This is a genomic window from Paenibacillus sp. LHD-117, assembly GCF_030929555.1.
GTDB lineage: Bacteria > Bacillota > Bacilli > Paenibacillales > Paenibacillaceae > Pristimantibacillus.
In genome coordinates this window covers 57,672-235,218 of record NZ_JAVFVT010000005.1, presented here as the reverse complement: position 1 = coordinate 235,218, position 177,547 = coordinate 57,672, and the positions used below count along the sequence as shown (strand labels likewise).

At 55.1% G+C, this 177,547-nt stretch carries 162 protein-coding genes and 2 pseudogenes (1 of these 164 running past the window's edge); 116 read left to right on the top strand and 48 right to left on the bottom strand.

Annotated features, from left to right (window positions below; all coding sequences use genetic code 11):
• Positions 1–246 precede the first annotated feature (246 nt).
• The 3 genes from RB620_RS05735 to RB620_RS05725 form a co-directional block, all read right to left on the bottom strand.
• Positions 247–2,979: a hypothetical protein gene (locus RB620_RS05735; RefSeq protein ID WP_308092637.1), complete on the bottom strand. Its 2,733-nt coding sequence runs from the start codon at positions 2,977–2,979 to the stop codon at positions 247–249.
• 205 nt (positions 2,980–3,184) lie between these two features.
• Positions 3,185–3,889, bottom strand: a complete 705-nt coding sequence (gene deoD / locus RB620_RS05730; protein WP_308092635.1) for a purine-nucleoside phosphorylase — start codon at positions 3,887–3,889, stop codon at positions 3,185–3,187.
• Between the two features lie 190 nt (positions 3,890–4,079).
• Entirely contained in the window at positions 4,080–4,796 is a 717-nt protein-coding gene (locus RB620_RS05725) for a Crp/Fnr family transcriptional regulator (protein ID WP_308092634.1), read from the bottom strand.
• Between the two features lie 136 nt (positions 4,797–4,932).
• Here RB620_RS05725 and deoB point away from each other — a divergent pair, with 136 nt between their 5' ends.
• From deoB to RB620_RS05690, 7 genes are all read left to right on the top strand, one after another.
• On the top strand, positions 4,933–6,171 hold the full coding sequence (gene deoB / locus RB620_RS05720) for a phosphopentomutase (RefSeq protein WP_308092632.1): 1,239 nt from the start codon (positions 4,933–4,935) through the stop codon (positions 6,169–6,171).
• Between the two features lie 13 nt (positions 6,172–6,184).
• On the top strand, positions 6,185–7,243 hold the full coding sequence (locus tag RB620_RS05715) for a BMP family lipoprotein (RefSeq protein WP_308092630.1): 1,059 nt from the start codon (positions 6,185–6,187) through the stop codon (positions 7,241–7,243).
• 60 nt (positions 7,244–7,303) lie between these two features.
• Positions 7,304–8,845 (top strand): ABC transporter ATP-binding protein, encoded by a 1,542-nt coding sequence (locus RB620_RS05710; protein ID WP_308092628.1) that lies wholly within the window; start codon positions 7,304–7,306, stop codon positions 8,843–8,845.
• Positions 8,832–9,899: an ABC transporter permease gene (locus RB620_RS05705; RefSeq protein ID WP_308092626.1), complete on the top strand. Its 1,068-nt coding sequence runs from the start codon at positions 8,832–8,834 to the stop codon at positions 9,897–9,899. The genes RB620_RS05710 and RB620_RS05705 overlap by 14 nt, the downstream gene beginning before the upstream one ends.
• 6 nt (positions 9,900–9,905) lie before the next feature.
• Positions 9,906–10,859 carry an ABC transporter permease gene (locus RB620_RS05700; RefSeq protein ID WP_308092625.1) on the top strand — a complete coding sequence of 318 codons (954 nt, stop codon included), beginning with the start codon at positions 9,906–9,908 and terminating at the stop codon, positions 10,857–10,859.
• Between the two features lie 28 nt (positions 10,860–10,887).
• Positions 10,888–12,180 (top strand): NCS2 family permease, encoded by a 1,293-nt coding sequence (locus RB620_RS05695; RefSeq protein ID WP_374121365.1) that lies wholly within the window; start codon positions 10,888–10,890, stop codon positions 12,178–12,180.
• A 129-nt stretch (positions 12,181–12,309) separates the two neighbouring features.
• On the top strand, positions 12,310–13,329 hold the full coding sequence (locus RB620_RS05690) for a hypothetical protein (RefSeq protein ID WP_308092623.1): 1,020 nt from the start codon (positions 12,310–12,312) through the stop codon (positions 13,327–13,329).
• Here the strand turns inward: RB620_RS05690 and RB620_RS05685 are convergent.
• A complete protein-coding gene (locus RB620_RS05685) occupies positions 13,322–14,662 on the bottom strand; it encodes a TolB family protein (protein ID WP_308092621.1) in 1,341 nt (446 codons plus the stop codon). The two genes, RB620_RS05690 and RB620_RS05685, sit on opposite strands and share 8 nt — an antisense overlap.
• A 72-nt stretch (positions 14,663–14,734) precedes the next feature.
• A complete protein-coding gene (locus tag RB620_RS05680; protein ID WP_308092619.1) occupies positions 14,735–15,286 on the bottom strand; it encodes a helix-turn-helix domain-containing protein in 552 nt (183 codons plus the stop codon).
• A gap of 153 nt (positions 15,287–15,439) precedes the next feature.
• Between RB620_RS05680 and RB620_RS05675 the strand changes: the two genes are divergently transcribed.
• The 3 genes from RB620_RS05675 to RB620_RS05665 are packed head-to-tail and all read left to right on the top strand — an operon-like array spanning position 15,440 to position 18,294.
• A complete protein-coding gene (locus tag RB620_RS05675; protein ID WP_308092647.1) occupies positions 15,440–16,099 on the top strand; it encodes an alpha/beta hydrolase in 660 nt (219 codons plus the stop codon).
• Between the two features lie 8 nt (positions 16,100–16,107).
• Entirely contained in the window at positions 16,108–16,878 is a 771-nt protein-coding gene (locus RB620_RS05670; protein WP_308092618.1) for a DODA-type extradiol aromatic ring-opening family dioxygenase, read from the top strand.
• 24 nt (positions 16,879–16,902) lie between these two features.
• A complete protein-coding gene (locus RB620_RS05665) occupies positions 16,903–18,294 on the top strand; it encodes a TRAP transporter large permease (RefSeq protein ID WP_308092617.1) in 1,392 nt (463 codons plus the stop codon).
• Between the two features lie 362 nt (positions 18,295–18,656).
• Here the strand turns inward: RB620_RS05665 and RB620_RS05660 are convergent, their stop codons facing one another.
• The 7 genes and pseudogenes from RB620_RS05660 to RB620_RS30280 form a co-directional block, all read right to left on the bottom strand.
• Positions 18,657–19,160 (bottom strand): hypothetical protein, encoded by a 504-nt coding sequence (locus tag RB620_RS05660; protein ID WP_308092616.1) that lies wholly within the window; start codon positions 19,158–19,160, stop codon positions 18,657–18,659.
• A 15-nt stretch (positions 19,161–19,175) separates the two neighbouring features.
• Positions 19,176–19,637 (bottom strand): hypothetical protein, encoded by a 462-nt coding sequence (locus RB620_RS05655; protein ID WP_308092615.1) that lies wholly within the window; start codon positions 19,635–19,637, stop codon positions 19,176–19,178.
• A gap of 152 nt (positions 19,638–19,789) precedes the next feature.
• Positions 19,790–21,484, bottom strand: coding sequence for a M3 family oligoendopeptidase (locus RB620_RS05650; RefSeq protein WP_308092614.1), 1,695 nt, complete (start codon positions 21,482–21,484; stop codon positions 19,790–19,792).
• A 98-nt stretch (positions 21,485–21,582) separates the two neighbouring features.
• The gene (locus RB620_RS05645) at positions 21,583–21,933 is read right to left on the bottom strand and encodes a type II toxin-antitoxin system RelE/ParE family toxin (protein ID WP_308092613.1); all 351 of its coding nucleotides are present in this window, start codon (positions 21,931–21,933) and stop codon (positions 21,583–21,585) included.
• A complete protein-coding gene (locus RB620_RS05640) occupies positions 21,917–22,189 on the bottom strand; it encodes a type II toxin-antitoxin system prevent-host-death family antitoxin (protein WP_308092611.1) in 273 nt (90 codons plus the stop codon). The genes RB620_RS05645 and RB620_RS05640 overlap by 17 nt, the downstream gene beginning before the upstream one ends.
• Positions 22,190–22,304: 115 nt before the next feature.
• A pseudogene (locus RB620_RS05635) lies at positions 22,305–22,673 on the bottom strand (GntT/GntP/DsdX family permease); the annotation flags it as partial.
• Between the two features lie 12 nt (positions 22,674–22,685).
• Positions 22,686–22,832 (bottom strand): annotated as a pseudogene (locus tag RB620_RS30280) (2-keto-3-deoxygluconate permease); the annotation flags it as partial.
• A 137-nt stretch (positions 22,833–22,969) separates the two neighbouring features.
• Between RB620_RS30280 and RB620_RS05630 the strand changes: the two are divergent.
• The gene (locus tag RB620_RS05630) at positions 22,970–24,088 is read left to right on the top strand and encodes an RNA-guided endonuclease InsQ/TnpB family protein (protein WP_308092610.1); all 1,119 of its coding nucleotides are present in this window, start codon (positions 22,970–22,972) and stop codon (positions 24,086–24,088) included.
• Positions 24,089–24,333: 245 nt separating this feature from the next.
• Here RB620_RS05630 and RB620_RS05625 read toward each other — a convergent pair whose 3' ends face one another.
• From RB620_RS05625 to RB620_RS05605, 5 genes are all read right to left on the bottom strand, one after another.
• On the bottom strand, positions 24,334–25,059 hold the full coding sequence (locus tag RB620_RS05625; RefSeq protein WP_308092609.1) for a GntR family transcriptional regulator: 726 nt from the start codon (positions 25,057–25,059) through the stop codon (positions 24,334–24,336).
• Positions 25,059–26,075: a sugar kinase gene (locus RB620_RS05620; protein ID WP_308092608.1), complete on the bottom strand. Its 1,017-nt coding sequence runs from the start codon at positions 26,073–26,075 to the stop codon at positions 25,059–25,061. The genes RB620_RS05625 and RB620_RS05620 overlap by 1 nt, the downstream gene beginning before the upstream one ends.
• Positions 26,068–26,823, bottom strand: coding sequence for a 2-dehydro-3-deoxy-phosphogluconate aldolase (dagF, locus tag RB620_RS05615; protein ID WP_308092606.1), 756 nt, complete (start codon positions 26,821–26,823; stop codon positions 26,068–26,070). The genes RB620_RS05620 and dagF overlap by 8 nt, the downstream gene beginning before the upstream one ends.
• 476 nt (positions 26,824–27,299) lie before the next feature.
• The gene (locus RB620_RS05610; RefSeq protein WP_308092605.1) at positions 27,300–28,409 is read right to left on the bottom strand and encodes a DgaE family pyridoxal phosphate-dependent ammonia lyase; all 1,110 of its coding nucleotides are present in this window, start codon (positions 28,407–28,409) and stop codon (positions 27,300–27,302) included.
• Positions 28,375–29,493: an amidohydrolase/deacetylase family metallohydrolase gene (locus RB620_RS05605; protein WP_308092604.1), complete on the bottom strand. Its 1,119-nt coding sequence runs from the start codon at positions 29,491–29,493 to the stop codon at positions 28,375–28,377. The genes RB620_RS05610 and RB620_RS05605 overlap by 35 nt, the downstream gene beginning before the upstream one ends.
• Before the next feature lie 238 nt (positions 29,494–29,731).
• Between RB620_RS05605 and RB620_RS05600 the strand changes: the two genes are divergently transcribed.
• The 5 genes from RB620_RS05600 (at position 29,732) to RB620_RS05580 (ending at position 34,814) form a co-directional block, all read left to right on the top strand.
• Positions 29,732–30,412: a FadR/GntR family transcriptional regulator gene (locus RB620_RS05600; protein WP_308092603.1), complete on the top strand. Its 681-nt coding sequence runs from the start codon at positions 29,732–29,734 to the stop codon at positions 30,410–30,412.
• A 97-nt stretch (positions 30,413–30,509) separates the two neighbouring features.
• Positions 30,510–31,829, top strand: coding sequence for an ABC transporter substrate-binding protein (locus RB620_RS05595; protein WP_308092602.1), 1,320 nt, complete (start codon positions 30,510–30,512; stop codon positions 31,827–31,829).
• 24 nt (positions 31,830–31,853) lie between these two features.
• Entirely contained in the window at positions 31,854–32,732 is an 879-nt protein-coding gene (locus RB620_RS05590) for a carbohydrate ABC transporter permease (RefSeq protein ID WP_308092646.1), read from the top strand.
• A 1-nt stretch (position 32,733) separates the two neighbouring features.
• The gene (locus RB620_RS05585) at positions 32,734–33,561 is read left to right on the top strand and encodes a carbohydrate ABC transporter permease (protein WP_308092601.1); all 828 of its coding nucleotides are present in this window, start codon (positions 32,734–32,736) and stop codon (positions 33,559–33,561) included.
• Between the two features lie 29 nt (positions 33,562–33,590).
• On the top strand, positions 33,591–34,814 hold the full coding sequence (locus tag RB620_RS05580) for a trans-sulfuration enzyme family protein (RefSeq protein ID WP_308092600.1): 1,224 nt from the start codon (positions 33,591–33,593) through the stop codon (positions 34,812–34,814).
• A 94-nt stretch (positions 34,815–34,908) separates the two neighbouring features.
• Here RB620_RS05580 and RB620_RS05575 read toward each other — a convergent pair whose 3' ends face one another.
• The 6 genes from RB620_RS05575 to RB620_RS05550 all read right to left on the bottom strand — a co-directional run bounded on the left by RB620_RS05575 (position 34,909) and on the right by RB620_RS05550 (position 43,505).
• A complete protein-coding gene (locus RB620_RS05575) occupies positions 34,909–36,942 on the bottom strand; it encodes a DUF5107 domain-containing protein (protein ID WP_308092598.1) in 2,034 nt (677 codons plus the stop codon).
• A 23-nt stretch (positions 36,943–36,965) separates the two neighbouring features.
• Positions 36,966–38,612 (bottom strand): response regulator transcription factor, encoded by a 1,647-nt coding sequence (locus RB620_RS05570; RefSeq protein WP_308092596.1) that lies wholly within the window; start codon positions 38,610–38,612, stop codon positions 36,966–36,968.
• A gap of 47 nt (positions 38,613–38,659) precedes the next feature.
• Positions 38,660–39,475 (bottom strand): carbohydrate ABC transporter permease, encoded by an 816-nt coding sequence (locus RB620_RS05565; RefSeq protein ID WP_308092594.1) that lies wholly within the window; start codon positions 39,473–39,475, stop codon positions 38,660–38,662.
• Between the two features lie 15 nt (positions 39,476–39,490).
• Positions 39,491–40,402, bottom strand: a complete 912-nt coding sequence (locus RB620_RS05560; RefSeq protein ID WP_308092592.1) for a carbohydrate ABC transporter permease — start codon at positions 40,400–40,402, stop codon at positions 39,491–39,493.
• A 91-nt stretch (positions 40,403–40,493) separates the two neighbouring features.
• The gene (locus RB620_RS05555; RefSeq protein ID WP_308092590.1) at positions 40,494–41,882 is read right to left on the bottom strand and encodes an ABC transporter substrate-binding protein; all 1,389 of its coding nucleotides are present in this window, start codon (positions 41,880–41,882) and stop codon (positions 40,494–40,496) included.
• A gap of 246 nt (positions 41,883–42,128) precedes the next feature.
• Positions 42,129–43,505 carry a carbohydrate ABC transporter substrate-binding protein gene (locus RB620_RS05550; RefSeq protein WP_308092588.1) on the bottom strand — a complete coding sequence of 459 codons (1,377 nt, stop codon included), beginning with the start codon at positions 43,503–43,505 and terminating at the stop codon, positions 42,129–42,131.
• 169 nt (positions 43,506–43,674) lie between these two features.
• On the opposite strand from RB620_RS05550, the gene RB620_RS05545 reads away from it, so the two are divergent.
• A complete protein-coding gene (locus RB620_RS05545) occupies positions 43,675–45,495 on the top strand; it encodes a cache domain-containing sensor histidine kinase (RefSeq protein ID WP_308092586.1) in 1,821 nt (606 codons plus the stop codon).
• Positions 45,496–46,098: 603 nt separating this feature from the next.
• Here RB620_RS05545 and RB620_RS05540 read toward each other — a convergent pair.
• Positions 46,099–46,626: a hypothetical protein gene (locus tag RB620_RS05540; RefSeq protein ID WP_308092584.1), complete on the bottom strand. Its 528-nt coding sequence runs from the start codon at positions 46,624–46,626 to the stop codon at positions 46,099–46,101.
• Positions 46,627–46,651: 25 nt separating this feature from the next.
• On the bottom strand, positions 46,652–47,377 hold the full coding sequence (locus RB620_RS05535) for a hypothetical protein (RefSeq protein ID WP_308092582.1): 726 nt from the start codon (positions 47,375–47,377) through the stop codon (positions 46,652–46,654).
• Positions 47,378–47,734: 357 nt separating this feature from the next.
• Between RB620_RS05535 and RB620_RS05530 the strand changes: the two genes are divergently transcribed.
• Positions 47,735–48,199, top strand: a complete 465-nt coding sequence (locus tag RB620_RS05530) for an SRPBCC family protein (RefSeq protein WP_308092580.1) — start codon at positions 47,735–47,737, stop codon at positions 48,197–48,199.
• Positions 48,200–48,294: 95 nt separating this feature from the next.
• Here the strand turns inward: RB620_RS05530 and RB620_RS05525 are convergent, their stop codons facing one another.
• Together RB620_RS05525 and RB620_RS05520 are read right to left on the bottom strand one after the other, a co-directional pair.
• Complete coding sequence (locus RB620_RS05525; RefSeq protein WP_308092578.1) at positions 48,295–49,302, bottom strand: aldo/keto reductase; 1,008 nt, start codon at positions 49,300–49,302, stop codon at positions 48,295–48,297.
• Positions 49,303–49,352: 50 nt separating this feature from the next.
• Positions 49,353–49,937, bottom strand: a complete 585-nt coding sequence (locus tag RB620_RS05520) for a TetR/AcrR family transcriptional regulator (protein WP_308092576.1) — start codon at positions 49,935–49,937, stop codon at positions 49,353–49,355.
• Between the two features lie 320 nt (positions 49,938–50,257).
• Here RB620_RS05520 and RB620_RS05515 point away from each other — a divergent pair, with 320 nt between their 5' ends.
• The 5 genes from RB620_RS05515 to RB620_RS05505 all read left to right on the top strand — a co-directional run bounded on the left by RB620_RS05515 (position 50,258) and on the right by RB620_RS05505 (position 54,769).
• Positions 50,258–51,454 (top strand): ParM/StbA family protein, encoded by a 1,197-nt coding sequence (locus tag RB620_RS05515; protein WP_308092575.1) that lies wholly within the window; start codon positions 50,258–50,260, stop codon positions 51,452–51,454.
• A gap of 86 nt (positions 51,455–51,540) precedes the next feature.
• On the top strand, positions 51,541–52,002 hold the full coding sequence (locus RB620_RS05510) for a hypothetical protein (protein ID WP_308092573.1): 462 nt from the start codon (positions 51,541–51,543) through the stop codon (positions 52,000–52,002).
• Positions 52,003–52,947: 945 nt separating this feature from the next.
• On the top strand, positions 52,948–53,067 hold the full coding sequence (locus RB620_RS30275; RefSeq protein ID WP_374121364.1) for a transposase: 120 nt from the start codon (positions 52,948–52,950) through the stop codon (positions 53,065–53,067).
• A gap of 83 nt (positions 53,068–53,150) precedes the next feature.
• A complete protein-coding gene (locus RB620_RS30270) occupies positions 53,151–53,300 on the top strand; it encodes a transposase (protein WP_374121367.1) in 150 nt (49 codons plus the stop codon).
• Positions 53,301–53,470: 170 nt separating this feature from the next.
• Positions 53,471–54,769, top strand: a complete 1,299-nt coding sequence (locus RB620_RS05505; RefSeq protein WP_308092572.1) for a hypothetical protein — start codon at positions 53,471–53,473, stop codon at positions 54,767–54,769.
• Positions 54,770–54,816: 47 nt separating this feature from the next.
• Here RB620_RS05505 and RB620_RS05500 read toward each other — a convergent pair whose 3' ends face one another.
• Positions 54,817–55,200, bottom strand: a complete 384-nt coding sequence (locus tag RB620_RS05500) for a hypothetical protein (protein WP_308092571.1) — start codon at positions 55,198–55,200, stop codon at positions 54,817–54,819.
• A 791-nt stretch (positions 55,201–55,991) separates the two neighbouring features.
• On the opposite strand from RB620_RS05500, the gene greA reads away from it, so the two are divergent.
• The 7 genes from greA to RB620_RS05465 all read left to right on the top strand — a co-directional run bounded on the left by greA (position 55,992) and on the right by RB620_RS05465 (position 62,576).
• Positions 55,992–56,471 (top strand): transcription elongation factor GreA, encoded by a 480-nt coding sequence (greA, locus tag RB620_RS05495; protein WP_308092569.1) that lies wholly within the window; start codon positions 55,992–55,994, stop codon positions 56,469–56,471.
• 160 nt (positions 56,472–56,631) lie between these two features.
• Positions 56,632–57,468 (top strand): YitT family protein, encoded by an 837-nt coding sequence (locus tag RB620_RS05490; RefSeq protein ID WP_308092567.1) that lies wholly within the window; start codon positions 56,632–56,634, stop codon positions 57,466–57,468.
• Between the two features lie 62 nt (positions 57,469–57,530).
• Positions 57,531–57,815: an alpha/beta-type small acid-soluble spore protein gene (locus RB620_RS05485; RefSeq protein ID WP_374121363.1), complete on the top strand. Its 285-nt coding sequence runs from the start codon at positions 57,531–57,533 to the stop codon at positions 57,813–57,815.
• Positions 57,816–57,962: 147 nt separating this feature from the next.
• Positions 57,963–59,018: an NAD(P)/FAD-dependent oxidoreductase gene (locus RB620_RS05480; RefSeq protein WP_308092564.1), complete on the top strand. Its 1,056-nt coding sequence runs from the start codon at positions 57,963–57,965 to the stop codon at positions 59,016–59,018.
• Positions 59,019–59,224: 206 nt separating this feature from the next.
• Positions 59,225–60,190, top strand: coding sequence for a winged helix-turn-helix domain-containing protein (locus RB620_RS05475; RefSeq protein ID WP_308092562.1), 966 nt, complete (start codon positions 59,225–59,227; stop codon positions 60,188–60,190).
• A 228-nt stretch (positions 60,191–60,418) separates the two neighbouring features.
• Positions 60,419–61,717, top strand: a complete 1,299-nt coding sequence (locus RB620_RS05470; protein WP_308092560.1) for an MFS transporter — start codon at positions 60,419–60,421, stop codon at positions 61,715–61,717.
• Between the two features lie 16 nt (positions 61,718–61,733).
• Complete coding sequence (locus RB620_RS05465; protein ID WP_308092558.1) at positions 61,734–62,576, top strand: TolB family protein; 843 nt, start codon at positions 61,734–61,736, stop codon at positions 62,574–62,576.
• Positions 62,577–62,743: 167 nt separating this feature from the next.
• On the opposite strand, the gene RB620_RS05460 is transcribed toward RB620_RS05465, so the two are convergent.
• Complete coding sequence (locus RB620_RS05460; RefSeq protein WP_308092556.1) at positions 62,744–63,805, bottom strand: LLM class flavin-dependent oxidoreductase; 1,062 nt, start codon at positions 63,803–63,805, stop codon at positions 62,744–62,746.
• Between the two features lie 174 nt (positions 63,806–63,979).
• Here RB620_RS05460 and RB620_RS05455 point away from each other — a divergent pair, with 174 nt between their 5' ends.
• From RB620_RS05455 to RB620_RS05415, 9 genes are all read left to right on the top strand, one after another.
• On the top strand, positions 63,980–64,324 hold the full coding sequence (locus RB620_RS05455; RefSeq protein ID WP_308092554.1) for a hypothetical protein: 345 nt from the start codon (positions 63,980–63,982) through the stop codon (positions 64,322–64,324).
• A gap of 87 nt (positions 64,325–64,411) precedes the next feature.
• On the top strand, positions 64,412–65,032 hold the full coding sequence (locus tag RB620_RS05450; RefSeq protein ID WP_308092553.1) for a TetR/AcrR family transcriptional regulator: 621 nt from the start codon (positions 64,412–64,414) through the stop codon (positions 65,030–65,032).
• A 23-nt stretch (positions 65,033–65,055) separates the two neighbouring features.
• The gene (locus tag RB620_RS05445) at positions 65,056–65,505 is read left to right on the top strand and encodes a DUF1284 domain-containing protein (protein WP_308092551.1); all 450 of its coding nucleotides are present in this window, start codon (positions 65,056–65,058) and stop codon (positions 65,503–65,505) included.
• Positions 65,502–65,870, top strand: a complete 369-nt coding sequence (locus tag RB620_RS05440; RefSeq protein WP_308092550.1) for a DUF4180 domain-containing protein — start codon at positions 65,502–65,504, stop codon at positions 65,868–65,870. The genes RB620_RS05445 and RB620_RS05440 overlap by 4 nt, the downstream gene beginning before the upstream one ends.
• A gap of 95 nt (positions 65,871–65,965) precedes the next feature.
• Positions 65,966–66,775 (top strand): GNAT family N-acetyltransferase, encoded by an 810-nt coding sequence (locus RB620_RS05435; protein ID WP_308092549.1) that lies wholly within the window; start codon positions 65,966–65,968, stop codon positions 66,773–66,775.
• 101 nt (positions 66,776–66,876) lie between these two features.
• Positions 66,877–67,026, top strand: coding sequence for a hypothetical protein (locus RB620_RS05430; protein ID WP_308092548.1), 150 nt, complete (start codon positions 66,877–66,879; stop codon positions 67,024–67,026).
• Positions 67,027–67,163: 137 nt separating this feature from the next.
• Complete coding sequence (locus RB620_RS05425; RefSeq protein WP_308092547.1) at positions 67,164–68,141, top strand: aldolase; 978 nt, start codon at positions 67,164–67,166, stop codon at positions 68,139–68,141.
• A gap of 55 nt (positions 68,142–68,196) precedes the next feature.
• Positions 68,197–70,011 carry an ABC transporter ATP-binding protein gene (locus tag RB620_RS05420; protein ID WP_308092546.1) on the top strand — a complete coding sequence of 605 codons (1,815 nt, stop codon included), beginning with the start codon at positions 68,197–68,199 and terminating at the stop codon, positions 70,009–70,011.
• A gap of 108 nt (positions 70,012–70,119) precedes the next feature.
• Complete coding sequence (locus RB620_RS05415; protein ID WP_308092544.1) at positions 70,120–70,737, top strand: sterol desaturase family protein; 618 nt, start codon at positions 70,120–70,122, stop codon at positions 70,735–70,737.
• Positions 70,738–70,901: 164 nt separating this feature from the next.
• Here RB620_RS05415 and RB620_RS05410 read toward each other — a convergent pair whose 3' ends face one another.
• The 5 genes from RB620_RS05410 to RB620_RS05390 form a co-directional block, all read right to left on the bottom strand.
• Complete coding sequence (locus RB620_RS05410; protein ID WP_308092542.1) at positions 70,902–71,144, bottom strand: HPr family phosphocarrier protein; 243 nt, start codon at positions 71,142–71,144, stop codon at positions 70,902–70,904.
• A 39-nt stretch (positions 71,145–71,183) separates the two neighbouring features.
• The gene (locus tag RB620_RS05405) at positions 71,184–72,605 is read right to left on the bottom strand and encodes an NAD-dependent malic enzyme (protein ID WP_308092540.1); all 1,422 of its coding nucleotides are present in this window, start codon (positions 72,603–72,605) and stop codon (positions 71,184–71,186) included.
• 72 nt (positions 72,606–72,677) lie between these two features.
• Complete coding sequence (locus tag RB620_RS05400; RefSeq protein ID WP_308092538.1) at positions 72,678–74,204, bottom strand: tripartite tricarboxylate transporter permease; 1,527 nt, start codon at positions 74,202–74,204, stop codon at positions 72,678–72,680.
• A 19-nt stretch (positions 74,205–74,223) separates the two neighbouring features.
• Positions 74,224–74,679 (bottom strand): tripartite tricarboxylate transporter TctB family protein, encoded by a 456-nt coding sequence (locus tag RB620_RS05395; protein ID WP_308092537.1) that lies wholly within the window; start codon positions 74,677–74,679, stop codon positions 74,224–74,226.
• A gap of 161 nt (positions 74,680–74,840) precedes the next feature.
• On the bottom strand, positions 74,841–75,854 hold the full coding sequence (locus tag RB620_RS05390) for a tripartite tricarboxylate transporter substrate binding protein (RefSeq protein ID WP_308092535.1): 1,014 nt from the start codon (positions 75,852–75,854) through the stop codon (positions 74,841–74,843).
• 253 nt (positions 75,855–76,107) lie between these two features.
• Between RB620_RS05390 and RB620_RS05385 the strand changes: the two genes are divergently transcribed.
• The 3 genes from RB620_RS05385 to RB620_RS05375 all read left to right on the top strand — a co-directional run bounded on the left by RB620_RS05385 (position 76,108) and on the right by RB620_RS05375 (position 79,519).
• Complete coding sequence (locus tag RB620_RS05385) at positions 76,108–77,700, top strand: sensor histidine kinase (RefSeq protein ID WP_308092533.1); 1,593 nt, start codon at positions 76,108–76,110, stop codon at positions 77,698–77,700.
• Complete coding sequence (locus RB620_RS05380; protein ID WP_308092532.1) at positions 77,697–78,398, top strand: response regulator; 702 nt, start codon at positions 77,697–77,699, stop codon at positions 78,396–78,398. Before RB620_RS05385 ends, RB620_RS05380 begins: the two co-directional genes overlap by 4 nt.
• A 356-nt stretch (positions 78,399–78,754) precedes the next feature.
• Positions 78,755–79,519 carry a lysoplasmalogenase gene (locus RB620_RS05375; RefSeq protein ID WP_308092531.1) on the top strand — a complete coding sequence of 255 codons (765 nt, stop codon included), beginning with the start codon at positions 78,755–78,757 and terminating at the stop codon, positions 79,517–79,519.
• Positions 79,520–79,804: 285 nt separating this feature from the next.
• Here RB620_RS05375 and pepT read toward each other — a convergent pair whose 3' ends face one another.
• A complete protein-coding gene (gene pepT, locus RB620_RS05370) occupies positions 79,805–81,037 on the bottom strand; it encodes a peptidase T (RefSeq protein WP_308092645.1) in 1,233 nt (410 codons plus the stop codon).
• Positions 81,038–81,169: 132 nt separating this feature from the next.
• Between pepT and RB620_RS05365 the strand changes: the two genes are divergently transcribed.
• The 3 genes from RB620_RS05365 to aguB all read left to right on the top strand — a co-directional run bounded on the left by RB620_RS05365 (position 81,170) and on the right by aguB (position 84,170).
• Positions 81,170–82,102: a phosphotransferase family protein gene (locus RB620_RS05365; RefSeq protein ID WP_308092530.1), complete on the top strand. Its 933-nt coding sequence runs from the start codon at positions 81,170–81,172 to the stop codon at positions 82,100–82,102.
• A 120-nt stretch (positions 82,103–82,222) separates the two neighbouring features.
• On the top strand, positions 82,223–83,257 hold the full coding sequence (locus tag RB620_RS05360) for an agmatine deiminase family protein (RefSeq protein WP_308092529.1): 1,035 nt from the start codon (positions 82,223–82,225) through the stop codon (positions 83,255–83,257).
• A gap of 34 nt (positions 83,258–83,291) precedes the next feature.
• Complete coding sequence (gene aguB, locus RB620_RS05355; protein ID WP_308092528.1) at positions 83,292–84,170, top strand: N-carbamoylputrescine amidase; 879 nt, start codon at positions 83,292–83,294, stop codon at positions 84,168–84,170.
• A 154-nt stretch (positions 84,171–84,324) separates the two neighbouring features.
• On the opposite strand, the gene RB620_RS05350 is transcribed toward aguB, so the two are convergent.
• Positions 84,325–85,185 (bottom strand): AraC family transcriptional regulator, encoded by an 861-nt coding sequence (locus tag RB620_RS05350; RefSeq protein WP_308092527.1) that lies wholly within the window; start codon positions 85,183–85,185, stop codon positions 84,325–84,327.
• A 203-nt stretch (positions 85,186–85,388) separates the two neighbouring features.
• Here RB620_RS05350 and RB620_RS05345 point away from each other — a divergent pair, with 203 nt between their 5' ends.
• The 6 genes from RB620_RS05345 (at position 85,389) to RB620_RS05320 (ending at position 93,934) form a co-directional block, all read left to right on the top strand.
• Positions 85,389–86,405, top strand: a complete 1,017-nt coding sequence (locus RB620_RS05345) for an HNH endonuclease (RefSeq protein ID WP_308092526.1) — start codon at positions 85,389–85,391, stop codon at positions 86,403–86,405.
• 357 nt (positions 86,406–86,762) lie between these two features.
• Positions 86,763–88,637 carry a sensor histidine kinase gene (locus RB620_RS05340; protein ID WP_308092525.1) on the top strand — a complete coding sequence of 625 codons (1,875 nt, stop codon included), beginning with the start codon at positions 86,763–86,765 and terminating at the stop codon, positions 88,635–88,637.
• Positions 88,634–90,178, top strand: coding sequence for a response regulator transcription factor (locus tag RB620_RS05335; RefSeq protein ID WP_308092524.1), 1,545 nt, complete (start codon positions 88,634–88,636; stop codon positions 90,176–90,178). The genes RB620_RS05340 and RB620_RS05335 overlap by 4 nt, the downstream gene beginning before the upstream one ends.
• A gap of 570 nt (positions 90,179–90,748) precedes the next feature.
• On the top strand, positions 90,749–92,077 hold the full coding sequence (locus RB620_RS05330; protein ID WP_308092523.1) for an extracellular solute-binding protein: 1,329 nt from the start codon (positions 90,749–90,751) through the stop codon (positions 92,075–92,077).
• Positions 92,078–92,156: 79 nt separating this feature from the next.
• Positions 92,157–93,026: a carbohydrate ABC transporter permease gene (locus RB620_RS05325; RefSeq protein ID WP_308092522.1), complete on the top strand. Its 870-nt coding sequence runs from the start codon at positions 92,157–92,159 to the stop codon at positions 93,024–93,026.
• Between the two features lie 38 nt (positions 93,027–93,064).
• Positions 93,065–93,934 (top strand): carbohydrate ABC transporter permease, encoded by an 870-nt coding sequence (locus tag RB620_RS05320; RefSeq protein ID WP_308092521.1) that lies wholly within the window; start codon positions 93,065–93,067, stop codon positions 93,932–93,934.
• A 67-nt stretch (positions 93,935–94,001) separates the two neighbouring features.
• On the opposite strand, the gene RB620_RS05315 is transcribed toward RB620_RS05320, so the two are convergent.
• Positions 94,002–95,855, bottom strand: coding sequence for a glycosyl hydrolase family 18 protein (locus tag RB620_RS05315; protein ID WP_308092520.1), 1,854 nt, complete (start codon positions 95,853–95,855; stop codon positions 94,002–94,004).
• A gap of 244 nt (positions 95,856–96,099) precedes the next feature.
• On the opposite strand from RB620_RS05315, the gene RB620_RS05310 reads away from it, so the two are divergent.
• The 20 genes from RB620_RS05310 (at position 96,100) to RB620_RS05215 (ending at position 117,734) form a co-directional block, all read left to right on the top strand.
• A complete protein-coding gene (locus tag RB620_RS05310; RefSeq protein WP_308092519.1) occupies positions 96,100–97,554 on the top strand; it encodes a sulfatase family protein in 1,455 nt (484 codons plus the stop codon).
• A gap of 72 nt (positions 97,555–97,626) precedes the next feature.
• Entirely contained in the window at positions 97,627–99,435 is a 1,809-nt protein-coding gene (locus RB620_RS05305) for a sensor histidine kinase (protein ID WP_308092518.1), read from the top strand.
• A gap of 6 nt (positions 99,436–99,441) precedes the next feature.
• Positions 99,442–101,019, top strand: a complete 1,578-nt coding sequence (locus tag RB620_RS05300) for a response regulator (RefSeq protein ID WP_308092517.1) — start codon at positions 99,442–99,444, stop codon at positions 101,017–101,019.
• Positions 101,020–101,241: 222 nt separating this feature from the next.
• Positions 101,242–102,171: an ABC transporter permease gene (locus RB620_RS05295; protein ID WP_308092516.1), complete on the top strand. Its 930-nt coding sequence runs from the start codon at positions 101,242–101,244 to the stop codon at positions 102,169–102,171.
• A gap of 18 nt (positions 102,172–102,189) precedes the next feature.
• Positions 102,190–103,104, top strand: coding sequence for a carbohydrate ABC transporter permease (locus RB620_RS05290; RefSeq protein ID WP_308092515.1), 915 nt, complete (start codon positions 102,190–102,192; stop codon positions 103,102–103,104).
• Between the two features lie 72 nt (positions 103,105–103,176).
• A complete protein-coding gene (locus RB620_RS05285; RefSeq protein ID WP_308092514.1) occupies positions 103,177–104,703 on the top strand; it encodes an ABC transporter substrate-binding protein in 1,527 nt (508 codons plus the stop codon).
• A 64-nt stretch (positions 104,704–104,767) separates the two neighbouring features.
• Positions 104,768–106,201, top strand: coding sequence for an alpha-L-fucosidase (locus tag RB620_RS05280; protein ID WP_308092513.1), 1,434 nt, complete (start codon positions 104,768–104,770; stop codon positions 106,199–106,201).
• A gap of 113 nt (positions 106,202–106,314) precedes the next feature.
• Positions 106,315–106,926: a xanthine phosphoribosyltransferase gene (locus RB620_RS05275; protein ID WP_308092512.1), complete on the top strand. Its 612-nt coding sequence runs from the start codon at positions 106,315–106,317 to the stop codon at positions 106,924–106,926.
• Between the two features lie 212 nt (positions 106,927–107,138).
• Positions 107,139–107,882 (top strand): Bax inhibitor-1/YccA family protein, encoded by a 744-nt coding sequence (locus tag RB620_RS05270; RefSeq protein ID WP_308092511.1) that lies wholly within the window; start codon positions 107,139–107,141, stop codon positions 107,880–107,882.
• Positions 107,883–108,014: 132 nt separating this feature from the next.
• Positions 108,015–108,602: a TetR/AcrR family transcriptional regulator gene (locus RB620_RS05265; RefSeq protein WP_308092510.1), complete on the top strand. Its 588-nt coding sequence runs from the start codon at positions 108,015–108,017 to the stop codon at positions 108,600–108,602.
• A 170-nt stretch (positions 108,603–108,772) separates the two neighbouring features.
• Positions 108,773–109,717: a DMT family transporter gene (locus RB620_RS05260; protein WP_308092509.1), complete on the top strand. Its 945-nt coding sequence runs from the start codon at positions 108,773–108,775 to the stop codon at positions 109,715–109,717.
• Positions 109,718–109,898: 181 nt separating this feature from the next.
• Complete coding sequence (locus RB620_RS05255; protein WP_308092507.1) at positions 109,899–110,918, top strand: ABC transporter substrate-binding protein; 1,020 nt, start codon at positions 109,899–109,901, stop codon at positions 110,916–110,918.
• Positions 110,918–111,934, top strand: a complete 1,017-nt coding sequence (locus tag RB620_RS05250; RefSeq protein ID WP_308092506.1) for a FecCD family ABC transporter permease — start codon at positions 110,918–110,920, stop codon at positions 111,932–111,934. The genes RB620_RS05255 and RB620_RS05250 overlap by 1 nt, the downstream gene beginning before the upstream one ends.
• A gap of 3 nt (positions 111,935–111,937) precedes the next feature.
• Entirely contained in the window at positions 111,938–112,753 is an 816-nt protein-coding gene (locus RB620_RS05245) for an ABC transporter ATP-binding protein (RefSeq protein WP_308092505.1), read from the top strand.
• On the top strand, positions 112,734–113,240 hold the full coding sequence (locus RB620_RS05240; RefSeq protein ID WP_308092504.1) for a HugZ family pyridoxamine 5'-phosphate oxidase: 507 nt from the start codon (positions 112,734–112,736) through the stop codon (positions 113,238–113,240). The genes RB620_RS05245 and RB620_RS05240 overlap by 20 nt, the downstream gene beginning before the upstream one ends.
• Before the next feature lie 13 nt (positions 113,241–113,253).
• Positions 113,254–113,718 carry a DinB family protein gene (locus tag RB620_RS05235; RefSeq protein ID WP_308092503.1) on the top strand — a complete coding sequence of 155 codons (465 nt, stop codon included), beginning with the start codon at positions 113,254–113,256 and terminating at the stop codon, positions 113,716–113,718.
• A 113-nt stretch (positions 113,719–113,831) separates the two neighbouring features.
• Positions 113,832–114,188 (top strand): MmcQ/YjbR family DNA-binding protein, encoded by a 357-nt coding sequence (locus RB620_RS05230; protein ID WP_374121362.1) that lies wholly within the window; start codon positions 113,832–113,834, stop codon positions 114,186–114,188.
• 178 nt (positions 114,189–114,366) lie between these two features.
• Entirely contained in the window at positions 114,367–115,548 is a 1,182-nt protein-coding gene (locus RB620_RS05225) for an S-layer homology domain-containing protein (RefSeq protein ID WP_308092502.1), read from the top strand.
• 27 nt (positions 115,549–115,575) lie between these two features.
• Positions 115,576–116,673, top strand: coding sequence for a TlpA family protein disulfide reductase (locus RB620_RS05220; protein ID WP_308092501.1), 1,098 nt, complete (start codon positions 115,576–115,578; stop codon positions 116,671–116,673).
• 38 nt (positions 116,674–116,711) lie between these two features.
• Positions 116,712–117,734, top strand: a complete 1,023-nt coding sequence (locus RB620_RS05215) for a dienelactone hydrolase family protein (RefSeq protein WP_308092500.1) — start codon at positions 116,712–116,714, stop codon at positions 117,732–117,734.
• A gap of 62 nt (positions 117,735–117,796) precedes the next feature.
• Here the strand turns inward: RB620_RS05215 and RB620_RS05210 are convergent, their stop codons facing one another.
• From RB620_RS05210 to RB620_RS05200, 3 genes are all read right to left on the bottom strand, one after another.
• On the bottom strand, positions 117,797–118,393 hold the full coding sequence (locus RB620_RS05210; RefSeq protein WP_308092499.1) for a hypothetical protein: 597 nt from the start codon (positions 118,391–118,393) through the stop codon (positions 117,797–117,799).
• 23 nt (positions 118,394–118,416) lie between these two features.
• Positions 118,417–119,031, bottom strand: coding sequence for a M57 family metalloprotease (locus RB620_RS05205; RefSeq protein ID WP_308092498.1), 615 nt, complete (start codon positions 119,029–119,031; stop codon positions 118,417–118,419).
• Positions 119,032–119,348: 317 nt separating this feature from the next.
• Positions 119,349–120,215: a pentapeptide repeat-containing protein gene (locus RB620_RS05200; RefSeq protein WP_308092497.1), complete on the bottom strand. Its 867-nt coding sequence runs from the start codon at positions 120,213–120,215 to the stop codon at positions 119,349–119,351.
• 209 nt (positions 120,216–120,424) lie between these two features.
• Between RB620_RS05200 and RB620_RS05195 the strand changes: the two genes are divergently transcribed.
• The 12 genes from RB620_RS05195 (at position 120,425) to RB620_RS05140 (ending at position 132,053) form a co-directional block, all read left to right on the top strand.
• Positions 120,425–121,267 (top strand): hypothetical protein, encoded by an 843-nt coding sequence (locus RB620_RS05195; RefSeq protein WP_308092495.1) that lies wholly within the window; start codon positions 120,425–120,427, stop codon positions 121,265–121,267.
• Positions 121,268–121,376: 109 nt separating this feature from the next.
• Positions 121,377–122,438, top strand: coding sequence for a dual-specificity RNA methyltransferase RlmN (rlmN, locus tag RB620_RS05190; protein WP_308092494.1), 1,062 nt, complete (start codon positions 121,377–121,379; stop codon positions 122,436–122,438).
• 633 nt (positions 122,439–123,071) lie between these two features.
• A complete protein-coding gene (locus RB620_RS05185) occupies positions 123,072–123,824 on the top strand; it encodes an ABC transporter ATP-binding protein (protein ID WP_308092493.1) in 753 nt (250 codons plus the stop codon).
• Complete coding sequence (locus RB620_RS05180; RefSeq protein WP_308092492.1) at positions 123,821–125,170, top strand: ABC transporter permease; 1,350 nt, start codon at positions 123,821–123,823, stop codon at positions 125,168–125,170. The genes RB620_RS05185 and RB620_RS05180 overlap by 4 nt, the downstream gene beginning before the upstream one ends.
• 1,042 nt (positions 125,171–126,212) lie before the next feature.
• Complete coding sequence (locus RB620_RS05175; RefSeq protein WP_308092491.1) at positions 126,213–126,839, top strand: TetR/AcrR family transcriptional regulator; 627 nt, start codon at positions 126,213–126,215, stop codon at positions 126,837–126,839.
• A gap of 34 nt (positions 126,840–126,873) precedes the next feature.
• The gene (locus RB620_RS05170; protein WP_308092490.1) at positions 126,874–127,758 is read left to right on the top strand and encodes an ABC transporter ATP-binding protein; all 885 of its coding nucleotides are present in this window, start codon (positions 126,874–126,876) and stop codon (positions 127,756–127,758) included.
• A 5-nt stretch (positions 127,759–127,763) separates the two neighbouring features.
• The gene (locus tag RB620_RS05165; RefSeq protein ID WP_308092489.1) at positions 127,764–128,561 is read left to right on the top strand and encodes an ABC transporter permease subunit; all 798 of its coding nucleotides are present in this window, start codon (positions 127,764–127,766) and stop codon (positions 128,559–128,561) included.
• A gap of 15 nt (positions 128,562–128,576) precedes the next feature.
• Entirely contained in the window at positions 128,577–129,374 is a 798-nt protein-coding gene (locus tag RB620_RS05160) for an ABC transporter permease subunit (RefSeq protein WP_308092487.1), read from the top strand.
• A 217-nt stretch (positions 129,375–129,591) separates the two neighbouring features.
• Positions 129,592–130,026, top strand: coding sequence for a DUF1801 domain-containing protein (locus tag RB620_RS05155; protein WP_308092486.1), 435 nt, complete (start codon positions 129,592–129,594; stop codon positions 130,024–130,026).
• A 123-nt stretch (positions 130,027–130,149) separates the two neighbouring features.
• Positions 130,150–130,278: a hypothetical protein gene (locus RB620_RS05150; RefSeq protein ID WP_308092650.1), complete on the top strand. Its 129-nt coding sequence runs from the start codon at positions 130,150–130,152 to the stop codon at positions 130,276–130,278.
• A complete protein-coding gene (locus RB620_RS05145) occupies positions 130,220–130,693 on the top strand; it encodes an RNA polymerase sigma factor (RefSeq protein WP_308092485.1) in 474 nt (157 codons plus the stop codon). The genes RB620_RS05150 and RB620_RS05145 overlap by 59 nt, the downstream gene beginning before the upstream one ends.
• Complete coding sequence (locus RB620_RS05140) at positions 130,680–132,053, top strand: SH3 domain-containing protein (protein ID WP_308092484.1); 1,374 nt, start codon at positions 130,680–130,682, stop codon at positions 132,051–132,053. Before RB620_RS05145 ends, RB620_RS05140 begins: the two co-directional genes overlap by 14 nt.
• 98 nt (positions 132,054–132,151) lie before the next feature.
• On the opposite strand, the gene RB620_RS30265 is transcribed toward RB620_RS05140, so the two are convergent.
• From RB620_RS30265 to ggt, 4 genes are all read right to left on the bottom strand, one after another.
• Entirely contained in the window at positions 132,152–132,370 is a 219-nt protein-coding gene (locus RB620_RS30265; protein WP_374121361.1) for a type II toxin-antitoxin system VapC family toxin, read from the bottom strand.
• A 221-nt stretch (positions 132,371–132,591) separates the two neighbouring features.
• The gene (locus tag RB620_RS05135; RefSeq protein WP_308092482.1) at positions 132,592–132,843 is read right to left on the bottom strand and encodes an AbrB/MazE/SpoVT family DNA-binding domain-containing protein; all 252 of its coding nucleotides are present in this window, start codon (positions 132,841–132,843) and stop codon (positions 132,592–132,594) included.
• Between the two features lie 104 nt (positions 132,844–132,947).
• A complete protein-coding gene (locus RB620_RS05130) occupies positions 132,948–134,204 on the bottom strand; it encodes an amidase family protein (protein WP_308092481.1) in 1,257 nt (418 codons plus the stop codon).
• 160 nt (positions 134,205–134,364) lie between these two features.
• Positions 134,365–135,945, bottom strand: coding sequence for a gamma-glutamyltransferase (gene ggt / locus RB620_RS05125; RefSeq protein WP_308092480.1), 1,581 nt, complete (start codon positions 135,943–135,945; stop codon positions 134,365–134,367).
• Positions 135,946–136,166: 221 nt separating this feature from the next.
• Between ggt and chrS the strand changes: the two genes are divergently transcribed.
• Genes chrS through chrA form a run of 3 tightly spaced genes read left to right on the top strand, consistent with a single transcriptional unit; the run spans position 136,167 to position 137,878 of the window.
• On the top strand, positions 136,167–136,652 hold the full coding sequence (chrS, locus tag RB620_RS05120; RefSeq protein ID WP_308092479.1) for a chromate efflux transcriptional regulator ChrS: 486 nt from the start codon (positions 136,167–136,169) through the stop codon (positions 136,650–136,652).
• Position 136,653: 1 nt separating this feature from the next.
• On the top strand, positions 136,654–137,340 hold the full coding sequence (gene chrB, locus RB620_RS05115) for a chromate efflux transporter ChrB (protein ID WP_308092478.1): 687 nt from the start codon (positions 136,654–136,656) through the stop codon (positions 137,338–137,340).
• A complete protein-coding gene (gene chrA, locus RB620_RS05110; protein WP_308092477.1) occupies positions 137,327–137,878 on the top strand; it encodes a chromate efflux transporter ChrA in 552 nt (183 codons plus the stop codon). The genes chrB and chrA overlap by 14 nt, the downstream gene beginning before the upstream one ends.
• A 23-nt stretch (positions 137,879–137,901) precedes the next feature.
• Here chrA and RB620_RS05105 read toward each other — a convergent pair whose 3' ends face one another.
• Entirely contained in the window at positions 137,902–138,990 is a 1,089-nt protein-coding gene (locus tag RB620_RS05105; protein WP_308092476.1) for a Gfo/Idh/MocA family protein, read from the bottom strand.
• A 231-nt stretch (positions 138,991–139,221) separates the two neighbouring features.
• Between RB620_RS05105 and RB620_RS05100 the strand changes: the two genes are divergently transcribed.
• The 7 genes from RB620_RS05100 to RB620_RS05070 all read left to right on the top strand — a co-directional run bounded on the left by RB620_RS05100 (position 139,222) and on the right by RB620_RS05070 (position 149,565).
• The gene (locus RB620_RS05100; protein ID WP_308092643.1) at positions 139,222–140,655 is read left to right on the top strand and encodes an allantoinase; all 1,434 of its coding nucleotides are present in this window, start codon (positions 139,222–139,224) and stop codon (positions 140,653–140,655) included.
• A 19-nt stretch (positions 140,656–140,674) separates the two neighbouring features.
• On the top strand, positions 140,675–141,970 hold the full coding sequence (locus tag RB620_RS05095; protein ID WP_308092475.1) for a M20 family metallo-hydrolase: 1,296 nt from the start codon (positions 140,675–140,677) through the stop codon (positions 141,968–141,970).
• The gene (locus tag RB620_RS05090) at positions 141,957–143,201 is read left to right on the top strand and encodes a pyridoxal-phosphate-dependent aminotransferase family protein (protein WP_308092473.1); all 1,245 of its coding nucleotides are present in this window, start codon (positions 141,957–141,959) and stop codon (positions 143,199–143,201) included. Before RB620_RS05095 ends, RB620_RS05090 begins: the two co-directional genes overlap by 14 nt.
• Positions 143,202–143,814: 613 nt before the next feature.
• Entirely contained in the window at positions 143,815–145,725 is a 1,911-nt protein-coding gene (locus tag RB620_RS05085; protein WP_308092472.1) for a beta-N-acetylhexosaminidase, read from the top strand.
• A 280-nt stretch (positions 145,726–146,005) separates the two neighbouring features.
• A complete protein-coding gene (locus tag RB620_RS05080; protein WP_308092471.1) occupies positions 146,006–147,868 on the top strand; it encodes a CotS family spore coat protein in 1,863 nt (620 codons plus the stop codon).
• Positions 147,819–149,090, top strand: coding sequence for a glycosyltransferase family 4 protein (locus tag RB620_RS05075; RefSeq protein WP_308092470.1), 1,272 nt, complete (start codon positions 147,819–147,821; stop codon positions 149,088–149,090). Before RB620_RS05080 ends, RB620_RS05075 begins: the two co-directional genes overlap by 50 nt.
• Positions 149,091–149,235: 145 nt before the next feature.
• Positions 149,236–149,565 (top strand): hypothetical protein, encoded by a 330-nt coding sequence (locus RB620_RS05070; protein WP_308092469.1) that lies wholly within the window; start codon positions 149,236–149,238, stop codon positions 149,563–149,565.
• 2 nt (positions 149,566–149,567) lie between these two features.
• On the opposite strand, the gene RB620_RS05065 is transcribed toward RB620_RS05070, so the two are convergent.
• Complete coding sequence (locus RB620_RS05065; protein ID WP_308092468.1) at positions 149,568–149,699, bottom strand: hypothetical protein; 132 nt, start codon at positions 149,697–149,699, stop codon at positions 149,568–149,570.
• A 404-nt stretch (positions 149,700–150,103) separates the two neighbouring features.
• Here RB620_RS05065 and RB620_RS05060 point away from each other — a divergent pair, with 404 nt between their 5' ends.
• Together RB620_RS05060 and RB620_RS05055 are read left to right on the top strand one after the other, a co-directional pair.
• Positions 150,104–150,847 carry a MerR family transcriptional regulator gene (locus tag RB620_RS05060; protein ID WP_308092466.1) on the top strand — a complete coding sequence of 248 codons (744 nt, stop codon included), beginning with the start codon at positions 150,104–150,106 and terminating at the stop codon, positions 150,845–150,847.
• Between the two features lie 114 nt (positions 150,848–150,961).
• Positions 150,962–152,074, top strand: a complete 1,113-nt coding sequence (locus RB620_RS05055; RefSeq protein ID WP_308092464.1) for an MBL fold metallo-hydrolase — start codon at positions 150,962–150,964, stop codon at positions 152,072–152,074.
• Between the two features lie 103 nt (positions 152,075–152,177).
• Here RB620_RS05055 and trpS read toward each other — a convergent pair whose 3' ends face one another.
• Positions 152,178–153,167 carry a tryptophan--tRNA ligase gene (gene trpS / locus RB620_RS05050; protein WP_308092463.1) on the bottom strand — a complete coding sequence of 330 codons (990 nt, stop codon included), beginning with the start codon at positions 153,165–153,167 and terminating at the stop codon, positions 152,178–152,180.
• A gap of 657 nt (positions 153,168–153,824) precedes the next feature.
• Between trpS and RB620_RS05045 the strand changes: the two genes are divergently transcribed.
• The 11 genes from RB620_RS05045 to RB620_RS04995 all read left to right on the top strand — a co-directional run bounded on the left by RB620_RS05045 (position 153,825) and on the right by RB620_RS04995 (position 166,376).
• The gene (locus tag RB620_RS05045) at positions 153,825–156,032 is read left to right on the top strand and encodes a choice-of-anchor I family protein (protein ID WP_308092462.1); all 2,208 of its coding nucleotides are present in this window, start codon (positions 153,825–153,827) and stop codon (positions 156,030–156,032) included.
• 201 nt (positions 156,033–156,233) lie between these two features.
• Entirely contained in the window at positions 156,234–157,790 is a 1,557-nt protein-coding gene (locus RB620_RS05040; RefSeq protein ID WP_308092461.1) for a spore germination protein, read from the top strand.
• Between the two features lie 20 nt (positions 157,791–157,810).
• Positions 157,811–159,007 (top strand): Ger(x)C family spore germination protein, encoded by a 1,197-nt coding sequence (locus RB620_RS05035; RefSeq protein ID WP_308092460.1) that lies wholly within the window; start codon positions 157,811–157,813, stop codon positions 159,005–159,007.
• A 5-nt stretch (positions 159,008–159,012) separates the two neighbouring features.
• Entirely contained in the window at positions 159,013–159,246 is a 234-nt protein-coding gene (locus tag RB620_RS05030) for a hypothetical protein (RefSeq protein WP_308092459.1), read from the top strand.
• Between the two features lie 15 nt (positions 159,247–159,261).
• Positions 159,262–160,053, top strand: coding sequence for a GerAB/ArcD/ProY family transporter (locus RB620_RS05025; RefSeq protein ID WP_308092457.1), 792 nt, complete (start codon positions 159,262–159,264; stop codon positions 160,051–160,053).
• On the top strand, positions 160,046–161,140 hold the full coding sequence (locus RB620_RS05020) for a GerAB/ArcD/ProY family transporter (RefSeq protein WP_308092456.1): 1,095 nt from the start codon (positions 160,046–160,048) through the stop codon (positions 161,138–161,140). Before RB620_RS05025 ends, RB620_RS05020 begins: the two co-directional genes overlap by 8 nt.
• A 137-nt stretch (positions 161,141–161,277) precedes the next feature.
• A complete protein-coding gene (locus RB620_RS05015) occupies positions 161,278–162,696 on the top strand; it encodes an MATE family efflux transporter (protein ID WP_374121360.1) in 1,419 nt (472 codons plus the stop codon).
• Between the two features lie 868 nt (positions 162,697–163,564).
• A complete protein-coding gene (locus RB620_RS05010; RefSeq protein WP_308092455.1) occupies positions 163,565–164,041 on the top strand; it encodes a MarR family winged helix-turn-helix transcriptional regulator in 477 nt (158 codons plus the stop codon).
• A gap of 87 nt (positions 164,042–164,128) precedes the next feature.
• A complete protein-coding gene (locus RB620_RS05005; RefSeq protein WP_308092454.1) occupies positions 164,129–165,112 on the top strand; it encodes a VOC family protein in 984 nt (327 codons plus the stop codon).
• A 9-nt stretch (positions 165,113–165,121) separates the two neighbouring features.
• Positions 165,122–165,745: an alpha/beta hydrolase gene (locus RB620_RS05000; RefSeq protein ID WP_308092641.1), complete on the top strand. Its 624-nt coding sequence runs from the start codon at positions 165,122–165,124 to the stop codon at positions 165,743–165,745.
• Between the two features lie 13 nt (positions 165,746–165,758).
• Positions 165,759–166,376 carry a flavin reductase family protein gene (locus RB620_RS04995; RefSeq protein ID WP_308092453.1) on the top strand — a complete coding sequence of 206 codons (618 nt, stop codon included), beginning with the start codon at positions 165,759–165,761 and terminating at the stop codon, positions 166,374–166,376.
• 185 nt (positions 166,377–166,561) lie between these two features.
• Here the strand turns inward: RB620_RS04995 and RB620_RS04990 are convergent, their stop codons facing one another.
• Complete coding sequence (locus RB620_RS04990; RefSeq protein WP_308092452.1) at positions 166,562–167,320, bottom strand: helix-turn-helix domain-containing protein; 759 nt, start codon at positions 167,318–167,320, stop codon at positions 166,562–166,564.
• A 183-nt stretch (positions 167,321–167,503) separates the two neighbouring features.
• Between RB620_RS04990 and RB620_RS04985 the strand changes: the two genes are divergently transcribed.
• The 10 genes from RB620_RS04985 to RB620_RS04940 form a co-directional block, all read left to right on the top strand.
• Positions 167,504–168,640 carry a BMP family ABC transporter substrate-binding protein gene (locus RB620_RS04985; protein WP_308092451.1) on the top strand — a complete coding sequence of 379 codons (1,137 nt, stop codon included), beginning with the start codon at positions 167,504–167,506 and terminating at the stop codon, positions 168,638–168,640.
• A gap of 112 nt (positions 168,641–168,752) precedes the next feature.
• Positions 168,753–170,324, top strand: coding sequence for an ABC transporter ATP-binding protein (locus RB620_RS04980; RefSeq protein WP_308092449.1), 1,572 nt, complete (start codon positions 168,753–168,755; stop codon positions 170,322–170,324).
• Entirely contained in the window at positions 170,308–171,351 is a 1,044-nt protein-coding gene (locus RB620_RS04975; RefSeq protein WP_308092448.1) for an ABC transporter permease, read from the top strand. Before RB620_RS04980 ends, RB620_RS04975 begins: the two co-directional genes overlap by 17 nt.
• Complete coding sequence (locus tag RB620_RS04970; RefSeq protein ID WP_308092447.1) at positions 171,344–172,270, top strand: ABC transporter permease; 927 nt, start codon at positions 171,344–171,346, stop codon at positions 172,268–172,270. The genes RB620_RS04975 and RB620_RS04970 overlap by 8 nt, the downstream gene beginning before the upstream one ends.
• A gap of 22 nt (positions 172,271–172,292) precedes the next feature.
• Positions 172,293–173,213, top strand: a complete 921-nt coding sequence (locus tag RB620_RS04965; RefSeq protein WP_308092446.1) for a nucleoside hydrolase — start codon at positions 172,293–172,295, stop codon at positions 173,211–173,213.
• Complete coding sequence (gene rbsK / locus RB620_RS04960; protein ID WP_308092445.1) at positions 173,210–174,127, top strand: ribokinase; 918 nt, start codon at positions 173,210–173,212, stop codon at positions 174,125–174,127. The genes RB620_RS04965 and rbsK overlap by 4 nt, the downstream gene beginning before the upstream one ends.
• 16 nt (positions 174,128–174,143) lie before the next feature.
• Entirely contained in the window at positions 174,144–174,884 is a 741-nt protein-coding gene (locus tag RB620_RS04955; protein ID WP_308092444.1) for a nucleoside hydrolase, read from the top strand.
• 108 nt (positions 174,885–174,992) lie between these two features.
• A complete protein-coding gene (locus RB620_RS04950; RefSeq protein WP_374121366.1) occupies positions 174,993–176,456 on the top strand; it encodes an RNA-guided endonuclease InsQ/TnpB family protein in 1,464 nt (487 codons plus the stop codon).
• 43 nt (positions 176,457–176,499) lie between these two features.
• Positions 176,500–176,787, top strand: coding sequence for a nucleoside hydrolase (locus tag RB620_RS04945; RefSeq protein WP_308092441.1), 288 nt, complete (start codon positions 176,500–176,502; stop codon positions 176,785–176,787).
• A gap of 151 nt (positions 176,788–176,938) precedes the next feature.
• Positions 176,939–177,547, top strand: partial view of an NAD(P)/FAD-dependent oxidoreductase gene (locus RB620_RS04940; RefSeq protein WP_308092439.1) — the 5' portion only. 300 nt of this gene lie beyond the right edge of the window; 609 of the gene's 909 nt are visible here — the first part of the coding sequence; it begins with the start codon at positions 176,939–176,941; the stop codon falls past the right edge of the window.

The following is a 177,547-nucleotide window of genomic DNA, read 5'->3' as shown; positions in this document are numbered from 1 at the left end:
ACTGCATAGTAACAGCTCCTTTTGCTATGTAGCTCTGAAAATGGTTGTGTTCTTACTTCCCATTTTTAACCTACGACGTGAAGCACATACGGGGCTGTTTTTACGTTCATCATAGCTAGATCATCGAATGGAATGGTTACGGAATTTCAGATCGATATACAGGTTAATCGAAGAATAGGGGACGCCCCGCAGATGCGCGTCCCCTCTTTCGTTTGGCTGGCAGGGCCTTCATGGATCGCGATGGCGTCAAAGCTCCAATTCGTCCCGAATAACGAGCCCGTCGTAGCCCGGAAGCAATTCATCCGATTCCCAGCGCTCCGTCTCCAGCGTGCCAAAGTCATGGAACGACCATTCATGGCCTACGAGCTTGAGAGTGGCTTCCAGATGTGCGGCTTTGCCGATGGCGTAGATCAAATTGAACATAAACGTAACGCGCACGGTATCGGGCCCGATGAACTCGGCGCCGATCGCCGGCCATGGGAAGGCGCGGCTTGGATTCCCCTCCGCCGCGTAGCCCGCGAAATCTTGCTTCATGCGCTGGAATCCGGGATTGCTCCACGCCTGATCGGTGAATAGCTCACGCAGCTTATCTTCGTTCATCGGGCCATCCGGCGGCCACTCGCTTTCGGTCAGACCGAGCGCCCGCGACAGAAGCAAGGCGCTTCGCTGCGTGATGGCCCGCAAAGCCGCATCTTCCCTCTCTCTGCTCGTTGCCGCGGCAAGGGTAAGCGTTCGGCTTGCCAGATCGGGCTTCCATGCCAGCTCGTAATGTCCGTCCCCGAGCATGGCGTGCGTCGTTATCGCGTCTCCGTCGCCAATGATCGGAGTATGCTGAAGGATAACGCTGTCTGGGGTCGTTGCCAGACCCGAAGGCATCTCGTATGAGAACGTCAAAGGGAAAGCTTCGCCTTGTTTCGTCACCGCATAGGCATATAGGGGACTCGTGGTTCGGTCATGCCCTTGCGAGAAAGAGTACTGCCGTGTCTGAAAAAACAAGAGATCGTAATCCGGGAAGGACATCCGGTGCATGCGGCCGACTTCGCCATCCTGCAGCAGCTCCAAGTTCCGCAGGGGAGGCAAAGCTTTGACAGCTCCATCGGCATCCACAAATTCCACCTCGTAAGTGCCGTAATAGTTATAGCTGCCGCCGTCCCTCCGGCCAAACTCTCCAGGCAAAGCGCGCAGCCGCAGCTTGCCAAAGCGGCTCTCGCCTTCAGCACGTAGCGCGGTTTTTTCCAATTGTGCAATAGAGCTGATCGACTCCGTCCACCATTCGTTTGCACCAGCTTGCGCGAACGGCGAAGAAAGCAAAGCCAGGCCGTCATCCGTTTGCTTGTCTGCCTCCGCCGATAAAGGGGCATAACGCAGCGCCTGTTCTTGATTGTCCAATTCCTTGTCCCAAACGACCAGCCAGTCATCGGTCACATGAAGAAGATCGTTGCTTTCGTTAAACCCTTCGAGGGCCAGACGCCTTCCATTTTCATCCCAGCCGTAAAGCAAAGCTCCGGCATACGTGTAGCTAGCCAGACGGAGCTTCTCGCCTTCTTGCCATAATCGGCCTTTCACGCTTGGCTCCCAGACCCGTCCGTTCGCTCGATCCAGCAAAAGGAAGGAAGCCGAATCATAGCCGTAATTGCCGCCGGCCCACGGGATGATCACGGGATCCGCCAACGCGGCTGTTTCCCTGACGGTTGTCAGGCTCCGCAGCTTGCCGTTCCGTACGTCGAACAACTTATAGGTCAGCTTTCCCTTCGCCCATTCCTCACCGTTCTGCTCAGGCCGGTACTCCTCGATTAAAGCATGATGTTCATCCGCCCATCCGAATACGCTCAATCGCCCGAACTCAGGCGCTTTCAGCTCTTGCTCCAACTTGCCGTCGCGATCGTAAAACCGAACCCCTTCGGCGAACAAATAATGGGCATTATCGTAATAGATGCCTAACGTGCGATCGCTCCGCGCATATTCCAGGAAAAATCGGCTGCTTTCGCCGTTCCACCGGATGCCCATATCCATGGGCATCAACGATTCGTTCATGTTGAACGAAGCGATCGTATCGAACCCGTCCGTATCGACAAGACGAAAGTCATTGCCGGTTATGATCTGATTCTCGTCTACCGACTGGTAGACGAATCGTTCCAGATCGGGAGACGGATAGAGGAGCTCGTGCGGCGGCTTGCTGCCCACATCGCCGTAGGCGGGATAGGGATCGGAGTTGACAAGGATTCTGCCTTCGCCTTCATTGCCACGACCCAACGAAAAGACCCACAGCTTCCCTTTGAAGCTGGTCACCATCAGCTTCGCGATAGATCCATCTGGACCGCGCAAGACATGATGACCCAAAATAAAGTCTTCTTTCGCCGCTTCATCCCGCAGGTTAACGCTCCAGAAGCGCGGAACTACCATCTCCAGCTCGCCCGTATGAATATTCAGACTGACCAGGCTATGGACAAGCAGCTCTTCTTCCGCCATCGCTTGCAGGAACAAGATCCGATCGCTGTCCAAAACAACTGCTTTCGAAAGGCCGGACCTGCCTTCGGCCGCCCCGGAATCGAATAGATGGAAGGAGGTCGCATCAGCCAGCTTCGGCCGAACGACAATGGCGTCGTAACGACTCGCCTCGCCTTCTCCCCGAGAGCGGCTAACGAAATGTACGATGGCATCGCCTGTCGTAACCGAATCATGCAGCTGGACATAGTGATCCTTGGCGAATGAGAGCCGGACCCCTTCCTCATCCATCGCGGCGACCCAAAAACGGTCCGTCATGGCAGCATCAGCCGCGGCTTCATTCTGGACAGTCTCCGGCACAAGCGCGGAGGCAGACTCAGCCGGCGCTTCAGCAGCCTCTTCAAGGGACCGGTTTGCCGCATCCGATTGCAAAAAAGTGCGATCTTCTCCTAACGATTTGTTCCATCCGGGCAATGCCAATAGGACAACAACCGCTAGCACGGTCGCGCTTATGGCCAGGGCAGACTTGCGCATGGGCACGCACCTCGTGATTCCCCAATCGGCGGGCAGCCAATCGGAAATTGTTCCATCATTTAACAAATAGACGCATGCGGCGGCGAATAGTTGCAAGGTTACAAGTGACAAGGCGAAGTCGCGGAAGCAGGATGCACGCGAAAAAAACGGATGAGGCCGATACGAGCCCCATCCGTTCATTCTATACCGCAATTATTGCGGTGGTTTACTTCGTTACGGTCTCAAGCGCAACCGTGATCATATCGTTAAACGTCGTTTGCCGCTCTTGCGCTGTCGTTTGCTCGCCCGTCAGAATATGGTCGCTGACGGTCAGCAGGGACAGCCCTCTTACCCCGAACTTGGCGGTCAAATAATAGAGCACCGCCGATTCCATCTCGACCGCGAGCACGCCATGCCGGCCGAGCTTCTCGAACGCGTCGTTGCTATCGGTGTAGAAGATGTCGGAGGATAAGACGTTGCCCACGCGAAGGGACAGACCTTTGCTAATGCCGATATCATGGGCCGATTTGATCAAATCGAAGTTTCCGATTTGCGGGAAGTCGTAGCCGGGAAACTCGTTCCGGATCATGGCCGAATTGGTGGCCGCCGCTTGCGCGATAATGATGTCGCGGATGCGGACGTCGTGCTGGATGGCGCCGCAAGTGCCGATGCGAACCAAATTTTGCGCTCCGTAATCGTTGATCAGCTCGTGAATGTAGATGGCAGCCGACGGCATGCCCATGCCAGTTCCTTGAACCGATACGCGCTTGCCGTTATACAGGCCCGTGAATCCGAGCATGCCCCGTACGTTGTTGTAGCAGACCGCGTTATCCAGGAAAGTCTCCGCAATGTACTTGGCGCGCAGCGGATCGCCGGGCAGCAGAACGGATTCCGCAATGTCGCCTTTAGCCGCTTCGATATGAAAACTCATCTGATCTCCCCCAATGGATTGGTATAGTCGTCCTTTGAAAACGCTTGAACGGAAACCATCATAGCATGCGCAGATTGGCGCGGTCTGTTAAAGAGCTTACCTCGTTTTTGTGATCAGGTTCACAAAACAAGCGTTAAATTGATAACGGTTTCATTTCCATTTGTTCGGTATAGTTGGTGCAAGACGCCCGCTAACGCTTGTACCATTTGCGGAGCTCGGGAAATTCCTCGGTGCCGTTGCAGATGACCTCCAACCGGTCCTTGGCGAGGAGATGAAAGTATTTGTCCCGAATGTCGATCAGCCCTTCATTCTGAAAGTCGCCCAGCGTCTTGGAGATCGATTCCCGGGTCACTCCGAGCATGCTTGCGATCAAGGATTGATTGATTTTTAAGTCAATTTTGAAACCGCTGTCAGACTGCGTCCCGAAATTATAGTAGAAATCCATAATCAAGTTGGCCACCTTGGCGCGCACGTCGTAGAAGGTCAAGTAGCGGATCTGGCGATTCAGCATCCGAATTCGCTCGACGAGAATGATGTACGCTTTGCGCAATACGGAAGGGTAACGATCCACGATATCCAGGAAGTCCTGACGGGACATTTGCCATACGGCGACGTTCTCGAGCGCTTCGATGGACGAAATGCGATGATGGTCGGGCGACAACGCCTCGACTTCGCCGACGATATCGCCGGGCATCGTGATGCTAAGGACGACTTCTCTTCCTTCATGCATGCGGTAGATCTTGATCATGCCGGAACGGATGATGTACACCTCGTCGCTCACGTCGTTCTCGAACATGAGAATATGGTTTTTTTTGAAATGGCGCTCTCTCAGCAACGGGGTGATTTGGGACAATTCCTCCTCGGGAATACCGGAGAATATCTGGATTTCTGAGAGGCTTGTAATCATGGCGTCCAATCCTTTCCTGTCCGTGTGACTGTGCCGTTCCATCCGCGGGCTGCGGCCGTTAAGTATTTATTTTGGCACAAGACGAAGCAAATATACCTTACTAAGATAGCAGCAATATTGAAAAGAGGGAAGCCATATGAGATTTGAACGCATCACCGTCATCGTTCTCGACAGCGTCGGCATCGGCGAGCTGCCGGATGCGGCGGCATTCGGAGACGAAGGCTCGCATACGCTGGGCCACATCTGCGAACGGGTGCCGGAGATCCGGCTGCCGAATTTGCAGAAGCTGGGCCTTGGCAACATTGCGAACCTTCAAGCGGTTCCCGCCGCGGAGCAGCCGCTGGCCGCCTACGGCAAGATGGCGGAGGTCTCGGTCGGCAAGGACACGATGACCGGGCATTGGGAGCTGATGGGGCTTAAGGTGGAATCCCCTTTCCAGGTATACCCGAACGGTTTCCCGGCAGAGCTGATCGAGATCTTCGAAGCGAAGACCGGCCGCAAGGTCGTAGGCAACAAACCCGCCTCCGGCACGGACATTCTGGACGAATACGGGGAAGAACAGCTCCAGACCGGCGCATGGATCGTCTATACGTCGGCCGACAGCGTCATGCAGATCGCGGCGCACGAAGACGCGATCCCGCTTGAGGAATTGTTCCGCGCCTGCGAGATCGCCCGGGAGCTGACGCTTCATGATCCTTACATGGTCGGGCGAATCATCGCCAGGCCGTATGTCGGCAGACCGGGAGCCTTCGAACGCACGCCGAACCGGCATGATTACGCACTGCAGCCCTTCGGGGCGACGGTGCTCGACCATCTGAAGCAAGGCGGGTACGAGGTTCGCTCCGTCGGGAAGATCAACGATATTTTCACGGGGATCGGCATTACGAAGTCATACCCGACCAAGAGCAACCTGGACGGCATTCGGACGACGATCGACCTGATGAAGGAAAGCTCCGGCGGGCTGATTTTCGCGAATCTTGTTGATTTTGACTCTTTATACGGCCATCGCCGCGATCCGCTCGGGTATGCGGCATGTCTGGAAGAGTTTGATCATTATATCCCTGAGCTTATGCGGCATACGGGCAACGGCGATCTGCTGGTCATTACGGCCGATCACGGGAACGATCCCACGTATCTGGGCACCGACCATACCCGGGAATACGTGCCGATTCTGATCTACAACCCTCGGTTCTCGGAGGCGGCAGGAAGCATCGGCATAAGAAACACGTTCGCGGATTTGGCCGCGACGATCGCGGACAACTTCGGGGTGGCGGAACTGGCTATCGGGACAAGCTTCCTCGACCGTTTAACGGCAATCGGCGACGACCGTACCGCAGCAGAAGCTCGGGGAAACAGCAAGGCCACTAGATCATAAGGGGGAAATCGCAATGAAAAAATGGATGAAAACGGCACTGCCTTTATTTCTCGTATGTGTACTGGTACTGACGGCTTGCGGCGGACAGAAGGGCAATAACGGAGCAGCGGGAGAAGGCGGGAACCAAGCCGCGCAAGGCGATTCAGGCGGCGAAGGGCTTAAGAAGCTGAAGGTCGGCATGGTCACGGATCTCGGAAGCGTCAACGACAAATCGTTTAACCAGAGCGCTTGGGAAGCGCTGCAGCAGCTGCAGAAGGATCATGGCTTCGATGTCAAATACCTGGAGCCGAAGACCGACGGCGACGTGGTGCCCAGCCTGAACCAATTCGTGAAGGCGGGCTACGACCTGACTTGGGCGACAGCGTTCACGCTGGCCGACGCGGTCAAGCAGCTGTCCGAAGAAAATCCGGACGCGAAGTTCGGCATCGTCGACTCCGACCTTGTCCTGCCGAACGTGGCAGCGGTGTCCTTCAAGGAGCAAGAGGGCGCGTTCCTCGTCGGCGTCATTGCGGGACTGACGACCAAGACGCAGAAGATCGGTTTTGTCGGCGGCATGGATATTCCGGTGATCAAGCGATTCGAAGCCGGCTTCCGGGAGGGCATCAAAGCCGTTAATCCGGATGCGAAGCTCATCGTCAACTACATCGGTTTGTTCAACCGCGTGGACATGGGCAAATCGGCGGCTTCCACCATGTACAACGACGGCGCAGATATTATATTCCACGCGGCGGGCTTGTCCGGCAACGGCGTATTCAACGAAGCGACCGAACGCAACAGCAGCGGCGGCAAAGTATGGGTCATCGGCGTCGACAAGGACCAATCCCTCACGTTCGGCGACGAGGTTACGCTGACGTCCATGATCAAGAAAGTAGACGAAGCGGTGTACCAAGTGTCGAAGAGCCTGGCGGAGGGCAGCTTCCCAGGCGGCAAAGTCACGCTGATGGGTCTGAAGGAGAAAGGCGTGGACATCGCGCCGACGTCGAGCAAAAACGTGCCTGCGGACGTACTCGCCAGAGTCGAGGAATACCGTGAAAAAATCATAAGCGGCGAAATCGTCGTGCCTGAGAAATAAGAGGATGCCGTCCCCTGCCGTGAGCCTTGCGGCAGGGGGCGGGAATAAGGAGGGTTCCGTGTGGTTCATGCAGATCATGTTTTGGAGCTGAAGGGGATCACGAAACGATTTCCCGGGGTTGTGGCGAACGATTCGATCGGCTTCGGACTGCGGCGCGGAGAAATTCATGCGCTGCTAGGAGAGAACGGCGCGGGCAAATCGACGTTGATGAGCATCGTGTTCGGATTGTATCAGCCGGATGAGGGCGAGATTCTCGTGGGCGGCAAGCCGGAGCGGATCGATAGTCCGAACAAGGCGATCGAACTTGGCATTGGCATGGTGCATCAGCACTTCAAGCTGGTCGAGACCTTCACCGTGACGGAGAACATCATTCTCGGGATGGAGCCGAAGCGCGGCGCGAGGGTCGACGGCAAAGGGGCGGCCAAGAAGGTCCGGGAGCTGTCCGAGCGCTACAAGCTGGACGTGGATCCCGAGGCGACGATCGACTCGATCAGCGTCGGCATGCAGCAGCGCGTGGAAATTTTGAAGACGCTTTATCGCGGAGCGGATATTCTGATCTTCGATGAACCAACGGCGGTGCTGACGCCCCAGGAAATCGTCGAGCTGCTGGACATTATGAAACGTCTGGTCGCGGAAGGCAAGTCGATCATTCTCATTACCCACAAGCTGAAAGAGATTATGGAAATCGCCGATACGTGCACGATTATTCGCCGAGGCAAGGTCATCGAGACCGTAGAGGTCGCTTCGACGAACCCGCAGCAATTGGCGGAGAAGATGGTCGGGAAAGTCGTCAACTTGGCAACGGAAAAACAAGCGGCAACACCGAAAGACGTGTACCTGGAAGTGGAAAATATCGTCGTTCACGGCGATAACGGCAAACAGGCGGTGAACGGCCTCTCCTTCTCGGTGCGGGCAGGCGAGATCGTAGGCATCGCCGGCGTGGACGGCAACGGCCAGACGGAGCTTATCGAAGCCATTACCGGGATGAGGCCGGTCCGATCCGGCGATATCCGGCTGCTAGGCGCCAGCATCGCGAATCATTCGCCGCGCGCCATCTCCGAACGCGGAATCTCGCATATTCCGCAGGATCGGCATAAACATGGACTTGTCCTTGACTTTACGGTCAGTGAAAATACAATCCTGCAAACCTATTATCGTCCGGGCATGAATCGGTTCGGACTTATCGACGCCGAGGCAAGGGATGGCATGGCGGCGCGTTTGGTCGGCGAATTCGACGTTCGTACGCCCGGCATCGGCACGAAGGTGCGATCCATGTCGGGAGGCAATCAGCAAAAGATCATTATCGCCAGGGAGATCGACAAGGATCCGGTCGTGATGCTTGCGGCTCAGCCGACAAGGGGCCTCGACGTCGGGGCGATCGAATTCGTGCATAAGCAGCTTGTCGCGCTGCGCGATCAGGGGAAAGCCGTGCTGCTCGTTTCATTCGAGCTGGAAGAAATCCTGAACGTGTCCGACCGCATTCTGGTCGTATCCGGCGGACATATCGTCGGCGAGACGACGCCGGAAACAACGAACGACCAAGAGCTCGGCTTGATGATGGCGGGCAAGCGGGAAGGGGGCATTCTTCATGATGAAACCTAGATATACGCTCGATCTTCGAACCTTCGTCATACCCGTCGTCGCGATTGGCCTCGGGCTCTTCATCGGCGCGATCATCATGCTGATCGGCGGGTACGATCCGCTATTGGCTTACGGTTCGCTGCTTACGAAGATTTTCGGTGGCAGCTACGATATCGGGGAAGCGCTCAGAAGCATCGTTCCGCTCGTTATGTGCGGCTTAGCCGTCGCGATCGCGTTCCGGAGCGGACTGTTTAATATCGGGGTGGACGGGCAGATCGTCATGGGCTCGCTCGGCGCGTTGATCGTGGGCACGCAGCTTCAGCTGCCGCCTTTCCTTCATGCACTCGCTGCGATCGTGTTCGGCGCGTTGCTCGGAGGACTATGGGGCGCCCTGGTCGGCTATATCAAAGCGAAGCGGGGCGTCAACGAAGTCATTACGTGCATCATGTTTAACTTTATCGCGCTGTACATTAGCCAGTACGCGATCCGTACGTTCATGCCCCAAGAGGGCACGCAGCGTTCTGCGCTTATCCACGACTCTGCGAGCATCCAGATCGGCTGGCTATCGGAGCTGATGGACGGCGCGCGCATTCACTGGGGTTTCCTGATTGCGATTCTTGCGGTTATTTTCTACTACTTCTACGTGGACAGAACCAGATGGGGGTATGAGCTGAGGACGGTCGGATTTAATCCGGATGCGGCCAAATACGCGGGCATGAAGGTTCAGGGCGTTATCGTGCGCACGATGTTCATCTCCGGCCTGTTCGGCGGCCTGGTCGGCACCTTCGAGGTGCTCGGCGTGTTCAAATACGTCGCGATCAGCTCCGTGACATCCGGACTCGGCTTCGATGGCATCGCGGTCGCCTTGCTCGGCGGGAACGGCGCGATCGGCGTTCTCTTCTCGTCCGTCCTGTTCGGGGCGCTTACCTACGGCTCGCAAGGGATGAGCTTCGGCGCCGAGGTGCCCGGGGAAATTATCCGGATGGTCATCGCCATTATTATCTTTTTCGTGGCGGCCCCGGGAATCGTTAAGCTGTTGTTCCGTCCGTTCGGACCGAAAGCGAAGAAGGAGTGATAAAGGATGGACATTATCGGAAATCTAATCAATGGGACGCTCGTATTCGCTACGGCCTTCATCTTTGCGGCGTTAGGCGGCTTGATCTCCGAACGCGCGGGCGTTATCAATATCGGACTGGAAGGGTTCATGGTGTCGGGCGCGTTCTTCGCCGCCGTCGTCGCCCATTACGGGGAGTCGGCGGGACTTGGCGCTTTCTCTCCTTGGCTTGGCGTGATCGGAGCGTTCGTATGCACAGCGGTCTTCTCTGCGATTCACGCCGTCGCCACGATCCGGTTCAAGGCGAATCAGGTCGTCAGCGGGGTCGTCATCAATATTTTGGCGGCCAGCTCAACGTTTTATTTGGTGAAAATGATCTTCGACGGCTCGGCGGAAACGCCTCTCCTGACGCATGTCTTCCATAAGCTCGCCATTCCATCCTTCAGCGATCTTCCGTTCATCGGCAACGCGCTTCTGAGCGGTTATCCCACGACGTATATCGCGATTGGGCTTGTGGGGCTTCTGTCCTTCCTGTTGTTCCAAACATCGAGCGGGCTCAGGCTCCGTGCGGTTGGGGAAAATCCGAGCGCTGCGGCAACGGTGGGCGTCAAAGTAAACCGCACGCGTTACCTCGCGGTCATCTTGAGCGGCTCGATTGCCGCCTTGGGCGGAGCGACGATCGTCTTGACTTCGAACGGCAATTTCTCGTTCAACACGATTTCGGGGCAAGGCTACATCGCGCTTGCGGCCGTCATCTTCGGCAAGTGGAATCCGATCGGCGCCATGCTGGCCGCGTTATTTTTCGGCTTGGCCCAAGCGGTGAAGGATCAGCTTCAAATTTTCGACTTCGCGGCGAACATGCCCGACGAATTTTTTTATATGCTGCCGTACGTGCTGACGCTCCTCGTCTTGATCGGAGCGGTCGGCAAGTCCCGCGCTCCGAAAGCGTTAGGCGAGCCTTACGAAGTAGGCAAACGGTAAGACGGAGCTGGATGGAAGGACGAATACAATGATATTGCTTAACCGATTGCAGAAGATATTTCGTATCCGGGAGTCCCATACGTCGGTAAGGACGGAATTGGTGGCCGGGTTGACCTCATTCATGACCGTCGCTTATATCATAGCGGTCAATGGAGCGATCCTGCGGAACGCGGGCATGCCTTACGAAGCGCTAATCATAGCCACGGTACTATGCTGCTTGATCGGCTGCTTGTTTATGGCGTTCTGGGCGAATTCGCCTTTAATCGTCATACCCGGCATGGGGGATAACGCGTTTTTCGTCTTTACCCTGGTCATTTCGTTCGGGCTTTCGTGGCAGCAGGCGCTTGCCGCCGTGTTCGTGGCAGGCACCGTGTTCCTGCTGACGGCGGTGACCCGATGGGCCGATCATCTGTCGCGCTCGATTCCTCATTCGATGATGAAAGCGATGACCGCGGGCATCGGGTTATTCATCGCGTTTCTTGGACTGAAGAACGGGGGCGTGATCGTGGCGAGCGAAGGGACGCTCGTCACGCTCGCGAATCTCGGCGACCCGTACGCGCTCACGACGATCGCGACGCTGGCGCTTGCGCTGCCTCTGTTTTTGCGCAACGTCAAAGGAAGCTTGCTGATTACGATTATCGCGGGGACAGGCATTGGGTGGCTGCTCGGCATCGTGGATTTCTCGGATCTGCGCGATTTCGGCTTCTCCTTCGGGGGTTACGAGCAGCTGTTCCTGGCGCTGGATTTCAGCGGGATGGGCTCCTTCCCGTTCTGGACGGCCGTCTTCTCCCTCTCAATGATTATCATATTCCAGAACATGGGCACACAGCTCGGCATGCTCCCGGATCAGTCGAAGTTTCGCAGATCGTTCCAGGCGAACGCCCTCTCGGTCATGAGCGCGGGTCTCCTCGGATGCAGTCCCATGACCACCGCCGCCGAAGGAGGAACCGGCATCGCTTCGGGAGGGAGGACGGGGTTAACCTCGCTCACGACGGGCCTCTTGTTTGTGCCGGCGCTGTTTCTCATCCCGCTCTTCAAAGTGATTCCGAATAGCGCGATCGCACCCGTGCTCGTTATTGTCGGCTGCCTGATGGTGATGAGTGCCAAGGATATCCGATTCGATGATTTCACCGAAGCTTTCCCGGCATATCTGATGATGGCGGTCATGCCGTTATCCTTCAGTATCGCGAACGGCATGGCGCTGGGATTCATCGCTTATCCGTTGCTGAAGCTGGCTACCGGCCGCAGGCAGGACGTGTCCGTGACGATGTACGTCATTGCGGGATTTTTTCTGCTGTATTTCTTGCTTGGAGCTCTATAGGAGCCCAGACGAGTTTCTGATGCGCTTATCAATAAGCTGCCTTAACCGGCAGCTTCTTTTCATTTGCCGAACCGGCGATTTATGTTATGGTCGATGATATACGAAGGTTACGGCGAAGGGGGCAAAGCGATGGGCGCGAACGGTAACGAAGAAGGGGAAAAGCGGATTTTGCGGGACGGCTTGTCCATCATCGCGGGCTGCAAAAGCAGAACGGGCGATATTTGGGAGGCGCATTTCGGGGCGGCGGCGATCGCGAGTTATTTTTTTGCGAGAGATAACCGGCTGGACGAAGCGACGGCACGCCGGGTGAGGTCCGAAGCCGCGGCCATGGTAGCGCGGTATGGCGGCAATTCGGGAGGCGAGGGGGCCGAGCCGCGTGTGGGCGATGCCTGCCTTCCGTCCCGAGAAGCCGAGCGTATGGTGATGGAAGCGCTGGACCGCTCGATCGACGGCCTGCACTGGGTCGGTCATAACGTCATCTACGCGGCGATGAGCCTGCTGGCGATTCGGGAGCTCGGCGGATGGGGGACAAGAGCGGACATCGAAGGGATCGCCGAACTGATCCGCGCGTTCGAGCGAACAATACCGGGAAGATCTTGGATCGGGCACACGGCCTCGGATGGGAAAAAAATGAACGTAGACGAGGACGTATCGCTGCCCGTAATCGAGGATGCGAGCCAATTATCGGCATTCGTATTAAGCGAGCTGGCGTCCGTCCGCACGATTTATAAGGCAGAAGCCCATCATGATCTGCTCGGCCACATGCTCACCTTCTCGCACGCGTTGAACGTGCTGCACGATCTCGGCTATCGCGACGAATTCCGCAGGGGGATCGGGCCGATTCTGAAGCTCGCGAAGGCGCTTCGCGCCAGCCGGAATCTGGGAGAGAAGGAAGCGATCGCGCTGTATTCGCCCGTCGATCGGTTGCCGCTTGCGAAAGCCGAGCGTTCGGAGCGGTTGCCGACGGAGCCGGAGTATTGGGTGGAGGATTTCGGGCGGCATGATTGGGATTTCGGGCATGTATTCAAGTTCCCGTTCAGCTTCTATGATCATCTGAACCGGCTTCCGGCCGGAAGCATACCGGAGGCCGTCGACCGGTTCCGCTATTTGATTATCGACAATCTTTCCGGAACGGGCTCCATCAAATAAACGTCAGCCGCCTTGCCAATTGGCGGATGTGATCGTGGTCCGCCCAAAGAATAAAATAATTGTAGGATGTCTCACCGATTTGGATCGGATAGGGATATTTCACAATGAGGGCCGATTGCTTCCTCATTTCTGCCGGTTGGTCGGCTGAAGGGAATATGAAACAAGCTGTCTGACCTTGTATCGTTGTCATGACGATTCGAGGCGCAGAACCATAAGGGCGTAAGGGGTGAAAGGCTTCCGCACGGCAAACCTCTTCCAAGCGGTTTTCGGATGAAATCGCGGAGATTTGGAAGAAACCATCCGCCCCTTCGTATCGTTCCTCGCTTACTTGCTGCCAATGTGCTGGATAGAGAAAGCGGATGCGGTAGAGCGCATTCGAATACATCTTGAGAGGATGCTCCATTCTGACGGGCGACGACCATTGCAGCGCGGTGATGCGGCCGCCTTCAATGATTTTGACCGGGTAGGGATGCCTCAAATGCTGAATCCAGATCTGGCTCGAAGGTTGTTCGTTCTCGCAACCGGACAAGTATGCGATCCGATGTCCATCGGGCGACCAGCTGACCGGCGTGGCAAAACAGTCGGAAATCGCACGCGTTAGTTGTTTTCCGCCGGTCTTGCCGTCTGTCTGAATAAGCGAATAATAACCCCGGTCGTCATCAAAAGCGGTTGCGCTGTAGGCGATTCCGGCAGCGTTCGGCGCCCATTCCGGGAAATAATTTTTGGCGAGCGGTCCGCCCTCTAGCGGATAGGTTTGGCCCGTGGATAAATCTACGGTCGTGATGATGGAAATGCTAACGCCGGGCGATGTATAGAGCGCAAATGCTCCGTCAGGAGAAAGTCTAGCGTTGTTAAGAGGCCCTTCCGTATTTCGCGTGAGCGGCCTCTTTGCCGTTCCATCGCTATTCATCCGATAAAGCTGGCTGATGCCGGCCGCATCCGGCGCCGCGAAGAGCAGCTCGAGGCCGGACGGGAACCACTGGACGTCGCTTGCGCCAGGCTGGATGATCGTTCGGCTGGAATGGGCAACGGTATGGTAGACGACGATCCGGCCATCTTTGACATAGGCCAGCCATTGACTATCCGGGGACCAGTCCAGCAGCGTAAAAGGCTCGATTTGGTCGATCCGAGCCATTGTTCCCATGCTAAGGTCAAGAACATAAACGATGTTTTGCTTACCGATAAATGCGATTTTCCTTACATCCGGAGACCAATAAGGAACGGAGAACGATTCTCCTATTCCTTGCGTAACCGGAAAATGGGCGGCATCAACAGGACGGTATAGCCAAATATCGAAATGACCACCGCGATCCGACGTGTATGCGATCCACACCAACAAATCCCCCTTCGATTGCTTTAAACCAATGTATTCAAAAGGAGGGGGATGGGCGACTGTATGGGTACGCTACAAATAATCACCCGCATGTTCCGTCTCCGTGTAGACGGATATGAGCACGATGGCCATCTCTTCGCCGATATTTCGCACCAGATGAGGGATACACGCATTCCAAGAGAAGGAATCCCCTTCGGCAAATTCGGCCGAATCTTCCCCCTGCTCGGCGTAGATCTTCCCTTTCACCACCATGTGCACTTCTTCGCCCTCATGGGCATGGGGCGCTTCGCCAGTCGAGGCTCCGGGAGGTATCTCGACGAGCATCATCCTTACGTTTTTTGTGGAGCTCAGATGCTCGACCTTTAATTGCTCGATCCCGCTTGTTGTCCGTTTCCGTTCTTCTTTCCGCACGATGGACATGCGTTCCTCTTTCTTCAACAGCAAATAAGCGAGCGGCACCTTCAAAGCCTCCGCAATGTTTTCCAGCGTGGGAATGGACGGCGACGTTTTATTCGTTTCGACTTGGCTTAAGAAACCCTGGGATAAGCCGGTGTCTTCGCAGATTTGAGCAATCGTTATATTTTTGCGTTTCCGGATCGCGCGTATGTTGGAGCCGATATCCATCGAATCACTCGCCCTCAAAATATTTGTAATAAGAATTATATATTCATATTAACCATATTCCAATTGACATGCTAGTCTTGGTTGATGTAAATTACTTATATAAAATATATTTTATTATTACTAATATTTTTGGAGAGGGAGAGGATAGATGTGATGGAACCCGCTTACCAGTATGACATTCAATTGCCGAGCAACATGGATCCGGACAAAACCTATCCCACGATTTTTACGCTTCACGGGAAAGGGTCTCATGAGAAAAACATGGTTTCGTTGGTCGATCCATTGGCCGCCGATTTTATAAGGATTCATATTCGGGGAAACCTTACGCTTGGCGCCGGATATCAATATTATGATTTGAAAAGTCTGGGCAATCCGATCCGGGAGCTGTTCGATCAAGCTGTCCAGCAGCTTGAAGCCTTTATCCGCTATGCGACGGAGCGATACCCGGTCGATGCGAATAGACGTTACGTGCTCGGCTTCAGTCAAGGGGCGATTCTCTCCATGACGCTTGCGCTTACGATGGGGAATCAGTTGAAAGGGATCGTGGCGTTAAACGGATATGTACCGGCATTCGTAAAAACGGAATATCCGCTGCGCGCCGTCGAAGACGTGTCGGTGTTTGTCTCGCATGGGGAATACGATTCGGTATTCCCGGTTCGGATCGGCCATGAGACAGCGGCCTACTTTGAAACCCTGACAGACCGTCTCACGTTCAACATCTATCCGACCGACCACGGCGTTTCCGAGGAGAATCGGCGGGATTTCGTGAGCTGGCTTGAACGGGATGCCGGAATTGATAACAATAAGGAGTGAAGACGGATATGATGCCATCTTATTTTTTCGCGCACGGAGCGCCTTCCATCGTTCTCGAGCATAATGACTACACCGATTTAATGAAAAATTTCGCCGCCCATACGCCTAATCCGAAAGCGATCGTGCTGTTCTCCGCCCATTGGGAGCAATCGGTACAAACAGTGAGCGCGGTGGGCGAGTACAGCACGATCTATGATTTCGGCGGCTTCCAGGATGAGCTTTATCAGATGACCTATCCAGCCAAAGGGGATCGGAACTTAAGCGACAGCATTCAGTCATTGTTCGCCAAGCATGGGATCGAGAGCGTCCTCGACGAAGAGAGAGGGCTCGATCATGGCGCATGGGCCGTGCTCAAGCTGCTGTATCCCGACGCGGATATTCCCGTCGTCGCGCTGTCCGTTAACCGGTACCTGACGAACGAACAGCAGTATCAGATCGGCAAAGCGTTGTCGGCGCTCAGGGAGCAGGATGTTCTGATTATCGGAAGCGGGGGAACCGTTCATAACTTGAGGGGCTTGAACTGGCGTTCGGAGGGGATTGACGATTGGGCCGAAGCGTTCGATAATTGGTTGCAGAGCAAGCTGGAGTCGTGGGATACGGAAGCGCTGTTCAACTATAGGGAGCTTGCGCCATATGCCCAAGAAGCGGTGCCGACGAGCGAACACTTTATTCCGCTGCTGCTTGCGATGGGAACCGGCGACGCGAGCCGGCAAGCGAAGTTGATTCATCGCAGCTATCAATACGGCAATCTTAGCTTAAGCTGCTGGCAGTTTAATTAACGAATAACGAAGAAGGTTATTGGAATGAAACCATTCTATAGGGCGGCGATCGAGAGAGGCGTCATATTCTCTCTCGCCGCCGCATTTATCGCGCAGCAGCTCACGGACTCGGGGCTGCTGCTGCACGTGCTTGGGGGTCTCTCGTTTGCCGCGGTGCTCCTGCTGCTGCCCAGGCTGAAGGGCAGCATGAGATGGCTGGCCGCTTCCTTCCTGATCGGCGGGGCGGCGCTCCTGATCATGCAAGGGGCCGACGCGAGGCAATGGTTCGAGGCGGCTAGCATGAACGCGACGCTCGTGACGTTGTTCGTTTTCGCTCCGCTGTTCGGCATACCCGTTCGCTTGCCCGCCTACGTGGAGGCGCTGCGGCGTTTCTATGAGGGGAGCGTGCGAAGCGGGACGGCGTTATTTGCCGGCACTCAGCTCCTTACGCTGATCATGGGCGCCTTTATTAATGTAGGCTCCATCCCCGTCGTTTACCATATGGCATTCGCGAAGCCGCATTCCGGCCGGATGTCGAAGCTGCTGGCGAACGCGATGAACCGCGGCTTCGGGGGCGCGATTCTATGGTCGCCCTATTTTGCCGCCATGGCGCTCGTGACTTCGGCGCTGGCGCTCAGCTGGTCGTCTCTGCTTCCTTATGTCATCGGCTTATCCTTGCTTGGCGTGTTCGTCAGCCTAGCCGTCGATTGGAAGGAGCTTCGGGCGAGAGAGGACGGTCAAGAGGAGGATGCCGGAGCGGCCCTGGAGCAAGAGGAAGAGACCGTCCATCGCGGCGATCGCCGCGCGTCGTTCCCGGCCGGGCTTGGCGTCTATTTGGTTTTGGCCATAGTCGTCATCTTACTGCTGGAGCAGGCGATCGACCTGCCCATGGTTCTCATTATTTGCATGGCCGCGGTGCTCTTCCCGCTGCTGTGGTGCGTCTCCAAGGGGGCGATGGCGACTTACAAGCAAGGGCTTGCGAATCACGTTAGCGTCACGTTGCCCGCCTTGCAGAAAGAAATTACGCTTTTTCTAGCCGCCGGCTTCTTCAGCGGTTCCATCGGCGCGACAGGGTTCGGGGCAAGCGTTCCCGCTATGCTCGAGCATCTGCCTGTTCCTCTCTGGTTCGCTTTTTCGCTCTTCACGGTAGCGATCATTGTGTTGACTTCGCTGATCGGCCTTCATCCCATTGTGCCCGTCACCATTCTGGCCACGGGCATCGCTCCTGCATCGGTCGGCGTGAGCCCGGTCTACTTCGGCGTGCTCCTGCTCGGGAGCTGGAGCTTGTCCAATCCCATCTCGCCGGCCTCGGCAGTGAACAATCTACTTGCGGGTTTGCTCCGGAAGCCGGTCTTCGAGCTGGCCAAGCCGAACTATGCATTCGCCGCAGTTATGGCGGTCGTGCTTCTTCTTTATTTAACGGTTGGTCTGCGATGAATGAAAGGGCAGTCTCAGAAGTAACACTCTTAGGGGCAGCTTTTTTTCGTCTACTTGGGGCGCAACGGGCCGAATGTGTATGGAAAACCGTATACATGACGCCCAATCGGGGCGCAAAAGGGCCGAATGTGTATGGAAAACCATACACACGACGCCCAACAGGGGCGCAAAGGGCCGAATGTGTATGGAAAACCATACACATGGATCCCAACCGGGGCGCAACGGGCTGAATGTGTATGGAAAACCATACACATGACGCCCAATCGGGGCGCAAAGGGCCGAATGTGTATGGAATTTCAAACGCGCAGGGCCGTCTCGTCAGAGACAGCCCCTTTCATGAATAGGCATGATGAGTCGATGCTTTAATCGTCATCATGTTTTTTCTCGCATACGACAAAATCTTCATAGCGGAAAAACAGCGTGGCATCGGGGTTATTTAGCCCTGGCGGCGTTCCGGGTTCGGCGTGACCGCCAAGCACGCTGATTTCTAGCTTATCGCAAATCGGAAGGCAATCATCGACGGCATAGTCGCCCGACGTTTCGACGCGAAGCGTTTCGCGTTGATTCGCGGCTATCGGAAATTCGAATCGGGTGCAGCTCATTGCCGGCACAGTCGTTGGAGGAACAGTGAACAATGGCGATTCAGCCGTGTTAAAAATGATAGGGAAACCGGTAAAAATAAAGGGAGATGGAATGGGACAACGTGTGATCGCCAGTGAAGCGCTTAACGGTTTATTCGTTGGATTTTTGAGCGTGATGACAAGCAAATCATTGGTTGATGCTGCTGGACCTACGCATAATGACTGAGTAAACTGGGGGACGAGGAACGGCCCCGTTGTAAGGGTCGCATCGTGTTTGCTGGACATGATTCCACCTCCTTTTTAGTCGTGCTTCTTATCGCATACGACAAAATTATCATATCGGAAAAATAAACTTGGATCCGCATTGATGAGACCTGGCGCATTTACAATTCCGCTTCCGCCCGTTACGCTGATTTCCAGCTTTCCACATACGGGTATATCGTCGCAAACTTTATAATCGCCGGTGGTCGTTACATGCAACGTACTGCGTATAAAAGGCGCGATAACCACTTCGATTCGGGTACAGCTCATTGCCGGCACAACGGTTTCGGGAAATTCAAAGAAAGTCTCTTCCGCCGTATTGAACGGAAAGCTGACGGGATCGACCGGCGGCAGCGGGCATACATCGATCTTTGCCGAAGCCTCTAAAGGTTTGTTTGTCGGATTCTTGAGTATAATAACCAGTCTGTCTTGGTTGAACGGATTAAACGCAGGCACATGAAAAGGTCCGGTGCTCAAAGTTTCTTTGTGTTTATCGGACATATTTTCACCCCCTTTTGTTTGTCCAAATGCTCAATCTATTTAATGCAGCGCTGCCATGCAACGAAACGGACAACCATCCAGATTGGTTGAGCTGACATAATGAAAAGGGCACCCTCTCGCGAGAGTGCCCTTGTTCGATTAATCTTTGTTTCTCATAACGCCCGATCATCCACGCCATCGAGCCAAGCTTCGATCGTGCCGATGACGGAGGTAACGCAGCCGTCGTCGAACGGGGAGATGAGGCCGGCCGCGCCAGCAAGCTCGGTGAAGGAGAGGCTGCCGCCGAGACGGCACAGATCGAGATAATCGCTCCAAGCGGCGGAACGGTCCTCGCGCGACTTCTTCCAGAACTGGAACGCGCAGATCTGTGCCAGCGTGTAGTCGATGTAGTAGAATGGCGTGCGATAAATATGGCCCTGCTTATGCCAGAACCCGCCCGCTGCCAGATACGCGTTGTCCGCGTAGTCGCGATGCGGCAGGTATTTCTTCTCGATCTCGCGCCAAGCTTGCTTCCGCTCGGCCGGCGTCGCATCAGGATTCTCGTAGACGAAATGCTGGAATTCGTCGACGGTCACGCCGTAAGGGATGAAGATCAGCGCGCTCGCGAGATGGTCGAACCGATATTTGTCGGCGTCCTCCTTGAAGAACAGCTCCATCCACGGCCATGTGAAGAACTCCATGCTCATGGAATGGATTTCGCAGGCCTCGTATGTCGGCCAGTTGTACTCCGGCACCGCGTAGCTTCTGCTCTCGTACACCTGGAACGCATGCCCCGCCTCGTGCGTCAATACGTCGATGTCGCCGGACGTCCCGTTGAAGTTGGAGAAGATGTACGGCGCTTGGTACTCGCTAATATACGTGCAATACCCGCCGCCCTGTTTGCCCTTCTTGGCTACGAGATCCATCAGCTCGTTCTCCTGCATGAAGGTAAAGAACGAATCCGTCTCCGGAGACAGCTCGGCGTACATCTTCGCACCTCCGGCCACGATCCAGTCGGGATCGCCCTTCGGCGTCGCGTTGCCGGACAGGAACGCAAGATTCTCGTCGTAGTAGAGAAGATCGTCGACGGCAATGCGGCCGCGCTGGCGCTCCTTCAGCTTCGTCGCGGCCGGCACGATGTGGTCAAGCACCTGCTTGCGGAAGCCGGCGACCATTCCGGCGTCGTAATCGGTCCGGCTCATGCGTGCGTAGCCGAGCTCCACGAAGTTGTCGAAGCCGAGCTTCTTCGCGATGCGGGTCCGCACCTGGACCAGATCGTCGTAAATGCGGTCGAGCGTCGCTTCGTTCTCGGCCATGAAGCCGGAGGATGCCTCGGCGGCGCGCCTGCGCATGTCGCGGTCGGTCGATTGCTGGAACGGACCGAGCTGCGCGAGCGTGCGCTCCTCGCCTTCGAACGGGATTTTTGCGGAGGCGATCAGATTCGAATATTCCGTTGTCAGCTTGTTCTCCTGCTGGAGATCCTCGATGATCTCGGGACTGAACGTTTTCAGCGACAACTCGGCAAGCCGGAACAGCTGCCGTCCCCACTTGGACTCCAGCTCCGCCCGGAACTTGGATTCTGCTAGAGCCCGATAATAATCCGTCACGAACTCCTGTACGATCGGCCCGTTCTCGTCGAAGAAATCCTGCTCCGCTTTATAAAACTCGTCGTTCGTGTCGATGGAATGCCTGACGCTCGCGATCGTCTGCATCGTATCGAATTCGCTGCGCAGCTTGTTCAGGGCCGCCATCGCCTTGTCTTGCTCCTCGTAGCTTCCCGCAGACGCGAACGTCTCCAGCAGCGCCTTGAATTGCTCCTCGAATGTTTTCACGTCGGGACGCTCGTATGTATATTCGCTAAATTTCATCGATGTACACCGCCTTTTCAAAAATTTGTGCCACTTCCATTATACGCCATTCGCGAAGCCATTACAGGGGATAATATGGCTATAGCCGTCCGTGACCTTTAAGAGGTTGTAACACGCACTTTCACTGCCAATTGGCCAAACAATTCGCGAAGATAGTCCCGCCGCCCATGCAAGATTCGATGAATGACAACCGTATCGCCAAGAATACGATAAAAGACTAAATAAGGATGTACGACAATAAATCTGTAGCCGCGTTCAATAAGCGTATATTCGTCTTCGGCTAGAACCGAACCCAATTGTGGGAATTCGCCTAGCTGTGAGATTTGACCAGCGAGCTTGTTGAGCAGATTTTCCGCCGCATCGACGTTGTCTTGGGATAAATAAGAGAAGATCTCATCCATATCGTCGACGGCCGCGGGGGTATACTTTATTTTATTCTTTGGCGGCATTTAACTTCCTCCGCAAGTTCCCGATTACTTGATCGTGATCAAGCAGTTCGGCTCCTTCCGCCACTTGCTTCTCTGCGACCAGAAGCTTCGATTGCAGCTTGTTGCGAGCCTCCATGCGCCGGAAGGCTTCAATGCTCATCACGACCAAATCCGCTTCGCCGTTACGGGTGAGAATGACCGGTTCATCGATTTCGTGGCAATATTTCGAAAAACCGTTGTAATCTTGCCTAATGGTAGTGGACGGCTTAATATTCATATGTTCAGCCCCTTCAATGGATGACATTATTCTGACGATATTATAACATATGGTCGCAAAAAAAGATCGCCCAACGCTCCTGTGCAACCAGGAAGCAAACGATCTTCTTTTACGGTTAAATCACCATATCCACGAGCAACACCGTGCCGAACACGATGAAGGAGAGCAGCGTCTCAAGCACCGTCCACGTTTTGAACGTTTCCTTGACGGATAAGCCGAGATACTCCTTCACCAGCCAGAAGCCGGCGTCGTTGACATGCGAGAACATGAGCGAGCCCGCGCCGGTGGCGATGACGAGCAGCTCCAAATTGACGCCCGACATCTGCTCGACGATAGGGGCAACGATGCCAGCAGCGGTCGTCAGCGCGACCGTCGCCGAACCCGTCGCGATCCGGATCAGGCCGGCGACCATAAACGAGAGGACGATCGGCGACAACGCGGCGCTTTCGGACATGCCGGCGATCGCCGTGCCCACGCCCGTCTCGTACGCTTTTACGATGGAATCCAGAGACAGCCCGGACATGACCGCGAGGAACAAACCCGCCACGGTCAAGCTGATAAAGACATGCCACTTCCACCAAGCGACGCCCAGAATAACGATCACGATGGACAACAAGGTGATCAACAGCAAATATAGATCCATATTCATTAAAATGGCACAGGATACTCCCGCTTCTTCAAGCGGGGAGGAATGGGTGTCAGGCGCTAGCTTGAACGATTTTTTGAATGTTCTTGCCCTCCACGATATGCTATACTAAGCATAGAAAGGAAGGCGAACATATGATCTTAACCGTCACTGCAAAAATCAAAATCAAACCGACGGAAAGTCAAGTAGAGGCGCTGCACCAAACTATGATTGCTTATCGGCAGGGCTGCAATCTCGTCTCTGCACTTGTGTTCGATACGGGCGAATTGAAGCAGCCTTCCGTGCACCGAGTGACGTATCAAACCCTCCGCAATACGATGGGCTTGCGCTCCCAAATGGCGCAGTCGGTGATGAAAACTGTCATTGCCAGATACAAGACGATTCGGAGCAACGGGCATGCTTGGTCGCTCGTGCGCTTCAAGAAGCCGGAATATGATCTCGTATGGAACAGGGACTATTCGCTGAAAGCGCAGCTGTTCTCCGTCAATACGTTACAAGGCCGAATCAAAGTCCCTTTCGAGGCGAAAGGCATGGAAATCTATCTTGACGGTTCTTGGACATTCGGCACTGCCAAGCTGGTGTGCAAAAAGCAAAAGTGGTTTCTGCATATTCCGGTGATGAAGAACACGGAGGTTCCTGGGCTCAAGGACATCAAACAGGTGGCAGGGATTGATCTTGGCATCAACTTTATCGTAACAGCGTATGGGAACGACGGCAAAACGGTTTTCTATCGGGGAAGGGCACTGAAACGTAAACGAGCAAACTACAAACGGTTGCGTTCGGAACTGCAGCGCAAACAAACACCGTCATCCCGTCGCAGACTGAAGCAAATCGGAGAACGAGAAAACCGTTGGATGACCGACGTGAACCATCAAGTCAGCAAGGCACTCGTTACCCGGTATGGAGCAAATACGTTGTTCGTGCTGGAGGATTTGACAGGTGTCCGCCGCGCAACAGAAAAGACGAAGCTCAAGGATCGTTATGTGACAGTATCGTGGGCCTTCTATCAACTTCGTAAAATGATAGAGTACAAGGCGCTGCTCGCTGGCTCAATAGTAATTGCAGTCGATCCGAAGCATACCTCGCAGACGTGTCCGTTATGTGGTCATATCTCAAAAGAAAATAGGGATAAACGAAAACATCGCTTCCGTTGCCGGACATGCGGTTATGAAAGCAATGATGACCGCGTAGGCGCGATGAATCTATGTTTGAAGGGAAAAGAGTACCTTCTACAAGGTACAGGTTTAGCATGACTAGGCTTGCAGGGCAGTTGTCAATCTGCCCATCGGTAAGCGTATGCTTATCGTGGATGTAACACCACGTACTTCTGAATGACAAAAGATCGGAGTCGCTAAAGACGATAGCACGATCGGGTAGTTACAAGCTCCCGCTTCAAAGGATAGTTAAGTGGGAGTCATTGACCTTCCAGTTCCCCCTTAGATGCGACCGCTTCCAAATCAAATGAAGAAGGCGAGAATCGGACGATCTCGCCGTATAGCTAAATGTCGTAATTGACGACGTAGTTATGCATGGCCGTATTGTAAAGCCCTTCGCTAAACTCGATGAGGTTGCCCGCCCCGTCATAGGAATACCGCGACCGTTTGAGCAGCGGCGTGCCGGGAGCGACGCGCAGCCTCTGTTCGATGTGAGCCGGAGCGAGCGTGACCGCAAATTCGTCGCGGAACTTCTCGAGCGCGACTTCATGCTCCTCGAGCATGTCGTACAGCGATTGCGAAGTGAGATCGGAGAGCTCGATGCCCCCCGCCTTCATCGTCAAATAGTGCATGTAATGAATATAGGGCTCGTCGTTCAAATGGTAGAGCCGCTCGATGCGGTAGCATTGCGAGCCGAACAAACGATGCGGCAAGGAGCCGGCTTCGTTCACGACGACTTCGGCGATGAGCAGCTCCTTCCGGATCCGGTGACCGCTTTCGACGAGCACCTCCGTGAACCGTTTCTGCTTCGACAGCTTCGACGTCGAGGTGTTGCGGACGACTTTGGTGCCTTTGCCGCTGCCTTTCTCCAAATACCCTTCCTGGACGAGCTCGCCGATGGCGTTCCGGACGGTGATTTTGCTGACGCCGAATTCGCTTTCGAGCTGCGGCTCGGAAGGGATATTTGATTCAATCGGGTATACCCCGTGCAGAATCCGGTCCTTGATAATGCTTTTGATTTGCATATACAGTGGTTTATTCTTCCGAGATAGGTTCACGTTTATGCGCACTACCTTTCTACGTCGCCTATGGTATCCGAAAGCGCCTTTCGGATGTCGCCGACGGACGACATCGGGGTATCCCCGACGATCGTGTGGGCGAGCATGCCCGCCCCCGCCGCGAACGTCACAATCTCCTCGGGCGACCAGCCTTCCGTCAAACCGTGAATGATGCCGCTCGTGAAGGCGTCGCCCGCGCCGATCCGGTCATGAACGGCGAATGTCAGCGGGCGAGCGTACGTGAATGCTCCGTCCGTATAGATAAAACCTTGCAGCGCATGCGTATTGTCTCCGTTGATGGAACGATGCGTACCCGCAATTGCGGAAATCCGATACTTCGCCGCGACGGCGGGAATGAGATCCTCGAGCTGCTCCCGGCGCGTTTCCTTCTCCGTGGTCATGCCGAGCGTGAACATGGCGTCTTTCTCGTTCATCATGACGATATCCGCGAGCGCCAGCATGTCTTCGTAGAAAGGCTTCGCCTTCGCATACGCGTTCTCGCCCCACAGGCTCGGCCTGTAATTGCAGTCGAACGCGACGGTGCCACCGCTTGCCTTGACCGCCTTGGCGAACGCTTTCATGTGGCCTCTGACGGCATCGTTCATGGCCAGCGTAATGCCGCAGAAATGCGCAACGTCGACGGCCTGAGCGATCGCGTTAAAATCGTAGGCGCCTTCCGGCGCCGTATTGAAGCTGCTCTCCAGCCGGTTCGTATACGTCACGCGGCTAGGCCGCGCGCCGAAGCCGTTCTCCAGGAAATACATGCCGACGTACTTGCCGTCCCTCCGTATGAAGGATGGCGTAATGCCAAGCCTGCGAAGATACGCCAGCGCGGCGTCGCCGACGGCATGATCCGGCAGCGTGGAGACGAGGCAGCCCTCGTGGCCGAAACGCGCCAGCGCCGCGGCGACGTTCACGCCCGTCCCGGAGAACGAATACTGCAGCGTATTCGATTGGGACAGGAGCTCGTAGCCGGGTACCTGCAGGCGCATCATGACTTCTCCGAATGCCGCGATCCGCTTAGGCATGCTCGTCGACCAGCCGCTTCGTCGTCGCGAGCAGCTCGCGCACGTCTTCCACGATCGTCTTGCCCGTGGCTTTGTCGATGATCGAGGAGTAGACGTGAGGGATTACCTGCTGCACGCCGGCTTCCAGGCAGATGCGCAGGATGGCTTCGAAGTTCTCTTTGTCGATGCCGCCTGTCGGCTCCAGGGCGAAGCCCGTCTCGGCGCAAGCCTGAGCGACCGCGCGAAGCTCGTCCTCGCGCGCAAGGCCGTTCATCGGGAAATACTTCAGCGCGTTGCCGCCCATGTCGCGCACGAGCGCGATCGCCGTTTTCACCGGCACGATGGCAAGTTCGTCCTGCGCAGCGCTGACGGGACCCGTCGAAATGTTCACGTAGCCGACTTGACCGGTCGGCGAAACGAGGCTGTTGATCCAGCTGTCGCGCTCGCCAAGGTTCGCGCGGGTCGCTCCAACGGCAGGGAACACTTGATTAATATGCGTGCCGCCGTACTGCTTGGCGATTTCGGCGACGACGGCCGCTTGGCGGTTATCGCCGGCGCCGAGGCCGATGGATACGGCATCGTCGATGGCTTCGCCGTACGCTTTCATGGCGGCGACGCCTTCGGCAACCGTCGGGTAATCCTTCGACAGCACGCCGACGAGGACGTACCCTTCCGCCGCTTCGAACACTTCCTTGGCGTTCTCGATGCTGTTCGCCAGCACGTTCAGGGCGACGCGGTTTTTATAGAAACGTTTTGCGATGGATGTCATGTTAGTGTCCTCCTGTTAATCAGGTAATAGTTGTGTTCGAGTTCTAGATCGTGCAATGTGTATGAAATTTCGCACATATGCGCGGCATTTGATCGCCGTGCGAGCAACGTATACGAAATTTCGTATACAAATGCCGCGTGCGAGCCCTGGATTGAGCAGCGTATACGAAATTTCGCATACAATCGCGGCGTTTGAGCTCCTGATCGAGCAATGTGCATGGAATTTCGCATACAATTGCTGCATTTGATCCCCGTGCGAGCAATGTATACGAAATTTCGCATACAATCGCGGTGTTCGAGCCCTGAATCGAGCAATGTGTACGAAATTTCGAATACAATTGCCGCATTTGATCCCCGTGCGAGCAATGTGTACGAAATTTCGCATACAAACGCGACGTGCGAGCTCCGGAACAAGCATGGTATCCGTCTGTTTGTTCTAATAGGAACTTTCTGTCGGCGCGCTACTGGGCCGGCGTCTTACGAACGAGAGCCCGTCACCAGTTCGCTCACTCGTGCTGCGATGACCGCCATATCGTCGCCCATCAGGGGACGCGGGTCGATGTCGAAATACCCTTGCCTTACGCCGTAATCCCGCGTGTAGATGGCAATGTCGCCATTCTGCAAGCCGTCCACGACCGCCTTGGCTGTCGTTCCGGACTGGCCAGGGTCTATCGCGATCCGCGCGCGGAAGATCGCGCGTCCGGCCTCGTCTTGCACGATCGTCACTTTGACGCCGGCCAGCTCGTTCAAGGCCATGAGCTGCTGCAAAGCTTCTTTCTCTTGTTCGCTTTTGTCTTCCTTCGCGCTATACTCGTCCAGCGCTTGCAGCAGGCCGAACGTCGTTTCCTTGCCGACCTTCATGCTGCGGCCGATGCCGTGCAGCTGCGTCTTGACCGATTCGATATATTCGCGCTTGCCGCCGACGATGCCGGAGGTCGGGCCTTCGATCGCCTTGGAGCCGCTATAGATTGCCAAATCCGAGAACTTAACATACTTCTGCAGATCCTCTTCCGCGGCTGCGTCCACGATGAGCGGCACGCCTCTGCGCTGCGCGACCTCCCAAGCTTCCTCGACCGAAATCATGTTCTTCTGCACGGCATGATGCGACTTCACGTACAGGATCGCCGCCGTAAGCGGCCCGATCGCGTCTTCGATGTGTTCGGCTTTGCCTTCGTTCGCGTAACCGACTTCGACGACCTGGCCGCCTCCCAGGTACACCATCGTATCGACGGGAGCGCCATACTGGACGTTATGTCCCTTCAGCATGATGATTTCGTTCTTCGCGATCGGCTCTTGATGCAGGCGAAGGCTGACTCGCTTGTTGCCGCCGGTCACGATCGCCGCGACGGACAAAGCGATGCCGCTCGAGGCCGAGTTCACGACGACCGCCGCTTCCGATCCGAGAATGCCCGCGATGTAATCGCCGGCTTTGTCGACCAGATCCGCGATTTCCACGTAATTTTGCCCGCCGTGCTTCATCGCGTCCATGACGGTATCCGTCGGCGCGGATACACCGAGAATGCTCATGCGCCCGCTAGCGTTGATGACCCGTTTAAGGCCATACTTTGCATTTAATGAAGTTGCCACCTGCAACCACTCCTTTGGCTTCTATTCGTTGATCGGTGATTCGTCTGTCCCCTTCGGAATCGACGAGCTCCGTCTTCCGCTGCTCAACCGTGAACAGCGTCAAGTTCGCCCGGTCTCCCGCTTGAATGCGCCCAAGCTCGGGTTTGCCGAGCCAGTCCGCCGCGTTCGAGGTGACCGCCGCGATGACTTCGTCTAGGGCGTATCCCAAATGCAAAAATTTCGTCAGCACGTTCGCGAGGCTGTACACCGGTCCGTTCAAGCGGTTGCCTCGGTAAATGTCGGAGCTGATCGTGTCGAAGGCGATGCCATGCCGTTTCGCGGCTTCCGCCACCTTGAACGAGAAGCTGGCCGTGCCGTGGCCGACGTCGAGGCGCACGCCGCGCCCGATGGCGTCAAGCAGCACCCCCAGCGGGTTACCATCCTCGTCGAACAGGTTGTTCGCTTTCCCGTTGAGATAATGCGTGATGATATCCCTATTCGCGAGAAGCGGAACAACCTCCTCGATCGCGGGCGGGCCCGAACCGATATGAACCATGAGCGGCATTCCCGTCTCTTCGGAGAACGACCGCGCGATGCGGAGCGGCTCGATGCCGCTGCCCTTCACGACGCTTTTGCTGATGCGCGCCTTCAGTCCGACGATGGCGTCCCGATGCGATCCAAGCGCCCCAAGCAATTTCTCCCGATTGATCCAGGCCAGATCGGATAATTCGTCGATCCGCAGCAGCCCGATGTGCGAGATGTTCAGGAAGGCGAGCAGGTTCGTCTTCGCTTGCTCGCCGCTCGCGAGCAATTCGCCGATCCGGTCGGCTCCGCAGCTTCCCGCGTCGACGATGGTGGCGACGCCTTGCTCCACGCCGATCGCGTCGATCTCGTCGCCGTACGGATCGAGCTCGGGAAAGGCATGGACATGCATGTCGATCCAGCCGCTCGACGCGTATTGCCCCGAGCAGTCGATGCCGTTCGCCTCATCCGCGAGCCTGCCGCCTGCTTCGCTCACCTCGGCGATGAGGCCGCCTTCGATCGCGATATCCACCGGTTCTTCATTCACGAGTTTAAGATTGCGTAATACGTATCGTTGATGCATACCGTTCACCTTTTTTCCAAGTCTGCGTGATTGATGTCTCGCATAGCTTTTCCACAACTCTAGAATATCATAGAAAATCGAAAATACAATATAACGTTATAATGTTTGGCATGCCAAATAAAAGCAAGCTCAGATCAAGCTGAGTCCATGCGCAGTCCAAGCTCAAACCTTGTTGACAAACCATAGTCTTTCGCATAAGATTCACCTATCTGAAAGGTGGAAAGGGAGAACAAACGGAATGTCTCGTAAAATCAAAAAGCAGCACGTGCACGAGCTTGTCGCGGAGGAAATCCAAAAGTATATCGAAGACAAAGAGCTGCAGGAAGGGGACAAGCTTCCTTCGGCCGAGGAGCTGACCAAGCTGTTCGGGGTCGGGCGTTCGTCCTTGCGCGAAGCGTTAAGGTATTTGGAGGCCATCGACATCATTAAAGTGGTGAATGGAAAGGGGATCTACGTCAATGATGCGGGCTCGTTCCGTTATAGCGGCAAGGTGAAGGTGGAGAACGAGAAAAAGTTCCTGCTCCATATTCTGGATGTCCGGAGGGCGCTCGAAGGAAAAGCCGTGGAGCTCGCCGCGATGCGCATCAACCCGGAGATGATCGAGAAGCTGCGGCTATGCCTGAAGGAATACGACGAACGGAAGCAGAGGGGCCTCGATACGTCGGCAATCGACTTCGAATTCCATCAGCAGATCTATCACGCGGCGGCCAATCCGCTGCTGCACAGCGTATACGAATCGATCGCCGGCTTGATCGAGAAGTTTTTCGCGGGTCCGTTCGGCGTGAAGGAATTATTCGATAATACGTATCCTTACCACCGCACGATGTTCGACGGAATCGCCCAACATGACGTGGCGCACGCGCTTACGGAATTCCATAAAATGATGGATATTATCGAAGAAACGATCCGGAAATATTGAGCGTTTTTTTGTTGACAAAATGAAAAGGCTTACAGTATAGTTGACCTATCATACAGGCAGAAAGTATGAAACTATATCGAGGGGGATTCAAATGCGAATGATAGCAAAGCAAAAGTGGATGTTATCGGCCATGTCGATCGTACTGCTGCTCGGTTTAACGACGGCGTGCAGCTCCGGCGGTTCCGGTGGTTCCGGCGGCAACGGCAGTGACGAGATTGTTACGCTGCGTATGATCGAAAGCTTGACTAGCCCTGGCAGAACCGAATTGATTCAAGCTAGCATTGATAAATTCATGAAGCAAAACCCCGCCATTAAAGTTGAATTAGTTTCTCCTCCGTTCGATCAGGCGGACAACAAAATCAGAACGATGCTCGGCGCGAAGCAAGAGCTGGACATCGTGGAAGTGCGCGATCTGAACGTGGCGGAGTTCGTAAACAACGGCTACGTTGAACCGATTGACGAATATACCAAGTCATGGAGCGACTTCGGCACGGTCACCGCGGTCGCGCAATCCGTTGCCCAGGTCGACGGCAAGCTTTATTTTATCCCAAACGGCCTGTACCAGCGCCAATTGTTTTATCGGGCGGATTGGCTGAAGGAGAAGGGCATCGAAGTTCCCGCGTCGTACGAAGAGCTGGTGAACGCATCGGTTCAATTGACGGACGCCGCCAATAACCGCTACGGATTCTCCTTCCGGGGAGGACCGGGCGCCAATGCCGTCCCGGATACGATGATCCAGGCTTACAGCTCGGAGACGATCAATATCGAAGACGCGATGTTCCTAAAGGATGGTGGCACGATCTATTCGTCGCCGGAAGCCAAGACCGCCTTGGAGCAATACGTGAAGCTGTATAAGGAAGGTTCCCCTCCCGACTCGATTAACTGGGGCTTCCAAGAGCAGGTGCAGGCGTTCACCTCAGGCGTAACCGCATTCCTGCTGCAAGATCCCGACGTCATTCAGGTATTGACGGACGGCATGGAGGAAGGCACCTGGGCTACCGCTCCGATGCCGACGGGACCGGCCGGCAAGGCGCTGATCTCCGCCGGAGGCGCGGGCTGGGGCATCACGTCCTATTCCAAGCACAAGGAAGCGGCATGGAAGCTAATCGCGTTCCTGTCCTCGCCGGAGGAGAATACGAACCTGTCCAAAAATCACGGCACCGTGCCGATCCACTCCTCGGCGACGGAAGACGAGTTTTTCCAGAACGGTCCTTATAAAACGCTGCTGGACATGACGAATAAACCGGATACGTTCGTCAACTTCAAGCCGCCGTTCCAATACCCGGCCAACGGACAGTGGGGAACGGTCGCGATGGAATCGGGCCAAGCGCTGCTGCTCGGCCGGGCTACCGCGGAAGAAACGTTGAAGAAATGGGACGAATATTGGACGGCGGCGAAAGCGGAAATGAACAAATAAGAATCAAAGGCGGTGATTGAATTGATGAGGCAGCGCACGTTTATCCTTCTCAGCTTGCTTCCGGCATTATTGCTGCTGCTGATATTCACGTTCTACCCGTTCTTCCAAGGGGTCATCATGGCCTTCCAGAACTACGTCCTGTTCGATCTGTCCAACGTAAGCTTCATCGGGCTTCGGAACTTCGCGGACGCTTTCCGCGATCCGAAGTTTCTCCAGGCGCTCACGAATAGCGGCTATTGGGTGTTCTTCTCGCTGGTCTTCCAGTTTCTGCTCGGCTTGTCGCTTGCGCTTATCCTGCGCAAGCGCTTCTGGGGCAGAGGGGTGTATCAAGGATTCATTTTCTATTCGTGGGCGTTGTCCGGCTTCTTGATCGGGCTCATCTGGAAGTGGATGTTCAATTCCCAGATCGGTGTCATTAACGACATGCTCATGCGCACGGGCTTGATCGAGAGCCGTATCGGCTTCCTCTCCGATCCGGACTGGGCGATGATTTCGGTAATCGTCGCCAACGTATGGTACGGCATCGCGTTTTTTGCCATCATGCTGCTGGCCGCGCTGCAGTCGGTGCCGGCGGACTTGTATGAAGCCGCGGACATGGACGGGGCGGGCGTCGTCCGGAAGTTCTTTAACGTGACGTTCCCGTTTATTCTGCCTACCATTATCGCGACGACCTTGCTGAGGGCGATCTGGATTTTCAACGACCCGTCGATCATCTACGGTTTGACGAACGGCGGACCCGCAGGGATGACGCATATTCTGTCCTCCCTCATGCTGGACAAAATTTTGTACGGCGGAGACTACGGCATGGCATCGGCGATCGGCGTCATCATGATCGGGATCCTCATGCTTTATACCATCTTCTATTTATTCGCGACCAAGTCGGAGAAGGCGGGTGATTTCTAAAATGAAACCTCGCTTGCTGATGGGCTTGAAGGTGTTGTATATGGCGCTGCACTTCGTGGTGATGGTGTTCCCGCTGTATTGGATCGTGATCACGTCGCTGAAGCCGCAGAAGGATATTTTCTCCTTCCCGATCCGTTATTGGCCTGAACGGTTTACGTTCGAGAATTACACCCAAATCTTCAAAATCTCGAAGTTTCATATTTATATCGGAAATAGCTTGCTCATCTCCGTCATTTCCGCGCTGATCGTGCTTGCGATCGCTATTCTTAGCGGATACGTGATGGCCAGATTCCAGTTCCGGGGCCACAAACAAATCATGATGGCGTTTTTCTCCACGCAGATGCTGCCGGGTTTCATCGCGCTCGCGCCGCTCTATCTGCTGATGGCGGATCTGGAGTTGATCAATAACCGCATGTCCTTGGTCATCGCCTACACGGTCATGCTCATTCCGTTCTCCACGATCATGCTGCGCAGTTTCTTCCAGCGCATCCCGAGCAGCCTGGAGGAGGCGGCCATGATCGACGGCTGCTCGCGGCTTACCGCTCTGATCCGGGTCATTATCCCGATCATGCTTCCGGGCATCGCCTCGACCTTTATTTTCGCGTTCGTCCAGAACTGGAACGAGCTGTTCATGGCCGTCATGTTCATCGACGACGACGCGCTGAAGACGATACCGGTCGCCATGAATTCCTTCGTCATGAAGTTCGACGTGGATTGGGGCGCGATGTCGGCGGGAACGGTATTGTCGATCCTGCCCACGATCGTTTTGTTCGCTTTCGCCCAGCGATTCATCGTGGAAGGGTTGACGCAAGGCGCGGAGAAAGGATAACCCATTACAGCATGGATCGAGGGACTAACATGGCAGAGAGCAAGGGACCGGATGAAAGCATCTATTCGAAAGTGGCGCATGATCAAGTGGATCCCAGACATTACGGAGCCGTCGCGATGCCGATCTATCAGAACAGCCTGTTCGCGTTCGAGAATCACGAAAGCTTCGATCTCGCGATGCGGGATGTCTTAAGCGCGACGGTATATTCCAGGGGCAATAATCCGACGGTGAGCTACTTGGAAAGCCGGATCGCCGAGCTGGAGCAGGGCGAGCAAGCCCGATGTTTCGCCTCCGGCATGGCCGCCATCGCAAGCACCTTGCACGCGCTATTGAAGTCGGGCGATCATGTCGTCTGCGTGAAGCAAGCCTACGGGCCGACCCGCGAATTCCTGAACGAAATGTCGGAACGTTATCTCGTCGAAGTGACCTACGTCGACGGAAGCCGGCTGTCCGACTTCGAGCAGGCCTTGCGGCCGAATACGAGAATCATTTATTTGGAAAGTCCGACGTCCGGCCTGTTCCAGCTGCAAGATCTGGAGGGCGTCGCCAAGCTGGCGAAGAAAGCGGGCGTCTTGACGCTGATCGACAGCAGCTGGGCTACGCCGTGCTTCCAGCGGCCGCTTACGCTCGGCATCGACGTCGTGCTGCATTCCATGACCAAATATTTGTCCGGCCATAGCGATTGCCTGGGAGGGGTCGCGGTCGGGCAAGCTTCAATCATGAACCGGATCGGGAACAAAGGGTATATGCTGTTCGGGGGCATCATGACGGCGCATACGGCATCGCTCATGATCCGCGGCCTTCGCACGCTTCCGCTGCGCATGGAGCGCCATCAGAAGAGCGGCCTCGCGATCGCGGCTTATCTGGAAGACCATCCGTTGGTCAACCGGGTCAATCATCCCGGACTGCAATCGCATCCCCAGCATGCGCTCTCCCGGAAGCAGCTAGACGGCTACGGCAGCCTCTTCTCCTTCGAATCGAAGCTGCCGGTGCCCGTCATGAAGCGTTGGGCCGATTCGCTTCGTTACTTCCGCATCGGCGTAAGCTGGGGCGGCTACGAGAGCCTCGTCACGGTGGGGGCGACACCCGATGAGAGAAACCCGGACGGCGGCAACCCGTCGGTCGTCAGGCTGTACATCGGGCTCGAGGACACGGCGGAGCTAATCGGGGATCTCGAGCAGGCGTGGCTTGCGGCTGCGAACGAACCGCTTGAACCGCATAAACCGGATGAAACGCAAGAGCTCGCCCGCTAAAGGAGGTTAGCCGTGCGCCATCCGCAAACAAGGGCTGTCCCGAAAGGTCGTTCGACCTTCCGGGACAGCCCTTCGTTCCGCTTGCGCGACGGTTTTATTCTCCGATGATCCGGAAGTCGATGTTGTTCGGCGGCGGGAACCGGAGCTTGGCTTCCTCGATGTGGGACTCCGCGAACGGCTCTCCTCGGTCTCTCGCCATCTTGCGCGCATGATACTTGTACCAGAGCTCGATGATGAGCAGCTCCCCTTCCCGAATGACGGCGAACTCCTGCAGGAAGAGGCGGTTGATGAACGCTTCGTTGTCCAGCTCCAGCGCAGCCGCCCCGACAATGATCCGAATGCGGTCGGCCGCCTTCTGTTTATCCGGCAGACGGTTATAGAAGGACCAGGCTTCTTCGTATCGCCCGTCCTCGATCAGCAGCCGGATATATTCCTCGGAGAGCGCTTGGTCGGGAAGTACGGGCGCGAGCGTTAGCGCTTCCCGCCAATAAAATAACGCGTCGCGACGTCTTCCGCTGCGGCGCATCGCTTCGGCGAGGTTGCGATAGGCCCAGACGGACGGCTTCAGCCGGAGGGAGGTTTCCCATACCGCAAGCGCCTCGTCTTCCCGCCCTCGTTCGTAGAGCATGACGCCAAGATGCAGATAGGCGTTCCAGCTTTCGTTCTCCTGCGTCTTCAGGCTGCCTTGGAGCAGCGCCAGCCATTCGTCCTGCACCATCCAGGCTTTCGGCTGTTCGCCGGCGCCGCGCTCCGGCATGCGCCCTTCCTCGAGCAGCGTCAGCCAGTCGGCTCCTTCACCCTCGGCATTCAGCGCGGAGAGCGGGAAGTCGAAGCCTTGCGGAAGGCTCCGCCCATTCAGCTTCTCCCTGCGCCTGCGCTCCAAAGCTCCCCAGACGGAGCCGTGGAACAGAGGCTGCCCGGTCGTCTTCGTTCCTTCCGCTCTCAGCGTCTCGTGCAGCCGCAGCAGCTCGTCTTCCGGCATCCGGCGCTCCACCTCGGATCGCGCGTAGGCGTTCGAGTCCCGCCAATCCGGACCAATGGCACGATCGGCGTCGACATCCGCCATCCCGATGATCTGAGTGAAATCCCATTCCGACCCCGCAGGCATATCCAGTCCATGCAGCTGCGTCGGCGCGAATCCGCCTTGGATCTCGATATAATTGCCTTCGCCGGGCCTGGACAAGAAGTCGCACCAGCGTCTGCCGCCGGCATGATGGCCCCAGCAGAACATTTTGCGATAACGAAGCAAGGCGGTCGAACGTTCGTAGAACAATCGCCCGTCCTCGTAGGCGACGGCTTCCCACGGGGCAGCGCAAGCCTCCGGCGTCTGGAAGAAGTATTCGTTCGAGAACGGGAAGTTCATCGGATAAGAAACATCCGTATCCGGTACGGTGGGCAGGTTCGGCAGCCGGCCGAGCCCGAAGCCCTTAATGGCATGGTCGATATAGACGACCTCGTCCGTCTCGGAGAATACTCTGGCTTGTGGCGTCTCCTGCACCGCGATATTCGTCCACCAATACATAGGGACTTCCTCGTCGTTATCGTTCACGATGCGTACGTAGATTTGGAGATGGTCCGATCCCGGGGGCAGATGGAAGTCCAACTGCCAGAATACGTTTTTGCACCGCTCGTATTCGTACAGGCGAAGAAATTCGTTGCCGTCCCGATCCGTCAGCTTCGCGGCATGCATGGGCGAGCAGGTGGTGAACGTATGGCCGACCTGGCCGATGTTCCACTCGATTCCGCCGGAGAACCAGGCGTTCAGAATGGCCAGGTTTCCGGGCCGGAACACCGGGTTCGTATACAAAATGTCTCGGTTCGACCGTTTGTCGATCAGCGAATACAGCCTGCCGCCGTATTGGGGGAGGAAGGTCGCCCGCAAACGATCGTTCTCCAGCACGATGGTCTCCACGGTCATGGGAACCAGATCTCTGGAATAACGGTCCTGCATGCGGTAAGGCAAATAACGTTCCCCGGTTTCATAGCCGAGCTTCTCCCGATGCCCCGCGGAGAACGTGCCGTTATCGGACACTTCCCGATGCGGGTTGCGGCTTCGGAACATGGGCAGCGGACTTGCGCCTTCCAGGGGAGCGCCGTCCAGTTGCAGGGTGGATGGAAATACAGCCATTGCCGTCAGCCTCCTTGTTGCGGCTAGGAATGATGCCCAGCCAATATTTTTTTGCGGTATTCGGACGGACTGACGCCGACTACCTTCTTGAATAGCCGGTTGAAGTAGAAGGGGTCCTCGATCCCGACGGAAACCGCGACTTCCTTCACGCGCGCGTCCCGCCCTTTCAACAGCTCGACCGCGTGATTAATCTTGAGCTCGTTCATGTATTGGAAGATGCTCTTGCCGGTATCCTGCTTGAAGATGCGGCAGAGATAGCTTTCGTTCAAATTGACGCTCGTGGCCAGCATGTCGAGCGATATTTTCTCTTCCATGCGATCGTGCAGAATGCCGATCACATGGAGCACTTCCTTCCTGAAGCTTTGCCGCTTCGTTTCCCGCAATTGCGAGGCGACGTGCAGGAGCGCGGATTCGGCGTCCGCTTGGAGATGGCGAACCGACTCCGCGTGCATGATCCGCTGCTTGATCGCGATGATCGATTGACCGCTCTCCGTGTCGCCGCCCGGCCTGTCGTTCTGTCTCTTCCACTTCGCGACGATATGCTCCAAGTCGGTGAGCAGAATCAGGAAGACGTTCTTCACGAGCTCCGGATCGCATCGCACCGCGACCATCTCGTCCATCATGATCCCCAACTGCGCGGATAGCGCCTCGTCGTTCTCTTCTTCGAAGGCGGCTTTCACGGCGGCGGACCAATCCGGAAACCGCGAGCTCGTCAGCTTCTCGTCGAATGCCGTAGCCGAGGCCAGCAGGACGGATCCCGCGCCGTGGTAGAACTTTGCCGCGGCCGCCCGCCGGCAATACCGGTATTGCTCGCGAAGCTGGCCCAGCCCGCCGAATCGGCCGCTGATCGTGACGCTCACGTCCAGGTTCAAGTACGTGCGGATCAGCTTGACGATATTCGATGCAAGCTGCGTGCTTGCCGCGTCGCCTTCAGTCCATGGGGTATCGTACAGAACGGCGGCATATTGGCCGTCGCCAAGATCGATAAGGTCGATGTCGTCGTTGCCGGATATGATTTCTTTGATAATGTTCATGACGGAGAAGTGAAGCAGCTTCTTGTTCTTGATCTTGCCGCCAGCAAGCGCTTGTTTGTATTGGTCGATGCAGACGAAGAACAGATGGCCTTCCAGACGTTCGAGCGCAATGGCGTTTTTCTCCGCGTCCCGCTGCGCGTCCGGCAGCTGCTCGTCCTCCTCCTCCAGAAGCTCCTTCCAGGCGGCGTTGCGTTTCTCAAGCTGGGTTTCGATTAATTCGTGCTGGATGCGCAGGCGATGTTCCTTGTCCTTGCGTTCCCTCGCCAGCTGCTCCGCCGTCTTCTCCAAGACTTGGAGAAGATCGTCCGGCTTCAACGTCACCTTCAGTAAATAATCGACGGCGCCGATTTTCATCGCTTCCCGGACCAGCTCATAATCGCCGTGGTTGCTCAGCACGATGACTTTGCCGGAATAGTCCCGTTCCTTAAGGGCGTGCAGCAGTTCCAAGCCGTTCATGTTCGGCATCTTCAGATCGGTAATGACGATATCGGCAGGGCAATCGTCAATGAGTTGAAGCGCCTGCAGGCCATCCGATGCCGTTCCGGCCAGTTCGAAGCCGTTTTGTTCCCACCCGATCATCGTTCTAAGGGCTAGTCTTATGGTTCTTTCGTCATCGACGATTATGACGCGAAGCATCGTCATCCCTCCTTCGTCCGTCATGAACATTTCAACAGGCAGGGCGGTTATCCCTTTACGGCGCCGATCGTAATGCCGGACACGATTTTGTTGGAAATGAAGATGTACAAAACAAACGTCGGGATGAACACGACCATCGCGGCGGCGAAAATGCCAGAATAGTTGCCGGAATTGGTGAAGCCTTGCACGATGGACTGCAGCGCGAGAGCGAGCGTATGCGTCTTCGGATCGTTCGCGAAGATGAGCGCGAAGATATAGTCGTTCCAGATCGAGATGAAATTGAAGATGGAAACCGTAATCAGTCCCGGCTGCGCGACCGGCAGCACGACTTTGACGAACGCTTTGATCGGACCGCAGCCGTCGATCGCGGCGGATTCCTCCAGCTCCTTCGGGATGGAGGCGAAGAAGCCCGATAACAGAAACACGCTGAACGGCACGTTCGTGCAAATGTAGATCAGCACCAAAGTCAGGATGGAGCCGGTCAGCTTCAGCTGGACGAACATCGTAAACAGCGGAATCGTAATCAGCAGCGCCGGTATGGACAAGGCGGACAGGAACATCGTCTCGACGAGCTTTTTGCCGAAGAACCGGACTCTGCCCAAAATATAAGCGGCCGGAGCGGCGACCACGAGCACGCCTAGGCAAGCGGAAACCGTATAGACGACGCTATTCAGGAAATAGCGGCCCATCTCCATATCCGTGAACAGGACGGTGTAGTTGGAGAAGTGGATGCCGCTCTCGAACAGCGTATTGGTGAAGATCCCCCGCGTCGTGCTAAGCGACGCCAAGACGGCGAAGCCGAACAAGACGATGGTGAACAGCAGCCATAGATAGAGCGGGACGTAGCGAATCTTATTGGCCATGGCGAATCCCTCCGGTTAATATTCGAGACGCTCTTTGCGCCGGAAAAACAAATTGATGACGGCCGAGAGGACAAGAATCGAAACCGTAATGATCACGCCCACGGTCGCGCCGGCGCCCACGTTGAACGAGTCCTCCTGATAGACGGTAGTCGACGAGCCGAACACTTTGATGTACATGTAATAGCCGGGCGTCATCGTCTCGGGGCTCTCCTGGCCGAAGGTCGCGGACCAGACGAAGAAGTTGATCGCCGTAATCGTCCAGAGCACGAGCGCCATGCGGAACACGTCTTGGAGCAGCGGCAGCGTAATGCTGAAAAACTTGGTCAGCGGTCCCGCGCCCTCCAGCAGGGCGGCTTCGTAATAATCGTGCGGGATCCGCTCCATGCCTGCGTTCAGCAGCAGCATGAAGTAGCCGATGGAACCGAAGCAATACGCAATCAGCATGGACAGGAACAAATGATCGTCGCTCGTCCACTGAAGGTCGGCGAGTCCGTTCAAGCCGAGAAACCGGAACGTTTTGGTCAGGAAACCATAGGTGGAGTTGAAGATGTAATGGAGCCAAACCACGGTCAAGACGACCGGCGAGACGATATTCGGCAAATAAACGAGCGAACGCCAGAAGCTTTTGCCGCGAACGCCGGAAGCGAGAATGGCGGCGAACAGGAACGCGAAGAACAGGACGACGATGCCGCCGAACAGCCATATTTTGAACACGTTCCATGACGATCCAATAAAGTAGGTGTTGTGGAGCAGCTGCCAGTAGTTTTCAAAGCCGATAAACTTCCACTCCGACATGCGGCTCGCAATGTTCGGAATTTCGAAGAAGCTCATCAGCAGCGCGCGAACGGTCGGATACAGGAAGATACATAAGTACAGCGCTACGGCGGGCAGCAGAAACAGGGATATCGTTGATTTTGAAATGCGCAATGAATTTCCCTCCCGGGTGCGTGAATGGCGCTATAACGGTGATGTGCAGCAATCCCGAAGGATTACTGCACATTCGTCTGGCGCGAGCCGATTAGCCGGCGCTATGGAATTTTTTCGCTTCCGCGCTCATCTTGGTCACGTATTCCTCGGCGCTCATCTTGCCCGCGACAAGCTCCATGAAGACCGGAACGATCGTGCTCTTGGAGAAATCGGCGTTATTGTTGATGCCGAAGCCCCACGGCGCGTTCACTTCCGCGCGGTCGATCGCCGCGCTTGCTTCCGCGAGCGCCGCCGGCCATTCCGTGTCGACGGTTGCCGGAATCGCTTGCGCCTGCTGAACCATGCCTTCTTGGGCCGTTTTGCCGATCAAATATTTGACCAGCTCGATAGCTGCATCCTTGTTGCCGCTATTCTTGTTAAGCATGAGCGCTTGCGCGCCGAAGGTCAGCTCCTTCTGGCCGCCATTGCCGTTGCCGCCCGGCACGGCCGGGAATTGGAACGAACCCCATGCGAAGTCCGGCCCCGCGGTAGCGGATACTTCGTTCGGCAGCCATGTGCCGTTCAGATAAGCTGCGGACTGGCCCAGGACCAAATCCTGCTGAGCGGCCGGATACTTGCTTCCCGCAATTTTTTTCGAGAAATAACCTTTCTCTCTCATCGCCACGATATCGTTCGCGAATTGAAGGATGATAGGATCCTTCCACATATCGCCGGTTTTGTCGTTCACGAGCTGATCGACCCATTCGTGGCCCATCGCGCTGCTCAGGTAGCCGCCGATGAACAAGTCGCGGTAAGCATCGTCGAACGTAATCGGATCGACGCCCGACTGTTTGATCAGCTCGTTCGCGTTCATGAACTCTTCCCAGGTTGCGGGAGGCGCCGTTACGCCGGCTTTCTCGAACACGGCCTTGTTGTAGAAGAACAGCACCGCGTACGGCTGCTGCGGCAGGGCGTAGTACCCTTCCTCAAGGCCGGCCGCCACGGACAGCGACTTGGTCCAATTCATCAGGCTGGGCAGAATGGAGTCCTGAACGGCTTTGCCTTCCATGCCGATTGCCGGCGAGCTTAAGTAATCGTCGAGCTTCAGCACATGGTCCTTCAAGCTGCCGATGGCATTGGACGGATCCCCCTCGAAGATGTCGATCTTCTCTCCGCCGTCAAGCGCGGGTTTGATCAGCTTGTTAATGTCGCGGCCGGTAAATTTCACGTTCACCTTCACTTTCGGATAAGTGGACTGGAATTCCTTGACCGCCGACTCGATAACTTTGGCCTGCGGCTCCGAATCGCTCCACATGGACCAGAACACGACATCTCCGGACAGCTCGGGGCCGGCATTTCCGGTTTCTTCCGACGGGGCCGGGCTCGGATCTTGGGAAGCGGGAGAGGAACTAGGGCTGGCAGGTTCGTTATTGTTGCCGGAGCATCCGAACAGGGCGAGTGATGCGGCCAGCGTTAGGGTTGCGATTTTTGCTTGTTTCATGGGCGACTCCTCCTTTTTTTTGTAAGTATACCGCCCAGGCTCCGGCTCGGTACATGTACGATCTTGAACAGTACCTGAACGATCTTGAACAGTTTTGCATTCGCGCGCCAAGGTGAAACGGCTGGCGCCGTCCTTTGGCGGCGTGGCGCGTTTCATTCCGAGAAATATAAGCTCAGTATAGAGAAAACTTATACTTTCTTATATTTAAAAAAAAGAACGCCAATCCAATCGATTGGCGTTTCGCGGTTATTCGACTTTGTCGAGCAGATCTCTGAGCTTGGCGAACGTTTTGTCCACGTGATCGATCCATTGGTCGACGGACATATCACCTTTCATGATGTTGTTGGTCGGATTGAATACCTCGTCGGTAATATTAAACGCCGTCGGCGGCGTCACCTTCCATTCGAACATGAACGGCTTCACGCCTCGCTCGAAAACAGTCGCCGCATCGTAGACCGATGCGGGCAGGACGTCCTTCGCCAGCTCGGCGCCGTTCTTGACGGCGATGACGCCCGTGGACTTCTCGGCGTTTAACCGAATGATGTCGTCCCGGTACTGATATTTGATGAATTCCATCGCCAATTCCTTGTTTTTGGCTTTCTTCGGAATAAACATCGCCTCGAAGCTGATCCGCGCGTATTGCTGATCGTCCGGTCCGAATGTCGGCGACGGAAGAAACCCGAATTCGAAGCCAGGCGCGCGCGGAATATCTTTCATCTCGCCTTCGAACCAGCTGCCGTTCGGTATGAAAAGCGCTTTGTTCTTTAGAAACTCCGTCTGCGCTTGCGTATGGTTCAGCGCGACCGTTCCGGGCATTAGCGCTTCCCGATCGGCCATTTTCTTCAATTGGTCGAGCACCTTCTTGACGGATTCCGACCCGAAGGAGCCCTTCTCGTAGTTCGTGATCGCGGTCAGATCATCCAGGCCGCCCGCCGAAGCGATGGCAGACCAAAGCATGGAGCCGACATAGCCGGGATAGATGCCGGGGTACGTAAACAGCGAGATGCCCTCGTGCGCCGCCGAATCGCCGAGCGCCCAGAATTCGTCCCAGGTCCGGGGAGGCTTCCATCCCTTTTGCTCGAAGAGCGTCTTATTGTACCAAAGCCCCTCCGTTGTCACGTAATTGGGGGCCATGTAGATTTTGCCGTCGCCGTAAGGTTTGGTATATTCCAGAATGCCGTCCATCATGATGTCTTTCAAAGGAACGTCCTTGCCGAGCGCTTTGGTGTCGAATAACCCCGTCAAATCCATAAAAGAGTTGCTGGCGATCATCGTGCGGACCGTGTTGGTGCTTTCCGTGAACGGCGCATAAAGGAAGTCGGGAGGATTGCCGGACACGTTCATCGGTTTGATGACGTCCATGATTTTGGGATTGGCGATCAAGGTCACGTTGACTCCCGGATAATCGGCCTCGAAGCGCTGGACGACGGCCTCCCAATACGACTTTCCGTAAGCGCCTTCAAAGACCGCGATATGTAATTCTTTGTTCGCGAAGCCGGTTGCGGCGTTCTTCATCGTCTCCGGCGAGGATTCGGGTGTCGTTCCCGCCAGTTCGCAGCCGGTCAGCCAAACGAGGGAAACCATCAGAAGGATTCCGAGCGCGGCGTTCTTCTTCAGCATCATGACGCATGACCTCCAGAGTCGGATTTCCCTTTTACTATAAGGGCAATCTTGCGAGAAACGCAATGATAGATTGCAAGAGGAGATGAGGCGGGCAACTTATGGCTTGCAAACTCGCAAGCATCTGTGCGACAGTTTTGATAGAGGAAGTTGACGAGGGAGAGGTTCGGACATGCGATGGTTTCCCGGATTGTACAGGCTGCTTCGGAATACGAAAATCAAGTCGAGATTAATCGTCGCCTTGCTGTTATTGACGACGGTGCCGATCGTGTTGTCCGGCATCTACTCTTACATGAAGGCGAGCGAAGCCATCGGGTCCAAGATCACCACGTATTCGGCGGAAATCATGAAGCAATTGCTCAAGAATGCGCAGCTCGAGAACAAAAAATATATCGGCCTCAGCGATTCCATCATGCTGAACGCGCGGGTCCAGCAATTCGCCAAGGATTATGCCTCGCTCGACGAATTCGCCAAAAGGGACATGAGCGTGTACATTAACACGCTGCTGAGCGACAAGCTCGAGCTGCTTCAAAACATTCGAAACGTGCGGATCATGGCCACGGATGCCACCGTCATTTACGACATGGGCTACAATTCGATCGGCGAATCGGCTTTCGCGCGGCTCAAGGAGCTGATCGACGAGGCGGACGGGAGCGATCAGTGGTCTTATTTGACGACCGAGCAAGGCGAACCTTGTCTGGTCATCGCCAGGAAAATCAATTCGCTGGACGACTGGAACAACCCGCTCGGGTACATCTTCGTCAGCATCAGCGAATCTCTGTATTCGCAGCAGCTATACGCGGATATCGATATGGGCGAGGGGACGGACGTGTTTATTCTCGACGGCGAAGGGACGGTCGTCTCCAGCCGGAATCCCGACATCGCAATGCACGAGCCCTATGCCGACGCGCAATTGATGCCGCTCATCCGGCAGCACGAAGCGGCCTCGGAGAGAGCCTTCATGGCCGAGAGCGAAGGCAGCCGACAGCTGATCGCGTACGGCTACGATATTTATTCGGACTGGTATTTGGTCAGCACGATTCCCGATCGGTACTTAAGCCATGAGACGAGGTATATACAGCGCAATATTTTGTGGCTGTGCGGCGTGCTTGTCATCGTGTCGTTATCTTTGGCCTTATTGATATCCAACTCGATCTACCGGCCGCTCACCGCGCTGGTCGAACAGACGTCGCGCATCATCCGGGGCAATCTGAATACGTCGATCGATGACCGAAGCAAGGACGAAATCGGCTATTTGTCGGACAAATTTAACGTCATGGTGGACAAAATCAACGCGCTTATCGAACAGACGAAGACGGAGCAGCGGCAGAAGCGGGAAATCGAGCTGCAGATGCTGCAAGCCCAGATCAATCCGCATTTCCTGTTCAATACGCTCAATTCGCTCAAGTGGACGGCGCAGCTCAGCCAGGCAGAGAGCGTCAGCGTCGGATTAAGCGCGCTCGCGGAGCTGCTGCGGGGCACGATCGTGGACAAAAAGGAATACGTGACGATCAAGGAAGAGCTGCGCTACATCGACAACTACGTCGAAATTCAGAAAATCCGGTACGGCTCGACGTTCGATGTTTCGATCGAGACGGAGGACGAAGCCGGGGGTTGTTTGGCTCCGAAGTTTATTTTGCAGCCGATCGTCGAGAACGCGATTATCCATGGCCAGGAGGGGATCTCGCATAATCTGCTCATTCGGATCCGCTGCAGGCTGGAAGGCGACACGCTCCAGATCACGATCGAGGATAACGGCAAGGGGATGGGCCAAGACACGGTCAACAAGCTTCTCCAGGGGAGGGGGAAATCCTCGTCGGACGGCCGGTTATCCAACATCGGCATTTCCAATGTGGACGAACGGATCCGGTACAGCTTCGGCAACGAATACGGCTTGAGGATCGAGAGCGAGCCGGCCGTCGGAACGACGGTGACGCTGACGATGCCGAAGGTTGTGGCGGAGGGGGCAGGGGATCCGCCGGGCTTGGCCTAACGAACCGAAGCTATGGGAGCCTGTTTGGCATAAAAACGCCAATGATCGGCCTGTTTTTACGAAATAGCGCATTCACCGTGAAACGTTGGCAATTCCTGCGTGTGCAGTGACATCTAGTCCTTTTCACGTCATGAATTTGGTCGCATTGCAGTTTCGCCTTAAATTGCGACAAGAAAATGTTGCATTTCTTTAAACAATGTGGATAATAAATGATTTAGTTCAACTACGAATGATCTGCCGTTGAGTCAATCAATGATAATCTTTACATTTCGAAAATCACCAATATGACTAAATCATTCTCCGTTTTGGTCTTAATGATTTCTTCGTTTTTCTTACAAAAGCCCTCATACTTACGCCGTGAGAGACCAGTTTCGACAGCTTATCGAATAACTTTATCGGGCTTAGGTCGAATGTCTAAAGAAAAGCACGATGTGTTGTTTACAAAATATAGAAATTTCGAAACTTAATGAGATTGAAGTGGCTAGAAATTGGAATTGGTATACCGCACAGTGCTTACGATACTTAACCTGAGCTAGATGCAAAAAACTCCGAATAATTACGAATCGGAGTTTTTTGCGAAATTGCTATGAATAAGGTTTCGCTTTATTTATAACTGAATGTGAAAAGAATCTCCCCAGATTTTGCATCTAAGACAACGTTTTTTTCTGTAAATATTACCTTCTCAGCTTTACCTCCCCTAATTTGACCACCTAAGGAAGGAACTTTGATACCTTTATAATTCACAATGTAAATTGGAGTTTTATTAAGATAACCATCCTTCCGTAGTTGATCATTTTTTGATAAAGCAGCCTCTGAAAACTCTCCCCAATTTTGATATGTCATCAAATGATATTCAGCAGAAACCTTTGATGCTTTAGGTGCAATAACATCACAATACGCAGACGCAAGTCTGATAGCTTCATCTTCAGAAATTCCTGCTTGGACTGCGGGGATGTCCAATGTCATTCCCTGCTTTTGCAACCATGTTCGATTCAATTCTGTCTTTACCTCAGACGTTTGCGGAGAGCTGTCCTCACTAAATTGGTCGGCAGATATTGTAGTTGAAATAACTACACCAACCAGTACAAGAATAACAAACAAACCAACCCACACCATTAGTTTATTTTTCATAGTTCAGCACCTCAACATTTTTTTTTTACTTCCATGATGTCCAAGTCGAACTAGAGGACCAAGTTGAATAGTCAAGTGAAGTTCCAGTTCCTTCATTAAAGAAGTAATTATTAGGAATATTTGGTTTTTTCCAAATCCATTTTGAAGTATCACTTGCACTTGCACTTGCACTCCCATCCCAGAATTGTACCGCAGAAAATTTTAGCTTACTACTGGAAGTACCATACCATTTTTGTGCATCATCATACGATTCATTATAATATTGCACCCTGTCCGGACCAATACTAGTATTAGTGCCCGCAAAAAAAGTGGGGCTGTTACTTCGATACGCTCTCCATGACCCGTTTTCTTTTTTCACAGTAAATGTAATGCTAGTTGATGTTGATGGCCCCGTCGTACCTATCACTTCTGAATATTGACTTAAAGGAGGTTGTGATGTGTCAATTACCCCGAAAAAATAGTGTGGATTTACACTTGTCACGGATGGTTCGCTTGCAAATCCCATTTGCGCAAGATTTCCACTGGATCCCACTACAGCCACCCATGCCGATGTCATTTGTCCACTTGATACGCTGACAAAAGAACTTGGTGTGGTAATGGTTGCTCTAGCCCCTTGAACATGTTGAACTGGACTCGTTGGGTATACTGTGCTCTCACCTCCAACAAACAATGAATTACCATAGGCGAAAGAAGTTGATGAGTTTGACAATAACAAAATAAACATTAGAGACATCATAATAACTTTTCTCATATTATTCCTCCAATAGGGATTGTTTTATACAACAAAAACAATATACACATTTAACAATTACCTCAATAGGTATAGTTAACCAAAAATAATTCGTCAGGAAACTTGCATTGACCGCAATTTAATTAAATGAACAGAATACAATATTAAAGAGGAGATTCCCTTAAAGTATAATTTGGACTCCCTTGCAGCCAAAGAACCACATTCTTGTTGTTGCACACTGTGGGAGGAAGGCGACAGCCGTGCACGTTTTGGGCTTGTCTGGAAATGTGCTACAATCGAGCTGAATAAAGGATTGATATGTTGCGTAAAATTGGCACAGCCTGCCGGGTTGTGTTCATATCCAAGGGAGGAACATCAATGGAGCCCACCTTAAGCCAAGCACCGATAGTAAAAGTTGAAATGCTCATTCGCAAGCCCGTAAACGAGGTGTTCACGGCGTTTGTAGATCCAGCGATCACGACGCAGTTCTGGTTCACCAAAGGCAGCGCGAAGCTGGAAGCGGGATCGCGCGTCCAGTGGGACTGGGAGATATACGGGGCTTCGGCGGATATCGATGTCCTTGAGATCGTAGAGAACAGCCGCATCGTCATCGATTGGGGCAGCCGAGTGGAGTGGACGTTCGCGCCGCGCGGCGACGACGCAACGTTCGTGACGATCGTGAACGACGGCTTCGAAGGCAGCGGCGACGAACTTGTGCATCAAGCGACCGATTCGACGGAAGGGTTCACGATCGTCCTGTGCGGGTTGAAAGCGTATCTGGAGCATGGCATTCGCCTGAATCTCATCGGGGACAAGGCGCCCGACGCGCATGTAGGCAGCTAGACGGATTACATAGCTCGTTCAAAATAATACGTCCCGGAATCCATCCGTTATCGCGGCTGGGTCCCGGGACGTTTGTCGTTTGTTTGCTATTCGTCTCAGACTCTCGCGCGCTCTGAGAGCTCGCTGAGCGAACGAAGCTCCGCCGCGGTCAACGCGAAGCGCATCGCTTGCACGTTCTCCGAAGCGTGATGAGGCTTCGAGGCGCCCGGAATGGCGAACACGGTGTCGCCGTTCCCGTGGATCAGCCAATTCAGCGCGATCTGGGTAGGGGATGCGTCGTACTTCGCCCCAAGCTGCTCTAGCGCTTCGATGAGGGGCAAGGTCTTCCGAAGGCCGGTAGCGCGGAAGCCGGACGTCCACTTGCGCGGTCCGGACATTGCCTTCACTAGCTCGGGATTGCGATGGTACTTGCCGCTAAGCAATCCTTGCTCCAGCGGCGAGTAAGCGATGATGGATACGCCGAGCTCCTTCGCGGCATCGAGAATGCCGTTGCGCTCGATCGAGCGGTCCAGCAGGTTGTACTTCACCTGGTTGGAAGCAAGGCGCAGCCCGTGTTCACGCAGGATGCGATCGGCTTCGCGCATGTTTTTCGCGGAGAAATTGCTGACGCCGACATGGCGGATTTTGCCCGCTTGGACGAGCTTCGCCATTTCCTTCATCTCGCTTGCGACCGAAGAGAAGGAGTAAGGCTGATGGACTTGGTGCAGGTGAATCGTGCGGTTGTCCAGCAGACGGAGCCTCTCGTCGATTGTGGCGGGGATGCTGCTTGCCGTGCGGAAGACCGGCCACCACTTGGTCGCGATATAGGCGCGCTCGGCTTCTTCGCTGCCGAGCTGCTTCAGCGTCCTCGCGAGCAGCAGCTCCGATTGGCCGCCCCCGTAAACTTCCGCCGTATCGAACCAATTGATGCCGCCTTGCAGGCTCGTTTCTACGATTCGGGTCATTGCCTCCGGCGCCAGGACCGGCCAGAACTTCCCGACCAACCCATTGCCGTTGCTGAATTGCCAGCAGCCAAGACCCAGCGGGGACAGCAGCAGGTCGGTATGGCCAAGTCTACGGCGAAGCACTTTGTCTTGCGCCGAGCTTGTTAATGTTTTCGTCATCATTTGATCTCCTCTCCCATGCTGTCATTCCACATTCCTACAAGTACCTCTTATTTCTCGGGAACGAGTCCCCGGAAAAACAACTCGAAGCTAATCGCCATCTGGTTGACCAGACGTTCTTCGCCAAACCCCTTGCACCAGTACAGTAAGGCTCCGTCATACGTCTGTACCGCCAATTCGGCAATAACTTTGGCCGGCAGGCTGCGGCTGATCTCTCCGCGCTCCTGCGCGTATGCGACGATATCGGTAAGCATGCGCATAAAATTTTCGGTATCCGCACGCTCCTGCTCTAACAGGGCAGGGGAATGGAGCTTCATCTGTATAACGGCGAGCATGAGCGTTCGCTCGTCCGGCAGCTGCCGGATCATATCCATCAGCGCTTCGCGCAGAAGCGGAAGGATAGGCCCTTCCGTGCCTTCGAGCTTAGCGAAGTGTTCCGTCGCAAGCGTATGCTGAATATCGCACAATACTTGTTCCTTGCCGGCAAAATAATTAAAAAACGTTCCTTTGGCAACGCCCGCGGCCTCCGCGATTTGATTCACCGACGTTCCGGCGTATCCGTGCGCGGCGAATAATGTCAAAGCGGCGTCGATAATCGCTTGACGGGTTGCGTTTTTTTTCTGTTCACGGTTCAAAGTGCTCAGCTCCGGTAAGTAATTTCATACAATAATTATGACCATTAGTATAATATTATTTCTGAAAGGTTACAACCCGCATGCCTTGTCTTATTTGATCTCCTTAGTTTATTGGTATATTTGAGTTATTATTAAGATGACCAGTGATATAAAATTATTCGACATTTTCAAATGAGAAAAGCTTAATGGCCTATGGGACTTCCGCTTGATGCCGGCTAACACTTCGTATGGCAAAGTATGACTAAGGGATACTGAATGCCCGGTCGCGCTGGAATGGATGCAATAACAGGCAATTACCTAATCCGAGGAGGAGTGTCAAGATGAACTATCATTTCTTCGTAGGCAACGATAACGGGAACAGTGAACATGATTTGATGATCGACGGTCGTTTAATTGGTCAGCCGAACGTGAATTGCAGGGTAGATGAGCTGCCATGGCGGGAGGAGCAGACGCCGGAGAGCTTCGTGAAGGGGCTGCAGGATCAGCTCGTCGTGACAATCGATTCGCCTGCTGCAAGACCCGGCATGTATTACGTCGGGAAGTTCGCGCTCGAGAGCGGAGAGATTGTGGATAATATACAGATCGGAATCGATCTGAAGAGCGATATGGAATTGCCGATCGTCAACACACTGGCCCAGATCGCGGCCGTAGCCGTTCAGAAGGCCTATGAGGAAGAGAAGGGAATCCCCGAGCTGATCCATGTCGAGGCCGATATGGCGACGGCGCTGCCGGTGACGCAGCATACGGACGACTCCGCCGCCAAGTTCGAGCGCAGGTTCACGAACGGCGTTCACCATGTTACCGTCCATCTGGGCATTCAGCGCGTGGCGGTGAAAATTACGTTTCCGTTCGTGAAGGTGGTGCCCGAGGCGACGCCGGTCATTTTCACGCTGCAGAAGGATGCGGAAGGGAACTGGCGGCAGGGCGAGCTGTTCGACCATTTCTCCGAATCGTACGGCATGGAGAACAAGTTTAACGGCAGTTATTTTAAGGACAAGCGCATTCTGCATGTCGACATCGGCGACGGTTCGACGGAATATCCCATTACGGAGGGGAACAAATTCCTGCGCCAATTCGTCCATGGCAGCCATCATGGAGCGGGATATGCCATCGAGGCGGCATTGCCGGAGTTCAACCGCCTGATTCATTTGCCCGATAGTCCTAGGCAATTTTTTAGTGACGTTATCAAAAACACGAAGCATAAATATCACGCGAGAGCGCTCGGTACGCTGCGGCGTCCGCTGGAGAGCCAAGTGAAACAGATCGTGCAGCAGGCGAAGCGGCAGCTCACGAAGGCGCGCAACGAAGTCGATCTGATCTGCGTCTACGGAGGCGGCAGCATCCTGATGAGGTCCATTCTGTATCCGTATCTGAAGGAACTGTGCGACGAGCGGGAAATTCAGTTGCTCTACGTGCCGGCCGACTATGCCGTCAAAATGAACGCAATGGGGCTGGATTCTTTTGTCCGGGGCAAAATTTACGAGGCGCTGCGGAGCAAGGCGGTCCAACCGGCATAGTTGCAAGTCGTATGGACCTCGCGCGCGCCTGCGCGGGGTCCGGCGACGCGGAATACACCTATACGGATGCGGGCAGGTGAAACGAGATGAAGAAGACGAAGCTTCCTGGCGACAATATAAGCCTGAAAACGAAAAAAAACGAGAACCCGCTGGTCATGTCCTGGCTGAATTCGCAGACGAATCTGATGGACTCCCTTCGCTACTTGGTAGAGAAAGAGATTTCGTCGAACGGCGTCCGGAATTTGCAGGCGATTATACCCGCTGCGCGGGGCGAATTGCACAATTCGCTGTCGGAGCTTCAAGATTCGACAGCCGCGCGGGAATCGACGATGGCGCGACTGTTGTCGGAGGCAGGCGCAAACGATGCAACAATGGCGCGGCAGTTGTCGGAAGCGGGCGCAAGCGATGCGGCCATCCAGGCCGCGCTCATCGCCGCCCGGCAACTCGCCGTCGCAGCGGAAGCGGCAGCTCTAGAGGCTGCCTCAGAGGCGGAGGCGGCAGCCGAGGAGGAGGAAGTGGACGAGGAGGATATCGAGGCGTGGAGCTGACCCTGGGGGTGCGGAGCAGATTCCGCGCCCTCGTTTTTTTGCGTGCAATCGAGCCGCATCTGGCATTGTTACATTATCTAGCATCACTAAGTAATACTAGATAACGCTAAGACATATTTGGGAACTCATTGCCTCACTTAGTATTACTGAATATTACTGCGAATACGCCTAAGTGATGCCAAGTAATGCGTATATAAAGAGGTGTTGGACGCCGAAAGCTGCAGCATCAAGTGGGTTTATTTCAAAATGCAGACATGCCTCGTATGGCTAAGTAATACTTTGTATTATTTTTATGTGATCGTTCTTTCGCCTTATATAACCTTACGAGCCAACGTCTAGACAAGTCTAATGCGCTGCCCTATTATCTTTACTAGAGACGAAGAACGTCCCGACTCCACCGCATGAGGTGGAGTCGGGACGTTTTATTATTGTTTAGGAAATTATGAAACTCTAAGAATTGTGGATAAGTACGTCGAAAAAATAAGGGTAACCAAGAGACATGGAAGAAACGCGGAGTAGGCAAACAAATTCTAAAGGATCACTTTCAAGGCTTTTGGGAGCTTTATGCGAATCACTTCTAAAAGGAATTGCAAACAGCCATACAGGATGCAGTAAAGAGGGCAATGCGATGTGGCGCAAGGATATGGGAAATGCGAGGTACGAGTGTATGGGATGTAAAAAAGGTAAGCCTGAGCCAGTCCTCATTTGCGTTACTTGCAAGAGCCGTTTTTGTCATGGATGTAGGAAGAAATACACTGATGACTGGCCAGAAAACAGCAGGAGAGGATCTTAAATGTCTTTCATCGCCATACCGTATTTACTGTATTGAAAGAGTTGAGGAAATATTTCTTTGAGAATCGCAACCGTCTAAACGAACTGAGTAAAGAAGTGGCGAAGGTCATCCAATATTAATATCGCCCTAAAAATAAGAGCAAGCAGTATGAATTGGGCATCATTACGGTCATTCATACGCTTGGCAGGGATCTAAAGTTTAATCCGCATATTCATGCATTGGTTACGGATGGTGCATTAGATCGCCATAAGCAGCGGAAGAGTGTTACTTGAGAAAGTCATGGCAGAAACTGCTTATGGATTTAATGCTGAAGTGGTATCCCGACGATGCGAAGGTGAAAGAGCTGGTAAACTAACTGTACAGTCGATACAAGCATGGTTTTTATGTCAACGCCGAACAACGAATGAAGGATGCCGGTGGAGCGGCCAAGTATATTGGCCGTTATTTGGCGAGCCCAGCAATCGCAGAGTATCGCATCGTAAAGTATGACTACCATAAGGTATAACGATAAGTCACCGCAAGGTGATTTTGTTCAGTCTCAACTTTTTATCGGGCAACAATATTCATCAAATTCTGAAACCTTTTATGGAAATAATGGTTCTTTTTAACTATTGTAGAACGCACTTTATATAATTTATTATTGGAATCGATGTAAATATTTTATAATTAAGGAGAGTGATTATTCTGTTCAGACAGTTCAGAATCTCGGTACTCAGCATGTTAATTATCATCATGGCATTTTCTTCTTTAAACATGGTAGCTGCAGAAGGAAAAAGTGACAATGATCCATTTACGTCCGTTGAAAACTTTCTCGCTGAGATTGACAAGAATAACTACTCCGAATCGCTAAACTATTTTGTAAAACCGATGAAGGAGGAGTTTTCCTTATTTATTCAAAATAAAGAAAATGAAGGTACTGGAATTTTAGGTGTTAAGAAAGCAAAGCTCAAAGGGTACAAAGAGTTGGATCATACAGCAGCTCAGAACTACACTCCGTACTTCGATGCTATAACGGCCCAATACAATAATGTTCATTTCTTCTATGTGGCAGTAGATTACAAAGTTACTGCTGAATCTGAAATGAATATGAATGGTATTAACTACATTTTCGTGGCAGTAGTAATGGAAGATGGCGAATGGAGAATTGCTCAATATTCAGTGGCGCCAGTAGATAACATTGTGGGTGATAATCAAGGGTTTAATACATCTGATGAGCAGAATTGGGTGAAGCAATATCGAGAACGATTTAAAGGGGATTATCTGAATCGTAGCAATAAAATTCTTAAAACAAACGCTAAATTGGATGTGGAAAACGAAGAAAACACAGCGGCCACAATGGAAATGAGTGGTTTAGCGGTACAAGCTGCCGATGAGTTCGAAAGGCCGGCAACGATAAAAGTAAAACTAATGAAAAATGCCAATTGGACACATTACAAATGCATCGGAGTTGGATGCATAGTAGATGTTGACTTTTATTATTACATTAAAAACACATTGGTTAATGAATGGACTTATATATCTCCAATGGAGGCACTTAAGTCAGGTGCAATGGCAGTAAAAATGTATGCATGGTTTGCTGTTTACAATCCGCTGAGCCCACTTGGTAATTACGCTCTTAATGACGGAATTGCCCCATCCGGCACCTATCCAGATCAAGCGTTTGATGTCAAAACAGAAAAAAGTAGAACAACAGATGCAATTAACGCTGTAGGTAATTTGGCAATGGGAGATTTAAGAAACAACGTAGTTAGATTATTTCTAGCAAGATACGCTCTAGGACAATACAATGGAACATTTGATGCGCACACAGGAGAATTGCAACAGGAAGGGTCAAGATGGTGGGCCGAACCATTAACTACTACTGATCCCAATACAGGGGCAATAATATACAGAAACAAAGACATGTATTGGATTCTTGACTATTATTATTTGGGATCGACAGAGGTTGCTGATTTAGTCTTTTTCACATATTAATAGAGTATCTAACCAAAGAAAACTGTTCCCTCGTAGGAACAGTTTTCTTATTCATCTTTAAGAATATTCAAAGTATTCACTTCGCATTTGCTGTAATTCTCATTACAAATTTTAATTAGCAGATGATGATGGAGATTTAATTCTTTCGGTGGTTCCCATTCGAATTCCCATTCATTTTTTTCATTTCCCTGTAATGAGCCTATATTTGTATATTCTCTGTCTATATTTGTTCCGGTTGGGATTATGCTGAAACTAATGAATGAGGTGTTAGAAGTTTCGAGTTTGATTTTTAAACTGTCTGTTTGTTTGAGATTAATCCAGTTATTAATAACTGGCGGTTCACTTTTAATTGAAATAAAATGCGGTTGTTCTTCTGATAAATTAGTGAAAAGCAAACTTCCGAGAATTAGTGTTTTAATTAGCAATCTCATCGCCTCCTAATCACTAAAATCCCCAGATTCATTTTAGTTATTCATTAATCAGCGAAATCAAATAATGGACTAAGAGAATAATTGGTTTACAAATATTCATCCTCATCCTCATTTTGACTCTCTACAAAAACAAAGCGTTTGTGACACTTGCCGCAGAGGATATCCAGCTTCTTTTTAGCACGGACTTTAATGGTGTCTTATAATTCTCGCAATCCTCTTTAGGACAGCGCCAAAAGAGCTGTACGGGCTTTCGTTTTCGTTTTAGGAACGCCATCCTCATCTTCTTCATCCAGCTCGTCACCCCATGTGTAGCGCTTGACCAGGAATGATTCCGGCTGCAGGGGGAACGTCAAGAATAAGGCTTCCAGCCGGGTCGTTTAGAATAGTAGCAGGAAAACCTCCCCTTAATATGTTTACTGGAGCATTCTGCTCCTGCAATGTGTCGATTTAGTGGGAAGTTTTCCTGCTGCGTGCTCGGCAATAGTCTCTACGGATAATTAAGAGGAGAAAATCCCGCTAGATCGACTCCATGTACATTGTAGCTCAACCGAATTTGAGGGCGATGTACAAGCCGGATGAGCGGACTGCCACTCACCGGCTTTCATGCTATTCCGTTCAGGCAGCCACGTATACCGAGTGCCGGGTCGGAAACAATGGAGAGGACGAAGCTCGCATCCCCGCGTAGGGGCGGGAATTATGATACACTATGGTGTAGGCTGATCGGCCGGGAGAAGAAGGAAGCCATGTGGGTCAGGCATCATTGGATAGATAAGGAAGCGGAGGCTGCAATCATGAGCAAGGAAGAATTGATCTTAACGTCAGAAGGTTTGAAGAAGATCGAAGATGAATTGGAAGAGCTGAAGACGGTCAAGCGGAAGGAGCTGTCACAGCGATTGAAGGTAGCGATCAGCTACGGTGATCTCAAGGAAAACAGCGAATACCATTCGGCCAAGGACGATCAAGCGTTCATGGAGACGCGTATTCTGCAGCTCGAGAGAATGCTGAAGATCGCGCGCGTGGTAGACGCGAGCAGCTTAAGCTCGGGCAAAGTCAGCGTAGGTTCGGTCGTTATTCTCAATGATATCGAGTTCAGCGAGAAGATCGAATACCAAATCGTCGGACCGGCGGAAGCGGATGTGGCGGATAACAAAATTTCGTACGAAAGTCCGCTGGGCCAAGAGTTGATGGGCAAGAAGGTAGGCGACATCATCAACGTGAACGCGCCCGTCGGCATCATCAAGTACGAGCTGCTGGAAATCAAAGCGGTTTAGCGCGAAAGCATAAAAAAGATCATTGCCCGCGAGCGGGAGCATCTGCTATAATCGGCTTTGGCTTACCCCAATTTCAAAAAGCGCCGATGCGTCATTCGGCAATCAAACGGATACCTTGCGGTGTTCGTTTTTTTTCGGACAAGGAAGGGATTATGGTTCTATGAACAAACGATGGATAGACATACTCATGTTGATCACGGGTTCGTTGTTGTTCGCGGTCGCGATCAATGTATTCGTCATTCCTAACGACTTGGGAGAAGGGGGCGTCACGGGCGTCACCATCATCCTCTATTATCTTCTTGGGTGGTCCCCGGGTCTTGTCAACCTCATAGCCAATGTGTTCTTGCTGGCAATCGGCTACCGGTTCCTGGATCGGACGACTACGATTTATACCGTGGTGGCGGTGTTGTTCAATTCTCTGTTCCTGCATCTGACGCGCCACTGGACGGTAGAGACCGACGACCTCATGATCAACGCCATCTTCGGAGGGGTGCTCACCGGGATCGGCCTCGGCTTGATCATACGGGTAGGAGGAACGACGGCGGGCTCTACGATTTTGGCCAAAATCATGAACAAGTACCTGGACTGGAATACCAGCTACGCGCTTCTCGCGATCGATTTGGTCGTCGTTCTGGCTTCCGTCTTCATTATCAAAGTGCAAGGGCTGCTGTTCACGGTCGTCATGCTCTACATCGGCACTAAGGTGATGGACTTTATGATCGAAGGGCTGAACGCGCAGAAGGCGGTCATGATTGTTTCGAACCATCACGATTTAATCGCGGATCGGGTCAATACGGTTATGGAACGGGGAGTCACGGTCTTCTACGGACGCGGGAACTACACGAACGAACCTAAAAATATTTTGTACATCGTGATTACCAGGGGAGAACTAAGCACGCTGAAAAAAATCGTGAAGTCGGTCGACAAGCAAGCTTTTCTGACGATCCATGATGTGAGAAACGTATTTGGCGAAGGATTCGTCGAACTATCCAAATAACCTGCATCAATTGTCGCGTTGACGGGCAACTTAGAAGCAATAGACGCGAAGGGGCGATGAAGGTGTCGAGAAGACGAAAGTACGCGGTGCCCGGAGCCGAGCGCGGCATGCAGGCGTTCAAGGCGGAAGTCATGAAACGGGAAGGCTACAAGGTTGATCCGAATCGGCCGGATGACGTCAAGTTCGAAGTGGCGAAGGAGCTCGGCGTACCGCTTAAGCCTTACGGGAACGGAGACCTGTCGACGGAGTCCGCCGGACACATCGGAGGCAAGATCGGCGGTTCGATGGTGAAGGAATTGATCCGGATGGCCCAAGATCAGCTTTCCAAAGGCGAATCCAACTCATAAACGAAGACAAGTGCAAGTACACGCCGGAGTCGTTCCGAGAGGAATGAATTCTGGCTTTTTTGTGTCCAAAGTGCAATAATGATTTTCATTCTCATATATTTATGGTACGATTTGATCAGGATAAACCTTGAAAAAGGAGTTTGAAAAATGACGATAGATACGATATATGACATGACGGTTATCGGCGCCGGGCCTGCGGGTCTCTACTCCGCGTTCTATGCGGGGCTGCGCGAGATGAAGGTGAAGATCATCGAGTTCCAGCCGATGCTCGGCGGCAAGGTTCATGTGTACCCTGAGAAAATGATCTGGGATATCGGCGGGTTGACGCCGATTACGGGCGAGCAACTCATCCATCAGCTCGTGCAGCAGGGGCTCACGTTCTCGCCGAAGGTCGTGACGGGAGAGAAGGTCACTTCCATCTCGAGGGGCGAGGATAACGTGTTCGTCCTACATACTTCCTCGGGGGAGAAACATTATTCCCGTACCGTCATTCTGGCGGTTGGAGGCGGCATTCTGAAGCCGACGAAGCTCGATATCGAAGGCGCAGACCGGTTCGAGGTATCGAATCTGCATTACACCGTCAAGTCGCTGTCGCGGTTCAAAGACAAAACCGTCTTGATCTCGGGAGGCGGCAATGCGGCAATCGACTGGGCGAACGAGCTGGAGCCGATCGCGAAGAAGGTGTACCTCACTTATCGGAAGGATGTCTTGAAAGGGCATGAAGCCGAAGTGACGAAGCTGATGAAGAGCTCGGTAGGCGTCCTGCTCAATACTTCGATCGGCAAGCTGATCGCAACGCCGGAGCAGGATGCGATCGGCACGGTCATGATCAAGAATCATGACGACGGCTCGGAAGTCGAACTGGCGGTGGATGAAGTTATCATTAACCACGGCTATGAACGCGATTCGGATCTGCTCGAGAAGAGCGAGGTGCAGATCCGGATGCATGAAGAGTGGGGCATCGCCGGCACGTCGATGAGCGAAACCTCGGTTCCCGGGATATACGCCGCAGGCGATATTCTGGCGCATGACGGCAAGCTGCATTTGATCGCCGGCGCCTTCCAGGACGCGGCCAACGCCGTCAACAAAGCGAAACAATACATCGCACCGGATGCCAATGCTTACGGCATGGTGTCCTCCCACAACGAGGTTTTCGCGGAGCGGAACCAGGAGCTGAAGAAAGCGATGTTTGCCGCGAAGTAGCTTTAGGAAGGCTCATCATTTCTGGATAGAACGATAGCAGGATAAAGAGCGATTCCCGATCATAGGAATTGCTTTTTCTTTTTTAAGCGCTTGTCATTCGTACTGGCCTCGGGCTATGCTGCAGTCTCGCGAATAGATTGATCCAGTGCAATTGTTTTTCTTATAATAGAGCTACTTACAACAAGGCGAAGGAAGGAGAGTTGGTCATGCAAGCCGCGCTGGCGTTCGATCGCGACAAGCTCACCGTGTCCTACCGCGGCCAGGAGATCGTGCTGCTGCCCAAGGAATATACGTTGTTGGATTTTCTATGCCTCCATGAAAGCCAGACCTTTAGTCGCGAGCAGCTGCTTAACGCGGTGTGGGAGCTGGAATCGCCCGTCGACCGGACGGTGGATGATCATATTTACCGCCTTCGAAAGAAGCTTACGATATGGGAGTCCGATGTGAGAATCGAGACGGTCAGGGGCGTAGGCTACCGGTTCACGCAGAAGCGGCCGGAGCCGAAGGCGAATCCACTCCATGCGCTCCCGAGCTTTGCGGAAGAAATGCGGGGCATCGCGGACATGTACTTAAGATACGGAAGAGGGGACGCGCTGCTTACCTTGTACAAGAACAAGGAGATGCTCGGCTTCGACGTCGATCCGGGGTTCGGCTTGCTTATCCGAGCCATGGAAGGCGATGTCCGGTTCGCGGTGGATCCGGCGGCCGGCTCCATCCGCGAGCGCGCTTTTCTTCTCCTGTATCTGTATCAGCATTTGGAGCCGGAGGACAATCGTCCCTATATTGAAGCCGCGCTTCGCGCGCGATCGCTTCCCCCGGTATGGCAAAATGAGCTGGAGACCATGATGATCGTCCAACTGCAGATGGATTGGGGCGAATACGTCCAAGCGTCTGCGCGCTTGGAGCAGTTAACGGCAGAGGTGCACAAGCAGCGCTGGGAGGGTCTTATCCCGTATTGCGCGAATCTGAGACTTGCCTATTCCCTGCATGCGGAAGAGGAAGAAGCGCAGCTAGCGGCGCTGAGGCAGGCCGAGCTGGAGCTGGAACGGTATCCGTACATGCGGGAAGAAGGGCAGTTGTTTTTGCTCAAGGGGCTGCTTCTGTATCGAACCGATCCAAAGGTTGGCGAAGCGTGGATGGAACGGGGCAGGCAGGTGCTTCAGCAGTCGTAATTCGTTCTTCACTCCCTGCATGGCTTGCGTACGGTGCTCGATTTCTCGCGGCGATTGGGATGGGAGGACGTGCAACGGCGGTTCTCGGCCGACTGGGATCGGCTGCTGAGCCGAACGGGACTTTACGAAATACGAAGCGAAATGAAGCGGCAGCTGCATCGCTTTTTTTGCGAAGGCGAGCTCCTCTGATCTTCCTCTGACAGAAGGTGGTTACGGTAGAGGAAACGGATGATGGAGGGATACGTCATGGTTGTTGCCGCTGCTCGAATGTGGTTGCCGCTGAAGGAGAAAGGTTTTCGCCGGTTGTTCGCGGGTCAGGTGTTATCCGACTTTGCCAACTGGCTGGATTTTATCGCGATTAGTACGCTTATCGTATATGGATGGGGTCAAGGGCCGATGGCGATGGCGCTCTTCTCGTTATGCGTCGGCATTCCATGGGCCGTCATCGGTCCGCTCGCCAGCGTCAGGATGGGAAGGTTCTCGGGCAGGAAGGTTTTGATCTCATGCGATCTGCTGCGCGCCGCGATCGTGCTCGCCATGCTCATGGCCAATTCGCTCGGCTTCATGCTGGCGCTGGTTTTTTTGAAAATGAGCGTCAGTTCGGTGTTCGATCCCGTCCGGCAGCGCGCGGTGAAGCGGCTGGTCGATGCCGGTCAGCTTGCGCAGGCTTCCTCGCTAAGCGGGTTATCGGTCAATCTGACCAAAATTATCGGGCCGATGGTCGGCGGCGCCTCGGCGTTATGGATAGGCGGCAGCGCACCGTTCGCGATCGGAGCCGGATTGTACGCGTTGTCCGCATTGGTCCTAATGGGACTGCCCGAGTGGAAGACGGAAGAACGAGGTTCCGCAGGTGATCGCGGAGGCATGCGGCAGGCGCTCTCGGACATGGCCACGAAGCCGCTGCTGAAGTCGGGCATCCTCTTTATGGGCCTCATGTTCGCGTTGATCTTTATTTACGATAACCTCTTCGTCGTCCTAGCTATGGAGGCGGGGCTGCCGGAGAAGCAATTCGGGCTGTTGATCGGCGTCGTCGGAGCGGGAAGCGTCGTCGGAGCGCTTGCGGCCGGGCATTGGGACGGCTGGAAGCGAAGTCCGGTTGCCCGGATGGCGGCGGCAGGCGGTTTGTCGGGCTTCATTCTTGTGCTCGTGGGTCTCTCGGGACAAGGCTGGCTGCCCGTGTCGCTGAGCGGCTGGCTGCTCGCCGGGGCGCTTCTTGGGATTAGCGGGGCGCAGGCCGCGGTTCCGTTCGCCTATATTCTGCAGACGGAGACGACGGACGATACGATCGCGCCCGTATCGGCAGCCGCCTCGGCCATTCAGACGGGTTCCATACTGATCGCTCCGTCGGTTGGCGCGGCAGCCGCGGCCTACTTGGGAGCAGGCGGCGTCTTCATCGCCGCGGGGCTGCTCATGACGGCGGTCGGATGGCTGTTTTGGGGGATGACCGCGGGCGGACGGCGATCGGGCGCGCGCGCGGGCGGAGGGCAAGAAGCTGCGTCTAACCGAGTAGAACGATTCGCCGAATAGAAGGAGAGATGGAGAGATGAACGTAAGAAGTTTGCTCGAAACGATGGATGTGCGGACTGGCGAAAGATCCGTGCATGCGACGTTCGATAAGCTGATCGAAGCGCCCAATTGGACGCGCGACGAGAAGCTGATCTATAACAGCGAGGGATCGCTATATGACTTCGACCTTGCGACCAGGGAAAGCCGCCGGATCGATTCCGGCTACGCGAACCGGTGCAATAACGACCATGTCCTCTCGCCAGATCATTCGGAGATCGCGGTCAGCCATCATACGAAGGAAGACGGGCAATCTCGGATCTACGTGTTTCCTGTTGCAGGTGGCCAACCGGTGCTGATTACGGCGTTGGGACCAAGCTACCTGCATGGCTGGTCGCCCGACGGCAGCACGCTTGTCTATTGCGCCGAGCGTAACGGCGAATACGATATTTACGCGATCCCGGCAGCGGGCGGCGTGGAAACGCGGCTCACCGACGCGCCGGGTCTTGACGACGGTCCGGAATATTCGCCGGATGGCCGCTACATTTGGTTCAACTCCGTACACTCGGGACTGATGCAGATCTGGCGGATGAGAACGGACGGCAGCGAGCAGACGCAGATGACGTTCGACGAAAGCAACAGCTGGTTCCCGCATCTGTCGCCCGACGGGGAGACGGTGGTCTACATCGCGTACCGCAAGGGAGATGTCGCGCCCGGAGACCATCCGCCGAACAAACACGTCGAACTACGTGCGATGCCCAGCGCGGGCGGCGAATACCGCGTCCTGGCGAAGCTCTTCGGCGGACAAGGCACGATCAACGTAAATTCATGGTCGCCGGACAGCTCGCGGATTGCCTTCGTCAGCTACGAGCTGATCGATTGACGCAACAGGCATCAGGAGGCAGGAATCGGAAATTGAAAGCTGAATATAGAAGACGGAAAAAGCAAAAACCTTCGCAGCTGCTTGCAGTTGCGAAGGTTTTTTTGTATGACCGGCTCACGAAAATAACGGCAACGAGTGGCGAATAGCCACGCGCCAAACCGATGCGTTTAAGCTTGCGCTTCGGTACGAGCCAGCTCCTTGTGCACGATCGGAGCGACCTTGGTGCCGAGCAGCTCGATCGCATGGAGCATCTCTCGATGCGGCATCGTTCCGACGTTCAGGTGCAGGAAGAAGCGGGTGACGCCAAGGTTCTTGCGCAGCAGGACGATCTTCTCCGCCACGAACTCGGGGTCGCCGACATAGAGGGCGCCGCGCAGCGTGCGGGCTGCGTCGAACGCCGAGCGGTCGTAAGCCGGCCAGCCGCGCTCGCGCCCGATCTTGTTCATCTGCGCTTGCGTCGAAGGGAAGAACAAGTCGGCCGCCTGGTCCGTCGTATCGCCGACGAAGCCGTGCGAATGCGTTGCGATCTGCAGCTTGCGCGGGTCGTGGCCGGCTTTGATGGCAGCCCGCTGATACAGATCAACGAGCGGCGCGAACCGCTCCGGCAAGCCTCCGATGATGGCGAAGGCGATCGGCAGGCCGAGCACGCCCGCGCGAACGGCCGACTCCGGATTGCCGCCGCTGGCGATCCATACCGGAAGCGGGTTCTGCACGGCTCTTGGATAGATGCCGAGGTTGTCGAAAGCTGGACGATGTCCGCCTCTCCAGCTAACCTTCTCCGAGTCGCGGATCGCGAGAAGCAGCTCCAGCTTCTCCTCGAACAGGGCGTCGTAGTCGTCAAGGCTATAACCGAAGAGCGGGAACGATTCGATAAACGAACCGCGGCCCGCCATGATCTCGGCCCTGCCGTTCGACAAGCCGTCGAGCGTTGCGAAGTCTTGGTAGACGCGAACCGGATCGTCGGAGGACAACACTGTAACGGCGCTGGAGAGCCGAATATGCTTTGTCGTTGCGGCTGCGGCCGCGAGGGCGACGGCGGGAGAGGAGCCGGCGTAATCCGGTCTGTGATGCTCGCCGATGCCGTAAACGTCAAGTCCGACCTGGTCGGCGAGGACCATCTCCTCTACCGCGTTGCGCAGCCGTTCCGCATGGCTCGCGGGTCCGCCCGTCGCTTCCAGGAACGTGCTGATGCCGATTTCCATCTTCTTCTGATTCTTATCTATCGTCATGGGAGTAAGCCCTCCTTATTTTCTTTCTAGTTTACTATATAATTTAATGTTTCTCAACAATAGTAAGTAATTTTTGGATCTTTCCATGATTGCAACCAATACGGTTCCCTGCTATAATTTGATCGATCATTCAAATTATTGATTATATAATCAAATTATAAGGGCGGGATCGGCATGAACAATCGGGTATTGGCGGTTTTGAGCTTATTGGCGGGCATTCTAGTGTTGGCTGGAACATGGTTTTTTTATCAAGAACGGATAGACTGGCCGAACTTCCATTGGTATCATTGGATTCAGCCGGGGTTAATGGTGCTGGGAGGGCTGCTCTGCTTCGGCGCGGCCATCGGGTACCTGACCGGCAACCGCGACAATAACAGCAAAAACATGCTGATTCTAGCAGGGTCCATGATCCCGTTTATTCTGGCGCTTCGACTCGTGATCGTCATCTGCGTGGCGGCGGGCATGGGTATCGAGTGGCTGGCGGACGGTGCTTCCTTCGAAGGGTTCAGCTTCAAGTGAAGCGGGTTATGGTTGACGCTTCTTATTATCGCGGCGATCATTACGGCTAAGCTGCTGTCGAAGAAAAAGAATGAATGAGGGATTGGTATGAGCGATGAACGCAAATCCGATGGGAAGGGCTCGTTTATTTCCGAAGCGAGACGCGAACAAATGATGGAAGCGGCGATCGCGACCTTGGACGAGATCGGATTCGCGGCCGCCAGCTTGTCGCAGATCGCGAAGCGGGCGGGGATCAGCACGGCGCTGATTTCGTACCATTTTGACGACAAAAACGACTTGATGAACCATCTTCTTATGAGACTAGTCGGGCAATCGACCGAATATATTGTGGAACAAGTACGCAAGGCAGCGACGCCTGCGGAGCGGCTGAGAGCGTTCATCGCTTCGAGCCTCGCTTATCAGGAAGCGCATCCGTCACGGTATACGGCGCTGCTCGAGATCATCTTCCACGCACGGACGCCGGAGAACGTTCCGTATTACAAGCTGAACGATCCGGATGACGAAGAGCCGATTATGATGGAGCTTACCAGGCTGTTGCGCGAAGGGCAGCAGGAAGGGGCGTTCGGGGTATTCCGCGTGGAAGTGATGGCAACCGCGATTCAAGGGGCGATCGGCGAATATTTGCTAAACCCCGCCATCGCGAAGAGCACCGGGCTGGAAGCCTATACGAACGAGCTGGTCCGGATATTCGAGAAGGCGGTTCGCTAGAAGGGTAGAGGGAGGCAAGATTCATGACGATTCGGCTAAGAGGGCATCATCTGCTCTGCTTGTTAGGCTACCGGGGCAAGGGCTATTCGGACGGGTTCTGTACGAATATGACGGAAATTTACGAGACGCTGCGGGTTCGCCCCGAGACGGAGATCGCGATCATCGAAGGTCCCGACGATATTTGCCGCGCGTTCCCGGCAGATCAGCATTCCCATTGCCGGAACGATTCGGTTTTCCGGAAGGATAGCGACATTTTGTCGAAGGTGGGGATGAAGATCGGAGACAGCGCAAGCTGGTCCAGCATTTTGGAGAGGGTAGCGGGCAACGTCCAGCCGGACGATATCCGGACCTTGTGCTCGGACTGCCGATGGGAGCCGTACGGTCTCTGCAAGGAGGGCGTCGCCCACATACACGGTAGAAGAGAGCTTCGTCCGCTGCCTGAACAAGGAGAGAAAGGAGGACAATCGGCATGAATATACGCATCGATTCCCGCGGCGACTCCAGAGTTGCGATCATTGAAAGCGGAGAAGTTGTCATCCAAGACGCGCAGGATGCGCTTGATCTGATGGCGACGGTGAGCTACAACGAGGATGGCTGCAATAAGCTGCTGCTCGACAAAACAATGCTGGCCGAAGCTTTTTTCGACTTGAAGACCGGGCTGGCGGGCGAGATCTTGCAGAAGTACACGAACTATCGAGTGAAGCTGGCGATTGTCGGCGACTTCGGCGGATACGGCAGCAAGAGCTTAAAGGATTTTATTTATGAATGCAACCAAGGGAAGCAGGCGTTTTTCCTAAAGGATGAACAGGCTGCGCTGGATGCGCTGCATGGGGTTTGACGGACGCAAAGGTTGAATGAGGGTTTGGGGTATAATGAGAGCAACGATCGGGAAAGCCGAAGCGTGTGTGCTTTGCTTGTAAGGAGGCGTGTAAGATGAATGATCAAGAACGGCTGAAGCCGCTGGAGCTTGTACGGAGAGCCGAACGGATGGAGCTGGAGCTGACCCAATGGAACGCGATCCGCGCGCTCTCCGGAGTCGAGAAGCGGCTAGAGGCGAAGCGTATCGGGGAGACTACGCTGCTTATCGAACGTACGGCACCGGATTCCGTCTATTATAATCGGGTCAAAGGTTTTGGTCCCGCGGACCTGCCCGAGCTGGATGACATTCTGGCTGCGTACGAAGGGTTCGCTCCCAGCTTCGACATGGCGCCCCCGAATATGACGGAAGATATCGGCATCGCGTTGACCGAGAGAGGGTACGCGCCAGCGGAGCAGCTCGCCTTCCTGTATACCGAACGTTCGGAGGACTGGCAGGCCGGGTCGCTTTTTCATATCGAACGGGTAACGGATGCCGCCGCCGCGGATACGTTCATCGAATGGATCGTCTTGTCCAATCCAGGTTTGAACATAAACGAAGCAACGATTGCGAGGACGCGGGATTGCTTCCATGCGCCGAACTTCCGCAATTACATGATTCGGATCGATGACCATCCCGCGGCGATGGGGTCGATGTTCCTACATGGGGAAGAGGGTTATATCGCGAACGACTATACGTTCCCGGATTTCCGAGGCAGAGGCTGCCAGTCGGCGCTGCTCAAGGCAAGAATGCACGATGCCGCCGAGCTTGGCTTGAAGCGCCTCTATACGGACGTCGAGTTCGGATCGGTCAGCCACGGCAACATGGAGAAGGCCGGCTTCCGGCTTGCTTATGTAAATACGATATGGCTCAAGATTGATTGTTGACATTGTGTAAAGAGAGCAGTACAATCATCTTAAATCGTTCTTAATAAAGAACGAATTGCATTACAGCGAAGCGTGATTCGGTTTAATTGGAGGTGTTATGTTTGGAGAAGAAACTGTGGGTAACACCGAGGTTGGAAGCGCTTGATATTAAGATGACGGCAAAGAAGCCTGACAAAGACAAAGGCGGATCAGGATCGGGCTCCGGTTCGGGCTCAGGTTCAGGATCGTCCAGCATCGGCTTCGGCAGTTAAGGCAGACGCAGGCAATATTGTTTGTCTATAAGCCCTTGTCCCTTTCCTTGCGGGGTGAGGGCTTATTCATGGTGAATAAATGAGACTAAATGTTCTTTAAAAAGAACAATTGAATCGTACCCATCGGAGGCGAAGCCATGTTCGAGAAGAACGACCGCTACTTATATAAGGCGTTTGGATTTCATATCGCTTCCGACATTCCGTTTCCCGGCTCGAAGCCCGCGGAGGAGCGCGCTGGAATGGTGGATGTCGTAATCGAATGGGGGGACGAGGCGGCGCTGTGGGAGTCGTTATCCACGCCCGAAGAGGCTTTCGTCGTGCAGGACAATACTGTCTTATTCCGAATTGCGAATACGGCGATCTATATGGTCGAAGCCGGCCGCAGGGTGGTCGTTACGCCCGAGGAAGGCGCCGAATTGGAGCGGATCCGGTTATTCCTCGACGGTTATTGCATGGCGATTCTGCTGCTGCAGCGAAGGATTCTACCGTTGCATGGCAGCGCGATTGCGCTAGATGGCCTTGCTTATGCGATCGTCGGTTTCTCGGGGGCGGGCAAGTCGACGATGGCGAAAGCGTTGCTGAATCAAGGATTCACGTTTATTAGCGATGACATTATACCGGTCGTCCTGCATGGGACGGAGAAGGAAGCCGCGACGGTATGGCCGGCTCTGCCGGAACAGAAGCTGTGGCAGGAGAGTCTGAGCGAAATGGGCATGGGCGTTGAAGAATACCGCACCGTTTATGAACGCCAGGCTCGATCGGGCGAATCCGCGACGGGACTCCGTACGAAATACGCGATTCCCGTGACGCGGTTCACCCATCAAGCTTTGCCGCTGGCAGGCATATTCGAACTGGTGAAGAAGGAAGGCGACGATGCATTAAGCCTTGCTCCCATCCAAGGGGCAGAACGATTGCGGACACTCGCCCATCACACCTTCCATCGCTCCTTGATTGAACCGATGGGGTTGATGGAATGGCATTTCCGCACAACCTCCAGCTTGGCGAATCGAACCGAAATGTTAAAACTAAGCCGGCCCGCCGACCTCTATTCCGCGCCGGGCTTGGTTCGGCTCGTGCTGGATGCACTCGCTTCGGAGAAGGAGAACGCGTCATGATCAGCGATATCCGGCAAGACGGCAACGATGGTAGACCGGCAAGCGATCTCCATCCATGAGCCATATCATCGACTTTGCGGGGAGAATCTATCGTTTCGCCGGTCCCGTCCTATGGCTGAACTCCGCGGCTTTGCTAGTCATCGGCATTCTGCAGTCGGTAGGCATCCTCCTCATCCTTCCATTGCTGGGCATTACGGGTCTAGTGGACTTCGACGCCAGCGGAATCCCGTATGTGGGCTGGTTGTTCGAGTTGTTCGAGGGCGTGCCGCGCACGCAGAGCCTGACGGCCATTCTCATCGCTTATGTGGTCATAAGCGTCTGCCAAAGCTTGTTCAACCGCCATCAAACCATTCTGAACAAAAAAATCCAGCAGGCCTTCATCCGCAAGCTTCGGGAAGAAACGTACAAAGGCCTGTTGAAAGCGGATTGGGATTTCTTCATCCGGCATCGAAAATCCGATATCGTCAAGTTAATGACGACGGAGATCGCTCAGGTGAAAAACGGATTAAGTTCTTATTTTCAGTTTATGTCCTCGCTTATTTTCGCGGCAGTCAAGATCGTCCTTGCGTTTCTGCTATCGCCGTGGCTCACGGCTGCTATATTGACGGCAGGGCTGTTGTTACTCGCAAGCTCCCGGTATTTCACGCGGAAGTCCGAACAGTTCGGCCAGGAGAATTTGAAGCTGTCCAAAATGTACATCGCCGGCATAACGGATCACATGAACGGGATTAAAGACATTAAAAGCAATACGTTGGAGCAGACGCACGCGGATTGGATGAGCGACGTCTGCGGCCAGGCCGAACATAACGCCGTCGCGTTCACGAAGCTGAAGACGAATTCGCAATTTCTTTATAACATCGCGTCCGCCGTCCTGCTTGCCGGATCCGTGTACCTGCTAGTCAACCTCTTCCAGTCGCAGCCTGCCCAGCTTCTGCTTGTGGTGCTGCTATTCTCGCGGTTATGGCCGGTTATCGTCCGCATTCAATCCAAGCTGGAGAACTTGTCGAGCATGATTCCGTCGTTCGAAGCGCTGGTCGAGCTTCAGAAGGACTGCGAACAGTCGAGGGAGCTGCGGAACGCAAGCTTCCGCGATATCCGGCCTGCAGAGCTGAAGAATGGCATAGAGCTTCATGGGGTCTGGTTCCGGTATAACCGCCAGAAGGAGGCGTATGCACTGAAAAACGTTCGCGCCCGAATTCCAGCGAAGGGAATGACGGCGATCGTAGGCCCATCGGGCGCAGGCAAAACGACGCTGGCCGACGTTCTGATGGGGCTCAACCGCCCGGAACGGGGAGAAGTTCGGATCGACGGGCAGACGTTGACCGAGGAGAATTTGCTGTCCTTCAGACGTTCCGTCAGCTATGTCCCGCAAGAGCCGTTCCTCTTTAATGCCAGCATAAGGGAGAATTTGTTGATCATGGAGATGGAGGCCACCGACGATCAGCTATGGGAAGCGCTGGAGCTTGCTTCCGTCGCGGAAGTCGTCCGAAGGCAGCCCTTTGGACTGGATACGCAAATCGGGGACAAGGGCATCCGGCTATCCGGGGGAGAGAAGCAGCGACTGGTGCTTGCGCGTGCGATGCTCCGGGAGCCCTCCATTCTCATTCTAGACGAGGCTACCAGCGCCTTGGATACGGAGACGGAGCGGCGAGTGCAGGAGACGCTGGAGCGGTTGCGAGGGCAGGTGACGGTTATCGTCATCGCGCACCGGCTATCGACGATTCGCTATGCGGATCAAGTGATTGTCGTCGACCACGGCGCTATCGTGCAGAGCGGACGTTACGAGGAGTTAGCAGGCGACCCCCACGGCGTATTGGGTCGCCTGCTCGGCCATCAGCAGGAGCTAGCGGCGCAGATTGGATCAGCTTGAACTTGTAGTCAACGCCGGATGACAGCAGTCGAAAGGTTGACAGCCCGGTTCGGCTATGATGAAATCGTATTGAACGCAAATCATAGATCATAGCGGGTGAGCGCTCCGATGACCAAAAAGCAATTGTACAAAGACTTTTTCCTGCACGCGGATATTACGGTGATGGTTGCGCTGCTGGCGGCCATCGCGGGGACGCATCTTGCGCTGTACGGCGCGAGCTTCCGAAGCGCGATTTTTTTCGCGGCCGGCCTAATCGGCTTTATGTTCAGCGAATACTTGACGCATCGGTTTTTCTTTCATCTGAAGGCCCCAAGCAATCCGTTTTTCCTCAAACTGCTTAAGCGCTTACACTATGATCACCACAGCTTTCCGAACGATCTCAAGCTTTTGTTCCTCCCCCTCTGGTACAGTCTGCCGATCTTCGTCGTGTTCGTTGGCGCGTGTTATCTGATAACGGACTTGACCGACGCGTCCGCCGCTTTCGCCGCGGGGCTCATCGCGATGCTGCTTATTTATGAATGGAAGCACTATGTCGCTCATCGGCCGCTGCAGCCGAGAACGAAGCTCGGGAAGTGGGTAAAGAAGACGCATCTGCTGCATCACTTCAAGAACGAAAACTTCTGGTACGGCGTCTCGACGCCGTTCGTGGACGCGATCTTCGGCACGCTAAAGGATGAGAAGCAGGTACCGACGAGCGCGTTTGTGAAGGATTTGGAGGGACGTTAAAATTTAACCGCCTTTTTTAGTGCGGACATTGGGGAAGCGTTATTCGCGAGGAGCGGATGACGCTTTTGTTTGTTGCAAGGCTCGGGCGTGAAAAAAACCAAACCCCCCAATCGCATGCTTATGGATTGGGGGTTTGGCGCGGAAGCCGCATCATTCCAGGATCATTAATCGTTTATTTCGACCAGCAGCCCATACTTCAGGAAGACGTCGAGCATGGCGGCTTTCGCTTCTTCTTCGTCGGGACCGTGGATGTCGAGCCGGTACGTCTGGTCGCGATAAAGCGTCATGCTGAGTCCGAGAATGCTCTTCGCGTCGATAAACCTGTCGCCTGTACGGAGAACGATGCTGGATTGGAAAGCGCCAGCCGTTTGATTAATATCGACAATCGATCGAATGCTTGACTTCATAGGAAAACCATCCCCCGTTCTCGCTGAATGATGAAGCGGTTACCGGTATTCCCTCGGAATGCGCCTGGCGACGCCCGTCCGGATGGCCGCCCGAATGACGAGATCCCGAATCCCTTTTACGACGTTCTGGTTGAACACGCTCGGAATGATGTAATGCCGGCCAAGCTCCTCCTCCGAGATCGACGAGGCGATCGCTTCCGCGGCGGCCAGCTTCATCTCTTCGTTGATGGCCGATGCCCGGCAGTCGAGCGCGCCGCGGAAGATGCCCGGGAAACAAAGCACGTTATTGATTTGGTTCGGGTAGTCCGAACGCCCCGTGGCGATGACCGCGGCAATATCCTCGACTTCCTCCGGCAATATCTCCGGCGTCGGATTGGCCATGGCGAACACGATTGGCTTATCGGCCATCGCCTGGACATCCTCGCGCTTCAGCAAGCCGCCCGCCGATAGTCCGATGAACACGTCTGCTCCCCGAATAACATCCTGCAACGAACCGCTGGCGCGTCCGGGATTCGTATGTTCGGCATACCATTGCCACATCGGATTGTCATAGGTTTGATCCGCGGTGAGCGCGCCATGGCGGTCGACGCCAATGAGGTTGCGAACGCCTGCCGACAGCAAAATTTTGCTGCAGGCAACACCTGCCGCGCCGATGCCGCATACGACCACCTTCAAATCCCGCAGCGGCTTGTCTACGACCTTCAGCGCGTTGATGAGCGCGGCGTATAGCACAACTGCCGTTCCGTGCTGATCGTCATGGAAGACGGGGATATCCAGCTCTTCGCGCAGCCGCCGTTCGATCTCGAAGCAGCGCGGCGAGGAGATATCCTCTAGGTTGATGCCGCCGAAGGCGGGCGCGATCGCTTTGATCGAGGCGATAATGGCCTCCGTATCCTGCGTGTCCAGGCAGATCGGGAAGGAGTCCACGTCGGCCAGCTGCTTGAACAGCATCGACTTGCCCTCCATGACGGGCATGGCGGCGTACGGGCCGATATTGCCGAGGCCGAGCACGGCGCTGCCGTCGGAGATGACGGCCACGGTATTGCGTTTCACCGTCAAGGTGAACGCCTTGCGGGGCTCCTCGTGGATCGCGAGGCAGACGCGCGCGACATCCGGCGTATAGACGCGCGACAGGTCGTCGCGGTTGTTGATCGGCGCCTTCAGCTTGGTTTCGATTTTGCCCCCGAGATGAAGCAGGAAGGTACGGTCGGACAGGTTGACCAGCCGCACCCCCGGAAGACTGCGGATACGCTCGGTAATGATCGCGATATCAACCGTATCGGCGACGGTAATCGTAATGTCTCGCACCGTCTGGTGTTTGCTCGTCTGGATCACGTCGATCGCGACGATGTCGCCGCCGGCTTCGAAGATGGCCGAGGCGACCGCGCCGAAGCCGACTTCGTCCGTGTTCATTTCGATGCGCGCGATAACGCTTTTGCCGCCTAGTTTATTAGGGTTCATGGTGCACCTGCCTTCTGCGATCTGCTTCCAAGTCCGAAGCGAAGTTAGTTTGAACGGCGTGAGCTCGTCCCGTTATCCTTCCTCATTGATGACGACTTCCTTGCCCCGACGCTTCAGAAGGATCGGAACGGCAATCCAAAGCAAGGCAATGACGAGGAACGCGAGAGACATCGGCTTCTGCAGGAAAATCATAAAGTCTCCGTTCGACGTCGTCAGCGCCCTGCGCATGTTGTTTTCGATCATGGGCCCGAGCACGAGGCCGAGCACGAGCGGAGCGAGCGGATAATCGTTGCGGGCGAGCAGGAAGCCGGCCACGCCGCAGGCAAGCAACAGCATCAGGTCGAAAATCTGCGCCTGCACGGCATACACGCCGAAGATGGAGATGGCGACGATAATAGGGATCAGGTATTTGGCCGGCGTCTGGATGATCTTCGCGAACACCTTCACGAGCGGCATGTTCAGAATGAGCAGCAGCAGATTGCCGATCAGCATGCTCGCGATGAGGCCCCAGGCGACTTCCGGATGTTCCTCGAACAATAAGGGACCCGGCTGGACGTTGTACATGATCAGCGCGCCCATCAGAATCGCGGTCGTGCCGGAGCCCGGAATGCCGAGCGTCAGCAGCGGAATCATGGCGCCGCCGGACGCGGCGTTGTTCGCGGATTCCGGGGCCGCGACGCCGGCGATGTTGCCTTTGCCGAACGACTCCGGTTTCTTGCTGATCTTCTTCTCCAGGATGTAGCTGAAGAAAGAGGCTAAAGTGGCGCCCGCGCCGGGCAGAATGCCGATAAAGAAACCGACCGCCGAGCCGCGCGCGATCGGCGCCGCGCTATCCTTGAGATCTTGCCGGGTCGGAAGGATGCGACCGATCTTCGCGGTTGCGCCCGAGACGTAATCGCGCTCCAGAATCGTCTTGAATACTTCGCCGAGCGCGAACAATCCGACGGCAATCGTCAGAAATTCAAGCCCGGAGTACAGAAGCGGGATGCCGAAGGTGAAGCGGGCGACGCCGGACACCGTATCCATGCCGATCGTGGCCAGCAGCAGGCCGAATACGGTCATGATCAGCGCCTTCGTGATCGACTTCCCGGCGAGTCCGCTAACGGCGCATAGGCCGAGCAGCATCAAGGAAAAGTAGTCGGCCGGTCCGAACTTGATCGCGACATTGGACAGCGGCTGCGCAAGGGCGATAAGTGCGATAAGTGCGAAGACGCCCGCCGCGAAGGAGCCGATGGCGGAGATGGACAGAGCGGCACCTGCCCGCCCTTGCTTCGCCATCTGATAGCCGTCGAGCGTCGTGACGACGGACGACGATTCCCCCGGCGTGTTCAGCAGAATCGAGGTGGTCGAGCCGCCGTACATCGCGCCGTAATAGACGCCCGCGAGCAGAATGATGGAGCTGGTCGCCGCGGCTTCCGGCGGAAGGCCGCCCGTCATGGACGCCGTGACGGGAATCAGAAGGGCGACGCCGCTCATCGGCCCGATGCCGGGCAGCACGCCGACGGAAGTGCCGATGAGCACCCCGACGAACGCGAACAACAGGTTATGCCATTGCAGGGCGGTAGCGAATCCGTCGGCCAGGAAATGCAGGATGTTCATCTATGGGTTCCTCCCATTCTCATGATAGCCAAGACGGGAAGCCTGGCATGGTGCCTTCTAGCAGAATAACGAATATGACGTATACACCGATCGAGAACGCGGCGGCAATCAGAATCGACTTCACCCATTTGCCTTTCTCAAGCGTCTGGAAGCCGACGAGAAGGAAGAGGAACGTTCCGATCACGTAGCCGATGACCTCCAGGAAATACGCATAGAGAAATGCCGTCCCGAAAATAATCAAAAATCGTCTGTAGTCCAGCTTCTCCCTCTTCCGGTCGGAAGATTTGGCCTTCAGCGCTTCGAAGAACAGGCGGACGCTTAGCAGGACAAGCAACGCGCCGAGCCCGAAGGGGAAGATGTTCGGGCCGACCGTGCTGCCGTAAGCGGAAGAGCTGATGCCCGCGCTCTGCCACATAAACCCGATACCGAGAAGCAGGAACACAAAGCTGGCGTATCGGTCGAACGTTTTGTTCATCGGCAGGTTAACTCCTTTCTATGCAAGGGGAGAGCTTGCGCTCTCTCCCTATGGCGAAATATAGGAAAGTATATGATTTCGTCCTACTTTCTCTATATTTCTCGGAATGAAACGCGCCACGCCGCCAAAGGACGGCGACAGCCGTTTCACCTTGTTCCGTATTATTTCTGCATGCCCAGTGCGGTCAGCAGCTCTTGAACGTCCTTCTCTTGCTCGGCCAGGAATGTCGCGAAGTCAGCCGCGTTCCGGTATTCGCTCGCCCAGTCGTTAGCGGTAAGCTCCTTCGTCCACGTCTCGTTCTCGGAGAGCGACTTCAGCGTCTTATCCCAGAAGGCGATTTGTTCTTCCGTCATCTCCTTCGGACCGAACACGCCGCGCCAGATTGTGAATTCGGCATCCAGCCCCAGCTCCTTGAGCGTCGGGATATCTTTGTAGTCGCCGCCCAGCCTTTCGCCGGAAGTGACAGCGAGGATGCGGATTTTGCCGGCTTTCAAATAGCTGCCGAGTGATGAGACGTCCGTGCCGATCGCGTCCGCGTTGTTGCCGAGCAGAGCAGCCAGCGCTTCGCCCCCGCCATCGTAAGACAGGTACTTGACCGCTTTCGGATCAATGCCGGACTTGAAAGCCGGCAGTACGCTGATCAAGTGGTCCATAGAGCCCGGCGCGGATCCGCCCGCAAGTGTGATGGAGGCCGGGTCCGCCTTCAGGTCGTTCAGCAGCGACGGGAGGTCTTGGTACTTGGAATCCGCGGATACGGCGATCGCGCCGAAATCCTTCGTCATCTGCGCAAGCGGCGTAACATCCTTATAGCCGTAAGGACTGTTGCCTTCCGCCTTTAGATTGTTGATCAGAATCGGGGGCGAGCTGACGAACAGCTTGTAAGGATCCTTGCTGTCCTTCGCCACGTATTCGCCCAGGAATACCGTTCCGCCGCCGCCGGGCTTGTTCTCGACGGTCATCGTTTGCTCGATCAGCTTCGTGTCGGTGAGCACCTTCGTCAGCGAGCGAGCCGTCTTGTCCCAGCCGCCGCCCGCGCCGGATGGAGCCGTAACGACGAACGGTTTGTTCGGATAGTCGGCGCCGCCGCCGGAACCGCCTGCGCTGCAAGCGGCAAGACTGAACGTCAGGAATGCGGCTGCCGCGATCATTTTGAAACCGTGTATCTTTTTAGCCATGAGATTGTTCCTCCCTCGGGATCGTCAGTTGTAAGCGCTTTGTGTAAGCGCTTACTTCACTGTGTATCTATACTAGCATCGGGTCCGCGGGATTGAACAGAATACCGCCATAAGTTGAAAAAGATTCATTTTGCTAATTTTGTTCATAATATTTATGGCGGAATTCTCTGCTTGGTCTGTATTCGGACAGGCAGGTAGACTACAATGGAATCAACCGGCATCGTCTTGGATTATTAAGCAAGGAGGGAAATGTATGCGATTACAAACGCGAATGATCCTGCTGATCGGAAGCCTGTTGTTTCTGATTATCCTTGCGCTTACATTCAGTTTCGAGCGTTTGCTCGTGAACACCCTGGAGAAGAACGTCGGCGCATCGGCGCTCAAGCTGGCGAAGACGGTCGCTTTAATGGACGACATCCGGTACGCGTTCGATGACGTGGAACCATCCGCGGCCATTCAGCCGATCGTGGAGAAAATACGGAAGGAAACAGATGCCGAATATATCGTCATCGGCAACCGGGAAGGCATTCGTTACGCGCATCCCGTTCCGGACCGAATCGGCAAAACCATGGTCGGGGGGGATAACGGCCCCGTCCTGGAGGGTAAATCCATTATTTCGAGAGCGATCGGCTCCATGGGGCCCTCCTTGCGGGGCAAAACCCCGATCTATAATGACCGCAACGAAATTATCGGCATCGTCTCGGTCGGCATCCTGATGGAGGATATCGAAGCATCGGCGCAGGCGTACCGTAACCGGGTCCTTGTACTCGCCGCTATCGCGCTTATGATCGGGTGCGTCGGGGCCATCTGGATATCGAGCAGCGTGAAACGTTCTATTCATGGCCTGGAGCCGAAAGAGATCGGATTGCTGTATACGGAGAAAAGGGCGATCCTCGAGACGATCCATGAAGGCATCATCGCGGTGAACGCGGAGGGCATCGTCACGCTGGCCAACTATACCGCGACCAAGCTGATCGATCCGCAGATGCGGATGGAACTGACGGGGCGACATATCCATGAAGTAATTCCGGATTCGAGGCTGCTGGATGTCATCGCTTCCGGCGAGGCTGAGAAGGATCAGGAAATGATGATCGGCGACAGCGCGGTCGTCGTGAACAGGCTTCCTATCTTCGACCGCCAGCATAACGTGGTCGGTGCGGTATCGAGCTTCCGCAACAAGTCGGAGCTGCTTCGACTGACGGAAGAGCTTACGCAGGTGAAGCGATATACGGAAGCGCTTCGCTCCCAGACGCATGAGTACTCCAACAAGCTTTATACGATCTACGGATTGATCCAGTTGGAGTCGTATCAAGAGGCGATGGATCTGATTACGCACGAAACGGACGTACATCAGAATCTCATCCAGTTTCTGCTGCAGGAAATCCCGGACCCGATGATCGCCGGCATTCTGATCGGCAAGTTCAACCGGGCGAACGAGCTGAAGGTCAGTCTCGATATCGACCGGAGCAGCTCTTTCAAGGATATTCCGGAAACCCTCGACCGCAATCTTCTTGTGACGATTATCGGCAATCTGATCGACAACGCACTGGACGCCGTGCTCGAGTCGCGTGCCGAGGGCAGAAAAGTAATGGCTTTGTTCGTCGATACGGGAGATGTGTTGACGATCCAAATCAGCGATAACGGCGAGGGGATCCCGGAGCTGGCAGCGGATCGGATATTCGAGCTCGGTTACTCGACGAAAAAGGAGCATAACCGGGGCTTTGGGCTGCCGATCGTGAATCAGGCCGTCCAGCAGCTACGCGGGACCATTTCCTTCCGGAACCATCCGGACGGAGGCGCGATCTTTACGGTCATGGTGCCAAAGACAAGAGGGGGATTGTGGTGATTAGGGTCGTCATTATCGAGGACGATGCCCGGATCGCGGGCATCAACCGCAGGTTCGTGGAGAAGGTGGAGGGCTTCGAGGTCGTCGGCATTGCGATGGATCAGGGGCAGGCTTATGAACATTTGGCAATATTGTCGCCTGATCTGGTATTGCTGGACTTATATTTCCCCGATTTGAACGGGATGGATCTGCTGGAGCATATCCGTGTCGAACATCCGCTTACGGACGTGATCATTATTACGGCGGCGAAGGAATTCGATACGGTGCGGGAAGCCATTCGGGGCGGCGTGTTCGACTTCATGATCAAGCCGGTGGTGTTCGAACGATTCCAGGAGAAGCTGAAAGCCTACCAGAAATACAGAGAGCGGCTTGCGAAGCTTGGAAGCGGAAGCAATCAGGTTGACCAAGAGGGCATCGATCAGCTGCTGTGGAGCTCGGGTGAGCGCGCGGAGCGGGATGTTTACCTGCCGAAGGGTATCGACCGGATTACGAGCGAGAAAATTTTGGGCTTCATCGAGAGCGGCGCCGAGGCGCTGACGGCGGAGGAGCTCGGCAAGAAAGCGGGCTTCAGCCGCACAACAGCCCGCAGATATTTGGAGTATTTCGTGGAGAAAGGCGTGCTGGCGGCCGATATTTCTTATGGAACCGTCGGCAGGCCGGAGCGGGTATACCGCCGAATCGGCGGGCAGGGGATCTAACTAGTAGATCGTCCCGAATGACCGTAATCATTCGATCGATGATCTAACGGAACTCAGCGCGCTTATCATGCGATTATGAGCTGTTATGGATATCTAACGGAACCAGGAACTCTTATTCCATTGAAAATGGCGTTTTTCAGGCTGAAAAACAAGGATAAGGCCATATATTTCCGTTAGATTCTCAAAATGATTAAATAGAGCCGAATAGCGTACGCTGTTTCCGTTAGCATTCAAGAACAACGCGCCTCCATTACCCTGAACGCCTTCGTCCGCGCCTTGCTTACGGTGATGGGAAGGAAGAGGGGGAACATCGTGCTCGAGTTGGATATGCAGATAATAGGGGGAGGATGTTGCGCATGTGGAGAAAAAGTCTCGTCGGGCTCATCGCGTGCACCGGTCTGGTGCATCTGGCGACGTTATCGTCGGACGTGGAGCTTCTGCATTGGATCTTCAAGCTGCTGCCTATGGCGCTCATTATTGCGCTGGCGGTTGGATCGCGGAGTGATGGCGGCGAAGGCGCGAAGTATCGGAATTTGATTGTGACGGGATTGCTATTCAGCATCGGGGGAGATACGTTCCTCCTGCTGCCCGACGATCCGTGGTTCGTGTTCGGGCTAGGGTCGTTTCTGATCGGGCATTTGTCCTACGTGGCGGCAATGTTTGTGCGCTGGCTGGGAAGCGGTAGGATTCAGGGGAACGGAGGACGGGATCGCGTTCCGGCAATCCGTACGCGAAACGCGTGGATGGCCGGTCTGTCGGCCGGAATCCTCATCGTTGCTTATTCGGTTCTGCTTGGCAGCCGATTCCATGCGAGTATTATGGCAGACGACAGCCAGAGCGGGCTGTGGGTTCCGGTGGTCGTTTATATCGCGGTCATCGGCGCCATGGGCTGGTCTGCAATCATGAGCCGGAACGCGTATGCGACCTGCTGGGCGTTGCTGTTCATGGCGTCGGATTCCATTCTGGCTTGGAACAAGTTTGTTTCCGACGTTCCGTGGTCGGGCGTTCTGATCATGGCGACGTATTTCTCCGCGCAGTTCCTCATCGCTTCAAGCATTGCCGGGGGCAAGGGGCGTTCCTTGCGTCGGGCGCCGATCGTGAACGGCGGCTTGGAGGGATAACTTCGAGCGGCGATGGTGTGGGGGAGGGCGAGGCGAAGTAAGGCAATCGTACCTGCAGCTCGAGCAAGTGAACTAAATTCGGCATGTATCTAAGTGTATTGTAGAAAAAAGACCGTTAGTGCCGGAGCGGCATAACGGTCTTTTGGATTTTTGGGAGGCAGGCATGTCGATGAGCATTTGGTCCGTCACGCGTACCTAAATCCGCCAAATGAGCTCACTGGAACAAATTAGATTCGCCTCGCGCACCTAAATCCGCCGAATGTGCATCAGGGCCAAAGCAGCATGTTACGCCCGCTCTTCGTACAGGCGCGCGATCTCGACGATCGTCTTCACGGCCAGCTCCATCGTGTCGACGGAGACGTATTCGTAGCGGCCGTGGTAATTCTCCCCGCCGGTGAACAAGTTCGGCGTCGGCAGGCCCATGAACGAAAGCTGGGAGCCGTCGGTGCCGCCGCGGATCGGCTCGATGATCGGCTTGATGCCGAGGTTCTCCATCGCTTCGCGCGCAATCTCGACGGTATGGAAGACGGGCTCGATGCGCTCCTTCATGTTGTAGTAACGGTCCTTCAGCTCCAGCACGATGCGTTCGTCGCCGTATTTTGCTTTCATCTCGTCTGCCACGCGCGTCATCTCTGCCTTGCGTTCGTTGAACCGTTCGCGGCTGTGGTCGCGGATCAGATAATGCATGCTGACCTGTTCCACGTGGCCTTGAATGTTGTTCAAATGATAAAACCCTTCGTACCCTTCCGTGTACTCCGGGGCGTCCTTCTCCGGAAGCTTGCCGTGGAATTCCATCGCGAGCTTCGTCGCGTTGATCATTTTGCCTTTGGCCGTGCCGGGATGGACGTTCTTGCCGTTGATCGTCACGTTCGCCGAAGCGGCGTTAAAGCTTTCGTACTGCAGCTCGCCGAGCGGTCCGCCGTCCATCGTATACGCGTATGCCGCGCCGAACGCGGCAACATCGAATTTGTGCGCCCCACGCCCGATTTCTTCGTCGGGCGTGAAGGCGACGCGGATCTTGCCGTGTTTGATCTCGGGATGAGCCAGCAAGTAGACCATGGCCGTCATGATCTCAGTAATGCCCGCCTTGTCATCCGCGCCGAGCAGCGTCGTTCCGTCGGTCGTCACCAGCGTGCTGCCTTTATGGCCCGTCAGCTCCGGGAATTCCTTCGGGGAGAGCACGATGCCTTGCTTCGCGTTCAGCACGATGTCTCCGCCGTCGTAGGCTTCAACGACTTGAGGGTTCACGTTCGCGCCGGTCATATCGGTCGCCGTATCCACATGGGAGAGGAAGCCGATCGTCGGTACGTCCTTGTCGGTATTCGCAGGCAAAGTCGCCATCACGTAGCCATTGTCGTCCATTGTCACGTCTTCCATGCCGATGCTTTTCAGTTCGTCCACCAGCATGCGCAGCAACGTCAGTTGCCCGGGCGTGGAAGGACAGTTGTCGCTGCTTTCGTCGGATTGCGTATCCACTTGCACATATGTAGTCAGGCGGGAGATTAGCTCTTGTTTCATACTCATGGGTCATTCAGCTCCTGTTCTGGTCATGTTCCAAGTATAATATAAAAACAACGTTTCCAGAAATGCGGTGCGGCGAAGCAATGAATCATGCACGGGACATTCCCCCATGGAAGGAGCAGATTGCAATTGTCTAACGATCTCGAACAAAATCAAGCATGCTGGCATTCCGTCGTCGAACGCATTGCCCCGGGCGGCAAGCTGCTGCGAAGCCGGAAGCTGGAGGGCGGCGTATCGGCCGAGGTTACGGCGCTGGAGGTGCTGGAGACTAGCGGCGAGGTGTTGAAGCTCGTCGTCCGCCGGCATGGCGAAGCCGATTGGCGGCGCGACCCTAACGTCGCCCGGAAGGAATTCGAATTGCTAGAGCTGCTTCATTCGCAGGGCATGCCGGTACCAACGCCTTATGAAGCGGGAGGACTCGGCGGCACCGAAGAATCGCCGTACATCGTCGTCGCCTACGTAGAAGGCAGCTCGGGAATGGACGAGCCCAACCCGAACGGGAGCGCGCGCCGATTGGCAGAGACGCTTGTGCAATTGCACCGCATCGATGCCTCATCATTGCCGCAAGGGCAGCTAGCGAGCCAATCCGACCGCGTAGCGGGCAAGCTAGCGGATAAGCCCGCCAAACTCGACGAATCGCTGGACGAATGCTTGATTCGGCACGTGCTTGAAGCGGCATGGCCGCTGGTCGAAGCAAACCATGACGCCATCCTTCACGGCGATTATTGGCCGGGAAATACGTTATGGCGGGACGGAGCGATCGCAGCCGTCATCGATTGGGAAGACGCAGCAACCGGCGATCCGTTGTCCGACGTGGCGAACGCACGGCTGGAGATTCTTTGGGCTTACGGGGAGGACGCATCGAAAGCATTCACGGCCCGTTACCAAGAGTTGATGTCCACCCTCTCATACGTCAACCTTCCTTATTGGGATCTTACGGCCGCCCTTAGACCGGCTTCCCGGTTGTCGGAATGGGGGCTGGACGGCGAGACGGAACGCCGGATGTGGGAGCGCCATAAGCGTTTCGTGCAGCAAGCGCTGGCGAATATCGGCCTAGGGTAGACGCAAGACTCGAACGAACGAATTGAGACAAATGTTGATTTGTTATATGATAAGGATGGTTTCAGAGCGACTGGATATCTGAAGTACTTTAAGATTGCGATAACGGGGGAACCTAACACAATGAATCCGAAACAATTGAATTATACAATGCCGGCGGAGTGGACGGAGCACGAGCGCACCTTCATCTCGTGGCCGGTGCAAGCCTCCATGGTTTACCCGGATCATCACGCGCAAGTAAGCGATGGCTACGCGGAGCTCGTGAACGCCATCGCGGAATTCGAGCCGGTGACGGTCGTCGTGAATCCGGATGATTTGGAGAAGGTAAGCGGTCTGTTCGCGAGCAACGCGGCGGTGGAATGTCTGCCGATCGAGCATAACGACGCTTGGCTGCGCGACAACGGACCGACGTTCGTCGTGAACCGGGACGGCGAGCTGGCGGGCGTGAACTGGAAGTTTAACGCATGGGGCGGCAAGTATTCCCCGTGGGATCTGGACGACGACGTCGCTCCGCAAATCTTGAAGCATGTCGGCGTGAAGCAATTCGACGCGCCGCTTGTCATGGAAGGCGGCTCCATCCATACGGACGGCGAAGGCACGCTGCTGACAACGGAAGAGTGCCTCCTCAATACGAACCGCAATCCGGAGCTGAGGAGAGAGACGATCGAAGGTTACGTCAAAGAATTCGTGAACGTCGACCAAATCATTTGGCTGAAGCGCGGACTCAGCGGCGACGAAACGGACGGGCATGTCGACAATATCGCTTGTTTCGCGGCGCCGGGCAAGGTCATCCTGCAGGTATGCAACGACCCTTCCGACGAGAACTACGAGATTACGCAAGAGAATCTTCGGATACTGAGCGAGGCGGTAGACGCCAAAGGCCGCAAGCTGGAGATTATCCCGATCGAGCAGCCGCCGCTTGCGGAATACGAAGAAACCCGCCTGACGCTTAGCTACCTGAACTTCTACTTCGTCAACGGCGGCATTATTCTGCCGGTGTTCGGCGGAGCGGCGGAGGAGACGGATCGCAAGGCAATCGAAGTGCTCGGAGCGGCGTTCCCGGATCGCCGGATCCGCCCGATCGACGGCATGGCCGTCATTCGCGAAGGCGGCAACGTGCATTGCACGACGCAGCAGATGCCGGCACGCCGGGCATAATCGTACTAAGGATTAAAGGAGGCAGGACATTCCGATGAGAACGGTCAGGGTAGCAGCCACGCAGATGAGCTGCACGACGAATATAGAAGAGAATATCCGCAAGGCGGAAGCGCTGGTGCGGGAAGCGGCGGCGCAGGGGGCGCAGATCATCCTGCTGCAGGAGCTGTTCGAGACGCCGTATTTCTGCCAGAAGGAGAAAGCGGATTATTACGTCTATGCGACGGAGCTGGAGGAGAACAAGGCGATTAACCACTTCCGCGGCATCGCGAAAGAGCTGAACGTCGTGCTCCCGATCAGCTTTTACGAGAAGAAGAACTACGCGCGCTACAATTCGCTGGCAGTTATCGACGCCGACGGCGAGGTGCTGGGCAAATACCGCAAGAGCCATATCCCGGACGGCCCGGGGTATGAGGAAAAGTTTTATTTTAACCCGGGGGATACCGGCTTTAAAGTGTGGAAGACGCGTTACGCGAAAATCGGCATCGGTGTCTGCTGGGATCAGTGGTACCCGGAAGCCGCGCGCTGCATGGCGCTGATGGGCGCCGAGCTGCTGTTCTACCCGACCGCGATCGGCTCGGAGCCGCAGGACGGCTCGATCGATTCCAAGGATCATTGGCAAATGTGCATGAGAGGCCATGCGGCTTCCAACCTCATGCCGGTCATCGCGTCCAACCGCGTCGGGGAAGAGGGCGACGAGGACTCCGCCATTACGTTCTACGGCTCTTCGTTCATCGCAGGACCGCAAGGCAACAAAATCGCGGAAGCCGGCCGCTCCGAGGAGACGGTGCTGGTCGCCGAATTCGACCTCGACCAGCTGGAGACGCAGCGAATCGAGTGGGGCATCTTCCGCGACCGCCGTCCGGACCTGTACGGCATCATCGCTTCCTACGACGGGGAGCTTCGGATTAAGTAAACCCCGCGGGCAAGTAGAGTCGTCTCATGCAAGCAGCCCCCATGACCGAGACGGTCAGGGGGCTTTTGCGTTGCGTAAAATTGCCTTAAGTCTCAAAAGAAAAAGCCGCCTGCGCGAGGGCAGGCGGCGAAAGCTGCGGTCGCAGCTTCTTCTGTTATTTCTTCATGATCGGAATCCAAACCTCGCAGCGGTAGTCATCTGCGCATGTATCGCCTACCGTGTAGGCTTCGATCTCCGGCCCGCCCGCATGCTCGTAGCCCGTGGCAGGGAACCATTCGGAGAAGATGCGTCCGAACAGCGTTTGGATGGAGTCTGGAAGCGGTCCGATGGAGGTGAAGATTGCCCAGGTCGACGCGGGAACTTCTCTGGCGACAAGCTCGCCGGAAGCCTTGTCCGAGTCGCTCTTTACGGCAATCATGTAAGTGAAGTCGCCGGTCTCGACGTTCATGTCCAGGCAGACGCCCAGCGCGAGCTCTCCTGGCGCCATTGTTTCGAGAGCCGCCACGGTTCCGTCGTCGTGGCATCTGCCCCAAAACTTCGGAATCTCCCGATGGTTTTCTCCGTCTTTGCAGGATACCGCAAGCGACTTGCCAACGATGGTGAACGCTTCTTTGTCCTCGATTCTGTAATCCATATCCTGATCTCCCTTCAATGATAGATGGAATGAGAGGCGCGGGAATGCCTTCAGCGAAACGCCCGGAAGACGGGCTTCGGATGGCGAGATGCCGTGAATGCGGCGGAACGCCTTCGAGAACGACTCGGGCGAATCGTAGCCGTATTTCAGCGCGACATCCAAAACCTTGACGGACGAGGAGGCCAACTCTTGGGCGGCCAACGTCAGTTTTCGCTTCCGCACATATTCGGCCACTGTCATGCCGGTCAAGATGTGGAACATGCGCTGGAAGTGAAACGGAGAGACGTAGGCCGTCTTCGCGATTTCGTCCATGTCGAGCCGTTCCTCCATCTTGGTCTCCATGTAATCCAGGGCGTTCATCATGCGAACGAGCGCTTCCACTTGCGCGTCACCTTCCTTCGAGTCTTATCGTATCAAAACGGTCCGCACCCGTTCCTGACATTCCGTGCTGCTTGCGAACAGGGGGTCTGGACCGCTGAAGTCCGAATCATCGGCAATGGTATGTATTCGAGAATTCCGCTTCGGATTCCTCCGTTCCGCACTCGGACGTTTAGTAAATTTCCCCTGTGTGCTATACTCTACGTATGACTACCGAACATTCCGATCCTACCCAAAATGAACATATAAGCACGAAGTTATGCGTGCAGTGCGGAGAGATGAAGCCGCTGAACGAGTTTCTGCGGCGGACGGGCCGTCGGGCAGGCGCGCAAGGCAGGCGAGGCACTTGCCGGGACTGCCGGCGCGGGCTGCCGGCCGTACAGGCGGATCCGCCGAAGGCCGCGGCCCGGCATGCGCATCATGCCGGCGCCGCGAAATCTGCGGCGGCACGGAACGGCGTTGGCTCCGGCGATGGAGCGGCGGCTGCGCTTGCGGCGATGGCGAACGCGCCGGCAAGCGAATCGCCGAATGCGGGCGGAACGGCTGTGCCAAGCGTACCGCAAGGAAGGCGCTCGCGAGGCGCGGGAGCGCCGCAGCAGGACGTCCTCCCTGCCGCGCAGGAGGCCGCATCCGCTTCGCATCCCGCGGGTAGCGCAACCGCTGCGCCGCGCAAGCAGCCGCGGCGACAGGCGCCGTCGCCCTCTGCGACTGAGGGCGAAGAAGCGCCAGCCGCGTCCGCGCCTGGCGATCCGTCCGCGCGCAAGCAGCGCGGCCGCAGCCGCAAGCGCCGCACCGGCGCGGCGGCGAGGCAGCTGGCGGAGCCGCCGAAGCGCGGCACGCACGACCCGGCCGACGCGTCCTTCCTGAGGACGACCGCCAGCGGTTTCATTCGCATGCGCGGCAAGACGGATAACGGCCGGCGCTGGTATCAGGAGGTGGAGTTTGACCTTGCGCAAATTCTGGTCAAGGAAGGCGCGGCCGTCGTCGTGAACCGATCGACGATCCGCCGATTGTACAGCAACAAGGAATTCCGCAAGCTGATTTTGACTCGGGACAACTACACGTGCCGCTTCTGCGGAAAGTACGGCGACACGATCGACCATGAGCTGCCGCGGGCGAAGGGCGGCCACACGACACCCGTCAACTGCGTATGCGCATGCTATGAATGCAACCAGCTCAAGGCGAACCGCGACGCCGATGAATTCAGGAGCACCTTGGAATAAGGATGTTTCGACACAACTGTGGAGAAGCGCCATGCTCGCATGGCGCTCCTTCGCGTGCTCCCCTCCTGGATTGCCTGAGCGGCGAGACAGGGGGGCCGCAGACACGACACATATTCGAGGGGCGAAGGGGCAATAACTATGTTGGAATTCAAGAGCATCGTACCGGGCCAGGAACCGAATGTAAGCGCAATCAGATGCAGGTAGACTTCAGCCCATTCCCGAGGAAGCCATTCTTATTTACTTACGCAAGCCATAGAGCTGTGCTAGAATACGTATCGACATCCTTGTCAGCTAATTTGACATGAACCGACAGGTGAAGAAGGACATCATAGCGAAGGCAGAACGGGAGGATTCCGGATGGAGAATTGGCTGGGCAGGTCGCTCAAGCATAAGCTGTCATTATTAATCATTATTTCGGTGCTGGTGCCTGTTCTGTCGCTTGGGTTGTTCTCGTACAACATCGCCGCGGGACTGACGGAGGAGAAGGCAAAGAACTCTGGCATGAATACGCTGCGCCAGATCGGAGCTTATTTGGAGAACATGGTCAGCGACGTCGAGAATCAATCCTTGTTTTTGATCGGGCATGCGGATGTGCAAAATTATCTTAAGACGCCCGAGCGGAATTTGCTGAAGCAAACCTCCATCATCAACCTGCTTACGATGCTGTCGATCTCCAAGCCGTATATCGCCAACGTCATTATCGAATCTAATGTGGACAAGCCGGCGGTATCCTTCAAATCGGTGGTGGCTTCGGAGTTTACGGACATTAAGGAGATCATCCCCAACTATTATTCGGTCTATCCGAAGTGGTGGTCATCCGTTCATCTGCAGATTACCTCGGACAGCCGGAACGAAGTGATCACGATGTCGAGGCCGATTCGCAGCACCCAAAAGTATTACGACATCGGCATGCTGAAGATCAGCCTGCTTCAGTCGGTCATCTCGGCCCATCTGAAGCAAGCCGGGCTGGAGGGTGGCGGAATCGTGCTGCTGCTGGACGGTAGCAACCGGATTCTTGCGGGTCCCGACGATTATTCGACAAAGCAAGTTTTGGAGGATTATTACCCGGGAATTAGGAATTTTGAGGGGACTTCGGGTTCTTTCTACTACGGCGAAAACGCGGATCGGAAAGCCGTTCTTTATTATTCCATGTCGAACGTGAATTGGAAGCTCGTCGGCATAACCCCGGTCCAATCCTACAAGGCCGAAAATAAATACTTTTTGACGCTGACCGCAGTGGCCGTCACGCTCGCCATGTTGTTCGTCATCGCGTTCGTGTTGTTTTTGATTCAGAAGGTCACGAAACCGTTGTCCCAATTGACCAAATCGTTGAAGCGCGCCAGTCCGGACGAGCCGCTGCCGATGCTGCAGGCCACGACGATCGACGAGGTCGGCCAGCTCATCATTACCTACAATCGGATGAGCTCGCGGATCGTGAAGCTGAACGACGAAGTGAAGAGAAACGAAGCGCTTAAGAAAGAAGCGGACATGTCGGCCCTGCAGGCGCAGATCAATCCGCATTTTCTTTATAACACGCTGTCTTCCGTCCATTGGATGGCGCTGATGAAGGGCGATGCCAAAATCGCCGAGATGGTCGGTTCCCTCAGCGATTTTCTGCGGTTCAGCCTGAACAAGGGACAAGAATATTGCGCGATCAGCCAGGAGATTCTGCATATCGATCATTACGTCAATATTCAGTCGATCCGCTATCCGGACAAGTTCGAATACGAAGCGGATATCCCGTCCGAGCTGCTGGATCGCCGGATGCTGAAGCTGTTGCTGCAGCCGCTTATCGAGAACGCGATGATCCATGGCATTTTGACTCGGGAGGGCAAGGGGCATATTTCGGTTAAGGCGTGGGAGGACGGCGACAACATCACGTTTACCGTGGAGGACGACGGTGTCGGCATGGGCGCGGAGCGGCTCGAGGAGCTGCGGGATCGGATCGGCCAGCGGCTTGCCGCGGCCGCCGCGGACGCGACGGAGAGTCAGGCGGGCAGCAGCTACGGTTTGCGCAATGTGCATAACCGCCTGCTGCTGCATTACGGGCCCGATGCGGGACTGCATATCGAAAGCACGGAAGGCGACGGCACGAAGGTGACGTTCACCATCCTTCCGTCCTATGCATCGCGGGAGCAGGAACGAGTGGAAATGCAAGTACAAGAGCAGGAGAGCCGGCAGGAGCCGAACGCATCAAGCAAGTCGCACGATGGAGAGGGGGAACAAGGATGAAGCTGCTTATCGTCGACGACGAGGTCATTATCCGCACGGGTCTAAGCACCGTGATCAAGTGGGAGGAGAACGGCATAGCGCTGCTGGCGCCCGCGGCCTCCGCGGAGGAAGCGCTAATGCGCATCCCGCTGGAGAAGCCGGATATTGTTCTGACCGATATTCGCATGACGGGGATGACGGGACTGGAGATGGCGCAAGAGATCAAGCGGGATTACCCGGAGATCGAGATCGTGGTGTTGTCCGGTCATGACGACTTCGCCTACGCCCAGCAAGCGATCCGGAGCGGCATTAGCGATTATTTGCTCAAAACAAGCCGCCCGGGGGATATTATGTCGGCGGTCATGAAGGCGCGCGGCAAAATAGCGAGCAGCCGAGCCGCCTTGCAAGAAGGCGAGGCGCATCAGACGGCGTTTCGCTGGAAGCTGCTCGACCGGCTGCTGAGAAGCGACCATCCGCTGGAGGAAGCGGAGGCGCGCGAAGTGCTGTCCCATTATCCGGAGCTTCGGCTTGGCTCGGAGTGGGAGACGATCGAGCTATGGATGATCAGCCCATTATCCTCGATGTTCGTGCACGAGCAATGGAAGCAGCCGCTTCGCCTGATCGGCGACAAGCTTCGTGATTCGCTGAACTGCGCCATCCTGGACTGGAACAACGGTTGGCTGCTCTTCTTCCGCGCCGGACAGCCGGGCGCGAGCCGGACGGTGCGGGCTGCGATCGACGCTATCGCGCGCGTCGTGGACGCGCTGATGTTCACCGTCATCGGCCAACAGGCTCCCGGCATCGGAGGACTGCGCGAATCGCTCAAGACAGCCGAGCAAGCCGTCGCTTATCGCTGGCTGATGGGAGGCACCGGAGTGCTCGACTATGAAGACATCAAACATCGTAGAGGCATGCGCACCGTCTGCACGCAAGAAGAGGAAGCCGCGCTCATCGCCGTACTCCGGGGCGGCGACGAAGCGGCATTGAAGAAATGGATCGCGGACACGCTCGTCGCGATCCGGAACGATGGCGAAGCGACTCCGAGCACGATGACTTCGTATTTGCATTCGGTGCTGGTCGCGGGCTTTCGCTGGCTAGAGAGGGCGGCCGAATCGGTCGGCCAATCGGCGCAGGGCATCCAAGAGCTGGAGCAGCCGGACGCGAAGCAGCTTGCCGAGCGGCCCGAAGAGGCAATGGACCGGATCCTCTCGGCCATCGTCACGGAATACAAGCGGTTGAACGGCGGCCGCAACGAGGCGATCGAGCGAACGTTAGCCTACATCCGGGAACATCTCGATCAGAGCCTGACGTTGTCGCAGGTCGCGGCCTCGATTCATATGAATCCGAACTACTTCAGCAAGCTATTCAAGCAGGAGACGGGCAAAACCTATATCGAATATGTCACGGAGGCGCGCATGGAATGGGCGGTGCGGCTACTGCGGGAGACGCCCGCGAAGGTGAGCGAGATCGCGAAGCGGGTGGGGTACGAGGATTTGAAGCATTTCAACCATCTCTTCAAGCGCCATACGGGCGCAACGCCGTCGCAATTCCGCCAAGGGTAAGCCGCTTCAATAATGATTAGCGGCAACAATCGCGTGTCGCGAGTAGCGTGTCAAGACGCTAATAACGTCTTAAACGCGACGATGGCATGGGGCTGGGACGCTAAGACGTCGAGAACGTCTTAGACGCGACGATGGCATGGCGATGGAACGCTAAGACGTTGAGAACGTCTTAGAGGCAATAATCGTGTATCGAAAAGACGTTAAGACGCTGTGAACGTCTTAAATGTGGCAATCGTATGTCACGACGACGCTAAGACGCCGATAACGTCTTAACCGCATCCCTCCAGCGCGAAAACGTGCATAAACGTCCGCCACGTTCGCGTGCGACCTACGAAGCAGTAAAAAGAAGCCGCTGGCCATCCCGCCAAGCGGCTTTCGCCATTATTTGCAGCGTATTCGCCGGGCACACGATACGCATGCTATACGTATCATTTCCGGACCTTGGAAGCGCTACCGCGTATTAGGATGGATGTGAAGTTTCACCCTACTTGGACTGAAGAATCCCCCCTACGACATCGGGAAAGCGTTCTCTATACTTAGGTTACATTACATGAAGGGGGATTATTCTAGATGAAGAAGAGACTTACCCTTATTGTTACCGTTATCACAATGATAGCTTTGCTGACAGCGGCTTGCGGTTCGAACGAACCAACCGGCGAGAACGGCGGAAGCGGCAATGGAGGCGGCGAAAAAACAAAAATCACTGTATGGCATAACTTCGCGGGCGACGACCTGCGCGCAAAAGCGGTCAGACAGCTGATCGACGATTACAAGAAAAACAACCCGAACGTCGAAGTGGACGCGCAAGCGATTCCAGTAGACGGTTACCGTCAACGCCTGAGCACAGTTGCTGCAGGCAACGAAATGCCGGACGTATTCTTCGTATACGCTGGCAGCCAGTCGCAAGAATTTTTCAATGCGGGCTTACTGCAGCCGATTACGTCGCTGGCGGAAGAGAATCCAGACTGGAAAGCCAATTTCATGGACGGCGCATTCAACCGCTTCGAGTTCGAAAAAGATCAAATCTTCTCCGCTCCAATCGGCTTGTCCGCAACTTCTTTCCTTTATTATAACAAAGACCTGTTCGAGAAAAACGGCGTAAAAGTGCCGACAACTTGGGCGGAAATGATGACTGCTGTAAAAGCATTCAACGATAAAGGCATCACGCCGATCGCGCTTGGCAACAAAGCTCCATGGGTAGCGCAATCCACGATCCTTGGTTCGCTTGCTGACCGCGTAACGGGCACAGATTGGTTCATGAAAGCCGTTAATGGCGAAGCTTCCTTCACTGATCAAGTATTCGTCGATGCACTCGGCAAATTCAAAGAGCTCGTTGACAACAAAGCGTTCCAAGAAGGCGCGAACAGCATCGATAACACGCAAGCTGAGCAATATTTCGTACAAGGCAAAGCAGCTATGATGATCAGCGGCGCTTGGACGCTGACGAACCTTGCGGCATCCGCTACGCCTGAGCAAGTCGCTCCAATCGAAGTGACGACGATTCCTGCAATCGAAGGCGGAGCTGGCAAAGCCGGCACGATCTCCGGCGGTGCAGGCGGCGGCTTCGCACTAAGCAAAAAAACATCGGGCGCTGCCAAAGACGCGGCTCTTGACCTCATCTACGCGATCAGCGGTCCGGATGGACAGAAGAAAATCGCAGAGAGCAACTCCATGGTTATGTACAAAATGGACCTGGAAAACTCGAGCGTCAGCCCGCTTTACCTGAAAGCATTCAACGTTGCCATGAACGCTGGCATCACGCCGGTATATGACGCTTACTTGTCCGCTGAAGCCGGCGAATCGATCAACAACGGTCTGCAAGAAATTATGATGGGCGGCAAGCCTGAAGACGTAGCGAAGAAGCTGCAAGACGCTCAAGCACGTTCGACTCAGAAGTAATTCGGCAAATCGCAATGCTCGCGCTGTCCGCCTTTCGAGGGTGGTCGGCGCGAGTTATGAATTAGAGGAGGCTGTCGCCATGTCATCATCGCGCACCCGAAGCTTCGTCGCCCTGGCGCTGCTTCCTGCATTACTCATCTTTATCGTCTTTGCAATCGTTCCGATCATTTGGTCCGGCTATTATGGCTTTTTCGATTGGAGCGGCCTTGGTTCACTAAAGTTTGTTGGCTTGAACAACTACGAAATGATGCTGCAGGACCCGATCTTTTGGAGAGCGCTCAAAAACAACCTTATCTTGGTTGCTTCGGCCATTATAGGCCAAGTGCCGATTGCGCTGCTTCTGGCGCTGCTGCTGCTCAAAAACTCGATGTTCAACCGCATTATCCGTTCCGCCGTCTTTATGCCAATGGTTCTGTCGACCGTCGTTGTAGGCTTGATCTGGGGATATATCTACCAGCCAGAAATCGGGTTGTTGAACAACCTACTTGAGACGATTGGGCTCGAATCATGGACGCGGGCATGGTTGTCCGATCCGAAAGTGAATATGTACGCCGTTTCGATTCCGATCAACTGGGCTAACATCGGTCCATACTTGATCATCTTTATCGCCGCGCTGCAGAACATCTCCTCCGAGGTGAACGACGCAGCCAAGATTGACGGTGCGGTAGGGCATAAAAAGCTGTTTTTCGTTACGCTTCCCATCATGTGGGAGACGATCGTCGTTACGATTGTCCTCTGTATCTCCGGCAGTTTAAAAGCATTCGACCATGTCATCGTCATGACGGGCGGGGGTCCGGCGCAATCGACGGAGCTTCTAGCTACGTACATGTACAATAACAGCTTCACGGTGTACCGTTACGGTTACGGCTCTGCCGTATCCACCATGATCATTCTGATCAGCGCCTTGCTCATTGGTCTGAACTATATCATTACAAAGAGACGGAGCTAAGCCTAGCCTCACGCAAGGCCGATGAAGGAGTGAATCTTATGCAAGCATCAACGAAAGTCCATGCGGAAGAGCCGAAGTCGGCTGCGTGGAAGAAGCCGTTTGGTCTCATTCTGAAGCTGGCGCTTCTCTTATATGCGGTGTTCACGCTGTATCCGCTGTACTGGCTTATCATTAGCGCGTTCAAGTCGAATCAGGAATTTTTCAACCGTCCCTATGCATGGCCGCTGCAATGGCAGCTTAACAATATAACCCGCGCCTGGGATCTGGGCGATATGGGCCGGGCGATGTTCAATTCGACCGTCGTAACGATCACATCGGTTATTCTTACGGTGGTACTTGGCACGCTGGCCGCATATGCGCTGTCCCGCTTTCAATTCAAATTTAGCGGAGCGGTGAAAGGGTTATTCCTGCTCGGCATGCTTATCCCGATTCACAGTACGCTCGTTCCGCTCTTTATCTTCATGAACAAGATCGGGATGCTGGACACGTACTGGTCGCTTATTCTGCCTTATACGGCATTCGAGCTTTCCATCGCAATCTTCCTTAGCATCGCGTACATGGCGTCGATTCCGAAGGAAGTGGAGGAAGCGGCTATGATCGACGGCAACGGCTGGTGGGGCGTCTTCGGACGCATCATCTTCCCGCTCTGTCTGCCTGTTATCGCGACGGTGACGATCCTTGCGTTCCTGCGCTTCTGGAACGACTTCTCGTTCGCTCTCGTCTTTATCAACTCGCAAGCGCTGAAGACGCTGCCGCTCAGCTTGTCGTTGTTCTCCGACGGCTTCGGCACGGACTACGCCTTGACGATGGGCGCGATGTTCATCGCGGTTATCCCGACGATTGTCATCTACCTGATCTTCCAAGAGCAGATCATGAAGGGTATGGTTGCGGGTTCGGTTAAAGGCTAATATGGATTCTTACACAGAAGAACCGCGGACTGGAGCTATCCAGTCCGCGGTTTTTTATTGCTCCGCGTTACTTGTTGTAGACTTCGAATTCATAAATGCCAAGCTTGTTGAATTGCGAGAAGTTGCCGCTTGGAATATTCGGCAGCTCAGCGGAAGTAATGAGCACCCTTATGTTGCCCGTTGTAATGGCAGGGAAGCTGATCACTTTATAGGCCCCCATTAGACCGCCTGAGTAAACATCTACCCATTGTCCGCCGGACCAATTCTGCACTTTGAACGACCGTACGTTATTGCCATGCTCTTTCAGCACCACGGTATTTAACGTCGTCACCTGCTTGAAATCCAGCTGCAAGTAGGCATCGCTAGTAACGCCCGCAGGCGCTTGCCAATACGTCGTCTTGTCGTTGCCGTCGAATACTTGATGCGCGCCGTAGCCGGAATCGCTGACATTCGCGTAATACCATTGATTGGCGGCCAGATTCGTCATGCTCCGATAAGCTTGATGCCCGTTTTTCTCATCCGTAATCGCTTTGAGCAGCGACTTGGAGTCGCTCACCGGCGCGTCGGCGAACAGATGCCACATCATGACGCCTCCCACTTCCATATCCTGAGCGAGCAGCATCTTTCTTTTGTTCATATCGATGCCGTTGAAATAGACATTTTTGACAACGGGGTTGCCGTTGGCAGTCCCGACAGTAAAGTTATACACGATATCCGTCTCCGGCGTGATGGAAGTTTGAGCGTTGATTTCATCATAGTCGAGCCAGTAAGCAGAGCCGTCGAACGGTCTGCCGTACCAGGCGAGGCCGAGATTGATTTTTTCCTTAGGCACGCCTAGATTCAGGAAATAATTAATGCCGGAGCGGGAGTTCTCGAACGGCGCATGATAGTAGCCGGCGTCATAGTTCATATAGTTGATATGATCGACGCTGGCGAAGGCGTTGGCGCTTAAGCTTACGCCCCATGCGGACAGCGCGAGGGAGATGCTTTTGCCGTTTTTGCCAAGCGCTTGCTGCATCTCAATAATTGTGGTGCTGAAGTTGTTCCACTGCGTCGACCCGCTTGGATACTCCCAATCGATGTCGACTCCGTCGAAGCCGTATTGGGTAAGGAAGCTGCCCACCTGTGCGATATAATTCGCTCTAGCGGTCGGATTGCCGACGACTTGGGCCATCGTGCTCGCATCGGCGTTCAGCGTAATCCACTTTTTGACCGACCTGCTACCGACGGCTTGATGCATCGTGTCCACGTATTGGGGCCAATTCGCCAAGTCTGGATCATCGGTTCTCGTGACGATATTGCCGCTTGTATCCAAGGTGTGGAAGCCGATGAGGATCACGTCGGTAATATAATCGAATGCGGCCGAATCGATGTCGTTATTGCTGAAGCTCTTAGGGTGAATATAGCCGGCTACCTTGAAGGTTTTCGGAGACAGCGAATAGTTGTCGATCTCCACGCCGTACGTGAAGGTCTGGCCGCCGTCATTTTGGAGCTTGATGCTGTTCGTTGCCCCTGGGTTCAGCGTCACTTCAACCGTCTTATTCACGAACGTATTCCATCCGCCCGTCGATTTGAATTCGATATACGCCACTTTGGAGCCGTTCACATACAAAGCTTTTGTAGCGACGGCATCGCCGGTAGCGAATCGAATCGTCAATTCGTATTTACCCCCCGCTTGTCCGCCATTCACGTTCTGGACTTGGTTATAGGCATTGTTGAAATGCATGCTCCCAATGGCGCTGCCGCCGGATGCATTCGATTTGCTTGCGACAGCCGCTCCGCTACCGATCGTGCCGCTTTCAGCTTCGTAGACTTGCTGATTGGGGGCCGCTAATACCTCGTTCTGCGGCGGAACCAGCACGAAGGAAGCAAGAACAAGCAGAGCGGATAAGCCGGCCGTCATCCATCGTTTCATCATCATTCATCACTCTCGTCTCTTCATATTTGTTAACGCTTTCAGGTTAGATTATGTACAAATCCAGCAGGAGCCGAAAGGGTAATAATTTAAGAATGACCGTCTTAAGTCAATATATTTGACGAACTGACATAAAGATCATTAAATTGTGCATTGTATCGCTGCGGCAGGTTCATTATGATAGGACTGAATTTAATGTCCGACCTGCATGATAGTTCGCAACTATAGTTGGCTAGGGGGAATTGCGAATATGAACCGACGCAAAACGCATATTTGGCTCATTACAACCGACCAGATGAGGGCTGACGCTATCGGAATGGAAAATCGCGATGTTATAACGCCTGTGCTGGATGAGATGGCGGGAGAAGGTACCGTATTCGAACGATCCTATTGCGCAAGCCCCGTATGTACGCCTTCCAGAGCCTCAATCTTTACGGGACGTTATCCGCATATTCACGGCGCGTGGAACATCGGCGTATCGCTGAATGAGGATGAGATGACGCTCTGCGATCATCTGAAGAAGCTTGATTATGCAACGGTGGGCGTAGGCAAGATGCACTTCCGCCCGCAATGCAAGCCGAACGGCACGTATGAAGCGGAAGAACCGGCTTACAGAGACCGGGGCCGGGCATCGGACAGTACGTATTACGGGTTCGACCAGCATTTCATTACGGAAGACAACGGCATTGGCGCCTATACGGATTGGCTGAGCGAGCAAAATCCGGAGTGGGCTGAGCGCTTCATGCGCGATCGCGGCCGCAGCGATGACGCGGCGGGCGACGTATGGGAGAGCGATATGCCCTCCGAGCTTACTCAGACCTATTGGACGGCTGACCGAAGCATCGAAGCGATTGCAAGCCATAACGACGACCGCCCGTTGTTCCTATGGACAAGCTTTGTCGATCCGCATCATCCCTTCAATCCGCCGCGTTCTTATGCGGAACGTTACGCGAATGCTGACATTCGTCTGCCGTCCCCGGCAGAGAGCGAGATGCCGGATCGTCCGGAACATCTTCTGCGTCAGGACGGGAAGTATTGGCCGGGCGGCGGTGAGGCGCATACGCATAGCGAAGACCATATGAAGCGTTTGATCCGCAATTATTACGCGATGATTACCTTTATCGACGAGCAGATTGGACGTATCCGGGACGCGTGGAGAGCGAAGGGGATGTATGATGATGTTCTTGTCGTATTCACCGCAGACCACGGCGAGCTGCTTGGCGACCATGGCCTGCTGTACAAGGGACCGTGGCTTTACGAGGGATTAACCCGAGTGCCGATGATTGTGCGCGGACCTGGCATCCGAAGCGGATACCGCGCATCTGCGCTTATGGAGAATGTGGATATCGTGCCGACGCTGCTGGATGCGCTCGGTCAGGAACGCCCTTACGGCGTGCAGGGAGTGTCGCAGCTTCCGGTCATAACGGGACAGGCGGCGGCCATACGGGATTCCGCGATGACAACATACGATGCGCACGATCGGGGCATCCACGCCAAGTGCATGAGGACGGATAAATATAAGCTGGTCCTATTTGAGGGCGAAGCGTACGGCGAGCTCTTTGATTTGGAGAACGATCCGAGAGAGACGGCCAACCAATTTTTTAACCCGATCTATCGGGAAATCAAATACGGGTTGATGGAAGCGATGCTTCAGCGGCTGATGAGCTGGCAGGATCCTCTTCCTCAGCGAAAGGCGCTTTGGTAGAGCGCCCGGGCTGGCATCCTATTTGTAAGCGTATTCAGAAAATCCGGGCAGAGAGGGTGAAGAAGAGTTGCAATGAGAAGGTTCACCCGCATAGTAGGCGAGCTGTATCGGACGCATTTTGCAGAAAAGCTGTTTAATAAAATATTACTGACCTATTCGGTTATTATTATGGTCACTCTGGTTGCGCTTGCCTTCTTCATCTATCAATATTTCACGCAATATATGATCAACAAGGAGACTTTGCGGATGCAGGAGGCGTCCGCCAATGTCAGCGCCTATATCGACCAGCGCATGGACGCGTCAAGGATGATGCTGGAGAGTATCCATTCGAACGAAAGCTTTATGCAATATTTCGAGGTGCTGCTGGAGAAAGGTTATGCGGAATTTTTATCGTATCAGCTCGACCGGTATTTCGACATCGATACCCCCATCAATGCTTCCTTAAAGTCGCTGTCCGCTTACTTCAACAACGGGTTCGACCTCGACTCCATCCTGTTCCTGGGCAAGGGAGGGGAGGTGTACCGGGTGACCTCCCAGCTGTCGCTGGAAATCGTCACGCCAAGTGAACTGCCGGAGAGGGTGGCGCAAGAGAATGAGCGTTATGCGGAGTCGATGCCCATCTTCCCAGTCATGACTAATGAGAGCGCGGGGAGACAGCCGCTGTACGTCTACGCAGCCGAGCTGAAAAATCCGGATACGCTGAAGCCGATCGGGCAGATCATGATCCAGTACAGGGCGAACGGCATCATGAAGTCAAATCAGCGCACTCCTTCCGATTTGAAGGGGGACATTATGGTCCTGACGCGCGAAGGCGACGTCATCTATGATTCCTCCATGCAGTGGTACGGTATGCGCTATCCGGTCGAGCGCCTGCTCGACAGCGATACGCCGAAGTTGGAAGAGCAATATACAGTATCCACTGCGAACAAGGCCGGCGTCATCGTCGCAGGCATCATGTCCAGCGAGCAACTGAGCTCGGGTACGAAGGCGCTGCAGCGGTGGATAACGATTGTGACCGGTCTATTCATTGCCGTGGCATTGCTGTTGACGTATATATTGATCCTGCGGTTTTCCAAGCGGACCAAAGTTATCGTTCGGGCGATGGAGAAGCTGGACGTCGGTCAATGGAATGTGCGTATCCCGCTGACCAAAGGGGACGAGCTGTACCAGATTTCCTCAAACTTTAACAAGATGTGCGAACGCGTCAATGATTATATCGAGAAAGTGTACGTCTCCGAAATTAAGCAAAAAAACGCCGAGATCGTCGCCATGCAGATGCAGATGAATCCGCATTTTCTGTATAACACACTGGAGGCGATCCGCATGAACGCGGTCGCGCAAGGGGCTCCGGAAGCGGGTCATATGATATTCCTGCTCGCCACTCTGTTCCGCACCACGATGAAGAGCGCAATGATCGTGGATGTGGCGGCTGAGATGGAGCGATGCCGCGTCTATCTGGAGCTGTTCCAAATTCGTTATCCGAACCAGCTGCAGGTGGAATTCGATATTCCGGAGGAACTCGGACGCCATGAAATCTTGAAGCTGTCGGTGCAGCCGCTTATAGAAAACTATGTGCTGCACGGCTTTAGGGCGGGTCGCCTGGACAATCTGATTCGCATCGAAGGCATTTTGAAGCAAGACGTTATGATTTTGAGCGTAGGAGATAACGGCAAGGGGATACCGCTTCCGGAGCTCATGAAGCTTCGCCAGTCCTTGAACGAAAAGAGCGAGCTTGAAGCGAAGTCCGATTCGCTCGGCTTAAGCAACGTGCATATGAGACTGCAGATGGTGTACGGCAGCGAATACGGTTTGACAATCGAAAGCATGGACGGAGCGGGGACGGAGGTTACTTTGAAGATCCCCGCCGTCGTCAAGGAGTGAGACAGCATGTACAAGGTCATGATCGTAGATGACGAACCTCTCATCTTGAAGGGCATGTATTCCATCATGGATTGGGAAGGGCACGGACTTCGGATCGCGTCGCAAGCCTCTAGCGGGGAGCAGGCGCTCGAGCAATTTCTGGATCACCCAGTCGACGTAGTCATGACCGATATCCGAATGCCCGGCATGGACGGCTTGAAGCTGATTGAGACGATTCGCTCCATCGATCCGAGCGTCAAATTCATTGTCCTGAGCGGCTACGACGATTTCCAATATGTAAAGGAAGGGATGCGCTTCGGCATTGAGAATTACCTGCTCAAGCCCGTCGATGTGAACGAGTTGTCCGCTACGGCTGCGACTGCCGTAAGGAAGCTGGAGCTCGAAGGGCAGCGGCGGATTCGATCCATTGAAGAGAAGCAGATATTGCGTACCAACGTGCTTAATCGGTGGATGAGCCGTTCGATTCCAATGGCGGAGTTGAAGCAGCGAGCGGAGATGGCCGACATTCCGCTTCATCACCGCGCGTATGCCGTCGTGACCGGCAGCCTTCTAAGAAGCGATCAGGCCGGAGACAGCTTTCCGCCTGATGTCCGCAACGAGCTCGTATCCGAAGTTTGCGAGCTGGTCCGCACAGATGCTTCGGAGCTGCTCTCTACGTACACGACGTTGGATTTTGTAGATTTCGACGGCGACATCGTGATCTTATTCTCGGATCATGGCGGCGGCCTGAACCGTGAAGTATTGCATAGGGAGCTGGAGAGCCTCTATGAGAGCGTCAGGGAGCAATGGCGGATTGATATGCTGTTCTCCATAGGCGCGACCGTCGGCAGTTACCTGGAGGTGCCCGAGAGCTATCGGCAGGCCAAAGAAATACAGATCCAGAGGATGATTAACAGCGACCGGTTTATTGTCGACGGGGAACATGCCGGCACGCGGGTGTCCAGCGTCGAATTTCTGCAGGAGCTGCAGACGCTGACGTCGCTGCTCGCTAAGAAAGACCGTAAGGAGCTCCAGCTATGGATTGACGACTCGTTCGATGGACTAAAGGAGCATATGCGCGCTTCGCTTGCGGATGCGCAGGATGGCGCGCTGGAAATTATGCTTCAAGTCGCCAAGCAAACGGGGCGCAGCAACTTCATGGAAAGTTTCGCCCAGTTGTTCCGCTTAAGAAGCGTAGACCAGATCAAACAATATATTCAGCAATTTGCGGGCGAGTCGCTTGACGCTGTATCCGTGGCGGAAGAGAGCCGAAGTCCGGTCATTAGCAAAGTCGTTCAGGATATCCATACCCGTTACGAGTCGGAGCTGTCGCTTAAGACGCTTGGTCAGATCTATAACGTCCATCCCGTCTATTTGGGCCAATTGTTCAAGAAGGAGATCGGCGTCGGGTTCACAGACTACGTCAACGGCTATCGCATCCAAATCGCCAGGGAGCTGCTTCTTCAGACCGATCTGAAGGGAAGCGAGATCGCGGCGAGGGTAGGCTGTCTGGATCCTAACTACTTCTATAAGCTGTTTACGAAATTTACGGGTGTATCGCCTACCGAATTCCGTTCCGTCCGTAAAGGGGTGCCGAGAGGATAAGGAAGGAGGGGATCCCCGATATCGAATGTTCGCCGGTTGCATTGTGGGCAGCCGGCGTTTTTTTGTCCCCATATGCCTCCCGGTTTTGCCTTGAGTTCTGACGGTTCATCTTGGATTATTCCTCTTTCTGCAGCACGGCGTAGAACGGATAATAGAATCAGGATGAAAACGCTTTAAACGAATGAGTTCAGACAACTTGGGAAGGAAATGGGAGAGTGGAGAATGTTAACGAAATGGAAACAGCTGAAACGAAATCAAATCTTTCTGCTAATGGTGCTTCCGGCGACTTTGTGGTTCATCATCATGAAGTATTTGCCTATATTCGGCAACTTAATTGCTTTTCAGAAATTTACTTATCATGCAAAAGGAATATTTCACGGCATATGGAGTGCGGAATGGGTTGGCTTGGATAACTTCAAATTTCTGTTCCAGACGAACGACGCCTTTATCATCACGCGCAACACGCTGCTTTATAATTTCGCCTTTATTATCCTTGGCGTCGTTATACCCGTGGCGCTGGCCATTGTGGTCAGCGGGCTTACCAATAAGCGGATGTCCAAGTTTTATCAGACCGGGATGATGCTCCCGCATTTTCTGTCTTGGGTCGTTGTCGGCTATTTTGTGTTCGCCTTTCTCAGCATGGACAAGGGGTTCCTCAATAACGTCCTCGCGAGCTTAGGGGTGGAGCCCAAGATGTGGTACAACGAACCGGCTTACTGGCCGTTTATCCTCATTCTTGCGCAGGTGTGGAAGACGGTCGGATATTCCAGCGTCATCTATATCGCGGCTATCGCAGGGATAGACAGAACCTATTACGAAGCGGCGGTCATTGACGGGGCGAGCAAGTGGCAGCAAATCCGGAGCGTGACGATTCCACACTTAAAGCCGTTGATCATTATCTTGACGATATTGGCTATCGGGCAAATCTTTCATTCCGATATCGGGCTGTTCTATCAAGTGCCGCGCGAATCCGGCCTTCTGTTCCCGGTTACGAATGTTATCGACACGTATGTCTACCGCAGCATGAAGGAAATGGGCGTATTCAGCATGAGCGCCGCCGCTGGCTTGTATCAGTCGGTTGTCGGCTGCATTCTGGTTCTGACGGCCAACTACGCGGTCCGCAAAATCAGCAAAGACGACGCCTTATTCTAACAGAAGGAGGAAGCTTGCATGAAATCAAAGAACAGCGCGAATGTCGAAGGATTTTCCCGAGGCTGGAACTGGTTTTGGAACGTTGTGGCCGCGTTGGTCGCATTCGCTTGCATCATGCCGTTTGTATTCACGATCATTATCTCGCTGACGGAAGAGAAGTCATTGACGCGTAATGGATACCGGATTTGGCCCGAGCAGTGGAGCTTGTCCGCTTACTCGTATCTATTGGAGGATTCCGGCCAGATGCTGAACTCCTTCCTTGTATCCATCCTCATTACGGTGCTTGGCGTGATCATAAGTTTGGTCTTGATTCTGCCGTACGCTTACGCGATTTCGAGGCCGGAGTTTGCTTACCGCAAGCTATTTACCTTCATCGCTTTCCTGACGATGCTGTTCAACGCCGGTCTCGTTCCATTCTATATGATGGTGACGCAAGTTCTGCACTTGAAAGATACGATATGGGCGCTGATTCTCCCGCTTAGCGTCAACGCCTTCTATATTATCGTCATGAGAACCTTCTACCGGACGACGATAGAAGAGGGTATGATCGAAGCGGCCAAGATCGACGGAGCCGGAGACTTCTCCATCTTTGTTCGCATGGTGCTTCCGATCTCGCTGCCCGGCATTGCGACCATTGGTTTGTTCAGCGCATTGGCTTATTGGAACGATTGGTTTAATGCGATGCTCTTCATCGATAAGCCGGAGCTGACGCCTCTTCAATATATGCTCTCAAGAATTCAGAACAACCTGCAGTATTTGCTGGAGAATACCGATTCGTTATCCACTTCGGATGCAACGCTGATCGCGAACCTGCCTCAGGAAACGATCCGCATGGCGATGGTCGTTCTGGCAACGGCGCCAATCGTGCTCGCCTATCCGTTCTTCCAGCGGTTTTTCATCCAAGGTTTGACCGTAGGCTCCATCAAAGGGTAGTTGTTTAACGCGGCGGGCGCATCCAAGCGAACGGTGCTTTAAATAAAAACAAACGATACAGGAGGGTACAACATGTTTCTGAGAAATAAAAAAAGAGGGTTGATTTCATTAGCGGCAATCTTGCTGTTGACCGTAGTGCTCAGCGCTTGCGGCGGCAAGAACAACAACGAAAACGGACAGCCCGGCGCAAGCAGCTCCCCATCGCCTGAAGCGACCGGCGAAGCGGCGGAAAATCAATTGAAGCCGTACGAGCTGGTGCTGTATTTCTTCGGCGATCCGCAGAAAGATACGGAGCTCATTGAACAGAAGGTGAACGAGTACATTCAGCCGAAGATCAATGCGACAGTCAAAATCAACTTTGTGCCTTGGGCCGAAGCCGAGCAGAAAGTGCCGGTCTTCCTGGCATCCGGCCAGAAGATCGACGTCTTGTTCGCACAAGCGAAGCATATGGTTCCGCTCGCTTCCAAGGGCGCTCTGAATCCGGTGAACGAACTGCTGGAGAAGCATGGCCAAGACGCGCTCAAGTCGATGTACAGCAAGTTCCTGGACCTGTCTAAGGTGAACGGCCAAAACTACGGGGTTCAAAATCCGAAGGAAATCGCTTCGCAATGGGTATTGCGCTTTAACGAGCCGCTTCTGAAGCAGCATGGCATCGACGCATCCGGCGTGACATCGATTGCAAGCGCTGAGCCTGTCCTGAAGCAGCTGAAGGAGAAGGATTCGACGATCTATCCGATCGAGCCGACTCAGCAATCGCTGTGGTATGTGCCGTTCGATTACGTCATGAACGAAAACATTCCGTTCGGCATGGTCTACGAGCCGATGGCGACGGACGGGAAGATCGTCAGCCTGTGGGAGACGCAGCAAGCGAAGCAAGCGCTGGAGACCGTACGCGCCTATTACAAGGCCGGTTATATCCGACCTGACGTTGCGACTTACGCCCGTCCGGAGAACGAGGAGCAGGCAGGCAAGTGGCTGACCGGCATATCCGGCGGCATTCCGACAGCAGAGGTGATTTGGACGAACCGCGCTGGCTTTGATGTCGGCTACAATCCGGTTGAGAAGCCGATCGTCACAACAAACTCCGTTATGGGGTCTATGCTGACGATTCCGAAAACGTCCGAAGATCCGGAACGAGCGATGATGTTCATTAACATGCTGCATGCCGATGTTTATCTCCATAATTTGTTCGTGTACGGTGTCGAAGGCGTGCATTACGAGAAAGTATCCGATAACGTGGTCAAAGATTTGCCGGCGCGCAAAGAACGCTGGAACACGGGTTGGTTCCAATTCGGCAACGGCTTCTTGAACTACCTGACAGAAGCGGACCCGGCCGACAAGTGGGAGCAGTTCAAGAAATTTAACGACGAAGCGCAAGTATCGCCGCTGGTCGGCTTCGTATTCGACCCGGCTCCGGTGCAAGCCGAGATTGCCGCGATTCAGAACGTGACGGCTGAAGTAAGACTGCCTCTCATTACGGGCTCCATCGATCCGGAGCAGTTCTTGCCGAAAGTTAACGAGAAGCTGAAAGCTGCCGGTTCCGAGAAGGTAATGGCGGAGATGCAGAAGCAATACGACGCTTGGAAAGCTGCGCAATAATAGATCGAACTGAGAAGCCTCCCGGTATCATCGGGGGCTTCGCTTCACGAGAGGAGAACCGGCAATGGCGGGAACAAAAAAAGACGCGCTGAACAACGGCGTTCACGATTATACGGCAGAGGATATGTACGTGCGTCCGGATAACCCGAACGTATTGGAGGCGCTGGAGAAATTCCGCGACCACAAGCTTGGCTTCATGATGCATTGGTCGCCTGCATGCCAATTGGGCATCTACGAATCCTGGTGCATGTCCGACGACAGCGCCGCCTGGTCGAAGAAGGATGTCGACTGGACCGACGACATGAACGAGTTTCGGCGGCAATACCGGAATTTGAGAACGACGTTTAATCCGATCCGGTTTCAGCCGGAAGCTTGGGCGGATCTTGCGAAGGAATGCGGGTTCCAGTACTTGCTGTTCACGACGAAGCATCATGACGGATTCTGCATGTGGGACACCGAAACGACGGATTACAAAGTGACAAGCCCGAATACGCCGTTCAGCTCGCACCGTTACGCCGATATATGCCGGCACTTGTTCGATGCGTTCCGGGACCGGGGCATGGATATCCATGCGTACTTCTCCAAGCCGGACTGGCATACGCCGTATTATTGGTCGCCCGACTTCGCTTCGCCGGATGGCAAGACGGATCGCAACGTTAATTACGACGTGACGGAGCATCTTGAGTTATGGGAGAAGTTTGTCCAGATGTCGCATCGGCAAATAACGGAGATCATGACGAATTACGGCCGGATCGAAGCGCTGTGGCTGGATGGCGGCTGGGTTCACCCGGATAACAAAGGGCAGGATATTCGAATCGGAGAGATTGTCGAACGTATCCGCGAGACGACGCAGCCGCATCTGATGGCGGTAGACCGTACCGTCGGCGGCCCTTATGAAAATTTCATTACGCCGGAGCAAACGGTGCCGGATGAGCCGATTCTTGTTCCTTGGGAGAGCTGCGTCACGGTCGGCCAGCGCTTCTCATTCAATTACGACGATGATTTCAAGTCGCCGAGACAGCTCGTCCACTTGCTCATTAACATAATCGCCAAAGGCGGTAACTTGGCTTTGAACATTGCGCCGCAGCCTGACGGCAGGCTTCCGGCCAAAGGTATGGCTGCGCTGCGGGAGCTCGGCGCATTCCTGAAGCGGAACGGCGAAGCGGTATACGGCACCCGCGAATGCGCGCCTTATTTGGCGGACGGCATGGCGTATACTAGAAAAGGCAATACGGTTTATGCGTTCTATCTGTATCCGGACGATTCGTCCGAGGTTCGCGATTCCTTCATCCTGCCGTATTTCGGAGAGGTGTTGTCCGCTTCCCTGATAAGCGATGAAGGCGAAGTGAAGACGGAAGCTATCGACGAAGGCAAGCTCCGAATTACTGTTTTGTCTCGGACAACGCAGGGGACGCCATATGCCGATGTATTCCGGATGCAAATAATTTCCCACTTGAAACTGCCGCACAGAGTGTGTACCCTTACAAAGGTACAATAGAATAGAACTCATCAGGATAACATTTCGAAAGGACAGGCTTCACTTGAGTGAGTACGAGCTCAAGGAAGACTGTCCTTTTTCAATTTCACAGCAGATGGGGGAACGGGAAGAAGATGAAAGAGCTTGAAGAGCGCATACGGCAGGAAGGGGCCATTCTGTCCGAGACGGTGTTGAAGGTGGATGCCTTCTTGAATCATCAAGTCGATACGGAGCTGGCGCTGGCGACGGGACGGGAGTTCGCGCGCGCGTTCGCCGGAGAGAAAATTACGAAGGTGCTGACGATCGAAGCGAGCGGCATCCAATTCGCCATGGCGGCGGGCATCGCGCTGCAAGTGCCGTTCGTCTACGCGAAGAAGAAAAAAGCCGTAACGCAGTCCGGCAGCGTATATTCGGCGCCCGTCCATTCGTTCACACGCGGCGAGACGTATCAGGTGACCGTAGACCAGCGTTATTTGGGGCCGGGCGACAAGGTGCTGATTGTCGACGACTTCCTCGCGACGGGCGCGGCTCTCATCGGCCTAGTGGATATCGTCCGTGAATCCGGCGCAGAGCTGATAGGCGTAGGCGCCGTCATCGAGAAGAGCTTCCAGGAAGGGAGAGGCCTGCTGGAGGCGAAGAACGTCCGTGTGCATTCCCTGGCGCGCATCGAGTCGATGAAGCCGGGCGAGGTACATTTCACGCAAGACCACAACGAGAGCAGTCATCGAGTTAAGGAGAAGGTATAAAGCATGTAAAGCAAACAAAGGGTCGTGACGTTAGGCTTCCAGCACGTGCTGGCAATGTATGCGGGGAGGTCATCGATAGAAATACTGATGGATAATAGAGAACGACCGAAGAAAAGGTCTTTTTTTCCGGGTAAGCGTTTAACGCGAACATGATGTCAGAAATGTAAGAATATGATACGATAGGACTAATCTATCCGAAGAGGTGATTATGCGTGATTGGACGCAGCGGCAACCCCACGTTAAAGGATTCGACATTCGAGAGGACGGGCCTTCATACCGGACAAGACCGGATGACGATCGAAGGAACGGTCAACAAAATGTTCATCGCGCTCGCGATTCTGCTCGGCGGCGCGTTCGCGTCTTGGAGCATGTACGCGAACGGACAGGCGAACGTCATGGCGCTGGCCATCGGCGGCGCGATCGCGGGTTTCGTTCTTGCGTTGATTATTAGCTTCGTGCCGAAAGCGGCTCCCTTCCTGGTGCCGATCTATGCGGCTTGCGAAGGCTTGTTCCTGGGCGCGATCTCCGCGCAATTCGAAAGCTTGTACAACGGCATTACGCTTCAGGCATCGGCTCTGACGATGTGCGTGTTCATCGCGCTGCTCGTCGCCTACCGTTTCAGAATCATCCAAGCGACCAAAAACTTCAAGCTTGGCGTTTTCGCGGCTACGATGGGCGTTATGCTGCTTTACTTGATGAGCTTCGTGCTCGGGTTTTTCGGAGTCACGATTCCTTATCTGCACGAGAGCAACTGGATCGGCATCGGCATCTCCGTCGTCATTGTCATCATTGCGGCGCTGAATCTCGTGTTGGACTTCGACTTCATCGAAGCCGGCGCGCAGCAAGGCGCACCGAAGTACATGGAGTGGTACGGCGCGTTCGGCCTGATGGTGACGCTCGTATGGCTGTACATCGAGATTCTTCGTCTGCTATCGAAGCTGGCAAGCAGAGACTAATAGGCAAATACAAAAGAGCGGGGCTTCGGCCTCGCTTTTTATTTTGCCTGTACGTCACTTGACAGTTGGCTAAGACTGATATACTATGATGTCAGTGATCACTGACATTGCTTTAAGGAAGGTTCATGGCCTATGGATGACAGCAAGCTGGGGAGCAGTGACAGACTATTGCTCGCTGCAATCAATCTAATCTCGGAGAGAGGCTACAACGGCGTAACCACGCAGGAGATCGCGGCTGCTGCGGGGCTAAGCGAGAAGACGTTGTTTCGCCATTTTCAGAGCAAGCAGAATCTCCTAGAGGCGGCGTTCGACCGGTATCATTACGCAGAGGAAATGAGAAAGCTGTTCGAAGAGAAGCTCGTGTGGGAGCTGGAGGAAGACCTGCTTACGATATGCAGAACCTACCATACGACGATGAATCGCAACCGGAAGCTGATCCAGATCAGCGCGAAGGATGAGTCCAGATTGCCTGGATTCAAAGAACGGACACGGCAGCACCCGCTGCAGCTGCTTGAGTTTCTTACGAATTATTTTATCGCCATGGGTGACAAGGGGAAGATGATTCGAGGCAATCCGAGAATAGAGGCTTTCACGTTTATGATGTCTCAATATGGCGCCTTTATGAATGATTTGAACGCTGGGAAGAACTATCCCAATATGGAGCTTGAGCCATTCATGAAGGAAAGCGTGAAACTATTTGCTAGGGCTTTGACCCCCTAGCTATTTTTACGACATAAATGTCAGTCAGTACTGACAGTCGGCAGCGATTAGAATAATTGAAAATTGGCGTCAGGCCGCTTGAAATATTTTAGAGGAGAGGATGAGTGAGATGATTTTGAATAAAAACATGCGGGTATGCAGGAAGCAAGTGGATGTGGAGGTGCTGTTCCATGTCTAATACCGCTACTGCTATTTATTCCAAAGGGGTGAAGCTCGCTTATTTGCTGGCCGTCATCAACGCCAGTGTAATCGGCGTTTCTTTCTTGATTGTTAAGCTAACCCTCGACTACGCGAACCCCTTCGATACGCTAACTTTCCGGTTTGCCGCAGCGTTTATGATCCTGTCGATACCTGTGGCGTTTCGCTTGGTGAAGCTGAAGTACCGCGGCAAGCCGCTTCTTAAGCTGCTATTGCTGGCAACGATGTACCCGGTCGGTTATTTCACGTTGCAAGTATTCGGATTGAATCACGCCAGCTCCGTAGAAGGGGGAATTATTAATGCCTTTACGCCGGTCATTACGATGGTGCTGGCGTCGGCGTTTTTGAAGGAAGCGATTACCCGGACACAGAAGCTGTCTACGCTCCTTTCCGTTTTCGGAGTTGTATTCATCTTCATCATGAAGGGAAGCAGCTTGGACTTCTCGAATCTGTCAGGCATTCTTCTGCTGCTTCTAGCGGGCTTGACCTTTGCGGCATACAGCGTGCTGGCCAGATCCATCTCCAGACATTTCAGCCCGATCGAGATCGCTTATTTCATGGTGGCCGTCGGATTCGCAACGGCTCTCGTAATCTCTCTAATTAAGCATGGATCTAGAGGCACGCTTGGCGACTTGGTCTCACCGCTGGCGAGCGGTACGTTCCTCTCTTTGATCCTCTTCCTGGGCATCGTCCAGCTTGGTACCGCGTTGATGGGCAGCTACATCCTATCCCAGATCGAAGCTTCGAAAATGGCGGTGTTCATGAACCTGTCGACCGTCGTATCCATCGCGGCAGGAGCAAGCATACTCGGCGAATCATTCACATGGTTCCACCTTGTTGGTTCCGTGCTCATCATTGCCGGAGTCATTGGAACGAATGTGGTCGTTAGGCCTCGTATCGGCCAGCGTGAGCGTTAATCCTGCATGACATAAAAAAGGTCCGGCAGTTCCCGCTCTGGAAGCGACTGCCGGCCTTTGCTGTTTGTATAAAGATCAATATATAAAAAAATAGCATATAAAATTCTTATTGATAATAATAATCAATATCGTTATAATGATAACGGTTATCATTATTAATTACTCTATTGGGGGCATAACAATGAAGAAGTTGAAGTTGATGAGCTGGAAATTAACGATGATCGCGGTCATCGTCGCATTAACCGCGGCATGCGGCAATAACGGCGGCAACGGAGGCAATGAGCAGGCGGCTTCCCCATCGCCGACGGCCGAAGCTACGGCGGAGGCAACGGAGCAGCCTGCGGCAACGGAAGCGCCGGCGGAAAACCTGGTGGACGAAGCGCAAGTCGAGGAGCTGCTGGCGCAGTTCAAGAACCAAGAGCCGACGAAGCTGATCGCCATGTCCGTCGCGCTGACCGAGCTGTTCGATGCGCTAGGCGTGGCGCCTGCCGGCGTGCCGGTCACGAGCAGCAAGCTGCCGGCCGCGTTCGACGCGCTGCCGCGCGTGGGCTCCTCGCATCAGCCGGATCTGGAGGTGATCGCGGGTTTGCAGCCGGATGCGGTCATCGGGCCGGCCTCGATCAAAGAAAACCTCGAGAAACAATTCTCGGCCGCGAAGTTGCCGACGGCGTACCTGCCGGCAGACTCGCTCGATGAACTGAAGCTGTCCACGGTCGTATTGGGCCGCTTGCTCAAGAAGGAAGCGGAAGCGGATGCCCTCATCAAGAAGTTCAACGAGGACGAGAAAGCCGCCATGGCCGCGGTGGAAGGCAAAACGGCGCCAAGCGTGCTCGTTCTGTTCGGCTCCGCCGAATCGTTGATGTTCATGAATGAGAATACTTACGTGGGCAGCCTGGTAAAAAACCTTGGCGGCAAAAACGTCGTATCCGACGTGCTGAAATTGACGGAGACATACACGCCGCTCGATATGGAGAGCGTAGTCACGGCGAACCCGGATATCATCCTGTTGGTCGCGCACGGCGATCCGGAAGCCGTAGCCAAGAAGCTGGAGGAAGACGTGAAGAACGGCGGCGCCTGGGATAAGCTGAACGCCTTCAAGAACGATAAGCTGATCGCGCTCGATTACGGCCTATTCGGTATCGCGTCGCTGCCGAAAGCGGTATCCGCCTACAATGAGCTAGCCGGCATCCTGTACGAATAATGATGGGACGGGGCGAGCTGGCGGAAGGGAAAAGAGGGAAGGGCAGAATCGTGCTGATCGCGGCGGCGGCCTTGCTGCTACTGATGGCGGCGGTTACCGCCATCGGCATCGGCAGCGTCCGGTTCTTCCCGATGGAGACGTTCATGACGGTGATCGGACTAGGCGATGACAGAGCGACAACGATTCTTTGGGATATCCGGATTCCCAGAGTGACGCTCGCGCTGATCATCGGAGCCAATCTGGCGGCGTCTGGCGCGCTGCTTCAAGCCGTCATGCAGAATCCGCTGGCGGACCCCGGGCTTACCGGGGTATCCAGCGGGGCGGCGGTTGCCGCGTTGTTTATTTTGCTCGTCATGCCGGCCTATTCCTCGATGCTTCCGCTGGCGGCCATCGTCGGAGGCGGTATCGCGGCGATCATGATGTATGCCATGGCTTGGAAGAAAGGCGGGGGGTTCACGCCCATACGGATCATTCTCTCCGGAGTCGCGGTCAATGCGGTATTCGGCGGCGTCATCGGCCTGTTGTCGATCCTGTACAGCGAACGGCTGCCGAGCGCGCTCCAATGGCTGAACGGAAGCCTGAACGGCAAAGGCATGGACGACGTTATGGTCATTCTGCCATATTCGATCGTAGGCTGGATCGCGGCGATCTTCTGCATCCGGAAAGCCAATATTTTGAGGTTAGGGGAGCAGACGGCGCATCATTTGGGCCAAAATCTAAATCACGTGCGATTCTTGCTCTCGCTCGTTGCCGTCTATCTTGCGGCGGTGTCGGTCTCGACGGTCGGCCTCGTCGGGTTCGTCGGCCTCGTCGTGCCGCACATCGCACGATTGCTCATCGGCTCCGATTACCGGTTCAGTCTGCCGCTCGGATTATTCTCGGGGGCGCTTATCCTGCTCGTCGCGGATACGGCGGGCCGCACGTTCTTCAGTCCGCTGCAGATTCCCGCCGGCATTATCATGGCGATCGCGGGCGGACCGTACTTCCTATATCTCATGCGGAGGGGAGGCGCGTAAGGCATGCTGAAGGTACAGTCGCTGACCATTGGTTACGAGGGCAGGACAATCGTGAAGGATTTCTCGCTCGAAGTGCGCGAAGGCGAGGTCGTCTCCATCGTCGGGCCGAACGGCTCGGGCAAGTCGACTATCCTAAAGGCCATCACAAGGCTAATCCCATGCAAAGGCGGGCAAGTATGCGTGGCGGACCGGGAGCTGCGGAACATGACGCAGCGACAGCTCTCCCAAGTGATGTGCATGCTCTGCCAATCCAACAGCAGTCCCGCCGATATGACGGTGGAGGAGCTTGTCGGTTACGGCCGCATGCCGCATAAGAAATGGTACGAGAGGTTGTCGGGCGAGGATCGCGAAATTGTGGACTGGGCGCTGGAGCAGACGAATATGGTTCGTTACAAGGAGCGGCTCGTCGTCTCGCTCTCCGGAGGCGAAGCTCAGCGAGCGTGGCTCGCGATGGCGCTCGCGCAGCGGCCCAAGGTGCTCTTGCTCGATGAGCCGACGACCTACCTGGACATCGGTCATCAGCTCGAAGTGCTGGAGCTGGTGCGGAAGCTGAACCGGGAGCTGGGCCTAACGGTCGTCATGGTGCTCCATGATCTTAACCATGCGAGCGCCTACAGCGATCGGGTATGCGTCCTGAAGGACGGCGACCTGAAGGAATACGGCAAGCCCCGCGATGTCCTGACGATGGACGTGATCCGAAACGTATATGGCGTGGAAACCGATATTCAGTACGCGCAGCAAGACAGCGTTCCGCGCATTCATATATTGAGGAAAATACAAGAGGAAAGAAGGGATACGCTTGAAAGCATTGGATATTGATTCACTGAAAGAGCAGTATTTGGCGTTCTCGGAGAGCTTGAAGTCGGTGATGCTGAGCACGATCTCGGAAGACGGCAAGCCATTCGTGTCCTATGCGCCGTTCGTCAAGCATGACGGCAAGCTGTACATTTATCTCAGCCGGATCGCGAACCATTACCGCCATCTCGAAGCGAATCCCGAAGTCGATGTCATGATGATCGCGGACGAGGCCGATACGCCGAACCTATTCGCGCGCCAGCGCGCGAGATTCGTCGGAACCGCCTTGAACCTGGGGAACGAAGGGTACGAGGAGATTTTCGCCAAGTTCGAGCAGCGCTTTGGCAAAAACATGATCGGCATGCTGAAGGGGCTCGATTTCTCGTTGTTCGAGCTGACCTTGTCGGAAGGACGGTACGTCGCGGGCTTCGGCCAAGCGTTCGACATCGATTTGTCCGGCGAGACATTCCAGCACGTCGCAAGAGACGGTCATTCGGCAGGCAAAAAATAAGGAGGCGCATTCGATGTCCTACGAAACGGTATTGCCGATCTGGCAAGCGATTCAAACCAGATTTCATAAAACGGTCAAGGTGCTGCCGGAAGGCGATCTAACCCTTCAATCGGGTCCGGCTTCCATCGGTTATATGCTGAGGCATAACGCGGAGGTCGAGTATATGTTCGCGGAATGGTTCTTCGGCCGTCCGATGCCGGAAGGACTGGAGATCGTGACGAACAGAGGGCCTGGAGGCGGCAAAAACAAGCCGACGTTCACGAGCTTGGAGGAGCTGGTCGCGCTGCTCGAAGCGTCGAACGCCCACCTCATCGAAGGGATGCGCGAGCTTCCGGCGGAAGCTTGGACGCAGCCGGTCGAATCGCCGATCGGTGCGTCGACGCCGCTTGAGGCGGTAGGCCGCCTTATGTATCATACCGGCATCCATGCAGGCCAAATCTCGTTGATTCAGAAGATTGCGCCGGCGGAGAAATCCTAGCGCTTGAGTTGCAGAGAATACCAAAATCAGGTACAAAGAAGAGTAGAAGCCGGAATATCGGCAGCTGCTCTTTTTATTTTTTTGGAGCGTCCAAGAACGGAAGGGGAATGGAAATGAACATGTCTGAGCTTGCCGAATATTGCAAAGGGTTGAAAGGCGCCTCCGAGGATTATCCGTTCGGGCCGGAGCCGCTGGTCATGAAGGTAGGGGGCAAAATGTTCGCTTTGCTCGGCGCGAACGGCGACGTCGCCAATATCTCGCTCAAATGCGAGCCGCATATGGCTGAGCTGTTGCGGATGCAGCATGCGGCGGTAAACCCGGGGTATCATTTGAACAAAAAACATTGGAACACCGTCACGATCGACGGCTCGATCCCGGATGAGGAGATCCGGGAGATGATCGACCATTCGTACGAGCTTGTCGTCCGCAGCCTGACGAAGGCGCAGCGGGCGGAATTGGCAGGGGCGTAAGCTGCGGCAAACGCACATTTGTAAATGTGCAGGTAGAAGGAGCTGGACAAGCCTAGTGATTTAGGCCAATACAGCTCCTTTTTCTTTAACGGCAGCTACAGGAGGAAAAATGAGGAATTATGTCGAATGGTAAGTTTGCCCATCATACATAACTTAAACCAACGAGGTGGAACAGAAGATGAAGAAAAAAATGACGGCCCTGCTGCTGGCTATGACGTTGCTCCTAACATGGGGGACGGCGGTATCCGCGGCCGATGCCGAGCCGAAGACGTACGGCGAAATTTTATTCGATTTGGGATTGGTTAAAGGCACGGACGCCGGTTTGGAGGAAGACAAAGAACTTAACCGCGCGCAAATGATCGCCATCTTGAACCGCTTGAGCGAGCGCGAAGGCGAAGCGGCGTTCACGCCTCCGGTAACGCCGACCTTCTCCGACGTGCCCAAGAACCACTGGGCTTACGCGGATATCGAGAAAGCGTACCATAACGGAGTAACGACGGGAATCGGAGGCGGCAAGTTCGGCGCGGGCAACAAAATTACCTACCAACAGGCGGTTACGCTTCTGGCAAGGGTCGCGGGCTTCGATATCAATTACGCGAACGCGGTCGAGGAAGGCTGGGAAATCGGTATCGCGCTGATCGGGGAGAAAGCCCCCACGGCGAATCTGTTCCGCGGGGACGTATTCGAGCTGATGGTATGGACGCTCGTTACTTCGCAAGGCGAGGACGAGGAGATCTTTTTGATCCATTCCATCCCTTCGATTAGCTCGGCGAAACGCGAAGTGTTTCTGAACATGGACCCGCTGTCCATGTACAATCCGATGATGCCGGTATTCGAGTACGGGGCGCTGATCAATAATTACGAAGGCGACGACAAGTTTATTGCGGATGCCGCCCAGAAGCAAGAGCAGTATATGACGGAAGCGGCCAAGGTCATCGGCGCGTTCAAAGGCGTAGGCGAAGAAGTCGATTTCGCTGCGTTCTTCAAGGCGGCTGCCGCCGGCGGACAGGCGATCGCCCTGCCGTATGACTGGAGCGTGTACTCCTACGATGAAGAAATCGGCGAATTCGGTTATTGGGGATCCACCTACGCCGAATTGACCGCGGACGGCATGCTCTCTGGCGATGTGCAGGCGACCGAAGGCGGGGATTATTTCGAAGCTGCGAACCCTGTAGTGTGGAAGTATGCATCCGTTCAAGTAGACGGCAAAGCCGTGGACGCCTATTATGTTCTTATGGACATCGAAACGTACGAGGGAGAACTCGAAACGTTCGAGCTGTTTGTGCTCGTGGACGACAAGGGCGTGTATAAGGCAGCGCTTGTAGGCGTGCATGGAGACGGAGCGTACGTGCGGGAATAAGACGGAACAGGAAGTGGCGGGAAAGCGATGACGAATCTTCAGCTTGGATCGTTGGTGCTGAATACGGAGCTGCTGGTGTATCTGGCCGCGGGCTTGATGGGCTTGCTTGCGGCTAAGCTGCGGCTTCGGAAGCGGGGGGATGGGGACTTGTCCGCCGCGTGGAACGCGATTTTGTTATGGATCGCGATCTGGAAGGGCAGTCTGCTTCTGATCGATCCGGCTGGCGTGGTTCGCCAGCCGCTTTCTTTGTTTTTTTTTGACGGGGGCGCGATCGGATTCTGGCTGGCTTCGGCGGCAGTCGCGTGTTATCTGCTTGTTCGTTTCGGCAAGCTGTACGGCTCTGCCGAAGGCTGGATGTTGACCGGGGCATTCGCGTCGGGCTGGGCGGCGATTGACTTGCTGGCGGTGGTCGCTTTGGATCGCGAATCGGCCTTGTACATCCATTGGCTGGGACTGTTCGTTGCCGTAGCGGCAGGCTTGCTGCTGATCAACATTCGGAGCGGCGGCGGTCGGTTCTTTGCGATTCATGTCGAAGACGGCAAGCTTCGTCCCTCGGTCGGCCGATTGGCCGCGCAATCCGCGGGAGCGCTGCTCGTATTGGCCTTGCTCAGCTATACGGCGCATGACCAAACGCAGCGAATGATGGATAGGGCGGCCTTCGAAGAAGGCGGGTCAACTGCCGTCGGAGCCCGCGAGGGGAACGAAGCGCCCGCGATTGAACTTATCGGCTTGTCCGGACAGAGCATTGCTTTGGACCAATTCAAGGGGAAGACGGTGCTCGTCAACTTCTGGACGACATGGTGCAAGGTTTGCATGACGGAGATGCCGCATGTCCAGAAGCTGTACGACGAGTATCGAGAGCAAGGCGAAGACGTAGCGATCCTGTCGGTCAATGTGACAAGCCAAGAGCAAAGCGCCGCCAAAGTACGGCAATACGCGGAAAAACAGGCGCTTGGCTTCCCGATCGCGCTCGACGAGCGCGGCGAGGCGGCTGCTCAATATCGCGTAGCGGCTTATCCGTCCACGTTCATCATCGATAGCGACGGCATCATTCGGGAAAGGTTCCTCGGCGCCATCAGTTACGGCGATATGAGGAGCCGGATCGAGCGGGTTCGGGATAGGTAATCGGTCTGATTCTCTGACGGAAAGGCGGGAAACGGTCAATGTGGAATGGTGACTCGTGGCTAGCAGGATTGTACGAGGAAGCGGTTAGCCGCCATAGCAGGGAGGCGGAGACGGAGTCGCCTCTTGAGCGGAAGCGCCGGCTTCGAGAGGCGCTTCGGGAGGCTATCGGAAGCTTTGAGCCGAATCCCGGCTTCGAGCCGCGGCTGTTGGAGCGGGTCGTATGCGACGGTTATGTCCGGGAACGGATCGAGTTGTCCGCGACGCCGGGATTAACGTTCGGGGCGTATGTTCTGCTGCCGGAACATACGAATGGTCCGCTGCCGGGCGTGCTGGCGCTGCACGGTCACGGTTATGGAAGCCGCGAGATCGTAGGGTTGCTCGCGGACGGATCGCCGGATGTCGGCGCGCCGGGCATTCACGGGCACTTTGCCGTTCAGCTTGCGAAGCGCGGGATGGCGGTCATCGCGCCGGACGTTATCGGCTTCGGAGAGCGAAGGCTGCTTGCCGATCTGGCGGATAACCCCGATACGCCAAATTCCTGCTTCCGTCTGTCGACGGAGCTGCTGATGCTGGGCAAGACGCTGACGGGCTTGCGCGTTGCGGAATCGCTGTGCGCATTCGCCTATTTGGCTTCCAGACCCGAGGTTGACGAAGCCAGGATAGGGACGATGGGCTTCTCCGGCGGAGGATTGCTTGCCTATGCGACATCGGTGCTTGAGCCGGCCGTGCGGGCCACGGTACTGACCGGCTTCGCGAACACGTTTAAGGACAGCATCCTGGCGGTGCGTCACTGCATCGACAATTATACTCCGGGCATCTTGCTTCACGCCGAGCTGCCCGAGTTGATCGGACTTATCGCGCCGCGTCCGCTGTTCTTGGAGTCGGGCGATCGGGATCCGATCTTCCCGGTCGAAGGCTTTCGCCGCGCGGTTGCGACGATCAAAGAAATCTACGCCGAGGAAGGCGCCGGTGACCGCGTCGCCGTGGACCTATTTCCTGGCGCGCACGAGATTAGCGGACGGAAGTCATATGATTGGTTGAAGGAGACGCTTTCGGAGTAACGAAAGCGTTTCTTTTTTGTTTAAATATAGACTATTTTAGCGATACGCCAAAGTAGATCTACCTACTTCCCATTATGATACTTTGCCATAACCTTCTTATAGTTTTCTAAGTATTGAGTTTCGATATCCGTGACTTCAAGCTCCTCCTTCTTGAGCACTGAAATATCTTTACCAGTTGTATTTAAGATATACTTCCCTTGATGGTGACTGTGGATTTCATATGCATCAAAAGTATTGGATTTATAAAGATAGAAGATGTATTCCTTTTCCTTTTGGATAGGCAAATAATGTTCCCTGTGAATCTCATAAGCACCTCTAGCGTCTCTCCAACTTGCAAAAGGCTCCATAACAGTAACGGTATCCCCTTCATTAAACTCTCCATTGACATCCTTATATATTTCGATAATTTTCAAACTAGTAAATGTTCTCCAGTCTAAAGGAACTTTTGATTTATCGAATTTCACTTCATCAGCTAAGTTATCCACCAATTGTGCCTTTACGATTACATGTGATTGTTCTTCTAACTCTTCGAATGGTACTGTTGGATAATCTGCAGTAGCCACTAATATCTGAGGATTTAGCTGATTGTAGCCTACGAAGCAAATAATTCCTGCGAGTAAGCTCAATGCAATAATGGACGATATTTTTTTCATATTCATCCAGTTGCCCTCCACTTCCATATTTAGTACTTACTTTTTAGAACATCTTTATCATGCGTTTGAATCGTGTAGTAAAGGTTATCTCCTTGTTTCATAATCGCTGTTTCACTCGTATCTGCAGGGTGTTTTAGACCAAGAGTATGGCCAATCTCATGTGTAATAATTTTTCTCTTTAAGTCTGTATCATAAAACGAAAAGCCTCTTTTAGTTGTAGAGTCGGTATTATTGTTTAATCGAATTCTTCCAACTTTCCATTCCGCATCCCAATCTCCAGTATATCCCCACAGAACAGAGTATTTGAAATTCAATGCTAATGCCCAATCCCCTGTTGAACCAAGATCTGTTGCGAAAAGATTTATTCTGCTTGGAAAGGTTTCATTGTCAACTTCAGGATTATGATAAATCGATGTTATTGCTACGTTTGGATCAATTCCATTCCAGCGTTCAGCCGATTGTTGAATTAATGCAGACCATGTTGATGCAGAAGTGCCATATGCAACTGCAAGGTTAGTTGCAACGCTACTTGGCCAGTTGCCACTATATACATCTGTATTGTGTGCATGGACTACCGGCAAAGCAAATAATGTGGCTGCCAAAGTTGATAATATCAATACCTTTTTCAAATTCCTTTTTTTCACAATATGACACCTACTTTCCAAAGTGATCTTAGATCAACTAAATAATCACAAACTCATCAATACATAGTAAAAAATTCAGGTCTATTCAGTGGGATGAGGTAAGCGAATTCGAGCTAAGATAAATTTTATCCATTATAACCAATTAATGGAATGATCCTAGTGCCCTAATTTTGTGTCGAATTCTGACTGATTTCACAGACCACCGTATAGACGCATGCATACGGAGAAAATTTTAATCTTTCCCTTAGCTCGCGTTGCCTAATATGCTCATATCTAAGGAAGTATACGCCGCCAAGGATGGCGATAGCCATTTCACCTCAGAAGGACCAATAGGACGGCTTCTCAAGCCCCGCAGGCAGCTTCGTACGGGCGTCGCCCTTGGCCGCGTTGATTTGAAATTGCGTCAGGTAGAGGCTCTCGCGGAGATCGGCGCCACATAGATTCGTATCCCGGAAGTCGGCCCCGATCAGATCCGCCCTCCGCAAGTCCGCGTTCGATAAATCCGTCGCGATAAGATAAGCCCCGCGAAGATCGGCTCCCCTCAAATTCTCTCCTCTTAGCCGTGCTCCCATCAGATCGGCCCCTCTGCGAATCGGGTATTTCGTTCGCTTGCCGCCTGTTGTTGCCCCACGGTGGCCGTCCCGCGCCCGCACGAGCGCGCTTGCTTCGACGAGCAACGCGTTCACTTGGATCCGATGCGCGGCCGCGGTTGTTTCCAGCAGTTCTTCTGCAGCAAGTGAGGCAAGCGCCTCCGTAGCTTCCAACGAACGTTGGAGCTTCGGATGGATGGACTCGGTTTCTATCCGAGCTAACGCGTCGCGCAAATACCAGAGCAGCTCGTGGAGAAGCCGCATGGCATGGAACGCTTCGAACATGCCGGGCGCCAGCTCCGGTGCAGTACGCCAGTCCCGCCCTTCGAAGGTCGCCTGAGACACGCGCTGCCCCGCGCCGAAACAGTCGAACACCGTGCAGCCTCGATAGCCAATCTCCCTGAGCCGACTATGCACGCCGCATCGGAAGTTCTCCCGCAGATGCCTGCAGGGCGTTCCGGCAGGCTTGTTCGCCGCGAAGTCGGCCGAAGCCGCGAACGGCAGCGCCGTGCAGCAGAGACCGAAGCAGTTCGCGCAATCGGCGCGGAGATCGCTCCGTCCGAGCGGCATGGCGTTGTTAGGCGTATCGGTCATAGTGATCTCTCTTTTCTCGATTGTTTATGTTCAATGTATTTCTTGCGCGCATTTGTTTTCAATGGAAATAATCGCTGTAACCGTTTTTTCCCATAGCCTCAATAACGTTTTCTCGCCGATTAAGGCATTTTGACGCATGAATGCGTAGCGAATGTTCACAATAAAGGAGGAGATTGGAACAAGTATACGAATAGGGAGTTGTTCATGGAATGGCAAAACATGCAGTTGTGCGTATGATGGCGTTAGCAGCGGCCGCGTTGGTCGTGTCGGCGACGGTGATGACAGGACCTGTCGGAGCGAGCGCCGAGGGCGAAGCGGAATCCGTATGGGAGAGCGGTGCCGGCACGGAGCGGGAACCGGCTGTGGAAGCGGAGCAAGGAGACGGGGCGGAAGCCGCCGTCGAGGCGGAATCGGAAGCGGATGCCGGAGCAGAGCCGGAGCTGGAAGCGCGCACGGAAGCGGCAAGGGAACGCGAGGAAGGGGGTTCCGCCGGCCAAATCTGCTGGACGGACGCGAAGATCGAGCTGAAGCGATCCATGAAGCGGCTATGGATCGAGCATGCGATGTGGACCAGAAGCTACATGGTCAGTGCCTTAGCGGGCCTTGAAGATCAGAAGGCGGTTCTGGTCAGGCTGCTCAAAAACCAGCAGGATATCGGCGACGCCATCAAGCCTTATTATGGGGACGCGGCAGGCGATCAACTGGCCGAGTTGCTGAAGGAGCATATTCTCATCGCGGGCAAAATCGTAGCGGCGGCGCAAGCGGGCAATAATGCGGAGCTTCAGAAGTTCAACAAGGAATGGTACCGCAATGCGGACGACATCGCGACGTTCCTGGCCGCGGCGAACCCCCATTGGTCTAAGAAGGAGCTGAAGGAGATGCTCGATGCGCATCTGGCGCTCGTAGCAGAGGACTTGAAAGCTAGGCTGGAGAAGGATTGGGAGGGCAGCATCGAAGCCTTCGACAAAGGGGAAGAACATCTGATCCATTTTGCCGATATGCTGTCCGAAGGGATCGTGCTGCAATTCCCCGAGCAATTCAGGGCCGAGTAATGCTGGATCGTTGCTCTTGTATTCCTCTATGAATTTTGGGACAATAGGCTGTGTGCCCGAAGCCAAAGCAGGCATTGGTTGATACGAGGGCTTGAAAAGAGGAATACAAATGAGCAAACCATCCATTTATGGACTGACAATAGAACAATTGACGGCATGGCTGTCGGAGCGCGGACATAAGAAGTTCCGGGCGACGCAGGTGTGGGAGTGGCTGTACCGGAAGCGCGTGACCGACTTCGACCTGATGGAAGATGTCCATCCGACCTGTGTCGCGCTGCTTAAGGAACATTTTGCGATCGGCACGATGGAGGAGCATGTGAAGCAGGAGTCGGTCGACGGCACGGTGAAGTTCCTGTTCCGGCTCGTGGACGGCAATCTGATCGAAACGGTGCTGATGCGCCATAAGTTCGGGCTGTCCGTCTGCGTCACGACGCAGGTCGGCTGCAACATCGGCTGCAGCTTCTGCGCGAGCGGGCTGCTGGCGAAGAGCCGCGACCTATCGAGCGGGGAGATCGTCGAGCAGATCATGAACGTGCAGCTCCATCTGGATGCAGCGGGCCAAGGCGAACGGGTCAGCCACATCGTTGTGATGGGCATCGGCGAGCCGTTCGACAATTACGCGAACGTGTCCGACTTTATCCGCGTCGTGAAGGACCACAAGGGTCTCGCGATCGGCGCCCGCCATATTACGGTGTCGACGAGCGGCCTCGCCGGCAAGATCAAGGAGTTCGCGGACAGCGATCTCGGCGTCAATCTCGCCGTATCGCTTCATGCGCCGAACAACGAGCTTCGCACGCGCATCATGAAGATCAACAAAGCCATCCCAATCGAGAAGCTGATGGATTCCATTGACTACTACTTGGAGAAAACGCGGCGGCGGATGACGATCGAATATATTTTGCTGAAAGACGTGAACGACGGAACGGAACAAGCGCTGGAGCTTGCCGGGCTGATGCAGCCGCGGAAGCAGCTTGTTAATGTCAACCTCATCCCGTACAATCCGGTTGATGAGCACAGTCAGTACCAGCGGAGCGAGCAGGAGTCCATCCGCGCGTTCTACGACGTCATGAAGAAACAAGGCATCAGCGTCAGCGTCCGCCTGGAGCACGGGGCGGATATCGACGCGGCTTGCGGCCAGCTTCGAAGCAAGCAGATGAAGGCGGCGAACTAACGGTCGTAGTAGGCGAGACCGACTTAAGAGAAGAGGTTCCTATTCAAGCGAATAGGGCCTCTTTTTTGTTGAAAAAAACTTTGAGGCAGACCCCGTTCGTTTAAAGGATCGACAAGCCTTTATTCGTCAACAGATTAAAATGTATCCGTTGCGCTCTAATAAGAGCATGTAGACCGTTAGCAAGAAGCAATAACGAGCACAACGAAGCGCAAACCATTAAAGAGCCCCCGAGCAACCTTCCGCCTCGCGAACCTAAATCCGCTGAATGGGCATTGGCGAGAGAAATAGATCCGCCTCGCGTATCTAAATCCGCTGAATGGGCGTTGGCGGAGGAAATAGATCCGCCTCGCGAACCTAAATCCGCCAAATGGGCGTTGGCAGAGGAAATAGATCCGCCTCGCGTATCTAAATCGCCGAATGGGCGTTGCCTAGAGAAGTAGATCCGCCTCACCTACCTAATTCCTCGGCGGGTTGGCAAGGCGGTCCTGCGTCGGTTGCGCGCGAAGCCGGACAGCTTTAGATTTCTACACCTTATCTTAAGGTTTTCTTTAGCTTCGCTTACGTTTGCCTTACGATCTGGCGGGTATGCTTGTTGCAGATGAACGAACCGATGAACGAGAGGAAGGGATTCGCATGATCGAGATGACGGGAATCAGTCATCAATTCAAGATAGGCAAGAAAGGCAAGGAACGGATCGTACCGGTGCTGCACGATATTCATCTGGGGGTGGCCAAAGGGGAAATCGTCGCGATCGTCGGACGAAGCGGCTCGGGCAAGTCGACGCTGCTGAACTTGATGTCCGGCTACATTCGGCCGACGGCGGGCGAGATTACAGTGGCGGGGAGGAACGTGACGAAGCTGGACGAAGGACAGTGGGCGGACTTCCGGCTGCGGCATTACGGGTTTATCTTCCAAAACTTTCAGCTCATCTCGAGCATGACCGCCTACGAGAACGTGGAGCTGCCGCTTGTCTTGAAAGGCGTGGGCAAAGCCGAGCGCCATAAACGGGTCATGAAAATGCTCGAGAACGTCGATATCGCGCCGTTCGCCAGCCATTATCCGAGCGAGCTGTCCGGCGGGCAGCAGCAGCGGGTGTCGGTAGCGCGCTCGCTTATCCTGGAACCGCCGATCGTGCTGGCGGACGAGCCGTCCGGCAGTCTGGACAGCGAGAACGAGAAGGCGCTTCTAACGATGATCAAGCAGCTGAACCACGAGCTCGGCATTACGTTCGTCATCATTACGCATGACGATCAGGTCGCGTCCGTCGCGCATCGCACGATCCGTCTGCAGGACGGCAAGCTGGCGCGCCCCGCGGCAGCGAAAGCGGAGTCCGAGCCTGCTCGGATCGCAGCAATCGAAAGAAGCAGGGAGGAGCAAAACGTATGAAATTCAGCGATCAACTCCGGTTCGTCCGGCAAAATATGAAACGAAACAAAACCCGCCTCTTCATGACGGTGCTCGCGACGGCGATGGGCTGCGCGTTCCTGACCGTGCTCGCGTCGGTCGGCTTCGGCCTGCAGCAAAGCGTGGTCGAGGAGGTCGTCGGCGACCGGCTCGTGACCGAAATTACGATTTTCGATAAAAATCCGGACTTATTCGACACGCAGGGCATTCAGAACGGGGATATCGACTATTTCCAGTCGCTCCCGAACGTGAAGGCCGTCACTTACCGGAATTATGTGCAGCAATGGCTGGAGCCTAACGTGGACAATGTGCCGGTTGAAGTCAATCAGAAGATCGGAATGGACTTCGAAGCCGAGAAACGCGCGGGATTCGCGCTTGGCGCGGGTCGATTGCCCGAGCAGCCGAACGAAATCGTCGTCGGCTATCATATACGCGAGCAGATGCCGAAGGAAGGGGAAACCTCGCCTCCGTTACCCGATGCGTCGGAGTGGCTGGACAAGACGATGAAGCTGCAGGTCAGCTATTACGAGAACGGCGCGCTTGCGAAAAAAACGATTGATGCCGTCATCGTCGGCGTGGCCGCAAAGCCTACCAGGGAATGGAACCTCGACAAAAACTTGTACTTCGGCGAAGGGTTGCTCGAACAGATCGAAGCGATTACCGGCACGCAGCTGGGCGAGCTTCCGTACTTCGAGACGACGCCGACCGAGGAGCAAGTGACCGAAGCGCTCGCAAACATCGCGAAGCCGTCGGCGGAACGGAATTATCAGGACGTCACCGTCATCGCGGAGGATGCTTCCAAGGTGAAGCAAGTCGCGGAGGCGATTCGCGAGAAAGGGTATTACAATCATTCCATCGCGGATGAGCTGAAGCAAGTGAACATGATCTTCATGATCATGAAGATCGGGCTGATCTTCATCGGGACCATCGCTGTCCTAATCGCGTCGATCGGCATCTTCAACACGATGACGATGGCCGTGACGGAACGCGCGCAGGATATCGGCATCATGAAAGCGATCGGTGCGCATCCGTCCGTCATTCGCCGCGTCTTCCTGCTAGAGAGCAGCTTAATCGGTCTCTTCGGGGCGATCATCGGAACCGTGGTATCGTACGGCATCTCGATCGCGGTGAACGGCGGACTGCCGTTCCTGATCCAGATGCTGATGGAAGAGGAGCTTCCTGCGGATTTCAAATTCTCGATCATTCCGCCGTTCCTCGCCGTGCTCACCTGCGTCATTGCGCTTGGCGTCGCCTTGGTATCCGGCCAGCGTCCGGCTAGACGGGCTACGCGGATCGACGTGCTCAGCGCGCTCAGGAGAGAAGTTTAGATGGAATAGGGGCGGGGCATCCGATGATGCCCCGCCCTTGCTGTCTTAGGCCGGGCTTTCTCTAAATATAAGAAAGTATAAGTTTTTACTATACTGGGCTTCTATTTCTCGGAATGAAACGCGCCACGCCGCCAAAGGACGGCGACAGCCGTTTCACCTTGAAATATAGGAAAGTATATCATATCGCCATACTTTCTCTTAAATTTTCGGAATGAAACGCGCCGCGCCGCCAATGGATGGCGACAACCGTTTCTCCTTGGTTGTTTAGGAAACTATGTACGACACCGAGTTGTGCTAAGGGCTGAGTGGCGAGTGGCAAGTGGCGAGTGACGAGTGACGTGTGGTGTGTGGAGAGTAGCGTGTGGCGAGGCTCTAACGGTTGCCACAGAGGCTATTTTAGCTAAAACGCCCGCTTCCGAAATGTAACGGTTGTGACGGAGCTTATTTCGAGGTAGACCACCATTTTCCAGCTTTTTTCGCCAATTAAGCTCCACCGCAACCGTTACATTCTCAAAACAGCCTAAATGAGGCATTTAGCCTCTGTGGCAACCGTTACACGGTCTTAACAACGACTGGTGACGAACGAGCCCACGAAAACAGCAGGAAGAAAGCAAATACATGTATAGGTTTGCTATGAACTGAATGCATGCGCGTAGAGGCTTTTTTGTTCTATTTTTTAAAATATAGGAAAGTATATGATTTCGTCCTACTTTCTCTATATTTCTCGGAATGAAACGCGCCACGCCGCCAAATGACGGCGACAGCCGTTTCACCTCGGGCAAAGGAGGAAGAAGGTCAAACGAAGGCGATATCGCGATGTGGAGCGAGCGATTCGCAGATAGCATGGCAACAGCAAGAAAACGAGGCGTCTAAACGGGAGAAACTGTCGCAGGCGAGGCGATTTCAAACCTGTACAACCATTGTTCCACTGAGGATAAAGGGAGTAGAATAAGCATTGACCACCTTGGTCAATGCTATTTTGCATAGCGGGCGATAGCTGTCTCAAGGCTGCAAACATCCTATGCGCATAGGAGGAGTAAAGTTGTTCGACAAGTTTCTGAGCATCGATCAAGAGAAGCAGCAGCGCGTCATTAACGCGTCGCTCAAAGTATTCGCGCTTAAAGGCTACGAAGCGGCATCGACGAACGAGATCGCTCGCGAAGCGGGCATTTCGAAGGGATTGTTGTTTCATTATTTTACAAGCAAAAAGGATCTGTATCTGTACCTGTACGACTACGCGGTCGATCTGATCACGGAGAAAGTAAACGAATTCGTCGATCCCCGGGAACGCGATTTCTTCGAGCGGCTGAAGCAGATCACGAACGTGAAGATGGCCATCTACGACCAATTCCCCGATCTGCTGACCTTTCAGAAAACGATCTATTTCGAGGAGAGCGCGGAGGTCAGCTCGGAGCTGAAGGCGCGGAGCAAGCTAATCGCGGAGAACGCGTACCACAAGCTGTTCTCGGACATCGACACGTCGAAATTCAAGGAAGGCGTGGACGTGAAGCGGGCGATGAACGTCATCTTGTGGTCGCTGGAGGGGCTCGCCGATTCGGAGCGGGAGAGGCATAAGGCGCTTGGCATCGATTTGGATATTCCTCATCTGTTGGAGGAGTATGAGCGTTACGTGCAGTTGTTCAAAACAAGCTTCTACAAGCAGTCGTAATCCGCGGCGGATCAAAGATGAGGAGGAATAGGGCATGTCTGTCATCGCATTAAACGGGCTGACGAAAACGTACGGAGGCGCGAGAGGCATTACCGATCTTAGCTTCACGGTGGAACAAGGGGAGATTTTCGGCTTCATCGGGCCGAACGGCGCGGGCAAGTCGACAACGATTCGAACGATGCTCGGGCTTATTTACCCGACGAGCGGCAGCGCGAAAATTTTCGGCAAGGACTGCATCGAGCACGGCCCCGAGATCAAGCGGGAGATCGGATATTTGCCTTCCGAGGTATTCTATTACGATAACATGCGCGTGAAGGATCTGCTGAACTACTCGGCGAGCTTCTACAAGAAGGATTGCGGTAAACGCATCAAGGAGCTGGCGGAGCGGATGGAGCTGGACGTGAGCAAAAAAATCGACGACCTCTCCCTCGGCAACAAAAAGAAGGTCGGCATCGTGCAAGGGCTTCTCCATTCGCCCAAGCTGATTATTCTCGACGAGCCGACCAGCGGGCTCGACCCGCTCATGCAGCAGCGGTTCTTCGAACTGCTGGAGGAAGAGAACCGCGGAGGAGTCACGATTCTGTTCTCGTCGCATATTCTCAGCGAGGTGCAGCGGTTGTGCGACCGGGTAGCGATCATCAAGGAAGGGCGGCTGATGGCTCTCGAGAAGATGAGCGACTTGAAAGAAAACACGTACAAACGGTTCAAGCTGCAGACCGCTTCCAAGGTGGCGGCCGGCGCCTTCGCCATTCCCGGCGTGACGGAGTGGAAGGAAGCGGAGGGCGCGGTGACGTTTCTCTACAAGGGCAATATTAACGAGGTTACGCGCCGGATCGCGGAGCTGGATCTTCTTAATATGTGGGTCGAGGAGCCGGATCTGGAGGAAATCTTCATGCATTATTACGTGAAGGAGGCGTAAAGTCCATGAACATGTATCTTTATGAACTGAAGGCTTATCGGAACACGACTTTGATCTGGACGGGATCGATCGCCGCGCTCGTATTGCTGATGATGTCCATATACCCCTCCTTCGCGAAGGACGCGGACGCGTTCCGGGAAGTGATCGAGTCGATGCCGGAAGCCGTCATGAAGGCGGTGGGCATCCAGCTCGACACCATCGCTTCCTTGCTCGGCTTTTATTCGTACATCTTCCTCTACGTTACGTTGTGCGGCTCGATCCAGGCGATGCATCTTGGCGCTTCGATTCTGTCGAAGGAAACGAGGGAGAAAACGGCGGACTTCCTGCTCTCCAAGCCGGTCACGCGCGGAGCGGTATTCGCGTCGAAGACGCTTGCGGCGCTTACGCTGCTGCTGCTTACCAATGCGGTATTTTTTGCGGCATCCAGCCTAATTGCGTCGGCCGTTAAGCTCGAGAGCTTCGATTACGGGACGTTTGCTCTGATCTCGTTATCCTTGCTGCTTATCCAGCTTGTGTTTCTTGCGATCGGGATCGCGGCGGCGCTCCTGCTGCCCCGCATGAGAACGGTGCTTCCGGTTACGCTCGGCACGGTGTTCGCGTTTTTCATCATTTCGTTCATAGGAGCTACGACAGGGGACGGCAAACTCCGCTACCTGACGCCATTCCAATATTACGACCGGGCTTACATCATGGAGCATAGCGGATACGAGCCGGAGTTTATCGCAGCGTCGGCCGTCATTATTGTGGCGTGCACGGCGTTCGGCATCCTTCGTTATCTGAAGCGCGATGTCCACGCCGTTTAGGAAGGAGATAAGGCGATGAATCTATTTTGGAGAGAAATGAAAGCCAGTCGCAAATCGCTGATCATCTGGATTGTAGGCATTATCGCGATGGTGGCGGGGGGCATGGGCAAATATGCGGGGATGGCCGAATCGGGCGATTCGATCAACGAGCTTATGGCCGATCTGCCGAAGACGCTTCAGGCGGTATTCGGCGTCGGAGACTTGGATATCGCTACGCCGATCGGCTATTATGGCGTACTGTTCCTCTATTTGCTGCTGATGGGCACGATCCACGCCTCCATGCTGGGGGCGAATATCCTCTCCAAGGAGGAGAGGGACAAGACGTCGGAGTTTCTGCTGGTCAAGCCGATCTCGCGGGAACGGATGCTGGCATTCAAATTGTTGGCCGCACTCGCGAACGTCGTCGTATTTAATGTCGTCATGTCAGTAAGCTCCCTCCTCGTTGTCGATACGTACGCGGCGGAAGGCGAATCCGTGGCGGGCGACATCATTACGCTGATGATCGGCATGTTGTTCGTGCAGCTTGTGTTCTTGAGCATCGGATTCGCCATTGCGGGAGCGGGGAAAAAACCGAAGCGGGCGGTGGCCATTTCGTCGGCCGTCATGTTGCTGACGTTCCTGCTTTCGATCGCGATCGAGGTAAGCGGAAAAATCGACTTCCTGCGCTTCCTGACGCCGTTCCAGTACGTGGATGCGTCTGAGGTCCTCGGCAGCGGGCTCGGCATCGGCTACATGCTGTTGTCGCTTGGTATTTTCGCCGTGTGCCTGGCCATCATGTTCGTGGGCTATAAGCGAAGAGATATTCAAGTATAGGCGATGACTGGCGGAATGTGGGCGGAAGCGGCTTGAAACCTTCGGGGGGGCAGCACGTAAATAGGTAGTAAGCTTTCCGTCTCGCCCCCCGGGCCGGAATGCGGAACTAGAAACGGCGGGTCGCGAATAGCGGCTCGTTGTTTTTTTTGGCATAATAGGGGAAGACAGCTTGTTCAGTATGACTGATGATCGAATGCCAGGATAAGGAGATGGGAAGATGGCGTACGAGGCAAAAATGAAGATGACGGACAGCAGCGTGTTCGAATTTATCGAGGCGGTAGACAGTCCGAAGAAACGCGAGGACGCGTACCGGCTGCTTGATCTGTTCACGGAGACGACCGGCCTCGAAGCGAAAATGTGGGGACCTAGCCTTATCGGCTTCGGGTCGTATCATTACAAATATGCGTCCGGTCATGAAGGGAATGCGCCGATCGTCGGTTTCTCCCCGCGCAAGGCGAAGATCAGCCTTTACCTGGACCCGGGCGAGCCGAAGTGGGAAGAGAGGCTGAAGAGTCTCGGGAAACATACAATGAGCGTAGCTTGCCTCTACGTGAACAAACTGGCGGACATCGACCTGGACGTGTTGAAGACGATGATAACGGAGTCGGTCGCTCATATGAACGAGAAGTATCCTTCCGGGGTAAGCGAATAAAGCGAAAAAGCTTTTTTGGGGAGCCGTGCGCGAGCGCGGTTCTTTTTCTTTTTTTGGGGACTTGTCGGGAAATCGGGAACCTAATCGTCGCTTGATGTGTCTAATTGGGTAGAGGTGATGGGAGTGGAGCAGGACTATTGGAAGTTCGTGGAGCGATTCTCGCCAGACGACCTGAACGATCTGATGCGTCTGCATGGCCAAGAAGTGTGGAACTACGCTTATTTCCTCCAAACGAGCGGACTTTACGGATGATATTTCTCAAGAGGTGTTCCTGAACGTGTTCCGCGGTCTGAGCCGTTACCGAGGGGAATCGTCGATGCAAACCTGGCTGTTCGCCATTACGCGGAACTGCGCGTTTAATTACCGCCGGTCGGCGTTTCTGAGGAGGGTTACGCTGATGGATCGAGTAGAGCGGCGGGGGGACTCGCCTTCGGCGGAATCGGAAGCGTTAGGCAACCGGTTCACGGACGAAATTTGGGAGACGGTCATGTGTTTGCCCGCCAAATACCGCGAACTGCTTGTGCTTGACGCAAAGTACGACCTGAGCGTCAAGGAGATGGCCGAGCTGACGGGGTTATCCGTTGGAACGGTGAAGTCCCGCCTGTCCCGCGCCCGTCGCAAGGCCGCGGAAGCTTGGAAGGGAGATGCCTTGTATGAGCGAATCTAGGCCGGATTGGTACGAGCGCATGAAGACGGGGCCGTTCCGCGAAAGAACGTTCACGGAGGAGAAGCGGCGCCGAATCTCGGAGCTTGCGAATCATGACCGGAAGCGCCCGGGTTTACGCGGCTGGCATTGGGCGGCGGGCGCGGCTGCGGCGGTCCTGCTCGTTCTTTTTGTTAGCTTGCGGCAACCAAGTTGGTTCGGAGACGACCCCGTCGTTTCGGTGCCGAACCCGGTGCCTTCCGAGGCTCAGCCGACGCCTTCCGAGAGTCCGCAGTCCAAAGTGAAATACGTCAAGGGTGAGACGGGGGCTTATGCCGAGCCGGATTCTTTTACCATGCATGAGCCCGAATTTCTGGTAGAGCCCGGGGTTCCGGTGGAAGTGAAAGAGAGTGCGGGCGGTTTCGCCCGGGTGGAGCAGGCAGGCCGCGCAGGGTGGGTGAACGAATGGTATCTGACGTCAGACGGGGAGGAGCGGTCGGTTGTTGCCGTTGAGCCATATTTGATGCTTGTTGGGAAACCCGTGGCATTCCGCTTCAATCCGCATGAACCCGAGCCTTCGGGATTCGAACTCGCTTCCGGGAAGGTCGTTAGGGTGACGAAGGAGTACGAGGATTGGGTCTGCATCGATATGATCACCTATGATCAGCCGTATGGCGGCGAGTTCTGGGTGAAGAAGACGGAGCTCGACGCATGGAATCCGACTCTGGCGAAGGAGGGAGTTCTGCGGCAAGGCGCGATCGTTCTCGGCGAGGACGGCGGGAAGATCGAACTATCGGCCTTCAACCCTATCGTGGTGCAAGAAAAACGGGAAGACGGGCGTTACCGGATCGGGGCGGCGGGGGGCTTCGCAGGCTATATCGAGGAGAGCGATTTTGTGCCGAATCCGTTCCTGGCGGAGAGCGAGGCGCGGCGGTTGTTATCGTCAGCCATGCAAGAACGGTGGTTGCTTACAGCCGAAGAGATGGAACAGTACGGGCAATTTGCCGCTAATCATGATGAGGAGCTTCTTCGCGGACTGTCGCCGATTCAGATTTTTCGCTACTATGTGCAGGCGCAAGAGGCAGGGGATCACGAGACGGCGTATGCACTGTTTATCGATGACCCGGATCACGGAGTGCCTAGCTACGAGTCGTATAAGAATGACCTTTCGCGCGATCAGCAGGGCGTGGAGCGTACGTGGCAATTATGGGCAAAGCTTAAGCAGGGCTATACGCTGAAAGAGGAAGTCGAGTTGACCGAGGAAGACCATGCGCTCATCCGCATCTCTCCGGTGGGCGGAGGTACCTCGGAGGAGGTTTACGGCTTCCAAATCGTCAGGAACGACGCAGGCATTTGGAAGGTTGGCTGGATGCCGATGCAGTAGGGCGAGCAGGTCGCTCATGCCGGGATAAGGATCATCTCGGCGGGCAGCAAAACAGCGGGTCTGTCGGATGGAAGCAATCGTCCGATGGATCCGCTGTTTCAGATTTGATGTATAAGTCTGCAAGGTATTTCCTCCACTTGTTCCAGGCGTAAATCATACGTAACAAAAACCAATACCTCGGCTTGCGAAACGATTGCCGAAGCGACTACAATCGCATCTGGCGTTCTTAATCCATACTTACCTCTTAAGAAAGCAGCCTGTTCGGCGACCGAATTGTCAACCGGCACAATAGATAAGTTGGGGAAATGAGTAAACAAAAGCTAATATTGTTTCTCTAATGCCAGATTTGCGTCCCGGATTGGTTTCACTAAAATCTCGGTCAGTGAGAGGGTAGATGCAGTGGCCGAGTATGTTCCACGCTCTATATTCTCGAGCAACCACTTGGCTTTCTCTCCAAATTCGGGATGTTGTTCAAAGACATAGATGAAAATATTCGTATCCAATGCTACTCTCTTAAATGTAGAAAGGGGAAGAACACTCACCAGTTTTCTCGCTCCTTCCGAACGTAATCGTCGCTGGACTCATTCGCCCATAATTCTTTTCCCAGCCCCCACAATTTGTCTGAGAACGATTTAGGTTTTGGCATGACAATGATGTCGTCACGAACTTCATCGTATTGCCATAACAATTTGTCGCCTACGGCCAAATTTGCTTTCACGCGTATTTCCTCTGGAATTGTAATTTGGTATTTGGTCCGAATTTCGCTTTCCAATCTCGCATTAAGGTCCATGTCGCACCGCCCTCAAATTTGTCTTACTATACTAAAATTCTATCACACCCCTATACGGTTATTCCGACTTTTAAAACAAAGATGCTCTTATCAAGGAAGGAAATTCATTTTAATATATCTGATGCAGAAACCAGCCACTGCAATAGTCTGAGGTCCTGGCCGCGGGCCGCGATAAAGGACAGGCCGACTGGCAGACCGCCTTCGCCGGCAATCGGCATGGTCGCTTGCGGCAAGCCGGCTAGGCCTGCCACGCAGCAAAGCTGGAACGTCTGTTGGCGACGTTGCTCCACTTCCTCGCCGGTGCCGTTCTTGAGCGGCGTAACGGAAGGAACGGTAGGCGCGACGAGAATCGTATGCTCGTCCAGCAGCTCTCCCATCCGTCGAATGGCCGTTTGCTGAACGACCAATGCTTGTTGCAGCTCGCATTCTCCGATCGTGGACGCCCATTTGAACCGCTCGCCGATGTCCGCGCCGAAGACAGGCTGCGTTTGCGTAATCCATTCGCCGTGCATGCCCCAGATTTCATGGCCTTGAATGATCCGGAACGCGTTTTTCCAATCGTTAAGGCCGCGTTCTTCGGGAGCTGTCGTTATGGATTCGCCTTCCGCCACCATCTCCGAGAGGGAAGGCAAACACGCGGCAAGGGCGGCTCTCGTCGATTCGTCGGCCAAATTCCACATATCTTCCGCAATGAGGAGGCGCGTGAAGCCGTGTGTAGGTGCTGGTTCGGCAAAGGGAGAGCTGAGGGAGTCGTCGCTATTCCTTTCCTGTTCGCTGCTGGCTTGCTCGTCGTTGAACGCCTCAGTTTCCAAAAGCACTTTTCCCACGTTTAGCAATGTCCTCGCATCACGCGCCATCCATCCGACCGTATCGAAGCCGGGAGCGAGCGGGATGAGGCCTTCCGCGCTGACCGCGCCATGCGTCGGGCGGATGCCGTACACGCCGCAGTATGAAGATGGAACCCTGACCGAACCGCCGGTATCCGTGCCTACGGCAAAATCCGCAAGCCCGGCAGCCGCCGCGACGGCCGACCCGCTGGAGGAGCCGCCCGGGATGCGATCCGGGGCGGCGGGGTTGACTGGTGTGCCATAGTGAACGTTCTCTCCGTTAATGCTGAACATGAGCTCGTCCGTGATCGTCGTTCCGCGCAGCCGTGCGCCATTCTTCAGCAGCAGCTCCACCACGGCGGAATGCCGCTCCGCGGGACCGTGGGTCCGCAGCCAAGACGGATTGCCAGCGCCGGACGTATGTCCTTTGATCGCAAAAACGTCTTTGATGGCGAAGGTTAGGCCATCGAGGGGGCCAGTGCCCGTCGCTTCTTCCGATATGTTCTCGTTCGCGTAAACATTCCATGGATCCATCGTTTGACCTCCTTAGCCTGATTGGTGGTTCTTATGTTGGCGAGACCGACGAAGCAGCCGGGTTTAGCGCGCTAATTGCAGTAAGTCCGCGAAACGAACCTGCAGCGCGGAAATCCCGGCCGCCGGCGCCACAAAGCGGCCTCTGAGCCGCGCCCCTCGCCTACCAGCCGAGCGCGCTGCCGTCGCTACGGCGGTCGGCGCCGCCTTGCAGGAACCCTCTTTCGTCGCGGCGAATCGCGTGGGCGTGGCCCATGATGCCGTCGAAGTCGGCGACCTTGCGGACGAGATGGCCTGCGGCGCTCAGCCTGACTAGCGTGTCGTCCGGCACGCGGCCTTCCACTTTCAGCTCCTGCGTGGGCTCGCCCCAGGTGCGGCCCCATACCCAGCGCGGCGCGTCGATTGCCGACTGCGGGTCCATTCCGTAATCGACCATTCGCGTGAACAGCGCGGTTTGCGTCTGCGGCTGGCCTTCGCCGCCTTGCGTGCCGTACAGCAGGACGGGCTTGCCGCCTTGGCAGGCCATGGCCGGCATCAGCGTATGGAACGTGCGCTTGCCCGGCTGCAGACGGTTCACATGTCCGGGATCCAGCGAGAAAAATGATCCGCGGTTTTGCAACAGCACGCCGGTGCGACCCGCGACGACGCCCGAGCCGAACTCGAAGTAGAGGCTCTGGATGAAGGAGACGGCGTTGCCTTCCTTGTCGACGACGGCCGCATAAGCCGTATCGCTGCCAAGCGGCTCCGCCTGCTGCGAGCTGGCCCGACTTAGATCGATGGTCGCCGCTAGCTGCGCGGCATAACCTTTGTCCAGCAGCCGATCCAGCGGAACGGCCGAGAATGCCGGGTCCGTCAGGTGCGCATTGCGGTCGCGGAAGCTAAGCTTGAGCGCCTCCACGCACAGTTGGTAGTACTCGTAAGAGCCATGCTCCACAGCGGCAAAGTCGAAGTTTTCGAGAATGTGCAGCGCCATGATGCCCGTAAAGCCTTGCGAGTTCGGGGGCATTTGGAACAAATCATATCCGCGGTATGAACCGGATACCGGATCGACCCAATCGCCATGATGGTCGGCCAGGTCGTCCAGCCCCAGCAAGCCGCCGTGCCGCTCCAGGAACGACGCGATTTCCTTCGCCGTGTCCCCCTTATAAAAATCGTCCCGTCCGCCTGTCGCGAGCCTCCGAAGCGTCGCGGCCATGTCCGTTTGTTTAAACCTCTCGCCCGGCCGCGCCGCCCGGCCTCCCGGCAAATAAACGGCCGCCGTCTCCGGCGTCGCGGCTAGCATGCCCGCGTGCTCCACGGTGAACCCGTATTGATTTCCCGTCATCGGAAAGCCGGTCTCGGCGTAGCCTATTGCGGGCGAAAGCACCTCTCCCCACGAAAGCTTCCCATATGAGCGCTGCACCGCATCCCATCCGTCCACCATGCCGGGCACCGTCACGACGGAGCGGACGCCCCGATTCGGAATGGCGCCCAGTCCGGCGTAAGCGTCCAAGTTGGCTTTGTACCCCGATCTTCCGCTTGCGTTGTACCCTCGCATCGTTCTCTCGGCCGCATGGTAGGTGAGCCAGAACGAGTCTCCTCCGAGGCTGGTCATGTGCGGATAAACGACGGCAAGGCAAGCGCTGATCGCGACGGCCGCGTCGAATGCGTTGCCGCCTTGCGCAAGGACGCGTGCGCCCGCCGCCGTAGCCAAATAGTGCGGACTGACGACCATCGTCTCCGTGCCGATAACCGATTGGTTCATCCTGCTCACTCTCCCGATCTTCATGATGACAGATAAGTTCACACAACAATATGCTATTAAAATACCACCAACCCCTGAAGTGCGCAACAGTAAAGTAAGTGGAGATTATTTTTTATATTGAAAACGTATGAGATGGCGTATATATTAATACATATCGTAATGGAAATCGGGAATGAACCGACGATTCGAAAGATATAAAAGAAGGATGGGGGCTGGCGACGATGCACGAACAATGGGACGAGGCGGAACCGGTGACGGTGGAAATCGACGATATCGACCGCCGGATCATTAGGGAACTGAACGCGAACGGGAGAATGTCGTACACGGATCTGGCCAAGGAGATTGGCCTGTCCCGGGTCGCCGTTCAGGCAAGGGTCAACGCATTGATGGAGGCGGGCGTCATTGAACGATTCACGGCCGTCATCAATCCGGAGCGCATTGGCATCCAGGTATCCGCGTTCTTTAACGTAGAAGTGGAACCAAAGCATCTGTACGAAGCGGCGGATCAGCTGTCGACGGAGCCGTACGTGACGAGTCTTTATCATATGACGGGACCGAGCAAGCTGCATATGCACGGCCTGTTCCGCAACAACGCGGAGATGGAACGGTTCATGAAGGAGAAGCTGTACGTCCTGCCAGGCATTATGAGCGTCGATTGCCAGCTGCTGATCAACCGGTACAAGAGCCGGATGGGGATGAGGTTGTAGCATGGGGGAAGCAGCGGAAGAAGCGAAAGCGGCGAAAAGTTCCAAGCTAAGCAACCCTTACTTGCAGCTCGCATGGGCCATGATGAAAACGGGCGTGATCGGCTACGGCGGCGGACCGTCCGTCATCCCGCTCATCCGGTACGAGGCCGTTACGCATTACAAATGGCTGGAGGACGAGGAGTTCGGCGAAATATTGGCGCTCGCCAACGCGCTGCCCGGACCCATCGCGACGAAGATGGCCGCGTACCTTGGCTATCGCCGGAAAGGCGCCCTCGGAGCCGTCGTATCGGTGCTCGCGCATATCGTGCCTTCGGGCATCGCGATGATTGCGCTGCTCTCCGCCGTCCAGTGGCTGAGCGGCTCCGCTATTGTACAGGGCATGATCGGAGCGGTCATTCCCGTCATCGCAGTGATGCTCGGCGTTATGGCGTACGAGTTTGGCGAGCGGGCGGTTAAAGGGCTTGGTATTTATGTCGGCGTCGCTTTCTTCGCGCTGGCGTTCGGTTTGCTTCAATTGGCGCATATACATCCAGCAATCGTTATCGTTGTTTTCTTGGGATACGGAGCGTTCCATCTAAGAACCTCGGCAGCCTGGAAGAAACGCAAGGAGGAACGCATGTTGAAGCGGGAGCAGGAAGCCAGGAATCGGCAGCAAGAGAATGGGGGCGTGACCCGTGGAATGGACTGAGTGGCTTCAGTTGATCATCGGATTTTTTGTTGCGAATGTACTTGGCTACGGCGGCGGACCCGCCTCGATCCCGCTCATGTACCGCGAGATCGTGACGAATCACGCATGGTCCACGCCAGCCGAGTTCTCGAATATCCTTGCGCTTGGCAACGCGTTGCCCGGACCGATCGCGACGAAGATCGCGGCGTTCGTCGGCTACGATGTCGGCGGCTGGGTCGGCGTCGTCTTCGCGCTTGCGGCGACCGTCGTGCCCTCCGCGGTCGCGCTCATCATCTTGCTGAACGTGCTGCAGAAGCATCGGCAGTCGCCGGCGGTGAAAGGGATGACGCTGCTGGTGCAGCCCGTGATCGCCATCATGATGCTGCTCCTCACCTGGCAAATGGGAGAGAGCGCGATCGCTTCCATCGGCTGGCTGCAATCGCTTATTATCGCGGCAGTCGCGTTCTGGGCGATGCAGATCCGCAAAATCCACCCCGCCCTCGTCATCGTCGCGGCATTCGTCTACGGCGGTCTCGTCATTCCGAATCTGTCGATATAACGAGCCGACGTAGTAGAAGTCCTCTACCCCAAATCCGGTAACACGATATCCACTTCCTTGCCCGCGGCGGAGGAACGGAGAATGCCGTCGATGATCGCCTGGTTGTACAGGATTTCCGACGCCGGGATCGGCGCGTCGCCGCCTTCGCGCAGGGCGCGGACGAAGTCCTTCACTTTCTCCTCGAACACGTTCAAGTTATGTTCGATGCGGGGAATCGGGGTATGCGTATGCTGGCCCAACAGATCGTGGTAAAGCGTCATGCTGCCGACCTGCCCGTCCCAAACGCCTGACCAAGGGCCTTGTCCGTGAGGCGTCACCTTCAGCCCCGCATCGGTTCCAAGGAACATGGAGGCGCCGAGCGTATCCATATGCATCGCCCAGGATATTTTGAACTGGAGCGTAATGCCCCCTTCTAGACGAATCAAGGCCGCGCCGAAATCCTCGACATCGAAGCGGTTCGCCTCCGGATGATAGGCCGGGTTGGTGCCAAAATAGTTCGACGTCACGGCCGAAACGGTTAATGGCTTCGGATAATCCAATGCTTGAAGAGCGAAGTCGAGGGAGTAGCAGCCGATATCCGCCATCGCACCCGCGCCTGCCAGCTCCTTGCGAATGAAGGTGCCTCCAGGCATTCCTCTCCGGCGGCCGCCGCCTACTTCCACGTAATAGACCTTGCCGAGCTTTCCTTCTTGAATCACTTGCCGAATCAATTTCATGTTGGGGTCGTAGCGAGGCTGGAAGCCTACGGTCAGCATGCGGCCGGTCCGCTTCGACTCTTGCGTCATCTCGATCGCTTCATCCAGCGTAACGGACATCGGCTTTTCCAGCAGAACGTGCTTGCCCGCGCTCAGCGCGTCTATCGTCGTGCGATAATGGGATACGTTCGGCGTGCAGACGCTGACGCCGTCCAGATCAAGCTCGAGCAGCCGGCGATGGTCTTCGAACGCCAAGGCACCGCCTAGGCCCGCCGCGGAGAGGAACTGCTCCGCTCTTCCGGGAATAATATCCGCCGCTCCTACGATTTCGACATCCTCCATTTGTTGATAGGCCCTAAGATGGCCACCAGCGATTCCGCCGCTTCCGATAATGCCAATGCGAATTTTTCTGCTCAAGTGTAGTCAGCTCCTTGTTTAATGATGACATTAGCCTCATCGTAACACCGCCGCATGTGGCGTTGTAGTCGATGATTGCGTCATTTGCAGGTTACAAAAAAGCGACATCAGCGCGTAAACAACATCGTGACGGCGGTTGAAGCGGTTGTGCGGGGTAATCAAATGCAAGGTTCATTTTTGGCGCTCCTGCACAATGACAGCGCAAGGAGCAAGCGATTATGATGAAGGGGCATCAAGCAGGACGGTGTTAAGGAACCTCACATTCAGGAAGGGCAGGCGTCGTTTATGGAGGCAAAAGGACGGATGGACACCGTCATCCGGAACGGCACGGCGGTGTTGAAGGACGAAGTTCGGAGCGTGGATATCGGCATCAAGGACGGACGCATCGCGCAGCTGGGCACGACGGGCTTGCCGCAAGGCGCCCGGGAAATCGACGCTACGGGCCTAATCGTCATGCCGGGCATGATCGATGCCCACGTCCATCTGAACGAGCCGGGACTCGGCGATTGGGAAGGGTTCGAGACCGGCTCCGCCGCGCTGGCGGCAGGAGGTTGCACGACCTATCTGGATATGCCGCTGAACGGGGTGCCGCCGACCGTTACCGTGGCCGCATTCGAGCAGAAGCTGGCCGCGGCGCGCGGCCGTTCCCATGTCGATTACGCGTTGTGGGGCGGGCTCGTCCCGGGCAAGCTGGATCATCTGATTCCGCTTCACGAGGCCGGAGTGATCGGATACAAAGCGTTTATGTCCGAGCCGGGGGGGCCGGGGGAAGACGCCTTCGCCCGCGTGGACGATTACACGCTGCTGGAAGGGATGAAGATCATCGCGAGCGTCGGCAAAGTGCTGGCGCTGCATGCAGAGAGCGAGCCGATCGTCTCGAAGCTCGGCGAATCGGCGAAGCGGGAAGGCCGAACGTCGGCCGCCGACTTCGTTGCTTCCCGGCCGATCATCGCCGAGTTGGAAGCGATACACCGCGCGTTGTTTTATGCCGAGCGGACGGGGTGCGCGCTTCATTTTGTCCATATTAGCAGCGAAGAGGGCGTTCGGATGATCTCCGAGGCAAAGCGGAGAGGCGTCGATGTCACGGTGGAAACCTGCCCACATTACTTGACGCTGACGGACGGCATGCTGGCGCGCAAGGGCGCCGCCGCCAAATGCGCTCCGCCGCTTAGAAACGCGGAGGAGCAGCAGAAGCTTTGGGGCGCGGTTGCCTCGGGCCAGGTGGATATGATCTCCTCCGACCATTCTCCGTGTCCGGAGGAGATGAAGGACAAGGAACATTTTGCGGATGCGTGGGGGGGCATTGCGGGCGCTCAAAGCTCGCTGGAGCTCATTGTCGGGGAGGGTCACGTGAAGCGGGGCTTGCCGCTGACGGCCATCAGCCGGATGCTCAGCTACGAACCGGCGAAGCGGTTCGGCCTGCTGGATCGGAAGGGCGAGATCCGGATCGGCGCGGACGCGGATCTGGCGCTCGTGGATTTGAACGCGGCTTACGAGCTTAAGAAGGAGCAGCTCTATCATAGACATAAGCATAGCCCCTACATCGGGGAGACGATGTGGTGCGCCGTACGGTCGACGCTCTCCAGGGGGCGCGTCGTCTATGACGGGAAGGCTGGGCTGACTGGAGGCATGACAGGCGAATGGCAGCGATATCGTAGAGTTTAGGCGCAAGGGGTGGCATGGCATGGGACAACGCGCGAGGATGTCGGAGCAGGATCGGGAAGAGCTGCTCGAACGCTTGGAAGAGAAAATAGAGGCGTTCCTGGAGTGGTTGTCCGTATATTCGGCGGAAGGGGAAGGCGTGACGCGGCTTCTCTATACGCGGGAGTGGCTACAAGCCCAGCAAGCGCTGATGGGGAAGCTGTCGGACATGGGCTTAGACGCGTCGTTCGATGAAGTAGGCAACGTATTCGGCAAGCTGGCCGGACGGAAGCCGGAGCTGCCGCCCGTTCTGACGGGCTCCCATACCGACACCGTCGTGAACGGCGGCCGGTATGACGGCGCGTATGGCATTGCGGCGGCGCTTGTCGCGCTCGACTACTTGCGGGAGACGTACGGCGCGCCGATCCGTACCTTGGAAGCCGTGGCGTTAAGCGAAGAAGAAGGGAGCCGTTTTCCGCTCGCTTATTGGGGCTCTGGAAGCATAACCGGCGAACGCGGCTTCCGGGATATCGTGGGGCTGACGGATACGGAGGGCATATCGTTCGAGGAGGCGATGAACGGCTGCGGCTTCGGCGATGGGTGCGGAAGGCGAGCCCGGCGCGAGGACGTGGGAGCGTTCATCGAGCTTCATATCGAACAAGGCTCCGTGCTAGAGCGGGAAGGCATATCCGTCGGCGTGGTAGACGCCATCGTCGGCCAGCGGCGCTTCCAAGTGACGGTCGCAGGCGTTGCCAACCATGCTGGCACGACGCCGATGCGGATGCGCCGGGACGCGCTGGAGGGAGCGAGCGCCATGATTGCGCTGCTCCGCGAGGAAGCGCTTCGCAGAGGCGAGCCGCTTGTGGCGACGGTCGGCCGGCTGAGCGTGCAGCCGAACGTGCCGAACGTCGTGCCGGGACTTGCGGCGTTCACGGTGGACGTCCGCCATGCCGACGCGGCGGAGCTGGCGTCCTTCTGCGCTTGGTTTGAAGGGCGGTTCCGCGAGGCCGCGGAAGCCCGGGAACTCGGCTTCGAATGCGCGGAATGGTTCCGCGAAGAGCCTGCCCCTATGGACGAAACGCTGAAGGAGCAGCTCGATACGGTATGCGGAGAGCTCGGCATCGCTTCGCGGCGGATGGTCAGCGGCGCGGGCCACGACGCCCAGATGTTCCAGAGGCTATGCCCGTCGGCGATGCTGTTCGTGCCAAGCCGCGGCGGCATCTCGCATTCCCCGGAGGAATACACGTCGCCGCGCGAGCTGGCCGCCGGCGTTCTCGTCTTGACGGAGCTGCTGTACAGATTGGGTTACGAGGAGGAGGCAAGCAATGAAGAAATATAACGATCTGTCGCCGTCGCCGCGCACGATTATGACGCCTGGGCCCGTGGAGGTCGATCCCCGCGTGCTGCGCGCCATGTCGTACCCGATTCTTGGACAGTTCGATCCGGAATTTACGAATCTCATGAACGAGACGATGGGGATGCTGCGCGAAGTGTTCGCGACAGGCAACGAGTGGGCGTATCCGGTGGACGGCACGTCCCGGTCCGGCATCGAAGCGGTGCTGGTCAGCCTGATCGAGCCCGGCGACAAGGTGCTGGTGCCGATCTACGGCCGTTTCGGCCATCTGCTGGTCGAGATCGCGAAGCGCTGCGGGGCGGAAGTCGTCACGCTGGAGAAGGAATGGGGAAGCGTATTCGCGCAAGAAGAGATCATCGCGGGCATACGCGCGCATTGTCCTGCGCTCGTGGCCGTCGTCCATGGAGAAACGTCGACGGGAAGGCTACAGCCGCTGGACGGCATCGGTGCGATATGCCGCGAGGTGGACGCGCTTCTCGTCGTCGACGCGGTGGCGACGATAGGGGGCGTCAAGGTGGCGACGGATGAATGGCAGATCGACGCCGTGATGGGCGGCACGCAGAAGTGCCTGTCGGTTCCGTCGGGGCTGGCGCCCGTGACGTACAACGCGAGAGCCGAAGCCAAGCTGCTTCGGCGCAAGCGCATCGAACGCGGCCTGCTGACCGCGGAGGAAGCGGCCGTAGCCGCCGGGGCGGTCGGAGGCGAGGCGTATTCGCCGATTCGGAGCAATTATCTCGATCTCAGCCAGCTCCAGGATTATTGGAGCCCGGCCCGGCTGAATCATCATACGGAAGCGACCACGATGCTGTACGCGCTGCGCGAAGGGCTGCGGCTGGTGCTGGAGGAAGGGCTCGAGGAGCGGTTCGCGAGGCATCGCCTGCAGGAGTCGGCGCTCGTCTCGGGCATCGAGGCGATGGGGCTTCGGCTGTACGGGGATCCGGCCAGCAAAATGCCTGTCGTCACCTGCATCGAAATCCCGGACGGCGTTGACGGCGAGTCCGTCCGGGCGATGCTGCTCGCCGACTTCGGCATCGAGATCGCCAGCTCCTTCGGCCCGCTGAAGGGGCGAATCTGGCGCATCGGCACGATGGGCTACAGCTGCAGCAAGCGCAACGTCCTGCTGACGCTCGGTGCGCTGGAGGCGGTGCTGCTGCGGCATGGCTGCAAGCTGGACGCGGGCGCGGCGCTGCAGGCTGCGATGGACGTCTATGCCTAGTAGAACGATCATAAGAAACGGTTGCCATTACGGTTGATCTAGAACGCTAACGGAAGCAGCTGACGCTAATCGGCTCATTTTGTTCGATTTGAATATCTAACGGACGTAGGGAGCCTTATTTAGGTTTTTCAGTCTGAAAAACGTCATTTTCATTAAAATAAGAGCTACTGGTTCCTTTAGATATCTATATTGGCTCAAAATCGCATAATAAGAGCGCCCAATTCCGTTAGATCATCGAATGGTTACGGTCATTTCGGAGCTTCTATTAAGGCGCCAATAACCAGCGACGGCGGCGCCCGCTGCAGCGCAAGCAGCCGGAACGGCAGTCGCGACAAGCTGGGCAGCTTGAAGGCAACAACACTTTAGCCGCAGCATGATTAAGGTCTAGCGGGAACGGGCACACAAGAGGATAGCGGCGAGAGCTGCTATCTTTTTTTGGTGTCACAAAACGATGGATTCGCGCATGAATAATGATGTAAAATACAAATAGATGAATAAAAAGATCAAAATGTCGCTTGCGGATGTACGTATATTCGTCGTCACATCGACTTAAAGTCGTGAAGACAGGTCGCCATGATCGCCAGGAAGCAGGACATTACTGGAGGGGAACAACATGAAGCTGAAAGTGATAGGCGATTTAACGGAAGTGCGCGCCGGGATGGAGCTGCTGCTGGCGGACTTGAAGGTGCAGCAAGGCGAGGATGGATTGCCGGTCGAGGTGTCGAGTTCGGAAGGGGAGCTGGAGGTAGGCCTTGAGAACGGCCGGGCGTATATCCGGTACGGCGCGAAACATCAGTTTTTCCGCGCGCTCGGCTTGCTAGTCCAGAAGGGACAAGGCGGCGGAACGTTCCATATACGGGAAAAGCAGCAGTTCGATACGATCGGCCCGATGTTCGATCTGTCTCGGAACGGGGTGCTGACGGTAGGCAGCTTCAAATTCCTGCTTCGCAAGATGGCGCTCATGGGTCTGAACAGCGTGATGTTATATATGGAAGACACGTACGAGCTGGAGGGAGAAGCGTACTTCGGTTACATGCGGGGCCGATACTCCGCGGCGGAGCTGCGGGAAATCGACGATTACGCGGATCAGTTCGGCATTGAAGCGTTCCCGAGCATTCAGACGCTGGCTCATCTGGAGGAATTCCTGAAGTGGGAGCCGGTAAAGGCATACAAGGATACGAAAGGAGCGCTGCTCGTCGGCGACAGCCAGACCGACCGTCTGGTCGAAAACATGATCGCCGCCGTCAGCGCGCCTTTCCGCAGCAAGAAGATCCATATCGGCATGGACGAGGCGGAGGAGCTCGGCCGCGGCAAGTTCCTGGACCGCAACGGCTATGTCAGCCGATTCGAAATCATGACGGACCACCTCGACAAGGTGCTGGCCGCCGTTCGCCGCCTTGGCCTGAAGCCGATGATGTGGAGCGACATGTTCTTGAAGCTGGCCTCCGGCAGCGGCGAGGACTATTACGGCCACGAAACGCAAATTCCGGAGGAGATGGCCCGCCGCATCCCGAAGGACGTGGACATGGTCTACTGGGATTACAACCATGTGGAAGAGTCCGATTACGAGACGCTGATCGCGAAACATCGTCCGCTCGGCAACAATCTCGTATTCGCGGGCGCGGTCTGGGTGTTCAATACGTTCGGCGTCAACTACGGGCTGTCGCTGCCGGCGACGGACGCGGCACTGACGGTATGCAAGAGGGAAGGCATCCGCGAGGTATACGCCACGATGTGGGGCGACGACGGCATGGAGAGCAATCCGTACATCGCGCTGTTGGGCCTGCAATTCTACGCGGAGCATGCGTATTCGGAAGCGTCGCCAAGCGACGCCGTCGTGGCCGAGCGCGTCGAGTTCTGCACGGGCATCGCGGCGGATGCCTACCTGCAGCTCAAGTACCTCGACGAGACGCCGGGAGCGGAGCCGAACAACCAGAAACAAAGCAATCCTTCGAAGTTTCTGCTCTACCAGGACGTGCTGCTAGGCATGTTCGACAAGCAGATCGAAGGGCTGCCGATGAACGAGCATTACGATCGGGTGGAGCAAGAAATCGTCGCCCGCCGCAGGCCGGACGCCGAGCTGGATTATCTGTTCGAAGTGCCGCAGAAGTTGTGCGGCATTCTGAAGCGGAAGAGCGAGATCGGCATCGAGCTGAAGCGTGCGTATGACGGCGGCGACAAAGCCGAGCTTGAGCGGATTGCGCGCGAGGTGCTGCCGGTCATCTCCAAGGCGGTAGCGGAGCTTCGGACCGCGCATCGCGCACAGTGGCTCAGCATGTTTAAGCCGTTCGGCTGGGAAGTCATCGACATTCGCTACGGCGGCGTCGTCAGCAGGTTGGATACGGCCGTCATGCGCCTTATGGATTATGTCGATGGCCGCATCGACCGAATCGAGGAGCTGGAGCAGGAACGCCTCGCCTACAGTACGGTCAACCGCTTCAACCAGAAGGGCGCGGGCTGGTGCAGCTATTATTACCGGATGGCTTCGCCGAACGTGTTTTTCCACGTCATCAACCCGTTCTAAAACTACGCCCAAGCCGAATTCAAGCAGATCCACCTATGCCCCAGCGGCATGGAGCGGGTCTATTTTTTTGTCTAGTTGTGGGATTTATCCTTTGCCGCGAAACGACGGCTGTTACCGTGGAAAGACGGCGTCTGCCGCATGTTTTTCGTGACAAGTATCCGTAATTGGTTCGGCGAACGGCTCACTGGGCCTCCACTCATGTCCAATCGGCGGCCTTTACAAAAGCATATACATAAGGGAACATCGCTTATACAGCTTTTTTAGAGTGGAGGTAGCTTAGTTGGAACAGTATCAAATTGTGCCATGGGATACCCTGTCGCCGGAAGAGTCGCCCGCCATGAATCTGGAGCAATACGTCCCGCCGGAGCTGGAGAGTCTGGCGTATGATGTGATCAATTCCTATGATATGAAAGTAAGCAATATGACGTTGATTACGTCCAAACCGGACAAAGGCGGAGCGATCTGGAGAATCGAGACGAACCGCGGCCCGAGAAGCTTGAAGGTGCTGCACCGCACGCCGCAGCGGAGCTTGTTCAGCGTAGGCGCACAGGAGTACGTAGTGGGCAAAGGCGCGAGGGTGCCGGGGATCATTCTGACCAAAGAAGGCAAAAACTCCGTCGTAGCCGGAGGCAAACTGTGGATCGTGACCGACTGGATCGATACGCTGACGCCCGTCATGAAGATCGATCTTGAAGGCGCGAAAACGTTGTGCCACGGACTCGGGGAATTCCATCAATGGTCGAAAGGGTACGTGCCGCCGCTGGAAGCCGGCAGTTCGTCCCGGATTTACAAGTGGGAGAGCCAATATCAGAAAATCATGACGAAGATCGGCTGGTTCCGGCATATCGCCACGGCGTATCCGGAGACGCAAGCAAGCGCGCATCTGCTGTCCGTGCTGGATACGTTCGAAGGCCAGGCTCAGGAAATCTTCAAGCGGTTTCAAGCTTCGGCCTACAACAGAATGGTCGCCAAGGGCGAAGCGCACTGGGGGCTTGCCCACCAGGATTACGGATGGTCGAACGGCCAGATGGGGCCCGGGGGCATCTGGGTCATCGACCTCGACGGGGTCGCCTTTGATCTGCCGATCCGCGACTTGCGCAAAATCATTACGAGCACCATGGACGACATGGGTGCCTGGGACTTGGAATGGATTAGAGGGGTCATCGCCGCCTACCACGAGGCGAACCCGCTGGATCAGGAGACGTTCGAGCTGCTGTGGATCGACATGGCGTTCCCTAACGAATTTTACAAGCATGTCAAGGAGGTCGTCTTTAACCCCGTAACGTTCATGGACACGGAGTTGAACGCGATTCTCGACCGGGTCGTCACGACCGAGACGAACAAGTGGGTAGTGCTTGGCGAGCTTGAGAAGGACAAAGCGAAGTATCCGGCCGGCAATTACACGGAAGTTACGGTTGCGCCAAGCCTGCCTTACCGGTACAAAGATTACGCCAAAGGCGGCACGACGCCGCTGCCGCAGCAGCAGCAGCTCGATCCGTCGAAGCCGAAGCGTTCGGACAAAAGGGATTACGTGCGTCTCGTCGTCAATCCAGATGGGAAAGCGAAGCTTATTCCCGGAGGAGAGAGAGCGATTCCCAGAGAGTTGCCCATTCCCGAAAGAGAGAAGCCCAAGAAGATCGCAATGCAAGAAGAGAAGCCCAAGAAGATCGCAATGCAAGAAGAGAAGGAACTCCAATCGAAGAAAAAGAAGCGCAGGCTTCAGCGCGCTGAGCTGCCTAAGAACGAGAAACAGCTCAAATCAGGGAAATCGAAGGCTCCTGGATCGGGCCAATTGAAAAAAGCGAAGAAGCTAACGGCCGCATCGGAGGCGGCGATTCCATCCAGGCCGTTGATCAGCAAGCCCGCGACGGGAGGTCCCCGCAGGCTGCGGCAAGAATCCGGCGGAGCCTCGGCGAAAAGAGCCGTCTCGGCATCCGGGCCGAAAGCGGCTAAAGGAACGACGAATAAACAAGCGAAAAAAACCGCGAGCGGAAACCGTCCTTACTCTTCTTTGCGCAAAAAAACGAAGAAGGCAAGGGTAACGGCCTATCTATCCGCTTATCGCTCAAGTATGGCGGCAAGGAGGGCTAGACGTGAATATTTTGATGATCTGCACGGAGAAGCTGCCGGTTCCGAATATTAGGGGAGGCGCCATTCAAACTTATATCGGAGGAGTAACCGCTCTGCTTAAAGCGCGCCACCAGATTACGATTATCGGCAGGGACGATCCGCAGCTTCCGAGCGACGAGCGGCTGAACGGCGTCCGGTATTTGCGGTTCGAGTCGGCCGGGGTGCTCGAAATTTATATGAGCAACCTGTTGCCCTATCTGGCGGCGAGCAAGGAACGTTACGACGTCATTCATATTTTCAACCGTCCGAGGCTGGTGCTGCCCGTCGCGGAAGCGATGCCGAACGCGCGTATCGTGCTGAGCATGCACAACGATATGTTTAACCCGCACAAGCTGGCCAAGGAGGAAGGGGACGCCGTCATCAAGCGGGTCGATACGATCGTTACGATCAGCAACTATATCGGAGCCGCGATCTGCAAGGATTACCCGCAAGCGGAGCCGAAGATCCGAACGATCTATTCCGGAGTCGATCTTGGGCGGTTCGCGCCATGGAAAATGTCGCAATCCGCGCTCAGGGACAGGGAAGAGATTCGTTCCCAGCATGGATTGAACAACAAAAAAGTAATTCTGTTCGTTGGCCGCTTGTCGCGGAACAAAGGGCCGCATGTGCTGGTTCGCGCGATGTCCCAGGTGAAGCATTCCGACGCCGTGCTGGTCATCGTAGGAGCGGCTTGGTACAGCGACAACCGCATCAGCGATTATATCGCCTACTTGCGCGCCATAGCCGAAAAGTCGCCGATCCCGGTCATGACGACGGGCTACGTGCAGGCGAGCGACGTGCATAAGTGGTTCTGCGCGGCCGACGTCTTCGTATGTACCTCGATCTGGGAGGAGCCGCTAGCCAGGGTCCATTACGAAGCGATGGCGGCGGGACTGCCGCTCATTACGACCGCGAGAGGAGGCAATCCGGAAATTATTCGCAACAACAACGGCATCATTATTCAAAATCCGGAGGAGCCATCGGAATACGCTGCGCAAATTAACACGATGTTATCGAACGTAAGCGGGTCCAGACAGATGGGCTTGCAAGGCCGCAAGCTCGTCGAAGAGAACTTTACGTGGAACCACGTCGCAGGCCAAATTTTGGAGGTTTGGGGCAGATTACCGGCCCCGGTCACTGTCGCCGCGCGGGAAGATGTGGCGCTTCATGCGGTACCGCAGGGCGATGTGGAGATATCCTCCGTGCCGGCTCAGCCCGCTGGAACGGATCTAAAGGAAGACGAAACGACCGAATAACGCATAATCCGGTTTGATCATAGAGTAGGCCGATGGCGTTGCAGCGTGCTGCAACGCCATCTTTGCGCATAAATTCTCAGAATTTGAAAAAAGACGCTTCCAACGGCCGCATCGCGCGAGTGTAAGGAAGCGTCTTTCGTGCGGGGTGATTCATGTTCCTGGAGAGAACGGGAAAAGTGCATTTCGTTTACGAAGGTACTTATCAAGCCGAAACAATGGACGACTGCTATTCGTCGTCGTCATCATCATCATCGTCGTCGTCATCGTCGTCGTCGTCATCGTCGTCATCATCATCGTCGTCGTCATCGTCGTCGTCGTCGTCATCATCGTCGTCATCATCGTCGTCGTCGTCGTCATCATCGTCGTCATCGTCGTCATCGTCGTCATCATCGTCATCATCGTCGTCATCATCGTCATCATCGTCGTCATCGTCGTCGTCGTCATCATCGTCATCGTCATCGTCATCGTCATCTGAACCTAACAAGCTGAGAGAGTTGTCATCCTCATCCTCATCATCGTCGTCGTCATCGTCGTCGTCATCGTCATCATCGTCGTCATCGTCATCATCGTCGTCATCATCGTCATCATCATCATCGTCTTCATCTTCATCTTCATCTACATTCTCGGAAGCTACTTCAAAGTTGACTCCCGCGACCTTTTTCCACTTGATGGAAGACAATGCCTTTTTGATATCGGATTTGCTGAGTCCTTCTTCTTCCAATGAAATTTCCCGTGTGCTGCCGTCTACGAATTCAATCATGATGTTCATCACATCTTTTGTCCGCAGTACGTCTTTTACTTGCTCCAGGATAGACAAATCATAATCCCTCCGTCTATTTCGATTTTTCAAGCTAGTATATTGTATAAGCGGATTATCTAGTTGGTATGGGTTAATGGAGCTAGATAATCGTCGCTTTTTGCTAGAATAGGATTAGAAAAAAGTTGAAGGCAAGGTATTGACTCTCACGTTACGTGATACCTTAAAGTGAAATCAAGAAGGAGGCGAGAACGCGATGAAGGTAAAAGAAGTTGCAGATCTGGTCGGGATCAGTGTGCGCACACTGCATCATTATGATGAAATCGGATTGCTTATTCCCGACCAGGTCACGGAATCCGGGTATCGCGATTATTCGGAGCGTAATTTAGAGCTTCTGCAGCAAATTTTATTTTTTCGTGAACTCGGGTTTCCTTTGAAAAAAATAAAAACCATCGTCACGAGCCCCTCGTTCGACCGGCTCGAGGCGCTTCGGCTGCATCGGGAGATGCTGCGGGAGAAGCGGAGCCATCTGGACCAACTGCTGCGGACAGTGGAGAAAACGATTAGGCACGCGAAAGGAGAGGTTACGATGACCAATCAGGAGAAGTTCAAAGGGTTCGACTTCGGCAATAACCCTTACGAGCAAGAAGCAAGAGAACGCTTCGGCGACAAAGCCGTCGACGATTCGAACGCGAAGATAGAGAGTATGAAGAAGAACGGCCAAATCTGGGCGTTCCAGGACGAGGTGAACGAGCTGTACAAGAAGCTGGCGGCCGTCCGGCACGACGACCCGGCTTCGGAGTCGTCGCAGGAAGCGATCGGCGGCTGGTTCGAGCTGCTGAACAAGATGGGCTCCTATTCGCTCGAGGCGTTCAAAGGCCTTGGACAAATGTACGTCGATGACGAACGTTTCACGAAAAACATCGACCAATTCGGCGAAGGGCTCGCGGCTTTCATGCGCGACGCCATGGCGATCTACGCCGACAGCCGTCAAGGCTAATCACCCGCAACCGTAAGCGGCAATCGCCAAGCCCTCGATCACTGGGATCGGGGGCTTTACTTTTGCCTCGCGATATGGCTACGATAGTGGCAATAGATTGATGGAGGGAAATCCATGTTCGTCGCATTGATCGTTATCGGCATCATACTTGTGATCGCGGCAGCCGTACCTCTCGCGCAGCGCATCGTTCCCGCGTTTGGAGGACGGCTGACCCGGAGGGACAGTGAGCGGTACCGCTCGCTGCCGCATTATGACGGAGGGAAGTTCCGTTACCCCATAGAAACGAAAATGAACACGAGCTTCAAGGAGATGCTCCCGGTTGCATGGGAGTTTCTGAAAGGGAGCCCCAAGCGGAAGCCGTCATCTCCGATGCCGGTCGTCTCCTTGGGAAGAGAGGATCTGAAGCAGGGGGGAGGACCAAGAGCGATCTGGTTCGGCCATTCCGCCGCGCTTCTGCAATTGGACGGCTTAACGATCCTGTTCGACCCGATGTTCGGCAGTGCGCCGTCGCCGTTCCCCGCGATCGGCGGCAAGCGGTTCGGAGGCAAACTGCCGATGGCGCTCGCCGATTTGCCGAAGATCGACTACGTATTGATCTCGCATGACCATTACGACCATTTGGATTATCCTTCGATTATGGCGATGAAGTCGAAGGTGGGTCATTTTTTCGTCCCGCTCGGGGTCGGCTCGCACCTGAAGCGCTGGGGCGTGGATGAAGCGAGCATTTCCGAACTGGACTGGTGGGAGGAAAGGGAGGCTGGCGGACTGAAGCTTGCATGCGCGCCGGCCCGCCACTTCTCGGGCAGGGGCAGCTCTAACAGGGACAGTACGTTGTGGTGCTCTTGGGCCATTCGCGGCAGCGAAGCGAATGTTTTCTTCTGCGGAGATAGCGGCTACGGACCTCACTTTCGGGAGATCGGAGAACGGTTCGGCCCGTTCGACCTGACGATGATGGAATGCGGGCAGTACGATGAGAAGTGGGCGGCGATCCACATGCTGCCGGAGCAGACGGTACAAGCCCATGAGGACGTGAAGGGCGAGCTTCTGCTGCCGATCCATTGGGGCGGCTTCACATTGGCGCTGCACGATTGGGACGATCCGGCCATTCGAGTGACCAAGGAAGCGGAGCGGAGGGGCGTTCGCGTGACGACGCCGATGATCGGCGAAAGCGTTCCGCTCGCCGGCGGCGTTTACCCCAATCGGAGATGGTGGGAACGAGAAGGATGAAGAGAAAAGGGTTCGGTGCCGGAATATCCGGTGTCCGAACCCTTTTTTTGTAATCGTAAATTCGCGGCGAGCAATGGCTGCATATGCCGGCGGCTCTTGGAGCTTAGAGCGTCAGGAAACCCATCGCCTGCTTCGCGGCGCTCAGCGTCCGGTTCGCGACTTCCGCGGCGCGGTTCGCTCCGTCCTTCAGCATGCGGTCCAGCTCTTCGGAGTGGACGAGCTCGGCGTACTTCTGCTGGATCGGCTCAAGCTTCGCGACGACGACCTCGGCCAGCTCTTTCTTGAACGTGCCGTAACCTTGCCCTTCGAACCGCTTCTCGACATCCGGAATGGAAACGTCCGCGAAGACGGAATAGATTTCGATCAGGTTGCTGACGGCAGGCTTCGCGTCCCAATCGTACCGCACGCTCATGTCGGAGTCGGTCACGGCGCGGGAGAACTTCTTCCGAATGACGGCAGGATCGTCGAGCAGCAGGATATAGCTGCTTTGGTTCGGATTGCTTTTGCTCATCTTGCTGGACGGATCGTCGAGGCCCATGACGCGCGCGCCTACCTCCTGGATCATCGGCTCGGGCACCTTGAACGTCTCGCCGAACCGGTTGTTGAAGCGGGTCGCGAGGTCGCGTGTCAGCTCGAGATGCTGCTTCTGGTCGTCGCCGACCGGTACATGCGTCGCTTGGTAGAGCAGGATGTCCGCGGCCATTAGCGCCGGATACGTGAACAATGCGGAGCTGACGGTGTCTTTGCCGTCCGACTTATCCTTGAACTGCGTCATGCGGCTCAGCTCGCCGAAGTGCGCCTGCGTCTCCATCAACCAGCCGAGCTCCGCGTGGGCGGATACGTGGGACTGCATGAAGATCGCGTTTTTGTGCGGGTCAAGTCCGGCCGCGACGTACAGCGCCGCGATTTGGCGGGAGCGCTCGCGCAGCTCCTTGGGATCTTGGGGAACCGTGACGGCATGGAGATCGGGCACGAAGAAATAACATTCGCCTTCTTCCTGCATGGCTACGTATTGGCGCAGCGCGCCGATATAGCCGCCGATATTCAAATCGCCGCTGGGTTTGATGCCGGATAAGAAACGTTTGTTGGACATGGGGAACCCTCTTTTACGTTAATTTTTGGAACAAAAAAACGCTCCGCCCCCTATGAAAGGGACGAAGCGTGAACTCCGCGATACCACCCGAATTCGGCCTGATATGGCCGCTCTTTGCCATGAACCAAGGTGAAACGGCTAGCGCCTTCTATTGATGGCGCGGCGAGTTTCATTCCGAGAATTCTAAGCGAAATGGAAGATGCCAAACCGATGAATGCTTAGAATTGGAGCAAAACAGCGCGTGGCCGCTTGCGAGCTTTCGTTCAAGTCTCCCTCGGATAACGGGGGGAGCTGCCGTCAACGCCTACTGCCCGTCGGGGTTCGGGTTGAAGCGAGAGGATCCATTCCCTAAGTGCGTATGCGCCGGACCTTCCACCAACCGCCGGCTCGCTGCGAGCATCCGCTGCCAAGGTACTCTTTCCCCTCATAGCTGTAACCATATGAATAGGATGTCTTTTGAACATACACTTTAGGTGTAATTGTTCCTAAGCATAACGGTTATTCGGCAGGCAGTCAAGGGCGCGAGCATGCCGAAGGACAAGCCCTTTACAATAGATTAATCCAAATATTAACAATCTCAAAACAATCGCCCGATACACTTCAATTATTACAAGGAATGGGAGTGAACGACAGGTGAAGACGGCTGGCAAAAGGGTCTTGTCTACAGTTATAGCAACGCAACTGGCACTTGGCACGGTATGGGGAGGAAGCGCGGTTTTTGCGGATGGCGCAGAGGCAGACGGATTACAGTCCTATTACGCCATGAACAAAATCGGATCGTATTCCGTCGGCACGCATAACGAAGACGGCGGCGTCGCCGAGATCGTCAAGTTCAATAAGGAGAACGGCAAGTTCTATCTCGTGAACGGCTCCAGCAATCCGCCAAGCCTCGATATCGTCGAGCTCGGCTCCGGGGACGGCGAACTGAAGAAGGTCGGAACGGTGCTCGTGAAAGAGCTGGCCGAGACGAACGGGTTCAAGTTCGGCGATCTGACAAGCGTCGCGATCAGCAACGCGAACGATCTGGTTTACGTCGCGGTGCAAGAAGCGGATCCGCATAAAGCGGGCAAAATTTTGGCGTTAAGCTACGATGGCAAGCTGGTTCGCGAATATGCGGCGGGCATCCAGCCGGACATGATCATCGTCACGGAAGATGGCAAATACGTGCTGACGGCCGATGAAGCGGAGCATCGCACGGGCGTGAAGGGCCAAGATCCGAAGGGCAGCGTGACGATCGTGAATACGACGGACGGCAAAAGCGCGCAGGCGTACTTCGACAATCCGGCCGTCATCGCGGACGACGTTCATATTCGCGGCCAGGCGAACGCGGACGGAATCGTCGACGGCAAAGGGACGAAAGCCGACGCGAGCTTCGACTTCGAGCCGGAATACATCGCCTTGTCCTCGGATAACGGCACGGCATACGTGACGCTGCAAGAAAACAACGCGATCGCGACGGTCGATATCGCGAAGGGTGAAGTGACTTCCGTGAAGTCGCTGGGGCTGAAGGATTACAATGATCCGGCGAACGCGCTGGACATTCGCAAGGACGGCGAATTCAGCCTGGAGAACGTGCCGTTCTACGGCGTGTACATGCCGGACGGCCTCGCGTCCTATGAAGTCGGGGGCAAAACGTACCTGCTGACGGCCAACGAAGGCGACGCGACGGAGTGGCCGGATCGCGTCAATGCGAGCGAAGTCGGCGAACTGAAGGGTGCGCTCGACCCAGCGTCCGAAGCGTACAAGTTCCTGCAAGACACCGAGGATTTCGACGGCGTCGAGGTCATGACGGACAGAGGCAATGACGGCATTTACATGTACGGCGGCCGTTCCTTCTCGGTATGGGACGCGTCGACGATGGAGCAAGTCTACGACAGCGGCAGCGAGTTCGAAGAGATTACGGCGCTTGCGGTGCCGGATTTCTTCAATACGAGCAACAGCAAGGCGAGGTTCGACGACCGCAGCGGCAAGAAAGGTCCTGAGCCGGAAGAGATCAAGACGGGCATGATCGGCGACAGAACGTTCGCGTTCGTCGGCTTGGAACGCGTCGGCGGCATTATGATGTACGACGTGACGGATCCAACGGTGCCGGCTTTTGAAAGCTACGTCAATACGCGCGAATTCGCGGATGCCGAAGGCGAAGTCATCCTCGACACGGATACGGGTCCGGAAGGCATCGAGTTCATTCCGGCGGCGGATAGCCCGACGGGCAACCCGCTCTTGCTGGTAGCGTTCGAGGTCGGCGGCAAGGTCGGCATCTACGAGATTGTCGAGGAAGCCTTAGAAGAAGGCATATCTTTCAATGACATCGAGGGCAGCTATGCCGAGCAGGAAATTCTGGCGATGGCCGAAGCAGGACTGCTGCAAGGAACGGGCGACGGTAACTTCGAGCCGAAAAAAGGCATGAGCAGAGCGGACTTCACGCTGTTGCTGTCCCGCATTGCGGGCGTGGATTTGGAAGCGGGCGTCGACGCGATGAGCTTCACGGACGTGGAGCCTTCCGATTATTACGCGGCGGCAGTCGAGTGGGCGGCTTCCCTCGGCATCGTACAAGGCAAGGGCAATGGCGAGTTTCAGCCGAAAGCCGGTATTACCCGCGAGCAAATGGCGACGATGATCGTCCGGTTCGCGGCGGCGATGGAATTCGAGCTGCCGAAGCTGGCCGAGGCCGTCGCGTTCACCGACGCGGCATCGATCGGCGATTACGCGAAGGAAGCGGTAGCCGCTGCGCAGCAAGCCGGCATTCTGAGCGGCAAGCCGAACGCGAACGGCATTGGTGTAAGCTTCGATCCGCATGGCCAGGCGACGCGCGAGCAGACGGCAAAGATGATCGCCGGTTTCCTGGACATTTTGTTCCCGGAATAACCCAGCTATTAGGTTTGAATATTTTGAAATGACGAAAACCGCAGGCAACGCGCGAGAATCTAGCGCGGCCTGCGGTTATTTTTGTCGCGTAAGGGAAAAAACGGTCTAAACTTGTCGAGTCAAGGTCATACTGAGCTACTAATAAACCATTTCAGTGGGTTGGTGAGCGCGATGAACAATAAGGGCAATAGGAGGCGCCTCATGTCCGCTGGCAAGGGGAGTGCCGAGGAGGCTAAGGAAAAGCGACCGCTGCTGGCGGCTATACGACAAAACCTCGAAATCATAAAAAATGATCTCGGCAACAGCGGCGACATCATCTTCCGCGAGGTTTGGCTGGCCAGCGGAGAAGCGATAGCGGTCATCTATGTGGATTGTTTAGCGGACAAACAGGCCGTCTCCGATTTTATATTGGAACCGATGATATACGAAGCCCATTTGCCAGGAACGGATTCCGGCGGATCGCCGGTTTCTCCAGGGGATGCATTACGGTCTCTGAAGCGATACGTTCTGGCGACGGCCGAGACGAAGGAAGTAACGAACTTTGAAGAGTTATACAATGCGCTGTTATCCGGAGAAACGATTATTCTGGTTGACGGTCATCGGGCCGCGTTAACGGCAAGTACCCGGGGCTGGAGAGACCGCGGCGTCGCCGAGACGACGTCCGAATCCGTCGTGCGGGGACCGAAGGAAGCTTTTACGGAAACGCTGCGGACGAATACGGCCATGGTCCGGCGCAAGATCAAGGACCCTAATCTATGGCTGGAGTCATGGCAAATCGGCCGCGTTACCCAGACCGATGTCGCGGTCATGTACATTAAAGGCATCGCGAGCGACAAAGTGGTGGAGGAAGTTCGGACGCGTCTCGAACGCATCGATATCGACGGCATATTGGAGAGCGGATATATCGAAGAACTGATTCAGGACGAGACGTATACGCCGTTTCCGACGATCTACAACTCCGAACGGCCGGACGTGATCGCCGCCGAGCTGCTCGAAGGTAAAGTGGCCATTCTGGTGGACGGTACGCCATTCGTGCTGATCGTTCCGGCGTTGTTCGTTTCCTTCCTTCATTCTGCGGAAGATTATTATCACCGCGCGGATGTTAGTACGCTTGTCCGACTTCTTCGGTACCTAGGCGTATTTATCGCCTTATTCAGCCCTTCCTTGTATGTCGCCATCACGACGTACCATCAAGAGATGCTGCCGACGCAGCTGCTAATCAGCTTGGCGGCGCAGCGGGAAGGAGTACCGTTCCCTGCCTTCATTGAAGCCATGATGATGGAAGTGGCTTTCGAAATATTGCGGGAAGCGGGATTGCGCATGCCGCGTACGATCGGCCCAGCGGTATCGATTGTCGGTACGCTCGTCATCGGGCAAGCGGCCGTAGATGCGGGAATCGTATCCGCGGCGATGGTTATTGTCGTATCAACGACCGCGATTGCCAGCTTTGTATTTCCTTCCTACAGCATGGCCAATACGATCCGGATGCTGCGGTTTCCGCTGATGGGGCTTGCGGCGAGCTTCGGGCTGTTCGGTATCATCGTCGGCATATTTGCTCTTGTGCTGCATGTCAGCAGCCTGCGTACGTTCGGCGTTCCGTATATGAGTCCGTTCGCCCCAATGATCGTGGCCGACCAGAAAGACGCGATCATCCGAATGCCCCATTGGGCCATGTTCTCGCGTCCGCGGCTGATCAATCAAAACAACGTTAAACGGCAGCAAGATCCGAAGGCCGCGAAGCCTGGGCCCAAGAAATAACGCGGAAAGGAGAATCGGCGATGACAAGGAAAACAGCCATGTTCATGCTTCTATTGATTGTACTCCCCATCGCGACAGGCTGTTGGAACCGCCGCGAGCTCAACGATCTTGCGATCGTAGCGGGGCTTGGCATAGATATAGCGGATGGCAAATATCTCGTTACCGTTCAAGTCGTGGATCCCGGAGAAGTAGCGGCAGGGCAAGGGACCAGCGGTCGTTCGCCCGTTACGACGTTTCATGCGAAAGGAAATACGATATTCGAGGCGATCCGGAAGATGACGACGGTGACGCCGAGGAAGCTTTATTTCGCCCATCTTCGGATCATGGTGATTGGCGAGAAGCTTGCCAGGAAAGGCATAGGCGAGGCTCTGGATCTGTTGTCGCGCGACCAGGAGGGAAGAACCGATTTCTATATCGTGGTGGCGAAGGGAACGACCGCGCATAACATTGTAAATGTCCTAACCCCCATGGAGAAAATTCCGGCGACCAAGATGTATACGTCGCTGGAAGTTTCGGAGAAAGCGTGGGCGCCTTCGGTTTCCGTACAGCTCGACCAGCTCATAACGGCTATCGTGAGCCCGGGCATTCAGCCGGTCTTAACGGGCATTTCCATTCAAGGGAATGTGGCGAAAGGCAAGAAGCAGGCCAATGTGGATACGCCGGATACGGACACCCATCTGCAATATAAGGGCATTGCCGTATTCCGGGGGGATAAGCTGGTCGGGTGGCTGAACGAAGCGGAAAGCAAAGGCTACAGCAACATTACCGATCGGTTAACAAGCACGGTCATTGAAACGTCATGTCCGAAAGGAGGGAAATTAGGCATCGAAATCATTCGGTCGCAAGCGAAGATAAATGGCAAAGTGAAGGGCGGAAAACCGGAGGCGGAGGTTGTCATTTATACGGAAGCCAACGTAGCGGACGTGGAATGCAAGATTGACCTGACGAAGACCAATACGCTTTACGATCTGGAGAAAAAAACCGAACAAGTTTTGATCGCCCATAACGAACAAGCATTGAAAAAAGCGAAAAAACTGAAATGCGACATCTTTGGTTTCGGAGAAGCGGTGCACCGGGCGGATCCGGGATATTGGAAGGCTGCCAAAAACGATTGGGGCAAGATCTTTGCGGAGCTGCCGGTCCAGTTCCGGGTGGAAGTGAAAATTAGGCGAATCGGAACGGTAGGGGATTCCTTCCTCAATGATCTTAAGGAGTAGTAGCCATGGTTGCGATAGCGGGAATTATAGCAGCGGGCGCTCTCATTGCTTTAATTGAGGCGCCTTCTCTTTGGAAGAAGCGGCAAATCAAGGAGTTGTGGATATTTTCGCTGTTGCTGTTAACGGGGATCGGAATCGGCATTGCGCAAAGCTTGCATGTCACGGTCCCCAATCCGATTGATTGGATCAGCTACATCTATAGCCCGATCGGCCGGATGGTGGATAACGCTCTTAACTAAACAGGGGATGACAAAATGACGGTTAAAGAAAAAATCAACGGCAGACAGCTCGCCATCATCGCGGCGTACTTGACGCTTGGGGATTCCATGCTCATATTGCCACCCATTCCGGTCCATGAAGCGAAAAAGAATGCCTGGATCTCTTCGCTCCTCGGACTCGCCGCCGGTTTGCTCGTAATCTTACTGTTATGCGCCGTCGGCAAGCTGTATCCCCTGCTTACAATGGTGGAAATACAAGAGAAGCTTTTTGGCAAATGGCTCGGTATAGCCGTTTCGCTTTTTTTTCTCTTTTACCTGTTTTCTTCGGTGTCGGCCCACGTGAGGGAAATCGGCAATTTTATGACGACGCAGATGCTGCCGGAAACGCCGCTCCTCGCGCTCCTAATCTTGTACGGGGGCATTATCGTTCTGGCGGTGAGATTTGCGGCGAGAAACCTTTATGCCACCTTTGCGATGGCCAAAAAAATCGACATCGGGCAATTTCTGCAACGAATCGAAGTCATCTTGGCGTTCATGTGGCTGTTAACGACCTACTTTAAGACGGCCATTTATTTCTATGCGTTTCATGTCGCTTTCGCGCAAGTATTCAGGCTTCGCGATTATAAAGGGTTAACGCTGCCGTTCGGCATGTTGATGGTTTTTTATGCGATAATCGTTTCTCCAAATGTTGTTCACATCAATAATTTTGTGACCTTTTGGCCTTACTTCGATTTCACATTCAGCGTGGTCGTGCCATTGCTGCTGCTTGCCGCCTATGCGGTTAGGCGGGGCTTCGCGGGCAACAAGGGGGAATCCGGACATGGTTGACAAAGAGAAAATAAACGTACGCCAGTTCGGCTTATTCGTCGTCATATATTCCATAGGCACCCCGATCCTTATCGTTCCGGCGGGACTCACCTCCATTGCGAAGCAGGATGCCTGGATTGCAGCGACCATCGGAATCGGAATCGGACTGTTGCTCGTGAGCTTGTATCAGGCTGTCGGGAAACTCTTTCCCGAAAAATCATTGGTTGAAACGACAGAGCTGCTGCTGGGGAAGTGGATAGGCAATGCGGTCAGCTTCACTTTTGTTTTCTTTTGCCTAATCGCAGCGTCGGAGCTATTTTATTATGTCGGCAACTTCATGACTACGCAAATCATGTCGATTACGCCCATCCAATCCATCAACATTATATTTGCGGTTGTTGTGGTGATGGGCATCAAGCTTGGAATCGAAACGCTGGCCCGTTCCGCGGAGCTAATGTTCCCCATTTTTATCGTACTTTTTCTCATCCTGGTTGTGTTTGTGTCGCCCCAAATCGAAATTGAGCGCATCCAGCCCGTCCTGGAAACGAAGCTGAAAGATTTAACTTGGGCGACCATGTATTTCACGAGCAACTTTTCGTTAACGCAAATCGCGCTTCTTATGATTTTCCCTTCGTTCGTCGACCGGCCCGAAGCGGCAAGCAAAGCCTTCTATAAAGGAATGATAATCGGCGGAATCGTTCTAGTCGTAATCATTGCATTGTGCATCTTGGTTCTTGGCGCCGATACGACCGCAAGGCAGACCTTTCCCAGCTATGCGCTCGCCAAAAAAATCAATGTCGGCCAGTTCCTTCAACGCATAGAGATCGTGATGGCTATTATGTGGTTTATTACGATTTATTATAGGCTGTGCATCTATTTCCATGGCGCCGCCATGGGTCTTGCGCATGTCTTGAAGCTGAAGGATTACAAGTTTCTCGTACTCCCGCTCGGCATGATCGTGGTCTCTCTGTCGCTGATTGTTCACCCTAATACGCTGCACATGGAAGAATATACGCAACACGCGTGGCTGCCTTATGTCATGACCTACGGTTTGTTTCTTCCGCTGTTATTGCTGGTCGTACATGCCATTCGCAAGAAGCGGCAATAGCATTTGAAGAGTTTTTGAACAAGCTGAAATAAAACTTTCGTTAACCCGCTATTTGACAGGTGCCAAAGGCTGGATTCTGTGCTACGATACGTGTTGCATATAGACAGATAGAGAAGACACGGAGCGAAGGTGATGGAATGGAAGGGCATGCTGGATCGGCATCGAATGAGAAGGGCGGCGGAGAGCGGGCTAAGGACTTGAAGCTGTTTTATTTGACATGGCCGATTTTTCTGGAAGTGGCCTTGTTCATGATGATGGGGATCGCGGATACGTTCATGCTGAGCGAGATTTCCGACAATGCCGTCTCGGGCGTCGGGGCGTCCAATCATTATTTGCATATCGCGATTCTGCTGCTGGAGGTCATCGGCAACGGGGCGTCCATCGTCGTGGCGCAATACATCGGCTCGCGAAAGTTCTTCGAAGCGGCGAAGATATCGGCGCTGGCGGTCACGCTGAACCTGCTCTTCGGCGTCGTGCTGAGCGTCGGGTTTGTAGCCTTTAACGGCTTCCTGCTTAGCTCGCTGAACCTGCAGGGCGAAGTCTACGAATACGCGAAAAGTTATCTGTCGATCGTCGGCGGCGCGATTTTCCTTCAAGCGATCATCAACTCGTTGGCCGCGATCATTCGGGTGCACGGCTTCACGAAGGAAGCGATGTACGTGTCGCTGGGCATGAACGTCATTCATATTATCGGTAACTACGCGCTGATCTTCGGCAACTTCGGCATGCCGGCGCTCGGCGTCGAAGGCGCGGCGATCTCCACGATCGCGAGCCGGCTCATCGCGGTGGGCGTCTTCTTCTGGCTGCTGTACCGGATCATGGAGGTCCGGATCGCGTTCAGCTATTATTTGAACCTGTCCAAGGAGTACGTGGGCAAAATATTAAAAATCGGCATCCCCTCCGCGCTGGAGCAGGTGATGTACCATAGCTGCCAGATCGTGTTCCTGTCTTACACGACCTATCTGGGGGATGCGGCGCTGGCGGCGAAGCAATACGCGTCGAATATTTCGATGCTGATCTACCTGTTCGCGTTCGCGGTCGGCATCGGCACGTCCATCATGGTCGGCCGGCTCGTCGGGGCCGCGCGGCCGGACGACGCGTACCGCCGAGTGTGGATGAGCGTAAGGTCCGCAAGCATCGGCACGCTGCTCGTGCTGGTTGTCGTCATCGCGTTCCGCGAGCCGCTCGTCGGGTTCTTCACGGACGATCCGGAGGTGCTGCGTCTCGGCGCCCAAGTGCTGCTGTACGCCTTGATCCTGGAGACGGGACGCACGATCAACATCATCATCGTCAACTCGCTGCGCGCTTCCGGCGACGCCAAGTATCCGCTCTGGATCGGCATGTTCTCGATGGTCGGCATGAGCTTGCCGCTCGGCTACGTATTTGTCTTCCATCTCGGCATGGGACTGCCGGGCATCTGGCTGGCGATCGCTGCCGACGAATGGCTCCGCGCGATCATCTTCTACTTCCGCTGGCGCAGCCGCAAGTGGGAGAAACACGCGCTCGTCACGCCGGACGCGCCGGTGGACGCGAACGCCGCGGCGGCTCAGGTGTAGGCTTCACGCGTTGCGCTTTAGCGGCGGGAGGCGAGGTGGCCGCCTAGCGGCTAGCGCAGGCCGGCTCCGGCGGCGGGATGGCGCGATGCGCGCTAGCCTCTAGCGCCAGCCTGCCCGGCGGCGGGACGGCGCGATGCGCGCTAGCCTCTAGCGCCGGCCGGCTCCGGCGTGGCCCGCATAACGTGCTGGCGCTTAGCGAAGCCCTGTGGGACCGCTTTGCCGAATGGCCGGTGTGGCCTTACTCGGCTGTAGCCAACCTCGGCGATCGATTGGCCGGTTAGGGGCGTTAGATGGAATTTCTCCATCTAATTTCATTGGAGCACCTATCATGTAGGTTTAACGGGATATACTCCCTCTAATTCGGAGATAATGGCCAAAGTGGGCTCATTCGTCCGGCATTAGAGGGAGTTTTTCCAACTAAAGAGACTTTGACGGGGATAAGGGTGCAATTAGTAGGACTTTTTCCGGTTACTACGTTGGATTTGATCGTATGAACTCCGACTAACTTAGATTTCTTCGCCAGCAAGATGGGTTGGAGTCGCCAATCTGTGCTGCAATGCTTCTTTGTTCGTACTCGTGCCACATGCCATACTTAACAGGCTTGCGTCTTTTTCCGCATACTGACCTTTAAGGGTTACTTACGCCTTGTGCCACAAGTTGCCCGCGACGCCATACTACGCAGCTCCCGACGCCGTACCGAGTTGCCCGCGGCGCCATACTACGCTGCATGTACGCGGTTTGCACGTTAACTGTTGCGTTCTGTTTCCGTAAACGTGAACATTGGGTTTACTTAAGTGTTGACATCGGTTCGATCTTCTGTTATCTTTAATTTAAGATAATACAATTTGAAGGAAAGGGGCGAGCGAAAATGAGTGGCGACAGCGAACGGCAATCGAAAGCGGAAGCCGCGAAATCGAACGTCACCCTGGATCTCTACATCGCGCTCTCGCGAGCCAGCCAGTGGGTCAATGCCCACGCGGACCGGGATATCCGGCGGCACGGCTTGAACCGTACCGAATTCGGCGTTCTGGAACTGCTGTACCATAGAGGTCCGCAGCCTTTGCAGCAGATTGGCGGCAAGGTGCTCATGAGCAGCGGCAACATCACATACGTGATCGACAAGCTGGAGAAGAAAGGGCTTTGCCGGAGACGCGCTTCGAAGGAAGACAGGCGCCTGATCTACGGCGAAATTACGGAAGAAGGCAGCAAATTCATAGAAGAGGTATTTCCCGAGCATACTACCTGTATCGAAGAAGCCACCGGCGGTTTGACCGACGAGGAGAAGGAACAGGTCAGCGTTTTGCTTAAGAAGTTAGGCAAGTTTGCCCAGCAGTCCTACAAGTAGCCATGAAGGCGTGAAGGGACTGCTTTCCAAGACCATATATCTTAATTTTAAGATTCTGCAAAATCAACCATTAAGGAGAGGATTACGATGACAAATCAAAACGCGCAAGGACAATCGGCATTCGAATCGCAAGCCCAAACGGCGGGTATCCACCACATTACGGCTTTTGTTCGGGATCCGCAGGTTACTTCGGATTTCTACGCGGGAGTGCTGGGACTCAGGCTGGTGAAAAAAACGATCAATTTTGACGCGCCGGAGGTGTACCACCTGTATTTCGGAGATCAAACCGGCAGCCCGGGGACGATCATCACTTTCTTCCCGTGGAAAGACTCGAGAAAAGGAAGCATCGGCGGAGGCCAAGTCGGCATCACGACCTATGTCGTGCCGGCCAGTGCCTACGAGTTCTGGAAAGTACGGCTAGCTAAGCTTGGCGTCGAGTTCCAAGAGTCGGAGCGTTTCGGCGAACGTTACTTGCAATTCGCCGATCCGGACGGCTTGCGAGGCGAGATCGTAGCGCGCGAAGAAGGCGCGAACAGCGAATGGTCGTTCGGCGGCGTGCCGGCGGACAAAGCGATCAAAGGCTTCGGCGGTGCGGTTCTGTTCAGCACGGCGCCGGAGTCGACGGGCCGTCTGCTCGAGAACGTGATGGGGCTGACGAAAGTTGGTGAAGACGTTGGTTATGTCCGATATCGTTCCTTCGGCGACCTGGGCAACATCATCGACGTCAACAGGGCGGCTATGGCGCCAGGCCACGGCGGACACGGCACGGTGCATCACATCGCGTGGAGGGCCAAAGACGACGCGGAGCACGCGCTCTGGAGAAGCCATGTGGCGAGCAGCGGATATCAGCCGACGCCGATCGTGGACCGGCAATATTTTAACGCGCTGTACTTCCGGGAGGAAGGCGGCATCCTGTTCGAGATCGCGACAGATCCTCCGGGCTTTGCCCGCGACGAAGAGCCGGAGCATCTGGGCGAGAAGCTGATGCTGCCGGAGTGGTACGAACAGCACCGCGGCGAGATCGAACGTCTGCTGACGCCGTTTGAAGTTCGCGCATTGGAGGGGATCTGAGCCATGACGATGAAACATCTGTTTATCAAAGGGAGCAACGAAACCGCGCCAGTATTGCTGTTGCTGCACGGAACGGGGGGGACGGAGCGGGATTTGCTCGGGCTGGCGGAGCTGATCGCTCCGGGCTCTTCCGTCCTGAGCGTGAGGGGCAACGTGCTGGAGCATGGCATGCCGAGGTTCTTCCGAAGACTGGCGGAAGGCGTCTTCGATCTCGAAGATCTCGTGTTCCGCACGAAGGAGCTGCATGAATTTCTGAATGGCGCCGCTGCGGAATACGGCTTCGACCGCGGCAATGTCGTGGCGGTTGGCTACTCCAACGGGGCGAATATCGCGGGAAGCCTGCTGTTCCATTACAAGGACGCGCTGAAGGGCGCGATTCTCCATCACCCGATGGTGCCGATACGCGGCTTGGCATTACCGGATATGACCGGGCTGCCCGTGTTCATCGCGGCCGGCGAGAACGATCCGATCTGCTCGCCTTCCGAGTCGAAAGAGCTGGAAAGTCTGCTCCGCGGGGCAGGGGCCGAGGTCGAGGTGCGGTGGGACCGATTCGGGCATCAGCTTACGAGCGCGGAGGCGCATGCGGCCGCAGAGTGGTTCCAGCGGACGTTCGCGAAAGGCGGCCAGGGATAAGGAGGGGCAAAAAATGACGACGATCGCGATAGACCCCGGCGCTCAAAGCGCGCACGACAATTACAAGCTGTTGATCGGAAGCATCATTCCGAGACCGATCGCGTTCGTCACGACGCTGTCGCGGGAGGGCGTACTGAACGCTGCCCCGTTCAGCTTCTTCAACATCGTGACGGCCGACCCGCCGATGGTGTCGGTGTCCGTGCAGCGCAAGAACGGCGAGCCGAAGGACACCGCTCGCAATGCCGCGAATCGAGGCGAGTTCGTGGTGCATATCGCGGACGAGCGGTATGTCGAGGCGATCAACGAGACGGCGGCGCCGGTGCCGCCGGACGTAAGCGAGGTTGGGCTGGCGGGATTGACGCCTGTGCCAAGCGATAGGATCGCGGTGCCCGGAGTGGCGGAAGCGCGCGTGCGAATGGAATGCGTGTTGGAGCAAACCATCCCGCTTGGCGGTCATGACGGCACGCCGTCCTGCGACTTGCTCATCGGCCGCGTCGTCCGGTTTCATATAGACGACGAGCTCTACGAGAAAGGCCGCATCGATCCGGACGCTCTGCTCCCGGTCAGCCGCCTCGCGGGCAACGACTACGCGAAGTTAGGCGAGCGGTTTACGCTGGTACGGCCAACGTAAGCTAGCTGGCTACGAAGAAGTAGCGATGAGGAGCAGGAAGCTACGAAGCAGGAGTAGAAACGCAGCAGCAGAGAAGCAGAGTCGATTGCAATCCCTCTTTCGCGAGGGGATGCTTCGGCTCTTTGTTTGTTATATAGTGATGATGGTTTTCTTTAGATCGTGGAACTTTACGAGGCGAGCAAGCTTCAGCTGTTCTTGGTCTTGGACATCCGGTAGCCCTTCGGCGTCATGCCGGTCTCCCGCTTAAACATGCTGCAGAACTGCGCGTCGTTAACGAAGCCGGCGTCCAAGGCAATCTCGGACACCTGCTTTTCCGGATGAAGGAGTAGCGACGATCGGGCGTAGTTCAGCCTTTTTTCATAGAGGTATTGAAGTGGAGCGATGTCGAATTTTTCTTTGAATAGGTGGCGAAACCGCCCGTAGCTATAGCCGGCCAAATCCGCCAGCGTCTGGACGGATATTTTTTGGCGAAAGTGTTCATCCATATAGTTAAGCACGTATTGCATGCGGTCATCGGTCTGTTTTGGCGCTTTTTTGTCGCCGATGAGGCGCCCGAGCTGGATGGACAGCTCTCCGACGAACAAGTTGAGCATCTCCGCAAAATCATCCCGCTGCCGCACGAACTCCTCCTTCATCCGAAGCAGGATGCTTTCAATCGCTTGATTCTCGTCATCGTCGTAGAGTCCCGCCAGGTGGGCGAGACCGTCCCGTTCGCAATAGAAGCCGACGAACAGCACGTCGGCCGCGGCCGTATGCAGCTCATCGTGCTCCGTATAAGGCGTCACCAAGGCAAAGGAATGTTTGCGAAAGTCATGGGACGCCTTCCCGATTCTCGTCTTCCCGTTCCCGTAATAGTAGACAAGCTCGTAACATTCATGGAAGTGCGGGGGAATGTAATGCTCCTCCCTGCGCTTCGAGAAAAACAGAAAATCCAATTTGTTCATGCTCCCAGACCCTTCCTAATAAATTAGCCAAATCGTATAACAAACTTGATCGAATCAAGATAAAATCGCAGGGCATGGTTTGTTACAATCATAGCATAGCAAGAAGCAAATCATAAATTTCCCGATTCAGTAGACAAAGGGAAAGCGCATTCAAAAAAAGATCACCTTAAGGGGGCAAAATCGATGAAAAGAAGTTTATTCGCACTTATGCTCGCGGCGGTTATGCTTATGGCCGCATGCTCCAATGGCGGAAGCAATAACGGCTCGAATGCTGGCCAGACGGGTACAGGCACCGACGATGCGCCGGATTCGAAGTCCGATAAGCTGAAGGTTGTGCTGCTCGTGCCGGGAACGCTGGGCGACAAGTCCTTCTTCGACGCGGCGAACAGCGGGCTGACGCAAGTGAAGGATACCCTGCAAGCGGAGACGAAAGTGATCGAAATGGGAGCCGACACGAGCAAGTGGGAGCCGACATTCAATTCCGTGGCGGCGCAGGATTGGGACGTCATCATCTCCGGCGGCTCGCAAATTACCGAGTTGCTGAACGCGACGGCCGAACAGCATCCGGACAAAAAATTCGTTAACTACGACACCGACATTCCAGAAACGGCTGCCAATGTTTACGCGATCTCCTACGCGACGAACGAAGTGTCCTTCTTGGCCGGCGCGGCCGCGGCTTTAACCAGCGTGTCCGAAATGCCAAGCGCCAACGCCGACAAAAAGATCGGCTTCTTGGGCGGCATGGACATTCCGGGGATCAACGCTTTCCTGATCGGTTATATCGAAGGCGCGAAGTATGCGGTTCCCGACATCAAGGTAGCCGTATCCTATGCGGGCGATTTCGCGGATCCCGGCAAAGGCAAGGAGCTGTCTCTGCTGCAATACAATTCCGGCGTAGACGTCATCTTTAACGTGGCGGGCGGAACAGGACTTGGCGTGTTCGACGCGGCGAAGGAGAAGGGCCGCTATGCGGTTGGCGTCGATTCCGATCAGGCGTCCATGCTGGCTGGCACGGATAACGAGAAAGCGAATCTGATCCTTACCTCCGCCGTGAAGAAAATCGACCAAGCCATTCTGCGGACGGTACGCGGCATCCAGGTAGGTACGCTGGAGATGGGCAAGCTAGAGGTCGTAGGCTTGGAAGAGGATGGCGTCGGCATCGTGCGGAACGACATTTTCAACTCCGTCGTATCCGAGGACGTGAAAGCCAAGGTGCTTGAGATCGAGAAGAAGCTGATCGCGAACGAAATCGAAGTGGGCAACGCGATGGGCATGGAAACGTCGGAGATCGAACAAACCCGCAATTCCGTCAAACCGTAAAGCAACGCCAATAGAAGCCAAGCCAAGGGAGTTCTTCGCTTTCGAAGAATTCCCTTCATTCTATCAGGCCCGGACGGTTTGTTGTTCCGGAACGGGCAAGGAGAGAGGATATATGCAGCCTTATTTGCTGGAGATGCGCAACATAACCAAGGTATATCCGAATGGCGTCGCCGCCAACCGGAACGTGAATTTCGCGCTGCGGGAAGGCGAGATCCATGCCGTGGCGGGAGAGAACGGGGCGGGCAAGTCCACCTTGATGAAAATCTTGTTCGGCATGGAAGAGCCGAGCGACGGCGAAATTTTGCTTAAGGGAGAGCGCGTTCGGTTCCACACTCCCCAGGATGCGATAAACAAAGGGATCGGCATGGTTCATCAGCACTTTATGCTGGTGCCGTCCTTCACCGTCGCGGAGAACATGGTGCTCGGCATGGAGCCGAAGAAGGGTCTGGGGATCCACTACGACGAAGCGATCCGCATGACGAAGGAGCTGGCGGACAAATATCAGCTTGCCGTCGATCCGAAGGCGAAGGTTGAGAGCTTGTCCGTCGGGATGAAGCAAAAGGTGGAAATTTTGAAAGCGCTCATTCGCGGCGCCAAAATCCTGATTCTCGACGAGCCGACGGCGGTATTGACGCCGCAGGAGACGGAGGAGCTGTTCAAGCAGCTGCTCGCGCTCAAGAGGGAGGGCCACACGATCGTTTTTATCTCGCACAAGCTCAAAGAAGTCAAGGCGATCTGCGACCGCATCACGATTATGCGAAGCGGGACAACCGCCGGCGTATTCGACATGGCGGATATTACGGAGCAGGAAATTTCCCGTTTGATGGTCGGCCGCGACGTCGTGCTGAAATACGAGAAGGAAACGTTGAAGACCGGACCGTCGGTGCTTGAGGTCGAAGGGTTGACCTATATCGACGCGCAGGGGAAAAAGGTGTTGAACAACATCTTCCTGAGCGTCAAAGCGGGCGAAATCGTCGGCATCGCGGGCGTCGAAGGCAACGGTCAAGCCGAGCTGGTCAGGGCGCTTACAGGCGGGCTGGAAGGAAGCCGTCAAGGGAAAGCGGCAGTAAGCGGCTCGGAGATCGGGAATGCGGACATGCGAACGATCCGGGGACACGGCGTATCATACGTTCCCGAAGACCGCATGAGCCAAGGGGCCGCCAAGGACGAAAGCATCTCGGACAACATCATCTCCACGCGCTATCGGGACAAAGCATGGAACTGGGGGATGTTTCTGAGGGGCAAACAAATCGTGAAGCTGGCCGAATCGCTCATCGAGGAATTCAAGGTGAGATGCTCGGGTCCCGCGCAGCCGATCGGCATGTTGTCCGGCGGCAACATGCAGAAGGTGATCGTGGCCAGGGAATGTTCGTCGGACCCTGTCCTGCTTATTGCGGAGCAGCCGACAAGGGGCGTCGATATCGGAGCCGCTCAGCTCGTCCATCAGAAGCTGCTGGAGATGAGAAGCCGCGACTGCGCGATTCTGCTCATCTCCGCCGATCTGAACGAAATCATGGAGCTAAGCGACACGCTGCATGTTATGTACGGCGGCGAGCTCGTCGCCGAGTTCGATAAGCCGTCCGAGGTGACGGAAGAGGAGCTTGGACTGTATATGCTGGGTCTGAAGAAGCAACAACAATCGAAATCGAGGAGGGGCGGGAATCGAGATGCTGAAGTACTTTGACGCAATCAGAACGCTTATCTCCGTTGCGATAGCGCTTGTCATCGCCTTTATCATTATCGCTTTCGTAAGCGAAGACCCGCTCGGAACGATCTCGGTCTTCCTGCTAGGGCCGCTCTCGTCCGTTGCCCAGATCGGCAACGTGGTCGAGATGGCGATCCCGCTCATGTTCACGGGCTTGTCGGTCGTGCTCTTGTTCCGCAGCGGCATGTTTAATCTCGGGGCGGAAGGTTTGTTTTATATATCGGGCCTCGTCGCGGCCGTCGTCGCGATCTATTGCTCGATGAACGCGTTTTTCCATCCTCTCATCGCGATTTTGGCGGGAGCGGCCGTCGGCGCGCTGCTGTCGGCGATTCCAGGCATCATGAAGGCGAAGTGGAACGCGGACGTGCTGGTGACTTCTCTCATGTTTAACAGCATCCTGGCCGGGTTCGGCCTCTACTTCCTGAATTACCGTCTGAGGGATGTAGAAGCGTTCGCCAACGTTTCGTTCAAATTCGAGGAAACCGCGCGGCTATCGACGATCATTCCCGGCACCCGCATTCATTCCGGGCTGTTCCTGGTGCTGATCTGCATTCTGGCGACGCATTATTTCATGTACCATACCAAGTGGGGCTATGAGCTTCGAATGACGGGATCGAACCGCGCGTTTGCCGAGTTCTCCGGCATTAAGACGGGCCGGGTCATCATTATGGTCCACCTGATCGCCGGTTTTCTTGCGGGAATGGGCGGTTCGGTCGAAGTGCTCGGCATGTACTCGAGATTCCAATGGACGGATCTTCCCGGCTACGGTCTCGACGGCGCGCTTGTCGCCCTGCTCGCCAAGAACAATCCGTTGTCCGTCATCGGCGCAGCCTTGTTCCTAGGCTATATTCGGATCGGCGCGGACCAAATGTCCATCCTGTCCGATGTGCCCGCAGAGTTGGTCTCGATTATACAGGCCGTCATTATTCTGCTCATTTCCGCGGAGCAATTCCTGAAAATGTGGAAAAACAGAAAGCTGCTGAAGGAGGCGGAGAAACTTGGATAGCTTCTGGAGCGTCATCTTCTCGACAGACTTTGCTTTCTCCGTGCTTCGGGTGACCACGCCGATTCTGCTGGCCGCGCTGGGCGCTCTGATCTCGAACAAAGCCGGAATCATCAATATCGGCATGGAAGGCACGATGCTGACGGGCGCCCTTGCCGGCGTCATCGTCAGCGCGTATACGGGAAGCGCCTGGCTAGGCCTTCTGGGCGCGGTGCTGTCGGGCATTGCCCTCTCGGGAATGCTGGCTTATTTTACGCTGAAAATCAAGACGCATATTATACTCGGCGGGATCGCCATCAACATGTTCGCTTCGGGCGGAACCGTCTTTGTCCTGTATCTGGTCAGCGGCGACAAGGGAACGTCGACTTCGCTGCAGAGCAAAGTGCTGCCGAACGTCCATATTCCGCTGTTGCAGGACATTCCGGTGCTGGGGCCGATCTTGTCCGGCCATAACGTACTGACCTATGTGTCCTTACTGGCCGTCGCGGGCGTTTATTACCTGCTCAAAAAGACGCCGCTCGGCCTGCAAATCCGCTCGGTCGGAGAGAATCCGCAAGCGGCCCAATCGGTGGGCATCAGCGTGGTGAAGATTCAATATATCGCATTGCTGCTAAGCGGCTTCTTCGCGTCCCTTGGCGGAGCGTTCATGTCGATGGGCTATCTATCCTTGTTCACGAGAGACATGACCGCGGGGCGGGGCTGGATCGCGATCGCGGCCGAGGCGCTCGGCGGCGGCAGCACGGTCGGAACCTTCGTCGCGTCGCTCATCTTCGGGGCGACGAACGCGATGTCGAACGCGCTGCAAATTTTGAAAATCCCGTCCGAGCTGATTTCGACATTCCCTTATGTCGCGACGGTAGTCGGATTGCTTGTGTACGCCATCGCGGAGACGAAGCGCAAGAAACGGAAAAAAGGAATATGAACGATAAGAAGGAGAATGACAAATGGTGCGAATCATTTTGGATACAGACATCGGGAGCGACGTAGATGACGCGATGGCGCTGGCCTTTGCCATGCAATCACCCGAATTAAAGATCGAAGGCGTTACGACCGTATACGGCAACGTGGACCTGCGAGCCAAGATGGCGCGGAAGATGCTGCAGTACGGCAAGCGCGAGGACGTTCGCGTCTATGCGGGCCTGAACCAAACGCTGCTCGGCAACCGCGAGATTTGGATGGCGGGCCATGAGGGCGACGGGCTGCTGGCGGAAGACGATGAGCTGGCCTACGAGAACCGGCATGCAGTCGATTTCATGATCGACGCGGTGATGAGCAATCCCGGCGAAATGACGCTCGTCGCGATCGGGCCCCTCACCAACATTGCGGCATGCCTGATCCGCGAGCCCCGCATCGCGGACAATGTGAAAGAGATCGTCATCATGGGCGGCGTAACCCGCCTTGGCGACAACGGCATGCATATGCGGACCGTCGAGCATAACATCGTCTGCGACCCCGAAGCCGCTTCGCTCGTGTTCCGCAGCGGCGCTCCTATCGTCATGGCCGGATTGGACGTGACGCTGAAGGTGACAATCACGGAGGAAGAGCGGCGCCGGCTGCATGAGACCGGCGATCCGCTCAATATGGCCCTTGCCCGCATGATCGGCAAGTGGTTCGAGTTCGCGAAGGAGCCAATTTCCTATATGCACGATCCGCTTACGATCGCGTTATTGATCGACCGCACATTGGTTCGGACCAAGAGAATGAACATCCGCGTTGAGTACGACCATCGGCCTCAGACGGGGCAGACGATCGCCACGCTCGATCCTTCCGGGAACGTGGAAGTATGTCTGGACGTCGATCACAAGAGAGCGGTAGAGCTCTTGATGGAACGGCTGACCGGCGGACAAGCAAGGAGAGCCGTATGAAGCGGCCGACGATCGCGGTCATCGGGAGCATGAATATGGATATCGTCGTGAAGGCATCCCGGTTTCCGGCCGGAGGCGAGACGATCCAGGGCGACGAAATCCATTTCGTCCCCGGCGGCAAAGGGGCGAACCAAGCCGTAGCGCTTGCCCGCCTTGGCGCCCAAGCAACTATGATCGGGGCTGTCGGCCAGGACGGCTTCGGCAGAATGCTGCTTGCGTCCATGATCGATAATGGCGTGAACGGCGAACATATCCAAGTGAAGGAGCAGATTCCGACGGGCACGGCTTCGATTACGCTGACGCCGGAGGAGAACAGCATCGTCGTTGTGCCCGGCGCGAACGGACGGCTTGCTCCGGCCGATATTGAACGGATAGAACACGTGATCCGATCGGCCGACACGGTGCTGCTGCAGCTGGAAATTCCGCTGGAAACGGTTGAATATGCCGCCAAGCTGGCGGAAAGCTTAGGGAAAACCGTCATCCTCAATCCCGCGCCGGCCCGGGTGCTGCCGGAAAGCCTCCTAAGAAGAGTGCATTACATGACGCCGAATCGGACGGAGCTGGAAGCTTTAACCAGCTTGAGCTTGTCCGAGCGTCCGCTTGAGGAAGCGGTCGACGTGCTTCTCGCCATGGGAGTGGGCTGCGTGGTTACGACCTTGGGCTCAGAAGGGGCGGTATGGAAGCGAAAAGGCGATCCGATGCGCAGTCAGCCGGCCTATCGCATGGCCGTAACGGATACGACCGGAGCCGGCGACGCGTTTAATGCGGGGCTTGCTTACGAGATCAGCGCGGGACAAGAGATCGGGGACGCCGTCGCTTTTGCCGCGAAGGTATCCGGCTTGGCCGTCACGAAGTTCGGCGCGCAGGATGGTATGCCGACCCTGGCGGAAGTCAAAGCTTATTTTGGAGAATGAATCAGGGGGGTGCGCAGTGACACAGGCCAAAAAAATGATTATTGACGCCGATACGGGGATCGACGATGCGCTCGCCATTCTGTACGCGCTGAAGTCTCCAGGCATCAAGGTGGAAGGCATTACGACCGGGTATGGGAACATTAGCGTCGAGCAGGCGACGGACAACACGCTTCGGATTCTTCGTCTTGCGGGCATGGCGTACGAAGTGCCAGTCGCACAAGGGGCGGCGAAACCTTTGAAGCGGGGCATGCCGGAATTCGCCACGCACGTCCATGGCAGGAACGGCATCGGCGATGCGGAGATTCCTCCGTCCAATCAGCGTCCCCTCGAGGAGAAGGCGGATGACTTCATCATTCGGAAATCGCTGGAGCTGGAGGGCGAATTAATCGTGGTGACGCTCGGCAGGCTGACGAACCTGGCGCAGGCGGTGCTGAAGGATCCGGGGCTGTGCCGCCGCATCAAACATGCGTACGTCATGGGCGGCGCCGTCGGGGTTCCAGGCAATGTCACACCGGCATCGGAGGCCAACATATGGGGCGATCCCGAAGCGGCGGATATCGTATTAGCTTCCGGGATTCCGGTCACGATGGTTGGGCTCGACGTTACACTGAAAACGCTTCTGACGGGCGAACATTTGGACTTGCTGCAGCGTTTCCGCAAGGAAGAGAACGTGGACATCGTCGATTTCATTCGTCAATCGCATCGGTTCTATCAATTTATGCCGAGAGGACTCCCACTTCTGCATGTGGTGAGGTGAATCGGCGACTTCCTGAGCCTTCTCTCAAAATGTTCTTCTTCTCCAACAACATATGCGATATAATAAAAACAGAACATATATTCGCATTATTTATGGAGGGGAGGTGAGATCTTGCCTGAAGAGAAGAAAGATTATCGAACCTATCAAATTTGGATCAAACCAGGTCATCGATTGTTTTCTTACCTGGACCAGGCTTGTCAGGATGCCAAGAATCTCTACAACTCGACGAACTTTTATATTCGTCAAGTGTTTACAGCTTTTGGGCGGAATGAACCGCTGCAGCCGTTGCAGCAGCAAGTCATGGACACGCTTAACTCAACTATAGACGCCATGAACGAGCGACGAAGCGAAAAGAATCGTTCTCGCCCATTCAAGCTGCCGACCCAGGAAGCTCCTTTAATACAATATAACTTCTTGGACGCGTTATTCAAAGTGATGGAACAAACCGACTATCGGGCGCTTCCCGCGCAAAGCAGTCAAGGGATCATGAAAGTTGTGTTTCAAAATTGGAACGCCTTCTTCGCCAGCATCAAGGACCACCGCAATCATCCTGAGAAGTATAATGGTCACCCCCGCATACCGGGATATGCCCGAAACAGGGTGAAGGAAGTAGTGTTCTCGAATCAGGATTGTGTGATCAAAGATCGGAGGTATCTTAAGTTCCCCAAGACCAAGCTGCAGCTTAACATTGGCAAGTTAGGCCATACGGATAGCAAACTGATGCAGGTACGTGTAATTCCAAGCTATGGCCGCTATGTGGTCGAACTGGTTTTTGCATATCAGAAAGCAATGAAGAAAGCAACCCAAGAAAATGTAATGTCTGTAAATCATTCAGATTTACTAATGGCAATTGATCTTGGCGTCAACAATCTTGCAACCATCGTCACTACCACCGGTTCGAAACCGGTCGTGGTGAAGGGCGGGATTGTCAAGTCGATCAATCAATATTACAACAAGATGAAGGCCTATTACACGAGCCTTCTACGCATGGACAAAACTCCTGGCAAAGGAACGCACACATCGAGACGGTTAGAACGGATGCACCTGAAGCGACACCGCAGAATCAAAGACCTGTTCCACAAGGCAAGCTTTCGGATTGTGAAGCTGGCTGTGGAAGAGCAGATCGACACGATCGTCATCGGGCATAACGACGGCTGGAAGCAAGGGGCTTCGATCGGGCGGCGAAACAATCAGTCCTTCTGTCATATCCCGCATCGGATGCTGATCAAGATGATCCAATACAAAGCGGCCGAGCAGGGCATAACGGTTGTTCTGACGGAAGAAGCATACACCTCGAAAGCCAGCTTCCTGGATCATGACCCATTGGAAGCATTACGGTCGTTTTCGCGGCTTGGTGAACTGAGCATGCAGCTCTTCTCTGGCAGGAGAATTTATCGCGGGCTGTATAAGAGCGCGAAGGGCTTGATTCATGCTGATGTGAACGGCGCAGCCAACATTATGCGAAAAGTATTCCCAAACGTATCCGCCCAAGGAACGAATGGGATAGAGGGGTTGGATGACAAAAAGACCATCAACGTGTCAACTCCACTGGTGTTAAGTATCCCGAAATAAGGGATGTACATCAGAAACCCCCACTTCAGTCAATACGCATGTATTGGTAAGTGGCGGGAGTATTCATTTTGATTTCTATCAGTCAAGCAACGCCTTCATCGATTCGGCGCCCATCCATGACCCGCTGACCGTGCTTGTCGCAGAGGACCCAACGCTTGTGACGACCCGGCTCATGAAAGTGAATGTCGTATGCGACAGCAAGTTATGCCAGGGGATGACGGTTGCGGATTTGCGACGGAAGCCGCACGTCGGTTCCGAGATCAACGTTTGTACGGATGTCCTAGCGGATTTGGCGGTAAACCGGCTGCTGGACGTCATCATGCGCTATTAGAGAACAGACCCGCGCGGGAAGCGCGGGTATTGTTTTTCTCACGGATTGCTTTCCTCAAGCATTTCGAACCCTGCCGGGCGATATACATAAACAGATTGTCATTTCCTTATTCCGCTCGACAGGATAAGGGTTTGGAAGGTGGAAGCGCGCGATGGAAGTGGAATGCGCCATTATCGGGGGAGGACCGGCGGGCTTGAACGCGGCGCTCGTGCTCGGAAGGGCGAGGCGAAGCGTCTTGTTGTTTGACGATCATACGCCGCGCAATGCGGTGACCAGACATACGCATGGATTTATGACGAGGGACGGGGCGAGACCGGAAGAGCTAAGAGAATTGGCACGTCAAGACATTGCCCGCTATCCATCCGTCTATCCGGTCGATCGCCGGGTGGAGGCGGTTGCCCCTGCTGAGGGAGGCGGATTCCTTCTGCGCGACCGCGCGGGATCGGCGTATTATGCCCGCAAGCTGCTGCTCGCTACGGGCTTGAAGGAAACGCTGCCGAACATTCCGGAGGTCGAAGTTTATTATGGCAAAAGCTTGTTCAATTGCCCTTATTGCGATGGCTGGGAGCTTCGCGACCAGCCGCTTGTCGTCATTGCCGAAGGAGCCAATGCGTTCTCGCTCACCAGGCTTGCTTATCAATGGAGCAGGGATCTGCTGGTCTGCACGAACGGCTCGACGCGGTCGCTGAGCGGCGCCGAGCTGCGGACGCTGTGGAACAAGGGCGTGGCCGTTACGCAGCACCGGATCGAGGCGTTGGCC

Excerpts from the sequence above, each read along its gene's own strand:
- RB620_RS05390 (WP_308092535.1), bottom strand. The coding sequence starts at position 75,854 with ATGGCTAAAAAGATACACGGTTTCAAAATGATCGCGGCAGCCGCATTC.
- RB620_RS05215 (WP_308092500.1), top strand. The coding sequence starts at position 116,712 with ATGTGGAATGGTGACTCGTGGCTAGCAGGATTGTACGAGGAAGCGGTT.
- RB620_RS04990 (WP_308092452.1), bottom strand. The coding sequence starts at position 167,320 with ATGAACAAATTGGATTTTCTGTTTTTCTCGAAGCGCAGGGAGGAGCAT.
- RB620_RS04965 (WP_308092446.1), top strand. The coding sequence starts at position 172,293 with ATGGTGCGAATCATTTTGGATACAGACATCGGGAGCGACGTAGATGAC.
- RB620_RS05065 (WP_308092468.1), bottom strand. The coding sequence starts at position 149,699 with ATGAAGATGAAGACGATGATGATGATGACGATGATGACGACGATGATG.
- trpS (WP_308092463.1), bottom strand. The coding sequence starts at position 153,167 with ATGTCCAACAAACGTTTCTTATCCGGCATCAAACCCAGCGGCGATTTG.
- RB620_RS05630 (WP_308092610.1), top strand. The coding sequence starts at position 22,970 with ATGATCTTAACCGTCACTGCAAAAATCAAAATCAAACCGACGGAAAGT.
- RB620_RS05330 (WP_308092523.1), top strand. The coding sequence starts at position 90,749 with ATGAAGAAGAGACTTACCCTTATTGTTACCGTTATCACAATGATAGCT.
- RB620_RS05405 (WP_308092540.1), bottom strand. The coding sequence starts at position 72,605 with ATGAACCCTAATAAACTAGGCGGCAAAAGCGTTATCGCGCGCATCGAA.
- RB620_RS05645 (WP_308092613.1), bottom strand. The coding sequence starts at position 21,933 with ATGCCGCCAAAGAATAAAATAAAGTATACCCCCGCGGCCGTCGACGAT.
- RB620_RS05345 (WP_308092526.1), top strand. The coding sequence starts at position 85,389 with ATGACTACCGAACATTCCGATCCTACCCAAAATGAACATATAAGCACG.
- RB620_RS05465 (WP_308092558.1), top strand. The coding sequence starts at position 61,734 with ATGAACGTAAGAAGTTTGCTCGAAACGATGGATGTGCGGACTGGCGAA.
- RB620_RS05200 (WP_308092497.1), bottom strand. The coding sequence starts at position 120,215 with ATGACCGATACGCCTAACAACGCCATGCCGCTCGGACGGAGCGATCTC.
- RB620_RS05015 (WP_374121360.1), top strand. The coding sequence starts at position 161,278 with ATGGAAGGGCATGCTGGATCGGCATCGAATGAGAAGGGCGGCGGAGAG.
- RB620_RS05570 (WP_308092596.1), bottom strand. The coding sequence starts at position 38,612 with ATGCTTCGCGTCATAATCGTCGATGACGAAAGAACCATAAGACTAGCC.
- RB620_RS05475 (WP_308092562.1), top strand. The coding sequence starts at position 59,225 with ATGCAAGCCGCGCTGGCGTTCGATCGCGACAAGCTCACCGTGTCCTAC.
- RB620_RS05300 (WP_308092517.1), top strand. The coding sequence starts at position 99,442 with ATGTACAAGGTCATGATCGTAGATGACGAACCTCTCATCTTGAAGGGC.
- RB620_RS05185 (WP_308092493.1), top strand. The coding sequence starts at position 123,072 with ATGATCGAGATGACGGGAATCAGTCATCAATTCAAGATAGGCAAGAAA.
- RB620_RS05435 (WP_308092549.1), top strand. The coding sequence starts at position 65,966 with ATGAATGATCAAGAACGGCTGAAGCCGCTGGAGCTTGTACGGAGAGCC.
- RB620_RS05590 (WP_308092646.1), top strand. The coding sequence starts at position 31,854 with ATGAGGCAGCGCACGTTTATCCTTCTCAGCTTGCTTCCGGCATTATTG.
- RB620_RS05555 (WP_308092590.1), bottom strand. The coding sequence starts at position 41,882 with ATGAAACAAGCAAAAATCGCAACCCTAACGCTGGCCGCATCACTCGCC.
- RB620_RS04995 (WP_308092453.1), top strand. The coding sequence starts at position 165,759 with ATGACGACGATCGCGATAGACCCCGGCGCTCAAAGCGCGCACGACAAT.
- rbsK (WP_308092445.1), top strand. The coding sequence starts at position 173,210 with ATGAAGCGGCCGACGATCGCGGTCATCGGGAGCATGAATATGGATATC.
- RB620_RS05600 (WP_308092603.1), top strand. The coding sequence starts at position 29,732 with ATGTCTCGTAAAATCAAAAAGCAGCACGTGCACGAGCTTGTCGCGGAG.
- RB620_RS05095 (WP_308092475.1), top strand. The coding sequence starts at position 140,675 with ATGGGACAACGCGCGAGGATGTCGGAGCAGGATCGGGAAGAGCTGCTC.
- RB620_RS05020 (WP_308092456.1), top strand. The coding sequence starts at position 160,046 with ATGGTTGACAAAGAGAAAATAAACGTACGCCAGTTCGGCTTATTCGTC.
- pepT (WP_308092645.1), bottom strand. The coding sequence starts at position 81,037 with ATGAAACAAGAGCTAATCTCCCGCCTGACTACATATGTGCAAGTGGAT.
- RB620_RS05245 (WP_308092505.1), top strand. The coding sequence starts at position 111,938 with ATGCTGAAGGTACAGTCGCTGACCATTGGTTACGAGGGCAGGACAATC.
- RB620_RS05135 (WP_308092482.1), bottom strand. The coding sequence starts at position 132,843 with ATGGACCTTAATGCGAGATTGGAAAGCGAAATTCGGACCAAATACCAA.
- RB620_RS05575 (WP_308092598.1), bottom strand. The coding sequence starts at position 36,942 with ATGGCTGTATTTCCATCCACCCTGCAACTGGACGGCGCTCCCCTGGAA.
- RB620_RS05260 (WP_308092509.1), top strand. The coding sequence starts at position 108,773 with ATGTCTAATACCGCTACTGCTATTTATTCCAAAGGGGTGAAGCTCGCT.
- RB620_RS05230 (WP_374121362.1), top strand. The coding sequence starts at position 113,832 with ATGAACATGTCTGAGCTTGCCGAATATTGCAAAGGGTTGAAAGGCGCC.
- RB620_RS05460 (WP_308092556.1), bottom strand. The coding sequence starts at position 63,805 with ATGACGATAGATAAGAATCAGAAGAAGATGGAAATCGGCATCAGCACG.
- RB620_RS05340 (WP_308092525.1), top strand. The coding sequence starts at position 86,763 with ATGGAGAATTGGCTGGGCAGGTCGCTCAAGCATAAGCTGTCATTATTA.
- RB620_RS05670 (WP_308092618.1), top strand. The coding sequence starts at position 16,108 with ATGATGCCATCTTATTTTTTCGCGCACGGAGCGCCTTCCATCGTTCTC.
- RB620_RS05165 (WP_308092489.1), top strand. The coding sequence starts at position 127,764 with ATGAACATGTATCTTTATGAACTGAAGGCTTATCGGAACACGACTTTG.
- rlmN (WP_308092494.1), top strand. The coding sequence starts at position 121,377 with ATGAGCAAACCATCCATTTATGGACTGACAATAGAACAATTGACGGCA.
- RB620_RS05155 (WP_308092486.1), top strand. The coding sequence starts at position 129,592 with ATGGCGTACGAGGCAAAAATGAAGATGACGGACAGCAGCGTGTTCGAA.
- RB620_RS05470 (WP_308092560.1), top strand. The coding sequence starts at position 60,419 with ATGATGGAGGGATACGTCATGGTTGTTGCCGCTGCTCGAATGTGGTTG.
- deoB (WP_308092632.1), top strand. The coding sequence starts at position 4,933 with ATGAGATTTGAACGCATCACCGTCATCGTTCTCGACAGCGTCGGCATC.
- RB620_RS05030 (WP_308092459.1), top strand. The coding sequence starts at position 159,013 with ATGGTTGCGATAGCGGGAATTATAGCAGCGGGCGCTCTCATTGCTTTA.
- RB620_RS05130 (WP_308092481.1), bottom strand. The coding sequence starts at position 134,204 with ATGGATCCATGGAATGTTTACGCGAACGAGAACATATCGGAAGAAGCG.
- RB620_RS05585 (WP_308092601.1), top strand. The coding sequence starts at position 32,734 with ATGAAACCTCGCTTGCTGATGGGCTTGAAGGTGTTGTATATGGCGCTG.
- RB620_RS05445 (WP_308092551.1), top strand. The coding sequence starts at position 65,056 with ATGACGATTCGGCTAAGAGGGCATCATCTGCTCTGCTTGTTAGGCTAC.
- RB620_RS05510 (WP_308092573.1), top strand. The coding sequence starts at position 51,541 with ATGAAGAAGACGAAGCTTCCTGGCGACAATATAAGCCTGAAAACGAAA.
- RB620_RS05145 (WP_308092485.1), top strand. The coding sequence starts at position 130,220 with ATGGCCAAGAAGTGTGGAACTACGCTTATTTCCTCCAAACGAGCGGAC.
- RB620_RS05225 (WP_308092502.1), top strand. The coding sequence starts at position 114,367 with ATGAAGAAAAAAATGACGGCCCTGCTGCTGGCTATGACGTTGCTCCTA.
- RB620_RS05650 (WP_308092614.1), bottom strand. The coding sequence starts at position 21,484 with ATGAAATTTAGCGAATATACATACGAGCGTCCCGACGTGAAAACATTC.
- RB620_RS05580 (WP_308092600.1), top strand. The coding sequence starts at position 33,591 with ATGGCAGAGAGCAAGGGACCGGATGAAAGCATCTATTCGAAAGTGGCG.
- RB620_RS05725 (WP_308092634.1), bottom strand. The coding sequence starts at position 4,796 with ATGATTACAAGCCTCTCAGAAATCCAGATATTCTCCGGTATTCCCGAG.
- RB620_RS05025 (WP_308092457.1), top strand. The coding sequence starts at position 159,262 with ATGACGGTTAAAGAAAAAATCAACGGCAGACAGCTCGCCATCATCGCG.
- RB620_RS05425 (WP_308092547.1), top strand. The coding sequence starts at position 67,164 with ATGTTCGAGAAGAACGACCGCTACTTATATAAGGCGTTTGGATTTCAT.
- RB620_RS05400 (WP_308092538.1), bottom strand. The coding sequence starts at position 74,204 with ATGAACATCCTGCATTTCCTGGCCGACGGATTCGCTACCGCCCTGCAA.
- RB620_RS05295 (WP_308092516.1), top strand. The coding sequence starts at position 101,242 with ATGTTAACGAAATGGAAACAGCTGAAACGAAATCAAATCTTTCTGCTA.
- RB620_RS05090 (WP_308092473.1), top strand. The coding sequence starts at position 141,957 with ATGAAGAAATATAACGATCTGTCGCCGTCGCCGCGCACGATTATGACG.
- RB620_RS05290 (WP_308092515.1), top strand. The coding sequence starts at position 102,190 with ATGAAATCAAAGAACAGCGCGAATGTCGAAGGATTTTCCCGAGGCTGG.
- RB620_RS04975 (WP_308092448.1), top strand. The coding sequence starts at position 170,308 with ATGCTGAAGTACTTTGACGCAATCAGAACGCTTATCTCCGTTGCGATA.
- RB620_RS05315 (WP_308092520.1), bottom strand. The coding sequence starts at position 95,855 with ATGATGATGAAACGATGGATGACGGCCGGCTTATCCGCTCTGCTTGTT.
- RB620_RS05010 (WP_308092455.1), top strand. The coding sequence starts at position 163,565 with ATGAGTGGCGACAGCGAACGGCAATCGAAAGCGGAAGCCGCGAAATCG.
- RB620_RS05005 (WP_308092454.1), top strand. The coding sequence starts at position 164,129 with ATGACAAATCAAAACGCGCAAGGACAATCGGCATTCGAATCGCAAGCC.
- RB620_RS05455 (WP_308092554.1), top strand. The coding sequence starts at position 63,980 with ATGAACAATCGGGTATTGGCGGTTTTGAGCTTATTGGCGGGCATTCTA.
- RB620_RS05255 (WP_308092507.1), top strand. The coding sequence starts at position 109,899 with ATGAAGAAGTTGAAGTTGATGAGCTGGAAATTAACGATGATCGCGGTC.
- RB620_RS05305 (WP_308092518.1), top strand. The coding sequence starts at position 97,627 with ATGAGAAGGTTCACCCGCATAGTAGGCGAGCTGTATCGGACGCATTTT.
- RB620_RS05480 (WP_308092564.1), top strand. The coding sequence starts at position 57,963 with ATGACGATAGATACGATATATGACATGACGGTTATCGGCGCCGGGCCT.
- RB620_RS05655 (WP_308092615.1), bottom strand. The coding sequence starts at position 19,637 with ATGTCCGATAAACACAAAGAAACTTTGAGCACCGGACCTTTTCATGTG.
- deoD (WP_308092635.1), bottom strand. The coding sequence starts at position 3,889 with ATGAGTTTTCATATCGAAGCGGCTAAAGGCGACATTGCGGAATCCGTT.
- RB620_RS05530 (WP_308092580.1), top strand. The coding sequence starts at position 47,735 with ATGGAGCCCACCTTAAGCCAAGCACCGATAGTAAAAGTTGAAATGCTC.
- RB620_RS05000 (WP_308092641.1), top strand. The coding sequence starts at position 165,122 with ATGAAACATCTGTTTATCAAAGGGAGCAACGAAACCGCGCCAGTATTG.
- RB620_RS05220 (WP_308092501.1), top strand. The coding sequence starts at position 115,576 with ATGACGAATCTTCAGCTTGGATCGTTGGTGCTGAATACGGAGCTGCTG.
- RB620_RS05490 (WP_308092567.1), top strand. The coding sequence starts at position 56,632 with ATGAACAAACGATGGATAGACATACTCATGTTGATCACGGGTTCGTTG.
- RB620_RS05415 (WP_308092544.1), top strand. The coding sequence starts at position 70,120 with ATGACCAAAAAGCAATTGTACAAAGACTTTTTCCTGCACGCGGATATT.
- RB620_RS05250 (WP_308092506.1), top strand. The coding sequence starts at position 110,918 with ATGATGGGACGGGGCGAGCTGGCGGAAGGGAAAAGAGGGAAGGGCAGA.
- RB620_RS05170 (WP_308092490.1), top strand. The coding sequence starts at position 126,874 with ATGTCTGTCATCGCATTAAACGGGCTGACGAAAACGTACGGAGGCGCG.
- RB620_RS05210 (WP_308092499.1), bottom strand. The coding sequence starts at position 118,393 with ATGAATATGAAAAAAATATCGTCCATTATTGCATTGAGCTTACTCGCA.
- RB620_RS05395 (WP_308092537.1), bottom strand. The coding sequence starts at position 74,679 with ATGAACAAAACGTTCGACCGATACGCCAGCTTTGTGTTCCTGCTTCTC.
- RB620_RS05195 (WP_308092495.1), top strand. The coding sequence starts at position 120,425 with ATGGCAAAACATGCAGTTGTGCGTATGATGGCGTTAGCAGCGGCCGCG.
- RB620_RS05285 (WP_308092514.1), top strand. The coding sequence starts at position 103,177 with ATGTTTCTGAGAAATAAAAAAAGAGGGTTGATTTCATTAGCGGCAATC.
- chrS (WP_308092479.1), top strand. The coding sequence starts at position 136,167 with ATGCACGAACAATGGGACGAGGCGGAACCGGTGACGGTGGAAATCGAC.
- RB620_RS05440 (WP_308092550.1), top strand. The coding sequence starts at position 65,502 with ATGAATATACGCATCGATTCCCGCGGCGACTCCAGAGTTGCGATCATT.
- RB620_RS05695 (WP_374121365.1), top strand. The coding sequence starts at position 10,888 with ATGATATTGCTTAACCGATTGCAGAAGATATTTCGTATCCGGGAGTCC.
- RB620_RS05515 (WP_308092575.1), top strand. The coding sequence starts at position 50,258 with ATGAACTATCATTTCTTCGTAGGCAACGATAACGGGAACAGTGAACAT.
- RB620_RS05160 (WP_308092487.1), top strand. The coding sequence starts at position 128,577 with ATGAATCTATTTTGGAGAGAAATGAAAGCCAGTCGCAAATCGCTGATC.
- RB620_RS05735 (WP_308092637.1), bottom strand. The coding sequence starts at position 2,979 with ATGCGCAAGTCTGCCCTGGCCATAAGCGCGACCGTGCTAGCGGTTGTT.
- RB620_RS05545 (WP_308092586.1), top strand. The coding sequence starts at position 43,675 with ATGCGATGGTTTCCCGGATTGTACAGGCTGCTTCGGAATACGAAAATC.
- RB620_RS05310 (WP_308092519.1), top strand. The coding sequence starts at position 96,100 with ATGAACCGACGCAAAACGCATATTTGGCTCATTACAACCGACCAGATG.
- RB620_RS05690 (WP_308092623.1), top strand. The coding sequence starts at position 12,310 with ATGGGCGCGAACGGTAACGAAGAAGGGGAAAAGCGGATTTTGCGGGAC.
- RB620_RS05280 (WP_308092513.1), top strand. The coding sequence starts at position 104,768 with ATGGCGGGAACAAAAAAAGACGCGCTGAACAACGGCGTTCACGATTAT.
- RB620_RS05620 (WP_308092608.1), bottom strand. The coding sequence starts at position 26,075 with ATGCCTAAGCGGATCGCGGCATTCGGAGAAGTCATGATGCGCCTGCAG.
- RB620_RS05565 (WP_308092594.1), bottom strand. The coding sequence starts at position 39,475 with ATGGCCAATAAGATTCGCTACGTCCCGCTCTATCTATGGCTGCTGTTC.
- RB620_RS05085 (WP_308092472.1), top strand. The coding sequence starts at position 143,815 with ATGAAGCTGAAAGTGATAGGCGATTTAACGGAAGTGCGCGCCGGGATG.
- RB620_RS05525 (WP_308092578.1), bottom strand. The coding sequence starts at position 49,302 with ATGACGAAAACATTAACAAGCTCGGCGCAAGACAAAGTGCTTCGCCGT.
- RB620_RS05675 (WP_308092647.1), top strand. The coding sequence starts at position 15,440 with ATGGAACCCGCTTACCAGTATGACATTCAATTGCCGAGCAACATGGAT.
- aguB (WP_308092528.1), top strand. The coding sequence starts at position 83,292 with ATGAGAACGGTCAGGGTAGCAGCCACGCAGATGAGCTGCACGACGAAT.
- RB620_RS05275 (WP_308092512.1), top strand. The coding sequence starts at position 106,315 with ATGAAAGAGCTTGAAGAGCGCATACGGCAGGAAGGGGCCATTCTGTCC.
- RB620_RS04980 (WP_308092449.1), top strand. The coding sequence starts at position 168,753 with ATGCAGCCTTATTTGCTGGAGATGCGCAACATAACCAAGGTATATCCG.
- RB620_RS05595 (WP_308092602.1), top strand. The coding sequence starts at position 30,510 with ATGATAGCAAAGCAAAAGTGGATGTTATCGGCCATGTCGATCGTACTG.
- RB620_RS05385 (WP_308092533.1), top strand. The coding sequence starts at position 76,108 with ATGCGATTACAAACGCGAATGATCCTGCTGATCGGAAGCCTGTTGTTT.
- RB620_RS05420 (WP_308092546.1), top strand. The coding sequence starts at position 68,197 with ATGAGCCATATCATCGACTTTGCGGGGAGAATCTATCGTTTCGCCGGT.
- RB620_RS05705 (WP_308092626.1), top strand. The coding sequence starts at position 8,832 with ATGATGAAACCTAGATATACGCTCGATCTTCGAACCTTCGTCATACCC.
- RB620_RS05235 (WP_308092503.1), top strand. The coding sequence starts at position 113,254 with ATGTCCTACGAAACGGTATTGCCGATCTGGCAAGCGATTCAAACCAGA.
- RB620_RS05700 (WP_308092625.1), top strand. The coding sequence starts at position 9,906 with ATGGACATTATCGGAAATCTAATCAATGGGACGCTCGTATTCGCTACG.
- RB620_RS05180 (WP_308092492.1), top strand. The coding sequence starts at position 123,821 with ATGAAATTCAGCGATCAACTCCGGTTCGTCCGGCAAAATATGAAACGA.
- RB620_RS04985 (WP_308092451.1), top strand. The coding sequence starts at position 167,504 with ATGAAAAGAAGTTTATTCGCACTTATGCTCGCGGCGGTTATGCTTATG.
- RB620_RS05640 (WP_308092611.1), bottom strand. The coding sequence starts at position 22,189 with ATGAATATTAAGCCGTCCACTACCATTAGGCAAGATTACAACGGTTTT.
- RB620_RS05320 (WP_308092521.1), top strand. The coding sequence starts at position 93,065 with ATGCAAGCATCAACGAAAGTCCATGCGGAAGAGCCGAAGTCGGCTGCG.
- greA (WP_308092569.1), top strand. The coding sequence starts at position 55,992 with ATGAGCAAGGAAGAATTGATCTTAACGTCAGAAGGTTTGAAGAAGATC.
- dagF (WP_308092606.1), bottom strand. The coding sequence starts at position 26,823 with ATGACATCCATCGCAAAACGTTTCTATAAAAACCGCGTCGCCCTGAAC.
- RB620_RS05410 (WP_308092542.1), bottom strand. The coding sequence starts at position 71,144 with ATGAAGTCAAGCATTCGATCGATTGTCGATATTAATCAAACGGCTGGC.
- RB620_RS05040 (WP_308092461.1), top strand. The coding sequence starts at position 156,234 with ATGTCCGCTGGCAAGGGGAGTGCCGAGGAGGCTAAGGAAAAGCGACCG.
- RB620_RS05680 (WP_308092619.1), bottom strand. The coding sequence starts at position 15,286 with ATGGATATCGGCTCCAACATACGCGCGATCCGGAAACGCAAAAATATA.
- RB620_RS05060 (WP_308092466.1), top strand. The coding sequence starts at position 150,104 with ATGAAGGTAAAAGAAGTTGCAGATCTGGTCGGGATCAGTGTGCGCACA.
- RB620_RS05325 (WP_308092522.1), top strand. The coding sequence starts at position 92,157 with ATGTCATCATCGCGCACCCGAAGCTTCGTCGCCCTGGCGCTGCTTCCT.
- RB620_RS05715 (WP_308092630.1), top strand. The coding sequence starts at position 6,185 with ATGAAAAAATGGATGAAAACGGCACTGCCTTTATTTCTCGTATGTGTA.
- RB620_RS05055 (WP_308092464.1), top strand. The coding sequence starts at position 150,962 with ATGTTCGTCGCATTGATCGTTATCGGCATCATACTTGTGATCGCGGCA.
- RB620_RS05535 (WP_308092582.1), bottom strand. The coding sequence starts at position 47,377 with ATGAGAAAAGTTATTATGATGTCTCTAATGTTTATTTTGTTATTGTCA.
- RB620_RS05605 (WP_308092604.1), bottom strand. The coding sequence starts at position 29,493 with ATGCATCAACGATACGTATTACGCAATCTTAAACTCGTGAATGAAGAA.
- RB620_RS05265 (WP_308092510.1), top strand. The coding sequence starts at position 108,015 with ATGGATGACAGCAAGCTGGGGAGCAGTGACAGACTATTGCTCGCTGCA.
- RB620_RS05550 (WP_308092588.1), bottom strand. The coding sequence starts at position 43,505 with ATGATGCTGAAGAAGAACGCCGCGCTCGGAATCCTTCTGATGGTTTCC.
- RB620_RS05450 (WP_308092553.1), top strand. The coding sequence starts at position 64,412 with ATGAGCGATGAACGCAAATCCGATGGGAAGGGCTCGTTTATTTCCGAA.
- ggt (WP_308092480.1), bottom strand. The coding sequence starts at position 135,945 with ATGAACCAATCGGTTATCGGCACGGAGACGATGGTCGTCAGTCCGCAC.
- RB620_RS05140 (WP_308092484.1), top strand. The coding sequence starts at position 130,680 with ATGAGCGAATCTAGGCCGGATTGGTACGAGCGCATGAAGACGGGGCCG.
- RB620_RS05665 (WP_308092617.1), top strand. The coding sequence starts at position 16,903 with ATGAAACCATTCTATAGGGCGGCGATCGAGAGAGGCGTCATATTCTCT.
- chrB (WP_308092478.1), top strand. The coding sequence starts at position 136,654 with ATGGGGGAAGCAGCGGAAGAAGCGAAAGCGGCGAAAAGTTCCAAGCTA.
- RB620_RS05375 (WP_308092531.1), top strand. The coding sequence starts at position 78,755 with ATGTGGAGAAAAAGTCTCGTCGGGCTCATCGCGTGCACCGGTCTGGTG.
- RB620_RS05335 (WP_308092524.1), top strand. The coding sequence starts at position 88,634 with ATGAAGCTGCTTATCGTCGACGACGAGGTCATTATCCGCACGGGTCTA.
- RB620_RS05360 (WP_308092529.1), top strand. The coding sequence starts at position 82,223 with ATGAATCCGAAACAATTGAATTATACAATGCCGGCGGAGTGGACGGAG.
- RB620_RS05660 (WP_308092616.1), bottom strand. The coding sequence starts at position 19,160 with ATGTCCAGCAAACACGATGCGACCCTTACAACGGGGCCGTTCCTCGTC.
- RB620_RS05540 (WP_308092584.1), bottom strand. The coding sequence starts at position 46,626 with ATGAAAAATAAACTAATGGTGTGGGTTGGTTTGTTTGTTATTCTTGTA.
- RB620_RS05035 (WP_308092460.1), top strand. The coding sequence starts at position 157,811 with ATGACAAGGAAAACAGCCATGTTCATGCTTCTATTGATTGTACTCCCC.
- RB620_RS05500 (WP_308092571.1), bottom strand. The coding sequence starts at position 55,200 with ATGAGATTGCTAATTAAAACACTAATTCTCGGAAGTTTGCTTTTCACT.